The organism is Acuticoccus sediminis, from assembly GCF_003258595.1.
Lineage (GTDB): Bacteria > Pseudomonadota > Alphaproteobacteria > Rhizobiales > Amorphaceae > Acuticoccus > Acuticoccus sediminis.
The window spans coordinates 57,672-283,250 of the sequence record NZ_QHHQ01000003.1; the positions used below are offsets into that span (position 1 = coordinate 57,672).

The following is a 225,579-nucleotide window of genomic DNA, read 5'->3' on the forward strand; positions in this document are numbered from 1 at the left end:
CGTCGGTCAGGTGCTGGTCGTCCTTCGATCCGAGGTCCTTCGCCTCGTGCTTCAGGCGCACGGTCTGTGGAAGATCGAGGAAAGCGGGGAGGGCGCGGTGCACCCTCGGACGGAACGTCCTTGCGGCAGTTTCCTGCTTGCCCGACGCCTCCTCGACGGGGACGATCGCGTCGCCCTCGACCATCTCGACGAGGCAGTCGCACTCGCGGGCGAGCGTGCGCCGCCACTCCACCAAATGCCGCAGATATCCTCGGTCCGTGACCACGACGGCGGCCTCGCGCGCGACCTTGACGGCCACCTCCGGCGGGCTGCCGAGGCGCAGTGAGAAGGCCGCGCCGCGCTTCTCCACGGCCGCGATCGTCTCCTTCAGGCCCTCGAGCATGAACGTATAGTGCCGGATGTTCGCATCCGGATAACCGGGATCGACGACGAAGAGGACGAGGAGGGGGAGCCCGCACTGGTTCGCCCAGTATGCTGCCCGTTCGAGCGCCGGATTGCCGTGCGCCCGCTGACTGTGCTGCATCCAGTAGAGGATAAGTTTCGCCTCTTTGCGAGGCGCACGGTCGTTCAACGCCGCCGAACGGCGGGCGTGCGCATCCATAAGTACCCCTGTCGCGCGCTTGCGTTGCGATTCGTTTAGGGGTATATGGAGAACATCAACATATATGGGAACCCAACTTCCCGTTTAACGTTGGTATGTCATCGGTGGAAAGTTAAATTTTCCACAAGAAGTGATGTCGAATGTCCGCGGACCGGTCTTGTGGCCAAGGTGCAACATAACCAACTGTGGACAACCACGGCGCAAGTCAGTGCCGCACGCAAAAGCCGCAGGGGCGGCAGAGGGCTTACGCCCACTGGAAGGAGAGCTCGGATGTCAGTGTTCGGTCGTACCGCAGTCGTGGCGTTGGTCTTCACTGGTTCCGTTGCGGCAGCAGCCTACGCTGCAAACAATGAAAAATTCTATAACGGCGTGACGTCGACCGTCGGCAATCTTGCCCGCCACGTCGAACTTGCCAGCAACGTGATGTCCGGCGACGCCCATATCGCCGATCCGACCGTCATGACCACCGCGAAGCGGAACACGGACCGCATCGAGTCGTCCTCGGTCGTGACCCATGTCGAGGTGGTCGGCGGCGGCAAGCGCCAGCGCATCGTGCTGCTCGACCCGGAAGGCCGGGAAGTCTTCACGCACGATCCCGAGGCGAACACCACGATCATCGCCAAGGACGTCGTGATCCCGTCTATCACCGTGCGTGACAGCAAGGACGACATCGCGGAGCTTCGCGTCGTGACCGCCGCCGCGCCGATCGAGGCGCCCGCCGAGCTGCGTCAGGCGCTGGCCGAAAACGCTGCCCGTCCGGACCTCTTCTACCGCGACGACCTCTAAGCGAGCCCGGACCGGAGCCGCACACGGCGGCTCCACCGAAATGAATTCGACCGCTGCGCCCCGCGCGGCGGTCTTTTCGTATGCGCGGCCGGCGACGTTCGCCCGGGTTGCCTGCGCCTGAAGGGTCTGCCCCTTTCGCGGATCCCGTCGCACTCGCCGCACCAGCCGCACCCGCTGCGCTCGGCCTAGGCCAGGGCGACCGTGCCGATGGCCATCGAGACCGCCGCCTGCGTCGGGTCGATGACCGGGACGCCCAGTCGCTCCTCCAGCGCCTTGCGGTGCGCGGCCATGCCGGCGCAGCCCATCACGATGGCGTTCGCGCCGTCCTTGTCGCGCAGCTCGGTGCCGACCTCCGTCATCCGGTCGAGCGTGGACGTGCCGGAGGCCGTCTCCGCCACGCTGAGGCCGAGGGCGCGCTCGCCCGCGAGGCGGTCCATCAGCCCCATCTGCCGCAGATAGCGGATGTGCCGCGGGATCGAGCGGTCCTTGATCGCCAGCACGCCGAACCGCTCCCCGCGCGACAGCGCCGTCAGCACGCCGCACTCGGCGATGCCGAACACCGGCCGGTCCGTCGCCTCGCGGCAGACGTGGATGCCGGGGTCGGAGTAGCAGGCGATGATGAACGCGGCGGCATCGTTGCGCTCGCGCACGAGCCGGGCGAGGGGGAGCGTGACGGACTCCACGTCCTCCTGCGTCTCGACCCCGAACGGACCTTCCGCGAGCGTCATGCAGGCGATCTCCGGCCCTTCCGCGAAGCGCAGCGGCTCCAGCGCGGCGTCGATGCCCCGCGTCACCGCGTCGTTGGAGTTGGGGTTCACCACCAGAATGCGTTGTTTAGCCCCAGCCACCTGATATCCTCCATGCGCGCTGCGGCACGAACCCTGCAGCATTCCATCGCGCGGTGCCAGTCTGCCCGCACTTAACTCAAGCCTTTAGAAGTCGGCTCCCAAGCTCCATGCCCACCTACGATCTCATCGTCCGCGGCGGCACCGTCGCAACCGCCGTCGACGTCATGCGCTGCGACATCGCCATCAAAGCCGGGAAGATCGCCGCCATCGGCGAGAACCTCGGCGACGCGAGCGAAGTCGTCGACGCCGGCGGCGCGCTCGTCACCCCCGGCGGCGTCGACAGCCACTGCCACATCGAACAGCTCTCCGCCATGGGCGTCGTCAACGCCGACACGTTCGAGACGGCGACCGGCTCCGCCGCCCTCGGCGGCACCACGACGGTGATCCCGTTCGCCTGCCAGCACAAGGGGATGGACATCGCCGAGGTCGCCCGCGACTACCACGCCCTCGCGAGGCGCGGCTCCATCACCGACTACGCGCTCCACCTCATCGTCACCGACCCGACGCCGGTGACGATGAACGAGCACCTTCCGGCGCTGGCCAAGGACGGCCACGGCTCGATCAAGGTCTTCATGACCTACGACGCGATGAAGATCGACGACGGCGAGATGCTCGACGTTCTCCTCAAGGCGCGCGAGCTCGGCACGATGGTCTGCGTCCATGCCGAGAACCACGGCATGATCAAGTGGATGGTGCAGCGCCTGCTGGACCGTGGCTACACCGCCCCGAAGTACCACGCGATCAGCCACCCGCGCGGGTCCGAGGCCGAGGCGTTCAACCGCCTCATCGCCATGTCCGAGCTGATCGACCAGCCGATCATGATCTTCCACGTCTCCACCGCCGAGGGTGCCGCGACCGTCAACGCCGCCCGCGCGCGCGGCGTGAAGGTGTGGGCCGAGACGTGCCCGCAATACCTCTTCCTCACCAAGGAGGACCTCGACAAGCCGGGGATGGAGGGCGCCAAATGGTGCTGCAGCCCGCCGCCGCGCGGCGAGGCCGACATCGAGGCGCTGTGGGCGGCGCTGGAGCGGGGCGACCTGCAGACCGTCACCTCCGACCACGCGCCGTTCTCGTTCGACGAGAAGGGCAAGCTGTCGGCCGGGCCGAACCCGACGTTCAAGCAGATCCCCAACGGCATGCCGGGCCTCCAGGTGCGCATGCCGCTGATGTTCGACGCCATCGTCTCCAGGGGCCGCATGGAGGTGACCGACTTCGTGCGGCTGATGTCCACCGCGCCGGCGCAGCTCTACAACCTCGCCGACCGCAAGGGTTCGATCGCCGTCGGCAAGGACGCCGACATTGTCGTCTGGGACACCGAGCGCGAGGTTACCCTCACCGACGAGATGATGGCCGACGCCACCGGCTACACCCCGTTCGTGGGTCGCACCCTGAAGGGCTGGCCGGCGACGGTGCTGCGCCGCGGCGAGGTCGTCGTGAAGGACGGCACGCTCACCGGCAAGCCCGGCAGCGGCGAGTTCCTGCCGCGTACGGGCGGCAGGGCGGCCGCGCCCCGCGGCAAGGTCGCGCCGGAATTCGACCCGGCCCAGAACTTCGGCGCCAAGCTGCTGTAGGGCGCCATGGCCTCCGGGCCTCCGGGCCGGAAGACCGGGAAGGGGATGCGCCCCGGGGCGCATCCCGGCGGTCAGGCGTCGGTGGTTTCGGCGGGGCCGTGGAGCGCGGGGTCGTACGCCTCGCGCGTCATCGAGAAGCGTTCGCCCAGCTTGGCGTAGTGATTGCCGAAGAGGCGCGCGACGGGGTTGTACGCGTCGACGTCCATGTAGAGCGTCTCCGGGTCGATGATGCCGGGCCGCGCGCGCACCCTGAGGACCTCGCCGATCAGGAGGTCCCGCTCCACCGACACGTTCACCATCATGAAGCGGCGGCATTCCAGCGCGACCGGCGCCTCGGCGATCGCCGGCACCGCGACGTCGCGCGAGGGCGCCGCCGTGAGCCCGGCATACGCCAGCTCGCCGACGTCGGGCGGGAAGTCGATGGCGCAGCGGTTCATCGCCTCCGCGATGTCCTCCGAGACGAGGTTGACCACGAACTCGCCCGTCCGCCGCACGTTGGCGGTGGTGTCCTTCATGGCGCCTTCCCGCGACTGCAGGCCCAGGACGACGAGCGGCGGGGCCTCGGAGAAGACGTTGAAGAATGAGAACGGGGCCGCGTTGACCGCGCCGTTCGGCGCGAGGCTCGTCACCAGCGCGATGGGGCGCGGGATGACGACGCTGCACAGGACCTTGTAGCAGTCCTTCTGCGAGAGGTCGGAGAGGGCGAGGTCGACCCCGCCCTCGAGCGTTCCGCCCGCGCTCATACCGACGGCGGCTCGACGCCGGTCTGGCTGGTGATCAGCCCGTAGTGCTCGATCCGGCGGTGGCGCTTGAAGTCGAAGATCGTCTCCTTGCCGAAGCGCGTCGCGTCGAGGTCGCAGGGGTGGACGATCAGCTCGTCGCCCTCGGTCTTCGTCTCGGCGACGACCTTGCCGTTCGGGTCGACGATCACGGTGCCGCCCATCAGGTGGTGCCCGTCCTCGTCACCGGCCTTCGCCACGGCGATGACCCAGGTCGAGTTCTGGTAGGCGCCCGCCTGCAGCGAGAGCTTGTGGTGGAACAGCCGGTCCTCGATGCCCTCGTCGGACTTCTGGCTGTTCACAGACGGCGTGTTGAAGCCGAGCATCACCATTTCGACGCCCTGGAGGCCCATCACGCGGTAGGTTTCGGGCCAGCGGCGGTCGTTGCAGATGCACATGCCCATGAGCCCGCCCAGCGCGTGCCACACGGGAAAGCCGAGGTCGCCCGGCTCGAAGTAGCGCTTCTCGAGGTGCTGGAACGCCCGCTTCTCGTCGAACTCGGAGTGACCTGGGAGGTGGATCTTGCGGTACTTGCCGACGATCGCGCCCGCCTTGTCGGTCAGGATCGAGGTGTTGAAGTGGTGTCCGTCCGGCGTCTTCTCGGCGTAGCCGAAGGAGATCGCGACGCCGAGTTCGCGGGCGCGGTCGAACAGCGGCTTCGTCGCCGCGTTCGGCATCACGCTCTCGAACCAGGTGTCGATCTCCGCCGGGTCGGTCATGTACCAGCGGGGGAAGAAGGTCGTCAGCGCGAGCTCGGGGAACACGACGAGATCGCAGCCCTTGGCCGCCGCATCGTCGAGCAGCGCGATCATGCGGGCCACGACCTCCTGCCGCCCTTCGGCTTTCTGGATGGGTCCGAGCTGTGCGGCTCCGACGGTGAGGGTACGCATGGAAGTCTCCTTAAGACGCGCGGGTCATCCTGCGACGCGGCGTTCGAGGCGGCTGAGAAGCCGCACCACCGGCCACAGGAGGACGAGGTAGAAGGCTGCCGCCAGCACCAGCGGCGAGGCATTGAAGGTAATAGACCGTGCCATGTCGGCTGAGTAGAGGAGCTCGGGCAGAGCCACCACGCTGGCGAGCGAGGTCAGCTTCACCACCTCGATCGTGTTCGAGAGGAGGTCCGGCAAAACGTTGCGCACCGCCTGCGGGATGATGACGTAGAGGTTCGTCTGGAACGCCGTCAGTCCTGTGGAGCGTGCCGCTTCCCGCTGCCCCGCGCCGATGCTCTCGATCCCGGCCCGGTAGATCTCGCCGTAGAAGGCCGAGTTGTTGAGGAGGAACGCCAGCGTCACCGACTGGAACGGCGTCAGGCTGATCCCCGCGAACGGGAGGCCGCTGTGGATGAAGATGAGGAGCACCAGCGGCGGCACGGCCCGGAAGAGGTCGACGTAGGGCACCATCATGATGCGCAGCCAGCGGCGGTGGCTGGTGGCGCACAGCGCCGCGACCAGCCCGGCGACGAGCCCCACCGGAACGACGATCGCGCACACCTTCAGCGTCATGACGAGCCCCTTCAGCAGGAGCGGGAACGTCTTCGTCATGATCGCGACGTTGAAGAACTGGTCGAGCAGCTGGTCCATCAGCGGCGCTCCGTCCTGGCTGGCCGGCCGATGACGGCGACGTCGCGCACGGGCGGAGCCGGCGTCGGCGCGCGCTTGGGTTCGGCGGGGTGCATCAGGCGCGCTTCCAGGCAAAGCGCGTCTCCAGCCAGCGGCCGAAGATCACGACGGGGATGAAGAGGACGAGGTAGGCGACCGCGCCCATCATCAGCGGCGTGGCGTTGCCGGCGAACGACGTCGCCGTCGTCGCCTGGTTGAGGATCTCCGGCACGCCGATCACGGTGCCGAGCGCGGTGTTCTTGGTGATGGCGATGGTGCGGTTGGTGAGCGGCGGGATGGTGATCCGCGCCGCCTGGGGCATCACCACCCAGACGAGGGTCTGCGTGAAGCCGAGGCCGGTGGAGCGCGCCGCCTCCCACTGGCCCTTCGGCGTCGCGGTGATGCCGGCCCAGAAGATCTCCTCCGCGAACGCCGCCAGCACGAACATCAGGACGAGCCAGAGCACCACGAAGTTCGGCAGCGAGACCCCGACGTTGGGGAGGCCGAAGTAGACGACGAGGATCAGCACCAGCGGCGGCAGCGCCCGCATCATGTCCACGAAGACGACGATGACGACGTTCAGCGCACGGATGCGGTAGGCGCGCACCAGGGCGAGGGCGAGGCCGAGGAGGATCCCGGTGATCACCACGAGGACGGCGCATTCGAGGGTCACGACGACGCCCTTGGCGATCGACGGCAGGTACTTCTCGATGACGGAGGATTTGAAGAACGTGTCGAGGAAGATCGACCAGCGGTCAGGGGGCATGGGTCCGGCCTGACGTCAGTTGAGGACGCGGGAGAGGAAGGCGCGGGTGCGCTCGTGCGTCGGCGCCCCGAAGATCTGGCTCGGCGGGCCCTGCTCGACGATCACCCCGCCGTCCATGAAGACGACACGGTCGGCGGCCTCCTGGGCGAAGCGCATCTCGTGGCTGACGACGAGCATCGTCATGCCGTCGGCCTTGAGGTCGCGCATCACGGCCAGCACCGAGCCGACCAGCTCGGGGTCGAGCGCGGAGGTCGGCTCGTCGAACAGCATCACCTCCGGCTTCAGGGCGAGGGCGCGGGCGATGGCGACGCGCTGCTGCTGCCCGCCGGAGAGGGCGTTGGGGTGGTGCCCGGCGCGATCGCCGAGGCCGACCCGGGCGAGCGCCGCGTCCGCCTCGGCCCGCGCCTGGTCGCGCGGCAACTTCAGCACCTTGCGCAGCGCCAGCATGACGTTCCCGCGCGCGGTCATGTGCGGGTAGAGGTTGAACGACTGGAACACCATGCCGATGCGCCGGCGCATCGCGTTGATGTCGACCTTGGGCGCCAGCAGCTCCTGGCCGGCGAAGCGGATGGAGCCGTCCGTCGGCTCCTCCAGGCGGTTGCAGCAGCGCAGCAGCGTCGACTTGCCGGAGCCGGAGGGGCCGATCACGAAGACCAGCTCCTGCGGGCGGACGGCGAGGTCGATCCCCTTCAGGACCTCGGTCGAGCCGAAGCGCTTGGTGAGGCCGCGCACATCGAGAATGGGCTGTTGGGTCGCCACCGGACTATCCCGTACTGACTGAAGAATGGCCGGGACGGGCCCGGCCACGGGAGCGCCCGTCGCCGGGCGCCGCGCATGATGCCCGCCAGCGGCGGGCGCTCACGCTCGTCAGGAGCACTGCAGCTCGTGCTCGGTCGCGTCGTAGTTCGGCATGTCTGGGATGCCGACGCCGGGATAGATCGTCGCCGTCGCCGAGTCCGCGGCCGGGGCGTAGCCGAACCACTTCTCGTGCAGCTCGGCGAGGGTGCCGCTCTTCTTCAGGCACTCGACCGCCATGTCGAGCTTGGCGCGCAGCTCCGTGTTGTCGAGCCGCAGCGGGATCGAGAACACCTTGCCGGTGGAATAGAGGTACGACAGCTCAAGCTGCGGGTTCTGCTTCACCGCCCAGGCGGAGTTGGTGTTGCCGGCGACGTTCGCGAACGCGCGGCCCGACATCACCGCCTGCAGCGCGTCGAGGTTGGTGCCGTAGGACTCCACCGTCCAGCCGATCTCGTCGGCGATGCCGCGCGCCCACTCGTCGTAGGCCGAGCCCTTGTTGACGGCGATCACCTTGTCCTTGAACTCCTTCAGGTCGGTGATCTTCGGCGCGCCCTTTTTCGTGACGAACTGGAAGTCGGTGTTGAGGTAGGGCTCGGTGAAGAGCATGTTCTCGGCGCGCTCAGGCGTCACCGTCGTCGGCGCGAGCACGAAGTCGTAGGTGCCTGCCTGCAGACCGGGCAGAAGGCCGGACCACTGGGTCACGTCGATGTCGACTTCGGTGCCGAGCTCCTCGCCCAGCGCCTTGCCGAGGTCCATGTTGAAGCCCTCGGTCTTGCCGTCGAGCGTCGGGAAGGCGTGCGGCGCGAACGTGCCGTCGACGCCGGTCTTGAGGCTCTGGGCCGACGCCGCGACCGGCGCGGCGGCGAGGCCGGCCGCGAGCAGCGTGGCCATCAGGGCAGTTTTCATCGTCTTTCTCCTCTCCCGTGGGCCCCGGCGACGTGCGCGCCAGGGGGCCGCGCGGTGAGGGCGGCAGCGTCAGGCACGAGGTCCGGAACCGGTCCGCCCACGCTGATGCATTTTGCGTGCCGATGGAATGCCAAGAGGGCGCCGAGCCGCGTGCAATCCGCGATCCGGCGGAGACACCATTGGGAGATGCAGGGAGGGGGAGGCGGCGCCGCGGGGCTCGGGCTTCACCAAGGAACAGGCGGAGGGATCCGCCGTGCCTGTGGCGGCGCGGCGGGACCGTGGGTCCGGTGCGGGGAGGCTCAGGGGGTTGCCGGCTACCCGGCGAGATAGGCGGCCAGCGCCGCGGGGTAGAGCTTGTGCTCCTCGACGAGGACGCGCTGGGCGAGCGTGTCCGGGGTGTCGTCCGGCCGGACCGGGACGCGCGCCTGGGCGAGCGCCGGCCCGTCGTCGAGCTCCGGCGTGACGAGGTGGACGGTGACGCCATGCTCGGCGACGCCGTCGGCGAGCGCCCGGGCGTGGGTGTCGAGGCCGCGGTAGGCCGGCAGCAGCGACGGGTGGATGTTCAGCATCCGGCCCTCCCACCGCTCCACGAAGGGGCGGCCGAGGATGCGCATGAAGCCGGCGAGGCAGATGAGCTGTGCGCCCGCCTCGTGCACCTTCGCCTCGAGCGCGCTGTCGAAGGCGTCGCGGCTGTCGTAGTCGCGCCGCGCGACGGCGGCGGTGGCGATCCCCTTCGCCCGCGCGAGGTCGAGGCCCTTGGCGTCCACCTTGTCGGAGAGGACGAGGACGATGCGGGCCGGGTAGGCCGGATCCTCCGCCGCCTCGGCGAGCGCGGCGAAGTTGCTGCCCCGCCCCGACAGGAAGACGGCGATGGGAACGCGGCCGTCCGCGTCCCTCACGAAATCAGGCATTGCGGTCCGTCGCCCTCGCGCTCGACCACGGTGCCGACCCGCACGGCCGTCTCGCCGGCGGCCTCGAGATCGGCGACGACGGCGTCCGCGGCCTCGGCGGCGACCGCCATGACGAGGCCGGTGCCGCAGTTGAAGGTCGCTTCCATCTCCGCCGGCGAGAGGTCGCCCTGCTCGGAAAGGAATGCCATCAGCTTGCTCGGCGGAAGGAGGTCGCGCTCGATCGCCGCGCACTGGTCGTCGGCCAGCATGCGCGGCACGTTGCCGGTGATGCCGCCGCCGGTGATGTGGGCGATGCCGTGGACCGGATGCGCCGCGACGGCGGCCAGCACGGGCTTCACGTAGATGCGGGTCGGCGTCATCAGCGCCTCGCCGAGGGTGACGTCCTCGAACGGGGCGGAGAGGTCCCAGTTGCGGTCGGCCGCGAGCCGGCGGATCAGCGAGTAGCCGTTGGAGTGCGCGCCGGAGGAGGCGAGGGCGATGAGCGCGTCCCCCACCGCCACGTCCTTCGGCAGCACGCGGTTGCGCGGCACGGCGCCGACCACGAAGCCGGCGAGGTCGTAGTCGCCCCGGGCGTAGTGGCCCGGCATCTCCGCCGTCTCCCCGCCGACGAGGGCGCAGCCGGCCTGGCGGCAACCCTCGGCGATGCCCTCGACGACCTCCGCCGCGGCGGCGACCTCGAGCTTGCCGGTGGCGTAGTAGTCGAGGAAGAGGAGCGGCTCGGCGCCCTGGGCGAGCACGTCGTTGACGCACATCGCGACGAGGTCGATGCCGACCCCGCGGTGCATGCCGAGCTCCACCGCGAGGCGGAGCTTGGTGCCGACACCGTCGGTCGATGCGACGAGCAGCGAGTCGGCGTGGCCGGCGGCTGCAAGGTCGAACAGCCCGGCGAATCCGCCGAGCGAAGGTGTGCATCCGGGCCGGGCCGTCGAAGCGGCGGCCGGCTTGATGCGCTCGACGAGCGAATCGCCGGCCTCGACGTTCACGCCGGCGGCGGCGTAGCGTGCGCGGGGGTCTTCCATCGATGCCTTCCGAAATCTCGCCTGCGACCTGCCACGGTTCGGGGTCGAGGGAAAGGGCGAACGGGCCAAGTGCCGCACAGGTTGTCAACAGGCAATCTGCAAAACCATGTTGAAAGCGGTGAGGCGACATGGCGGCGGCCCCCGGATCGGCGGGGCCTCGCTAGGGTGGCGTCGGCCGGGGCGGTTCCGCCGGGACGGACATGCCGACAAGGACGACGGGTCACGTTGGGGCTTTGATGGAACAGCTAGCGCTCGACCTTAACAACGGGGAAGTACCGCCCGCGACGATCGTCACGCCGTGCAACGCGGCGGCCTTCGCGCTCGTCGACGAGTGGCCGCGCTGGTCGCATCCGGTGGCGCTCGTGCGCGGCGGCGAGGGGACGGGCAAGTCGCACCTCGCCCGCGCCTTCGCCGAGCGGACGGGGGCGGCGCACCTCGCCGGGGAGGCTCTGAGGGCGGGGGACGTGCTGCAGCTCGCGCGCGGGCCCGTGGTGGTCGACGACGCGGACCGGGCGGACGAGCGGGCGCTCTTCCATCTCATCAACGCCGTGCGGGCCGCCGGGACGACGCTTCTCCTCACCGCGCGTTCGCGGGCCGGGATCGCGCTGCCGGACCTCGCCTCGCGCCTCAACGCCACGCCCGAGACGGTGCTGCAGCCGCCAGACGACATCCTGCTGCGGCGTGTCCTGGTGGAGGCGTTCCTCGCCCGCCAGCTCCCGGCCGACCCGGCCGTGGTGACCTTCCTCATGGCGCGTGTCGAGCGTACACTGCACGCCGCGGTGCAAATGGTGGAGCGGATCGACAAGGCCGGGCTCGCCGAGCAGAGGGGACCCACGCGGCCACTTGCTGCACGAGTCTTGAAAACAGGCGGTTCAATCCCCGACGACATTGTGCCATAGCCCCGGCAGCAGCCAAACCGGCGAGGGCGAACATGGCGATCTCTGACACCGAGGAGGCGTCGCGCACGTCCTCCAAGGCGGGCGCGGTGGCGGCGAACGCCTCCATGCCGGACAAGTCCGACCCGAGGCCCGCGGGGCAGGCTCACGGACATGGACACGGACATGGGCACGTGCGGCCGCACACCCACAACGTCGACGAGGAGCTGAGGGCGAGCCCCGATCGCTTCACCAACCGCGAGCTGTCCTGGCTCGGCTTCAACGAGCGCGTGCTCGAGGAAGCGGCGAACACCAGCCACCCGCTGCTCGAGCGGCTGCGCTTCCTGTCGATCTCGGCCAACAATCTCGACGAGTTCCTGATGGTGCGCGTCGCCGGCCTCATCGCCCAGCAGCGCGCCGGGGTCGACGCGGTCAGCGACGACGGCCTCACCCCGGGCGGCCAGCTGGCGCGCATCAACGAGCGCGTCGCCAACCTTCAGGCCGAGCAGCAGCGCCAGTTCAACGAGCTCAAGACCGAGCTCGTCAGGGAGGGGATCGAGATCGTCGGGCCGGACGACCTCACCGAGCGCGAGCGCGATGACCTCGAGAAGACCTTCCTGACGCATATCTTCCCGGTTCTGACGCCGCTCGCGATCGACCCGGCGCACCCGTTCCCATTCATCCCCAACCTCAACCTCTCGCTCGCGCTTGTGCTGAGGGCGCCGGAGGGCGAGGCGCGCGTCGCGCTGGTGCGCATCCCGGCCCAGGTGGAGCGGTTCATCCGCGTCTCCTCGGGCGAGGGCGAGCGGTTCATAATGCTCTCCAACGTGATCCGGCTGCATCTGCACCGGCTCTTCCCGTCGCACGAGATCCTCTCCACCGGCTCCTTCCGGGTCATCCGCGACAGCGACCTCGAAATCGAGGAAGAGGCGGAAGACCTGGTGCGCACCTTCGAAAGCGCGCTGAAGCGGCGGCGCCGGGGGTCGGTGATCCGCCTCGAGATCGAGGCCTCGATGCCGGACGACCTGCGCGCCTTCGTCTGCGAGCGGCTCGGCGTCGACGACAACGCGGCGATGATCATCGACGGCACGCTGGCGCTGAAGGACCTGTCCCAGCTCGTCTCGCTGGAGCGGCCGGACCTCAAGTTCCAGCCCTATACGCCGCGCTTCCCCGAGCGCGTGCGCGACGCGGGCGGGGACGTCTTCGCCGCGATCCGCACCAAGGACATGGTGATCCACCATCCGTACGAGTCCTTCGACGTGGTGGTGCAGTTCGTCAGCCAGGCGGCGGCCGACCCGGACGTGGTCGCGATCAAGCAGACGCTCTACCGCACCTCCAACAACTCGCCGATCGTCGCCGCGCTGATCGCCGCCGCGGAGGCGGGCAAGTCCGTCACCGCGCTGGTCGAGATCAAGGCGCGCTTCGACGAGGAGGCCAACATCCGCTGGGCGCGCGACCTGGAACGGGCGGGCGTGCAGGTCGTCTTCGGCTTCCTGGAGCTGAAGACGCACGCCAAGCTGTCCCTGGTGGTGCGGCGCGAGGGCGGCAAGCTCGCCACCTACACCCACATCGGCACCGGCAACTACCACCCGATCACGGCGAAGATCTACACGGACCTCTCCTTCTTCACCGCCAACCCGGAGATCGGGCAGGACGCGGCGCGGATCTTCAACTTCGTCACCGGCTACGCCGAGCCGGCGGAACTCAACCGCCTCGCGGTCTCGCCGATCACGCTGCGCCGGCGAATCCTCGACCATATCGACGCCGAGATCGCCCATGCCCGGGCCGGTCGTCCGGGCACGATCTGGATGAAGATGAACTCGCTCGTCGACGCCAAGGTGATCGACAAGCTCTACGACGCGTCCGCGGCGGGCGTGGAGGTCGATCTGGTGGTGCGCGGCATATGCTGTCTGCGGCCGGGCGTCCCGGGCCTCTCCGAGAATGTGAGGGTGAAATCGATCGTGGGTCGATTTCTCGAACACTCTCGGATCTTTTGCTTCGGCAATGGCTCGGCGCTGCCGTCGCGTGATGCGGTGGTTTACATCGGGTCCGCGGACATGATGCCCCGCAACCTCGATCGACGTGTGGAAACCCTGGCACCGATCGACAACGACACCGTGCATCAGCAGATTCTCGATCAAATTATGGTAGCGTCCCTGCGCGACAACGAGCAGAGCTGGATGATCAATCCCGACGGAAGCCACAGCCGCGTCACGGTCGAGGACGACGAGGAGCGTGTGAACGCACATAAGTACTTCATGACCAATCCATCGCTGTCCGGCCGGGGCAAGGCGGGCGAATTGCAGAAGCCCAAGGCGCTCGCGCCGTTCCTGGATTGATCGGTGCCGGAGCTCACCCGAGCCCGCGAGATCCCGCGGGGCACGCGTCTGGGCGATGGGATTGCCGTCATCGACGTCGGTTCCAACTCGGTCCGCCTGGTCATCTACGAACGGGCGTCCCGGGCGCCGACCGTTCTGTTCAACGAGAAGGTGCTCGCCGCCCTCGGTGAAGGTCTCGTCGACAACGGCCGCCTGACGGAGGAGGCGATGGGACGGGCGCTCATCGCCATCCGCCGCTTCATGGCGGTGGTCCGTGCCGCGGAGGTCGACAACGTCACCATCGTGGCGACGGCGGCGGCGCGCGTCGCCTCCAACGGGGCGGCCTTCATCCGCGACATCGAGGCGATCGCCGGCGTGCCGGTCCGGGTGCTGCAGGGCGTCGAGGAGGCGCAGATGGCGGCGGCCGGCGTCCTGTGCGGCTTCTGGCGGCCCGACGGCGTCGTCGGCGACCTCGGCGGCGGCTCGCTGGAGCTGATCGACCTGTCGCCGAAGGGCGTCGGCGAGGGGGACAGCTACCCGCTCGGCACGCTCCGGCTGCGCGGCGACGCGAAGTCGTCGCTGGCGCGGGGCGGCGAGATCGCGCGGGACATCCTCGCCCGGTCCGAGCCGCTCCGGGCCTGTCAGGGGCGCAACTTCTACGCCGTCGGCGGGACATGGCGATCCCTGGTCCGCCTGCACATGGCGGTGACGAGCTACCCGATCTCGATCATGCACCAGTATGCGGTCGAGGCGGACGAGATGGCCGACTTCTGCGACGAGGTGCTGAAGCACGGCGTCGACACCATGGACAAGAGCGGCGTCATCTCGAAGGGCCGCCGCGGGCTCGTCCCCTGGGGCGCGGTGGTGATGCGAGCGCTCATCGCGCTCGGCCGGCCGCGGACCATCGTCGCCTCGTCGCTGGGCGTGAGGGAGGGCCTCATCTACGAGGCGCTGACGGAGGAGGAGCGCTCGCCCGATCCGCTGATCCTGGCGGCGGAGGAGCTGGCGATCCTGCGCAACCGCTCGCCGCAGCAGTCGGCCGAGCTGGTGGAGTTCTCCAGGGCGTGCCTGGAGGCGATGGGCCTCGACGAGACGCAGTCGGACGAGCGGCTGCGCGTCGCCGCATGCCTGATGTCGGACATTTCCTGGCGCTCGCACCCGGACTATCGCGCCGATCAGGCGATCGCGGTCGTCTCCAACGTCGCCCTCTACGGCGTGGACCACCACGGGCGCGGCTTCCTGGCCCAGGTGCTGATCGACCGCTATGGCGGGCCGGAGCATCCGCAGACCAGTCCGGGCGCGGCGATGCTGTGCTCGGGCAAGATGCTGGAGCGGGCGGAGGTGATCGCCGCCATCCTGCGGGTCGCCTACGTGCTCGCGCCGGGAATTCCGGGCGTTCTGCCGAAGGCCTCCATCGTGCAGGAGGAGGGTAACCTCATCCTGCGTCTTCCGGCGGACATGGCGGTGTTCGACGGGGAGAGGCCGCTCCGCCGCATGCGCCAGCTCGCCCGTCTCGTGGGGCTCGACGGGCGCATCCAGTCGGGCTGAGCCGCCACGGCGGCGCGGTGGAGCATCGCGCCCCAAGGGCTTGATCGGCGGCGCGTTTGGGCGTCGTCTACTCGTGCCAGCGGGTGCGGGGGGCGACATTGGGCGGCATGTTCGAGGCCACCAAGGCACAGTTCGAGTTGCCGGAGGGCGTGATCTACCTCGACGGCAATTCCCTCGGCCCCCTGCCGAAGGGCGCCGCCGGCCGCGTCGCGCGGACGATGACCGAGGAGTGGGGCAAGCGCCTCATCCGCGGCTGGAACGACGCGGGGTGGATGGCCGCGCCCGAGCGGATCGGCGACCGCATCGCCCCGCTGGTCGGCGCCCCGGCCGGCTCCGTCACCATGGGCGACACGCTCTCCATCAAGATGTTCCAGGCGCTTGCCGCCGCGCTCGGTCTCGCGCCGGAGGGGCGGCGGGTGGTGCTGTCGGACGAGGGCAACTTCCCCACCGACCTCTACATGGCCGACGGGCTTCTCGCCGCGCTCGGCCGGGGCCACGAGCTGAAGGTCGTCGCGCCCGAGGCGGTCGAGGACGCCATCGACGAGAGCGTCGCGGTGCTGATGCTGACCGAGGTGGACTACCGCACCGGCCGCCTGCACGACATGGCGCGCCTCACCGCGAAGGCGCACGCCGCCGGGGCGCTCGCGGTATGGGACCTCGCCCATTCCGCCGGCGCGCTCCCCATCGACCTCGAAGGGGCGGGGGCGGATTTCGCGGCGGGCTGCACCTACAAGTACCTCAACGGCGGCCCGGGCGCGCCGGCGTTCATCTACGTGGCGCCCAGGTGGGCGGATGTGGCGCGGCCGATCCTCTCCGGATGGCTCGGCCACGAGGCGCCGTTCGCCTTCGACCTCGACTACCGCCCCGCGCCCGGCGTCGCGCGGATGCGGGTCGGGACGCCGCCGATCATCGCCCTCGCATCCCTCGACGCGGCGCTCGACGTCTGGGACGGCATCTCCCTTGCCGAGGTGCGCCGCGCGTCGCTCGCCCTCTCCGAGCGCTTCATCGCCGAGGTGGAGGCGCGCTGCCCGATGCTGACGCTCGCCTCGCCGCGCGACGGGGCGGAGCGCGGCAGCCAGGTCTCATTTCGCCATCCGGAGGGCTACGCGATCATGCAGGCGCTCATCGCGCGCGGCCTCATCGGCGACTTCCGCGCCCCCGATGCCCTGCGCTTCGGCTTCACGCCCCTCTACATCGACGAGGGCGACGTGATGGCGGCCGTCGCCATCCTGGAGGAGGTCATGGCCGGGAGGCTGTGGGACCGGCCCGAGTACCGCAAGAGGGCGCGCGTCACATGACGGACCCCTACGATCCGTCCGCCGAGGGGGCGGAGATGTCGTTCCGGGACCGCATGTCCTACGGCGACTATCTCCACCTCGACGCCGTCCTCGACGCGCAGGCCCCGCTCTCGGACGCGCACGACGAGCTCCTCTTCATCGTCCAGCACCAGACCAGCGAGCTCTGGATGAAGCTCGCCGTGCACGAGATCCGCTCGGCGATGGCGGCGCTCAGGACCGGCGAGGCCCGGCCGGCCTTCAAGATGCTGACGCGCGTTGCGCGCATCTTCGAGCAGCTCAACTCGGCCTGGGACGTGCTGCGGACGATGACGCCGAGCGAGTACACCGAGTTTCGCGGCGCGCTCGGCCAGTCGTCGGGCTTCCAGTCCTACCAGTACCGGGCCATCGAGTTCCTGCTCGGCAACCGCAACGAGGCGATGCTGCGCCCGCACGCGCACCGGCCCGAGATCGCAAGGCGGCTGGAGGAGATCCTCGCCGCGCCGAGCCTCTACGACGAGGCGATCGGCCTCCTCGCCCGCAGCGGTTTCGACATCGGCCCCGACGCCGGGCGAACGGACTACCGCGCCCCGCGCACGCCCAACGATGCCGTGCTGGAGGCCTGGCGCAGCATCTATGCGGCGCCCGGCGCGCACTGGGAACTCTACGAACTCGCAGAGAAGCTCGTCGACCTGGAGGACTACTTCCGCCGCTGGCGCTTCAACCACGTCACGACGGTGGAGCGCATCATCGGGCTGAAGCGCGGGACCGGCGGGACGGGCGGCGTTCCGTACCTGCGCAAGATGCTTGAGGTGGTGCTCTTCCCCGAGCTCTGGGACGTCCGCACGCGCCTCTGATGCAGCGCCGCGCGTTTCGCGTATCGCACTTTGGCGGAAGGCGCGGTAGAGCCTCCTGGGCGATGCGCGTCGCCCGACGCAACCGCCTGCCCGCCGGTACGTGACCGTCCGGCCAGGCTTCAGAAACGCTCTAGGAGATCCCCCATGCGCTTCGTCTCATATGTTCGGCTCGGCCGGCCCTCGTTCGGTGCTCTCGTGGATGGCGGCATCGTGGATCTCGCCCGCCACATGCCCGGCATCGACACGCTGCGCGAGGCGATCGCGGAGGACCTCCTCGCCGATGCCGCACGCGAAGTGGTCGGCCGCGCGCCAGAGTTCGCGATGTCGGACGTGATGCTGCTGCCGGTGATCCCGGATCCGGCGAAGATCCTGTGCGTCGGCGTCAACTACGTCGCGCACCGCGAGGAGACGGGCCGCAAGGAAGTCGGCTACCCGACCTACTTCACCCGCTTCGCCGACACGCTGGTCTCCCACGGCGCGCCGATCATCAAACCGGCGGTCTCCGACAAGCTGGACTACGAGGGCGAGCTGGCGCTGGTGATCGGCCGCGGCGGCCGCAACATTAAGCCGGAGAACGCGCTCGACCACGTCGCCGGCTACGCCCCGTTCATGGACGGCTCGGTGCGCGACTTCCAGCGCCACACCGGCCAGTTCACGCCGGGCAAGAACTTCCCCGCGACCGGCGGCTTCGGCCCCGCGCTGGTGACGCCGGACGAGCTCGGCGACGTGACCTCGCTGCCGATCGAGACGCGCGTCAACGGCGAGGTGCTGCAGAAGGCCTCCCTGTCCGACCTCATCTTCTCGATCCCGGACGTGATCGCCTACGCCTCGACCTTCACCCCGCTGCAGCCGGGCGACGTGATCGCGACCGGAACGCCCGGCGGCGTCGGCGAGCGGCGCGACCCGCCGATCTGGCTGAAGTGCGGCGACGTGGTCGAGGTCGACGTCGGCGCGGCCGGCACGCTGGTCAACCGCATCGTCGCGGAAGTCTGAGACGCGGGTGTCTCCCGCGGCCGGCGCACGGCGCCGGCCGCGGTGGCGGCCATAGGCTGCCATGCGGTTGTTTCTTCACGGCCGATTGAAGCAATGTAGACGCAAATCAGAAGCCCGCCGGGCAACGGCGGGCGTGGAGGAGCGTCTATGGCTGCCATTGCCGAGGTCGTGTCGACCTATCATCGCGTCCCGCTGCCGGTCGTCCTTTCGGACAGCCGCCACGGCACGATCGAAGCGTTCGAACTGTGTCTTGTGCGGGTCGTGGATGCCGACGGGGCGGAGGGGACCGGGTACACCGTTACCGTCGGACGCAACGGGCGCGCCATCATGGCGACCCTCGCCGAGATCGCCGAGATCGTCGCCGGCGCGGACGCGGATCTCATCGAGGCGCTCTGGACCCGGATCTGGTGGGCGCTGCACTACGGCGGGCGCGGCGGGCCGACGGTGTTCGCCATGTCCGCCTTCGACATGGCGCTCTGGGACCTCAAGGCGCGCCGGGTGAACCTGCCGCTCTGGCGGCTCCTCGGCGGCTACGAACCGGCCGTGCCGTGCTACGCTGGCGGCGTCGACCTCGACTTCACGCTCGACGCGCTGCTCGCCCAGACCGACCGGAACCTCGAACGCGGCTTCCGCGCCATCAAGATGAAGGTGGGACGGCCGCGCCTGTCGGAGGACGTGGCGCGCGTCGCGGCGATGCGCGAGCATCTCGGGCCGGACTTCCCGCTGATGGCGGACGCGAACATGGCCTGGACGGCGGACGTCGCGATCCGTGCCGCGCGCGCTCTGGAGCCATCGCGTCTGGTGTGGCTCGAGGAGCCGACGATCCCGGACGACTATGCCGGGCACGCGCGGGTGATCGCCGAGGGCGGGGTGCCGGTCGCCTCGGGCGAGAATCTGCGCACCATCCGCGACTTCCGCGCTCTTATCACGGCGGGTGGCGTCAGCTATCCGGAGCCGGACGTCACCAACTGCGGCGGCATCACGCCCTTCATGAAGATCGCCCACCTCGCCGAGGCGTTCAATCTTCCGGTCACGTCGCACGGCGCGCACGACGTGACGGTGCACCTTCTCGCGGCGCTGCCCAACCGCTCCTTCCTCGAGGTCCACGGCTTCGGGCTGGAGCGGTACATCGACGAGCCGCTCCAGGTCCGCGACGGCGTGGCGACGGCGCCGGAGCGTCCCGGCCACGGCATCGCCTTCGACCGCGACGCCCTGGCGAAGCTCGGCTGACGTCAGCCCGGGCGGCGGTCCGGTCGCCGCTCCACGTACGGCGGTTCTCCCGCGGCGGAGGCTCGCGTCGCCGTGCCGGATGCCGCCGCGCCTGTTGCCCGGGCCCGTAAGCGGGACCGGGCAGGGGCCGGCGGTGCGCTCGATTTCGAGGCGCGCACCATCCGCCGAATCCGAAATCTCCAGCCGCAGCACTTTCGCATGGATCACCGCGTACCCATTTAATTTGAATTGCAACTCAAATTAAGATGGATTACCGGCGACGCATGCCTCGTGAAGACCGCTCGCCCCGATCGCTATTCGGGATCCGCTTTTCCCTGCTCGCCCGGCGCTGGCGCCGCGCGCTCGACGCGCATCTGGCGAGCGCCGGGCTGACCGCGGCAACCTGGGTACCGCTCGTCCATCTCAGCGAGTCCGGCGGCGGCATCACGCAGAAGGAGCTTGCCGTCCTCGTGGGCGTCGACGGGTCGAGCCTCGTGCGTGTGATCGACATCCTCGCCCGCGAGGGACTGATCGAGCGTCGCCGCGACGAGAGCGACGGCCGTGCCCGCCTGATCCATCTGACCCCCGGGGGCGAGCAGCGGGTGGCCGAAATCTACCGCCAGCTCGCCGAGGCGGAGCGGGAGATGCTGGCCGATCTCACCGATGACGACCTCACCAAGATGCTGGGACACTTCGAAATGATCGAGCGCCGCCTGTCCGGCCTGGAAGATGCACGCCGGGACGAGGACGCGCGATGAGCGAGACCGCACCGTCGCCGCCGACCCACCTGCCAGCGCGCCGCCTCGACGCCGCGCGCCACCTGCTGCAGCCGCGTCACCTGCGCGGCAGCTTCGCGCTGCAGCGGCAGCCGTCCATGCGCAACGCCATGCTGGCGGGTGCGCAGGCCGCCGTCACCGTCGCGATCGCGCTCCCGCTGGCGTACCTCTCACCGTGGCCGCACCTGATCGGTTATGCGTCGCTGGGCGCGCTGGTGGCGCTCTTCGGCCGGTTCTCGCCGGAGCGGCGCCGGAACGGCATCGTCTTCATCTGCGCGGTCTGCCAGACGCTCGCCGTCCTCGTCATGTCCACCGCCGTCTGGGCCGGCTTGCCCGAGACGGGGCAGCTCGTCCTTCTGGCGCTCTCGTGCGGCGTGTTCTTCTTCGTCGCCGTGACCGCGCAGGTCGGTCCGCCGGGCGCGCTGATCTTCGTCTTCGCGGTCGGGGCGTCGATGCACGACGTGGGGAGCTTTCAGGTGGTGCTGGAGCGGACCGCCGCAGTGGCGGTTGTTGCGACGCTCGCCTGGGCGATCTGCGCGGCCACAGAGGCGCTGCGACACCACCCGACCGCGGAGCGGCCGCTGCCGGTCGACCCCGTGCCGCCCGTCGCCGACCGGTTCGTGGCGGCGCTCAGGATCTCGGCCGGCGCCGGTCTCGCCGTGTTCGCGTGCCACGCCATCGGCGCGCCCCATCCCGCCTGGGCGGCGATGGGTGCCCATGCCGTGATGCAGGGCGCGCACCTTCACATCAACATGCATCGCGCGCTGCAGCGCATGACCGGCACGGTCCTCGGCGCGCTGATCGCCTGGGCAGTCCTCAGCCAGGCGCCGTCGCTCTGGGTCGTGGTCGCCGCGCTGGTGCTGCTCCAGTTCCTGACCGAGGTGATCATCGGCTCGAACTACGGCCTCGGTCAGATCCTCGTCACGCCGATGGCGCTGCTGATGACCCACCTCGCCGCGCCCCACATCGCGGGCGCCGAGATGGCACCGGAACGGGTGCTCGACACTGTCCTCGGCGCCTCCATCGGCATGGTCGTCGCCGTGCTGCTGTCGTCGCTGGAAGACAGGCACCGCCTCGCCCGGCACGTCCTCGCGACCTGACGCCGGCTGGCGCGCCGGCGCGCCGCGGTGCGACGTCGGGCCGGGCCACGATGCAGATCCGGGCCGGGCCCACTCACGTCCGCCGCGACAGGCGCCGTGCTCGGACGCGCCGCGCCTGTCGCGGACGTAACGGTCCGGCGCCTGTGGAGATCTGCGGTGGGGTGGGGGACAGGGACCCGGGCGGGTCTGGAGGATGCCTCAGCGCATCCAGTGGATGCCGCACTCGGTCTTGCCGGAGCCGTCCCAGCGGCCGGCGCGGGCGTCGTCACCCATGGCGGGGCGCTTGGTGCAGGGCGCGCAGCCGATCGAGGGATAGCCTTCCGCCACCAGCGGGTGACGCGGCAGATCGCGATCCTCGATGTAGGCGTCGACGTCCTCCTGGGTCCAGCTCGCGATCGGGTTGAGCTTGATGTGCGTGCCGTCCGCCTCGATGACGGGCAGCCCGCGCCGGGAGAAGGTCTGGTGCCGACGCCGCCCGGTGATCCACGCGTCGTAGGGTTTCAGGGCCCGGGCGAGCGGGTGCACCTTGCGGATGGCGCAGCAGGCGTCCGGATCGCTCCGGTGGAGCGTTCCGTCCGGGTCGTCCCGCGCGAGGGCAAGCGGCTCCGGATAGAGGTCGATCACGTTGGTGAGGCCGAGCCTGCGCGTGAGCTCGTCACGATAGCGCAGCGTCTCGTCGAAGTGCTTGCCGGTCTGCAGGAACAGGACCGGCAGATCCGGCTTCACCTCGGCGACGATCGACAGCAGCGTGACCGAGTCGGCCCCGAACGAAGAGACCAGCGCCATCCGGTCGGGGAAGAAATGATAAGCCATGGTCGCGATGAGCTCGGCCGGGGGAAGCTCGCCGTAGCGGGCATCGAGGTCCGCAGCGCGAGCCTCGACCGAGCGGAGGGGAATGTCGAGCATGGCGCTCTCCTGGAAAGTCCGAAAGGCGGTGGGCCGCTAGCCCACGAACGCCTTTTCGACGACGTATCGTCCGGGTTGGGAGTTCGACCCTTCCTCGAGCCCAGCCTCCTCGCACAGCGTGCGGGTGTCGTTGAGCATCGCGGTCGAGCCGCAGATCATCACGCGGTCGTACTCGGGCGACCACGGCGTCGTTTTGGTGGCTTCGAACAGCTCGCCGGAGCGGATGAGGTCCGTACAGCGGCCTTCGAGCGTGTTCGGCCCGGGCTCCTCGCGCGTCACCGTCGCGACGTGCGCCAGCCGGTCGCCGACGATCTCCGACAGCATCTCGTCGCGGCGGATCTGGTCGACGATGTCGATCCCGTACTGCAGCTCCGCCATCTGCCGGCACGTCTGCACCAGGATGACCCGTTCGAAGCGCTCGTAGGTCTCCGGGTCACGCGCGATCGAGGTGAACGGCGCGATGCCGGTGCCCGACGAGACGAGCCAAAGGTTCCGCCCCGGCAGCAGCGCGTCGTGAACGAGGGTCCCCGTCGCCTTCGGCTTCAGGAGGATCTCGTCCCCCGGCTTGATGTGCTGCAGACGCGAGGTCAGCGGACCGTTCGGCACCTTGATGGAGTAGAACTCCAGCTCGTCCGCCCAGTTGGGCGAGGCGATTGAGTAGGCCCGCAGCAGCGGCTTGCCGTCCGCCATCAGCCCCAACATCGCGAACTCGCCGGAGCGGAACCGGAAGGAGGACGGACGGGTGGTTTTGAAGGCGAAAAGATCGGGGGTGTAGTGGTGTGTCGAAAGGACGGTTTCCGTCGGGATCGCTGCCATTCTTAATTTTCCGTGTTACTGACCGTGTCGCGCGGCCCAGATACCGTGTTCTGGTCCACGGCTGCCACGTCTTGGCATATAAAGCTCGCGCACGGTTAGTGACATGGCATTGGCCCATGCCGATTCGCCTTGTCTGGTGACCGCTGCGTCATCGACTGCGACCGCATCGAACCCGGACTGGAAGGCGTGACGGGCCTGGTCGGGGACCAGGGGGCCGACGGCCACGAGGCGTCCCCGGTAGCCCATCGCCCTGAGGCGATTGGCCGTGGAGTAGCCCCGCCCGTCGGCGTATCCGCCGAATCGGATGGTGACGACGGGCTCGGCGGGGATCGTGTCGGGCACATCCTCGCCGGCGATCTCGAGGCCCAGCTCGACGGTGTCGTGGTGGGCGAAGCCGCCCTCGGCATCAAGCAGCCACATGGAGGGGCTCCTCGTAGACGGCAGCCTTGAAAACGGCCTTGCCGATTCTGGTGTAGGTGTCGCTGAAGCTCTCGCCGCCGGCGCGGTGGGCGCGCCAGGTGGCGATGATCCGGTCGACCACGGCCGGCACTTCCTCGGCGGAGAAGCCGGGACCCAGGATCTCGCCCACGGCGGCGTGCTCGTCGGCGCGCCCGCCCAGGGTGATCTGGTAGCTCTCCTTCTCGGCCTTGTTGAGGCCGAGGATGCCGATGTTGGCGGCGTGGTGGTGGCCGCACGCGTTGATGCAGCCGGAGATGTTGATCGTCGGGCCGCTCGGGTCCTCGCCGTTGGAGCGCGCCTCGGCCTCCCAGGCCGAGAGCTGCTCGGAGAGGGCCTGCGCCACCGGGATGGAGCGGGCGGTCGCGAGCGCGCAGTAGTCGAGGCCCGGGCAGGCGATGATGTCGCTCGAGAGGCCCACGTTGGCCGTCGCGAGTCCCGCCTCGACCAGCGTGTCGTACACGGCGCGCAGGTCCGTCTTGGCGACGAACGGCAGCACGACGTTCTGCCGGTGCGTGATCCGCAGCTCGGAGTGCGAGAAGCGGTCGGCGATGTCGGCCAGGACGCGCATGTCCTCGCCCGTGGCGTCGCCCGGGATCGCGCCCTCGGCCTTGAACGAGACGGAGACCGCCGCGTAGCCCGGCACCTTGTGCGCCATCACGTTCTGGCCGAGCCACTCGGCGTACGCGCCCGATCCCTCGACCACCGGGTCGGCGAGCGGGGCCACCTGGCCGAGGTCGAAGTGCGCGGCGATGCGGTCGTATTCCTCGCCCGCCACGTCGAAGGCGGAGAGGTCACGCCCGTCGCGGTCCTCGTAGACCTCGCGGCGGTACTCCTCGAGGCCGAGCTCGGCGACCAGGATCTTGATCCGCGCCTTGTACTTGTTGTCGCGCCGGCCGTAGAGGTTGTAGACGCGCAACATCGAGTCGAGCGTCGGCAGGAGACGCTCGAACGGCACGTTCTCCTCGAAGAGCTGCGCGACGCGCGGCGTGCGGCCCTGGCCGCCGCCGACCCACACGTCGTAGGTCGGGCGTTCGCTGCCCGATGTCGGCTTCGCGACGAGGCCGATGTCGTGGAACTTCATCGCCGCGCGGTCCTCGGCGGCGCCGATCACGGCGATCTTGAACTTGCGCGGCAGGAACGCGAACTCGGGGTGCGCGCTCGACCACTGGCGCAGCAGCTCGCACGTCGCCCGCGGGTCGACCGTCTCGTCCCCGGCGACACCCGCGTAGGCGTCGGTCGTGACGTTGCGGATGCAGTTGCCGGAGGTCTGCAGCGCGTGCATCCCGGCGTCGGCCAGAATGTCGAGCATGTCCGGCACGTCCTTCAGCTGCGTCCAGTTGAACTGCAGGTTCTGGCGCGTCGTGAAGTGGCCGTAGCCCCGGTCGTAGTTGTCGGCGAGGTGCGCGAGGGTGCGCATCTGGTTCGCCGACAGGACGCCGTAGGGGATGGCGATCCGCAGCATGTAGGCGTGAAGCTGCAGGTAAAGGCCGTTCTTCAGCCGCAGCGGCTTGAACTCGTCTTCGGAGAGCTGGCCGGCGAGACGGCGCGCCACCTGGTCGCGGAACTCGGCCGCGCGGGCGGCGACGAACGCCTGATCGTATCCGTCGTATTGGTACATGATTCCTCTCAGGCCGCCTGGCGTGCGGTCGGGAGCGCGAAGGAGGGGCCGGCGAGACGCCGACGCTCGCGAAGCAGGACCGGCTCGCTCGACTCCGGGTCGAGGGCGACGAGGTAGGCGCCGACCACGCGGTTGGCGTCCTCTTCGTCGCGGCCGGTCTCCTCGAGGTCGGCCCGGGCGTCGGGACCGGCGCGCTCGGCCTCGGCGATCTCCGTCGACCAGCCGCCGCCCGTCCAGAAGACGATGGCGCCGGTCAGGATCTCGTTCGCCGTCAGAACCGAGGGTCCCGCAAGCCGCTTCTCTTTCGCCATCACGCCACCTCCACTCGTCCCCGCGTTCGGATCGCGGTGGCGGTGCGGACCGGCTGTCCGGTCGACGACACGCGCCGTTTGCGTCCCCAAAGATGTCGTTGTCCCTCGCGAGGGGCAATATCGGGGATGAAATAAGACAGGGCGCTATGGTAGCATCGCGCAAACGGGAAAATTTCCCGCCGCCGGCACTTGGGGGACGACATAGCGCCATGGACGATCTGGATCGTAGAATCCTCTCCATCCTGCAGAAGGACGCGACACTGCCCGTTGAGCGTGTGGCCGCGATGGTCCACTCGTCCAAGTCGCCGGTCTGGAACCGAATCCGGAAATTGCGCGAGGCCGGGATCATCGACCGGCAGGTCGCGATCCTCGACGCCGAGAAGGTCGGCCGCGCGGAGGTCTTCTTCGTCATGGTCAAGACGTCGAGCCACTCGCGCGCCTGGCTGGAACGCTTCGCGGCCGCCATCGCCGACATGGGCGAGGTTCAGGAGGCGCACCGCCTGGCGGGGGAGATCGACTACCTCCTCAAGGTCCGCGTGACGGACACCCGCGCGTTCGACTCCTTCTATAAGCGGCTGGTGGCCGAGGTGGAGCTCTTCAGCGTTACATCGCTCCTCTCCATGGAGACGCTCAAGGAGACGACGGAGATTCCGCTGACGGAGGAGGACGTCGACACCCCGGAGTAGGCGGGGGCGCCGTCACGGCAGGGCGGGCGTGTGGCTTTGCGGAACTAGGCAGCCACGCGCCCGGTCGATTAGTTGCTCCATAACATTAGGAGGCAACATGGTCCGCAGCATCACCCTCACCGCGCTCGCGCTGGCATTCACCATCGCCGGCGCCGCCGCGCAGCAGTCGCTGGACGCGAAGATGGAGAAGGAGCAAGCCGCCCAGGACCGTGCGATGGGCGTCGAATCGATCGGCGCCGAGGCCGCCGACGACGAGACCGTCGACGATCAGGTCGCCCCCGCCCAGGACGGCATGAGCCGAGAGCTCAGCGAGATGGAGCGGAGCGAGGAAACGGACGGCTGCGAAGGCGGCAACGACGACGCCGGCTGCCCGGGCGCCGACCTCGACTGACCACGTCACCGCCGGTACGGCCCGGCTTCGCGTCGCCGAGGCTGTGCCGGCAGCCCCCGGTTTGCGCAAGGGACTCCCGGATCGGCGCAGGCGGGACTGCTGCGACCGTGTCCGAGATGGCGTGAGCCTCCGGCGGGCTCGGGTCCCACCAACGATCAGTCCCGCCTGATCGTCGAAGCCGCCGTCGCGATTGCCCCCTGGCAGCGGGCGGGGCCCGGCGCAAGGGCAAGCGGCTTCGCCGGCCTTCGGCCCCTTGCCCCGGGCCCCGCCCGCCGCCTTTCCGGGGGCGCGACGGCGGCTCCGACGATCAGGCTCCCGCCCCGGATTGCGTGGGCGGAGCCTTGATTGCCGGCAGAGGGCTTGGCCGGGTGAATTGCAGGGCTGCGGCGTTGGCGCCGGGCGGTCAGATCGCGATGGAGAGGCCGCTCCAGCGCTGGCCGTTCTGGTCCGCCGCGTGGGTGGCGCCGGTCTCCGCGTCGGGCCGCGTCTGCCAACCGACGCGGATCTGGTTCCGGCCGGACTGCTTGGCGGTATAGAGCGCGGCGTCGGCGGTCTTGAACCAGGCTGAGACGGTGCCGAGCGCGGCGTTCAGCGGCGCGACGCCGAAGCTGGCGCTGACGGCGATGCCCTCGTGTTCCGGCACGGCGAGCGTGCCGATCGCCCGGCGCGTCCGCTCCAGCACCGGCAGCGCCATGTTCAGCGTGTACTGCGGCAGCGCGATCGCGAACTCCTCCCCGCCGAGACGGCACAGGATCGCGTCCGGGCCGAGGACGCGGCGCATGGCCTGTGCGGCGAGCCGCAGCACGAGGTCGCCCGCGGCATGGCCGAACCCGTCGTTGATGCGCTTGAAGTGGTCGAGGTCGACGATCGACAGCACCGCCGGCGTCTCGTGCTCCGCGAACTCGTGCAGGAGCAGGCCGAGCGCGGCGGTGAACGGCTGGCGGCGGGTGAGGCCGGTCAGGTCGTCGGTGTCGGCACGTTCGCTGAGGTGCAACTCGCTGAGGATGCAGCGCGCGAACTGGGCGAGAATCGCGAGGTCGCGCTCGGCGAAGTCGCGCGGCACGATGTCGAACGCGACGACCGCGCCGCAGCCGTGCTGCGGCGAGACGAACGGGGCGGCGATGACCGCCCGCACCGGCGTCTCGGCCGGTGTGCCGTCGACCGAGTGGGGGCCGAGGGTGTCGCAGACCGCGACGGGCCGTCCTTCGCCGATCGCGCTGTCCACCACCGCGGCGATCCGTTGTGCGTTCGGGCCGAGCTGCGTGGGTGTGCTCGTCGGGAACACGACCGCCGCGTACGGCACGTCGAGGACGAGGCGGATCGCGTCGATGATGGGGGCGCTGACGCGCTGGTCCGTCGCGCGGTCGCGCGCGTTGGGGGTGGGTGACGTGCCGAATGGGGTCACCATCGTCCTATCGATCAACATCCACCCCTGTCACTCGAAGTGCCGGCTCTGCCCGGGCCAATCCCTCCCGGCACCAAAACGTTAACGAAACGAATAAAATCAAGTCTCGACACGCTATAGCCCAAAACGCTGTGCCCCGCAGCTTACAATTAAGGCATCTTTAATACGAAGATTAGCACCCGCCGGATGACGGATGCAACTTTTGATTGCGGATTTTTCGGGTGTGGTGGAATCCGCCGGGAGGGACGCGGCCTCAGGGCTTGCGCGGCCTGCGGCAATAAAGCTCCAGCCGGTGCCTGACCACCTCGTACCCGAGCTCCTTGGCGATCTCCTGCTGAAGCCGCTCGATCTTCTCCGACTGGAACTCGATGACGTCGCCGGTCTCTATGTCGATGATGTGGTCGTGGTGTGGCAGGTCCGCCGTCTCGAACCGGGCGGGCGTGCCCTCGAAGACGTGCCTGTGGATGATGCCCTGCGCCTCGAGCGCGGCGAGGGTGCGGTAGACTGTCGCCAGCGACACCGTCTCCTCGATGTCCCGCGCGCGGCGGTGCAGCTCGCTGGCGTCCGGATGGTCGCCGGCCTCGGACAGGACCTTCAAAATGGCCGCGCGCTGGCGCGTAATGCGCACACCGTCCGCCCGCAGGGCCTGCTCCAACCGATCTGCCGATGCATCATCCATGACGCGCCAATTTAAAGGCTCCGGCCGCCTCGGGCAAAGCGTTACGGTCCGGGCGGCGCAATCTGTTGATGGACGCGGCGCGAGCGATCTTGCCAAAGCCTTCAAGGATCGGTCACACCAGAGTCGGCGCGAACAAGGCGAGGACTACGAATGAAGGGAGAGTTCGTGGATCTCACCCGTCCGGCGGACGTTGCCATGCGCCAGGACGGGATCGTCGCCCTTGCCCGCGAGCATGGCCGCGTCACCGTCGACGACCTCGCCGCGCACTTCGACGTCACCCCCCAGACCATCCGCCGGGACCTCAACGAGCTGGCCGCGCGCCAGATCCTGCAGCGGGTCCATGGTGGCGCCGTGTTCTCGACCGGCGTCGCCAACCTCGAGTACGAGAAGCGGCGGCAGGTGGCGGCGGGGGAGAAGGCCGCCATCGGCCGGGCGGCGGCGGCGCTCATCCCGGACGGCGCCTCGCTCTTCGTCAATATCGGCACCACGACGGAGGCGGTCTCCGAGGCGCTCCTGTCGCACGACGCGTTAATGGTGATCACCAACAACATCAACGTCGCCAACCGGATGCGGCTCCACCCCAAGTTCGAGGTGGTGATCGCCGGCGGGGTGGTGCGCGGATCGGACGGCGGCATCGTCGGGGAGGCGGCGAGCGACTTCATCCGCCAGTTCAAGGTCGACTACGCCGTCATCGGCGCCTCGGCGATCGACGCCGACGGCGCGCTGCTCGACTACGATTTCCGCGAGGTGCGCGTCGCGCAGGCGATCATCGCCAACGCCCGGCACGTGATCCTCGTCAGCGACGCCTCGAAGTACGAGCGGGCGGCGCCCGTTCGGATCGGGCACATCAGCCAGGTGGCGACCTTCGTCACCGACCGCGCCCCGCCCGCGCTCGCCTCGGTGTGCCACGCCCACGACGTCCGCCTGATCGAGACCGGCAAGGCCTGAGGCCCCGTTCCCCTCCGCCCGCCCCGGGCCGGGGAGGGGGCCAGTCCGTCATCACCGCATTCGGGATGCCCCTCGCCGTCGTCCGGCGGGGGTATGAGTCGTCGCGGGCCGGCGTATGCGCCTGATCGAACGGCGGTCATGTTCATTTGACATTCGGTTTGCTTTCACTTACCCCGATCAAAGGGGAGAGAACGCTCGTGGATCAACACGACACCTTCGACATCCTGGTCATCGGCGGCGGCATCAATGGCTGCGGCATCGCGCGCGACATGATCGGGCGCGGCTACTCCGTCATGCTGGCCGAGAAGGTGGACTTCGCCTCCGGCACCTCCTCCTGGTCGACGAAGCTGATCCACGGCGGTCTGCGCTATCTCGAACACTACGAGTTTCGCCTCGTGCGCGAGGCGCTGATCGAGCGCGAAGTGCTCTGGGCGATGGCCCCGCACATCATTCGCCCGCTCCGGTTCGTGCTGCCGCATCACGAGGGGCTCCGCCCGACGTGGATGCTGCGCCTCGGCCTCTTCGCCTACGACCACCTCGGTGGCCGCAAGCTCCTGCCGCCGACGCGCACGCTCGACCTCGCCCACGACGAGGCCGGTGCGCCGCTGAAGCCCGAGTTCGTCAAGGGTTTCGAGTATTCGGACTGCTGGGTGGACGACGCTCGCTTCGTCGTCCTCAACGCGCGCGACGCGGCCGACCGCGGCGCCGTCATCCGCACCCGCACCGAGGTCACCGAGGCCCGCCCGGACGGCGACGCCTGGCGCGTCACGCTGCGCGGGGCCGACGGGGCGACGCGCGAGTTGCGGGCCCGTTGCCTCGTCAATGCCGCCGGCCCCTGGGTGGACCATGTCCTAGGCGAGACGTTCGGGCGGAACGACGCTCACAACGTCCGGCTCGTCCAGGGCAGCCACATCGTCGTGAAGAAGCTCTACGACCACGACAAGGCGTACATCTTCCAGAACGCCGACGGGCGGATCATCTTCGCGATCCCGTACGAGGGCGCCTTCACGCTCATCGGCACCACCGACCGGGACTTCGAGGGCGACCCGCGCGACGCGAAGATCACCGACGAGGAAGTCGGCTACCTGGTCGAGGCGGCGAGCGAGTACTTCCGGACGCCGGTCGAGCGCGAGGACATCGTCTGGACCTACTCCGGCGTGCGCCCGCTCTTCGACGACGGGGCGTCCAAGGCGCAGGAGGCGACGCGGGACTATGTGCTGCGGACCGAGGGCGGGCACGGCAAGCCGGCGCTCCTCAACGTCTTCGGCGGCAAGCTGACGACCTACCGCCGCCTCGCCGAGTCGGCGGCCGAGCGGATCGCGACGATGATCGGCGCGAAGGGCGGCAGCTGGACCGCGAGGGCGCCTCTTCCGGGCGGCGAGATGCCAATCAGCGTCGCCCAGTCGTTCGCCAACCGGCTCTGTTCGACGTATCCTTGGCTCGATCCGTCGCTCGCGGCGCGGCTGTCGCGGCTTTATGGCGTGCGCGCGCAGGACATTCTGCGCGGAGCCGAAAGCGCCGACGATCTCGGCCGCTCGTTCGGGGCCGGGCTCACGGAGCGCGAAGTGCGCCATCTGGTCGACACCGAATGGGCGATCACGGCCGAAGACATCCTGTGGCGTCGGACCAAGCTGGGGCTCTTCGTGACGAAGGACGAGGCGAGCGCCCTCGACAGCTACCTCAAGGATGTGACGGGGCACGCCGCGCACGCCGCCTGATTGACGATCGCGGCCACAGCGCCGCAACACTGGGGGCCGGGTACAACCGGCGATAGCGGCGACGCCGCGGAACGGCGAAGCGGCAGTGCCGCGGCGCTACGACAGGGCCAAGGCACGGCGAAGCGGTCGCCGCGTGCACGAACGAAGCGGCGCGAGCCGCAAACGAAAAGCGGTCCGAAGCCGCGAACAATAATCGGCGGCGATACGTTGCCGAACCGGCGGCGGAAAGCCGCCAAGACGGGTGAAGCGGCCGCAAGCCGCAGGGGAGACGACGGCACCGGGTGCCGCAGAGGGGAGTGGCGATGCTGGAATTGCGCGGCGTCAGCAAGCGCGTGGGCGAGGCGACGCACCTGGCGGACATTTCGCTCGCCCTGCAGCCCGGCTCGCTCAACGTCCTGCTCGGCCCGACCCTGTCCGGCAAGACCAGCCTCATGCGCCTCATGGCCGGGCTCGACCGCCCGACCTCCGGAACGATCCACTTCGATGACGCGGACGTCACCGGTGTCCCGGTCCAGAAGCGCGACGTCGCGATGGTCTACCAGCAGTTCATCAACTACCCGGCGATGACGGTGTACGAGAACATCGCCTCGCCGATGCGGATCGCCCGCAGGTCGAAGGCCGAGATCGAGACGACGGTCGCCCGCGTCGCCGGTCTCCTGAAGCTGACGCCCTACCTCGACCGCCTGCCGCTGCAGCTCTCGGGCGGCCAGCAGCAGCGCACGGCGCTGGCCCGGGCGCTCGCCAAGAACGCGCGCCTCGTGCTGCTCGACGAACCGCTCGCCAACCTCGACTACAAGCTGCGCGAGGAACTGCGGGCGGAGCTGCCGAAGATCTTCGCCGAATCGGGCGCGATCTTCGTCTACGCCACGGCCGAGCCGGAGGAGGCGCTGCTCCTCGGCGGCAACACCGCGACCCTCAAGGAGGGGCGGATCACCCAGTTCGGCCCGACGGTCGACGTCTACCGCCGTCCCAACACGCTCGACACCGCGCGGACCTTCTCGGACCCGCCGCTGAACGCGGTCGAGGTGAGGAAATCCGGCGGGATCTTCCTGCACGAGAGCGGCTTCGACCTCGCAGTGCCGCCGGACTTCGCGGGCCTTGCCGACGGGACCTACGCCATCGGCGTCCGACCGCACCACCTTCAGCCGCACGCCGAGGCGGGGATGCTGACGCTTCCCGCCACCGTGCGCGTCACCGAGATCACCGGATCGGAGAGCTTCGTGCACATGACGTGCCTGGGCGAGCCGTTCGTCATGCTGGCGCACGGCATCCACGACTACCGGGCGGGCGACGACCTCACGGTCTCGTTCGCGCCCCGGCATCTCCTCGTGTTCGACATGAACGGCGACGCCGTCATGGGCGACGGCGGACGGATGGCGGCCTGACCATGGCGGAAATCACCCTCGACCACATCCGCCACGCCTACGGTCCGACGAAGAGCCGCGACGACTACGCGCTGAAGGAGCTGGACCACGTCTGGACCGACGGCGGCGCCTTCGCGCTGCTGGGGCCGTCCGGCTGCGGCAAGACCACGCTGCTGAACATCATCTCCGGCCTCCTCACGCCGTCCGAGGGGCGGGTGCTGTTCGACGGGCGCGACGTGACGATGCTCCCGCCGGAGGCGCGCAACATCGCCCAGGTGTTCCAGTTCCCGGTTGTCTACGACACCATGACCGTGGCCGAGAACCTCGCCTTCCCGCTGAAGAACCGCGGTGTGCCGAAGGCGAAGATCAACGAGCGCGTCTCCCGCATCATCGACATGCTCGGCCTTGCCGAACATGCGGGCAAGCGCGCCGCGAGCCTCACCGCGGACCTCAAGCAGAAGATCTCGCTCGGCCGCGGCATGGTGCGCGAGAACGTCGCCGCGATCCTCTTCGACGAGCCGCTGACGGTGATCGACCCGCACCTCAAGTGGCAGCTCCGCTCGCAGCTCAAGACGCTGCACCGCGAGTTCGGACACACCATGGTCTACGTCACCCACGACCAGACCGAGGCGCTGACCTTCGCCGACAAGGTCGTCGTCATGACCGGCGGCGAGGTCGTGCAGGTCGGCACGCCCCAGGACCTCTTCGAGCGCCCGGCGCACACCTTCGTCGGCTACTTCATCGGCTCTCCCGGGATGAACGTCCTCCCGGTGGCGATCGACGGGGAGAAGGCGATCCTCGACAGCGGGGAGATCCGCCTGCCGGGCGCGGTGACGCCGCCGCCAGGGGCGGCCACCAGCATCGGCGTCCGTCCCGAGTTCGTCGCCGTCGGCGACGAGGGGCTGCCGTTCGCCGTCACGAGGGTCGACGACATCGGCCGGGAGAAGATCGTCCACGGCATCCTCGCCGGGCATCACGTGGCGGCGATCCTTCCCGAGGGGGCCAACGTGCCGGCGCACCCGCGGGCCTCGTTCCGGCCCGAGGGCATCAACGTCTACGCCGACGACTGGCGCATCGAGGTGGCCCGATGACCAAGACCGAGAACAACAAGGCCTGGTTCCTCGTCCTGCCGGTGCTCCTCCTGGTGGCGATGAACGCGATCATCCCGCTGATGACGGTGGTGAACTACTCCCTCCAGGAGAGCTTCATCGCCGGCTTCTGGGACTGGGTCGGCACCCGCCACTACGAGGACGTGCTGCACTCCGAGCGCTTCCACGCCGCGCTGATCCGCCAGTTCGCGTTCACCTTCATCATCCTCGCCATCGAGGTTCCGCTGGGGGTCGCCGTCGCGCTGGCGATGCCGCGCAAGGGCGCCTGGGCGTCGGTCTGCCTCGTCCTCATGGCGCTGCCGCTGCTGATTCCGTGGAACGTGGTCGGCGCGATCTGGAACATCTTCGCGCTGCCCGAGATCGGACTTCTCGGCTGGGGCCTCAACTCGCTGGGCTTCAACTACAACTACACCAACCAGCCGGTGTCGGCCTGGTTCACCGTCATCCTGATGGACGTCTGGCACTGGACCTCTCTCGTCGTGCTCCTCGCCTACGCCGGACTGCAGTCCATCGACGAGGCGTACTACCGCGCGGCGAAGATCGACGGGGCCTCGCGCTGGGCCGTGTTCCGCTACATCCAGCTGCCGAAAATGAAGACCGTGCTGATCATCGCGATCCTGCTGCGCTTCATCGACTCGTTCATGATCTACACGGAGCCCTTCGTCCTGACCGGCGGCGGCCCCGGCAACGCGACGACGTTCCTCTCGATCGACCTCGTGAAGGCGGCGGTTGGCGAGTTCAACCTCGGCATCGCGGCGGCCATGTCCATCATCTACTTCCTGATGACGCTGCTCGTCTGCTGGCTCTTCTTCACCCTGATGACCAAGGACAAGGAGGCCGGCCAATGACCGCGCAGGACGCCTCCAGCCTGCCCGCCGCGCACGCGGCAGCCGCGCCCGCGGTCGCCGAGGCCCGTCCGGCGCGCCGGATCGGCCTGCGCTGGCTGGTACCGACGCTCTACATCCTCTTCCTGATGCTGCCGATCTACTGGCTCATCAACATGAGCTTCAAGACGACGAACGAGATCCTCGGCGGCTTCAGCCCGTATCCGAAGAACTTCACCGTCGACTCCTACGTCGAGATCCTGACGAACCCGGCCTGGTACATGGGCTACGTCAACTCGATGATCTACGTGGTCATGAACACGGTGATCTCGGTCACGGTGGCTCTGCCGGCGGCCTACGCGTTCTCGCGCTACCGCTTCATGGGCGACAAGCACCTCTTCTTCTGGCTGCTGACCAACCGCATGGCGCCGCCCGCCGTCTTCGTTCTGCCGTTCGTCGAGCTCTACTCCTCTATGGGCCTTTTCGACACGCACTGGGCCGTGGCGCTGGCCCACTGCCTCTTCAACGTGCCGCTCGCGGTGTGGATCCTGGAGGGGTTCATGTCGGGCGTGCCGAAGGAGATCGACGAGACGGCCTACATCGACGGCTATTCGTTCCCGAAGTTCTTCGTGAAGATCTTCATGCCGCTGATCGCGAGCGGCATCGGCGTCACCGCGTTCTTCTGCTTCATGTTCTCCTGGGTGGAGATGCTGCTCGCGAAGAACCTGACGACGGTCTACGCCAAGCCCATCGCCGCGGTGATGACGCGCACCGCGTCGACCTCGGGCTACGAGCTGGGGCTGCTCGCGGCGGCGGGCGTCCTCACCATCATCCCCGGCGCGATCGTCATCTATTTCGTGCGAAACTACATTGCCAAGGGCTTCGCCCTGGGGAGGGTTTGATGCTGCGACGCGCGCTCCTCGCGGCGGGCTTCGTCCTCGTCGCCGCACCGGCGCTGGCGCAGGCCGCCGAGCCGACCATCGCCGAGCGCCTCGGGCTCGGCTGGATGGCCTGGACGTGGCAGACGGCGGTCTTCTTCGCCTCCATCGCCGCCGCGCTCCTCCTGATGACGGGGTGGGAGCTGGTGCGCCCCGGCGGGCACCCGCGCGACGGGGCGCTCGGCCTGCGCACCACTCGCGGCGACAGGCTGTTCATTTCGCTCCTCGCCGCCGCCTACATCCACCTCGGCTGGCTCGCCGTCGCCACCGGACCGCTGTGGATCGCCTCGATCATCGCGGTGGTCGTGGCGATCGTCGTGTTCCTCGTGGTGTGAGATGGCCGGCTCAGGCGCGCTTGCAGTCGATCGTCGAGCCACCCTTGTGGTCGTGGAAGGTCAGCGAGCGCTTGGTCGTGTTGAAGACCGAGTAGTGGCCGCCCTTGGTCGTGAAGAGGCCGTAGTCGGCGTTGCCGCCGGTCTCGATCCACGCGATCGATTCGCTCTTGCCGTCGACGTCGACGCTGCGGGAGGACAGGGCGAGCCTGGTGTCGCCGCACTTCCAGTCGCCGACAAATGCGTCGCGGCCGAGGTCGGCCTTGTTGCTCAAACAGCCGGCGAGGCCGACCGCGACCAGCGCGGCGCAAACGCCGAAGACCCGAAACACCATACGTATCCTGACCTTGCGTGGGCTTGGCGCGCAGGGACCGGCGCCCGAGCGGTTGCATCCATATCAGCAGCCGCGGGGCAATAACACGTCCAACGAGAACGAAGGGAGACGAAGCGCATGAGAAATCCCGTGAGAACACTCCTATTGACGACGGTGGGGGCGGTGGCGCTCTCCGCGGCGACGCCGGCACTCGCCGACACCGCCGCCGCCGAGCGGTGGATCGACTCGACGTTCAAGCGGTCGGTCCTCTCCAGGGATGAACAGATGCAGGAGATGCAGTGGTTCATCGACGCCGCCGAGCCCTACCGCGGCATGGAGATCAACGTCCTCTCCGAGACGATCCCGACCCACAGCTGGGAGTCGGAGGTCCTCACCAAGGCGTTCGAGGAGATCACCGGCATCAAGGTGAACCACCAGCTCCTCGGCGAGGGCGAGGTGGTGCAGGCGGTCCAGACGCAGATGCAGACGAACCGCAACCTCTACGACGCCTACATCAACGACAGCGACCTGATCGGCACCCACTCGCGCCTGCAGGCGGCCGTCAACCTGTCCGACTGGATGAGCGGCGACGGCAAGGACGTCACCAGCCCCTCGCTCGACCTCGAGGACTTCATCGGCAAGGATTTCACCACGGGTCCGGACGGCAAGCTGTGGCAGCTTCCCGACCAGCAGTTCGCTAACCTCTACTGGTTCCGCAAGGACTGGTTCGACAATCCTGACTATCAGGCGAAGTTCAAGGCCAAGTACGGCTACGACCTCGGCGTGCCGGTGAACTGGTCGGCCTATGAGGACATTGCCGAGTTCTTCTCCAACGACGTCAAGGAGATCGACGGCGTCCGCGTCTATGGCCACATGGACTACGGCAAGCGCGCGCCGGACCTCGGCTGGCGCATGACCGACGCGTGGCTCTCCATGGCCGGCGAGGGCGACCCGGGCCTGCCGAACGGGCGCCCGGTCGACGAGTGGGGCATCCGCATGGACGAGGGGTCGTGCAACCCGGTCGGCGCCTCGGTCTCGCGCGGCGGCGGCACGAACTCGCCGGCGGCGGTCTACGCCATCGCCAAGTGGGATGAGTGGCTGCGGGCCTATGCGCCCCCGTCGGCGGCGTCCTACGACTTCTACCAGTCGCTTCCGGCGCTCAACCAGGGCAACGTCGCGCAGCAGATCTTCTGGTACACCGCCTTCACCGCCGACATGGTCAAGCCGAAGTCGGAAGGGAACCAGACGGTGGACGACGAGGGCATGCCGCTCTGGCGCATGGCGCCGTCGCCGCACGGCCCGTACTGGTCCGAGGGCATGAAGGTCGGCTACCAGGACGTCGGCTCGTGGACCTTCCTGAAGTCCACCCCGGAAGATCGCCGCAAGGCCGCCTGGCTCTACGCCCAGTTCGTGACGTCGAAGACCGTCGACACGGAGAAGAGCCACGTCGGCCTCACCTTCGTGCGCGACTCCACGGTGAACCACGAGTCCTTCACCGAGCGCGCCCCGGCGCTGGGCGGCCTCGTCGAGTTCTACCGCTCGCCCGACCGGACGCGATGGACCCCGACGGGCGTCAACGTGCCCGACTACCCGAAGCTGGCCCAGCTCTGGTGGCAGTACATCGGTGACGTGAACGCCGGCAACTACACCCCGCAGGTCGCCATGGACCGCCTCGCCGGCGAGATGGACCAGATCATGGCCCGCATGCAGCAGGCCGACGAGAAGGCCAACGTCTACGGCGGCTGCGGTCCGCGCCTCAACGAGGAGCGCGACCCGCAGTACTGGCTCGACCAGCCGGGCGCGCCCAAGCCCAAGCTCGAGAACGAGAAGCCGAAGGGCGAGACGATCGCCTACGAGGAGATCATCAAGCAGTGGCAGTGAGCCGCTGACATCCCGGCCCTCCGGCTTCGACGACCTCCAGCGGGGCGCCCTTGCGGCGCCCCGTTTTCATTTGTGCCGCCGTTTGTTGCACTCTGCCGTCAGACCGCTGGTCCGGTTCGGGCGATCACCCGATCGGGATCAGGGTTGAGACTGGCCCGCCGACGCGCTGGGCCATAGTCTGAAGGGGAGACGGCAATGAGCGAGCGGATGGGGATGGGCTGGGGACGGGCGATCATGCGATGCCTGCTCGGCGCGTTCCTCGCGGCGTTCGTCGGCTCGGTCGTGAGCGCGCTCGTCCTCGTGCTCGGGCTGATGCTCGCCCGGGCGACCCAGGCGCCGTCCGAGAGCTGGCCGACCTTCGTGCAGCTTGCCGCCGCGTTCTGGATCTACGTGCGGTTCGCCGCGGTGATCGTCGGCCTGCCGGCGCTCGTCGTGGGAATTCCGATCTGGTTCGGCCTCGACCGCTTCGGGCTGCGGCCGCGCCGCGGGCTGATCGCCGGGGCGGTCTTCGGCCTCGTCTTCGGCGTCCCGTTCGTGCACCTCTTCACGCCGATCTGCGTCGTCGTCGGGGCGATTGCCGGCTGGGGCAGCGTCAAGCTCGTCAACAGGTGGCTTCCGGCGGAGATGGACGCGCCGTGAGCCCGATGCGCGCCGCCGGACCGGTCCGTGCAGCGCAGCGGGCCGCGGACGACGACGGGCGGGGGAGAGGGGGCCGATGGCCGGGCAGTTCGTCGAGGGGCTGGTGGTGTCCGGCGTTCCCGTCGGCCATGCGTTTGCGCCGCTCCGCGGCATCGGCGGGACGCTGGCGGGGTTCCGGAGCGTCCGGCTCGTTGACCGGTGGGTGCCCGGACCCGCGGAGCGGCCGGTGCGCTAGTCGCGCAGCCAGCCGTCCAGGAAGACCACGCCCTCGCAGCCGGCGAAGCGGGCGAGGCGGGTAAGCTCCGCCTCCAGCGCCCGCGCCCTCGCGGCGCCGAATCGCACGCCCGGCTCCGGCCACACCCCGGTCACCTCGAGCGCGCCGGAGGTTCCGCGCGTCATGTCGATCCGACCGACGAAGCGGTCCCCCTCAAGGATCGGAAACACGTAGTAGCCGTAGCGGCGCTTCGGCTTCGGCACGTAGATCTCGATCCGGTAGTGGAAGTCGAACAGGGCCTCCGTGCGGCGGCGGTCGCGCACCATGGGGTCGAAGGGGCTGACGATGCGAAGCCGCGCGGTCGGACCGGCGGTCTCCAGCGGGGCGCCGTCGGCAAAGGCGTAGGCCGGGCGCACGGTGCCGTCCGCGAGGGTGATCCCGATGCGGCGCAGCCGGCCGGCGTTGCGCGACAGCCAGCCCTCCGCCTCGGCGGTGGTGATCAGCTCGAAGAAGTCGGCGAGCTGGCGGGGCGTGGCGAAGCCGAGCCGCTCCAGCGCCGCCTCGGCTGCCCAGTCGACGATCTCCTCGTCGGTGACCTCGTGGGCGTGGATATCCGGCGGAACGACGCGTTCGGTGAGGTCGTAGACCTTCTGGAACGCCTCGCGGTGGCAGACGGAGAGCTGCCCGGTGCGCCAGAGGAACTCGAGCGCGACCTTGCTGGGCTGCCAGTTCCACCACCCGGCGGAGGACTTCTCCTCCTCGAAGTCGCGCGACAGGGTGGGGCCGTTGTCGCGGATGTGGGCGAGGACCTCGTCGCACTGGCTGAGGTCGCGGCCGTGCCGGTCGCCCCAGCGCTCGCGCAGGGCCGCCTCGGCGGTGCGGAAGCGGCGCCGCCAGTACGGCCAGAACGCCATCGGAATGAGGCTGGCGTCGTGCGTCCACCCCTCGAACAGCAGCCGCTGGTCGAGGAGGCGGGTCAGCGTGCCGGGACGGTAACGATGGTGGCGGGCGTAGAGGATCATGTGATGCGCCCGCGCGACGGTGGACACCGAATCCACCTGCACGAAGCCGATCTGGCGGATCGTATCGCTCACGGTCGCGGGGTCGGCGGGGCCGGTCGGCGGTGCGGCCAGCCGGTGGCGCGTCAGGAAGACGTGCCGGGCCTCGGCATTGCTGAGGATGAGCTCGGGCGCCGCCGCGCGTGGGGCGCGCGGTCGGGTCGGGCTGGGGAGGGGGGAAGGATCGCGCTCGGTCACACCGGGGAGAGAGCGCGAGCCTCCTCGAAGGTCAACTCCATCGTCGCCCTGCCGTCGAAATAGACGAAGGCGAGCGATGAGCGCTTGGAGACCATCGCCGCCGGGAGCGGGTCGTAGCGGAACGAGCCGCCGCCGAGATGGGGCGTCAGCGAAGCCATGTCCGCCGAGGTGCCGAGCGCGACGCGCAGCAGCTTCAGCTCCGCCCCGTCGGCCCGGCGGCCGACGAAGGGGATCCCGGCGAGGCGCAGGAAGCTCGTCGGGTCGCCGGTGTGCCGGAAGCCCTCGACGAAGGCCGTTTCGACGAGGTCGAGGTCCGGCTCGTGCGGGGCGTGTTCGTGGACGTCGCCGCCGTGGGGGTCGTGCGGCGTCTGCCACTGCACGGTGCCGCGGTTGTGGCCGTGTGCATGGGAATGGGAATGGGAATGGGAATGCGCCTCGGCGTGGGCATGCGCGTGGCCGCCGGCGGGGCGGACGGCGTACGGGTTGTAGGGCTCGTCGTGGCCGCGGTGCATGGGGTCAGGCCTTCTCGTAGTCGATGGGCTTGTCGATGATGGACCGGTGCTTGCCGAGCGTGCCGTGGGCGCACATCGACCCGAGCGCCTCGACCGCGACGCGCACGCCCATCAGCGCGGTGATGTCGGACGTGTCGTAGGGCGGCGAGACCTCGACGACCTCGAGGCCGCAGATCCCGGGAGCGCAGACGAGGCCGAGGATCTTCAGCGCCTCGCGCGGCAGGAAGCCGCCGGGCTCGGGCCAGCCGGTGCCGGGAACGAAGCCGCAGTCGAGGCTGTCGACGTCGAAGGAGATGTAGACCGCGTCCGCGTCCTTCCAGGCGAGCTCCAGCGCGATCTCGGCCGTCTTCTCGAGGCCGTACTCCTCGATGTCCTCGATGGTCAGCACGTTCGTCTGGCGCCGGAATGCCTCCTTCGCGCCGGGGCGGGGGACCTGCCAGCCGCCGATCCCGAGTTGCACGAGGTTCACCGCCGGCACGTTCGGAAGGTTCGTCGCCCAGAACCAGGGCGTCGTGTGCATCCGCTCGTCGAGATCCTTCTCCTGGATGTCGATGTGACGGTCGAAGTGGATGATGCCGATGCGCTTGGAGGTGTTCTCCGCGATGCCGCGCACGCAGGGAAAGCCGATCGAGTGGTCCCCGCCGAGGATGATCGGCAGCGCGCCCGAGGCGAAGACATGGCCGACGCCGCGGCTGATCTGGTCGAACGACTTTTCGAGGTTGCCGGGGATCGTGAAGACGTCGCCCGCGTCGCACAGGGTCATCTGCTCGCGCAGGTCGACGCCGAGCTCGTAGTTGTAGGTCGTGTAGAGCGCGGAGATGCGGCGGATCCCCTGCGGCCCGAAGCGGGTTCCTGGCCGGTAGGTGGTGCCGGAATCGAACGGGACGCCGAGCACCGCGGCGTCGTACTTGGCGACGTCCCTGATGTTCTCCACGTAGGGCGCCTTCAGGAAGGTGTTGATGCCGGCGAAGTGCGGCAGCTCGCCCCGCGCGAAGGTCGGGATCGTCCGGTCTTCCAAAGAGGGCGCCCCGGGCAGCCCCATCTCCAGCGCCCACTTCTGCTCGCGCGCCCAGGCGCTGCCGGGCAGCTTGTCCTCCGCCTCGAGCGCCTTCCAGCCGCGCGTCTCGCGGGCGTTGAAGTCCGGATGGTGCGCCCGCGCCGGCGCCGGCCGGCTACGGGCGCCGGCCTTCCGGGACAGGCGGACGGGTTGGTCGTTCATGAGAGACGTCCTTCACGTTCGTGTCCGTCACGAGGGTGAGATGCGGCGCCGCGGGAGCGGGCGCCTCCACCGGGACGGGAGTCTTGAGGGGAATGTCGTAGGTGATCGTCGCGCCGTAGGCGTGCGGGTGCTGCGGGTCGTGACGGATCTTGTCGAAGACGAGGACGCGGGTGCCGAGCTCGAAGGCTTCCTTGATGTCGTGGGTGACCATGAAGACGGTCATCCCCGTCTCTCGCCAGAGCTCGGTCAGGAGCTCCTGCATCTCGCGTCGGGTGCCGGGGTCGAGCGCGCCGAAAGGCTCGTCGAGGAGCAGGATCTTCGGCCGGCGCAGCAGGGCCTGGCCGAGCGCCAGACGCTGCTGCATGCCGCCGGAGAGCTGCGCCGGCCAGCGCCCTGCCGCGTGGGTGAGGCCGAGGCGCTGCATCATCGCCCCCGCTTTCTCGCGCGCGGCGCGGCGTCGGGCACCGAAGAGGCGGGCGAACGGGCCGCCGGTCTCGATCTCGAATGGCAGCGTCAGGTTTTCCATCACCGTGAGGTGCGGGAAGACCGAGCACTTCTGGAACACGATGCCCCGGTCCGGGTCCGGCTCGGCGGCGATCGGCGCGCCTTCGATGAGGACGGCACCAGCGGTCGGCCGCTCCTGACCGAGGAGGATGCGCAGGAACGTCGACTTGCCGCAGCCCGACGCGCCGACGATCGTCACCATCGCGCCTTCGGCGACGTCCATCGAGACGCGCTCCAGGATCGGAAATTCGCCATAGGTGACGCCGAGCCGGCGCACCTCAACGAAACTCATAGGCCGTCCCCCGTCAGATGCGCCCAGGGGAACAGCCGGCGTGACAGGATGGCAAGCACCCTGTCGATCACGTACGCGAGCACGGTGATCCACACGACGTACGGGATGATGACGTCCATCGCGAGGTAGCGGCGGACGAGGAAGATGCGGTAGCCGAGCCCCTCCGTCGCCGCGATCGCCTCCGCCGAGACGAGGAAGATCCAGGCCGGGACCAGCCCCATCCGCACCGCCCGGATCAGGTGGGGCCACATCTGCGGCAGCACCACGCGCATGGTGAGCTGCAGCGAACTGGCGCCGAGCGTCTGGGCGCGGATGATCTCCTCGCGCGGCAGGTCGAGGATCGCCTGGGCGACGGCGCGGATCATCAGTGGCGCGGTGCCCACCACGATGAGCCCCACCTTCGCCGCCTCGCCGAGCCCCAGCACGATGAAGAGGATCGGCAGCACCGTGATCGGCGGGATCAGCGAGAACGCCGCCACGAAGGGCGAGAAGAACGCCCTTCCCAGCGGCAGGATGCCGATGACCGCGCCGATCACCACAGCCAGCAGCGCGGCGATCGCCATGCCGTAGAAGAGGCGTTCCAGGCTCGCCGCGGTATCGACCCACAGGAGGTAGTCGCCGGAGCGCTTGTCCGCCTCGAAGGCCATGCGGACGAAGGCCTCCGCCATGGCCGAGAGCGACGGCAGGAGCTTGTCCGCCGGGTTCTCGGCGCGGCGGATCCCACTGCCGACGGCGTAGGCGCCGATCGCCAGCGCGAACGGGATCGCGCCGATGAGGATGGCGACGACGCGGCCGGGCTTCCGGTTGATGAGGCGCATGGGCCGGCGGCCGCCCGGGAATCCGGCCTAGAGCTCCTGGTCCGCCGCCATCTGCATGAAGGTGCTGTCAAAGCGCAGCTTCACGTTGTTCTCGTCGCCGGTGACGGACCCGTCCGGATATTCGATGCCGACGAAGTCCGCGCTCGGCGCGCCGGTGCCGAGGATGCCGTGGTCGAAGAGGAACGAGGCGACGAAGGTCATCGTCTCCGGCAGCCCTTCGCCGCCGACGAAGTCGACCGCTTCCTCGGCCATGTAGAACATCGCGGTGGAGTCGAGCTGGCTCTTGTAGCCGGCGATGTCGGTGCCGGAGGCGGTCGCCATCGCGGTCAGGGCGTCGATGTCGTCCGCCTCCATCAGCGCCATCGCCTCGTACCAGGCGCCGACGAGCGCCTTCCCGAAGTCGGGGTTGTCCTTCAGCGTCTCGGTGTTGACGACCATCATGTCGATGATCTCGCCGGGGATCTGCGAGGAATCGAAGACCTCGTGGGAATCCGGCATGCCGAGGATCTCCGACAGCAGCGGGTTCCAGGTCACGACCGCCGTGACGTCGGGCGTCGTGTAGGCGGCGACCATGTCGGCGTCGGAGGTGTTGACGACCGTGATGTCGCGTTCGGAGAGCTCCACCGTCTCGAGGGCGCGGGCGAGCAGGTAGTGCGAGACCGACAGCTCCACGAGGTTGACGCGCTCGCCCTTGATGTCGGCGAGCTGGTCCTTGCCCTTCAGGATGATGCCGTCGTTGCCGTCCGAGTAGTCGCCGACGATGAGCGCGGTCGTGTCGACGCCGCCGCCCGCGGGGATGGAGAGGGCGTCCATGTTGGTCATGCTGCAGCCGTCGTACTGGCCGGCGGTGTACTGGTTGATGGACTCGACGTAGTCGTTGATCTGCACCGCCTCGATGGTGATGCCGTACTTGTCGGCCCACTTCTTTAGGATGCCGGAGTCCTGCATGTACCCCCACGGCATCCAGCCGACATAGATGGACCAGCAGACGGAGAAGTCCTTCTTCTCCTCGGCGCTGGCGGGCTGGACGATGGTCGTGGCGCCCAGAAACGCGCCCAGTGCGATGCTGGCGAGCGCTGCGCGGGCCGCGGTCAACTTCCTCATCACCTTCTCCTCCTCATGCCGGCAGGTGCCGGATTGCCGAACCGGCAGCGTGCCGGATCCCGAATATGCGCGTGAGAAGGACCGGGAGACGGACCCGCTCTGCGCGGAACCGTGCGGCGTTCTCCCGGGATTTTGGCCCGCCGTGTAACCCCACCACCGGTGGAGCATGCGTCTCTCGGACCAGTCACGCTTCCCGAGGGAAGCGCCGGAACCCTAGACGCACCGCACGACCTGACAAAAGCAAAGCCTATGCCAGATTGCCGAGGCTCGACGGCGAAGAGCCGGCGCGGGTCGGCCGGACGCGATGGCCCGCTCCGTCGGAGAGGGGCCGGGCCTACCCGCGCAGGCGGGCGAGGCGGCGGCGCAGGCGGTCGCGGCCGCGCGAGAGGCGAAGCTTCACCGTCGCGACCGATCGGCCCGAGGCGGCCGCCGCGTCCGCGAGAGTGAAGCCCTCCAGGTGGCAACGCTCGATGGCCTGCCGCTCCTCGTGCGGGAGCGTGCGGACCACGGCGCGCACCGCGGCCGCGGTCTCGCCCGCGCCGATCGCGTCGGGTGCGGCGAGCTCCTCGCTGATCGGCAGCGTCGGGACGGCGCTGGCGGCCCGGGCGGCGTCGATCTTGCGGTGGGCGAGCGTCGTGATCCACGCGGTCCCGCGTGTGCTGCCGTCGAACCGCCGGGCGGCGTTCCAGACCTCCAGCATGGTGTCCTGGGCGATGTCCTCGGCGGCGACGGGATCGTCGAGCAGGCGCGCGGCGAACCTCTCGAGACGCGGCGCCATCGTCGTGTAGAGACGATGGAACGCCCGCACGTCCCCGCCCGCGACCGCGCGGATGAGGCGTGCCACCGGGTCGCGCGCCGGCGGCGGGGGGTGCTCGGTGGAGCGGGCGCCCATCTCGACTGGCCGACCCGCGCGAGGACGATCGGCGCGCGGCTGACCGGGACGGGGCCGCTCGAGATGGACGAGAGTGGCAACGGCCATGGTCGCGATCTCCCGTTGTGCTGGGGCAGCGCGCCGGCTGCCGCACAACAGGTGGGTCGTCCAAAAGCGCAAAACCGTGCCGGCGAGCACAGACGCCGACGGGAAAGCGCCCGTGCCCTTTGGATGTCGACTTCGGCACCCGCTGCGAGCGCCGCATCGCCCGCCCCGAGGGCGCGGCGCCAGTCCTGGTGGAGATGATTTGCGAGGGCTTCTTGGCGGACCCGCCCGGTGCCCCGGCGGGCTCCTGAACGGGTATGTCCGAGCGGGAGCAGGGCTCGCGAAACGTCAGGCCCCGCGGTCGGGGCGGGGCCTGGGATCCGGCGTCAGTCCTTGGTGAGCGCCTTCTCGATCTCGTCGATCGGGTGGTTGGTCAGCTCCTTGGCGACGTCGAAGACGATCTTCTCCTCGACTTCCTTGTGGAGCGCCTTGCGCAGCTCGCCGAGGACCACCGGCGGGGCGGCGATGATCAGCTTGTCGTACCGGCCCTTGTGGGCCGCCTTGTAGAGCCTGTCGGCGATCTCCCGGGCGAACCGCTCCTTTTCGAGGCGGTGCCAGTCGGTCTCCTCGACCGCGCTCTTGTGGCCAGGGCCGTTGTCGTGACGGCGGCCGGGGCTGTCGGTGCCCTGTTCGCGGGTGGGCGGGTTCTCCTGCACCATCTCGCGCACGACGGTGAGGTTGGGGAACCCCTCGTCGATGCCGTTCTTCAGGAAGAGGGCCTTTTCGCCGTCACCCACCAGAACCCAGGCTTCGGCTGGAATCGTTCGCATGTTGGCCTCCCGATAGTCTTCGAGAGATCAATGTGTGTCCGGAGCGCTCGTTCCAAGGGCCAGCGACTGTGTACGCTTTGTCACATCGAGCCAGTTGCGGTAGCAGATCGCGTCGACGAGATCGGCCGAATAGCCCGCCTCGATCATCACGTCGACGAGACGCGGGAGGCCGGCGACGTCGCTGATTGCGGCCGGAATCACCGCGCCGTCGAAGTCGGAGCCGAGCGCCACGCCGCGCGGGCCGAGCTTTTCCAGCATGTGGTCGAGATGGCGCCGCATCGCGTCGAGCGGGGTGTTCGGGTCGCGCCGGCCGTCGTCGCGCAGGAAGAAGGTGGCGAAGTTCAGTCCGGCGACGCCCTCGGTGTCGCGGATCGCGTCCATCTGTGCGTCGGTCAGGTTGCGGGAGGACGGGGAAAGGACGTGCGCGTTGGAATGCGTCGCCACGATCGGCGCGTCGGACACGCGCACCACGTCCCAGAAGCCCTTCTCGTTGAGGTGGCTGCAGTCGACCATCACACCGAGCTGGTTGCACGCCTTGACGAGGGCGACGCCGCGGTCGGTCAGCCCTTCGCCGATGTCGGGCGTCGAGGGGAAGCGGAAGGGGACGCCGTAGCCGAAGACGGTCGGTCGGCTCCAGACGAGGCCGAGGGAGCGTACGCCGGCGGCGTACAGCGTCTCCAGCTCGTCGAGGTCGGGGCCGATCGCCTCGGCGCCCTCCATGTGGAGCATCATCGCGAAGGCGCCCGCATCGTTCGCCGCCTGCACCTCGTCGGCCGAACGGCAGATCCGGACCGAGCCCTTGGACGCCCGCTCGATCCGGAAGGCGATGGCGAGCTGGGCGAGGGTGACGTGAAGCGCACGCTCCTGCGAAAGGCCCACCATAGGCGCCTCGACGCTGCCTTGCGGCTCGGCCGGCTTGGGCCGCTGCTCGTCCATGACGAAGGTGGCGAAGATGCCGCCGGCAAGACCGCCCTGGCGCGCCCGCACGAGGTCGAGGTGCCCCTCGGCGTTGAGGCCGAGGAAACGCTCGCCGGTCCGATCGCGGCGCCACAGGCGCAAGAGCACGTCGTTGTGCCCGTCGAAGATGCGTTGGTTCATAGGCTTCCTGCGCGATCCGGACAGTCTCACGCCAAGGCTGGAGATCGTCAACGGGCCGCTTCGATGGCTTTGTAGGCATCCATCGCCGCCGGGCTGAGGCCCGAGACGTAGGACTGGACGAAGGGGGCGACGGCCTCGCGCCAGGGAGCCTGGTCGACCTCGACGAGCTGGGCGCGCTGGCCGATGGCGCGTGTCATCGCGCTGTCCTGCTCCTCTTCGGCCAGCTTGTTGAAGTAGGCGGCCGCCTGCTGGGCGGAGGACTCGAAGAGCTTCTGGTCCTCCTCCGGGAGGCTCTCCCAGAAGTTGCGATCGAAGTAGACGACGCCGATCGCCCAAATGTGCGCCGTTTCGCTGAGGACCGGTGCCACTTCGAAGAGCTTCAGCGCCTCGTATCCGGACTTGGTGAGGTCCATCGCCTCGACGACGCCGGTGCCGAGCGCGGTGTATGTCTCGGTGATCGGCAGAGCGGTCGGGTTGGCGCCCAGCGAGCGCCACAGCGCGATGTGCAGGTCGCTCTCCAGTACGCGCATGGTCAGGCCCTTCACGTCCTCCGGCTTGGTGAGCGGGCGGTCCGACAGGAGGTGGCGGGCGCCGAAGATGATGAACGCCGGCGTCTCGAAACCCTGCTCCCGGTAGGCGGCGCGAAGCTGCTTGCCGAGCGGGCCCTTCATCGCCGACATGATCTGGTCGCGGCCGGAGAAGACGAACGGGAGGTCGAGCACCGCGCCCTCGGGGACCCAGGTGGTGAGGTTGGCCACCGTCGACAGGGCGCCGGTGATGGAGCCGAGGCGTACGCCTTCGGCCTCTTCCTTCTCGCCGCCGAGCGCGCCGTTGGTGACGATGTTGAACTTGTAGACGCCCGGGCGGCCGCTCTCGACGAGGGCGGCGAAGCGCTCCCAGAATTTGCTCTGGGGCTTTTCCGGACCGTACTGCGAGGTGACGGTGAGGGTGTCCTGGGCGTTCGCGGGCGCTGCGAGACAGGCCGCGACCAGGAGTGCGGCGATCAAACGGATCATGCGGATCATGGAGCGTGCTCCTTCAGTCAAACCAATCCGGCGAGCCCGGAAGTGAGGGCCGGCAGGGCGATCAGGACGCCGAGGCCAGCGATCAGGGCGATCAGATAGGGCAGGACGGCGAGATAGACGCCCTTCATTTGTGTCACATCCTTCACCACCAGCACCAGGATGCCGACCGGCGGGGTCAGTCCCCCGAGGAGGAGCGCGACCGTGAGGACGACGGTGGCGTGGATCATGTCGCCACCGACCGCCGGCACCAGGACCGGCATGAGGAGGAGAATCGCCGCGCCCACGTCGAGCACGGTGCCGATGAGGAGGGCGATGCCCGTCGCGGCGACGAGCGCGACCCAGACCGGACCGTCGGGGAGGAATGTGGCGGCGTCTAGGCCGCTGGTGGCGAATATGAAGCCGACGGGGGCGGCCGCACCGATGAGGAGCGCGACGCGGCCGGACTGCCGCGCCGCATCGCGGAGCGCGGCGAGGAGCGGGCCGGCGCCGGCCCGTACGGCGAAGAGGGCGGACATCGCGACCGCGAGGAGCCCCGCCTCGACGGACGTCACGAGCCCCAGCCGCAGGCCGCCCAGCACCGCCACCGCGATCGCCAGCGGTGGCAGCAGACCCCACAGGACGTGCGGGGTAGCCGGCTGTCCGGAGGGCTGCGGGGAACCGGAGACCGGGGTCGCGCCGGCGGCCGGTGACGGAGCGGAGCCGTCGGCCCGTGCCGGACTCGGGATCAAGGAGGACGGGGCGCCGACGGGGGTGATGCGGACGGCGAACCAGAGCGTCGCGGCGAGGACGACGCCCGCGCCGAGCCCGGCGACCCAGAGGGCGCCGACGGACTGGTCGGTGGACGCTGCCGCGAGGAGGAGCGCGATCGACGGCGGCAGGATGTTGGGCAGCACCGCCGAGGCGGCGGTGATCGCCGCGGCCCGCGCGGCCGGATAGCCCGCGGCGACCATCGCCGGGACGAGGAGGCGGGCGCCGAGCGCGGCGTCGGCGATGGACGAGCCCGACACGCCGCCGAAGAGGGCGCTGGCGAACACGTTCGCCTCGCCGAGCGCGCTGCGGCGGCGGCGCGCGAACCAGCCTGCCGCGGCAACGAGTCGCTCGCCGATCCCGCCCGCCAGCATCAGCGCGGCGGAAAGGATGAAGAGCGGGATGGCGAGGAGCACGTAGGGCGACAGGCCGCGCATCAGGTTCTGCGCCAGCGCCGCCTCGGAGAGGTGCCCCGGCGCGACCGCGACGCCGGCGACCAGCGCGAGCGCCACCGGCACCCGCGCCCAGAGCGCAACGGCGAAGACGGCGACACCTGCGAGCGGTCCCTGCGGCGGGATCGGCACCAGGCTGATGGCGACCCCCACCGCGATACCCGCCACCGCCGAGGGCCGGCGCAGCGCCGCCACGAGGGCCAGCACCGCGAACCCCGCGCCGACCACGTAGCGCCAGGCGCGCGGGATCGCGAGTACCGGCTCGACCCCGCCGACACGCCCCGCCGCGTCCGCGAGGCCGGCGGCGAGCGTCGCCGCGGCAAAGCCCGCGATCAGCGCGGCGAGGCCGGCGCGCGGGCCGCTCTCGTCGCTGGCGAGGAGGGTCGGGAGGGTGGCGAAGGCGAGCGCGCCGAAGGCCCAGCCGGCGACCAGCGCGGCGCCGACGACCGGCAGGTCGAAGACCCGCGCGGCGACGTTGAGCGACAGCGCCGCCACGAGCACCGCCAGCAGCAGCGTCGCCGCCACGTCCGCCGCCGCCTCGACGCCGCCGGGGATCCTCGCAGCGCCGGCGCGCATCGTGCGCCTCTCGCGGTCCTGGTCGCTCTCGGGCACGCCGGTCAGGCTGGGGTCAGCCGCCTCACGTTCTGTCCGTCGGAGACGAGCGCCTCGCTCGCCATCCCGATGAAGAGCCCATGCTCCACCACTCCGGGGATGCCGGCGAGGGTGCGCGCGGTCGCCTCCGGGTCGGCGATGGTCCCGAAGGGGAGGTCGAGGATGAAGTTGCCGTTGTCGGTCTTCAGCACCTCGCCGCGGGCCTCGCGCAGCTGCGGCTCGACGCCGAGGCGCGACCGGATGAGGTGGGCCGTCGAGGCCCAGCCGAACGGCACGATCTCGACCGGCAGCGGAAAGGCGCCGAGCTGCTCCACCACCTTCGATTCGTCGATGATCACGACGAAGCGCCTGGCGAGCGCCTCCACGATCTTCTCGCGCAGGAGCGAGGCGCCGCCGCCCTTGATGAGGCTCAGCCTGGGGTCCGCCTCATCGGCCCCGTCGATGGCGAGGTCGAGCTCGGCAGGCGCGTCGGGGCCCATCATGTCGATGATGGCGATGCCGGCGCGCCGGGCGGCGTCCTCCGAGGCGCGCGAGGTCGCCGCCGCGGGAGGGAGATCGAGGCCGTCCGCCACGCGCCGCCCCAGCGCCTCGATAAACAGCGCCGCCGTCGATCCTGTGCCGAGGCCGAGCCGCATGCCCGGCTCCACAAGTTCCGCCGCAGCTTCGGCTACGCGCCGCTTCGCATCGCTCATCGTGTTCCCTGACCGGAGTTGATCCCGTATCGATGTTGGCCTTATTCACCGGGCCAGTACATCCGGGATCGACCGAGGTCTATATCCCGGCGTGTGATCTAGTATGGAGCGTCCGCTTGGACAACGACACGCGAGCAGGGGATCCCGAACCGATCAAACGGGTGGTGATCCACATCGGATCGACGAAGACCGGCAGCTCGGCGCTGCAGACGGCCCTTTTCAAGCGCCGTGGCGAGCTCGCCGGGCAGGGCGTCCACTACTCCCAGCTCGGCGTTCACTTCAACCACGAGGGCGTGCCCTCCGGCGCTCACCATCTCCTGTCCGCGGCCGTGCATCCCGGCGCGTGGCGCATGCACCAGGCGGACCTGCCGGAGGACCGCGAGGCCTACTTCCGCGACACCGTCGCGCAGATCAAGACCGACGCCACCGCCGAGAAGGCGCACACCATCGTCCTCTCCAGCGAGTACTGGTGGGGCTCCTTCCCGCTGCCGATGTACCGCACCATCGCCGCCGCCTTCGCCCCGGCGACGTTCGAGGTCGTCGCCTTCATCCGCCGCCAGGACGAGTGGGCGATGTCGTCCTACCTGCAGGCGGTGAAGTCGGGCGAGACGCGCGACTTCCGCGAGTGGGCGGAGCGGGCGCTCTTCAAGGTCGGCTCCGGCCTCAACTATTTCCGGGTGATCAACCGCTGGGCCTACATGCTGCAGGCCAAGGCGGTGCACGTGCTGCGCTATCAGGACGTGAAGTCCAACGTGTTCGCCGCATTCTGCGACACCATCGGCGCCGACGTCGACCGCACGATCCCCGTGGCGCGGGTCAACCCGTCGCCGTCGGCCGAGGGCGTTCAACTCCTGCTGGAGATCAACCGCTCGGGCCGGACCGACGAGGAGAAGCGCGCGGCGCGCGCCGAGGTCATGGGCTCCCACCGTGCCAGCGGCTCGCTCGCGATGCTGCTGACGCCGGAGGAGCGCGAGGCGACGTTCAAAGCATCGCGCGAATCGGACGCTCTGATTGTTCGTCGCTTCCTTCGCAGCGAGCTGCCGCTGTTCGATCTCGATGATCTCGAGAAGACAGAAGCCGCGGCTCCCGCGCCCTGAACCAGTCCGCCAGGGCGCTCGGGTTGCCGTGGCGCTCCGGCACGTCCGGCGCCCATAGGGCGTCCATGTCGAGGGCGAGCAGCGCGTCGTTGAGCGCGACGGGATCATCGCGCAGGTAGGCGTCCAGCACCGTCCCGCGCGGATAGTCCTTCACCCGCTCTCCCTGCGCGCCGAGGTTCAGCGCAGCCGTCGGCAGATGCAGCGCCATCGGCACCGACAGGGTGAACACGTACGTCTCCGGCCAGATCGAGGAGAAGAGCGCGAGGTCGGGCTGGATGTTGCGAATCAGCCGGATCGCCTCGGCCTCACCGGCATAGCGGCCGTGGACGGTGACCTTCCTGCCGGTCTTGATCTCCTTCACCGCCGTGTAGCCGACCACGTCGATGTGGATCGGCAGGTCGCGGTGCTCGATGTCCTTGATCATCGCGTGGAGCAGGTAGGCGCCCTTGTGCGGGCCGATGGCGCCCAAAATGACGATGCGCCGCACACCGTCACCACGCGACGGCTTCTCGAGCGGCTCGGCCTCGTCGAGGTCCGGCTCCGGATGGGGATGGATCTTCACCTTGGAGACGTCGGTGAGGCGCCGCGCGCGCAGGGCTGCCGCCTCGGACGGGGCGCTCACCATGTCGGCATGGGACAGGTAGTCGCGGAACCGGGCGCGCCAGTCGTCGATCCGCACCCACTCGAACGCGGTGCTGGACGAGGCGAGGCAGGAGACGCAGCGCGAGGCGTCGGTCTCGCCGCAATAACGGTCCTCGGCGTCGAGGAAGGTGAGGCGCGGGCAGAGCGGCTGATGGTCGTGCCAGACATGCCAGTAGGGCTTGCCCGAGCGCATGAGCGTCGTCATCAGCTGGCCGATCGCCTCAGACGACAGGCCCGCGAAGGTGTTCATGTGGATGAGCTCGGGGTCGAGCACCTCGATGATCCGGTCGAGCAGCGCGTTGTGGCGCTCGATGTTCAGTTCCTCGAGGTTGGGAAGATACGGCAGCGCCTGCTCGTTGAAGGCGGAAATGCGCACGAAGCCCTGCACCTGCGTCTGCACCACGATCGCGCGGTCGGCGACGGCCTTCTGCCCGGCTGCGACCATCGCGTAGTAGGTGTTGCGCAGGTAGGTCTCGATGCCGCCGCCCCGGGTGTGGGTGAAGAAGACGATCGAGATCGGGCCCAGCGCCTCGCGCAGGCGCGCGATGTCGAACAGGATCCGGGAGGGGAGCAGCGGGTCGGCCGAGACGTGCCGCGCGATGCGGCCGGCATACTCGGGGTGCTTCTGGGCCAGCAGCTCCTGCGCCTTTTCCGAGCGGGTGGACTGCGTCGGCCCGAACGAGGCGGAGCCGAAGTGGCGCACGTAGATGCCCGTCGCCATGACGTTGCGCCAGCCGTCCTTGATGGCGCGCATGCAGAAGTCGCATTCCTCGCCGTAGCCGAGGCCGAAGGTCTCCGCGTCGAACAGGCCGAGGCTGTGGATGGCGCTGCGGCGGACCGCCATGCAGAAGCCGATGCCGGTCGGCACGTCGACGATGGTCTTGCCGTTCGCCTCCCGGGCGAGGCGGTCGAGCGTCGCCGAATCGACCTCCAGCTCGTAGGAGTTGTCGACCACGCTCATCGGATAGCTGGCGATGGTGGCGTTGTTGGAGAGCGGCGTCACGGTCGCGATGCGCGGGTCGTCGCGCAGCGGCTCCATCAGCCGGTCGAGCCAGCCGTCGTGGACGTAGGTATCGGCATTGAGGAGCACCACGTCGCGGTGCTCGTTGTGGGCCATGCCGCGGTTCACGGTGCCCACGAAGCCGAGGTTCTCCTCGTTGACGAGGAGGCGGATGAGGCCCTTCTCCTCCAGCATCCGGAGGAAGGCGCTGACTTCGGGCTGCGGCGAGCAGTCGTCGATGACGAGGCACTCGCACGGCGTCTCGTTCTCGGCGGCGAGCACCGACCAGATGGTCGCCGAGACGTGCTCCAGACTTTTGTAGACCGGGATGACGACGTTGACGGCGTGGGCCGTCGGCGGGTCGATGACGCGGGCGGGGAGGTCGTCCCAGTCGCTGTCGGCCTTGAGCCGCGGGACGAGGAGCGCCTGGTCCGGCTGCTGCAGCGCGACGCGGCGGGCGCGGGAGACCGACGCCGTGCGGCCTTCGTTGCGGCCGTGGGTCAGCCAGTGCCGGTAGGGGTTGATGCGGGCCTCGGCGACGTCGCCGTACGTCTCGAGATAGTCGCGCGTCGAGAACAGTTCGGACGGGTCGCGCCCCTCCTTCCATCCCTTCAGGATGTAGTGCCGCGCCGGTCCGAAGACCATGTTGCGCAGCTCGGGGTACGTGTCGAGATAGAACTGGTTGTCGAAGTGGCGGATGATGTCGGCGCGCTCGGCCATGAACCGCTTCGAGTTCATGGTCCACTGGACGTGCCAGACGACCGACTGGGGATGGCGCGCCAGTCCGGTGATCGTGGACCAACGCATCATGAACGGTAGTTTCAACGCGTGGTCCTCATCCCCGCAACCCCGCATGCGCGGCGGTGACGTTGCGACTGGACGCGGTGACCCCAACAACAGGTCTGGCAGGCATTGGGCTTGCGAGCGATGCGCACCGATTTACTCCGACAGGATATCGGAGGCTTACGGCGCCGCATCAGGTCGATCAACCCTCGTCCGGTGATCGGGGGTTCGTCATACGAGGCGCTGCGGCGGCTCCGCGAGTGGGCGGTCGACCCCGGCGGCCACAGCACCCTTAGGGGTGTAGATCGGCGGTCGCTCGCTGTATCTCTCGGCTCCCGGCCACAATTCCTCGTCCACCAGCTCCCGTACCACGGACTTCAACTCGTGGATGACGGCGCGCGTCGTCTGCGACACCGGGCGCTGGGAGGAGGTGGCGAGGATCAGGGTGCGCGACAGGGACGGGTCCCTCAGGCTGCGCACAAGTAGGTGATCGTCGGGCGACACGGCGCCGCGGGGCAGGATCGTCGCGACGTTGTCCTTGCGGACCATCGCCTTGATGGCCTCCACCGAATCGACCTCGGCGGCTACCGAGAGCGCGGTGTGCGCCTGCGCCGCCGTGCGCTCCACGAGGAGGCGCAGGCCATGGCTGCGGCGCGGCAGCACGAGCCGGCAGGTCGCGATCTCGCCGAGCGTGATGGGCCCCAGTTCGCGGTCGGAGCTGGCGGCGGCCGAGACGAAGACCAGCTCCTCGCGCAGCAGCGGCTCGGTCAGGAAGTGCTGCGTGCGGGTCGCGTCGTGGAGGATCGCGACGTCCAGCAGGCCGTTGGAGAGCCACTCGTTCACGTAGCCGGAGAATCCCTCCGTGAACTCGAGGTCGAGCTCGGGGTGCGTCCGTGCGACGCGGCGCAGCAGCGGCGGCGCAAGATAGCGGATCACCGTCGGGGTGGAGCCGATGAGGAGCGTTCCCTTGGCGACGCCCACCGTGTCGCGCACGTTCTGCTCGGCATGGCGCACCGCCTCCAGGATCTCGCTGGTGTGGGCGTAGAGCTGCTTGCCGGCCTCGGTGAGCTTCACGCCCCGCCCGTTGCGGAAGAAGAGCGGCGTGCCGAGCGCCTCCTCGAGGTTGGCGATCTGTCGGCTGACGGCGGGTTGTGCCACCGAAAGTGCGGCGGCCGCGCGCGAGACGCTGCCCGCGTCGGCGACACGCTTGAAATAGCGAAGTTGCTTGATTTCCATTGGCGGACCCTCGCGTACCGGTCGGCGGCGCCGGCGAGGCCGCCCGTTTGCGTGTTGACGTTCTCCTCGATCACAGGTCCGGGCCACATTGCGGGGCGTGCGCGCGCCAGCGGTGTCGGGGCGCCGCCGCAACGTGGATCGTCGAACCGTCGGTCATGTCAGGCAGGTCATCACCGTGACGCCGGCACAGGCGGTCGGCCTGTGGGCGAGGGACGCCGCCGGGCCGTGCCCGCAGCGTCCTTGCGCATCATCGCATAGCTGACACTAAGGTCCGTGGATGGTGCGAGCGTTGCGTCCCCGTCGCCGGGTCGATGGCGCGGGCGCCGCGTCATGGGCGGCGACGTCGCCTCAGGCGCCGTAGCGGTCCCACAGCATGTGCTGGTAGGCGGCGCCGACCAGCGAATCGGCGCTCGGCGCGGACGCGAGCCCCAGCCGCCGCAGCAGGGACGGGCGGGACGTCGACACCGACTTGATGCGGATCTTCTCGCCGAAGCGTGACTTGAGCGTGGTGCGGATCTCGCCTAGCCCGTCGACGAGGCCGAGACCCACCGCCGCATGACCCGACCAGAAGCGACCGGTGAAAAGGTCAGGGTCGTCACCGAGCCGGTCGCCCCGCCGGTCCTTGATGGCGGCGACGAAGGCCTCGTGCACGTCGCTCTGAACCGCGTGGAGGATTGCGACGTCCGCGTCACGCTGCGGCTTGAAGGGGTCCAGGATCGCCTTGTTCTCGCCGATCGTGTAGACGCGCCGCTCCACGCCGATCCGGGACAGCAGCTCCGGAAACCCGAACGTCGCCGTCACCACGCCGATGGAGCCGACGATGGAGCTGGCGTCGGCGATGATCTCGTCCGCCGCGCAGGCCAGCCAGTAGCCGCCGGAGGCCGCGACGTCCTCCACGAAGGCGATGGTCGGCTTCTCGTGCTTCTCGGCGAGCGCCCGGATGCGCTGGACGATCAGCGAGGACTGCACCGGCGAGCCGCCCGGCGAATTGATCACGAGCGCCACGGCCGGTCCCCTCATCGCGAAGGCCTTGTCGAGCGCGCTCTCCACCCCGGCGAGGGAGAGGCCGGGCCGGAGCGAGGTTCCCTGCCCGATGACGCCGTGGAGGCGCACGACCGGGACGACGGGTTTCTTCGAGCGGGGCCAAAAGCGCATCACACCACCTTCATCGATCAACGGGCGCCGGCCCGGCGGACCGGGTGGCCCGATCCGGAGGCCGGCGGACCGGATACGTGGGGTCGGGGAGGGGAACGCGCCAGCCGCCCGGCTTCGCCCCGACCTTGCCGGCATGTCCGAATGGGGCGGCGACTATCCGTTTGCCATCGGGCGCGGCCGCCCGCGCGGGCGTATTGCACGGTGCGTTGGAAAGGGACGCGTCATGCGCATCGAGATCAACGTCTCCCCGGCCGGCGAAGCGGCCGGCGCGGTGTCCGGGCAGAAGCTGGACCCGGAGCCGGACTTTCTGGCCGCCTATTTCACGGAGGGCCACGACGCTCACGAGGTGGCGAAGGCGCTCGGCCGCCTGAAACCGCGCGCGCTCCACGGCGGGACATCGTGCCGCGGCGTGATGAGCGCGGCGGGAATGAGCGCGGACGGCCCGGCGCTCGGCACCTTCGCTGTCTACGACCGCGCGGGCGACTACGGGACGAGCCTTGTCGCCAAGGGGAGCGACGCGCGCGCGAGCGCCCGCCGCGCGATCGCCGAGGCGCTGTCCCACGCCGGGCGGCGCGGGGAGATGCCGGACCTCGTCTGGCTGACATCCTCGCCCGGCGACGAGGAGGCGATCATCCACGGCATCCAGGACGAGGTCGGCCCGCATGTCCCGATCATCGGCGGGAGCGCGGCCGACGACACCCTCGCCGGCCGCTGGCGCGTCATCTCCGCCGCCGGCGCTCTGACGGACGGGATCGTGGTGTCGGTGCTGTTTCCGTCCCGTCCGCTGGCGTCGGTGTTCCACTCCGGCTACGCGCCGACCGGGGAGCGGGCGCGCGCGACGGCGACGGACGGGCGCCGCGTCCTCGCGCTCGACGGGCGTCCGGCGGCGGACGTCTACGCGGAATGGACCTCCAATCCGGCGCTGGCGGCTCGGGGCGGCGTTCCGTGCAGCATCCTCGGCGAGGCGGCGCTGACGCCATTCGGCCGCAGCATCGGCCACGTGGCGGACGTTCCCTACTACCTCCTCGCGCACCCGACCGCGGTGCATCCGGACGGCTCGATCGAGCTCTTCGCCACCGTCGCTCCGGGGGAGGAGCTCGTCATGATGCGCGGCTCGCTGGACAGCCTCGCCGGCCGGGCGCGGCGGGTGGCCCGGCAGTCGCTGGAGCTCGCGCGGCAGCGCGAGGCGCCGGCGGGGGCGCTGGTGGTCTACTCCGGCGGCTGCATGATGGCGGTGTCGCACCGGATGGACGAGGTCGCGGCCGGCGTCAGCGCCGCGCTCGGCGGCGCGCCCTTCCTCGGCATCTTCACCTTCGGCGAGCAGGGCCGCGTCAGCGACGGCAGCAACCGCCATGGCAACCTGATGATCTCCTGCGTCAGCTTCGGCGTCTGACCCACCGGACGCGGGAGCGCCGCGCGGGAGCGGCGGCCGACAATCTCCGCGCCAGTCGCCTGTGATGGACTGATGCGTCAGACGGAGACGACGGCGATGACCGACGACGAAGCGCTGCGCGAGGCGCTTCTCGAGATCAACCACCTGCGCGCCCGCGAGGCAGCCGCCTTGCGGGAGGCGAACGCGCTCCTGCGCGGCGTCCAGCGGATGAACACCGCCCCGACGCCCGGGAGGGCGCTGGTGGAGCTGCTGCACTCGATCGCTGCCACCATGGCATGCGACTGCGTGGCCGTCGTCCACGACCGCAGCGGCGACGCGATCTTCCACCCGGTCGTCGGCGGCGACCTCGGCCGCGCACTGGCGCGTGCGGGGGCGCAGTTCACAAGGACGTCGCGCCTCGTCCTCGACCTCGCCCTCACCACCTGGTGGAACGCCTCGGTCGGCCCCTACCGCAGCCTCGCGCTGGTACCGATCGTCGTCTCGGGCGAGGCGGCGGCCATCGCCTGCTTCTCGATGACGCCGGGCAGCTTCACCAGAGGCGACATCGCGCTCCTCAACCGGCTCAGCGAGCTCGCCGCGCAGGCGCTGTCGACCCACGACCTCGCCGAGCGCAACGCGCTCCTCGCCGCGGTGATCGACGGTGCGCCGATCGCGGTCAGCATCGCCGACACCTCCCGTCCCGGCAGCCCGGTCATCTACGTCAACGACGCCCACTGCCGGATGACGGGCACCCCGCGCTCGGACGTGATCGGCAAGTCGTGCGAGGCGATCTCGCAGGGGCTCGATGGCACGCCCGACCGGGAGCGGCTGCGCGCCGCGATCGCCGCGCGGGCGATCGGGCGCTTCGAGACCGTCAGCGTGCGGCATGACGGGACGCGCTTCGACAGCGACCTCACCGTCTACCCTGTGGCGCTGCAGGGGCGGCGCAGCTACCTCGTCGCCAGCCAGATGGACACCACCGAACGCCGCGCCGCCGAACGCGAACGCGACCAGGTGCGGCACCGAATGATCGCGGCGCTGTCGGAAGCATCGGAGGGCTTCCTCATCCTGGACGCCGACGGGACGGTCGTGCTCGCCAACCCGTCGTGGCGCTCGCTGTTCGCGGGCGCCCCGTGCGGCTGGCAGGAGGGCCGGCGCTTCGTCGACATCTGGGCCGAGCGGCTGCTCGTCTCCGGCGTCGGGCACAAGGAGGCCGCGAGCCAAGCCGAGGCGCGGCTCGCGGCGATGCGGAGCGGGCGGCGCGACCACGAGGAGACGCTGCCGGACGGGCGCGTCGTCCTCCTCTCGGAGACCTCGTTCGGGGGCAGCCAGTGCGTCTCCGTCGCGACGGACGTCACGCGCCTTCAGGCCTCCCGGCGGGAGCTGGCGCTGCGGGCGGCGGCGATCGAGGCGGCGCAGGACGGCATCGCGATCATCGACGAGGGCGGGCGCTACCTCTACATGAACTCGGCCCATCTCGACATGTTCGGCTACGCCGCGCACGAGGTGATTGGCCACTCCTGGACCGGTCTCTACGCAGAGGACGTCGTCGACCGGCTGCGCCAGACGGTGCTGCCGGCGCTGGCGCGCGGCGGAAGCTGGCGCGGCGAGCTGATCGGCCGGCACAAGTCGGGCGGCCCGGTCGAGCAGGAGGTGTCGCTCACCATGCTGAGCGGATCCGGCCTCGTCTGCCTCACCCGCGACATCGGCATGCGCAAGCGGCAGGACGCGGAGAACATGCGCCTGCGCGAGCAGCTCAACGCGGCCCAGCGGCAGGAGGCGATCGGCGTCATCGCCGCCGGCGTCGCGCACGACTTCAACAACGTCATCGCCGCGATCAGCGGCTCGGCCCTGCTGCTTGCCGAGAACGAGGAGATCGCCGAGCGCGACCGGGCGCACGCGAGGCGGATCCTCAAGGCGAGCGAGCGGGCGGGCAACCTCGTCGGGCGGCTGCTCGACTTCGGCAAGCGGCGCGCCTGCGCCAGGCGGATCGACGCCACCGCCGTGCTGGCGGAGGCGTCGGACCTCATCGCCGCGTCGGCCACCGGGCGCATCGACGTGCAGCTCGACCTGCCCGACGAGACGGTTCCCATCGTCATCGACGGGACGGACCTTCTGCAGGTCGTGCTCAACTTCGTCATCAACGCGCGCGACGCGATCGAGGGGGGGCGCGGGTCGATCGCGGTGGAGCTGATGGCGGAGGCCGATCCGGGCGGCTTCGGCGACATCATCATCGGCCGCCTCGGCGCCGGCCCCTACGCGGCCGTGAGCGTGACCGACACCGGCTCGGGGATCGCCCGCGACCGCTTCCGCGCGATCTTCGATCCGTACGTCTCGACGAAGGGCAAGGACGGGACCGGGCTCGGCCTCGCGGTCGTGGCCGAGCTGGCGCGCGACGCGAACGGGCTGATCGCCATGACGTCCACGCTCGGCGAGGGGACGCGCTTCACCCTCCTGCTGCCGCGTGCCGACGCACCGCGGTCCCGGCCGTGCGAGCGCGAGCCGGCGGTGCCGTCGACGGACCTCACGCTGTCCGGCCGCCTGCTGCTGGTCGTCGACGACGATCCCGACGCGGGGGAGACAACGGCGGCCATGCTGGAACGTCTCGGCGCCGAGGTCGCCCAGTGCTGCGATCCGGAGGACGCGCTGGAGGCCGTGCGGGACGATCCCGGCGCCTGGGACGCGCTGGTGACGGACTACGAGATGCCGAAGCTCGACGGGCATTCCCTCGCGGCATCGGTCCACGCCCTGAGGCCCGACCTGCCGTGCGTGTGCGTCACCGGGCGGCGCGACGTTTCCGTCGCCGGTACGCCGTTCGCCGCGGTGCTCACCAAGCCGGTCGGTTCGACCGAACTCGCGGCCGCCATCGTCGCCGCCGTCATGCGAAAGGAAAAGGTGCTGCAATGAAGGTGCTCGTCGCCGACGATCACGAGCTCGTCCGGGACATGCTGGCCGCGTTCCTGGAGCGGGAGGGGGACTTCGACCTCACCACCTGTTCCGACTACGGGAGCGCGGCGGAGGCGATCCGGGGACAGGGGCCGTTCGATCTGGTGCTGCTCGACTATCAGATGCCCGGGATGCGCGGGCTCGACAGCCTGGCCGAGGCGATGTCCCTCAACGCTCCGCTCCCGGTGGCGCTGATGTCCGGCACCGCCGACAAGCGCATCGCCGAGTGCGCCCTAAAGGCGGGCGCGGCGGGGTTCGTGCCGAAGTCGATGCCGGCAAGGTCGCTGGTCCATGCGGTGCGCTTCATGCTGGCGGGGGAGCAATATGCGCCGATCGCCTTCATGACCGCGCCCGAGGTGGAGGACGCCGCCCATCCGCTGGCCCAAAAGCTGTCGCCGCGCGAGCTCGAGGTGCTGGAGGGGCTCTGCAACGGCCAGGCGAACAAGGAGATCGCCCGCGACCTCGGCCTCGCCGAAGTCACCGTGAAGCTCCATGTGCGCACCCTCGGCCGCAAGCTCGGCGCCCGCAACCGCACCCACGCGGCGATGATCGCCAAGGAGGCGGGGATGTTCTAGGCACCGCGCGCCCCCGAGAGGGAGCCGTGGACCGGCGCGGTGCGTGACGGAACGGGGCCGCCGTCATGCGGCGGCACGGGAGAGCGCGGTCGGGACGGACGGGCCTGTGACGTCGAGCGAGAGGGCCTCGATCACGGGCTTCTCGAACTCCTGCGCCGCCGCGAACCGGAACGCGTCGCAGTCGGCGGCGATGACGATGACGTCGGACGCATCGACGACCTCCTCTGCGGTCGGCCGCACCATGCGGGGCAGCGTGAAGGCGAGGGTGCGCTGGGCGGTGCTCCTGTGGTGCAGCGTGGTCGCGAGCGCGGCGTACGGGACGATCGCGCCGCCGTCGCCGGTGTGGACCGCGACGTCGACGCCAGCCTCCCGGAGCTCGGCGATCAGCGTCAGGACAGGGCTGTCGCAGGCCGTGGCGCCGAGGTTCAGCGGCAGGCCGAGGATGCCGACCCGCCGGGGCCGCCATGCCATCGCGAGCTGCGCCACCCGCAGCGCCTCGAGCTCCTGGTTGGCGGCGAGCGCCGCCGCTAGTAGCGGCAGGTCCTCGTCCGCGACCTGGACCCGGCGGTAGCCCGCCGTGGTGACGTCGACCTCCGGCGGATGGAGGACCGGGAGGATCCCGGGTCCCGCGCGCTCCGGCAACCGGTCCGCGGCGACGGGGCCGTCCATGATCATCCAGGGGTCGGCATCGTCCGTCCCGGGGATGTGCCAGACGACGTCGACGTGCTTGATCATCTCGGCGACGGCGATGGAGGTCAGCGTCGGCGTCCGCTCGGCCGAGGCGAAGACGCGCATCACCAGGTTGCGCGAACGCGAGTCGATCGCGCCGATCACCGTCTTGGGCGGGGCGTTGAAGTCGACGACCCCGAAGCCCGGGCGCTGGAAGGCGGGGACGAAGGCGGCCCCGAAGTCGGTGCCGAGGCTGAGCCCCGAGACCGCCTCGATCCGCGGGATCAGCATCTTGAGCGTCGTCCCCGGCGGCACGCACGTGCGCATGACGACCACGTGGTAGTCGTCGCGCAGCCTCAGCCCGAGACCGATGGCGTCGGCGAGCGCCATCAGCGGCTCGAGGTCCGGCGTGCCGTCAGGGCTGGCGTCGAGGTCGAGGGAAATGAGGGAGAGGTCCGAATTCGCCACCGCGTCCGCCACCGAGGTGCTGGCGACCAGCCGGTTGCCGCGCAGGCTCCCCTCGATCAGCGGGTAGAGGCCGGCTTCGTCGACCGGCGAGCGCCCCGCGTTGAGCGTCGTCACGCGGGCGGGGTCGGGGTCCACGGCGTGGACGCGATGCCCGGCGCCGGCAAGGCATGCCGCCGCGACGGTGCCGACGCGGCCGAGGCCCAGCACGGCAACGGATGGTAGTCCCCAGAGGATCGCCTGCGAGACATCGGTCACTCTCGGGAGGCTCGTCATCATCGTCATGGTGCGTCTCCTTCGTGTTGCTTTGTGACTTGTGATTTAGCCGCCCGGCTCAGCGCCTCATCTGTCGCGAAGCTTAGCTGCCATGCATCTGTCGCGCGTCAGACTGGTCGAACGGATAGGGGCGGGCCGAAAGATCGGGCCGTTCGCAAAAAAGACGTGTCGCGGGGGTTCGCGCGGCGGCCGGCATGACGATATGAAGAGCGATCCCGACCCTCGCCCATGTGCCCGTTTCGAACCGTTTGGACGCCTGTGACTGCCGAAATCGCCGTCGCCCCGATGATGGACTGGACCGACCGGCATTGCCGCGTGGTCCATCGTCGCCTGAACCCCGCGCTGCGCCTCTTCACCGAGATGGTGACGGCGAAGGCGGTGATTCACGGCGACCGCGAGCGGCTGCTCGGGTTCGACGCGGAGGAGCACCCGCTGGTGCTCCAGCTCGGCGGCGCGGACCCGAAGGAGCTGGCCGAGGCGTCGCGCATCGCGGCGGAGTGGGGTTACGACGAGGTGAACCTCAACGTCGGCTGTCCGTCGGACCGGGTGCAGGGCGGCAGCTTCGGGGCCTGCCTGATGCGCGAGCCGGGCCTCGTCGGGGAGTGCCTGGCGGCCATGGGCGACGGCGGCATCCCGGTCAGCGTGAAGTGCCGCCTCGGCGTGGACGACCAGGACACCGAGACGGCGCTCGACGCCGTGGCGGACGCGGCCGTGGCGGCCGGGGTCTCCGCGATCTGGGTGCATGCCCGCAAGGCGTGGCTTCAGGGCCTGTCGCCGGCACAGAACCGGGACGTGCCGCCGCTCGACTATGACCGTGTCCACCGCCTCCACGCCCGGCTCGACACCTTCGTCGGGATCAACGGCGGCATCGTCGACGCCGATGGCGTGCGCGCGCAGGCGGCGGCGGTCGACGGCGTCATGATCGGCCGCGCGGCGTACCAGCGTCCGGGCCTCCTCGCCGAGCTCGCTGGGCGCGGCAGCTTCGCCGAGCGCTTCGCGGTCGCGCGCTCCATGGAGGAGTATGCGCGGGCGTGGTGCGACGCGGGCGGCCGCCTCGCCCCGGTGCTGAAGCCGCTCCTCGGGCTGTTCCACGGCGAGCCTGGCGCCCGCGCCTTCCGCCGGACCCTGTCGGAAGAGGGACACCGCCAGGAAGCGACCCCCGCCGTCCTCGCCGCGGCGCTCGACCGGCTGGAGGGCGAGGCCGCCCGCACCGCGGAGCGGGCCGCGCAGTATGCCGCCGAGACGTGCGCGGAGGGCGTCTGGACGGCCCCCGCCCATGCCGCTCCCGCGCATGTTGCGGATGCGCGTGACGCAGGCGCCTCCGCGCCGGCCGCGCGCGAGACCGGGCGAGGCTCGCACACCGCCCCGCTGGCGGCCGAATGATCCTTCCGCACATGGACTTCACCTTGGACTGCGAGCGAATGGCGACCCGGCGGCACGTTCCATGATCCCCTGGCACCCGGCGCTGCTGACGGTCATCGGCTTCTACTCCCGCCTTCCGGTACCCGTCGCCGGCGGCATGACGCTGGCACGGTGCGTGTGGCTGCTGCCGGCGGCCGCCGTCGCCATCGCACTCCCCGCCGCGCTCGCCGGATGGGGCGCCGACTGGCTCGGCCTTTCGGCGCTGGCGGCGGCGTTCGTCGCCACGCTCGTCCTCGCAATCGTGACCGGCGCACTGCACGAGGACGGTCTCGCCGACTGTGCGGACGGCTTCTGGGGCGGCGCGACGATCACGCGCCGGCTGGAGATCATGCGCGACAGCCGGATCGGGACCTACGGCGTCCTGGCGCTGGTCGGGGCGGTCGGGCTGAAGGCGGCGCTGCTTGCCGACCTCGTCGCGGCGCTGGGCGGATGGGCGTTCGTCGTGTTCGTCGCGGCGGCGGTCGCGGCGCGCGCCGTCGCGCTCTTTCCCTGGGTCGGGCTGCCCAACGCACGGGCCGGCGGGCTCGCTGCCGCCGCCGGACGGCCCACCGGCAAGGACTTCCGCATCGCTGTTCTGATGGCGCTCGGGATTACCGTGGTCCTGACCGTGTGGATCTCCCCGCTCGGCACGATCATCGCCGCGGTCGCGGCGGCGGCGAGTGCAATGGGGGTCGCGACCATTGCCGATCGCAAGATCGGAGGGCACACGGGCGATGTCATCGGTGCCGCAGTCGTCCTCGCTGACCTTTCATATTTGGCCGGTTTTACTATTTCTGTGGGATGATAAGCAGCGAGACAGGGCGATGATCGCGTGGGTTCGGCGGTGGAGCGTCATCGGGGCCGCATTGACGTTCGGCACCGCCGCCATGGCGCAGACGCCCGACGTCGTCTCGATCGACAACTCCGGTCCCATGACCGTGAAGCTGGTGATCATCATCGCCGTGTTCGCGGTCCTGCTCTTCGCCGCGCGCCATGTGAGGATCGGTGAGGTCCTGCGCACCGCGGCGATCTGGATCAGCATCTTCGTCCTCGTCATCGTCGGCTACACCTACCGCTACCAGCTCGAGCTCGTCGGGCGGGACGTCATGAGCGTCCTGATGCCGGGGACGCCCATCGCGCGCGGCGAGAGCGTGACGGTGCACCGCGCCTTCCGCGGCCAGTTCGTGCTGGACGGCTACGTCGACGACACGCCGGTCACCTTCCTGTTCGACACCGGCGCCAGCACGGTGGTCCTGTCGGCCGCCGACGCGAGGCGCGCCGGCTTCAATGCGGAGCGGCTCGACTACCGCATCCCGGTCATGACGGCGAAGGGCATGACGACGGTCGCCCCGGTGCGGCTCGACTCGCTGACGATCGGCAACATCAGCGTCGACAACGTGCAGGCCGCGGTGGCCCGGCCGGGCGACCTTGACTCAAGCCTCCTCGGCATGACCTTTCTCAACCGGCTCGACGGCTATGAAGTCCGCCGTGATCGCCTTGTTCTGAACCCGTAAAGTCTCTTGTGACCGATCGATCCCCGTTTGAAGACTTCCGCGCTCTCGCGCGGGCCGACCGCCCCGACACCGCTGCCGCCGTCGCCGCGACCCGTGCCCGGGAGGCGCAGCTCACCAAGCCCGCCGGCTCGCTCGGCCGGCTGGAGGCGATCTCCGAGTGGCTCGCCTCCGTGACCGGCCGCGCGCCGCCCGCCGTCGACCGCCCGCGCGTGGTGGTCTTCGCCGCGAGCCACGGCGTCGCCGACCGCGGCGTGTCGGCCTTCCCGTCCTCGGTGAACGCCCAGATGCTCGCCAACTTCCGTGAGGGAAAGGCGGCGATCAACCAGATCTGCGGCGCCTACGGCATCGGCCTGTCGGTGTTCGACCTCGCCGTGGACGTTCCGACCGGCGACATCGCCGAGGTCGACGCCTTCGCGTCCGAGCGGGACACCGCCGCGACGCTCGCCTTCGGGCTGGAGGCGATCGCCAACAATGTCGACCTTCTCGGCCTCGGTGAGATGGGGATCGGCAACACCACCGTCGCGGCGGCGCTATGCGCGGCCATCCTCGGCGGCAGCGGGGCGGACTGGGCCGGGCCCGGCACGGGCGTCACCGGCTCCGCGCTCGCGCGGAAGGCCGAGGTGATCGATCTCGCCGTGGCGCGCGTCGCCGGCGAGACGGATCCCTTCATCCTGCTGCAGCGGATCGGCGGGCGCGAGATCGCGGCGATGGCCGGCGCCATCCTCGCCGCGCGCTCGCAGGGCGTGCCGGTCGTGGTCGACGGCTACGTCGCGACGTCCGCCGCCGTCGTGGTCCACGCGATGAACCCGGCCGCCATCGACCACTGCATCTTCGCCCACCGCTCGGCCGAGCCGGCGCACGCCCGCGCGATGGCGGCACTCGGGGTGGAGCCGCTCCTCGACCTCGGCATGCGCCTCGGCGAGGGCACGGGCGCCGCGCTTGCGATGGGCCTCATCAAGGCGGCGGCGGCGTGTCACTCCGGCATGGCGACATTCGCGGAGGCGGGTGTCGACGGACCGGCCTGATGGCCCGGCCGCCGGCCCCGACGGCGCGGCGGCCGACGGCGCCGCGCGGGCCCCGCAAGCGGCGCCCGGCAGGCGGGGAGGCGGGCCTTCAGGACCTCCTCTTGCGCATGAAGGCCTGCCGCGTGTGCGTGGAGGCGCCGCTCGGCGGCCCGTTGCCGCAGCACCCGCGGCCGATCTTCCAGATCTCGCCCAGCGCGCGCATCGCCGTCTGCAGCCAGGCGCCCGGTAACCGCGCCCACATCGCGGGCCGGCCCTTCTTCGACCCGTCCGGCGTGCGGCTGAGGTCCTGGATGGGCCTCGACGAGGCGACCTTCTACGACGCGGCCCGCGTCGCCATCATCCCGATGGGCTTCTGCTTCCCAGGCTATGACAGGAACGGCGGGGACCTGCCGCCCCGGCGCGAATGCCGCGCCACCTGGCACGACGCGCTGTTCGAGAAGCTGCCGCAGCTCGAGCTGCTCCTGTGCATCGGCCGCTATTCGCTCGCCTACCACCTGCCCGAAACGAAGCGGATGTCGCTCACCGAGATCGTCGCCGCCTGGCGGGAGATCGCCGCGCGGACGGCGCCGCGCACGGTGATGGCGCTGCCGCACCCGTCGTGGCGCAACAATGCGTGGCTGCGGAGGAACGCCTGGTTCGAGGCGGAGCACCTGCCGGAGTTGCGGCAGCGGATCCGGACGATCCTTTCCCGCACCGAGGATGCCGCCTGACCACCGGCCACAGACCCCGGCGTTGCTTGCGGCGGCAAGTCGCCTTCTGTTCTTAACTAATAAGTAATAGTAAGTGTCCTCAAGGACTTGCCGACTGGAAAAGCAAGCGTCGTGCGCCTATCATGATCGATACACCGATGCTCTGAGGTTGATGTAATGAAGTCCGAGGCCGCTCGGTTACTCACAGGCATGATACTTTCGGTCGGCCTGACCGGGACGGCGTTCGCGCAGAACCAGGACCTGCCGCCCGCCGCGGCCGAGACGCGGGACACCGGCCGCATCTTCCTCGACGGCCGCGTCGCCGAGGTCTACGTCGACAACGTGAAGACGATCGCCGTGATGCCAGAGGCACCGCAGTCCAACTGCCCGTCCACCGAGTACGTCTACGAGCGCGACCGGCCGAAGTGGCTGTACGAGACCGGCCGCCTCCTGGTGGCGGCGGAGGAGGGGGCGGACATCCGCATCTCCTTCACCTGCTACGGCGGCCTTCAGAGCATCAACGCGATCCAGTTCCTCTCCCCGTCGACGCGCCGCGTGACCTCCGGCACGCCGCAGCAGTCCCGTCTGGTGCCGACGGCGGCGGACCAGCGGAACGGCCTGCCCCCGTCCCGCAACCCCGACACGCGGCAGGAGACGCGCTCCCCCGGCACCGCGGCGGCGGCCGTGAGCGACGCGCGGGGCGCGCCGCTGCCGACCGGCGGCGTCGGCGCGGCGGGCGGGTTCGCACCGCCTCCGCCGCCGAGCGCCGCCAACGCGGTCAACCAGCGCGTCGCCCCGCTGCCGCGGTAGCGACGGCACCGCCTCGAAGGGGCGGCGTAGACCGGACGCGGCCTAGAACGCCTTGAAGGTGATGATGGTCTTGGTGTCCAGAATGCCGGGAACGGCGTGGACCTTCTCGTTCACGAAGTGGCCGATGTCCGTGTCCCGGTCGACATAGAACTTCACGATCAGGTCGTAGTCGCCGGCGGTCGAATAGATCTCCGAGGCGATCTCGGCGTCGGCCAAGGCGTTGGCGACCTCGTACGATCGGCCGAGCTGGCACTTGATGAGGATGAAGAACGGCGTCATGGGCTCCTCCCGCCCGGCTTTGATGCGGTAAACGTCGCGGGCGGACAACCCCATAGGGTGTTGGCGTCGATGGGGAAACTCCTTAGATGTTGGTTGTCCAAGGGGGCGCCTTCGGGCTGAGAGGCATGTTGCCGACCCCTAGAACCTGCTCCGGGTCATGCCGGCGAAGGGATTGGAGACCACGTGACGCACCCGACTTCAGCACGAATCGCAGCCCTCGGGCCTGAGACCGGCGGCCCGCCGCCGCTCGCCGGTGCCCTGTTCGACCCGACGGACGTCGCCGCGGCGCTCGGGCGGCTGGCGATGGCCCGACCGCGCATCCACGCCCTCGTCGCCCCCGTCGCGCAGCCGCTGGTCGCCAACGTCGCGGCGGCGCTGGGGATCGACATCTCGATGACCATCGACGCCGACGAGGTGCGCCCGATGGCCGCGGGCTCCGGCGCGATCTGCGTCAACCTCGGCATGCTGGATTCGGCGCGGCGGGCGGGGATCCTTGCGGCGGTGCGGACCGGCCAGCCGTTCGTCCTCGACCCGGTGAAGGTCGACCGCGTGCCGGCGCGCCTCGCGTTCGCGCGCGAGCTCCTCGCCTACAAGCCGAGGGTGGTGAAGGGGAACGCGGCGGAGATGGCGGCGCTCGGGCCGGTCCCGGACGGAACCGTCGCGGTCACCACCGGCGCGGTCGACCGGCTTTCGGTTCGCGGTCCGATGGGCGACCGGACCGTCTACCTCGCCAACGGGACATCGAAGCTGGACCGCGTCATCGCGACCGGGTGCACCGCGGGGATGCTGATCACCTCCATCGTCGCGATCGAGAGCGACCCCATGCTGGCGGCCGTCGCCGGCCTCAGCCTGATGAACGTCTCCGGCGAGATCGTCGCGTCCAGCAACCCGGGGCCGGGTTCGTTCGCTGTCGCGCTGGTCGACGCCATCGGGACGGCGGACGCGCAGGAGATCGCTGGGCGCATCCGGGTCGCCAAGCCGCCGCTCGATCCGCGCCTTTACCTCGTCCTCGGGCCCGGCGAGCCTGACCCGCTCAGGCTGGTCCGCGCTGCGACGGCGGGCGGCGTGACGCTCGTCCAGTGGCGCGACAAGTCCGGCTCGACGGCCGAGCAGGTGGAGGCGGTCCGCGCGCTGGTTGCGGCGTCGCCCGTGCCGGTGCTCGTCAACGACCGCGCCGACGTGGCGCGGGCCGCTGGCGCCGCCGGCGTCCATGTCGGCCACGGCGACCTCTCGGCGGCCGAGGCGCGGGAGATCGTCGGCCCGGCGGCCATCGTCGGCCTGACGATCCATTCGTTGGACGAGGCGGTCGCGGCCGACAATGCGCCCATCGACTACGCGTCCGTCGGCGGCGTCTTCGAAACGCACAGCAAGGTGAATCCCGACCCGCCCATCGGCATCGATGGTTTCAGGGCGATCGCCGGGCGGCTGCGGCAGCGCCGGCCGGCGCTTCCCATCGTGGCGATCGCCGGGATCACCGAGGAGCGGGCCGAGGCGCTCGCCGCCGCCGGGGCCGACGGCATCGCCGTCATCAGCGCCATCACCAGCTCCGGGGAGCCGGGCCGGGCCGCGGAAGCCCTGCGGCAGGCCTTTGCCCGCGGACAGGCCAGGGAGACCGCATCATGATCGCCCTCACCATCGCCGGCTCGGATTCGGGCGGCGGCGCCGGGATCCAGGCGGATCTGAAGACCTTCGCGGCGCTCGGCGTCTACGGCGCCAGTGTCATCACCGCGCTGACGGCGCAGAACACGATGGGCGTGCAGGGGGTCTATCCGATCCCGGCGGACTTCGTGGCGCAGCAGCTCACCTCGGTGATGTCCGACCTCGACGTGCGCGCGATCAAGATCGGCATGCTCGCCGACGTCGCGGTCATCGACAGGCTGGCGGATATGCTGGCGGCCGTCCCCGTCCCCGTGGTGCTGGACCCGGTGATGGTGGCCGCGTCCGGGGACCGTCTCGTCCCGGTGGAGGCGGTGGCGGCGCTGCGTGACCGGCTGTTCGGTGTCGCCACCATCGTGACGCCGAACGTGCCGGAGGCCGCGGTGCTCCTCGGCACCGCGGAGGCGACCGACGAGGCCGGGATGCGGGCGCAGGCCATGGCGCTCGCCGACCGCGGTCCGGCGATCCTCCTCAAGGGGGGGCATCTGGACGGACGGGAGAGCGTCGACGTCCTGTGCATCGACGGCGCGTGCGAGCGGCTGACCTCGCCGCGCGTCGCGACGCGCAACACGCACGGCACCGGCTGCACGCTCTCTTCGGCGATCGCGGCGCACCTGGCTCAGGGCGCGCCGCTGCGCGAGGCGGTGGCGGGCGCGAAGGCGTACATCTCCGGAGCGATCGCGGCGGCCGACGAGCTCACCATCGGCCGCGGCCACGGCCCGGTGCACCACTTCCACGCCCTCTGGCGCCACGAGGTCTGACGCTCGGCGCCGTCCCGGCCGCCCAACTCCGGAAGCCGCGCGCTCCGGACCTCAACCTTCCCGATGGCGCGCCGACGGGCACGGCCCTGTTCCCTGGTGAAGCCGGAGCGCCCTGCGGCGTGGCCCGGCCGGTCGCGCCTACTGGGCCGCGGCGGCGAGGCGCCCGTCGAGGCGGCGGGCGAGACGGTCCATCATGCGGGTGAGTTCGGCGTGGCCGGTGGCGTCGAGCTTCGGACCGGGGGCGCGGGTGGCGGCGGAGGAGATGATGCCGCGGCGCCGCAGGATCTCCTTGCGCACGGCGAGGCCGAAGCCGGGCTGCTGCTCATGGCGCACGAGCGGCAGGTACAGGTCGAAGACGTCCTCGGCGCCGTCCTGGTCGCCGGCGTGGAAGCGCTTGACCACCTCGACCAGCATCTCGGGGTAGGCGAAGCCGGTCATGGCGCCGTCGGCGCCGCGGGCGAGCTCCTGCGGCAGGTAGAGGCCGCCGTTGCCGCAGAGGATGGAGACGCGCCGCGCACCGCGCTTTTCGCTGCTCTCGCGGACGGCGGAGAGCTTCGGCAGGCCCGGCCAGTCCTCGTGCTTCAGCATGACGACGGAGGGCACTGCCTCGACGATGGAGACGAATGCGCCGGCGGAGATCGGCATCGATGTCGTCAGGGGGAAGTCCTGATAGACGATCGGCACGTCCTTCAGCGCCTTGGCGATCGTCTCGAACAGCGAGACGAGGTTGCTCTCGGTCTTCGAGGCGGCGTTGGGGGCGATCATCACGCCGGCGGCGCCGTTGTCCATCGCCACGTTGGCGAGGGCGTACATGTTGTCGAGGCCGGGGTTGGAGACGCCGACGACGACGGGGACGCGCCCGTTCACGCGCTTGAGGACCCGGGTCAGAACCGCCTCGGACTCGGCGGTGGTGAGCTTGGGGGCCTCGCCCATCATGCCGAGGATCGTGATGCCGTCGACGCCGCTCGCGAGGTAGAAGTCGGTGAGCCGGTCGATGCTGGCGTGGTCGATCGCGCCGTCATCGGTGAAGGGGGTTGCGGAAATGATGAAGACGCCCCGGGCGTCCTCCGTCAAACGTTGCGCCACCGATCACTCCTCGCCGTCATGTCAGCTATATCCTGCAGCTATCATGGCCGCCGTGGACGCTCCAGACCAGCACATTCCCACGGTCCGTGATTTGTGGCGCCGCCCGCTGCGGCGGATCGGCGCCGGAGCGAGGGTGCATCATTTTTCATCTGGAACAAAAAGAGAACATGTGCTTTCTGAGGACATGTCTCGTCGCTCGCTCCCCTATGTCGACCGTCAGTCCGTCGTCGCCCGGCTCGGCCAGTGCCGGCAGGCGATGATCGAGTTGCGTGCCGGTTCGCCGCCGCGTTCGCTGGCCCGCGCCTCGGCGGACCAGATGATCTCCAATATCGACGAGCTCGTCTGGATCCTGACCGGCGAGCGGGACCTCTTCGTCACGAAGGGCCATGGCACCAACCTTGGCCGCTAGCGCCGGGTGGCGGGCTAGCGGCCCGGGAATTGCCGCGGCCGCCGCAGGCGCCCGGCTTGCGGCCGGGACCGCGCGCCGCCGTCGACCGATCCCATGCGGGCACAACGCTCCGCTACTCGGCGGCCTCCTGCCCGGAGGGATCGCCGTCGGACATGCGTCGCCTCATGTCGGGACCGTCCTCGCGGCGGGCGTCGTCGCGGCGTTCGGGGGTCGTCGTCGGCTCGCCGCTCTCGGTGACGCCGCCGTCGTAGGTGTTCTGCGTCCCGCCGTTGTCGTTGATGGTGTTGGCGACATAGGCGAGGCGGGTGCGCGGCAAGGCGCCGGGCTCGGGCATATCGCGCAGGTAGGCCAGCAGCCGCTCGCGCATGCGGCAGTGGAGGTCCCACGCCGCGGTCGGGTTGTCGGCGATGCAGTAGAAGCGAACCGACATCGCGATCTCGTCGTGGTCGATCACCTGAACCTTCGGGTCCTCGCCCTCGGACCAGTCGGGGTCGTCGCCGGCCATCTTCGCGAACACCTGGCGCAGGTTGTCGACGTCGGTCCGGTGGTCGAGCTTGAGGAGGATGGGCAGGATCATCTTCGGCTCCTCCATCGTCCAGTTCTCGAAAGGGTTGGAGACGAAGTGCTTCACGGGGACGATGAACCGCTTCAGGTCCCAGGTCCGCAGGCGCACGTAGGTGTAGTTGATCTGCTCCACATAGGCCCAGTGGTCGTCGTAGTAGACCGCGTCGCCGATGCGGATCGGCTTGGCGAGCGCGAGCTGCAGCGAGGCAAAGATGTTGCCCAGCACCGTCTGCGCGGCAAGGCCGAAGATCGCGGTCGCGACACCGGCGGAGACCAGCAGCGACAGCCCGAACGAGGAGAATACCCGCAGTGACGAGAAGGCGACGGCGAGCCCCACCACGACGACGAACATCACGCCGATGCGCTTGGCGGCGGAAAGGTTCGTGTACCAGCGCCGCGCGCTGGTGTTCTCCGGGTTGTCGATGGTGGAGAGATAGCGGTTGGAGGTGAAGTCGATGACCGTGTCGAGCGTGCGCGACACGCCGAAGACGATCGCCGCGATGATGACGATCCAGAACAGGACCGAGAGCGTCGTGTCCGTAGCGGACGAGAATTCGAAGATCGAGGAGACGGTGACCTGCAGGACGATGCCGATGGCGAGCAGCGCCGTCGGCAGCCGTCCCCGGCAGATCGCGGCGCGCACGCCGGCGAACGGGACACGGTTCGACACGAGGGTCATGATCCGCCAGATGGCCCAGGCGACGAGGAACGTGAACGCGGCGATGACCGGGATCGTGATCAGCTCCCACCACAGGATGCCCCAGATGGTCTCCTGCCGCAGCACATCGGGGAGGGCCTTCTCGAAGGCGGTCGGGCCGTAGCGGGCGTAGAGCTCGGGGATGTGCTCGACCGTCTGGCGCGAGAACACCCAGACCGGCTCGGCCCCGGCGGCGTTGACGCGGTTGAGGCGGACGGTGACCGGCCACTCCGGCAGGTCGAGGACGCCGATCTGGATGCTGCGGCGGGCGACGCCCACCATCGGCTCGCGCTCGGACCCCGTCGTGTCCATGCCGTCCGGCCGGTCCGGCAGGGCGTTGAAGTCTATGGGGATCTTTCGCTTCAGGACGAACGACAGCTCTTCCGCGAGGCGAGGGCCGAGCCGATGCTGCTCCCCCTCGGGCACGAACTCGAGGTCGAGGACGTGGGCCGCGGTGACGTAGTCCGTCCGGTCGGTGGCGCTGACGAACGCCTCCATCGCCGAGCGCGGCGTGCTGAGGTCGACGTTGCGCGGCGCGGGATCGAGGCCGGCGTTCAGGGTCTCGACCTCGAAGGTGGGTTCGCCCTCGTCCTGCGCCGCAGCGCCTCCGGTGCAGGTGACAGCGACCAGTATGGCGGCCAGGATCCGTCGCAACATTCGCGCCCTCGTCGTCTCATGTCCCATCGAATGGCCGGCGAGGAGGGGCGCCGCCGCTCGGGGCGCCGCCGGTCGGAGCGCGTGGCGACGCGCATCCGCAACCGCTGCCGGCAACATGAGGGCAACCGGCCCGGATCTGGATTGGTTCCAAGTTTTTGTATTTGGGCAATCGAGCGGCGGACGGATGGCGACGTAAGGACGATCGCCGCGTCGATCTGACGGGAATGAGGCACAAAAAAGGGCGCCGAAGCGCCCTTTCTCGTCACGATCGCGGAATGAGGCCGGTCAGACCTTCGCCTCCTGGCGCGCTGCCTTCCTGGCCGAATCGACCACGTGCTCGGCGCGCTCGGCGATGGTGTCGCTCCCCTCGCTGGGCAGGAGCCCCTCGTCCTTGGCGGTATTCTCGGCCGCCGAGAGGGAGGCTTCGGCGATGCGCTCGGCACGCTCGGCCTGTGACATCGCGTAGTCGTAGGCCTCGTCGCGCAGGTTGTCGCGGTAGGGGCCCACATACTCGTTCTCGACGCGGGTCGAGGGCAGCATCGCGCCGATGGCGGCACCGATGCCGACGCCGATGGCGGCGGCGAGGAGCGGCTCCTCGTGGATGAAGTCCATGGCGCCGCGGCGGGCCCGGCGGCCATAGTAGCGGGCCTGGTCGGCCGCGTCGTAGGCCGCGTCACGCGCCGAGTAGTAGGCGCTGGAGGCCGCGTCCGAGATGGCGTAGGCGCCGGACTTCAGCTGCGCGTTGGCGTAGTGCAGGCCGTGCAGGGCCTCGTCACGGGCGAAGCGCGCGTGGTCGTACAGCGTGTCGAGCACGGAGGTCGCGGTGTCGCCCGCGGCGTAGGCGCCGGCCTTCATCTGGTCCGAGGCATAGCGCAGGCCGTGGCGGGCCTCGTCGGCCGCGAACTTCGCCTGGTCGTAGATGGCCGAGGCGGCATCCTTGGTGGTGTCGGACACCCGGTAGGCGCCGGCCTTGAGCTGCCCGGCGGCATACTCGGCGCCGTGCTTGGCCTCGTCGGCGGCATAGCGCGCCTGGTCATACACCGAGTGCCCGGCCGAGGCGGCCTTGGCCTTGGCCGAATAGGCGCCGGCCTTCAGCTGCGAGACGGCGTACTCCGCGCCGTGCCGGGCCTCGTCCGCCGCATAGCGGGCGTGGTCGTAGGCGGTGACGCTGGCCGAATTCGCCGCATCGCGCGCCGAGTAGGCGCCGGCCTTGAGCTGGGCCACGGCATACTCGATGCCGTGCCGCGCCTCGTCCGCGGAGAAGCGCGCGTGGTCGTACGCGGTCTTGCCAGCGGCCCGGGCGTCGTCACGCAACGCGTACGCGCCGGACTTCAGCTGCGACATGGCGTAGTCCGCCCCGAGGCGCGCCTCGTCGGCCGCGTATCGCGCGCGGTCGTAGGCATGACGGGTGGCGGCGCGCACGTCCGACGGTCCGGACGGATAACGGGGCGACTTCGGCTTGTTCTGGCTCATGAGGAGCCATGCGAGGCCGACACCCGTCAGCGCGATCGGCAGGGGGTTCTCTTTGATTTGACGACCGAGATTGCTCACGAATTCGCCTCCTTGGCCGCCTGCTGTCGTGAACGAGCGGGCGACACTGTCCAGAATGTGGGCGGTCGAGAGCTTGGCGCGCAGGGCGTCCAGGGTCTCCTCGACCTCATAGCGCTTGGCTTCCACCTCGCGCTCGATTTGCGTTGTGCTGCGGCTCATCGGATCTGTTCCCTCGCCAGTTCGGCGTCGCGCCGGACTTGCAGGGTCGTCCGGTCCGGTGCCAGATTTTCGACGTTCAGATCTGTGGTCCCAGAGCGGACGAGGAACGCACCGACGGCGGCGAACACGGCGCCGACGATGAGCGAAGCCCATCCTGTATTGGCAACGACGATGTCCGCCGAAGAGTTCTCCGCCGCGGACGATCCCAGCGCGGTGATGAGGTTCGCGACCGCCACCACCAGCGCCTGCGTCAGGACGATGAGCGAGACCAGCAGGACGATGGCCCCGGCGGCGATCTTGCCGACCCCCATCTGGAGCTGGTTGATCTTGTCCTGCATCTCCGAGCGGATCAGCTCGCCTTCCTTGCGGAAGAGCTCCGATACGTCACGGAAAAGCTTGGTCAGGAGGTCCGGAAGCGAGCGCGTGTGCGCCAGGGCCTCGGCCATGGCGCTCGGCTCGTCCGGACGGTGGGATTGATAGGTCATCGCGGGCGCCTCACTTGGGGGACGAGTTGGCGGGGGCCACCGGCGAGGCAGGACTGTAGCTCGGCGCGGGCCGGTATCCGGTCACCGGCGCCGGAGCCGCGACGGTATCGGCCCCCTCGGCCGGGCCGGTGGCGCGCAGGAAGCGGCCGACGGCCAGACCGGCGAGCACCGCACCGCCGACGAAGGCGGCCGGGTTGCGGCGGGCGAAGCCCTGCACCGAGCCCATAACGTCGTCGATGGAGGTGTGCGAGACCGTGTTGGCGATGTCCTCGAGGCTCGACGCCGCCTGCGAGACGAGGCGGGCGGCGATGTCCTGATCGCGCTGGTTCAGCTCGTCCGAGGCGCGGCGGATGGCCGTCGCGAAGTCGGTCAGCCCGCCGGCAGCCGCGGCACGGCCGCGCTCGGCATAGGAATACGCGGTCCGCTGCGCCTCGTCGGCGGCCTCTTCGGCACTGCTCTTCAGCGTTTCGGACGCCTCGTGCAGCTTATCCTGCGCGGCATGCGTCTCCCGTTTGATATCGTCTTTGGTCGACATGCGATATTCTCCTCGCTGTGCGTGCTTTTCGCCAAGAGAGACTGAGTTATGCCGGAACTATGTTACGCGAGACCCAGCAGGCTCAAGATAAAGAGGACGACAACGACCAAGCCGACAAGATAGATTAAGCTGTGCACCGGCTCTCTCCTGATTCATTTGTTTTAGCAGCACTGTTCGTACCAGAACGTCCACCCGGCGCCGCCGGTTCCGAACGGTAAACTCCGTGCCATCAGCCAGCGGAGACACCAACCGAAGGCGAGAGCGCTGGCCACTGCTCTTGTTTCTGGAAGACCTGAACATACTAGATCGTTCCATGACGAGATGGTCATGGAAAGGCCCGCGCGAAAGGTCTGATCGTGCGAGAAGCGGCAATTTGCCGGTTGTTTCGCGGCCGCCCAGTCCCCCGGCGCTCGACGATGCCTCCGGACCGGCGATGGCGCCGGCCCGCGCGGCGCTATTCGGCGGCGAACTGCGTCTGGTGCAGCCGGCTGTAAAGGCCCCCGCGCGAGATGAGCTCGGCATGGCGACCCTCCTCGGCCACCCCGTCCGGCGTCACCACGACGATCTTGTCCGCGCCGCGGATGGTGGCGAGGCGGTGGGCGATGACGAGTGTGGTGCGCCCCTCCGAGAGGGCGGCGAGGGAGGCCTGGATCTGCCGCTCGGTCTCGGAGTCGAGCGCCGACGTCGCCTCGTCGAGGACCAGGATCGGCGGGTCCTTCAGGAAGATCCGCGCGATCGCGAGGCGCTGCTTCTGCCCGCCGGAGAGCTTCACGCCGCGCTCGCCGATCACCGTGTCGAGCCCGTCCGGCAGCGAGGCGACGAGATCCTCGATCCGCGCCGCGCGCACGGCGGCGACGATGTCCTCCTCGCTGGCGTCGAGGCGACCGTAGGCGACGTTCTGGCGGATGGTGCCGGCGAACAGGAAGACGTCCTGCTGCACGATGCCGATCTGCCGGCGCAGCGAGGCGATCGTCATGTCGCGGATGTCCATCCCGTCGATCATGATGCGGCCCTGCTGCGGCTCGTAGAAGCGCGGCAGGAGCGAGCAGATCGTGGTCTTGCCCGCGCCGGACGGGCCGACGAACGCGACCGTCTCGCCCGCCCGGATCGAAAGGTCGATCCCCTTCAGCACGGGCAGCCCGGTGGCGTAGGCGAAATGGACGTTCTCGTAGGTGATGTCGCCCTTCAGCGCCTGCGCCTCCACGGCCTTCGGCCGGTCGACGATGTCCGGCTCGATCGCCAGCAGGTCGAGGTAGGAGCGGAAGCCGGCGATGCCCTTCGGGTACATCTCGAGGATCCGGTTGATCTTCTCGATCGGGCCGAAAAAGATCGTGATCAGCAGGAGGAACGAGACGAACCCGCCCGCCGTCAGCTCGCCCTTCAGGACGAACCACGTCCCCGTCACCATGACGACGAGCTGGATGAGGCGCAGCCCCAGGTAGGAGAGGGCCGAGTTCGCCGCCATCAGCCGGTAGGCCTGGAGCTTGGTGGTGCGGTACCTGGCGTTGTCCTCGGCGAAGAGGGCGGTCTCGTGCGCCTCGTTGGCGAAGGCCTGGACGACGCGCATCCCGCCGATGTTCTCCTCCAGTCGCGCGTTGAAGGCGCCGACGCGGCGGAAGAGGGCGCGGAAGTTGGTCGTCATGCGCGTGCCGACCCACATCGTCAGCCAGCCGATGACCGGCACGATCGCCCCGACGATCAGCGCCAGCTCCGCGTTGATCGTCAGCATCAGCAGGAAGGCGCCGAAGAAGGTCATGATCGCGAGGAAGACCTCCTCCGGCCCGTGGTGGGCGAGCTCGCCCACCTCCTCGAGGTCCTTCGTGACGCGCGCCGTGAGGTGGCCGGTCTTGGCGCTGTCGTAGAAGGAGAAGGAGAGCTTCTGGAGGTGGTCGAAGGCGCGGCGGCGCATCTCGGTCTCGATGTTGATGCCGAGCATGTGCCCCCAGTACGTCACGACCGCCATCATGACCGAGTTCATGACGTAGATCGCGAGGAGGGCGGCGGCCGCCGTGACGATCAGCGACCAGTTTCCCGCCGGGAGGAGATGGTCGATGAAGACCTTGATCGCCATCGGAAAGGCGAGCTCCAGCAGGCCGCACAGCACCGCACACCCGAAGTCGAGCGCAAAGAGACCTTTGAACGGCGCATAGTATGAGAAGAATTTGCGCAGGAGCATGGGGGAACCCGATCGCTGGCCCGAGCGTCGGGCGGTCATGTTCGTGTAGGCCCCATGACCGCGGCGGGCAACGCATCCAGGCGGGTCCGTTCATCCGCGGATCGCCTTTGAGTAGCGCAGGGAGGACGTGACGTTGATCCGGACAGGACGATGCAACTGTGGCGCGGTGCGCCTGACGGTCGAGGGCGAGCCGAGCGAGGTGGGCCTGTGCCACTGCCGCACCTGCCAGCGCGAGACCGGCGGCCCCTACATGGCCTATGCCGTCTTCGGGCGCGACACGCTGAGGGTGGAGGGCGAGACGGCGTCCTGGATCGAGACGACGGACCACCGCCATTTCTGCCCCGTTTGCGGCGCTCCGCTCTTCGCCACCATGGACGGCGACCCCACCGTCGAGGTGCGCCTCGGCTGCCTCGACGACACCGGCGGGCTCGATCCGAAGTTCGAGATCTGGGTCGGTCGACGCCTCCCGTGGGTCGCGCCGATCCCCGGCGCGAGCCAGCACGAGGGGAACTTGCCGTAAGTATTACTTGCGCGTTGGCTTAGGCATCTGGCATCGAGCGGAAAAATCCACGCGGGGGAGGATCCGCCCTATGCTCCAGAGCCATCTGGAAATCCTGGACGACGAGTTCCGCAAACTCGTCCTGGGCAATTGCGCGCTCGACAAGCTCTGGACCGGCGGTCGCTGGCTCGAGGGGCCGGCCTACTTCGCCGCGCATCGTTCGCTCGTGTTCTCCGACATCCCGAACAACCGGATGCTGCGCTTCGACGAGGCGACGGAGACGGTCGGCGTGTTCCGCACGCCGTCGATGCACGCCAACGGCAACACCCGCGACCGCGATGGGCGCCTCGTCAGCTGCGAGCACTCCGGGCGGCGCGTCACCCGCACCGAGCACGACGGCACCATCACGATTCTCGCCGACCGCTACGACGGCAAGCGCTTCAACTCGCCCAACGACGTCGTCGTCCACGAGGACGGCTCGGTCTGGTTCACCGATCCGACCTACGGGATCGACAAGGACTACGAGGGCGGGCGCGCGCCGGAGGAGATCGGCGGCAGCCACGTCTACCGCATCGATACCGCGACGGGCGCGGTGGCGGCCGTCGCGACGGACTTCGTGAAGCCGAACGGTCTCGCCTTCTCGCCGGACTACTCGATCCTCTACATCGCCGACACCGGCGTCAGCCACGTCAAGGACGGGCCGCGCCACATCCGCCGGTTCTCGGTGACGGACGGCAAGCTCTCCGGCGGCGAGATCTTCGCCACCTGCGAGTACGGCCTGTTCGACGGCTTCCGGCTGGACGAGCGCGGCAATCTCTGGTCCAGCGCCGGCGACGGGGTTCACTGCTACAACCCGGCCGGCACGCTGATCGGCAAGATCAAGGTGCCGGAAGTGGTCGCCAACGTCTGCTGGGGCACGCAGAAGCGCAACCGGCTCTATATCTGCGGCACCACATCGCTCTATGCGACCTACCTCGCCACCAACGGCATGCCGTACCCCGGCTGAGCCGCAGGCCCGCGTGACCCGCCGCCCGGACGGAACCCGGTCCGGGCGGCCCGACTGCTAGCTGCCGCTGGGCGTCCTGAACCCGGACCAGCGGTCCTTGGCCGCCACATAGTGCTCCTCGGGATCGTAGGCGGGGACGCCAAGGCCGAGCGCCGCCGGGTCCAGCTCGCCGATCTGCCGCAGCACCTGGAAGGCCGCGGCGTCGCGCTGGCGTTCCGCTCCGGCCCGCAGGATCTCGAGGCGGATGAGATCGCGCTGCGCGTCGAGGACGTCCACCGTGGTGCGCTGCCCGACGCGCAGCTCCTCGAGCAGCCCGTTTACCGCCCGCCGCGCGACGCCGATGGAGGCGTCCGCCGCCGCGACCGACTGGCGGGACGACTGGTAGGCGCTCCACGCGGAGGCGATGTCCGAACGCGTCCGGTTGCGCGCCAGGTCGACGTCCATCCGCGCGCCGCTGAGCGATTCCTTCGCCCGCCGCACCCGGGCCGCGACCGCGCCGCCCTGGTAGAGCGGCATGCTGAAATTGAGCCGCACCTCGGCCGATTCGGTGTGGTCGGCGGACGAGTCGCCCGCGTCGAGCCCGACGCGCCCGCTGACGCTCACGGACGGCAGGCTCTCGCCCTCGAGCGCGCGAACCTCGAAGTTCGCAGCGTCCACCGCGTGGAGGGCCTGGGCGATGTCGGGATTGCGCGCCAGCCCGGTCCGCACCGCGTCGGACATGCTCGCGGGCATCAGCTTCGTGACGTCGATGTCGAGCCGCAGCGTGCCGGGGTCGGTGTTGCTGTACTCGCGGAACCGGGCCTCGGCGGCGCGGGCGGCGGCGGCCTCGTCGAACAGCAGCGTCTGCGCCTCGCCGAGGCGGGCGATGGCCTGGTCGATGTCGGTGCGGGTGCCCTCGCCGTAGCGCAGCCGCGCCTCGGCGGCGGCGACCTGCTCGTGCAGGAAGGCGACTTCCTGCTCGCGCAGCGCTTCGCCCCGCCGGAAGCGCCGCACGTCGAGGAATGCGTTCGCGGTCGCGAGGATCACGTCCTGCTGCGTCGCCTTGAGCCGCTCCCGCTCGGCATGGACGCCGGCTGTCGCCGACCGCGTCGCGTTGCGGGTTCGGAAGCCGCGGAAGAGGGGCTGCGTCACCTCCAGCGATACGGAGGCTGACAGCTCGTCGTCCGTCAGGCTGCCGGATCCCGACAGGGTCGGCACGTTGATGTCCCGTTCCGACTGCAGCCCCGCGCTGGCGCCGAGCGTCAAGGTTGGCCGGCCCGAGGAGCGGGCGATTGCAACGTCCTCGTCCGCGGCGCGCACGTCGGCGCGGGCGCGGTTGATGATCGAGTTGGTGAGGTAGGCCTCGCGGAAGGCGTCCGACAGGCGGTCGCTCTCGGGCGTCGCGTCGGGGAGGGGGCCGCGGTAGCGCGTGTCGGTCAGTGGATCGTCGCGCACCGGCGTGTCGTAGCGCACGCGCGGCTGGTCGATGTCGTCCGGCATCGGGTGGACGGTCACGACGGTGCGCGCCTCGGTCAGCTCGGCCGAGGCGTCGGGCGGGGTGATGAGGGGCGTTTCGTGAAGCGACTGCGGGGCGACGAAGAACTGCGCGGTCGACGCACCGGGGGCGGCCACCCGGCGGCTGAGGTCGGCGTGCTCGATGGCGCGGAACGCGTCGCCCGGGCCGGGACCGGCGGCGCGGGGCCCGCAGGACCCCAGGCCGATTGCGACGATCAAAAGAAGAATGACACGCATGGAGCCGCCTCTGAAAAACGGCTCATTGATGAATTGTTAGGGTTAATGACTCGCTAATCCGCCCAGTCCGGGCCGCAGGTCCGGCCCTTGTCCTCAGCTTTCGGTGAAGGTCATGCTGGCGGCGTTGAAGAGCGGCTCCAGCAGGTAGTCGAGCACGCTGCGCGCCTTCGTCTCGATGAAGACCTCGGCCGGCATGCCGGGGACGAGGGCCGTCCCGTGCAGCTTGTCCCGCTCAGACTGGGGCAGCATAATGCGAGCGCTGAAGTAGGCCTGGCCGGTGGCCTCGTCGACGCTGCGTTCGGCCGAAACGCTGCTCACGGCGCCGTCGAGGCGCGGGGTGGTGCGCGACGGGAGGCCGGTCAGCATCACGTCCGCCACCTGGCCGACGTGGATCTCGTCGACGTTGATCGGCGCGATCCTCGCCTCCACCACGAGGGTATCGCTCTGCGGCACGATCTTCATGAGCGTCGCGCCGGGCGCGATCACGCCGCCGACGGTGCTCACCTGGCTTTCGTGGACGATGCCGGCGACCGGCGCGCGGATCGCGATCCGCGAAAGCTCGTCGTCGGCGGCGATGTTGCGCTCCGCGACCGTCGCGATCTCCGTCTGAAGCTCGGAGATTTCGGAGAGGACGCTGCGCTGGAACTCCTTCTCGACCTGCAGGACCTGCATCCGGATCTCGGCGATGCGGCCGCGCGAGGCGGCGATCCGGGCGACGAGCTCGCCTTCCTCGCCGGTGAGGCGGGCGGCTTCGCGGCGTCGCTCGGTGACGCGGGCGCGGGGCACGAGGTCCCGCTCGAGGAGCTGGGTGAGGTCGGCGAGCTCCGCCTCGATGAGGGCGATCTCGTCGCGCTTGGCCTTTGCCTGCGCGTCCATGCCGTCGATCTGCTGCTCGAGCTGGGCGATCTGCTCGGAGAGTTGCGCCGTCTGCCCCTCCAGCGTCGCCTGCCGCGCGCGGAAGACCGAGCGCTGGCCGTCGAGGATCTCGGCGACGGCGGGCTGGCCGGCGCGATCCGCGAGGTCGGGGCCGAAGCTGACCTCGTCCGCGTGGTCGCGCTCCGCCTCCAGCCGGTCCATCCGGGCGTTGAGGGCGGTGAGCTGGGCGGCGACCAGATCGCGTCCGGCGCGGGGCTGGGTGTCGTCGAGCTCGACGAGGAGGTCGCCGGCCTGGACCACGTCGCCGCTCTGCACGTGGATCGCCGCGACGATGCCGCCCTCGCGGTGCTGGATCTCCTTGACGCGCGAGTCCACCGCGATGACGGCCTGTGCGACCACCGCGCCTGAGACGCTCGCCATCGCGGCCCATCCGCCGAAGCCCAGAACCAGTGCGGCGGCCGTGATGAAGCCGAGCCGCAGGTAGTGCCCCGTGGAGCGGGCGAAGACGGGCGCGTTCGGGTCCTCGTCCAGCACGACGCTCATTCGGCGGCCTCGGGTTTCGCTTCGTTGACGACGCGGATCGGCGGCTGCGGGTCCACCCGCCGCGTGACGCGCGCCAGCACGTCGTCGCGCGGGCCGAGGTCCTTCGTCCGCCCTTCGCCCAGCATCAGGAGCTGGTCGCAGCCCGCGACGGCCGATGGCCGGTGGGCGATGATGACGGCGATACCGCCGCGCCGCCTGACGGCGAGGACCGCGTTCAGCAGCGCCTCGTCGCCCTCGGCGTCGAGGTTGGAGTTGGGCTCGTCCAGCACGACGAGGAACGGTTTGCGATAGAGCGCGCGGGCGAGGGCGACGCGCTGGCGCTGCCCCCCGGAAAGGACGGCGCCCTGCTCGCCGATCGGCGTGTTGTAGCCGTCGGGCAGCGACAGGATCAGCTCGTGCACCCCGGCCTCCCTGCCGGCGGCGACCACGTCCTCCGGATCGAAGTCGGGGTCGAACCGGGCGATGTTGTCGGCGACCGTCCCGGGGAAGAGCTCGACGTCCTGCGGCAGGTAGCCGATGTGGTCGCCGAGCGTGGCCGGCGGGTACTGGTCGATGGGGGCACCGTCGAGCGTCACCGAGCCGCGCACGGCCGGCCACACGCCGACGAGGGCGCGTGCGAGGGTCGATTTCCCCGATCCGGACTTGCCGATGACGCCGAGCGACTGTCCCGCGTTGAGGCGGAACGCGACGTCGCGGAGGATGGGCTGCTGCGTGCCGGGCGCGATGACGGTGACACCCTGCGCCGCGACCTCGCGCCTCGGCGACGGGAGGGCCATGCGGTTCTTGTCCCCGGTCGCGGCGATGGTGGCGCTCAGCCGCTTGTAGGCCTGCCGCGCGTTGAGGAACTGCCGCCAGTTCGACACCGCCGCCTCGACCGGCTGTAGCGCGCGGCTCATGATGATGGACGCCGCGATCATCGACCCGGCGGTGATCGCGTGGTGGATGGCGAGGTAGGCGCCGAGCCCCAGGATCGCCGACTGGAGGCCGAGGCGGATGACCTTGGTGATGACGCTGGACGTGGCGACGATCTCGGCGGCTCGCCCGTTGGCGCGCAGGTAGCTCCGGTTGGCGCCGCGCCACACGCTGCCGAGGCCGGCGAGCATGCCCATCCCGCGGACGACCTCGGCGTTGCGCCGCGTCGCCTCGGCGAACTGCGTGCGCCGCGCACCGAGCTGGTTGGTGCGCTGCACCGCGCTGCGGGCCGAGCGGTCGGTGACGATCGCGATGGCGAGGAGGACACCCGCACCCGCCGTCGCCAGGAGACCGAGCGCCGGGTGGATCATGAAGACGACCGCCAGGTAGATCGGCATCCACGGCACGTCGAAGAGGGCGGTCATCCCGGCCGAGGAGAAGAACTGCCGCAGCACGTCGACGTCACGGATCGGCTGCACGTGCTCGCCGGTCGGCCCGAGCTTCATCGGCGCGTCGATGTACGAGGCGAAGGCCGTCGGGGTCAGGTCCTCGTCGATATCGTGGCCGACCCGGATGAGGATGCGCTGCCGCACGAGGTCCAGCACCGCCATGAAGACGTAGAGGACGAGCACGATCACCGACAGCGCCACCAGTGTCGGCACCGAGCCGGACGCGATCACCCGATCGTATATCTGCAGCATGTAGACCGGGCCGGTCAGCATCAACAGGTTGACGAGACAGGAGAAAAACGCGACGCCGGTCAACGCGGACCGTGCTTTCCTCATGATGCGAGCGCTCAACTTAGCGTTCGACATTCCGGCTACATCTCCCAGGTCACGGGGTGGTCGACACGACCTTTACCACCGAAACACCGCTTCGACACGATTCGGTCGCATCCGAGATGAATCGGTCCCATCCGGGATGAATACGTCCAATGGGCGGCGAATCGGTGGACGGGACGAATGCGACCGATCCGGGTCCAGCCGGTCCCGTACGCGCCGGGGATCGGGCCGGGACGGGGATTTAGCGGACGTTGACGCCCATGACCCGCGCCGCTTCCAGGCGCGGCGGGGGGAAGACGAACATGTCGCTCCGCCCGATCTCGGCCTTGATGCGCCGGACGACCTCCGCCGCGCCGACTTCCATGCCGGCGGGGTTGTAGAAGCTGCCCTTGAGCTGCGTGGCGCGGGCGAGGGCCTTCACGAAGGTTTTGACGTATTCCTTGTCGGGCTTCTGCGGATTGCTCCAGAAGGTGTCGAGCGGCTGCTGGTCGGTCAGGTCGGGCAGGTTGTAGACGGCGCTACCCATCGCCTTCGTCGGCGCCCCCGCGCGCAGCGCGTAGAGGCCGACGGTGGAGTTGACCAGGACCACGCCGGCCGCGTTGTCGAGCATGTCCTGCAGCGATCCGGCGGCGATCATCCGGATGCGGCCGGTCAGGTCGTGGTCGCGCTTGATGCGCTTGAGCGTGTGGCGCCAGTTCTCCAGCCCGCTGTCCAGCGGGTGGATCTTGACGAGGACCGACGTCTCCTTGGGCGCATGCCGGGCGAACGAGGCGAACACCTCGTCGATGAAGGCGCTGAGGCGGCGATAGGGGGAGTTGTCGCGGATCTGGTAGTCCACCTCGAGCTGGAGCGGCACGAGGAAGTAGGGCTTGTTGTGCTTCAGGATCCGCTGGAGCTGGCGCGGGGCGCGGTTACGGGCGATCTGCCGCCGCAAGAGCTGCGGAACCCATGCGGCGTACTCGCGGACCGGGCTCGTCGGCTTGTCGTCGTCGAAGTGCCAGTAGCCGGGCGAGCCCAGCAGCCGGGCGAAGTTGTAGGCGACGTCGTGGAACGCCTCGTTGGTGAAGAGGTGCCGGTAGCGGATCACGTCGTCGATCGTCGGTGCGTCGGAGGCGATCCGCTCGATGTGGCCCCGGTCCGTCGGGAAGCGGGAGTAGACGCCCATGCCGCCCGGCTCCAGCGTCAGCCAGTCCGGACGCAGGTAGCCGTTCTCGATGGCGTAGGGGATGACGCCGACCTCCTCCGCCACGCGCGCCGCGACGCGGTGGTAGGGCAGGCGGTCGGCGAAATAGATGATGTCGGTGATCGCATTGTCTGCGATCAGCTTGCGCAGGAACGGCTCGAACTCGTCGATCCGCCCGCGGAAGGAGATGCCGTGGCCGCGCGCGAACAGCCAGTCTCCGGCGTGCAGCAGCACCCGCGTCACGGGGACGTCGGCCTCCTCGAAATGGCGGACGAGGACGGAGAAGAAGCTGGTGGGCGGACCCTCGAGGAGCAGAACCCGCCGCGCAGAGGCTGGCGACATGAGCGGATCGGACCTCGAACGACAGTGACACGCCGATTTCCAACGCGAGGCGTCGGCGCAATGCAAGGCCGTTCAATACAAATATTCTATGTTTCAGGTATCGCGGTGCTGCCAGACGGGAGTTATGTCAATTTTGCCGATCTCCGGTAGAGTGATATCAACTCTCGATTGAGGGGCGAGGTCCGCACGGGACATGCGGGGCAGCGTCCGCGAATCAACGGCCGCGGCCGGAACCGGTTCCGGCCGCGTTACCCATCCCGTCACCGACCTCTCGGGCCGCCCGGCCTGCCCGTTCGCCGCGCCGTCCGGAATCCATTGGTTCAGAACGTTGAAATGCCGTGCGGATCCGGCGGCGTGATCGTGGGCGAGCGTCACATGCCGGTGATCTTGCCGCTTTAACCCGAGCGCTCGTCGGCGCCGCTGGCCCGCACCTGTGGCGGATCGAGACCGCCGGCCGCAGTCTGGAGGACGTCGGCGCCGGGAATGCCTTCCCGGACTGATCCGGGGGCGAGGTGGGGGGCCGGCACCACCCTTCGCCCGGCAAGCTGGCACGTCAGCGCGGCCCCGCGAGACCGGGCACCTGCGGCGGCTATCTGCTGCGCTGGCAGTCGAAGCTTGTCCGGCTCGAGAGGCTGCCGGTCTGTTCGTTGGCCGTGACCTTGGCGCTGTAGAGGGTGCCTTCCGCCACTTCGAAGGCGCCGAAGCCCCAGGGCACGCCGCCACGCAGCGTCTCCTTCGTGCCGTCGGCCACGAAGAGCGGCCCTTGGGGGCGGTACTCGACCCGCCAGCGCCCGGTGATCTCGAACGGGTCCTTCCCGGCAGGGGAGGTCTCCGTTCCTTCCGCGGTCAGCACGCCGTCGGCGTCGGCGATCATCGAGAAATGCTGGTCGATTCCGTGGCTCTTGAAGCCGTCCGGCGTGAATTCGGACAGTGACAGCTCACAGACCCAGCGGCCGATGAACCGGTCCTGCGTGGCGAACGCCCCGGTCACCGAACCCAGAAAAGCGACTGCGACGACTGCAAGCCTCATTGCTAAACCCTCAGACGAAACAACGGCTTGCAGTGTTGCAGATCGCCGCCCGCACCTCAATCTGAGATTGCGTAGTGGCGGTGCCGATTTGACCCGTGCGCCGCTTATGCTGCGCGCGGGTAGTCCGTATAGCCAGTGGCGCCCGGAGTATAGAAGGTATCCGGGTTCGGCGCGTTCAGATCGGCCCCTTTGAGAAATCGCTGCGGCAGGTCCGGATTGGAGATGTAGGGGCGCCCGAACGCCACCAGCTCGCCCTTGCCCGCGGCGAGGTCGACCTCGGCCCGGTCCGCGTCATAGCCGCCGGAGAGGACCACCGTGCCGCCGAAGGCGTCGCGCATCGCGGTCTTGATGCTCTCCGGAACCTCCGGCGCGCCCATGGCGGAGTGGTCGACCACGTGGAGGTAGGCGAGGCCGAGCGCGCCGAGTTCGCGGGCAAGCGCGACGAACTGCTCGTCGATGCCCTCGAACGCGCCGAGGCCGTTGAAGGCGCCGTAGGGGGAGAGGCGGATGCCGACGCGCTGCGCGCCGATGGCCTCGACCGTCCGGCGGGCGACCTCGATGGCGAAGCGGTTGCGCGCTTCGGGCGTCCCGCCCCAGCCGTCGGTGCGCTGATTGGTGATGGGATTGATGAACTGGTCGATCAGGTAGCCGTTCGCGCCGTGCAGCTCGACACCGTCGAGACCCGCCGCGAGCGCGTTGCGGCTCGCCGATACGAACTCGTCGATGGCCTGGTGGATCTCCGCCTCGGTCATCGCGTGCGGCACCGGATGGGCCTTGGCGCCCTCCGCGTCGGTGTACATCTCGCCGGGAGCGGCGATGGCGGACGGGGCGACGACCTTGCCGCCTTCGGGGAGGTTGAGGGGATGGCCGATGCGGCCGGTGTGCATGATCTGGGCGAAGATCCTGGCGTCACCGTCGTGGACCGCCTCGGCGACCTTGCGCCAGCCTTCGATCTGCGCCGGGCTGAAAAGTCCCGGAATTCGAGGGTAGCCGAGGCCGTTGGGGCTCGGCGCGGTGCCTTCCGTGATGAGGAGGCCGGCGCCGGCGGCGCGCGCGCCGTAGTACTCGGCCATTAGGTCGTTCGGCACGTTGCCGACCGCCCGGGAGCGCGTCATCGGCGCCATCACGACACGGTTCTGAAGCGTCAGGTCGCCGAGCTCGAACGGCGAGAACAGGTGCGGATAGGATGGCATCTGCGGATCTTTCATGAGCAATCGGTAAGGTCGATGCGGCGCTGAGTTGGGGGCCGGGTGTAATGATTGCAATAGCACTCAGTGCATAGGCACCTATGCCGCCTGTTCAAACAGACTGCGCGTGTCTCCAGAGAGTTGTGTGACACCGCAATCCGGCGTTAGTTGAATTCCAATGAGCGGGGGATGTGGCTGTGGCCGATACACCAAGAAAATTGCGTAGCCGCGAGTGGTTCGACGATCCGTCCGACCCTTCGGCAACGGCACTCTATCTGGAGCGCTATCTCAACTGGGGCCTGACGCAGGAGGAGCTGCAGTCCGGCAAGCCGATCATCGGCATCGCGCAGACCGGGTCGGACCTGTCGCCCTGCAACCGCCCGCACATCGAGCACGCCAAGCGCATCCGCGAGGGCATCCGCGAGGCCGGCGGCATCGCCCTGGAATTCCCCGTCCATCCGATCCAGGAGACCGGCAAGCGGCCGACCGCGGCGCTTGACCGAAACCTTGCCTATCTCGGCCTCGTCGAGATCCTGTTCGGCTACCCGCTCGACGGTGTCGTGCTGACGGTCGGGTGCGACAAGACGATGCCCGCCTGCATGATGGCGGCGGCGACAGTCGACATCCCGGCGATCGCCTTCTCGGCGGGTCCGATGCTGAACGGCTGGTACAACGGCCAGCGGACCGGCGCGGGCACCATCGTCTGGCACGCGCGCAAGCTGATGGCCGCCGGCGAGATCGACTACAAGGGCTTCATCGACCTCGTCGCCTCCGCCTCGCCGTCGCCCGGCTACTGCAACACCATGGGCACGGCGACGACGATGAACTCGCTCGCCGAGGCGCTGGGGATGACGCTCCCCGGCCAGGCCGCCATCCCCGCGCCCCACAAGGAGCGCGGCGCGATGGCCTACGAGACCGGCAAGCGCATCGTCGACATGGTGAAGGAGGACCTGAAGCCCTCCGACATCCTGACGAAGAAGGCGTTCGAGAACGCCATCGTCATCAACTCGGCCATCGGCGGCTCCTCCAACGCGCCGATCCACATCAACGCCATCGCCAGGCACATCGGCGTCGACCTCGACCTCGACGACTGGGAGCGCTGCGGGCTCGACGTCCCGCTGCTCGTCAACATGCAGCCGGCGGGCGAGTATCTCGGCGAGGACTACCACCACGCGGGCGGCGTGCCGGCGGTGGCGGCAGAACTGATGCGCCACGGCAAGCTGCACGAGGACGTCATCACCGCCAACGGCAAGACCGCGGGCGAGAACTGGAAGGCGGCGCCCAACCGCTGGCCGGATGTCATCCGCACGTTCGACACCGCTCTCAAGGAGCATGCCGGCTTCCGCGTGATGAAGGGCAACCTCTTCGACGCGGCGGTGATGAAGCTCTCGGTGATCTCGCCGGACTTCCGCGAACGGTACCTCTCGAACCCCGACGATCCGGACGCCTTCGAGGGCCGCGCGATCGTGTTCGACGGGCCCGAGCACTACCACCACGCGATCGACGATCCCTCGCTCAATATCGACGAGCACTGCGTCCTCTTCATCCGCGGCACGGGGCCGATCGGCTATCCGGGCGGCGCCGAGGTCGTGAACATGCGTGCGCCGGACTACCTTCTGAAGAAGGGCGTCCAGGAACTTCCGTGTGTCGGTGACGGGCGCCAGTCGGGGACGTCCGGCACGCCGTCGATCCTCAACGCCTCGCCGGAAGCGGCGGCGGGCGGCGGTCTCGCCCTCCTGAAGATGAACGACCGTGTTCGGATCGACCTCAAGAAGGGGCGTGCCGACATCCTCATCTCCGACGAGGAGCTGGCGGCGCGGCGCAAGGCGCTGGAGGAGGCCGGGGGCTACAAGTACCCGGAGAACCAGACGCCGTGGCAGGAGCTGCAGCGCGGCTGCGTCGATCAGTTCTCGGCCGGCATGGTGCTGAAACCGGCGGTCAAGTATCGCAAGATCGCCCGTACCTTCATGCCGCGCCACTCGCACTGAGCCGATGCGCCACGCGGTCTGCGCGCCCGTCGGGGGCGTTTCGTGCTGATCGGGGTCGACTGGGGGACGACGAGCCTGCGGGCCTACCTCATCGGCGACGACGGGTGGCCCGTCGACCGGGTGGAGGGCAGGCAGGGCCTCCTCAACGTCACCGACGGTGACTTCGAGGGCGTGCTGCAGCGGGCCGTCTCCGGGTGGCTCGCCGACGCGCCGGCCGGCACGCCGATCCTGCTGTCCGGCATGGTCGGCTCGCGTCAGGGCTGGGTCGAGGCGCCTTACGTTTCCGTCCCGGCGACGGCGGCCGCGCTCGCGGCGAACTGCGCCGAGATCGCGACGTCGTCGATGGGGCGGGTGCGGATCGTTCCGGGCGTGCTGCTCGACGATGCGGCGAGCGGGCGCGCCGACGTTATGCGCGGCGAAGAGACCGAGATCATGGGCGCGCTCGCGGCGCTCGGTCTCTCCGACGGCACCTTCGTGCTGCCGGGGACCCACTCCAAATGGGTGACGGTCTCGGCCGGCGTCATCACCGACTTCTCGACCTACATGACCGGCGAGATCTTCGCCGCGATGCGCGACCACACCATCCTTTCGCGCATGATGAAGAGCGAGGGCGACGACGCGGCGGCCTACGCCGACGGCGTCGGCACCGGCCTTGCCCTGTCCGGGCCGGGCGAACTCCTGTCCGCGCTCTTCGGCGTGCGCGTTCGGGGGCTGCTGGGGCGGCTGTCAGAGGCCTCCTCGGCGAGCTTCCTCTCCGGACTGCTGATCGGCGCGGAGATCGCCTCGGCGGCGGCCGGGCGAGCGGAGGTCGTCATCGTCGCCGCACCGGGTCTCGCCGAGCGCTACAGGAGCGCGCTGGCGACGGCGGGGATCGCCAACCGCCTCGCCCCGCCGGACACGGCCGCGCAGGGCCTCGCACGGATCGCCGCGCAGCTCCCGTAGCTCCGGCTGCCGCATCGCCTTGGCTGTGCGGCGCGCCGCGAGGCGGGACATTCGTGGGCCGGGAAGCGCCGGCGGCCTCGCCGGACTCTTCCGGGAAGCCCCGGCTCGAGCCCGGTCCGGAGCGTCAGGGCCGCGCGGTCAGGCCAGCGCCGCGAGGTCGGGGAGGGGGCGCGCCGTGACCGGGTCCGCGGCGAACTGCGCCTCGATCGCGGCGGCGATCGCCAGGATCTTCCGGTCGGCGCCGCGCGGGCCGATGACCTGCAGGCCGAAGGGCATCCCGTGACCGTCCTTGCCCGCGGGGATCGCGGCGGCGCAGGCAAAGCCCATCGTCGGGATGTAGCTGAGGGCGAGCCAGCGCATGTACGTCGGCATCGCCTCCCCGTCGATCTCCTCCACGAAGAGCTGGCTGTGCGGGAACGGGGACACCGACGCGGCCGGCGCGATCAGCGCGTCGTAGCGTTCGAAGAAGGCGACGAACCGGCGATAGAGTGCCGCCTGCTCGCGCTGCGCCCAGGCGACGTCCGCCGTGGTGAAGGTGAGGCCGCGCTCGGTGTTGTCGATGACGTTGCGGTCGAGCTGGTCGCGGTGCTTCTGCACGCGCTCGTGGTGCGCCACCAGGAAGGCGATGCCGCGGGTGATCTCGAAGATCTCGTGCGCGGGACCGAAGTCGGGTGTCGCCGTCTCCACATTGAGGCCGGCCGACGCCAGCGACCCAACGCGCGCGTCGAACACGCCGCGGATCTCCTTCGCCACCGGGGCGAGGTCGAAGTCCACCGACGTCGCGAGGCGCACGCTCGAGAGGTCGGCCGCCGGGATGGCCGCTTCGATCCCGTCCGCCGCATGGGAGTACGGGTCGCGCGGGTCGTAGCCGGCCTGGGCCGACATCAGGAGGACCGAATCGGCCACCGTCCGTCCCATCGGGCCGTTGACGCCCCAGGGCGAGAGGTAGGCCGCCATCTCCGGCGCCGGGACGAGGCCCATCGAGGGGCGGAAGCCGGTGATGCCGCAGAAGCTCGCCGGCGTGCGCAGGCTGCCGCCGTAGTCCGAGCCGGTCGCGACCGGCACCATGCCGACCGCGAGCGCTGCCGCCGAGCCGCCCGAGGAGCCGGCCGACGTCTTCGTCGGGTCGAACGGGTTGCCGGTGGGGCCGAACAGGCGGTTGGTCGTGTTGGCGCCGGCGGCGAACTCGGGAAGGTTCGTCTTGGCGAACACGACGGCGCCCTCGGCCCGCAGCCGCGCGACGCCCGGCTCGTCCTCCGCCGCCACGTTGTCGGCGTAGAGGAGCGAGCCGTGCGAGGTCACCATGCCCTTGACGTCGCGGTTGTCCTTGATGGCCGTCGGCAGGCCGTGCAGCCGGCCCAGCGGGCGGCCGTCCATCACCGCCTGCTCGGCGGCCTTCGCCCCGTTCATCGCCGCGTCCGCGTCGAGCGCGACGATTGCGTTGAGCGTCGGGTTCAGCCTGGCGATGCGCGCGAGGCAGCTCTCCATCAGTTCCACCGGCGACAGCGCCTTCGCACCGATGAGGCGGCGCGCTTCGGTGGCATCGAGGTCGGCTGGCTCGCTCATGAACGTCCTCCTGAAACGGGCCGCGATCTTTAGCGCCTCGGACACAAAACAAAACCCTCGACGTGCCCCGGAGTCGGATTTGCAGGGGAACGCTTTGCGCTGGACCCCGACCGGCGGGCGGCCCATGCTCGCCATGAAACGAGAGGCGCCATGACTTCCGAGACGACCCCCGAGACGAGCGAACTCATCGCCGGACTGAAACCCTGGATCGAGACCGAGAGCCCCACCTCCGACCCCGCCCGGGTCAACGCCATGATGGACCTCGCGACCGCCGAGCTGTCCGCCGCCGGTGCCAGCGTGACGCGGATTCCTGGCCGCGACGGCCGGGGCGACCACCTCTCCGCCGCGATGCCCTGGGGTGGTGACGGGCCCGGTGTCCTGGTGCTGTGCCATCTCGACACGGTCCACCCGGTCGGCACGCTCGCCCAGCTTCCGTACCGCCAGGACGGCGACCGCCTCTACGGCCCCGGCACCGCGGATATGAAGGGCGGCGCCTACATCGCCCTGAAGGCGGCGGCCGCGGTCGGCAAGGACGGGACGGGACGGCTGCCGGTGCGCTTCGTCTTCACCGCCGACGAGGAGACCGGCAGCAAGACCTCCCGCACCCTTATCGAGGAGAGCGCGAAGAACGCCAGATACGTGCTGGTGACCGAGGCCGGACGCGACGGCGGCAAGGTGGTGACTTCGCGCAAGGGCGTCGGCATCTACGAGCTGACGGCGACGGGCCGCGCCGCGCACGCCGGTACCAGCCACGCCGACGGGCGCAGCGCCGTCGTGGAGATGGCCCGGCAGATCCTCGCCATCGAGGCGCTGACGGACCGTGAGCGCGGCATCACGCTCAACGTCGGGCAGGTGCACGGCGGTACCGTCACAAATACGGTGCCGGAGCGCTGCGTCGCCAACATCGACCTGCGCGTCACCGAGGACCGCGACTTCGCCGGCATCGACGCCGCCCTCCACGCGCTGGCGCCGCACGACCCCGACGTGACGCTCTCCCTGACCGGCGGTCCGAACCGGCCGGCCTACACCAAGGGTCCGGGGATCGCGGCGCTGCACGAGCACGCCGCCCGCCTTGCCGCCGAGCTCGGCTTCCCGCTGGAGGATCTGCACACCGGCGGCGGCAGCGACGGTAGCTTCGTCGCCAACCACGTGCCGACACTGGACGGTCTGGGTGTCGAGGGCGCCGCCGCACACACCATCAACGAGCACCTTTACGTGTCGTCGATGGTGCCGCGCATGATGCTGCTGCGGCGTCTGATGGAGACCTTGAGCTAGCCGGACGGGGCCGACGCGGCCGCCCGGCCGCCGGGGAGCCTCGGGACCGGAGGCCGCCTCAGGAGAAGAGGCGGCGCGGGGCTGTGCGCAGGCGCGGCTCGTAGGCGCCGTCCGCGTCCCGGACGGACTTCGCGGGCGTCTGCGCGAACCGCTCGGCGAAGGCGCGGGCCTGGCTCTCGCGGTCCGCGAGGGGGGCCTCGCCGGTGCGCCGATCCGGGGCCGTGGCGCCGCGCCTGGCCGCCTCGTTGGCGCGGCGGCGCTCGGCGATGCGCGCCTCGATCATCTCCACCGTCAGGCGGCGCGGCGGCTCGGGCTTTGCAGGCACGGCCGGGGCCGGCGCGGCCGCGGCGGGCTCGACGACGCTGCCGGGCAGGGCCTGTCGCGCCGGCTGTTGTACCGGGTCCGGCTGGCGGTGTCCGCGGGTCGCGGCTTCCAGCTCGGCGCGGTCGAGGCGGGCCTCGAGCATGGTGACACGTCGGACCACCTCGACCACCGCGTCCTGCAGGCGCGTCACCTCGGACTTCTTGGCGACGTTCGCCACCTCGGCGATCAGCGTGCCGAGCGAGCGCGCGATGCCCGTCTCCGACTGCACCACGACGGGTGCCGGCGCGGGGGCGGCCTCGACCGGCGCGGGTTCCACGCTCGGGGCGGCGGCCCCGACGGACGCGTCGACGGTCTGGCGAAGCTGGTCGAGCCAGGTCTCCGGCGCCGGTGCGGCCACCGGAGCCGCTATCGGGGCGGCGGCGGCGAGCGGGACGAGGGGCTTGTTGCGGATCTCCTCGAGCGCCCGGGCCAGGACGTAGAAGTTGGCGAGCGTCGAGTCGGCAGTGATCGGAACCTCCGCGGCCGCCTCGGCCGCAGCGGCCGTGACCGGCGCCTCCTGCGCCGTGGCCGACTGGACGGGGGCCGGCTGGGCGTGGGCCGTTTCCGTAGGCGGCGATTGCAACTGTGCAGATTGCATCGGGGCCGACTGTGCCGGAGCGGCTTGCGCCGGGGCCGCCTGTGCCGGGGCGGATTGGGTCCGGGCCGGCGGCAGCGGCGCCGCCTTGGCCGGTGCGGGCGGCTCCTCCCGGAGTTCCGCGGCGGTGCGGACCGGAGGGAGGGTGCGCTTGGCGCGATAGGAGGCGGGGGCCTGCTCCATCAGCGGCCGCTGCGGCCGCCCGATGCGTCCGGCCGGGAGGTCGAGGTCGGGTTCGCGAAGCGAGGCGACGGCCCGGTCGTAGTCCGACGAGTGCGACTCTTTCTCGGCCCAGCGCGGCGCACCCCAGGCATCGGGTTCGCCCAACGCGGTCGACAAGCGCTGATCGGCCTCATTCCTTGTCTTCAGCATAGACACCTTCCTCGACTCTCGGCCGCATGCCGAATCGGCCCCGTCGAAGCGCCGTTAACGGAATTGGACGCAGGGATGGTGGTCCGTGCAACGTGCAATCACGGGCTTTGCACAGAACCCATCGCCGCTCCGTTCAAACGGTGGAAAACGGCCGAAAGACTGGGGATTTGTATGCCATGCGCGGGCACTGCGCGGCAAATATCCCTATAGTCGGTCGATCGCCTTCCCGCCGGCGTGGCGCCATGATCAAGGTCACAAGTCGCTTGCGCATGGCTTGCTTTGCGAATCGGGCGCAAGCTGTTTAGCTCTTGCAGGCCCTCGCGCGAGCGTCGCGGGTCCATCAACGGAGATCGAATGGCACTGACCCCGGCCCGGCACCGCAGCCTCTCGCGCTACGAGAAGATCGTGTGCGGGGTCGACGAAGCGGGACGGGGGCCTTGGGCCGGACCCGTGGTCGTGGCCGCCGTGATCCTCCCGCGGGACATGAAGATCGAGGGGGTCGCCGACTCCAAGATCCTCTCCCACAAGGTCCGCACCGAGCTGTTCGACTATATTGCCGCGGAGGCGATGGTCTCGACCGTCGTCGTCAGCGCGCGCCGGGTGGACGAGATGAACATCCGCGCCGCCACGCTCTGGGGCATGCGCAAGGCCGTGGCGACGCTCCCCGTCCGCCCGTCCGTGGCGCTGATCGACGGGCGGGACATGCCGGACGGCCTGTGCGTCCCCGGGCGGCCGCTCGTCGGCGGTGACGGGCGCTCCTCGGCGATCGCGGCCGCGTCCATCGTCGCCAAGGTGACGCGCGACCGGCTGATGATCCACCTCGCCAAGACCTTCCCGCGCTACGGGTTCGAACGTCACAAGGGCTACGGCACGCCCGAGCACCGGGAGGCGCTGGCGACCTTCGGCCCGTCGATCCACCACCGCCGCAGCTTCGCCCCGGTGCGCGCCTGCTTCGCCCCGGAGGCGATGGACGGCCTGCCGGACGTCGCCGACGTGATCGACGACGCGCTGGACGGGCCGGTCGACATCGCCCTCGCCGGTCCTCTGGACGGCCCCGTCGACGACACGGGCGGCTATGCGGCGGCGCACCCGGCCGAGCCCGCGCCGCCGCGCCGCGGCAGGGGGCGGCGCGGGTCGGCGTCGGCGGTCTCGTCGCGGGCGGGCTAAGCCCCTGCCATCACGCATCTTCCGGCATGACCGCGCCGCACGATTTTTCCCGCCGCCCCGCTGACGGCGGGTCAACTGCGCGGTAAAACAGCGTTCATGACTGAATCGTTGACGCACAGCTCCCATTGGGGTGCCTTCTCGGTGACCCCCGAGGCCGATGGCCGGCTCGAGATCACGCCCCACAAGGGAGATCCCGATCCGTCGCCCATCCTGCAGAATCTCACCGACGCGCTGCGCCATCCCGCCCGCGTCGCTCGCCCGATGGTGCGCCGCGGCTGGCTGACCGACGGTCCCGGCCCGACGACCCGGCGTGGTCACGACGAGTTCGTCGCCGTCCCCTGGGACGACGTGATCGACCGTCTGGCTGCGGAGCTGAAGCGCGTCGAGTCCGAGTTCGGCGCGGAGGCCGTCTTCGGCGGCTCCTACGGCTGGTCGAGCGCAGGGCGCTTCCATCACGCCCAGAGCCAGGTGCACCGGTTCCTGAACAAGACGATCGGCGGCTACGTGAAGTCGGTCGGCACCTACAGCTCGGCCGCGGCCCACGCGATGCTGCCGCACATCTTCGGCTCCGTCATGGACGTGGCGCGCCACAACGTGACATGGGACCAGATCGTCGAGCACACCGAGCTGGTGCTCGCCTTCGGCGGCCTCGCGGTGAAGAACTCGGCCATCGCGCAGGGCGGCATCAGCCAGCACATCGAGCGCCTGTCGATGGGCGCCGCGGCGAAACGCGGTGCGCGGTTCGTCCTCATCTCGCCGCTGCGCAGCGACATGCCGCCGGACGCCAATGCCGAGTGGCTCCCGATCCAGCCCGGCACCGACACGGCGCTTCTCCTGGCGATGATGTACGTCCTCGACAGCGAGGGCCTCGCCGACATGGACTTCGTCGACCGCTACACCGTCGGGTTTGACACGTTCGCGGCGTACATGCGCGGCACCAGCGACGGCCAGCCAAAGGACCCGCACTGGGCGGCGCCGATCACCGGCATCCCGGCCGACACGATCGCGCAGCTCGCGCGTGACGCCGCCAGGGCGCGCACCCTGGTGACCAACTCCCACTCGCTCCAGCGCTCCGAGCACGGCGAGCAGCCGCTGTGGGCCTCGGCGGTGCTGGCGGCCATGCTCGGCGACATCGGCCTGCCGGGCGGCGGATACCACTATTCGCTCGGCTCCCTCGGCCACACGGGCCGCGCGCCGGCCGCCGTGCCGCTGCCGACCCTGCCGCAGGGGGACAACGGCGTCGCCAACTACATTCCGGTCGCCCGCATCACCGACATGCTGGAGAACCCGGGCGTCGAGTACGACTACAATGGCAACCGCCTGACCTACCCGGACATCAAGCTGATGTACTGGGCCGGCGGCAACCCGTTCCACCATCACCAGGACCTTGAGCGGCTCGCCAGGGCGCTGGGCAAGCTGGACACCTTCGTGGTGCACGACTTCGCCTTCACCTCCGCCGCGCGGCACGCCGACATCGTGTTGCCGGCGACCATGAGCCTGGAGCGCGAGGACCTCGGCGCTGGCGGCACCGACTCGCTCATCGTCGCCATGCGCAAGCTGGCCGAGCCCTACGGCGAGGCGCGGGACGACTACTCGATCTTCGCCGGGATCGCAGAGCGCATGGGGCGCGGCGAGAACTTCACCGAGGGGCGCACCGCCGAACAGTGGCTCGAGCACCTCTACGAGCGCACCCGCGAGGCGCTGATCGCGCGTGGCGACCCGGCCCCGACGCTGGCCGAGCTGCGCGAGGCGGGCGACCTCGCGATCCCGATGGTACCCGACGATGGCGCCCTGATGGCCCGCTTCCGCGAGGATCCGGAGGCGAACCCGCTCGCGACCCCGTCCGGCAAGATCGAGATCTACAGCGAGACCGTCGCGGCGATGGGCTACGACGACTGCCCGGGCCACCCGACCTGGCTGGAGCGCTTCGAGGCTCCGCGGGGCGACGCGCCGCTTTGGCTCATCGCCAACCAGCCGGCGACGCGCCTGCACAGCCAGCTCGACTACGGTGCGCACTCGCGTGCCGGCAAGCGCGACGGGCGCGAAGTGGCGCGCCTCCATCCCGAGGACGCGGCGGCGCGCGGGATCTCGGTGGACGACGTCGTCGTCGTGACGAGCCCGCGCGGCGCCTGCCTGGCGACCGCCGACATCAGCGAGGACGTCCTGAAGGGCTGCGTGAACCTTGCGACCGGCGCCTGGTACGATCCGGTCGACATCGGCGGGCAGATCGTCTGCGTCCACGGCAACCCCAACGCCGTGACGCTCGACCGCGGCACGTCCAGGCTCGGCCAGGGCTGCACGGGCCAGCTCTCCTGCGTTGAGGTCGCTCGCTGGACCGGCCAGGTCCCCTCCGTGCGCGTCCACCGCGCACCGGATGCCGTGTCCGACGTCGCCTGATCGATCGCGCGGTCCATATTCGGGGGCCGCGCGATTTCGCAAGACGTGAATTAGCCCCGCCGCGTTGCACTTATCTGCGCGGCGGGACATTCTCGCGGGCGCATCTCCCCGGCTTCGGAGCCATCAGCCTATGCCCGCCAAGATCTCCCGCCACGACTATGCCGCGATGTTCGGCCCGACGGTCGGCGACAAGGTCCGCCTCGCCGACACCGAGCTCTTCATCGAGGTCGAGACGGACCACACGATCTACGGCGAGGAGGTGAAGTTCGGCGGCGGCAAGGTGATCCGCGACGGCATGGGCCAGTCGCAGGCGACGCGAGAGCAGGGCGCCGTGGACACCGTGATCACCAACGCGCTGATCCTCGACTGGTGGGGCGTGGTGAAGGCCGACGTCGGCCTCAGGGACGGCAACATCGTCGCCATCGGCAAGGCCGGCAATCCGGACACGCAGCCCGGCGTCAACATCGTCGTCGGCCCGGGCACCGAGGCGATCTCCGGCGAGGGCAAGATCCTCACCGCCGGCATCATCGACAGCCACATCCACTTCATCTGCCCGCAGCAGATCGACGAGGCGCTCGCCTCCGGCATCACCACGATGATCGGCGGCGGCACCGGCCCCGCGACCGGTACCAAGGCGACCACCTGCACCCCCGGGCCCTGGCACATCGCGCGGATGATCCAGGCCGCCGACGCCTTCCCGATGAACCTCGCGTTCGCCGGCAAGGGCAACGCCTCGCTTCCCGGTCCGCTCGTCGAGCAGATCCGGGCCGGCGCCATGGCGCTGAAGCTGCACGAGGACTGGGGCACGACGCCGTCGGCCATCGACACCTGCCTCACCGTCGCGGACGAGATGGACGTGCAGGTGATGCTGCACACCGACACGCTGAACGAGTCCGGCTTCGTCGAGGACACGATCGCCGCCTTCAAGGGCCGCACGATCCACGCCTTCCACACCGAGGGCGCCGGCGGCGGCCACGCCCCGGACATCATCAAGGTGGCGAGCCTTCCCAACGTCATCCCGTCGTCGACCAACCCGACGCGGCCCTACACCGTGAACACCGTCGAGGAGCACCTCGACATGCTCATGGTGTGCCACCACCTCGACGAGTCGATCCCCGAGGACATCGCCTTCGCTGAAAGCCGCATCCGCAAGGAGACCATCGCCGCGGAGGACATCCTCCACGACATGGGCGCGCTCTCCATCATCGCCTCGGACAGCCAGGCCATGGGCCGTGTCGGCGAGGTGCTGACCCGCACGCTGCAGACCGCGCACAAGATGCGCGTGCAGCGCGGCCGGCTTGCCGAGGAAAGCGGCCAGAACGACAACTTCCGCGCCCGCCGCTACATCGCCAAGGTGACGATCAATCCGGCGATCGCGCACGGCATCTCCGCCTATACGGGCTCGGTCGAGGTGGGCAAGCGGGCGGACCTCGTCCTCTGGTCGCCGGCCTTCTTCGGCGTGAAGCCGGACATGGTGCTGATCGGCGGCACCATCACCGCGGCGCAGATGGGCGACCCCAACGCCTCCATCCCGACGCCGCAACCGGTCCACATGCGCCCGCAGTTCGGTGCCTTCGGGCGCTCCATGACGGCCTCGTCGGTGACGTTCGTGTCCCGCGCCGCCGCGGACCAGGACTTCGGCACCTACAAGGAGAACCTCGTCGTCGAGAACACGCGCGGCATCGGCAAGGCGGACATGAAGCTCAACGACGCGCTGCCGAAGATCGAGGTCGATCCCGAGACCTACCGCGTGACCGCCGACGGGGAGCACCTGACGTGCGAGCCCGCCAAGGTCCTGCCGCTGGCGCAGCGCTATTTCATGTACTGAGCCGCGGCCGCCGGAACTCGGCCCGGCCGTCCTCGTGCGGCGCTCAGTCGTCCCGGGCGCAGGCGTCGGCGGTGTCGTCGTGCGCCTTCGTGAAGCTCGTGGCGGTGATGTCGCTCAGCGTAGCGCGCATGGGGCCGTCCATCACCCGGTCCCGCATCGCCTCGACGGTCTGCGGCGGGAGGATGTCCCGGCAGGTGAGGGGGGCGAACTGAAGATCGGAGTAGGTCTCGACGAGGCTCGTGCCCTCGAGCGTCCACCGGCCGTCGCCGGTGCCGCCGATGGTGCAGGTCCGCGCGCCGAGGTGGACGCTGGTCGACAGGATCGCCTCGAGCGTGCCGTCGGGGTGGTAGGTCGTCGTGCTGTCGGCGGTGATGTCGGGGGTCGAGACGTGGCAGGTCCAGCGGCCCACGAGGTCGATGTCGCCCGCCGAAGCCTCCGCCGCGGTGATGGCGAGGACGAGTGCGGCAAGGATGGACGAGCGCATGGGACGGAACTCTGGCATTATCGACACGAGAGCGGACATGGGTAAGTCGTTCTGACGTCAGGGCTGCGCTTCGCGGCTCCTCGCGTCAAGCCGCAGCCGTCCGCTGGTTCGTCCCGTGCCGGGCGGACGCGGTCCAACCCCGCGAATCCTGCCGGCTCGCTCGTTCGTTCTGATGCGACTGGAGGGATGCGACATGATCAACGATCCACGCGATCGCCCGACACCGAAGACCGATGACAAAATCATTCCCGGACAAGACGAGACGACCGCCGACTACGACGAGGCCGAGCTCGACGAGGCCATCGAGGAAAGCTTTCCGGCAAGCGACCCGCTCCCGCCGCCGACACGCGCCGGCGACTGACGGCCAGGGAGGGCGCCCGGCATGATCCGCGCCCATACCCGCCTGGAACCGGGCGAGGGCGGTCCGCCCTCGCTGATGGTGCGCCTCGGCTACGACGACCGCTTCCGCCGCCGCCTCGTGGTGGACACCGTGGAGGGGGAGCGTGTGCTCTTCGACCTCGCCGAGGCGACCCGCCTTCGTGACGGCGACCGCCTCGCCCTGGAGGATGGCCGCGTGCTCGGCGTCCAGGCGGAGCGGGAGGACGTGGTCGACATCACCGCCCCCGACGCCGCGACCCTGACACGCCTCGCCTGGCACCTCGGCAACCGCCATACGCCGACGGCGGTGCTGGGAACCGCCCTGCGGATCCGCCGCGACCATGTGCTGGAGGCGATGGTTGAGCGGCTCGGCGGTAAAGTGACCCCGATCCGCGCCCCCTTCGACCCGGAGGTCGGCGCCTACCACGACGGCGGCGGCCACGGGCATCACCAGATCGACGACCAGCATCATGGTCACGACCATGACCATGACCATGACCACGAGCACGGTGCCGGGCATCACCACGGCCACCACGACCATGACCTCTGAGCCCGTCGCCGCCGCGCCGGACGAGCTGGCGCTGCTCCTGACCTGGTTTTCGCCCGCCTGTCCCATCGGCGCCTTCTCCTACTCCCACGGCCTCGAGACGCTGTTCGAGAATGGCGGGCTCGATAACGCCGCAGCGACGAGGGCCGCGGTCGAGACCGCGCTGCGGGACGGGGCGGGGCGAACCGACGCGATCCTGATCGCCCACGCCTGGCGGGCCGCCCGCGCGCGAGACGGCCGCACGTTGGACGACCTCTCCGACCTCGGCCTCGCACTCAGCCCCTCCGCCGAGCGGCGGGAGGAGACGCTGCGGCAGGGCAACGCCTTCGCCGGCCTCTTCGACACCGTCTGGCCGGGGGCGCTCGGCCTGTCGGACAGGGACCGGCCGCTCCCCGTCGTCGTCGGCGCGGCGGGCGGTCTCCACGGCGTGCCGCTGCGGCCGTTGCTGATCGCGGCGCTCCACGCCTTTGCCGCCAACCTCGTCTCGGCCGCGGTGCGCCTCGTGCCGCTGGGGCAGACCGACGGGCAGCGTGTTACCGCGGCGCTGCTTCCCGTCACGATCGAGGTGGCGGTCGCGGCCGAGACGGCGGTGCTCGACGACATCACCGCGACCGCCATCGGCCTCGACGTGTGCGCCATGGCCCACGAGACGCAACACGTGCGCCTGTTCCGCTCTTGAACGTCGCGCATGGCCTTGCGCCCCACGGCGCCGGGTGCAACAGATTCGCTTTCTTCTCGAAAGGATGAGCTATGTCGGCGACGGCACACGGGCCGCTTCGTGTTGGAATCGGGGGGCCGGTCGGCTCCGGCAAGACGATGCTGATGGAACGGCTGTGCAAGGCGCTGCGTGACCGGATCGACATCGTCGCGATCACCAACGACATCTACACCAAGGAAGACGCGCTGATCCTTTCCCGCGCCGAGGCGCTGGCCGAGGAGCGCATCATGGGCGTGGAGACCGGCGGCTGTCCGCACACCGCCATCCGCGAGGACGCGTCCATCAACCTCGCCGCCATCAAGGAGATGCGCGAGCGCTTCCCCAAGGTGGACCTGGTGCTGGTCGAATCGGGCGGCGACAATCTCGCGGCGACCTTCTCGCCCGAGCTCGCCGACCTCACCATCTACGTGATCGACGTGGCGGGCGGGGAGAAGATCCCGCGCAAGGGTGGTCCCGGCATCACCCGCTCGGACCTGCTGATCATCAACAAGACCGACCTCGCCCCGTTCGTCGGCGCCTCGCTCGACGTCATGCGCGACGACGCCAAGCGCATGCGCGGCGACCGGCCCTTCCTGATGACCAACCTGCGGGCCGGCGACGGTGTGGACGACGTGATCGCCTTCCTCCGCGACAAGGGCGGGCTGGCGCTCTAGGCACGGGGCGGGAACGGTGGCGGCGGCCGGCCCGGAGAGGGTTGCGGCGGCGGCCCGTGGATGATCCGATCACCGGAGGCCGACATCTCGAAGGGGGTGCACGGCGGCCGCGGTGTCGCTTATTTCTGGCGGTATGTTGCAGCGAGACGATGGGACGAATGGTGCGATTCTCAGGACAGGCGTGCGCGCCCGAAGGAAGCGTCGGTTGAGCTTCGATCCGCGATACGGCGAGGCGGTGCCGGTTGGAAACGCGATCACGCGCATCACGGCCAACAACCCGGGGTCCTTCACCGGCGCCGGGACCAACACCTACCTGATCGGCGAGGAGCGGCTCATGCTGCTCGATCCGGGCCCGGACCTTCCCGAGCATCTGGCGCTGATCGGGAAGGCGATCCGCGGCCGGCCCGTCTCGCACATCCTGGTGACGCACTCCCACCGCGATCACATCGAGGGCCTGCAGGCGGTGCGCGACATGACGGGCGCACCGGTGGTCGCCGAGGGACCGGCGCGCCTGTCGCGCACGCTCCACCCCAGCGAGGTGGACCCTCGCCCAGGCTACGCCGACCGGCTCTTTCCCATCGACCACGTGGTGAGCGACGGCGAGACGATCTCCAACGGCGAGGTCTCGGTGACGGCGGTGACGACGCCCGGTCACGCCCCGGACCACGTCGCCTTCGCCTATGGCGACGACTTCTTCAGCGGCGACCACGTCATGGGCTGGTCGACGACCGTGGTTTCGCCGCCCGAAGGCTCGATGCGCGCCTACGTCGCCTCGCTGGAGAAGATCATGCCGATGGGCCACACCCGGTACCTGCCGGGCCATGGCGACATGATCGACGAGCCGGCGCGGACCGTCTCCGGCATCCGCAGCCACCGCCTGATGCGCGAGCGCGCCATCCTGCAGCGCCTCCAGGCCGGCGACCGCGCCATCTCCGACATCGTGGCGAACCTCTATTCCGGCATCGACCGCAGCCTCTACGACGCGGCGGCCATGTCCGTGCTGGCGCATCTGGAGATGCTGTACGAGCAGGGGCGGGTGTTCGCGGAAGGCTACGGCAAGTCGGCGCGCTGGCGTCCCTCCGGCGTCTGAGAGGGGCTGTGACGGTTCCACGACTTCTGGTCACCGGGTTCGGTTCGTTCCCGGGAATGCCGCAGAACCCGACCGAGCGGCTCGCGGCGGCGCTGGCCGCGACCCCGCCGGCGGGGGTGACGGTCCGGCGGCTCGACACGCACTGGACGGTGGTGGAGACGTTGCCGCCGGTCGCGCGGACGTTCGACGCCGTGATCATGTTCGGGGTCGCCGGCCGCGAGACGATGATCCGCTACGAGCGGATCGCGACGCCGTTCACCGGTCCCAGGGTGGACGCCGACAACCGGATGCCGCCGGCGCTCCTGCGCTCCCGCTTCACCGAGTTCGACGTGCCGGAGCTCGTGCGCGACGCGCGGACGGCGGGCTTCCCCGTCCGCCTCAGCCACAGCGCGGGGACGTACGTTTGCAACGCGGGGTATGGGGCGGCTCTGGCGGGCAATCCGCTGTCGCTCTTCGTCCATGTCCCGCCGACGACGCGGCGCGGCCCGCTCAGCGACGCCGGGCTGGAGCGCCACGCGCGCTGGCTGATCGGGCTCGTGCAGGAGAGCCTGCGATCCGGACGCCCGTCCTTCGGCGCCTGAACTGACGTTCGGGCGCCAAGGGACCGTGCTCGCCCGGTCCGCCTAGCTGGAGCGGGGCTGGTAGGGATGATCCTCCCGCCAGCGACGCATCATCTCGAGGAAATCGTCGGGGAGGTCGTCCGGCAGGTCGATCTGCAGCGTGACGAGGAGATCGCCGCGTCCGCCCGACTTGGTCGGCAGGCCGAGACCGCGCAGGCGCAGCGTCTTGCCGCCCGACGAACCCGCCGGGACGGTGATGTTGACCGAGCCACCGAGCGTCGGCGCACGCACCTTGGCGCCCAGTGCCGCGTCGTACAGCGTCACCGGCAGGTCGAGGCGCAGGTTCTGCCCCTCGCGCTGGAACACCGGGTGAGCGGCGATGCGCAGGGTCAGGATCGCGTCGCCGGGCTGACCGCCGGTCGGGCTCTCGTGCCCGAGGCCGCGCAGGCGGATCTGCTGGTCCTGCTCGGCTCCGGCGGGAATGCGCACGTCCACCGTCCGCCCGGTGGGGAGGGAAACGCGCAGCTTCTCGTCGCTGGCAAGGTCCTCCAGGGTCACGGTCACCACGACGTCGAGGTCCTGGCCGCGCTCCGGGGCGCCGCCGCCGAAGCCGCCGGCACGCTCGCCGCCGCCGGCCCGGCCGCCGCCCGCCATGAACTCGCGCAGGATCTCGTCGACGCCGGCCCCGCCGTCGCCCGAGGTGAAGCGCCACGTACGGTTCTGCCCGCCACCGCCCCCGCCGCCGCCCGCGCCTGTGTTCTGCGAGCCGCCGCGGCCGAAGCCGGAGAACCCGCCGAAGCCCGAGAACGGGTCGCCGGACGCGCCGCCGGTCCCGAAGCCGGCGTGAAAGCGCGGCTGGCCGGCCGCGTCGATCTCGCCCCGGTCGAACTTCGCCCGCTTCTCCTTGTCGCCCACGATCTCGTAGGCGGAGTTCACTTCGGAGAAACGCTCCTGTGCCTTTGGATCGTTGGAATTGGTGTCAGGATGGTACCGCTTGGCGAGCCGACGGAACGCGGATTTAATCTCGCTCTCCGAGGCTGACTTCGATACGCCAAGCACGGTATAGGGGTCGCGCGCCATCACTGGTCCAATCTTAGCGGCGCCGGACGTCCGGCACCTCTCCATTCGTTATAGGTGCTGTCATGAAGACACCCATATGTAGTGCGGCTTCGTCGTGAGCGCGAGCCTTACCGATGCCGCGATTGCGGCAGGAACAACGCCAGATCCCTTCGAACTGTTCACACAGTGGCTCGAAGAGGCCTGGAAGAGCGAGCCCAACGACGCCAACGCGATGACGCTGGCGACGGTGGACGCGGGCGGGCTTCCCGACGCACGGATCGTGCTGCTGAAGGGCCACGACGCCGACGGTTTCGTGTTCTATACCAACCGCGAGAGTGCGAAGGGGCTGGAACTTCGCGAAAATCCGAAGGCGGCCCTGCTCTTCCACTGGAAAACGCTGGGCCGGCAGGTTCGCGTCCGCGGGGCGGTGAGCCTGGTGTCGGACGCCGAATCGGACGCCTACTACGCCACGCGCCCGCTTCTCAGCCGGATCGGCGCCTGGGCGTCGGACCAGTCGCGCCCCGCCGAAAACCGCAAGCTGCTCGAAAAGCGCGTGGCCGAGCGGGAGGCGGAATTCGGGGAAGAACCGCCCCGGCCGCCGCACTGGGGCGGCTATCGCATCACGCCGGAGGCGATCGAGTTCTGGCAGGCCGGCGAATTCCGCCTGCATGACCGCTTCGTGTACCGCCGCGACGGTGCCGGCTACACGGTACAGCGCCTTTTCCCTTAAGCGCAGGCGGCGGCACGGAGCCATCCGTGCCGCGATAACCGCATCACTGGTATGCGCTGACGTCGGTCCGGCCGGACGGTCCGGCGCGGCCGTCCGCTGCGCCCGGGCCGGGGTGCGGCTGGGCCGGTCGTTGCGGCGCCTCAGTGGACCGCGCTGCTCGGCTTCATCGAGCGGTACATGTTGCTGCCGTCGCGGGCGAAGCCGTTGGCGCTCGCGACCGCCGCGGAGATCTGGCTGAGGTCGTCGGTGATCCCGTGTACCGACTGCGCCGCCTGGTTCATGCCGGCGGCGATCTCGCGCGCGGCGCTGCTCTGCTCCTCGACAGCGCTGCCGGCGACGGTCACGCTCTCCTCCACCTCCCGGATCGCCGACGAGATACCCTTCAGCACGCTCACCACGTCGCCGGCGACGTTCTGCACGCGGTCGATGTCGGAGCCGATCTGGTTGGTCGACTTCTCCACCTGGTCGGCGAGCGACTTCACCTCGGCCGCGACGACCGCGAAGCCCTTGCCCGCCTCGCCCGCGCGCGCGGCCTCGATCGTCGCGTTGAGGGCGAGCAGATTGATCTGCCCGGCGACCTTGGAGATGATCTCCACGATCGACGTCATCGAGCTGGCTGCCTCGGAGAGTTCTGAGATGTGCCGGTCCGCGGTCTGCGCCTGGGTGTTCACGTGGCCGACCGCGGTGCGCGACTTCACCATCGCGTCGGCGATGCGCCGCGAGGTGTGCTCGAAGTCCTGCACGGCGTCCGCGACCTGCCGCACCATCTGCGAGGTCTGCGTCGCCACGCTCGAGGCGGAGGCGGAGCGGTCGTTGGCGCTCGAGACGGCGTTGACGATTTCTCCCAGCTTGCTGTCCACCTCGGAGGCGACCTTCGCCGACTCGGTGCGCAGCGTGACCTTCTCGGTGATGTCGGTGGCGATCTTCACCACCTTCGTCACCCGCCCGTTGAGGTCGACGACGGGCGTGTAGCTCGCTTCCAGGAAGATCGACGAGCCGTCCTTGCGGACGCGCTCGAACTCGCCCGCCTGGACCTTGTTCGCGGCGAGCTCGCGCCAGAACGTGCTGTACTCGCTCTCCGACATGATGCGGCTCGGGGCGAAGATGCGGTGTTCCTTGCCGATGATATCGTCCCGCCGGTAGCCCATCGCCTTGCAGAAGACGTCGTTCGCGTCGACGATGTGGCCCTTCTGATCGAACTCGATCACCGCGTAGGAGCGCGTGATGGCGTCGACCCGCGCGGCGCGCCCGGCCTCGGCCTGGTAGGCGGCCGTCATGTCGGTCGCCATGACGACGTGCTTGGCGTTGTCCTTGTTGCCTTCCAGCCCGTACCAGCGGATGTTCACCTGCCGCACGTCGCCGTTCTTGTGCGTCATCATGCCGAGGCGGATGGCGAAGTGGTTGCGCCTGACCTGGCCGACCATCTCCTTCTGGATCTCGCCGGGATTGTTGCCGACGGGCGTGAAGAGGTCGAAGAACGGCTTGCCGATGGGTGAGTAGCCGAGCAACGTCGTGACGTTCTCGTTCGAGCCGATGATGCGGTACGATGCGTCCAGCAGCAGCTGAACGTTTGCCCCGGCCAATCCATCAAGGAGCAGCCGCCGGCCGTTGGACGACAGCGACTGAGTGAAAAAGCCCTTGGACATACAGAGTTCGCCTCCTACCCGCTGGCCGGGAGAGTGCACCCCTTGCCTGACGCGGACCTTGTCTCGCCCGGCGGCGGGAAAGGGTGGCCGGCTTCGGTGGAGGCGCTCTGGTCAGCGCAGCGTCGCGGTGTCGATCTCCACTTTCGAGGATGCCGCGCGCATCTGGCCGAGATCCAGCTTCAGGTTGGCGATGCGCGCGTAGGCGTGGCGGATGCGGTCGGCGAACTCCGGCGACCGGCGGGCGTGCTCGGCGAGGGCGGCGATGATCCGGTCGATCACCTCGTAGCCCTGGCCGGAGGCGAGGGAGAGGAGGGCGATGTCGCCGCCCGCCTCGACCATCATCGTCACCGCCTCGACGAGGTTCCACTTGGCCGAGACCGCGTCCATAGCGAGGTCGTCCGACACGACGACGCCGCCGTAGCAGAGCGTTCCGCGCAGGAAGCCGTCGATGGCGTCGCCCGAGAGCGAGGCGGGGAGGCCGTCGTCGGTGAGCCCGGCGAGTGTGAGGTGGCCCGCCATGATCATGTCCGCCTCGTTGGTGGCGATCATGTCGCGGAAGGGCTCCATCTCCTCCGGCGTCCAGGTGGCCGTCAGGTCGATGGCGCCGTCGTGGCTGTCGTTGGTGGAGGAGCCGTGGCCGGGGAAGTGCTTCAGCGCGGTTCCGACGCCAGCGGAACGATGGGCCTCGGCGAAGGCGGTGGCGTAGCGCGTCACGGTGCCCGGATCGGCGCCGTAGCTGCGGCCGAAGCGGGCGATGACGGGATTGTCGGGGTTCACCGCGAGGTCGACGACGGGGCCGAAATTGGCGGTGAAGCCGAGGTCGGCGAGGGAGCGGGCCATCGCCTTGTAGGTCTCGAGGGCGGCGGCGGTGGAGCCGGTGGCGACGTCGGCGGCCGAGGGCGTGTCGGGCGCGCCTTCCGAGGGCTTCAAGCGCATCACGAGGCCGCCTTCCTGGTCGACGGCGATGATCGGCGGCAGGTCCGGGTTGGACCGCGCGAAGAGCTGGTTGACGGCGCGGATGTCGCCGGCGGAGCGGATGTTGTGGCGAAACGTGAGGACGCCGCCGATCCGCGACCGGGCGATGGCCTGGCTCGCCGCGCGCACGCCCGCGTCGTTCGGCGTGGTGCCGCCGTAGCTGACGACGAGGAGCTGGCCGATCATCGCCTCGATCGGCACCGAGCGCAGGTCCGGCGGAAGGCGGAACCAGGTCAGCTCGGGATCGGGCGGCGTGCAGGTGGAGGCGAAGAGGTCGCCCATCTTCGGCTTGGGCCGGGGGAGGCCCTGCCAGCCGGCCGGCCGCGTGATGAGACCGTCGATGGCCGCGTCGGTGTTGCCGGGGGCGGTCGGCTGGGCGGACACGGGCGCGGCGCTCAGTCCGGCCACGAGCGCACCGGCCAGCAGGCACCTGAGCGCACGGACGGACCCGTTCATGGCTGCGTGGCCGCGCGGGACGGTAAAACGCATTGGGTCCGCTCCCTGTCGACACGTCGGACGGCAGACGATCGCTGCATCTTGCGGGACGGGTCTACCCTCGAACGACCACCTTCAACACCTCGGCGTGTTCAACATCCCGCGAACACGGCATTCCGCGAGGTTGGTATTCCGCGAGCGTGGCGTGCCGAGGGCGCAGCTGCCCCGGCTCCCCGACGCCCTGGCTCCCCGGCGTTAAGCGTCCGGCGCAGTGATGCGGTCGCCCGCGAGGCCGCAGTATCCGGTCCACGCCGGCGACCGGGGAGGGGTATCGGCTTCCATCGGAAATTGCAACGCGGCGGGCGGGCGCACATTCCCGTGATGCCGCAGAGTTCTAGCCGTATAAAATATGAGCATGCCTAACGTTGACAGACGGCACACAAGTTCGGCAGGCTGGCTAAAAATAGGACGGAAAAAACATCCAGTTCTGCTGGGAGGAAAGCCGTGAAGTTGTCGTCGCTTATCGTCGGCGCGGCCTCCGTGGCCGTGCTTGGCGTCGCCGCCCAAGCTGAAACCGTAACCATCGCCACCGTCAACAACGGTGACATGATCCGCATGCAACATCTTGCGGACCACTTCACCAAGGACCATCCTGACATCCAGCTCGAGTGGGTGACGCTCGAGGAGAACACGCTGCGCCAGCGCGTCTCCACCGACATCGCCACCGACGGCGGCCAGTTCGACGTGATGACCATCGGCACCTACGAGGTCCCGATCTGGGCCGAGAAGGGCTGGCTCGTGGCGCTCGACGACCTTCCCGACAGCTACGACGTCGACGACATCCTGCCCGCCATCCGGGGCGGCCTCTCGGTCGACGGGACGCTGTACGCCGCGCCGTTCTACGGCGAGTCCTCCATGGTGATGTACCGCAAGGACCTCTTCGAGGCGGCCGGCCTCGAGATGCCCGACGCGCCCACCTGGGACTTCATCGCCGACGCCGCGCGCAAGATCACCGACAAGGACAAGGAGATCTACGGCATCTGCCTGCGCGGCAAGGCCGGGTGGGGCGAGAACATGGCCTTCATCTCGGCCATGGCGAACTCCTTCGGCGCGCGCTGGTTCGACATGGACTGGAAGGCCCAGTTCGATCAGCCGGAGTGGAAGGAGGCGCTCACCTTCTACCTCGACCTGATGAACGACGCCGGCCCTCCGGGCGCGTCCTCCAACGGCTTCAACGAGAACCTCGCCCTGTTCCAGTCCGGCAAGTGCGGCATGTGGATCGACGCGACCGTCGCCGCCTCGTTCGTGACGAACCCGGACGAGTCGACCGTCGCCGACAAGGTCGGCTTCGCGCTGGCGCCGGACAAGGGGCTCGGCAAGCGCTCCAACTGGCTGTGGGCGTGGTCGCTGGCGATCCCGAAGTCCTCCGACGCGCAGGACGCGGCGAAGGCGTTCATCGCCTGGGCGACGTCCAAGGACTACCTCGAGCTCGTCGCCTCCGAGGAGGGCTGGGCGAACGTTCCGCCGGGCACCCGCACCTCGCTCTACGAGAACGAGAAGTACCTCGAAGCGGCACCGTTCGCGAAGATGACGCTGGAGTCGATCAAGGCCGCCGACCCGAACCACCCGGCCGTCGAGGACGTGCCCTACGTGGGCGTGCAGTTCGTCGCGATCCCAGAGTTCCAGGGCATCGGCACCGCGGTCGGGCAGCAGTTCTCCGCCGCCCTCGCCGGCACGACCTCGGCCGACGCGGCGCTCGCCAACGCCCAGTCCCTGACCGAGCGGCAGATGCGCCGGGCCGGCTACCCGAAGTGATCCCGGATCGCCGAATGCCGCAAAGAAGCATTCGGTGAGCCACTGGGGCGGGCGTTGCGGCGCCCGCCCTTTTTCTCCCCATCAGAGCGCGCGCCATGGCCACGACACACACACGAGCCGCCGCGAAGATCATGATGTCGCCCGCCGTCATCCTGCTGCTCGGCTGGATGATCGTCCCCCTGGCGATGACCATCTATTTCTCGACGCTCTCCTACAGCCTCTACAATCCGGGTGACACGCCCTTCGTGGGCTGGGGGAACTACCAGTACTTCGTGACCGGGCCGTCCTTCTGGCCGGCGATGATCAACACGCTGTGGATGGTCGGCGGCGTGCTCCTCATCACCATCATCGGCGGCGTCCTGCTGGCGCTCCTGCTGGACCAGCCGTTCTTCGGCCAGGGGATCGTGCGGATCCTCGTGATCGCCCCGTTCTTCGTCATGCCCACGGTCTCGGCGCTGGTGTGGAAGAACATGTTCATGAACCCGGTGAACGGGCTCTTCGCCTACATCGCCAAGGTGTTCGGCTTCGCGCCGGTGGATTTCCTGTCGGAGATCCCGCTCCTGTCCATCATCATCATCGTGGCCTGGCAGTGGCTGCCGTTCGCGACCCTGATCCTCCTGACCGCGCTCCAGTCGCTGGACACCGAGCAGATGGAGGCGGCGGAGATGGACGGCGCCCCGGCGGTCTCGAAGTTCTTCTCCATCATCCTGCCGCACCTGTCGCGCGCGATCACGGTCGTGGTCCTCATCCAGACCATCTTCCTCCTCGGCATCTTCGCGGAGATCTTCGTCACCACGAACGGCGGGCCGGGCAACGCCACCACGAACCTCACCTACCTCGTCTACCTCGAAGCCATCGTCGGACAGGACATCGGCTCGGGGTCCGCGGGCGGCATCATCGCCGTCGTCCTCGCCAACATCGTCGCGATCTTCCTGATGCGGATGATCGGCAAGAATCTGGACATCTGACATGGCCAGAGCGATCTCCACCCGCCGCAAGTGGATCGTCACCGTCATCGCCTGGGCGATCGGCCTCGCGATCTTCTTCCCGGTCCTCTGGACCATCCTGACGAGCTTCAAGACCGAGGGGGAGGCGATCGCCTCGCCGCCCTCGTTCCTGTTCTTCGACTGGACGCTCGAGAACTACCAGACGGTGCAGGAGCGGTCGGACTACCTGCGCCACTTCTGGAACTCGGTGGTCCTGTCGCTCGGCTCGACCCTGTGCGGTCTCATCATCGCCGTGCCGGCGGCGTGGTCGATGGCGTTCGTGCCGGGACGGTTCACCAAGGACATCCTGATGTGGATGCTCTCCACCAAGATGCTGCCGGCGGTGGGCGTGCTGATGCCGATCTACCTGCTCTGCCTCAACGCCGGGCTGCTCGACACCAAGGTGGCGCTCATCTTCGTGCTGATGATGATCAACCTGCCGATCATCGTGTGGATGCTCTTCACCTACTTCCGGGAGATCCCCGGCGACATCCTGGAGGCGGCACGCATGGACGGGGCCACCATGCGCTCGGAGATCATCCACGTGCTGGTGCCGATGGCGGTGCCGGGGATCGCTTCCACCCTGCTGCTCAACATCATCCTCGCCTGGAACGAGGCGTTCTGGACGCTGAACCTCACGACGGTGAACGCCGCGCCGCTGACCCAGTTCATCGCCAGCTACTCCTCTCCGGAGGGCCTCTTCTACGCCAAGCTCTCCGCCGCTTCGACGATGGCGATCGCCCCGATCCTCATCCTCGGCTGGTTCAGCCAGAAGCAGCTCGTGCGCGGCCTCACCTTCGGCGCGGTCAAGTAAGGGTCATCGGCATGGGACAGATCATCCTGAAAGACGTCACCAAGTCGTTCGGCGGCGTCGAGGTCATCAAGCCGCTCAATCTGGAGATCGAAGACGGCGAGTTCGTCGTCTTCGTCGGGCCGTCCGGCTGCGGCAAGTCCACGCTGCTGCGCCTCATCGCGGGGCTGGAGGACGTGACCTCCGGGCAGATCCTGATCGACGGGCAGGACGCCACCGCGACGCCGCCCGCGAGGCGCAAGCTGGCGATGGTCTTCCAGTCCTACGCGCTCTACCCGCACATGACCGTCGCCAAGAACATCGCCTTCCCGCTGCGGATGGCGAAGATGGACCGCAAGACCATCGACGCGAAGGTCAGGCAGGCGGCGGCGACGCTGAACCTCACCGACTACCTGCACCGCCGGCCCGGCCAGCTCTCCGGCGGCCAGCGCCAGCGCGTCGCCATCGGCCGCGCGATCGTGCGCGAGCCGGCGGCCTTCCTGTTCGACGAGCCGCTCTCCAACCTCGACGCGGCGCTGCGCGTCAACATGCGCCTCGAGATCAGCCAGCTCCACAACGACCTCGAGACGACGATGATCTACGTCACCCACGACCAGGTCGAGGCGATGACGATGGCCGACAAGATCGTCGTCCTCTCCGCGGGGCAGATCGAGCAGGTGGGCTCGCCGCTGGACCTCTACCGCAACCCGCGCAACAAGTTCGTCGCGGGCTTCATCGGCTCGCCCAAGATGAACTTCATCGACGGCGCCGAGGCCGCACGGCACGACGCCGACACCATCGGCATCCGGCCCGAACACATCACGCTGTCGACCGGGGAGGGCGCGTGGCCCGGCACGGTCAGCGTCTCCGAACATCTCGGCTCGGACACGTTCTTGCACGTGAAGGTCGACGGGATCGGCACGGTGACGGCGCGCTCGGACGGCGAGTTCGGCGTCCACCACGGCGACCGCGTCTACCTGAGCCCGGCGCCGGACAAGATCTACCGGTTCGACGCGGCGGGCCACGCCATCTGAGACGGAGGGGACGATGCGGCTGGCCGGCAGGAACGCGCTCATCACCGGGGCCGCCCGCGGCATCGGCCGTGCGTTCGCCGAGGCCTACGCCCGCGAGGGCGCGCAGGTCGCGATCTGCGACGTCGACTGGCAGGGCGCGAAGACGACCGCGGACGAGATCGCCGGGACGATCCCGATCTACCTCGACGTGACGGACCAGGCGTCCATCGACGCCGCCGTCGGCATGGTCGCCGCCGAGCTCGGCAGCGTGGACATCCTCGTCAACAACGCGGCGCTGTTCGACCTCGCCCCCATCGTCGACATCACCCGCCGGAGCTACGACACGCTGTTCGCCATCAACGTGAGCGGCGTACTCTTCACGATGCAGGCCGTGGCGCGGCAGATGATCGCCCAGGGCCGCGGCGGCAAGATCATCAACATGGCGAGCCAGGCCGGACGGCGCGGCGAGCCGCTGGTCGCGGTCTACTGCGCCACCAAGGCGGCGGTGATCTCCCTCACCCAGTCCGCCGGGCTCGACCTCATCAAGTACGGGATCAACGTCAACGCCATCGCCCCCGGCGTGGTGGACGGCGCCCACTGGGACGGGGTCGACGCCAAGTTCGCGGCCGCCGAGGGCCTGCCGCGCGGCGAGAAGAAGCGCCGCGTCGGCGCCTCGGTTCCCTATGGGCGGATGGGCGTCGCGGAGGATCTCACCGGCATGGCGATCTTCCTCGCCACCGCCGAGGCCGACTACATCGTCGCCCAGACCTACAACGTCGACGGCGGCAACTGGATGAGCTAGACCCCCGCGCGGCCGATGCTGCACGCTATGCGTGTCCCGATCCACGACGAGCCCCGAGCGATCCGATGATCCGACTGTCCAACGCCACGCTGTCCCAGATCCAGACCGCGGCGACGCCGCGCTACGACAGGGCCGCGCTGAAGCCGGGCATCGTCCACTTCGGCATCGGCAACTTCCACCGCGCCCACCAGGCCGTCTACCTCGACCGCCTGTTCAACCTCGGCCGCGACCACGACTTCGCGCTCGTCGGTGCCGGCGTCATGGCGGGCGACCAGAGGATGCGCGAGGCGCTCGCCGGACAGGACTACCTCACCACCGTCGTGGAGCAGTCCGCCGCCAGGAGCGAGGCCCGCATCACCGGCGGCATGATCGATTTCCTCCCCGTCGGCGACGCGACGGCGATCATCGCCCGCCTCACCGACCCCGCGATCCGCATCGTGTCGCTGACGGTGACGGAGGGCGGGTACTTCATCGATTCGAGCGGCGTCTTCGACCCGACGCATCCGGAGATCCGCCACGACGGCAAGCATCCTCTGGCGCCGCGTACGGTCTTCGGCCTCATCGCCGCCGCACTGTCGGCCCGCCGGGCGAGCGACACGCCGCCGTTCACGGTGATGTGCTGCGACAACATCCCCCACAACGGCTCGGTGACGCGCAGCGCCGTCGTCGGCGTCGCCAATCTCTACGATCCCGATCTCGCCAACTGGATCGCCAGCGAGGTCGCCTTTCCCAACGCGATGGTGGACCGGATCACCCCGGCGACGGGCGAGCGCGAGCGGCGGCTGTGCGCGGACGACTTCGGCATCGAGGACGCGTGGCCGGTGTTCTGCGAGGACTTCACGCAGTGGGTGCTGGAGGACAACTTCCCCTCCGGCCGCCCGGCGCTGGAGGAGGTCGGCGTCGAGTTCGTCGCCGACGTCACGCCCTACGAGCTGATGAAGATCCGCATCCTCAACGGCGGGCACGCTGTGATCGCCTATCCGGCCGGTCTCCTCGGCATCACCTACGTCCATGACGCGATGGGGCATCCGCTCATCGCCGGCTTCCTGGAGAAGGTCACCCGGGACGAGATCATACCCACCGTCCCGCCGGTACCGGACACGAGCCTCAACGAGTACGCCGAGCTGATCGTCACCCGCTGCGCCAACCCGAAGATCGGCGACACCGTGCGGCGTCTCTGCCTCGACGGATCGAACCGTCAGCCGAAGTTCATCGTGCCGACGCTCGCGGACCGCATCGCGGCAGGCCAGCCGATCACCGGGCTCGCGCTGGAGTCCGCCCTGTGGTGCCGCTACTGCGCCGGGACCACCGACGCGGGCGAGACGATCGCCCCGAACGATCCCAACTGGGAGAAGCTCCAGCCGGTCGCGCAGGAGGCGCAGTCGAACCCCAACGCCTGGCTCGGGCAGGCGGATATCTACGGCGCGCTCGGCAATGCTCCGATCCTGCGCGAACGCTTCGCCGCGGCGCTGGAGTCGCTGAAGTCGGACGGCGTGGAGACGACCCTCCAGCGCTATATCGCCGGCGAACTCTGACGCGGCGCCGCGCGCGGGCGGCAGCGCAAACGGAAAAAGCGCCGGCGGGGTCACCGCCGGCGCTTCGTCTTTCGTCGCCCGTCAGGGACTGCACGTCGCCTACTGTGCGGGGACGGCGGCCATTCCGGGTGCCTCGGGCGAGGGCGGAGTGCCGGAAATGTCCGGCCAGGCCGACTTGTCGAGGTCGAGGTCGGGATAGTCGGCGGGGTTCAGCACCGGCTCGTCGACGCCGGCCTGCACCTGCGCGGTGAAGTCCCGCACCATCTTCAGCCCGATCGGGAAGAGCATCAGCACCGCCATCAGGTTGACCAGCGCCAGAACGCCCATCAGCGGATCGGAGAAGAAGAACACCGAGGTCGCGCCCTCGGCGGAGGCGCCGATGAAGACGAGCGCGATCACGGCGATGCGCAGGATCGTCTGGCCCATGACGCCCTCGGTGAAGACCGCCAGCGCCGTCTCGCCGAGGTAGTAGTTGTAGATGATCGACGAGAACGCGAAGAGCAGGACCGCGAAGGCGAGGAAGTAGCTCGCCCACGAGCCGAAGTGGCTGGAGAGCGCCTGCTGCGTCAGCACCACGCCGTCGATGTCTGCGCCGGGCTGGTAGACGTCGCTGAGCAGGATCATGAACGCCGTGCACGAGCAGATCACCATGGTGTCGATGAACACCGAGAGGGCCTGCACCACGCCCTGGCTCACCGGGTGCTTCACGTACGCGATGGCCGCCACGTTCGGCGCCGAGCCGAGGCCCGCCTCGTTGGAGAAGAGGCCGCGCCGAAGACCCTGCGCGATCGCCGCGCCCACGCCGCCGGAGACCACCGAGGTGATGCCGAACGCGTTGGAGAAGATGCTGACGATGACGCCCGGCAGCGACGGCAGGTTCATGATGATGACGACGAGCGCGAGGCCGATGTAGCCGAAGGCCATCACCGGCACGACCACGTCGGCGACCTTGGCGATGCGGTGGATGCCGCCGAACACCACGAGGCCGGTGAGGACTGCGAAGGCGATGCCGCTGTAGAGGCGCGAGAGGCCGAAGCTCTCCTTCAGCGCGCCGGCGACGGTGTTGCCCTGGAAGGCGTTGAAGCCGAACGCGAAGGCGGCGATCAGGCAGATGGCGTAGAGGATCGCCAGCCACCGGAAGTTGGCGCCGAGGCCGTGGATGATGTACTGCGCCGGCCCGCCACGGTAGCTGCCATCGGCCTCCGTTCGCTTGAAGAGCTGGGCGAGGGAGCACTCGAAGAGGCTCGTCGCCATGCCGACGAGGGCGATCGCCCACATCCAGAACACCGCGCCCGGACCGCCGAGCGTGATCGCGACGGCGACGCCCGCGATGTTGCCGCCGCCGACGCGCCCGCCGACCGACACGAGGAGCGCCTCGCGCGAGGAGATATGCTCGCCCTCGCCGGGCGCGGACTTGGTGAGGACTCCGAACATCCGGCCGAAGAAGCGGAGCTGAACGAAGCGCGACGCCAGCGTGAAGAAGCCGCCGAGGACGACCAGGAAGGGGATCAGCGACCACCCCCAGGTGAAGTCACCGATGGCGTCGAAGAACGAACGTATGATGTCCATGAGGGCCTCGTGCAGTGGCAATGGACCGCGAGAGATTCGCGGCACGCACGCGAGATCCGACCGACCCGGCCGGAACACGGGTGCGCCATGATGTCACTCTCAGCCGAGAAGCCTGTCAATAAATTAGTCATGCCGCTTATGGCGCCATGACATCAACCTTAACCGAAGCGTTCCCGCCAGGTCGGGAAACGGTCGCCGGGGCGGGGTGTTGCCTCGTAGACGGCACGGGCGATGGCGCGCGCAAGACACTGCGTCGCCGCGGCGTGGAGGGCGATCGTCTCTTGCATCGATGCAGCCGCGGGGGCGCGTCCGGTGCTGGCGGCGAACACGGTGTCGCCGTCCATGATCGTGTGCGCCGGCCAGACCGCGAGGGCGATCCCGTCGTGCGCGGCGACCGCCATCCGATGCGCCTCGCCGCGCGTCATCGTCGCGTCGGTCGCCACCATGGCGATGGTGGTGTTGCCGCGCATGACCGCGCCGAGCTTGGTGTCGACGCTCGAGAAGTCCGCCTCGGCCGGGGCGGTGAGGCCGCCGAATTCGCCGTTCACCTCGAAAGGCGCGGCGCGAAACCATGGGCCGTTGGCGGCCACCGCGGCACCGACCGCATTGGCGATCACCATCGCCCCGACCGTCGCCTCGCCGACCCGCATCGACGCCGTGCCGAAGCCGCCCTTGAGGCCCGCCGTCATCGCGTTGCAGCCGCCCCCGACGGTGCCGACGGTCATGTCGGGCGCGGCGAGGGCGGCCTCGACGCTGGCGGCGCCGAGCGCACGGAAGTCCGCCCTCGGCCCCGACAGGTCGAAGACGACGGCCGCCGGCACGATCGGCACCCGGTGCGGGCCGATGGCGAAGCCGCGGCCGTGGTCGGCGAGGGCGGTCATGACGCCGTCCGCCGAGGCGAGGCCGAACGCCGACCCGCCGGAGAGGCAGATCGCATCCACCCCGGGGCCGAGACGCGAGGGGTGGAGCGCCTCGGTCTCGCGCGAGCCGGGCGCGCCGCCATGGACTGCGACGCCTGCGACGGCGGGTTCGTCGAAGACCGCAGTGGTGACGCCGCTGCGCCGCTCGTGGTCCGTGGCATGGCCCAGGCGCAGGCCCGGCACGTCGAGAATATGGTTCATGCCGGGAGTTTAGCGGCGACGCCCTCCCGGTCGAGTGGGGCTCCGGCTATGGCCGGGCCCGGAGCCGGGCAGGGTAGGGCCGGTTCACGGGGTCGCCGAGATCGAGAAATTGAGGAGCTGCGGCAGCGCGTCGGGCTTCAGCAGCGCCCCGCCGACGATCTGGGCCGCGTTCACGGAGGCCGGCGGCGCGAGATTGACCGCCAGGGTGCCCGGATTCGCGAGGAAGCGCCGCACGGCGTCCGTCACCTGCGCCTGAAGGGCGGGGACACCGACGAGGGCGAGGAGGCTGTCGACCGTCGCCACGGCGTCGCTGCGCACCTTCTCGACCGTGTCCCCGGAGCGCTCCACCGTGCGGGTGACGAGGCGCTGCACGAGGCCGCCGTCGCGGAAGGCGAGCGTCAGGGACTCGAGGCGCACGTCGGTGAGGAGCGGCAGCATCTGCGGCAGCGCGCCGGCATTGTCGCGGATCGCGGCGATCCGCTCGGCGCTGAGGCCCTCGGCCGCGCCGGAGACGACGAGGGCGCCCACGCCGTCCGCCGCCAGCGAGGCCTCGCGTACCGCGAGCGTGCCTTCGCCGGCGCTCCAGAGACCCTCGAGCGCGCCGCTGATCGTCAGCGTGTCGTAGCCGAGGTCGGTGAGGTAGGTGCCGGCGGTGCCCTGGAAGAAGGCCGCGTCGACCCTGGCGGCCTGGAAGGCGACACGCCCGCTCCAGGGGCCGCCTTCGTCGGCGCGCGTCACCTCGATCCGCCCCACCTCGAGGGCCCGGCCCGCGGCGGGGCGCGCGGCGACGTCCTGCGCCAGAAGGCTCTCGAAGTCGCCCAGCACGGTTTCGAGCCAGGAGCCGCCGCCGTCCCGCATCGGCAGGTGGGGCCTGGCGAGCGTCAGCATCCCGGCGGTCGAGTGCGAGGCCGCGTCGGCGGTGTTGGTCATGCGCATGTCGCGGTACTGGATCGCCTCGGCCCGCAGGCCGTTGTCGGCGTCGATCAGGCCGTCGACGATCACCACGGTGCCGATCTCAAGCCGCTCGTTGCGCGCGGAGGCGCTGAGGCCGGTGAGGACGGTGCCGCGGTCGGCGCGCTGGGCGGCGGCGAAGGCGACGTCGTCGAACCCGCCCGATTCGACGATGCGCAGGAACCCGTCCGCCACGGCGTTGCCCGTCGGCTCGAACGCGGCGGCCGGCGTGGCGAGGAGGGCGAGGAGGAGCGGCAGCAGTCGGCGCATGGGTCTTCCTTCGGCACAGCGTTCCTCCGGTAGCGGATGCACGCCCGTCCTTCAAATGACGACTGCGGTACGTGGATGGCGCTTGAATTCGCGCAGGTTGCGCTTGCCGGCGCGCGGGCAAGGTGGTGGGAGAGGGGGAGGCGATCGATGGAGGGCAAGGCGATGGCACGAACGCTGGCGGTGATTCTGGCGGCCGGCAAGGGCACGCGGATGCGCTCCGGGACGCCCAAGGTGCTGCACAAGGTCGGCGGCCTGCCGATGGTCGACCACGTCCTCGCCGCGGCGAAGTCGGCCGGCGTCGAGCGGGCCGCGCTGGTGGTCGGGGCCGGGGCCTCCTGGGCCACGGACCGCGCCTCGGACGCCCTCTCCCTGCACGTCCAGACGGAGCAGATGGGCACCGCGCACGCCGTCCTCGCCGCGCGGGAGGCGTTCACCGACGACATCGACGCGATCGTCGTCCTCTTCGGCGACAACCCGCTGGTGACGGCGGCGACCATCGACCGGATGGTCGACCGCGTTCTCGGCGGTGCCGACCTTGCCGTGCTCGCCTTCAGAACCGACGCGCCGACCGGCTACGGCCGCCTGCTGCTGGACGCCAACGGCCACGTCCGCGCGATCCGCGAGGAGCGCGACGCGACCGAGGAGGAGCGGGCGATCACGCTGTGCAACTCCGGGGTCATGGCCATCCGCGCCGGCGCGCCGCTCGATGCGCTGCAGGCGATCGAGGCGAACAATGCCAAGGGCGAGTACTACCTGACCGACCTCGTCGCCATCGGCGCCGAGCGGGGCTTCAACATGGTGTGGGAGGAGGCGCCGGTCGCCGAGGTCATGGGCGTCAACGACCGTGCGCAGCTCGCGGACGCGGAGGCCGTCTTCCAGCAGCGTGCCCGCAGCAGGGCGCTGGAGACGGCGACGCTGATCGCGCCGGAGACCGTCTTCTTCAGCCACGACACCGTGGTCGGCGAGGACGTCACGATCGAGCCGAACGTCGTCTTCGGCACGGGGGTCGCGATCGGCGACGGGGCGAGGATCTATGCCTTCACCCACCTCGTCGACACCGTGGTCTCGCCGGGCGCCGCGATCGGCCCGTTCGCCCGCTCGCGCGGCGGCACGAACGTCGGCCCCGGCGCGAAGATCGGCAACTTCGTGGAGCTGAAGAACGCCGCGCTGGCGACGGGGGTGAAGATCAGCCACCTCTCCTACATCGGCGATGCCGGCGTGGGGGCGGAGGCCAACATCGGCGCCGGTACGATCACCTGCAACTACGACGGCGTGAACAAGCACCGCACCGAGATCGGCGCGGGCGCCTTCATCGGCTCCAACAGCGCGCTGGTGGCGCCGGTCTCGATCGGCGAGGGGGCATTCGTCGCCTCCGGCTCGGTGATCGTCGAGGACGTGCCGGCCGACGCGCTCGCGATCGCGCGGGGACGGCAGGCGACGAAGCCGGACCGATCGCCGCTGAAACCCAAGCCGTAGGGGGCGCGGACGCACCCGGAACGCATTTTCGGAACTTCGACCTCACCGCGCCGGTTCATCTCCCGAGGGTGACGTTACGGATCGCGGCTGCGAAGGAGGCGGAGATGACGATCAGGGAGCAGATCATCCATCAGCTTCAGAGGGTGTTCGGGGCCGAGGCACGCGACCCCGACCCCGCCCACATGAACCGGATGGAACGCGCCGAGGCGCAAAGTGCGATGCTGAAGTCCGGCAAGGGCATGGAATCGGAGTTTGCCGACCTGACCGAATCGGCCCGCCAGTACGCCCGCGAGGCGAGCCAGCACGGCCAGGAGCCGATGGAATCGGAGTTCGTCGACGACAGCGAGGGCGCGCACGCGCTCGCGCAGGCCGCCAGCGAGCATGATGGCAGCCATCTCGAGAGCGACATCGTCGACGACAACTTCGACGCCGAGGAGGAGGCCGAGCTCGCCTCGCCCGGCTCGATGCCGATCCCCCGCAGCGAGCTCGTCGATCATACCGAAGGCGCCAGGATGGCCGCCATCCGCGCGTCGCAGCGGCGCGAGGAGAATGACGACGAGCTCGACTACGACAAGGCCTGATTTTCGAGCACCTTTGCCGACGCAGGCTGCGTTTCTGTAACTCCATGTGAAGTGCAATTGGTCTCACCTGCGCTAGAGCAGTTCGGGCCGTCGAGGTGCTGATTCGCTGGTCGTGTGCGGTCCGGGCGTGCCCCGGACGGACCAGAGGGCGGCGCGTCTCCGGGCGGCACCGACTGTTCGAGGCATGCGTACGGGAAGGCGGAGACCACTATGTGCGGTATTGTGGGCGTGATCGGAGCCAGGCAGGCGGCTCCGTTGATTCTCGATGCGCTGAAACGGCTGGAATACCGGGGCTACGACTCGGCAGGCATCGCCGCCGTCGCCGGTGACGGGACGATGGACCGGGTGCGTGCCGCCGGCAAGCTGCGCAACCTGGAGCAGCGGCTCGATTCCCATCCGCTCGACGGCGGCACCGGCATCGGCCACACCCGCTGGGCGACCCACGGCGCGCCGACCGACGCCAACGCACACCCGCACGTCGCCTCGCCGGTGGCGGTGGTCCACAACGGCATCATCGAGAACTACCGCGCGCTCCGCCAGAAGCTGCAGGCGGAGGGTGCCGTCCTGACCTCGGAGACGGACACCGAGACGATCGCCCACATCCTCGCGCACGAGCTGGCGCAGGGGGCCGACCTGAAGAGCGCGATCGAGGCGACCCTGTCGCAGCTCGAGGGGGCATATGCGCTCGCCTTCTCGTTTGCCGGTCAGCCGCAGTTGCTGGCGGCGGCGCGCTTCGGCAGCCCCCTCGCCATCGGTCTCGCCTCGGACATGAAGATGATCGGCTCCGACGCCATCGCGCTGGCGCCCTTCTGCGACGAGATCGTCTACCTGGAAGACGGCGACTTCGCGATCCTCACCCAGTCGAGGCTCGACATCTACGACCGCGACGGCCACCCGGTGGAGCGCGAGGCGGTCCCGGTGCCGATGCAAGTCTCGCTCGCCGAGAAGGGCAACTACCGCCACTTCATGGCCAAGGAGATCCACGAGCAGCCGGAAGTGATCGCGCGGACCCTCAGCCACTACATCGACGTCGGGTCGGGTACGCTGCGCGACGGCGCGGTGCCGATCGACTTCTCCCAGATCCGCCGCCTGTCGATCGCGGCCTGCGGCACCGCGTACTACGCGGGGCTCGTCTCGCGGTACTGGTTCGAGCGGCTGGCGCGCCTGCCGGTCGACCTCGACGTCGCGTCCGAGTACCGCTACCGCGCGCAGGCCTTCCCGGCCGACGAGCTGGCGCTCTTCATCTCCCAGTCGGGGGAGACGGCCGACACGCTGGCCGGGCTGCGGGCGGCGAAGGCCGGCGGGCAGCAGCTCGCCACCGTCGTCAACGTGCCGACCTCGACGATGGCGCGCGAGGCGGACATCGTCCTGCCGACCCTCGCCGGACCCGAGATCGGCGTCGCCTCCACCAAGGCGTTCACCTGCCAGCTCGCGACGCTGGCGTGCCTGGCGGTGAAGGCGGGCATCGACCGCGGCACGCTGTCGCCCCTCGATGCGGAAGGGTTCCTGTCGGCGCTCGTCGAGCTGCCGCGCCTCGTGGCCGAGGCGGTAACGCTGGAGCACTCGATCGAACGTGTCGCGAAGCTTGTGGCGCCGGCGTCATCCGCGCTCTTCCTCGGCCGGGGGACGTCGTTCGCGGTGGCGATGGAAGGGGCGCTGAAGCTCAAGGAACTGAGCTACATCCACGCCGAGGCCTACGCTGCCGGTGAATTAAAGCACGGGCCTATCGCTCTGGTGGACGAAGAGCTCCCGGTCATCGTCATCGCGCCGTTCGACGACCTCTTCGCCAAGACCGTCTCCAACATGCAGGAGGTGCATGCGCGCGGCGGGCGCATCATCGCGGTGACGGACGCCCGCGGGGCGCATGCGATCGGCGACACGGCGGAGGAACTCATCGTCCTGCCGGACGTTCCGGCCTTCGTGGCCCCCGTGGTGGCGACCATCCCGCTGCAGCTGCTGGCGTATCACGCGGCGATCATCAACGGCACCGACGTCGATCAGCCCCGCAACCTCGCCAAGTCTGTGACGGTCGAGTAAGTATGCCAAGTTGAGGTGCGCTGCGCGTGTGCGAGGTGCGCACGGGTGCGTTCCTCCGCGACGTCAGGCGTGCGGTTGGCGGCCCCGAGTGCTGTGGGGTACGAGATGGACGAAGAACAGGGTGAAGTCCGGGTCGGGCGGCGGCGCAGCCTCGTCAACAGGTTGCGCAACTATCTGATCACCGGCGTGATCGTTGCCGCGCCGCTGACGATCACCGTCTACCTCGTCACCTACATCATCAGCGTCGTCGACGGCGTGGTGAAGCCGTGGATCCCGCCGGCGTGGAATCCGGAAACCTATGTGCCGTTTCCGCTCCCGGGCATCGGCCTCGTGGTGGCGATCGTCGGCCTGGCGCTGCTCGGCTTCCTGGCGGCGAACATCTTCGGCCGGACGATCCTGGCGCTGGGCGAGGCGATTCTCGCCAGGATGCCCCTCATCCGCAACGTCTACGCGGCGCTGAAGCAGATCTTCGAGACGGCACTGTCGGAGCGCAGCCACACCTTCCGACGGGCCGGACTGGTGGAGTACCCGCGCCGCGGCCTCTGGGCCGTCGTCTTCATCGCGACGGACGTGAAGGGCGAGATCAGCCAGAAGCTGGGCGACGACGACGACGCGATCTCGGTCTTCCTGCCGACGACGCCGAACCCGACATCCGGCTTCCTTCTTTTCGTGCCGCGCAAGGACGTGCTGGTGCTCGACATGAGCGTCGAGGACGCGGCAAAGCTCGTCATCTCGGCCGGCCTGATCACGCCGCGCTGGGCGCCCAAGGCGCAGGTCGAGCCGATGCGCTCGCCGCCGAGGTACGGCCCCAGGCACCCCCATGTCGCGGGCGAATCGGTCGAGGTACCGATCCTCGGCACCCTCGCCGAGGAGGACCGCAAGCACGCGGCGGAGAGCGCCGCGCGCGCCGGCGCCGAGCGGGCGGACGACACCGAGACGGTGAAATCGGAGTAGCGCGCGGCCCGGAACGGGCTTGCCACCGCGCGCGGAGCGGTTAGGAACTCGGGCGCAGTACCCTAATGGGATCATCCATGGCCGAGCTTTCCCCGAAGGACCGCCTGTCTCCGACAGACCCGAGGTCCTCGTTCCAATCCATGATTCTGGCGCTCCAGGCGTACTGGGCGGAGCGGGGCTGCGCTATCCTGCAGCCCTACGACATGGAAGTCGGCGCCGGCACCTTCCACCCGGCGACGACCCTGCGCGCGCTCGGTCCGCGGCCGTGGCGGGCGGCCTACGTGCAGCCCTCGCGCCGTCCGGGCGACGGGCGCTACGGCGAGAACCCGAACCGCCTGCAGCACTACTACCAGTTCCAGGTCATCCTGAAGCCGAGCCCGAAGGACCTTCAGGCGCTCTACCTCGGCTCGCTGGAGGCGATCGGCATCGATCTCCACCGCCACGACGTCCGGTTCGTCGAGGACGACTGGGAGAGCCCGACGCTCGGGGCCTGGGGGCTCGGCTGGGAGTGCTGGTGCGACGGCATGGAAGTGTCGCAGTTCACCTACTTCCAGCAGGTCTGCGGCATCGACTGCCGCCCGGTCTCCGGCGAGCTGACCTACGGCCTGGAGCGCCTCGCCATGTACGTGCAGGGCGTCGAGAACGTCTACGATCTCACCTACGTCGCCGAGAGCGAGGCGGGGCCGCGCGTCTCCTACGGCGAGATCTTCCTGCAGGCCGAGCGGGAGTACTCGGCGCACAATTTCGAGTTCGCCGACACCGAGATGCTGTTGCGCCACTTCCGCGACGCGGAGGCGGAGTGCCATGCGCTGCTCGCCGCAGGCGCGCCGAAGGTCGAGGGCGAGCGGCACACCCAGGTGCTGCCCGCCTACGACCAGACCATCAAGGCGAGCCACATCTTCAACCTGCTCGACGCGCGCGGCGTGATCTCCGTGACGGAGCGGCAGGGCTATATCGGCCGCGTCCGCGCGCTCGCGAAGGCGTGCGGCGAGGCCTACCTCGCGACCGACGGCGGCGGCTTCGGCTACCGCGCCGAGAGCGAGACCGAGGCGGCCTAAGCCCCCGAACGGGCACGGCAATGCGCGGGCGGGGCTGGCCTCGCCCGCGAAACGCCTCGTTAAGTCACGCGTGGTTAGGTGGGTCTGCCCACGGACTCACCTGATGCCCACGCGCCACCGACGTCGATCCCGCTTCACCTTCTTCATCTTCCCGCTGGTGCTCGTCGCCGTCGCGGTCTACTTCGGCTGGCAGTCCGGCCGGGGCGACTACGGCGAGGAGGCGCGGGTCGAACTGCGGGACGAGCGGGCCAATCTCGAGCTCGAGCTCGCCAATCTGGTGGAGCAGCGCGAACACCTTCAGGACCGGGTGCGTCGCCTGCGCGTCGACGCCCTCGACGCGGACCTGCTCGACGAGCGTGCCCGGGCGCAGCTCAACATGGCGCACCCGAACGAGATCGTGATTCTCAACGTCGCCAAGGACGCCCAGCCGGAGACCGGCAAGACGGACCTCATTCTCGGCGCGCACAACAACTGACCGGCCCCCACGCGCAGAACCGGTTCGCGCGCGGCGACAAAGTCGTTCGTCAGGATGCCCCGCCAGGAAATAATGTTAGCCCGCTCCGGAGCGGGCGTGTCCTCGGCGCACCATTCACGGCCGGATCGATCGAACATTGGAATTCATCGTCGCTCGGCCATCGTCATGGTCGATGGCACGGTCAGGCGGCGCGGCCGGCGGAGGCCGCGCGGTCCCATGGCGGGATGCCAAAAATTACCACAAAACATCGCGAGAATTTCGCTGAAGTTCGACTGTGGAAGTGTGTGGCGATGCTTGATTGCGCCGGTGCAGATCTGCCGCGCATGCGCCGGGCTTGCGGGACGATCTGTCGAGAACGCATAGCTGGTTGCACCGATACGGCGCGCGCGCGGCCGATCACCCGGGATCCCGCTGCGATCGGCCGTTTCGCAACGGGTTTGCGCGCGGACAAATCGGCTCGCCTGCTTTTCGTTGGCCGAGCCGTGGTCTAGGTTCACATCAAAAGCGGGACGTCAGGAGGGGCCTTATGGCCGTCGAAGCCAAAGCAAGAGAATCGGACGAGGCTGGCCAGACCGAAACTGCGTTCACGGCGGACGACTATCTTCGCGCCTACGAGGATATGCTGCTGATCCGCCGGTTCGAGGAAAAGGCCGGCCAGCTCTACGGCATGGGCCTGATCGGCGGCTTCTGCCACCTCTACATCGGTCAGGAAGCGGTCGTCGTCGGCGCGCAGATGGCGATGAAGGAAGGTGACCAGGTCATCACCGGCTATCGCGACCACGGCCACATGCTGGCGACCGGCATGGACCCGAAGGGCGTGATGGCCGAGCTCACCGGCCGCGCGTCGGGCTACTCCAAGGGTAAGGGTGGCTCGATGCACATGTTCTCGGTCGAGAAGAACTTCTACGGCGGCCACGGCATCGTCGGCGCGCAGGTGTCGCTCGGCACCGGCATCGGCTTCGCCAACCGCTACCGCCAGAACGGCGCGGTGGCGCTCACCTATTTCGGTGACGGCGCGGCCAACCAGGGCCAGGTCTACGAGAGCTTCAACATGGCCAAGCTCTGGTCGATCCCGGTCATCTACATGATCGAGAACAACAAGTACGGCATGGGCACCTCCATCGAGCGCGCCTCGTCGACGACGGACCTGTCCCAGCGCGGCCGCTCGTTCGACATCCCGGGCGAGCAGGTGGACGGCATGCACGTCGAGGCGGTGCGCGACGCGGTCGCCAAGGCGCTCGACCACGCGCGCTCGGGCAAGGGTCCCTACATCCTCGAGATGCTGACCTACCGCTACCGCGGCCACTCGATGTCCGACCCGGCGAAGTACCGCTCGCGCGACGAGGTGAACGAGTACCGCCAGAAGCGCGACCCGATCGAGCACGTGCGCGACATCCTGATGAAGGACTTCGGCGTCGCCGAGGACGACATCAAGTCGATCGACAAGCGCGTGCGCGACGAGGTGAACACGGCCGCCGAGTTCGCGCAGAGCGAGCCCGAGCCCGATCCCTCGGAGCTCTGGACGGACATCGTACGGTGAGAGCGTTCCCATTCATGACGATTGGCACGGCTGCGGGGGCGATGCCCATCGCCTCGAGCGGAGCGGCCACCAGCAAGAAACTGCGCGGACACTAAGAAATGCCCACCGAAATCCTGATGCCCGCCCTCAGCCCCACCATGGAGGAGGGCAAACTCTCCAAATGGCTGAAGAAGGTGGGCGACACCGTCTCGGCTGGTGACGTCATCGCCGAGATCGAGACCGACAAGGCGACCATGGAGGTCGAGGCCGTCGACGAGGGCACCCTCGGCAAGATCCTAGTCGAGGAGGGGACCGAAGGGGTTCCCGTGAACGCGCCCATCGCGGTGCTGCTCGGCGAGGGCGAGAGCGAGAGCGACATCGGCGAGGCCTCCGGGCCCGCGGCCGCCGCGCCGGCGCCGGAGGCACCCGCCGCGTCCGAGGCGACCGCGGTCTCCCAGAAGGGACCCGCCCCCACGGGGAGCCTGTCGCCCGATGCGCCGCGTGCGCCGGCCGCGCCCCGCTCCGGTCCCGGCCCGGCCGAGATGCCGGACGACCAGCCCGACGAGCCGGACGTCCCCGCCGGCACCGAGATGAAGCAGATGACGGTCCGCGAAGCCCTGCGCGACGCGATGGCCGAGGAGATGCGCAAGGACGACGACGTCTTCCTGATGGGTGAGGAAGTCGCCGAATATCAGGGCGCCTACAAGGTCTCGCAGGGCCTCCTGGACGAGTTCGGCGAGCGCCGCGTCATCGACACGCCGATCACCGAGCACGGCTTCACCGGCCTCGGCGTCGGCGCCGCGATGGCGGGCCTTAAGCCCATCGTCGAGTTCATGACCTTCAACTTCGCCATGCAGGCGATCGACCAGATCATCAACTCGGCCGCCAAGACGCACTACATGTCCGGCGGGTTCATCAAGTCGCAGATCGTCTTCCGCGGCCCGAACGGCGCGGCCGCCCGCGTCGCCGCGCAGCACAGCCAGGACTACGCCGCCTGGTACGCGCACGTCCCCGGCCACCGCGTCATCCAGCCGTACTCGGCGATGGACGCGAAGGGGCTCCTGAAGGCCGCCATCCGCGACCCGAACCCGGTGATCTTCCTCGAGAACGAGATCCTCTACGGTCAGACCTTCGAGGTGCCGGCCGACATGGATTTCGTGCTGCCGATCGGCAAGGCGAAGGTCGAGAAGAAGGGCAAGGACGTCACCATCGTCTCCTTCGGCATCGGCATGACCTACGCCATGAAGGCGGCGGCGGAGCTCGCCGGGATGGGCATCGACGCGGAGGTCATCAACCTGCGCACCATCCGCCCGCTCGACATCGACACGGTGATCAAGTCGGTGAGGAAGACGAACCGCTGCGTCACCGTCGAGGAGGCCTTCCCGACCTGCTCGATCTCGTCGGAAATCGGCTACCAGCTGATGGAGAAGGCGTTCGACTTCCTCGACGCGCCGGTGCTGCGGGTCACGGGCAAGGACGTCCCGATGCCGTACGCGGCGAACCTCGAGAAGCTGGCGCTGCCGTCGGTCGCCGAGGTGATCGACGCGGTGAAGGCGGTCACCTACACCGCCTGACCCCGCCCCGGCACGCTACGGCCCAGGCCGCACGCATAGGACGCCCGCCGCAAGGCGGGCGTTTTGCGTTCGGAACGCGTCCGCTCCTGCCGGGCCGGAGCGCCAGTCAGGACGGGCGGACCGGTGCCGGCTCGGGTTCCCGCGACTTCGCCAGCAGGAGCGGCAGCATCGCGACGAGCTGGATCGCGAGGAGCGCCACGAACGCCACCTGGAAGCCCTCCCGGGTCGGGGCGCCCTCGTCGTTGCGGTAGAGGTCGAGGATCAGGCTGAAGCCCCACTGGCCGAGAAAGGCGCAGGCGAAGACCACCAGGTTGAGCGCCGTGTTGACGCGCGCCGCCATCTCCACCGGGAACTGCTGCGAGGTGATGTTGTAGGTGTGGACGGCCACCGGGCCGATGGCCGCGTAGAGGATCCAGATCGGGGGGGTCGCCTCCAGCGGCAGGACGATGAAGAGGATCGGGCACAGCATCACGGCGATCGCGCCGATGACGAAGACATGCATGGAGAGGCCGTAGCGCTCGGCCCGGCTGAAGATCACCCCGTAGCCGAGGAAGCCGGCGATGAGGCCGACGGACGTGGCCGAGAGCCAGGCCGCGGCCTCGTCGGTCGGCATCTCCACCACCTGGCGCAGCCATGGCCCCGCCCACAGGCTCACCACCGCGAGGAGGCCGATCTGGACCGTCGCCGCGAGCGGCGCGATGCGCCACAGCGTCCGGCTGGTGAGGACCGCGAACATCTCGCGCGCGAGGATGCGGGTGTCCGTCGGGTGGCGCGGCTCGTGCCGCCGCGGGACGACGGTCAGGATGAGGAGACTCGCGGCGATCGTCGCGGCGCCGATGACGAGGAAGACGCCGCGCCAGCCGATCGCGTCCATCAGCGCCTCGGTCGGGCCGCCGCCGAGCGCGCTCCCGACGCCGCCGCACGCCATGTGGAGGCCGACGATCAGCGCCCGCTGCTCTGGCGGGAACCAGTGGCGATAGGCCGTCATGGGGCCCATCAAGGCGATCGAGGCGCCGACGCCGATGAGGAAGCGGCCGAGGAAGAGCTGGGAGCTGTCGCCCGCGGTGGCGAAGACGACGCATCCGGCCGCGCCGACCACCCACATGCCCGCCTCCACCCGGCGCGGGCCGTACCGGTCCATCAGGATGCCGAGCGGAAACTGGGTGATGACGAAGCCCATGTAGAAGAGGCTCGTCATGAGCCCGAGCTGCGCCGGCGAGAGGTCGAATTCGGCCGTCACCGGTGCGCCGGCGACCGCGTTCACGACCCGCAGGAGGTAGGACAGGAGATAGGCGAGCGCGAACGGGACGAAGACGCGAAGGGCGGTAGGCATGATGCTCGATCTACGCCGTTGGGTGGCGCCTGAATAGGCCTTTTGTGATCACGGATTGGGCAGGCGCGTCAGGCGGGCCATGAACTGGCGGTCGAGATGATCCTTGAGGCGCCAGACCCAGCGTCCCTCGGCGACGAGCCCGTTGCGCGTGCCGATGGCCGAGCGGTCGCCGGTCGCGAGCAGGATGAGCGCCCGCCGCTGCAGTCTAACGGGTTCGAGCGGCTCGCCCGCCGCCAGCGCGCGGAGCGCCGCCGCGAGGGCCGGACCGGAGCGCACCGAGAAGACGCCCGCCTTGGGGCGCGGATCGTCCGGGCGCGTCGCGACGTCGCCGACGGCGAGGACGTTGGGGTGGGACAGCGAGCGCATCTGCGCGTCGACGCCGAGGAAGCCGTCCGGCGTGCGCGCGAACGGCGTCGCGGCGAGCCAGCGCGGCGGTGCGGGCCCCGTCACGGCGAGGATGGTGTCGGCCGCCACCGTCCCGTCGCGCAGCGCGATCCGGCCGTCCGCCACGTCCGTCACCTCCGTCCCGAGGCGGACCGTCACGCCGCGGCGTCCGAGCGCGGCACCGACGCGGCGGGCGAAGGCGGGCGGGTGCGCCGGGAGGAGGGCCGGGGAACGCTCGATCAGTGTCACCGCCGCGCGGGGGCGGCGCGTCGCGAGCGCGAGCGCGATTTCGGCTCCGGCCGCCCCGGCGCCCACCACGGCGAAGCTTGCGGCCGTGTCGAGGCGCGGCGCGAGGCCGTCGACCAGCCCGCCGAACGGCTTGGCGGGGATGACCGCGGGGTGGGCGAGGGGGCCGGGACGCGCCGTCTCCGAGCCGGCGTTGACGACGAGGACGTCGTACGGGAGGGCGCGGCCGTCGGCGAGGTGGAGACGGGTCCCGTCGGCACCGGCGATCTCGGCCGAGACGAGGGTGATGCCGCGCGCGGCAGTGAAGGGCGCCAGCGGCACGACCAGCTCGTCCGGCCGGTAGAGGCCCTCGATCCAGCCCGGCACCATCCCGGAATAATGGGCCGCCTCGCCGCGCGAGACGAGCGTGACGGCCGAGCCCGGCGGTGGCGCGCCGAGGGTGTCGAGGGCGAGCATCGAGGCATGGCCGGCGCCCGCGACGACGATTTGCAGGGGCTCAGTGCGCGACAAAGGGGCTCCAATTCCGTGGACGAGCCGCCGCGAGGGACCCGTGCGGTTGACCGGCATCCGAGCCCGTCACATACGTCAGAACCTTAACAAGTGAAGCGTGATCGCAGTGGCCATGGCCCAAGCCGCCATCCCCTACCGTCCGCCGTTCGATTCGCCGGTGCGCAGTTTCGGCGTCGTCGTCATTCCGCTCGCCCTGATTGCGGTCGCCGGCACGTTCCTGACGCTGACGGGCATGACGCCCATCGAGCCGACGTCGACGGTCATCGTTGTCGCTCTGGTGATCAACGGCATCCTCGTCACCCTGCTACTCGGCGGCGTCGCGTACGAGGTCAGCAAGCTCTGGCGCGCTCGCTCGGCGCAACGGGCCGGCGCCCGGCTCCACGTGCGCATCGTCGCGCTGTTCTCGATCATGGCCGTGATGCCGGCGATGCTCGTCGCGCTGGTGGCGACCCTTACCTTGTCGCGTGGCCTCGACCGGTGGTTCGAGGAACGCATCCAGGCGATGGTCGTCAACTCGGTGAAGGTCGCGGACGCGTACGTGGGCGAGCATGCCCGCGCCATGACCGGCGATCTCCTCGCGATGGCGCGCGACCTCGACCGGGCGAAGAACATCTACGACCTAGAGCCGACGCGCTTCGACAGCCTGTTCCAGGTGCAGACCGCGCTGCGCAACCTGCCGGCCGCGTTCCTGCTGAACGGCGCCGGGGAGGTGATCACCCGTGCCGTGGTCGACCCCAGCGAGCACCTGCGGATGCCCCCGCCGGAGGCAATGCGCGAGGCGCTCAAGGGCCGCCCGGTGCAGATCTCGCCCGGCGAGGCGGATCAGGTCGGCGGGATCATGAAGCTCGGATCCTACCACGACACCTACCTCTACATCGCCCGCACGATGGACCCGGACGTCAACGGCTTCCTGCGGCTGACGCGGGCCAACGCGGAAGAATATATCCGTCTCGAGCGATCGCGGCTCGGCGTGTCAGTGGCGTTCGGGCTGGTCTACGCCGGTGTCACGCTGGTTCTTCTGGTGTGCGCAATCTACCTCGGATTCGGCTTCGCCAACCGCCTCGTCGCGCCGATTCGCGAGCTGATCGACGCGTCGGACCGGGTCCGCAAGGGGGACCTCGAGACCGAGGTGCCGGTGCGCTTCTTCGACGGCGACATCGCCCACCTCGGCGAGACGTTCAACGACATGACGGCGACGCTGAAGCGCCAGCACGACGACCTCATCTCCGCCAACGACCAGCTCGATCGCCGCCGCCGCTTCACCGAGGCGGTGCTGGGCGGCGTCTCGGCCGGCGTCATCGGCATCGACGCGGACGGGCAGGTGACGCTCGCCAACACCTCCGCGCTGGCGATGCTCGACCTTTTCGAGAGCGACATCGTCGACAAGTCGCTGACGGAGGTGGTGCCGGAACTCGCGCCGGTCCTCGAGGGCGAGGGCGGCCTCGCCCGGCTGAGGATCAAGCCGGAGCAGATCAGCCTGCAGCGCAAGGGCCGCGACCGGACCATCAACGTCCGGGCGACGACGGACCGCGGCGATGCGGCGCGCCCCGGCTACGTCCTGACCCTCGACGACATCACCGACCTCGTGACCGCGCAGCGCACCTCGGCCTGGGCGGACGTGGCGCGGCGAATCGCCCACGAGATCAAGAACCCGCTGACGCCGATCCAGCTCTCCGCGGAGCGGATCAAGCGGCGCTACGGCAAGCAGATCAAGCCGGACGACCACGAAGTCTTCGACCAGTGCGTCGACACGATCGTGCGCCAGGTCGATTCGATCGGCCACATGGTGAACGAGTTCTCCAACTTCGCGCGCATGCCCGCGCCGGCGATGGAGCGGCTCGATTTGCGCGATGCGGTTCGCGAAGCAGTATTCATCCAGGGAATCGGGCATGATGCTGTCGAAAAGCGAACTTCGATTCCGAAGGAACCCTTGATTGCAAACTTCGACCATCGTCTGGTGAGTCAGGCGCTGTCCAACCTGGTGAAGAACGCGGCCGAGTCGATCGAGCAGACCACGGACGCGGATCGGGGCGGGGAGCGCGGCCACATCGACGTGCGACTCTACGTCAACGAGGCGGGCGAGCGTGTGGTCGACATCGTCGACAACGGAATCGGCTTTCCGGCGGCAGGCCGCGAACGACTTCTGGAGCCGTACATGACGACGCGGGAGAAGGGCACGGGCCTCGGTCTCGCCATCGTCAAGAAGATCGCGGAAGAGCAGGGCGGGCGAATCGAGCTTCTCGATGCGGCTGCGGTTTCGAGCAATACGCGCGGCGCGTGCGTCCGCTTCGTGCTGCCGGATCTGATCGATTGATGGAGCGTCCGAAGGGGATGCGACGGACGGATGCGGTCTGTTCGGAAGGGCTAACGCTTGACGATTCGGTCAACTCGCGCGACGTAGGCCTCTCCCTCCGGTCGCGTGTTCGGCCCGGTTTGGGGCGAAGGGTGGAGCGCTGATGGCATCGGACATTCTTGTCGTCGACGACGAGATCGACATCCGCAACCTGATCGCCGGTATCTTGGAAGACGAAGGCTACGAGGTTCGTACGGCCGCCGACTCCGACGAGGCGTTGGCTGCGATCGGAGCGCGACGCCCGCAGTTGATCTTCCTCGATATCTGGCTGCAGGGGTCGAAGATGGACGGCTTGCAGCTGCTCGACGCCATCCGTGCGCAGCACTCGACGATGCCGATCGTGATGATCTCCGGTCACGGCAACATCGAGACGGCCGTGTCGGCGATCAAGCGCGGCGCTTACGACTACATCGAGAAGCCGCTGAAGGCGGACCGGCTGCTGCTGGCGGCCGAGCGCGCGCTGGAGGCCTCGCGCCTGCGCCGCGAGGTCGAATCGCTGCGCACCAAGTCGGGCGAGTTCCAGGACCTGATCGGCAACTCCGCCGTGATGAACCAGCTCCGCTCGACGATCGAGAAGATCTCGCCGACCAACTCGCGCATCATGATCATGGGGCCGTCGGGGTCGGGCAAGGAGCTCGTCGCCCGGACGATCCACAAGAAGAGCCTGCGTTCGGAAGGCCCGTTCGTCGTGGTCTCCTCCGCGTCGATCACGCCGGACAAGATGGACGAGGCGCTGTTCGGCGCCGAGGCGAAGCCCGGGCAGGACCCGTCCGTCGGCGCCCTCGAGGAGGCTCACGGCGGCACGCTCTATCTCGACGAGATCGGCGACATGCCGCTGGAGACGCAGGCCCGGATCCTGCGCGTCCTGGTGGCGCAGGAGTTCAACCGCGTTGGCGGTTCGCAGAAGGTGAGGGTGAACGTTCGCATCATCTCCTCCTCCGCGCGCGACCTCCAGGAGGAGGTGACCGAAGGGCGGGTGCGCGAGGACCTCTTCCACCGCCTCTCGGTGGTGCCGGTCCGCGTTCCGGCGCTGGCCCAGCGCCGCGAGGACGTGCCGATGCTGATCGACTACTTCCTGCGCCAGACCGCCGAGAACCAGGGCCTGCCGCGCCGCATCGTCGGCGAGGACGCCATGGCGGTGCTGCAGGCGCACGACTGGCCCGGAAACGTTCGCCAGCTGAAGAACAACGTCGAGCGGCTGCTCATCCTGACCCGTGACGGGGACCCGAACGACCCGATCTCGGCGGACCTGCTGCCCAACGAGATCGGCGCGATCGTGCCGCCGCTGTCGTCGCAGGCCGGCGGCGAGCACATCATGGCGCTGCCGTTGCGCGACGCACGCGAGATCTTCGAGCGGGACTACCTGCGGGCGCAGATCAACCGGTTCTCCGGCAATGTGTCGCGCACGGCCGAGTTCGTGGGCATGGAGCGCTCCGCGCTGCACCGCAAGCTGAAGACGCTGGGGATCGCGTGACGGTTCGGGCGGCCACCGGCGCCCCGGCCACCCGCGCGGTGGGCGGGGACAAGGTGTTCGTGGACGCTCTGGTACGCCAGCTCGCCGTCGGCATCCTGCCGTCCGAGCAGGGCGTGACGCAGCGCGTGCGCTTCTCCGTGTCGCTGACCCTGGCCGAAGGTCTGGCGCCCGCGGGCGACGAGCCGGCGGTCAGCTACGTCGATATCGTCGAGGTCATCGACGACGTGACCGCCGGCCATACGGCGCTCTTGGAGCAGATGGGCGAGGCGATCGCGGCGCGGCTCCTCGCCAATCCCGGCGTCACCCTCGCCGACATCACCATCGAGAAGCTGGACCGGCTGGACGGGGCCGGGGTGTTCGGCGTCCACATGGTGCGCGAGCGCGCGGCGTGAAGACGATCGGCCTCATCGGCGGGCTCTCCTGGGAGTCGACCGCGCTCTACTACCAGCACCTCAACCGCATGACGCGCGAGCGTCTCGGCGGGCTGCACTCGGCGCCCATCGTGATGTGGTCGTTCGACTTCGCCGAGATCGAGGAGCTGCAGGCGTCCGGCGACTGGACCGGCGCCACGGCCCGGATGGTCGAGGCGGGCGAGCGGCTGGTCGCCGCCGGGGCGGAGCTGCTTGTGATCTGCTCCAACACCATGCACCGCATGGCGGGGGCGGTGGAGGAGGCGGCGGGCGTCCCGCTCGTCCACATCGCCGACGCGACGGCCGATGCGGTGCGGGCGGAGGGCTGCATGTCGCCTCTGCTGCTCGCGACCAAGTTCACCATGGAAGGCATGTTCTACCGCGGCCGGATGCGCGAGCAGCACATGCTGGACGTCAGGGTGCCGGGGGACGAGGACCGCATGGCGGTGCACCGGATCATCTACGACGAGCTCTGCCAGGGCATGGTGAACCCGGCGTCCAAGACGCGCTATCTCGACATCGTCGACACCGCGATCGAGGGCGGCGCCGACAGCGTCATCCTCGGCTGCACCGAGGTGACGATGCTGATCGGTCAGGACGATGTCGGCGCGCCTGTGTTCGATTCGACCAGCATCCATGCGCGTGCGGCCCTCGCCGCGGCGCTCGATGAGGGCTAAAGTGATCCTTCCGGTGGCCGATCGTCCCTGGAGCCGATGGGCGAGGACGGGTTTGAGGAGGCGATCCTGTGGCCGAAGTCATGTTGGTGAGCCTTCGCGGGGCCCCGCGACCGGAGAGCGTCGCGGTCCTCTCGGCCGGGGCGGACCCCCGGCACCGCGGCATGGCCGCGTCCCGCGCCGGAACTGGCAGCCGGACGTGACGCTGCGCGGCCCGGTGGCATAGAATAACACCATGCGTATCGTAATTTGTGGTGCAGGGCAGGTCGGGTTCGGTATCGCCGAGCGACTGTCCCACGAGGGCCACGACGTTTCCGTCATCGACCAGCTCCCGCAGCTCATCGCCAATGTGCGCGACCAGCTCGACGTGCGCGGCGTCATCGGCCACGGCGCGCATCCGTCGACCTTGGCGCAGGCGGGGGCGGAGAACGCCGACCTCCTCATCGCCGTCACCCAGTCGGACGAGGTGAACATGGTGGCGTCGCAGGTCGCGCACACCATCTTCCAGGTCCCGACCAAGATCGCGCGCATCCGCGCCCAGGCCTACCTCAGTCCGGTCTACTCCTCGCTGTTCGCGCGGGAGAACATGCCCATCGACGTGGTGATCTCGCCGGAGATCGAGGTGGGCGAGATGGTCATGCGCCGCCTCTCGCTCCCCGGTGCGGTCGAGACGGTGCGCTTCGCGGACGACAAGATCATCGTCGTCGGCATCCTCTGCCACGAGGACTGCCCGGTGGTGGACACGCCGCTGCGCCAGCTCACGGACCTCTTCCCCAACCTCGGCGCCGTGGTGACCGGCGTCTACCGGCAGGGCACGCTGATCGTGCCGAAGTCGGACGAGATGCTGCGGGTGGACGACCTCGTCTACGTGGTGGTGCCGCGCGAGCAGGTGCGCCGCACTCTGGTCATCTTCGGCCACGACGAGCCCAAGGCGAGCCGCGTCGTCATCGCCGGCGGCGGCAACATCGGCTTCTACGTCGCCCAGCAGCTCGAGAAGCGCGAGCCGCAGACGAAGGTGAAGATCGTCGAGGCGAGCCGCCAGCGCGCGCTCTATATCGCCGACCAGCTCCACAAGACGGTGATCCTCAACGGTTCCGCGCTCGACCAGGACGTCCTGCGCGAGGCCGACATCGAGGACGCCGACACGATGGTCGCGCTCACCAACGACGACCAGGCCAACATCATCGCGTGCGTGATGGCGAAGACCCTCGGTTGCGCGCGCAACCTGTCGCTCATCAACAACGTGTCCTATCCGGCGCTCGCCAACGCGCTGGGGATCGACGCCTACGTGAACCCGCGCGCCGTCACCATCAGCCGCGTGCTGCGCCATGTCCGGCGCGGCCGCATCGAGAGCGTGCACTCGCTGCAGAACGGCTCCGCCGAGGTGATCGAGGCCGAGGCGCTGGAGACCTCGCTGCTGGTTGGCCGCCCGCTGCGGGCGCTGGAGCTCCCGGAGGGCGTGCGTGTCGGCGCGATCGTGCGCAACGGCAAGGCCGTCGAGGTCAACGGCGACACGCAGATTCTCGCGCGCGACCGGGTTGTCATGTTCGCCTTGAGCGAGAAAGTGCACCAGGTGGAACAGATGTTCCGCGTGAGCCTGGAATTCTTCTGAACGGAGTGACGATGAGCCGGATTGCCTACGTCAATGGTCGCTATGTGCCGCATGGTGAGGCGTGTGTGCACGTGGAGGACCGGGGCTTCCAGTTTGCCGACGGCGTCTACGAGGTGTGCGAGATCTGGGACGGCTATATCGTCGACATGACCCGCCATCTCGACCGTCTGGCCCGCTCGCTGAACGAGCTGCAGATGGACTGGCCGGTGGAGCGCCGGGCGATGGAGTCCATCCTGCGCGAGACTGCGCGGCGCAACCGGGTGAAGAAGGGCCTCGTCTACCTGCAGGTGACGCGCGGCGTCGCCCGCCGCGACTTCGCCTTCCCGAAGACGCCGATCCCCGCGACGCTGGTGGTGACCGCCCGCTCGGTTCCGCCGGGCAACGCCGTGAAGATCGGCGAGGAGGGAATCGCCGTCGTCACGACGCCGGACATCCGCTGGGAGCGGGTCGACATCAAGACGGTGGCGCTTTTGCCGCAGGTCCTCGCCAAGCAGAAGGCGGTGCGTGCGGGCGCCAAGGAAGCCTGGATGTACGACAAGGACGGCTTCATCACCGAGGGCGCATCGTCCAACGCCTGGATCGTGAACCAGGACGGGACGCTGGTCACACGGCCGGCCGAGCGCGGCATTCTGCGCGGCATCACGCGGGCGGCGATCATGGATTTCGCGGCCGCCCACGACATCAAGGTCGAGGAGCGCCCGTTCACGATCGACGAGGCGAAGGCGGCGCGCGAGGCGTTCATCACGTCCGCGACGATGACGGCGACGCCCGTCGTCAAGATCGACGAGACGCCAATCGGCAACGGGGCTCCCGGTTCTGTCGTGTCTGAGTTGCGCGCACGGTTCCACGAAGGCGTGGAAAAACTCCCTCTGAGCGTGTATTAAGACAACGGCGCGAAGGTCCCGCTTGAGCGGGCGTCGCGGCGAACTACCTACAGAGCTGGTGTTCGGGGGCTGGTGCCGCTCGATTGTGTGTGTCGGTAACCGCGCGAACGCCGTGTTCATTGCGATCGGGATATAATCAGTGGCTGAAAAAGCTCAGAACCTTCAGGACACGTTCCTCAACCACGTCCGCAAAAGTAAAACGCCGTTAACGATCTTCCTCGTGAACGGCGTTAAACTGCAGGGTGTTTTAACGTGGTTCGACAACTTCTGCGTCCTGCTGCGACGCGATGGTCATTCGCAGCTTGTTTACAAGCACGCGATCTCGACCATCATGCCAAACCAACCTGTGCAACTGTTCGACCCGAACGAAGAGACCGGATCACGATAGCGTGAAAGTTGACGACAGCGGGACACGCGCTGAGGTCGGGACGCCCACGGAAGAGGCCGCGACCCGAGCCATCGTTCTGCTGCCGGTCGTTCGGCAATCGGAGGAAGACAAGCGCGAACCCGAGGGGCGTCTCGCCGAGGCCGTGGGCCTTGCCGACGCCATCGCGCTCGATGTGGTGGACGCGCGGGTCATTCCCGTGCGCAACCCGCGCCCGGCGACGCTGTTCGGCACGGGGGTGGTGGACGACGTCACCGCCGTCGCCCGCGCGGCCAACGCCGAGCTCATCATCATCGACCATCCGCTGACACCGGTGCAGCAGCGCAACCTCGAGAAGGCCTGGGGCGCGAAGGTGCTCGACCGCACCGCGCTGATCCTCGAGATCTTCGGCGAGCGGGCGCAGACGGCGGAAGGCGCGCTCCAGGTGGAGCACGCGCACCTGACCTACCAGCGCTCGCGCCTCGTGCGGTCATGGACCCACCTCGAACGCCAGCGCGGCGGCTTCGGCTTCCTCGGCGGCCCGGGTGAAACGCAGATCGAGGCCGACCGCCGGCAGATCGCCGAGCGGATCGCCCGCGTCGAGAAGGCGCTGGAGGACGTGCGGCGGACACGCTCGCTCGCGCGAGAGCAGCGCCGGCGCAACAACCAGCCGGTCGTCGCGCTGGTCGGCTACACCAACGCCGGCAAGTCGACGCTCTTCAACCGCCTTGCCGGCGACCACGTCGAGAGCCGCGACCTCCTGTTCGCGACGCTGGACCCGACCCTTCGCAAGCTCGAACTGCCGCACGGCCGCACGGCGATCCTGTCGGACACGGTCGGCTTCATCTCCCATCTCCCGACATCCCTCGTCGCCGCGTTCCGCGCCACGCTGGAAGAGGTGACGCTCGCCGATCTCGTCGTCCACGTGCGCGACATTTCGCACGAGGAGACGGAAGCTCAGGCCGATGACGTCCTCGGGACCCTCGCCGAGATCGGCGTCGAACCCGGCCAACGCGAGGTGCTGGAGGTCTGGAACAAGGCCGACCGGCTGGACGACGCGGTGCGCAAGCAGCGCGAGCTCGCCGCGCAGGCGCAGGGCGCGGTGCTGGTGTCGGCGGAGACCGGGGAGGGGATCCCAGCGCTCCTCATCGCGATCGAGGACCGCCTCGCCCGCCGCGCCACGGTCCGCGAGGCGACGATCCGCGCGACCGATGGTGCGCTGCTCGCCTGGCTCTACCGCAACACGGAAGTCCTGGAGCGCTCGGACGAGGGGGAGACGGTCCACCTCACCCTGCGCATCCCGGAAGCGCGCCTCTCCGACACGCTCGCCAGGCTCGGCGAGCCGGTTCCCGAGCCGCAGACCCCGAGCCAGCCCTACCTTCCGTAGGCGCGATCCGGCTCCGGCGGTTCGGGCCGCCACATAATCCGTGGTCCGGCGCGCATCCGTTCCCAATCCTCCGCCCGCAGGCACTATGCTCGGCGGCAAAGATATGGAGGACGCATCATGGATGTCGGGCTGGACGCGAGCGGTGAGGGACGGATCGACCTCGAGGTCGAAACCCGCGAGGGCGGTGCCGTCGCGACGGTGATCATCAACAACCCGGTGAAGCTGAACATCATGACGCCGGCGATGTGCGAGGACTTCGTCTCGCGCGTGCGCGAGGCGGAGGGTATCGCCGACGTCCGCGCGATCGTCCTGACCGGCGCCGGTGACCGGGCGTTCATCGGCGGCGCCGACATCAGCGCGATGGCCGAGTTCGACTGCGGCAGCGCGCGGGCGTTCATTACCGCGCTGCACGAGGTCTGCTCGATCGTGCGCGAGGTCGAGGTCCCGGTGATCGCGAAGATCGACGGGTTCTGCCTTGGCGGCGGGATGGAGATCGCCGCCGCCTGCGACATGCGAATCGCGACGGAGGGTTCCCTGTTCGGCATGCCCGAGGTCCGGGTCGGCATCCCGTCGGTGATCGAGGCCGCGCTGCTGCCGGGCCTGATCGGCTGGGGCAAGACGTGCGAGCTCTTGTTCACCGGCGCGACGGTGAAGGCGCCCGAGGCGCTGGCGATGGGCTTCCTGCAGCGGATGACGGTCGCCGGCGAGCTCGACGCGGCACTGGACCACTGGCTGAAGGGGATCCTTGCGTCGGGACCGCGTGCGATCGCGCTGCAGAAGCAGCTGATGCGGCGCTGGGAGAAGACGACGATGGACCAGGCCATCGCCGCCGGGATCGACTCGTTCGTGTCGGCTTACGAGACCGACGAGCCGGGCCGCATGATGCGGGCCTTCCTCAACCGCCGGTCGGCCCCGAAGGCCGGCTGAGGCCGCAGGACGCGTCCGGCGATCGGCCCGCGCTGCGTGCGGGGGTCAGGCCGTGTTGGCGAGGAAGTTCTTCGCGTCCGTCCAGCGCTCCTCCAGGGCGGCGGCTTCGAGGTCGCTGAGGGTCCGGCCCTCGGCGCGGACGGCGGCGTCCATGTGCCGGACGCGGGCCGTGAACCGGGCGTTGGCACCGCGCAGGGCGCTGTCGGCGTCGATGTCGAGGTGGCGGGCGTAGTTGACGAGGGTGAAGAGGAGGTCGCCGAACTCGGCCTCGATCTCGTCGTGCTCGCCGGAGCGGACGGCGGAGGCGAACTCCTCCAGTTCCTCGGCGACCTTGTCGACCACGCCGGTCGCGTCCGGCCAGTCGAAGCCGATCTTGGCCATGCGCTTCTGCAGCTTCTGGGCGCGGGCGAGCGGCGGGAAGTTCACGGGGACGTCGTCGAGGATGCCGTTCGGCTTTCCGGCCCGCTCCTCGGCCTTGATGATGTCCCACATCGCCTTGATCTCCTCGGGCGTCTTGGCGGGGCCGTCGGAGAAGATGTGCGGGTGGCGGCGGATCAGCTTCTCGGAGATGGCGTCGCAGACGTCGTCGAACGCGAAGTCGCCGCGCTCGGCCGCCATCTGGGCGTAGAAGACCACCTGGAGGAGAAGGTCGCCGAGTTCGTCCTTGAGGTCGTCGATGTCGCCGCGTTCGATGGCGTCGGCGACCTCGTAGGCCTCTTCGATGGTGTACGGGGCGATGGTCTCGTAGGTCTGGGCGAGATCCCAGGCGCAGCCGCCGTTGGGATCCCTGAGCTGCGCCATGATCGTGCGCAGCCGGTCGATGGGTGCCGTCACAGGTGCCTCCGGCGTTTCTCCGCTGGGTGAGATACTGCGTCCATGCCGGCGCGACCAGTCCCCGCCGGCAGTCGGCACGTCAGCGCTCGGGCGTCGACCAGTCCTCCGGCGGGGCGTTGCGGCGGCGCAGGCGCAGCGCCAGGCCGATCGCCACGCCGACGCCGATGGCGATCGTCAGGTCCGCGACCACGGTGAGCACCAAAGTCAGCAGGATGAGGAGCCGGTCCGACATCGGTTCGCGCATGTAGATGCCCCACTTGTGCGGCTCGCTCATGTTCCACGCGGTCACGAGGAGCACGCCTGCGAGGGCCGGAAGCGCCAGCTCGCCGACGAGCGGGGCCGCCACCATCATCATGAGGAGCACCGTCAAGGCGTGGACGAGGCCGGCGACGGGGGTGCGGCCGCCCGCGCGGACGTTCGTCGCGGTCCGCGCGATGGCGCCCGTCGCGGGCAGTCCGCCGAACAGCGCGGAGCCGAGGTTGGCGGCACCCTGGGCCAGCATCTCGGCGTTGGGCCTGTGGCGCCCGTCGATCATGCGATCGGCGACGATGGCCGACAGCAGCGACTCGACGCCGGCGAGGAAAGCGATGACGAAGGCGGACGGGACCACCTCGATGATCTTGCTCAGCGAGAGGTCCGGCAGTCCCGGGAGCGGAAGGCGGTCCGGCAGCTCGCCGAAGCGCGAGACGATCGTGGCGACGGGCAGGTCCAGCACGGCGGCCGCTGCGGACGTGAGGCCCACGGCGACGATGAGGCCCGGGAAGCGTGGCGCCAGGCGGCGCAGGACGACGATCAGCACCACGGTTGCTCCGCCGATGGCGAAGGCGGACGGGTTGAGCGTCTCCCGTGCGTCCCAGAGCGCGGCGAGCTTGGGGAAGAAGTCGGCCGGGAGGTTCGAGACGGTGAGGCCGAGGAAGTCGGTGAGCTGGCTCGTCGCGATGATGATGGCGATGCCGATGGTGAAGCCGTTGATGACGGCCTCGGGCACGTACTCGATCAGAGTGCCCAGCCGCAGGAGGCCGGCGAGCAGCAGGATGATGCCGGCGAGGAAGGTCGCCGTGACGAGACCGTCGTAGCCGTGCGTGGCGATGACGCCGAAGACGACGACGATGAAGGCGCCCGTCGGTCCGCCGATCTGGACCCGGCTGCCGCCCAGCAGCGAGATCAGGAAGCCCGCCACCACCGCCGTCACCAGTCCGACGGCCGGGTCCGCGCCGGAAGCGATCGCGATGGCGATGGACAGCGGCACGGCGACCATCGCGACCGTGACCCCGGCGAGCGCGTCGCCGAAGAAGGCCGGCACGGTGTAGGTCGGCAGGGTGGTGAGGATCTTGGGCTTCATGGCGGGATGGACCCCGTTTGCAGCGCTCGGCGCAACGAGATCCGATCCCATCCGCCAGTCGCATAAGGCGGATTATGGAACGGTTGATTCTGATGTGTCCGGGACGTCGGCGTGCTCGAGGACCATCATATCGTAGGCGGGTTCCGCCCACTCGGGGACAAGGTCCATCAACGCGTCGTAGTCGAGGTCGTGGTGGAGGTTCGTGAGCACGGCCCGGCGGGCACCGATCCGCTCCGACCAGTCGAGCGCCTGCTCCACCGTGAAGTGGCTGGAGTGCGTCTTGTGGCGCAGCGCGTCGACGATCCACACGTCGAGGTCCGCGAGGTGCTGGAGCGACGAGGTCGGAAGGTCGTGGAGGTCGCTGGAGTATGCGACGTCGCCCGCGCGGAAGCCGAGCGAGTCGATCCGCCCGTGGTGCTGGAGGAACGGCATCAGCGTCAGCGGGCCGCCGGCGCCGTCCACGGTGAGCGGCTCGCCCGGCGTGATCTCGTGCGCGTTGAGGATCGGCGGGTAGCCCATGGCACCGTTGAAGCAGTAGCCGAACGCCTCGCGGGCACGCTCCAGAGTGCTGCGGTCCATGTAGACGTCGACACGACGGCGGTGCGCCATCGCGAGGCCCCGCAGGTCGTCGATGCCGTGGAGGTGGTCGGCGTGCGGGTGCGTGTAGCAGACGGCGTCGAGGTCCGAGACGTCGGCGGACAGGAGTTGCTCGCGCATGTCCGGCCCGGTGTCGATGAGGACGCGCGTCGTGCCGGCGCCGTTGACCCGTTCGATCAGGAGCGAGCAGCGGCGGCGGCGGTTCTTGGGGTTGGCGGGATCGCACGCACCCCATTCCCCGCCGACGCGCGGCACGCCGCCGGACGAACCGCAGCCGAGGATGGTGAAGCGCAGCATCGATCCGATCGCCATCTCAAGCGTTCACCGGGGCCGGAACCTTGGAAAACAGGCGGTAGAAGTTCTCCGTCGTCCGCTCGCCGAGCTCCTCGGCGCTGATGCCGAGCGTCTTGGCGAGGTGCGCGGCAGTGTCGGCGACGAAGGCCGGCTCGTTGCGCTTGCCGCGGTGCGGGGGCGGGGCGAGATACGGTGCGTCCGTCTCGACCAGCATGCGATCCAGCGGGACGAACCGGGCGACCTCGCGGATCGACTCGGCGGTCTTGAAGGTGGCGATGCCGGAGAACGAGATGTAGCCCCCGAGCGCCAGTCCGCGGCGCGCCAGCTCGGCGCCGGAGGAGAAGCAGTGCAGGACGAAGGGGAAGGCGCCCTTCCCCGTCTCCTCCTCCAGGATCGCGGCGATGTCCTCGTCAGCCTCGCGGGCGTGGATCACCATCGGCAGCCCCGTCTCCCGGGCGGCGGCGATGTGGCGGCGGAAGCCGACCTCCTGAATGTCCCGGGTCTCGATCGTGTAGTGATAGTCGAGGCCGGCCTCGCCGATGGCGACGACCTTCGGCTCCTGCGCCGCCGCGACGAGCTCCGCCGTGGTGACGTCCGGCTCCTCGTGGGCGTTGAGGCAGTGGACTCCGACCGAGCAGTAGACGTCATCGTGCGCCGCCACGATCCTGCGCAGACCGTCGAAGGTCTTCATGCGCGTCGAGATGGTGACGAAACGCTCGACGCCCCGGGCGCGAGCCCGCTCCAGGAACGGAGGCAGGTCTTCGAAGTCGGGGAAGTCGAGGTGGCAGTGGCTGTCGACAAGCCTCACGCGGCCGGCTCTTCCAGTTTGGGGACGATGGGGCTGGGCGCCGGAAGCGGCGTTCCGGACGGAACGTGGCGCGTCAGCCATTCGAAGGTGCGGGCACTCTCCGGCACCGCGAGGATGTCGAGGAGATCGGACGCGGTCTTCGGCACGAACGGCTGCAGGAGCACGCCGAACCAGCGCAGCGCCTCGGCGGTGACGCCGAGCACGACGGCCATCCGCTCCGGGTCGGTCTTGCGCAGCTTCCACGGCTCCTCGCCGGCGAAGTAGCGGTTCGCCTCCGACACGACCTCGAAGATCGCGCCGAGCGCCTGGTGCAGAGCCTGCGCGTCGACCGCCTTGCGGCAGATCTCCGGCAGCGCGCGGACACGCTCCAGCAGCACCTCGTCCTGCGGCGCCAGCGGCTCCAGGCTCGGCATCGCGCCGTCGCAGTGCTTGGCGATCATCGACAGCGAGCGCTGGGCGAGGTTGCCGATATCGTTGGCAAGGTCCGCGTTGACGCGGTTGATGAAGCCCTCGACCGAGTAGTTGCCGTCCTGGCCGAACGGCACTTCGCGCAGGAGGTAGTGGCGCAGCGGGTCGAGGCCGAACGCGCCGATGAGGTCGAACGGGTCCAGGACGTTGCCGATCGACTTACTCATCTTCTCGCCGGCGTTGTACAGGAAGCCGTGGCCGAAGACGCGCCTGGGGAGCGGCAGGCCCGCGCTCATCAGGAACGCCGGCCAGTAGATGGTGTGGAAGCGGATGATGTCCTTACCGATGACGTGCAGGTCCGCCGGCCAGCTCGCCTTGAAGCGATCCGGCTCGTCCGGGTAGCCGCACGAGGTGATGTAGTTCGTCAGCGCGTCCACCCACACGTACATCACGTGCTTCGGGTCGCCCGGCACCGGTACGCCCCAGTCCATCGTCGTGCGCGAGATGGAGAGGTCCTTGAGGCCGGACTTCACGAACGCCATCACCTCGTTGCGGCGCGTGGCCGGGGCGATGAAGTCCGGCTGCTCCTCGTAGAGCTTCAGCAGGCGGTCCTGGAAGGCGGACAGGCGGAAGAAGTAGGACGGCTCCTCCATCCACTTCACCGGGGCGCCCGTCGGGGCGAACTTCTGCCCGTCCTTCTCGGTCAGCTCGTTCTCGCCGAAATAGGCCTCGTCGCGGACCGAGTACCAGCCGCCGTAGTTGTCGAGGTAGATGTCGCCGGCGTCGGCCATCGCCGTCCAGATGGCCTGGCTCGCCTTGATGTGGCGCGGCTCGCGGGTGGAGATGAAGTCGTCGTGCGACGAGCCCACCACCTCGGCCATCTTGCGGAAAAGTCCGGTATTTCGGTCGGCGAGCTCGGCGACGGGGATGCCTTCCCTCGCGGCGGTCTCCACCATCTTCTGACCGTGCTCGTCGGTCCCGGTCGAAAAGTGGACGCGATAGCCGTCGAGACGCTTGAAGCGGGCGATCGCGTCGGTTGCGATCAGCTCGTAAGCGTGGCCGATGTGGGGCGCCCCGTTGGGGTACGAGATCGCCGTGGTGATGGTGAAGCGCTGGCTCATGGCGGGATGCATCTGCCCCCCAAGGCCGCCTTGTCAAGTCAGACCAGCGGCCTTGTCTGCTGCGGATAGGCGCGACAGCACGGCGAGCACCATTTCCTTGCGGTCCAGGTTGAAGACTTCGATGCGCCGGCGGTCGTCAGTCACTGATAAATATAGGGAAGCGTAGGCGTCGAGGGCAGGGAGGGACATGGTCCCTGCCCCGCTTTTCGCCCGCCCCGCGATGGCGTCGAGGACCAGCTCCAGCACCGTCGCGAAGGAGTCGTCGCGGCGCTGCGCGGCGAGCTCGGCGAGCTGATGCTGGGCGCGCACGTCGCGCACCATCTGGGGCGACAGAAGCCGCTGCGCGGACTTCACGATGTCGGCCCCGGCGGCGGCGAGGCTGAGGGCCCGCCTCACCGACCCCTCCCCCAGCGGCGCGGTGCGCGGGTCTGCGCCCATGGCGTTGAGCGCCGCCCTCACCTCGTCCTCGGTGAGCGGCCGCATGCGGATCGCCCGGCAGCGCGAGCGGATCGTCGGCAGGACGCGGCCGGAGACGTGGGCGATGAGGACGAAAAGCGTCCTCCGCGGCGGCTCCTCGAGCGCCTTGAGGAGCGCGTTGGCGGCGTTGAGATTCATGTCGTCGACCGCGTCGACGATCACCATCCGCCAGCCCCCGTCGGCCGATGTGGAGCCGAGGAAGGGGACGATGCGGCGCACCTCGTCGACGGTGAGGTCGCCCTTGAACTTCTTGCCCTTCTCGTCCCACGGCCGCGTCAGGTGCAGCAGCGACGGGTGCGTGCCGGCCGCGATCTGGCGCGAGGCGCGGCTCTCGGGATCGTCGGCGAGGTTCGCCGGAAGCGCCGTGCCGGGGATGGTGCCGAGGAGCGCGCGGGCGAGGCGGAAGGCGAGCGTCGCCTTGCCGATGCCGCGCGGCCCCTCCAGCAGGATCGCCTGCGGTGGAGAGGCGCCGCCGAACGCCTCGACGAGACGCTCGACCGCCTCGGCATGCCCGGACAGCGTCCGCGCCTCGCGCGGCGGCGGGGCGTTGTCGAGGAGGTCGGGCTCGGCGGGGGCGCCTTCGATGGGCTTGGGCGCGCGCGGGGTCCTCGCCATCAGCTCGTCCGGACCTTCGGCACGTGGGGGCGGTCGGGGAAAGGGATCATCGGTGGGATCGAGGTCACGCGGCGGTGAGCTGCGGCAGCCGCGCGCTCACCACGCGCCAGATCTCGGCGGCGACGTCGTCGACCGGGCGGGTGGCGTCGATGACGGCGCAGCGGTGCGGTTCGCGCGCGGCGATGGCGAGGAAGGCCCGGCGGCGCTGCTCCTGGACGTCGGCCCGGGCCTGGTCGAACGGATCCTGGTCGCCGCGCGCCCGCGTCCGGCCCTCGCCGACGTCGGTCGGGCAGTCGAGCACGAGCGTGAGGTCCGGCATCGTCGGGCCGACGACGAGCGCGTTGAGGGCGGCGAGGGTCCCGGCTGTGACGCCCCCTGCCCCCTGGTACGCCTCGGTCGAATCGGCAAAGCGGTCGCACAGGACGACGTGGCCCTTCGCGAGCGCCGGGGCGATCAGGGTGTCGACGTGGTCGGCTCTGGCCGCTGCGAACATCAGCGCCTGCTCGGCCGGGCTCAGCGCGGAGCCGCGCTCGGAAAGGAGCGCCGTGCGCAATGTCTCCGCCCACGGGGAGCCGCCGGGCTCACGCGTGAGCGTGACCTCGCGGCCCGCCTCGCGCAGGCGGGCGGCCAGACGTTTGGCCTGGGTGGACTTGCCGGCCCCGTCCCCGCCTTCGAACGTTACGAACGCGCCCTTCAATGGTCCTCGCCCCGAGCAGAAATCGCCCGGAGGTTACTCCGCCGGGACCGCCGCCTGCAACGTGCTCCCGCCTTCCTTGGCGGAGGCGGTGCCGCTCGCCGGGGCGCTCGCGGAGGAGCCGCCGCTGCCGAACATGTCGAACGCGCCCATGACGCGGGACTGGCTGGCGGCGACCGTCTCCTCTGGGAGCGGCTCGGACGGACCGGTGGCGACGATTTCTTCCTCTTCCAGCGACGGCCCGGGCTCGTTCATGGCGACGAGCGGATCGATCGGGCCGGACTCCTTCTCGATCTCGGCGCGGTAGGCCTGGACGGCGCTCGGCTGGCTGGCCGCGGCGAGCATGGCCGGCTGGTAGTTGTGCTTGAGCTTCACGCCGGGGAGGTTTGTGTCCTCGTCCGGGCCGATGCGGCCGCGGAGCGGGTTGTTTTCCTCGTCCCGCTCCTTCTGCGACTTCGCCTTGGCGGAGGCGAGGCGGACCTCGACCTTCTCGTCGTCGTCGCTCTCACTGCCGCCGAGGCCGAACGGCAGGTACTTGGCGATGGAGGTCTTGGAGGTCTTGCCGTACTTGGATTCGGCCTGGAGCGTCTCCTTGTCGCCGCCGCCGACGGGCGCCTCGCCGAGATACTCGACGCGGACCTTCGCGTAGCCGGCGTTGCGGAAGCCGAGCTTGGTCGCCGCGGCCTTCGAGACGTCGAGGATGCGGCCCTTGCCGAACGGACCGCGGTCGTTGACGCGCAGGACCGCGGACTTGCCGGTCTTCACCACCGTGACGCGTACGTAGGACGGCAGCGGCAGGGTCGGGTGCGCGGCGGTCAGAGCGTCCTGGTCGAAGGCCTCGCCGTTGGCGGTGGACTTGCCGTGGAACTTGGGACCGTACCAGGAGGCGCGGCCCACCTCGTCATAGTTCTCGTCGTGCTTGGGCGTGTACCAGCGGCCGCCCACCTTGTAGGGCTTGCCGATCTTCTTGAAGCCGGTGACGTCGTCGTCGCCGGAGCTGTCGGCGTCCGCCGCCGCAAGGACGTCCAGGGATTCGACCCCGCCCCCGCACCCCGCAAGCATGAGTGTCAGCGCGCATAGGGAGGCCATTGCCGCCGTGCGGCAAAACTCGGACCAGGCCATGTCTCTACTCCGCTCGCCGAGGGCCGAGTCACCGGGCCCACCGCGGCACATTACTTCTCGATAGCTGGGGCGCCCATAGCATTGGCGGTCGGGCGCTAACACTTTGCTAACGAGTTGGCATTTTTGCCACACAATCCGTTAGCACTCTGTTGAGGATTTCAGGCCACAGGCGTCACGGTTTCGCGCCGATGACCGCGATGGACTGGATCTCCAACGCGATGCCCGGCCAGGGGAAACTGACGACGAGGGCTGTATTCGTGGGGCGGATGTCGCCGAACGTTTCGCCCAGCAGCGGGCCCACGACCTCGGTGAACATCTCCGGAGCGGAGACGTAGGTCGTTAACTGAACGATCTCGGAAAGAGAGGCTCCCGCCTCCTCCAGCGCCCGGCGGATGATGCCGATGGCGTTGTGGAACTGAGCCGTCGGATCGTCCGGCAACGTTCCTGTGGACGGGTCGAGGCCGATGGTGCCCGCGACGTAGACCGTCTCGCCGACCTTCACGGCGCGCGTGTAGCCGTACTTCTGCTCGAGAGGCGCGCCGAACGTGATGTTCCGGCGCTTCTTGCCTTCGCTGTTCGCGTCTTGGCGCATGGGAGCGTCTCCGAGGGTCCCGTCCCGGGACCGGTCCCATGCGCCTTATCCGGTTCGTGCACCCCCTGCCAAGCAACCGGGGGGTGGGTTCGTTAACGCCGCGTCAGCAGCCGTCCTCCTGACGGGTGGCGACGCCCGGGCAGACGTCCGCCTCGTCGACCGGGGTCGAGACCCCCGCGTCGTGCAGGAAGTTGCGCAGCAGATAGCGGCGACCGAAGCTCTGGCCGCCGGCGGAGACGACCGTCTCGGTCATCGCCGGCAGGTCGCCCTCCGCGATCGGCGGCGAATTGTAGCCGAGGTCCTGGTAGTCGAACGTCGTGTTGAGGTCGATGCCGAGGCCGGTCGTCTCGCGGTGGTAGTCGATCAGGCCGAGGAGCACCTCGCCGACGATGGTGGCGCCGACCGGGCCGAGCGTCGCGCCACCCATCCTCGCCCCGCCTCCGCCGCGGGCCGACTCGCGCTGCGCGCCGGCGGTGAGGGCGACCGTGTCGGGAAGGCCCATCATGCCGATGTCCGCGGCGCTCGCCGTGGCGCCGCCAGCCGATTCGCGGCGCACGTTGCTGTCGAACGACGCGCCGTACTCGGACGCCTCCTGCAGCACGTAGTACCAGAGCGGGGTGACGTTGATCGCCAGCGACTCTTTGGTCACGTCGTCGGCGGGGAGGATGTAGTCCGCAGCGCTGCGTCCGCCGGGGTAGATCGTGCCGAGGACGCCGCGCTCCTCCAGCTTCGCCAGGATGACCTGGGCGAGCGTCTGGCCGGCGGGCAGCAGGTAGGTGCGGCCGCGGCTGAGGTTGCGGGCGGCGAGGTTGCCCTGCCCGCCCGCGCCGACGATCCCGGCCGCCACGAGCTGCGACAGCGGGTTGGCGAGGAGCGGGTCGATGCGCCGGGCGCGGGTCACGATCGAGGGCGAGCCGTGGATCGGCGCGAGACGGTTCCAGTCGATCGCGAGCGAGCCCTGGTCGGTCCGCGTCGGGGTGAAGCCGCGCGGGGTCAGGACGTTCGGGTCGGACTGCCCGCCGCCGAAGATGTCGGCGATGACCTCGCCGTTGTTGCCGGCGCGGATCGTCAGGCGACCCGGCACCATGGAGTGCATGAAGCGGTAGCCCGCCGCCGCGAACTCCAGCGGGATGAACGGCTCGACGGTCGTCCCGTCGAGGTTGCGGAAGCCGTTGGGGAAGTAGAAGTCCCGCCCGTTCTCCAGGATGTCCTGGGTGCGGCGGATGCCGATGAGGCGCGGGATGAAGTCCTCCGCGAGCATGCGGTGATAGTGGTGGATCGTCGCCTCGCGCGCCTCGTCGAGGATTTCGGAGACAAGGCCGTTCTCCTCGGCGATCTCGAGGACGAGCTGGCGGTCGACCTGCGTTCCGGTCGATTCGCGCCGCGGCCCGGACTCGTTGATCGAGGACGCGACGAGCTGGGCGAGGCTGCCGCCGGGGGCGGTGCCGTATTGTCCGACAGGGCGGCCGGTCGACTCGTAGGCGGACTCGCCGCCGCCGTTGCCGCCGGCGCGCGCGACGAGCTGGCGCGCCTCCTCGGCCCGCTCCTCGAGGATGCGGTCCACCATCCTGTTGTGGAAGGCGATGAAGGCCTGCTGCACGTTGGAGATGACGAAGTTCTCGTCGTTGCGCGGATCGCCGATCACCGCGACCGGGTTGCCGGGGCGGGGCGCGCGCAGGAGGTCGTGACGGCGGCGGGCGTCGTCGCCGTAGACGGTGATCGCGCCGACGCGCAGGTACGGCCCGTTGTAGAGGAAGGGCGTGCGCTCCGGTCCGCCGCCATAGACGCAGTCGAGGTCGAGGTCGGCGGTGCGGGCGTTCTGGAAGTCACGATCCGGGGCCAGCGCGTTGAAGCTGGTGACGGTGTCGAACGTGATGTCGTGGTCGACGAACTGGCCGAGGAAGACGTAGGCGGCCGGAAGGTCGGAGGGATCCTCGTTGGCTTCGGCCTCGGTGAACATCCGGTTCGCGAGGCGCACGAGGTCGTAACGGGGGCTCGGATGCGGCAGGAGGCCGTCGGGTGCCCCGGGGTTGCGCACGGCAAAGATGCGGCCGAAGCCGCCCAAATTGACGTTGACCCCCGCCCGGCTCATGGCCGCGGGGGACGGATAATCCGGGTTGGCATGACTGCCGCCGGCGAGGGCCGAGGCATTCAAGGCCAGTAATGCGACTGTGCTCAAAAGGGCTTTTTTCATCGGCCCGCCTTTCCCTAAATACGATGCGCGCAACGTCGGCGCGAGTATCGTGCATAATGCTCGTATTCCGGGACGGATTTGTGAAGCCTCCTGGGCCAGCACGTTAAGTCAAAGTCGCGTGTTTACGGTGTCACCGCGTGAGCATGTCCTGCAACGTCAGGGCGATTGCTGTCGTCGCCTTTTCGAGATCGTCGAGGGAAACGCTCTCGTCGCCGGTAAAATCGACCCCCTCCCCGACGATCGGCGGGCCGACGCCGTAGAGCACGGTCGGGATTCCGGCGAGCGCGTAGTGGCGCGCACCGCTGACGACGGGGGCGGAGACGATCGGCACGCGCTGGCCCATCGCCGCCGTGGCGTGGCGGGCGACGGTCTCGGCGAACGCCTCGGTCTCCGGTGTCGGGGCGACGGGCTCGGCGAGAAGCAGGCGGCGGCACTCGAGCTCCACCGACGGGAACACGTGGGCCTCCTCGATGGCGGCGATCAGGCCGGCCTCGACCGCCTCGGCGTCCTCGCCGGCGGCGATGCGTCGGTCGACGGTGAAGCGCACGCGGTCCGGCACGACGTTGATGCCGCGCCCGCCCTCGATGAGGCCCACCGTGAGCGGTTGCCCGGGCGTCTCGCGCAGGGTCATCAGCCGGGCGAGGATGGGGACGGCGGCCTCCAGCGCGTCGCGCCCGTCCTGCGGGCGGGAGGCGTGGGCCTGGATCCCGCGCAGCAGCACCTCGAGATGCAGGACGCCCTCCTGGCCGGTGATCACCTGGTAGGCCGTGCCCGCGCCGATCACGGCGTCGGGCTTGGTGAGGTCCTGGCCCAGCAGGAAGGCCGGGCCGAGGAAGCCGCCGGTCTCCTCGTCGCTGGTGATGTGGAGCTCGACGCTCCCCGACAGGCCGTCGAGGCGCTCCAGCGCGGCGAGGGCGAAGACGTAGGCGGCGATGTCCGCCTTGGAGTCGCGCGCGCCGCGGCCATGCAGAAGGCCGTCCTTCACCTCGGCGCCGAACGGCTCGTGGTGCCAGCCGTTGCCGACCGGGAGCGTGTCGATCGGCGCGGCGAGGGCGACCGTCGGCCCCGCGCCGAAGGCGCGGCGCACGACGAGGTTGGTGATGTCCGCGCGGCCGTAGTTGCGCGCGAACGGGTTCGGCACGGGGTGCCGCTCCACCTCCCAGCCGCGGGTCTCGAGCGTGGCCGCCAGCCACTCCACCGCCTCCGCGGTGTCGCCCGGCGGGTTTTCCGTCGGCATGCGGACCAGGGTCTGCAGGAAGTCGACGGCGTCCGCATGGCTGTCGGACACGGCGGCCTGGATCGCGTCCGCGGGGGCGGTCATGGTACTCACGGTATGAGGACGGTCGACCCGGTCGTGCGACGTCCCTCCAGCGCGCGATGGGCCTCGGCCGCGTCCTTGAGGGCGAACGTCCTCTCGACCGGGATCTTCACCTTGCCGGAGCGCACCATCTCGAAGAGGTCCGCAGCGTTGGCCTCCAGCCGCTCGCGCGTCGCCACGTAGGTCCCGAGGCCGGGGCGGGTGGCGAACAGCGAGCCGTACTTGGCGAGGTCGGCGAGGCTGAAGTCCCTCACGACGCCCGACGACTGGCCGAACAGCGCGTAGAGACCGAGCGGCCGCAGGCACTGGAGCGAGCCCGGATAGGTGTCCTTGCCGACCGAATCGTAGACCACGTCGCAGCCCTTGCCGCCGGTGATCTCCTTCACGCGGGCGACGAAGTCCTCCTCGTTGTAGTTGATCACGTGGGTGTAGCCGTTCGCCCTGGCGATCTCGGCCTTTTCCGCCGAGCCGACGGTGCCGATGGTGGTGGCGCCGATGGCTTTCGCCCACTGCCCCGCGATCGACCCGACGCCGCCGGCGGCGGCGTGGAAGAGCAGCGTCGTCTCCGGCGTCACCTTGTGGGTCTCGCACAGGAGATAGCGGGCGGTCATGCCCTTCAGCATCATCGCCGCCGCGGTCCTGTCGTCGACCCCGTCCGGGATCTTCAGCGCCGCCGAGGCGGCGAGGCTGCGCCGCTCGGTGTAGGAGCCGAGGGCGAAACCGTAGGCGATGCGGTCACCGACCGAAAATCCCTCGACGCCGGGGCCGACCTCCTCCACAACGCCTGCAGCTTCGCTGCCGACGATCAGCGGGTAGCCCGTGGGCGACTTGTAGAGGCCGGTGCGAAAGTAGGTGTCGATGAAGTTGAGGCCGATGGCGGTGTGACGCACAACGAGTTCGCCCTCCCCGGCCACCGGGTCGTCGATCGGTCGCCATTGGAGAACGTCGGGGTCGCCGGGTTCATCCAACACGATGGCGTGCGTCATCTTTCCTCTCCGAAGTTCTGGCGGGAACGTTAGATACACGATTGCCGCCAATCAAGGACGTCAAACCATGGACAGCGCCACGCCCGCTCCCCTCTCCAACGCGAGCCTGACCGTCGACGTCGCGGTCGTGGGCGGCGGCCCCGCGGGGGCGCTCGCGGCGATCGTCGTGGCGGATGCAGGATTTAAGGTCGCGCTCGTCGCGCCCGACCGGGGCCGCGACCCGCGCACGTCGGCCCTGTTCATGCCGTCGATCGAGCTTCTGGAGGAACATGGGGTCTGGTCCGATCTCGTCGAGGACGCGGCGCCGCTCCACACGATTCGCATCATCGACCAGACCGGTCACCTCCCCCGCGCGCCCGAGGTGGCGTTCGACGCGCAGGAGATCGGCCCGCACCCGTTCGGCTACAACATCACCAACGACGCCCTGAACGCCGCCCTCTCGGCGCGGCTCGCAGCGCTCGGCGTGCCGCGGGTCGATGCGCTGGCCGACCACATCGCCGGCACGGACGGCCCGGTCGTGACGATCACCGCGGGCGCCCACACCGTCGAGGCGGGCCTGGTGGTCGCGGCCGACGGGGCCGAATCGTTCGTGCGGGAGGCGGCCGGACTGTCGGTGCGCCGGTGGGCCTACCGGCAGAGCGCCTTCGTGACCACGCTGAGCCACGAGCGTCCGCACGGCGGCGTGTCGGTCGAGTTCCACACCCCGGCGGGACCCTTCACGCTGGTGCCGCTCAAGGGGGAGCGCTCGTCGCTCGTCTGGGTCGCGCGGCCGGAGGAGGCGGAGCGCTGGGCGGCCATGGACCCCGGCCCCCTCGCCCGCGAGATCGAGAAGCGCTGCCATGCCTTCCTCGGCCACATGGCGATCGACGGACCCCGCGGCGTCATCCCCATGGCGGGGCATGTCGCGCCCCGCATGGGGGCGGGCCGCGTGGTGCTGGTCAGCGAGGCGGGGCACCGATTCCCGCCCATCGGCGCGCAGGGGCTGAACCTCGGCTTCCGCGACATCGCCACCCTGCAGACGCTGCTGCGCCACGCCCGGCCCGACCGCGACCTCGCGGGGATTCCGGAGCGCTACCACATCCGCCGCCGCACCGATGTGAGCCTGCGGACCGCGAGCGTCGACGTGCTCAACCGTTCGCTCCTGACCGGGGCGTTCGTGCCGAGCACGGCCCGGGCGGTGGCGCTGTCGGCGGCGCGGGGCATCCCGCCGCTGCGCCGCGCGATGATGCGATTCGGCCTCGGCGCCTGACGCCGCCGCCTCAGAGGAGCCCCGAGCGGATCACGTAGAGGACACCCGTGACGGAGAACGCCGCGAGGGTGGTGCCGACGAGGATGGCGTTCGACGCCTCCTCCCGCCCGACCCCGTACTGCGTGGCGAGGATGAAGACGTTCGTCGCCGTCGGCAGCGCGGCGAGCAGCACCCCGCTCATCAGCCACAGCGGCGGCGCTGCCATCGCCGACAGCACCACGTACGCGGCGAGCGGGTGCAGGACGAGCTTGATGATGATGAAGAGCGAGATGTCCTGCACCGAGCGGCTGGACGGCATCGGCTGAAGCGCCACCGTGACGCCCATGGCGAACAGCGCGCACGGCGCGGCGGCGTTGGTCAGCATGGTGAGCAGCCGGTCGATGCTGGCCGGCGGCTGGTACCTGAAGAACGCCGCCGTCACCCCGGCGATCACCGCCAGGATGAACGGGTGGGTGAAGACGCGGTGCAGGATCCGCAGCACCTGCTGGACGAACGTGCCCTCGGAGGAGCCGGCGATCGCCATCATCACGGGGGTCAGCACGAAGAACATCGTGCTTTCGAACGAGAAGATGAGTGCGACCGGTACCGTCGCCGTCGTTCCGATCGCCACCAGCGCGAGGCCCGGCCCCAGGTAGCCGTTGTTGGCGTAGCCGCCGATGAGGGCGAGGATCGTCGAGTAGGCGAGGTTCCCGCCGGTGCGAATCATCGCGATGGCGAAGCCGATGATCAGCACCACCCACGTCGCCCCGGCGCAGGCGATGACGTAGATGACGTCGCCGAGCTCGTCGACCGGCATCCGCGACAGGTACTGGAAGAACAGCGCCGGCAGCGCGACGTAGACGATGAAGATGTTCATCCACACGAGGCCGCCGGAGGGCTTCCTGGCGATCCGCCCGACGACGAAGCCGAGAAGGATCAGGCCGAAGAACGGGATGGTGAGGGAAAGGACCTCGCTCAAGGAGGACTCCGGAGTGCGGGCGGCGGGCAGACCCAGCATCTAGCGCATCATCGGTATACAACGAACCCCGTCAGCGGATTGGCGCCCTCCCAAGGGCGCCGCCGGGGGCGACCCCGGCGGGCGAAGCGCCGGCCGGGTGCGACTTTTGGGCCGTTCCGGGCGGGGACAGCGGTGCGATGGGTTGTGGACAATCGCGCCCGCTCCGGGCATGCCCTTGCCGAGACGAGGAGCGTCAGGCGTCCGTGCACTGGCGAGCTGCACTTTCGTGCGGAAAGGACGAGTTCAGGTCCGGATCGATGGCGAAACAACGCGCAAAGCCGCAGCATGTGGCGGAGTATGTCCTGCTGCGCATCCTCGGCGCGGTGATGCGATACACACCCGTCGAGATCGCCTCCTGGTTCGGCGGCCGGGTGATGGGGGTGGTGATGCCGCTCACCAGCCGGCACGCCCGCGCCAAGGAGCACATGGCGCTCGCCATGCCCGAGCTCGGCGAGGCCGACCGCGACCGCATCGCCCGGGCCATGTGGCGCCAGCTCGGCCGCGTGTTCGGCGAGGCATTTCAGTTAGACAAGATCCTGGCCGACGACCGCCGGATCATCCTCCCGGACGACTTCGACGACCTGATCGAATTGTGCAGGGACGGCTGCGTGGTGGCGACCGCCCACTACGGCAACTGGGAGGTGGCGGGCGCCGTGGCGCATCGCGGCGGCAAGCAGCTCGCCGGCGTCTACCAGGCGCTGCACAACCCCCTCGCCGAGAGGTACCTGCAGCGTCTGCGAGGCCCGGTCTATCCGGCCGGCCTCTTCGCCAAGGGCGGCGACCTCGGGACGCGGCTGATCGGGCTGGTGCGGCAGGGCGCGGCCGTCGGACTGGTGGCGGACCTGCGGGAGAAACGCGGCGTTCAGGTACAGTTCTTCGGCCAGCCGGCCTTCGCGACGCCCCTCCCGGCGATGCTGGCGCGCATGTCCGGCCGGCCGCTGGTGGCCGGCGTGGTGCTGCGCGAAGGGGGCGTGAAGTTCCGCACCTTCTGCGAGGTCATCGACGTGCCGCACACGGACGACCGCGCGGCCGATATCCAGGTCGCGACGCAGCGGATGCACGATGCGTTCGAACGCTGGATTCGTGCCCATCCCGAACAGTGGATGTGGACGCACCGCAAGTGGGCGCAGTCCAGGGCGCGCCCGCTGGTCCTCAAATCCCTGTCGGAAGCCGACGTCAGGAGTTAACCGTTTGGGGATGCATACGAACGTTGTGTGACGAATCGTGAGCACCGCGCTCTTGCACGCCCCATTTCCTGCGGGTACCCGTAGTCTCCTGCGTGCGTCGGCTGGCCGATGGCTGTGCGCAATTTGCACGGCCAGTTGGTATGAGCGTTGCTCTCGATGGCAGTGGAGCGCGCTCGGCCGCTCGTGCTCCGAGGGAACCTTGGGCGCATCCGCTGCGTAAAATCTGGGTTCCCTCGGTGAACCTAACGCGCGGACCTTGCGTGACGCTGACGCGCAGCGTTTGAGCCGACGGTCGTAGTGCCCGGAGTTGGACCGAGGATGGTTGTGATGCGAGCTTGGCAATGAACAAAGTTCGGACGGCAAAGTTTCAGCTGGGTCAGGTGGTCCGTCACCGCGTGTTCTCGTTCCGGGGCGTGATCTTCGACGTCGACCCGACATTTTCCAATACCGAGGAGTGGTGGGAAGCGATCCCGGAGGATATCCGGCCCCGTCGCGACCAGCCATTCTACCACCTCTTCGCCGAGAACGACGAGACGGAGTACATCGCCTACGTGTCCGAGCAGAACCTCCTGCCCGACGACACCGGCGAGCCCGTCCGCCATCCGCAGGTGAGCGACATGTTCGAGCGCCGCGACGGCAACTACTGCGCAAGGCTCGATCAGTTCCACTGATCGGCCGCCCTCCCCGCTCAGGTCCGCGTTCGACCCGAACCGCCCGACCCGAGCGCATCGGGACCGATGACCACCCCGCGGCGGGATGCGCACCATCCCGACGGCCGGGTCGGTCACTCCGCTGGCAGCGGCGGCTCCCCGCACCATGCATGACCTCGCGCGTCCCCTCCCCGGCCTGCAGCGCCCGGTTTGGGGCCGGTGTCAGAAGTCGCCGTCGAAGATCAGGATGATGTAGGCGAGGAAGACCGCAAGGTGGACGACGCCCTGAAGGCTGTTCGTCCGGGACCCGACGAATGTCGCGATCGAGATGCCTAGCGACAGCGACAGGATCACGACACCCGGCGGCGACAGGCCGAGCTCGATGGGCCGGTCCACGAACCATGCCGCCGCGAGCACCGCCGGCACGGTGAGGCCGATCGTGGCGAGCGCCGAGCCGAGGCAGATGTTGACCGCCCGCTGAAGCTGGTTGTGCCGCGCCGCAGACAGGGCCGCCAGCCCCTCCGGCGTCAGGATCATGATGGCGACGATGAAGCCGCCCATCGCCACCGGTGCGCCGACCTGCGTGATGCCGTGGTCCACGTAGATCGCCAGCTTCTTCGACATCAGGACGAGCGGCAGCAGCGTCAGCAGCAGGGCGAAGATGTGAAAAATCGCGTTGCCGGGCGTGTGGCCGTGCTCCCCCGGCCCGCCGTCGTCGAAGAGGTCGGCCTCCGTGCCGTCGGCTGGCTGCTGGAAGACTTTCGGGTTCTGCACCGTCTGGAACAGCAGGAAGATCGCGTAGAGGACGATCGACATCGCGATCTGGAAGACAGTCTGCAGGCCGGAGAGACCGCCTCCGGGCGCCGACGTCGTGAACGTCGGCAGGATGAGGCTCGTCACCGCGACCGGCAGCAGCACCACCAGGTAGGCGTTCGCGCCCGACAGGTTGAAGACCTGCAGCCCGTGCCGCAGCCCGCCCAGCAGCAGGCTCAGCCCGACGAGCCCGTTGAGGACGATCATCAGGACCGAGAACATCGTGTCGCGCGCGAGCGTCGGTGCGTTCGGGCCTGTCAGCATGACCGCGGTGATGAGCGCGACCTCTATGCCGATCACCGACAGCGTCAGGATGAGGGTGCCGAAGGGCTCGCCGAAGATCTCCGCCAGGCACTCGGCGTGATGCACGACGGTGAAGACCGCCGCCAGCATCACGACGAAGATCACCGCGAGGACGAGGAAGGATCCCGCGTTGCCGACGAGCTCGGGCTTCAGCGCGGAGCCCCACAGGGTGAGGAGCGCGAACGAGACCCAGATGAGCGCGATGGGCCATTCGCGGACGAGCGACTTTCCGAGGTGCGGCATGCCGAGACTGTGCCAGCCAGGTCTTCAGACGACAACAACAAGCAGCACGGCCCGGCCGACGACGGCGTCAATGCCCCATGGGCGCCATCGACGCGGGGCCATCGACGCGGGTCGCGCGGATCGGAGGGGGCGGGCGTTTGCCTGGCTGCGAACGCGGCCCGGCGCCCCTCGGCTTCGCGGCGCCTCGCGCGCCGGGCCGGCCGGATCACCCCGAAGGGCGAAGGACGGCCGGCGCTGGCGGCGGCGCCGTGACCTGGAGTGGCCTCAGTTGCTGTTGGAGGCGTTGAGGGCCTCGCGCTGAGCCTCGCGCAGGCGGGCGGCGAAGTCTTCCTGGCTCTTCTCGAGGTCGGCCTGACGCTGCTCCGTGATTGCGGCGATGCGGTCCGGCGACAGCGGCTCACCGTCGTAGGCGGTGGTGAAGCCCGTCAGAGGCAGATCGAAGGGGACCTGCTTGCCTTCGCGGTTGTAGGCGGTCAGCCGCATCGTGGTGCCGGACTTCATCGCGGAGATGAAGGCCTCGTTGACGGCGCGCTCGGCCCAGCAGGCGGTCTGCAGGCAGACCTGGTACTCGGCCTTCTGCGGGTCGCCGCCGTCCACCTGGATCTGCACGCCCGGCTCGATCACCATGCCGGTCGGCACGGCGATCAGGATGCTCTGCCGCTGCTCGCCCTTGAAGCCGCGGATCGCGGCCGAGGCGAGCACCTGGCCACCGCCGGTGCGCAGCTCCTGGGTGACGAGGCACATGTCCTTCTTCACCCGCGGATCCTGAGTGCAGACCTTGAGCCAGTTGGGCTCGGCGGCCGGTGCCGATTGTGCCATGGCCGCGCTGGCGGGCAGAAGCGCCGCGGCGGCGAGAGCAGACAAAGCGGCAAGTGTTGCAAAACGCATTAAGCGATCCCCTCTCGATTGGGATTCATGCCTCGATCATCTCGTTCAACGCAACCGCGCCCTCGCGACCCGATTGCTGGGGCGAATGCCGACGGGTGGCTGATAGTCCACATCCGTCCGATCCGCCAAGTCGGCCCCGCCCGCGCTTGCGATCGCCGGCGGTGAAGAGCGCGTCGTCGATCGGCGAAGATCGAGGCGCCGGCCGGTACCTTCGGCCGACTACTCCGACTTGTCGACGGCGTCCTGCTGCGCTGCCAGCAGACGGTCGCGCGCTTCCTGGGCCTTCTTCTCCAGCGCCGTCTGCAGGTCCGACTGCTTCTGTTGCAGCGCCTGCGGGTCGATGCCTTCGCTGTTGTAGGCCGACGTGAAGCCGATCAGCGTCATGTCGAAGCTGACCTGCTTGCCCTGACGGTTCATCGTATTGATGCGCATCTTTCCGCCGCGCTTCAGGCGGCCGATGAACGCCTCGTCGATGGTCCGCTCGGCGTAGCAGGCGTTCGGGAAGCAGATCTGGAAGGGTGCCTTCTCGGGCTGCGCACCGTCGATCTGGATCTGCACGCCCGGCTGGACCAGCATGCCGACCGGGACCGACAGGAGGAGGCTGCGGCGGGACTCGCCTTCGAACTCGCGGATCGCGGCGGACGCCAGGAACTGGCCGTTCTGGGTGCGCAGTTCCTGGGTGATCAGGCACAATTCCTTGTTGGCCTGGGCATCTCTGTTGCAGATCTTGACCCAGGCGTTGTCGTCCTGGGCAGCATCCTGTGCGCTTGCCGGAATCGTCGGGACGGCCAATCCGAGCGACAGGCCCAGCGCCGCCACCAATTTTGTCAAACGCATGAAGTTTTCCCCCGTACTCAGCTTGGGTCGGCCGCGGCTCAACAGCCCATTGGCCACAAAGCGCTTTCGTGGGAAGGCTTAGACCGACAGCATTAAAATGGCTAGAACGTGTGGCCAATCGCCCAATAAATTTGTTGCGTCTTTCTGAACCAGGGCTCAGCCACACAAACAGGCATCACTCCAAGGATCAAGGGATTGGCGATGCATCGACGGATAGTGCGTGCGCTTAGTGTCGCGGCCGCTGCCGCAACACTGATCGCAACGCCCGCCGCCGCGGACTATGGGATCGCCATGCACGGCGAGCCCGTCCTCTCCAGAGGCGAGCCGCTCCCCTACGTCGACGTCGACGCGCCCAAGGGCGGGCGGGTGACGTTCGCGGTCCTGGGGTCCTTCGACAACCTCAACGTCCTCATTCCGCGAGGGTCCTACGCGCCGGGCATGCGCGACGCGACCTTCGGCAACTTCGTCTACGAGAGCCTCCTCGAGCGCAACGCCAGCGAGCCCTTCTCGCTCTATGGCTTCCTCGCCTCGGACGTCTCGGTGCCGCCGGAGCGCGACAGCGTCACCTTCACCATCGACGAGCGCGCGGCCTTCTCCGACGGCCACCCCCTGACGGCCGAGGACGTCGTCTTCTCCTACGAGCTGCTGAAGAGCCAGGGGCGCCCCTACATGCGCCAGTATTACGGCAAGGTGGCGAGCGTCGAGACACCGGACGAACGCACCGTCACCTTCCGTTTCGCCGACGCCAGCGACCGCGAGCTGCCGCTCATCATCGGCCTCATGCCGATCCTGCCGGCGCACGCGACCGACGTCGACGCGTTCGGCAAGACCACCCTGTCGCCGCCCATCGGCACGGGGCCCTACACGCTCGGCACGGTGAACCCCGGCCGCGACATCACCTTCGTGCGCAATCCCGACTACTGGGGCGCCGGTCATGCGCTCAACAAGGGCCGCTACAATTTCGAGGAGGTGGTGTTCCGCTTCTTCCGGGACGAGACGTCGCTGTTCGAGGCGTTCAAGGCCGGCAACACCGACTTCCACCTCGAGGGCGACGCGGGCCGCTGGACGACGGGCTACGACTTCCCGGCGATGGCGGACGGGCGCGAGGTGCGCGAGGCGATCCCGCTCGGCATCCCGCGCGGCATGTACGCCTTCGTCTTCAATACGCGCCGGCCGCCGTTCGACAATGTCGACGTCCGCGCGGCGATGAACCTGCTGTTCGACTTCACCTGGATCAACGCCAACCTCTTCAGCGGCCAGCTCAACCGGACGGACAGTTATTTCACCGCCTCCGAGCTCGCCGCCACCGGCCATCCGGCGAGCGAGCGCGAGCGCGAGCTCCTCGCCTCCTACCCGGACGCCGTGCTGCCGGAGATCATGGACGGGACATGGACACCGCCGAAGCTCGACGGTTCGGGGCGCGACCGGACGGCGATCCGCGAGGCGCTTGAGCACTTCGCGGCGGCGGGCTGGCGGATCGACGGCGGCCGGCTCGTGAACGAGAAGGGCGAGCCGTTCGGCTTCGAGATCCTGGTCGCGACACGCGACGACGAGCGCCTCGCCCTCGCCTACCAGCGGCTGCTGCGTCCGGTCGGGATCGAGGCGCGCATCCGCTACGTCGATTCCTCCCAGTACAACGCCCGCCTGCTGGCGTTCGATTTCGACATGATCCGCTTCTACTGGCCGGCGTCCCTGTCACCCGGAAACGAGCAGATCAATCGCTGGTCGCAGAAGTCGGCGGACCTCGAGGGATCGTTCAATTTCGCCGGCACCCGGTCGCCCGCGGCGGACGCGATGATCGACGCGCTGCTGGCGGCGCGGTCGACCGAGGACTTCGTCGATGCGGTCCGTGCGCTCGACCGCGTGTTGCTGTCGGGCCTATATGTCATACCTCTGTACCATACGCCTGCGCAGTGGGTGGCTTATACCACCCGCATCGCGCACCCGGAGGTGCAGAGCCTCTACGGCGTCGAACTCGAAACCTGGTGGGTCAAGCCATGACGAAACTCGATACCAGCGCCATCGAGCCGATCCATATCGACGTCGTCTCCGACGTCATGTGTCCCTGGTGCTTCATCGGCAAACGGCGCCTGGAGAAGGCGCTCGAATCGCTCGACGACGTCACCGTGCGCGTCGTCTGGCGTCCATACCAGCTCGATCCGACCCTGCCCTCCGAGGGCAAGGACCGTCAGCAGTACCTGACCGAGAAGTTCGGCGGGCCGGAGCGGGCGGACGAGATCTACGCGCGGGTCCGGGCCGCCGGCGAGGAGGAGGACATCCCCTTCGCATTCGAGAAGATCACCCGCTCGCCCAATACCCTCAACGCGCACCGGCTGATCCGCTGGGCGGGGATCGAGGGCAAGCAGGACGCGCTGGTGGAGCGCCTCTTCAACCTCTACTTCATCGAAGGCGCCAACCTAGCCGACCCGGCGGTCCTGGTCACGGCGGCGGCGGACGCCGGGCTCGACTCGTCGATGGTCGGGCGCCTGCTCGCGACCGACGCGGACCTCGCCGAGACGGAGGCGGAGATCGTCCACGCGCAGGCGATCGGAGTGCAGGGCGTGCCCTGCTTCATCCTCGAGAACAAGTATGCGGTGTCGGGCGCGCAGCCGGCCGACGTCCTCGCCTCGGCGATTCGACAGGTGGCCGCGGAGAAGGCCGGGACGGCCACGGTGCCGACGGTCTGACCCGGCCGGCGTCACCCGCAGGCTAAAATGAAAAAGGCCGTGGAGCTGTCCACGGCTTTTTTTTCGTGCGGGACGATGTCCGCGCCGGTCAGTACCCGAGGTCGAGGCTGAAGCGGTAGGTCAGGCCGATGCCGACGCTGATTTCCTGGTCGTTACCGGCCTCGACGATCGGGCTGTCGAGCGCGTCGCCGATGAAGTGGGTGTATTTCACCCGGCCATGCAGGCGCCACTTCTCGGTCAGCTCGTACGTGGCGGTGGCCGCGAGGCTGACGTCCTTGAAGCCGCCGCTCGCGTTGTAGGGCTCGAGCTCCTCGGCGGAGTTCGGGACGGAGAAGTAGTAGTCCATGTACTGCGCGTCGGCGGCCGAGATGCGCGGGCCGACCGCGAGCGTCAGGCGGTCGATCGGGTTCATCAGCACGTCGATGCCCGCCTCGCCGACGAAGCCGTTGTGGCCCGTGATGCCGTAGCGCACGTCAGCGAAGGCGCGCAGGAAGCCGTAGCGGAACGAGGCGCCGCCACCGAATTCGAAGGACAGGTCGGTATCGTCGATCCCGTCGAGGTAGTGCGCGTCGGAGCTCTTGCGCTCGCCGACGAAGTTGAACGAGGGGAAGACCGCGAACGACACGGCTTTCTTGTCCTCGGTGACGACCTCGCCGAACACGGGCAGTCGCAGGTACTGCAGCGCGATCAGCGGCCACCCGGTCGGGCCGTAGCGCTTGGACGAGGGGAAGACCGGCTCGTAGCCGACGCCCGCGCCGATATCGATGACGATGTCGCGGTAGCTGACCGATTCGGGAACCGGCACCGACTCGGGCAACGGGTCGGCCGCCATCGACGGGCCCGAGACCAAGGCTGTGGCAGGAACCGCGACCAATGCCATGACCGCACTTATGAAAGCGCGCACTCTACACCCCTCCGCTAAGCAGCACGGATATCTGAACGCGATTCCCGGAATTAGGAAGCGGCATAAGGGTTTGTTTCCTCGCCGCTTCCCTATTTGCAACCGGGCCGTGACTCTGCGGTCACATATTCGGCGAGGGGCGGGATGGGGTGCAAAGATGCTTCGTCACCGGCGCAACATTCTGTCCCGGCCCGCGGTGCGACAATCCGCACTGAAGCGACACGGCAGCCTCGCTCGTTGTCGGTTGAGCGGACCTTATTCCCAACGGGATGCCGTCCGTCCGTCCGTCCATCCGGACCGTCAGCCGTAACGAGGAAGGACAAGACATGGTGGAATATCGCAACACGCAGGACGTGCGTCAGGGCGAGCGCGGGATGCGCACCTTCGTGGTGCTGATCGTCAGCGCGACGATCGCCGCGCTGATCGCGATCGGGGGCTATTTCTACGTCTTCAGCGAGGACGACCGCGACCTTCAGGGCGCCGTGCCGTCGACGGGCACGATCGAGGCGCCGGCCGAGACGACCCCGCCGGTCCAGCCCGCGCAGTAGTCCGCGCCTCGCGGAGGCGGATCGCGGCGCGCAGTCGCCCGTGATGTGGATTGTCCGGTGAGTTGCAGGGGGCCGGGTGGCTCGCCATTTGGCCCGCGCCTGCCTTTGCGCCGGACGGCACGTGAGTGCGCCGCGCCGGGAGCGGCCCTGCGATGCGAGGGCCGATGTGCCGTGACGGGCGCGAGCCGCGGCGCGCGCCGGGGGCTCAGGACAGCTGTTCGGCCGCCTCGACCAGAAGCTCGCGCATCTTGAGGCGCAGCTCCGCGTCGCTGACCTCGAGGCCGGCTTCGTTGAAGTCACCCCGCACCTTGCGGAAGACGTCCTCGTCGCCCGGCTCGGCGAAGTCGGAGCGAATCACTTCCTTGGCATAGGCGTCCGCGGCCTCGCCGCTCCGCCCGAGCTTTTCGGCCGCCCACTGGCCGAGGAGCTTGTTGCGGCGCGCAAGCGACTTGAAGCGCAGCTCCTCGTCGTGCGCGAAGCGCGCCTCGAATGCCCTTTCACGATCCTCGAACTGAGTCATTTTGGTCTCCTTGCCGCCCCTTTGGCTCTATCGGGTTAACCGCCGGTGTCAACGTCAGTATGGCACTCCTCCATTGAGGCTTTGTCGCGGATGGAGTAGCGTCGGGATGCATCCGCGGTGTCGGCGTGCGCGATGCGACCTGTCCGGGCGCTCGAAATGTTAACGCCTCTTTGCCTAAACCTGACGTTCAGCGTACACGATGAAACCGCCCAACCCTCACCGGTACATCCCTATGAGCCGACGCCGCCGCATCTATGAAGGTAAAGCCAAGATCCTCTACGAGGGTCCGGAGCCTGGCACTCTGATCCAGCACTTCAAGGACGATGCGACCGCCTTCAACGCCAAGAAGCACAGTGTGATCGACGGCAAGGGGGTGCTCAACAACCGCATCTCCGAGCACATCTTCACGAACCTGAACGACATGGGCATCCCGACGCACTTCATCCGTCGGCTGAACATGCGCGAGCAGCTGATTCGCGAAGTGGAGATCATTCCGCTCGAGGTGGTGGTCCGCAACGTCGCGGCAGGCTCCCTCGCCAAGCGCCTCGGCCTCGAGGAGGGGACCCAGCTCCCCCGCTCGATCATCGAGTTCTATTACAAGAACGACGAGCTGAACGATCCGCTCGTCACGGAAGAGCACATAACCGCGTTCGGCTGGGCGACCCCCCAGGAGCTCGATGACATCATGGCGCTCGCCGTGCGCGTCAACGACTTCCTGGCCGGTCTGTTCCTCGGCGTCGGCATCCGCCTGGTCGACTTCAAGATCGAGTGCGGCCGCCTCTGGGAGAACGACATGATGCGCGTCGTCGTGGCCGACGAGATCAGCCCCGATTCGTGCCGTCTGTGGGACCTCAAGACCAACGAGAAGATGGACAAGGACCGCTTCCGGCGTGACCTCGGCGGCCTCCTCGAGGCCTACCAGGAAGTCGCCCAGCGTCTCGGCATCCTGCCCGAGCAGGACCGCCCGCCGGTGACCGGGCCGACGCTGGTCCAGTAACCCTCGTCCATAGCCTCTCGGGGCTCACCGAAGTCAGAAGGCGGCCACGGGCTCCGTGGCTGCTTTTTTTTGCGACACACGATCCATGACCCTGACCAACCGCCTCACGGCTTCACGGCCCCTGCGCGGCCTTCTGGCCCTCGCCGTCGCGCTGCCGCTGACGCTCCCGCCGACCTTCGCCGCGGCACAGAGCCCCCTGCCCTGCTACGAGCGCCGCGTGGGGCTGAAGCGGTTGGACGGCATACCCGTCTTCCTGCTGCGGATTTCCCCGAAACCCGGCAAGGCCTGCATGATGCACCTCGATCTTGCGGGGCGGATCCGGATCGACCGCGTGATCGTGATCGACAAGCCGGAGCACGGGCGTCTCGTGACGGTGCGACCCAACCGGATTGTCTACAAGGCAGGCAAGAATGGAGAGCGTGACGCCTTCGCCCTCGCTTTCGACGGTCAGAACCTGCAAGGACACGTGGTCGCCAACATGGTCTTCATCGTCGAGCCCCGCTGACCGGCCGACGCTGCGGGTTCGGCGCTCGTTTCGCCGCACCATGATTGCCAGCGCGCCGGGCGCGACGTAGGAGAGCGAGGGTCACGCCATCACGCGCCTTGGATCAGCAGTATGAAAGCACGCGTCACCATCACCCTGAAGCCCGGTGTCCTCGACCCGCAAGGCAAGGCCATCGAGGGTGCCCTCACGAGCCTCGGCTTCTCCGGCGTCAACCAGGCGCGACAGGGCAAGGTGATCGACCTCGACCTTGCCGCCACCGACGAGAGCGCCGCGCGCGAGGAGGTCGGCCGCATGTGCGAGGCGCTGCTCGCCAACACCGTGGTCGAGCGCTACGACATCGCGATCCTGTCATGAAATCCGCGGTCATCGTCTTTCCGGGCTCCAACCGTGAGCCGGACGCCGCCCGCGCCATCCGCCTCGCCGGTGGCGACGATCCCGTCATGGTCTGGCACACCGACACGGAACTGCCTCCGGTCGACCTGGTGATGATTCCGGGCGGCTTCGCGCACGGTGACTACCTGCGTGCCGGGGCCATCGCCGCCCGCTCGCCGATCATGCGGGCCGTGGCCGACTATGCCGCGCGCGGCGGCTACGTGCTGGGCGTGTGCAACGGCTTCCAGGTGCTGACCGAGGCGCGGCTCCTTCCCGGCGCGCTGATGCGCAACGCCTGCCTAACGTTCGTGTGCCGGAAGATCCGCCTCAAGGTCGAGAACACCAACGCCTTCACGCGCGACTACGAGCGCGGGGCGGTGGTCACCTACCCGTGCGCGCACCACGACGGCAACTACCGGGCCGACGACGAGACAATCGCCCGGCTCGAGGGCGAGGGTCGCGTGGCGCTGCGCTACGTGGACAATCCCAACGGGTCCGCCAACGACATCGCCGGGATCGTCAACGAGACGGGCAACGTCCTCGGGATGATGCCGCACCCTGAGAACGCGGTGGAGCCGCTCCTCGGCTCGACGGACGGGCTGCCGCTCTTCACAGGCATGGTCGCCTCGGTCGCGAGCGGCGATTCGCCCGAGCTGCCGCGCCGCCCCCTCCTCGACCGGCTGATCCACCGGAACGTCTCGCCGGGCGCGTGAACGGGGGAGTGCGCCGGGTGACGGCGCGCTGCCCGAATGCCGCTAGCGGGCGATGGGAAGGACGTCGAAGTCGGCCGCGCCGGGGCTGAGGATGTCCTCCACGCCCCAGCCGTTCTCCTCGGCGGTGAGCGCGACGACGAAGATCTCCCCGCCGGACTGGCCGATCGGCACCCAGACCTCGCCCTCCCGCCGGACCCGCGCCGCGCCCGAGACGCCGTTCGCCGCGTCGATCGCATCCGCGCGCCAGCCGGAGAAGACGCGCCCGTAGGCGGGATGCGCCCGTCCTTCCGCGGCGAGCTCGGCGAAGAAGTCGGCGTTGTTGGCATCCATCAGCGGCGCCATCGCGGCCAGGTCACGCGCCTTGTAGGCGTCGACGAAACGTGTCGCGACCATCGCCGGATCGGATCGGTCGACGCCCTGTGCGAGTGCCGCGCCGGCGAGGCCGAGCGCGAGGAAAAATCCAAAAAGAATTCGCAAGTTAGTACGCTCCCCAATGTCGCCGACCGGGGTAATGGCATTCCGGCGGCTGAGGAAGCGTCCCGTCGAACACGCTGTCGCACGGGTGAGTGATCCGCCCCCGCGAACGGGCAGCGGTCCCGCGAACGAGGCAGGGCGGATCGCCCTGCCCCGTCGCCGGATCAGATGACGCCCGCGTAGCCGTCCTTGCGGGTGTCGGAGCCCGCGGCGTAGATCTCGCCGTGGCGCATGATCGCCTGCGCGCCGCCGAAGCCGAACGCGACTCCCGGCGCGTCGTTCTGCACGTCGTGACCCATGGCGACGAGCGCGGCCTGCGTCTCGGCCGACAGGTGCCGCTCCAGCGCGACCGTCCGGCCGCCGAGGCAGCGGAAGCGCGGCGCGTCGATCGCCGCCTGCACGGGCTGGTCGAAGCGGATCATGCGCGTGACGAGCTGCGCGTGGCCCTGCGCCTGGATCGGGCCGCCCATCATGCCGAACGCCATCAGCGGGCCGCCGGCCTTGGTGACGAAGCCCGGAATGATCGTATGGAACGGGCGCTTGCTGGGCGCGACGATGTTCGGGCTCGACGGGTCCAGCGAGAAGCCGGCGCCGCGGTTCTGCATCGAGACGCCGTACTTGTTCACGACGCAGCCCGAGCCGAAGCCCATGTAGTTGGACTGGATGAACGACACCATCATGCCGTCGCGGTCGGCCGTCGTCAGCAGGATCGTGCCGCCCGGCTGCGGGATGCCGGTCTTCGGCTCCTGCGCCTTGCTCGGGTCGATCAGCTTCACCCGCTCGTCGAGGTAGGCCGGGTCGAGGAGGTCGGACGGGCTGATCCGCATGTGCTCGAGGTCGGCGACGTGTGCGGCGGTGTCGGCCATCGCCAGCTTCACCGCCTCGATCTCGAGGTGGAGCGCCCGCACGCCGTCCGGATCGTCGCCGAGGTCGAGCCGGTCGAGCAGGCCGAGCGCGATCAGCGCCATGATGCCCTGCCCGTTCGGCGGGATCTCGTGGGTGGACACGCCGTAGGCGCCCATCTCGATCGGGTCGACCCAGTCGGCCTTGTGGGCGGCGAGGTCCTCGACGGTCATCGCTCCGCCCTCGGCCTTCGACTGGCGGGCGATCTCCTCGGCGATGGCGCCCTGGTAGAAGGCGTCGCCGCCGGTGACGGCGATGAGCTCCAGCGCGTCCGCGGCGCCGGGCATCTTGAAGAGCTCACCCGCCTTGGGCGCATGGCCGTTCGGCATGAAGGTCGCGCGCCAGGACGCGCTGTCCTTGAAGCGCTGCACCTGGTTGGCCCACGAGATCGCGGTGATCGGGCCGACGCCGTAGCCTTCGCGGGCGATGCGGATCGCGTCTGTGAGGAGGTCGCCGAAGCTCAGCGCGCCGAACTTGTCGGACAGCGCGCGCCATGCGGAGACGGCGCCCGGCACCGTCGCGGCGCCCCAGCCGTTGACGGGGATCTTGTCGGCGCCGGCGTAGCGTTCCGGCGTCCAGGCGGCCGGGGAGCGGCCGCTCGCGTTGAGGCCGTGCAGCTTGTCGCCGTCCCAGATCAGCGCGAAGGCGTCCGAGCCGAGGCCATTGGAGACCGGTTCGGTGACGGTCAGGACGGCGGCCGTGGCGATCGCGGCGTCCACGGCATTGCCACCGCGTCGCAGCACGGCGAGGCCGGCCTGTACGGCGAGCGGTTCGGACGTCGCAACCGCCGCGTGTCCGAAATTGGTCGAGCGTCCGGTCCGGTAGAGTTCCCGGTCTTCGAAGTTCATTGCGTTCAAGCCTGCACGTTGGGTTCGATGCATCGCAGCCATACCCGTTCAGCTTGTGTGAACGCGAGGGGCCGCTGATGTTGACATGCCATCTTTATAGTTTACTTACCACATGTACGGCGCAGGCCGTTTGACATTGGCGACCACTCCTGCTTAGCGCGGGAGAGCCGCACGAACCAAGAGACAACACAACCATTTCTGACCCGATGTTCAACGAACTCGGTCTGAGCCCGAAGGTGGTTTCCGCCGTCGAGGCTGCCGGGTACACCAAACCGACGCCCATCCAGGCGGCGGCGATTCCGCACGCGCTGGAAAAGAAGGACGTTCTGGGTCTCGCCCAGACCGGAACCGGAAAGACGGCGTCCTTTGTCCTCCCGATGCTCTCGCTCCTCGAGAAGGGGCGGGCCCGGGCGCGCATGCCCCGCACACTGATCCTCGAGCCGACGCGCGAGCTTGCCGCGCAGGTCGAGGAGAGCTTCGAGAAGTACGGGGTCAACCACAAGCTCACCGTCGCGCTGCTCATCGGCGGCGTGTCGTTCGAGGAGCAGAACCGGAAGATCGACCGGGGCGCCGATGTCGTCATCGCGACGCCGGGCCGACTGCTCGACCACCTCGAGCGCGGCAAGCTCCTCCTGCAGCAGGTCGAGATCTTCGTCGTCGACGAGGCCGACCGCATGCTCGACATGGGGTTCATCCCGGACATCGAGCGCATCTGCAAGATCCTTCCGGCCAAGCGCCAGACGCTGTTCTTCTCGGCCACCATGCCGAAGGAGATCGTCAGCCTCGTCGACCGCTTCCTGAAGGATCCGGTGCGCGTCGAGGTCTCGCCGCCCTCCTCCGCGGCCGAGACGGTGACGCAGCGGTTCGTCCGCTCCGGTTCGACGCCGAAGGAGAAGCGCGACACCCTGCGCCGCCTCATCCGCGGCGAGAAGGAACTGTCGAACGGCATCATCTTCTGCAACCGCAAGCGGGACATCGGCACGCTCTTCCGGTCGCTGGAACGCCACGGCTTCTCCGTCGGCGCGCTCCATGGCGACATGGACCAGCGCACCCGCATGATGACGCTGGACTCCTTCAAGCAGGACAAGATCACCCTGCTCGTCGCCTCCGACGTCGCCGCTCGCGGGCTCGATATCCCGAAGGTGAGCCACGTCTTCAATTACGACGTGCCGCACAACGCCGAGGACTATGTCCACCGCATCGGGCGCACGGGTCGTGCCGGCCGCTCCGGCGCCGCCTTCACCATCTCGACGCCCGAGGACAAGAAGCTCGTCGCGGCGATCGAGGCGATGCTGAAGCGCGAAGTGCAGTGGCTGGACGACGACGCCCCTCCGGCTGCGCAGAAGAGCGCCGCGAGGTCGGGTGGCGAGGATCGGTCCCGTCCGCCCCGTGGCCGCAACCGCGGTGACAGGCGCGGCCCGGCCGAGGCGGAGACGGTTGCCGCCCAGGCTCCCGCTCCGAGCCAGCCCCAGCAGGCCCCGGCGCCTGCCCCGGCACGGTCGAAGTCCGACGAGGCGCCCCGCTCCGATCGTGGTTCCCGCCGCCGGGATCGCCGCGAGCCGGACGAGCCCCGCGTCGCATTCCGCGACACCCCGTACGTCCCGGCCTTCCTGCTGCGACCCCTGTCCCCGCGCAAGCCGGCCACCACGACCACGACCCGCAAGTCCACCACCGAGCCGGTCGGTTAATACACCGCCCGATCAAACGGCCGCCCATTCGGCGGCCGTCGGTGCTGGGACGCCTATTATCCCCAGGATATCTGCGAATTTCGCCGCGCGGCCTGCGTCGGGTCTGTGGATATTAGGGTTTCGTTAACCATTATCGTCAATCATTTTGGGGCGGTCGCGAATCGCTCTGCGGCCTCACTGTGAGCATGAGGCAGCCCATGGCACACGATCCCCAGGACAGCGCGCCCCATCGTTCCTCCGACGCGCACGGCGACGAATACGCCTCCCCGCCCTGCGAATCCGATCTCGCCGAGGCGCTCGCCAGCGCCCTGAGCAGCGGCCTGTCCTTCGACGATGACGATGAGCCGTCCGCCGGGCTGCCTGACGACCCGGCCGGCGGCGAGACGATGGCTGACGCGGGCGATTCCGGGCAGAGCCGGAGCGAGGGCACCTCCGCCGCGGTCGGGGACGTCCGCGGCGAGGCGGAGGCGCTGCTGGAGCGTCTCGCCCCGATGAGCCGCACCGCGCGCTTCGCCGAACGCATCCGCGCGGCGAGCGACAGGCCCGAGCCGACCGCAGCGCCCGCCCCGCATCGCGCCGGCACTGCCATGCCCCGCGCCATCCGCCCCACCCGCATGCCGGTCTCCGAGCATGCCGCGACGGCCGGATCTCGCGAGACGGAGCGGAGACCCCAACGAACCCGGTCACTGGCCCTGGAGAATGCGCTTGCGTCCGCCTTCGGCGCCGGCGCCTGGGACGCGCTGGATGAACCGGTGTCTGGCGGCGGGTCCAACGGTGCGTCAGCCGAGCGCTACACGATGAGCGCGACGCCGCGCGCGCCCGTGCACTGCCCCGCCTACATTGCGGGGGAGCTGATGCCACCCGCTTCCCTTGCCGCGACAAGTCCCGGCCCGTCCGATGGCGCGGGCCACGGCGGACCGCAATCGCTGCCGGGCGCTCCCGCCGCCGGCCAGCCGTTTGGAGCGCGGCCCTGCGACAGCGCGGCGCCGCCGGTTGAGCGCGTCCCGGCGCGGCGACAGACCGGAGCGCACGGCTACCCCGCCGCAACGGCAGACTCTGCCGCTGGGGGCCATGCATGGCCGGCCGATCCGGCCGGTCGGGGCGCGGCGGCGTTCCAGTCCGAGCGGCCGCTGCTCCTTCGGGACGCGCGGCGGATCTGGATGAGCGCGCCCGCCAAGCGCATCCCGCACACGATCGCCGTGATGTCGCTGCGATGCCCGACGGGGTTGCCGGAGGCGGCGGCGACCCTCCGGCGCACGAGGCAGGCGCTGATCGAGGCTCTGGACGGGCTCGGGCACATCTACGCCGTCGCGCCGCACGTGGTCGCCGTCGTCTTCCCCGACCGCGCGCTGCACCAGACGGAGCGGATCGCCGAGGCCGTGAGGGCGACCATCGACGGCCAGGGCGGCGGACGTCCCGATACGCCGCTGCTTCTCGCCTGCGGGATCGCGGCGCTTCACCGCGACGACGACCCGACGGCTGCGATCTGCATCGCGGAGCACTGCGCCGCCCTCGCCGAGCAGGCGAACGAATCGAAGGTCGTGAGCGAGATCTCGCCGGAAGCCCGCCATCGCACCCGGCAGGCCTACTGAGGCCCGCCGACGGCCCGGCCCGGCTGGCGCAAACGAAAAAAGGCCGGCCCAAACGGGACCGGCCTTTTCGTCATTTCTGATGCGGATCTCTCCGGCGGGCGCGGGTCAGGCGGTTTCGGCGGCCTTCAGCTCGACCGATTCGCCGCATCCGCAGGCCGAAACCTGATTCGGATTCTCGAAGATGAAGCCGGAACGGAACTTCGTGGTCTCGTAGTCCATCCGGCAGCCGAGAAGGAACAGGACGGCGGTCTTGTCGACGAAGACGCGGGCGCCGTCCGCCTCGATCACCTCGTCCTTCGGGTCCGCTTCGGCAACGGCGTCCATGGTGTATTCCATGCCCGCGCAGCCGCCTTTCTTGATTCCCACGCGCAGACCCGCAATCGGCGGATCGGCACGGCCCATGATATCGCGCACCCGTTCGGCGGCGGTATCGGACAGGCTCATGATGGCAGGACGAGACATGGTCGGCTCCTCTACCTGACGGCTCTTCATACCCAATCTAGGGACACTGCCCTTGCGGCGCCACAGCCCGGGCGAAGATTAGAACATATCGAGAGCGACGCGCGCCTCGTCGGACATGCGGGACGGGTCCCAGGGCGGATCGAACACCATGTTGACCGTCACCTGGCCGACGCCCTCGACGGTGCCGACCGCGTTTTCCACCCACCCCGGCATCTCGCCCGCGACGGGGCAGCCCGGCGCGGTGAGCGTCATGTCGACGCGGATGGAGCGGTCGTCCTCGATGTCGACCCGGTAGATCAGGCCGAGTTCGTAGATGTCGACCGGGATTTCCGGGTCGTAGACGGTCTTGAGCGCCGAGATGATGTCCTGGGTGATCCGGTCGAGCTCTTCCTCGGGAATCGCGGACGTGCCCGGCTCGAGGACTTCGGTCTCGGGAACGCCGCCGCCGACGGCTTCGGCGTCGCGTGCAAGCCTCTCCTCGGAGAGCGCGCGGCTCCCCTCGGCGGTCGCATCGGGCGTCGTGGCGTCGGCGAACCCGGCTTTGGTGCTGTCCATCGTCACCCCCTTACACGAAGAATCTATGGGCCTTCTCGATGGCCTCGGCAAGTCGATCGACCTCGGCTCGCGTGTTGTAGAGGCCAAACGAGGCGCGGCAGGATGCATTGATGCCGAGCGCTTCCATCAACGGTTCGGTGCAATGCTGTCCGGCGCGGACCGCAACACCTTCGCGATCCAGAATGGTCGAGACGTCGTGCGGATGCGCACCCTCAAGGTTAAACGCGAATACGCCGCCACGGTTCGGCGCGTCCCCGTACAGCGAGAGCGCGTTCACCCCGCGCAGCCGCTCCCGGGCGTAGGCCGTGAGGCTCGCCTCGTGCGCGGTGATCGCGTCCCAGCCGATCGACTCGACGTACTCGATCGCCGCGCCCAGGCCGATCGCCTGCACGATCGGCGGCGTCCCCGCCTCGAAGCGGTTCGGCAGGCCGGCGTAGGTGATCGCCTCGCGCGAGACCGATTCGATCATCTCGCCGCCGCCGAGGAACGGCGGCATGCCCTCCAGCATCTCGCGGCGGCCATAGAGCACGCCGATGCCGGTCGGGCCGTACAGCTTGTGGCCGGTGAAGGCGAAGAAGTCGCAGCCGATGGCCTGCACGTCGACCGGGCCGTGCACGGTGCTCTGCGAGCCGTCGACGAGCGTCGCGATGCCCCGCTCGCGGGCGATCCGGCAGATCTCGGCCACCGGGTTCACTGTGCCGAGGACGTTCGACATGTGGACGACGGCGACCATCCTGGTGCGCTCTGAGAGCGCGGCCTCGAACTCGTCCATGTCGAGCGAGCCGTCCTCGCGCAGGCCCACCCAGCGGATCACGGCGCCCTGGCGCTCGCGCAGGAAGTGCCACGGGACGACGTTGGAGTGGTGCTCCATCACGGTGATGACGATCTCGTCGCCTTCGCCGATGTGCGTGCGGCCGTAGCTGCCGGCGACGAGGTTGATCGCCTCGGTCGAGGAGCGGGTGAAGATCACCTCCTCCGTCGACGGTGCGTTGATGAAGCGGCGCACGATCTCGCGCGCCCCCTCGTAGGCCTCGGTGGAGCGGTTCGCCAGCGTGTGCAGGCCGCGGTGGACGTTGGCGTAGTCCTCCGAATAGGCCTGCATGATCCGGTTGAGGACCGGCGTCGGCTTCTGGGCCGACGCCGCGCTGTCGAGGTAGACCAGCGGCTTGCCGTGGATGGTCTGCGACAGGATCGGGAAGTCGGCGCGGATCCGCTCGATGTCCAGGGTGTCGGCCGTCGCGGTTATGTCCACGCCTTGCCTCCGATGACCGACAGCGCCTCGCGGATGCGGGTCTCGAGCGCCTCCTTCAAGGTCTCGTTCTCCACCCGGTCGAGCGCCTCCAGGATGAACGCCTCGGTCAGCATCCGCCGGGCGGTCGCCTCGGGAATGCCGCGGGCACGCAGGTAGAAGACCGGCTCGTCGTCGATGTCGCCGGAGGTGGCGCCGTGGCCGCAGACCACGTCGTCGGCGAAAATCTCCAGCTCCGGCTTGTTCACCACCTCGCCGGTGTCGTCGAGGAAGAGCGCGTTCGACATCATCTTCGAATCGGTCTTCTGGGCGTCCGGGTCGACGATGATGCGGCCCTGGACGATCGACGTGCCGCCCTCGCCGACGGCCGACTTGAAGACTTCCGACGAGCGCGAGCCGACCGCGTCGTGGCGGACCACGAGCGTGTTGTCGGCGTGGCGCTTGCCGACGGCGACGGTCGCGGCGCGGAAGTTCGCCTCCGCGTCGTGGCCGACGACGTGCCCGAACACCTGGTTGCGGGCGAGCCCCTTGCCGGTCGTGACGGTGAGATGGTCGAGCCTGGCGCGCTCGGGCACCTCGACATGGTACGACGAGAGCTCGACCGCCTGCTCGGAGAGCCCGTCGACGAGGCGGACCCAGTCGACGTGAGCGCCCTCGCCGAGGATGACCTCGGTCAGCGCGTTCTCGACCGTCCCCGCCTGCCCGATCATGCGCTCCACGACGGAGACGCGCCCGTCCGGCACGACCGTCATCGCGACGCGGCCCATGACGAGGTTGTCGCCGGTGGCGACGTTGACGAGCTCCAGCGGACCGCCGGCCTCGCCGCTGACGGCGATCACCGCACCGCCCTCGAAGAGGCCGGCGTTGGCGAGGGTCAGCGGATCATCGCTGCCCGCGACCAGCGAGCCGACGCCGGTGAGGTCCGCGGCCGGGTCCAGGATCGACGTGACAGTGACGTTCGCGGGGGCCGAGGAGAGCTCGGGCACATAGCGTCCGTTGGCGATGACGATCCGCGAGGCGCCCTCGACCAGCACCGGCGCAGCGTCGAGCACGGCCTTGACCGCGGCGACGTCCGCCGGACCGGGGACCGGCGGCAGGTTGCGCAGCCGCGCCCGCAGGTCGGTGTACTTGTAGGCCTCGACGCGGCGGTGCGGCAGGCCGGCGGCGGCGAAGCGCGTGAACGCGTCCTCGCGCGCCTTGGCGAGCGGGGCGCCGGCGTCGGACCGCTTGGTCTCGAACAGGGCCGACAGCGCCGCCTCGGCCTCGGTCGGGGTGGCCGTCTTCGGAGCGGCCGGATTTGCGTTGGCCGTCATGGACGCCTCCTTCACGCGGCTTCGAGGAACTCGGCGTAGCCCTTGGCTTCGAGTTCCTTGGCAAGCTCCGGGCCACCCGAGCGCACGATGCGCCCGCCAGCCAGAACATGCACGTGGTCGGGCTCGATGTAGTCGAGCAGGCGCTGGTAGTGCGTGATGACGAGGAACGAGCGCTCCGGCGAGCGCAGCGCGTTGACGCCTTCGGAGACGATGCGCAGCGCGTCGATGTCGAGGCCCGAATCGGTCTCGTCGAGGACGCAGAACTTCGGCTCCAGGAGGGCCATCTGCATGATCTCGTTGCGCTTCTTCTCACCGCCCGAGAAGCCGACGTTGATCGGCCGGCGCAGCATGTCCTGCTGGATGCCGAGCTTGTCGGCCGCGCCCTTCACCGCCTTCATGAACTCCGGCGTCGACAGCGCCTTCTCGCCGCGTGCCTCGCGCTGCGCGTTCATGGCGGTCTTGAGGAACGTCATGGTGGCGACGCCCGGGACTTCGACGGGGTACTGGAAGGCGAGGAAGATGCCCGCTGCGGCGCGCTCCTCCGGCTCCATCTCGAGGAGGTCCTGTTCCATGAACTGGACGCTGCCTTCGGTGACCTCGTAGCCGTCCTTGCCGGCGATGATATGGCCCAGCGTCGACTTGCCGGCCCCGTTCGGACCCATGATGGCGTGCACCTCGCCGGGCCAGATCTCGAGGTCGAGCCCCTTCAGGATCTCGCGGCCTTCCTCGTCGTCGACCTTGGCGTGGAGGTTTTCGATTGCGAGCATGTCTATCGTTCGTCCTGTTCGATTGCGGGCTCGGCGTCGTCGTAGCGCGCCGTCACCTCGATCGTCCCAATGATGTTTCGGTTGAACTCGTCCAGTTCTTCCGCCGGGATCCAGTACTCCTCGTGCCAGGAGGCCCCGACGATGTGTGTCTCGTAGCGCGCGATATAGTCCGAACCGACCGAGAAGCGGGTCACGAAGCCGACGCGATCCTCGTTGAGGCGCGCATTCCACTCCTGCGCAATCTTCTCGGCGTAGCGCGCGTTGGTGACGGGATAGAAGATCGGCTGTTCCGGCAGGCGCGGCGGAAAAGCCCGCCACCCCGCCGCCTCGATCAGCGCGAGCTCCCTGGACCCGACCGGCCGGTAGAGGACCACAGTGCTGCTATCGCTCGTCGCCATCGCCCAGCTTCCCGAGTTCGACGGCCGTTCCCTGGACCGTCTCCATCACCATACCCTGGCCCAGATCGTACCGAACGTTCATCCCGACGATGGCGTTGGCACTGGCCGACTTCGCGCCGGCGGTCAGCGTCGAGATCACGTCGTCGCGCGCGGTCTGGATCTTGTTGTCGTACAGAGTTGCCCGGCCGCCGAAGAGGTTCGCGGACATCGCGTCGAAATCGCGTACGACATTCAGGCCAAGAACCGTTTCCTGGATGACGTACCCGACATTGCGCGTGACACGATAGCCTTCGACATGCGCAAGGCCCGACAGGATCACCCCACGGAGCCTTCAAGGCTGACGCCGATGAGTTTCTGCGCTTCGACCGCGAACTCCATCGGGAGCTGCTGGATGACGTCGCGCACGAAGCCGTTGACGATGAGCGCCACGGCCTCCTCCTCGCCGATCCCGCGGGCGCGGCAGTAGAAGAGCTGGTCGTCCGAGATCTTCGAGGTGGTCGCCTCGTGCTCGAACTGCGCCTTGCCGTTCTTCGACTCCACGTACGGGATCGTCACCGCGGCGCACTTGTCGCCGATCAGCAGCGAGTCGCACTGGGTGAAGTTGCGCGCGCCCGTCGCCTTGCGGTGCGCCTGCACGAGGCCCCGGTAGGCGTTCATCGAGTGCCCGGCGGCGATGCCCTTGGAGATGATGCGGCTCGACGTGTTCTTGCCGAGGTGGATCATCTTCGTGCCGGAATCGATCTGCTGGTAGCCGTTCGATATGGCGATGGAGTAGAACTCGCCGCGGCTGTCGTCCCCGCGCAGGATGCAGCTCGGGTACTTCCAGGTGATGGCCGATCCGGTCTCCACCTGCGTCCACGAGATCTTCGAACGCGCGCCGCGGCAGTCGCCCCGCTTCGTGACGAAGTTGTAGATGCCGCCCTTGCCCTGGGAGTCGCCCGGGTACCAGTTCTGGACGGTGGAGTACTTGATCTCCGCGTCGTCGAGCGCGATCAGCTCGACCACGGCCGCGTGAAGCTGGTTCTCGTCCCGCTGCGGCGCCGTGCAGCCTTCCAGGTAGGAGACGTAGGCGCCCTTGTCGGCGATGATCAGCGTGCGCTCGAACTGGCCCGTGTTCATCTCGTTGATGCGGAAATAGGTCGACAGCTCCATCGGGCAGCGCACGCCCGGCGGCACGTAGACGAACGAGCCGTCCGTGAACACGGCCGAGTTGAGCGTGGCGTAGAAGTTGTCGCTCTGCGGCACGACGGTGCCGAGGTACTTCTGGACGAGCTCGGGGTGCTCGCGCACCGCCTCGGAGATCGAGCAGAAGATGACGCCCGCCTTGGCGAGCTCCTTCTTGAAGGTCGTCACCACCGAGACGGAATCGAACACCGCGTCCACGGCGACATTGCCGCCGTAGGGGTTCGCCGGTCCGCCCTCGTCGAGTTGGGACGGCTCGTCCTGCTTGCGCACGCCGGCCAGGATCTCCTGCTCTTTCAGCGGGATACCCAGCTTCTCGTACGTCTTCAGAAGCTCCGGGTCGACCTCGTCGAGCGACTTGGGACCGTCGGTGAGCTTGGGCGCGGCGTAGTAGTAGATGTCGTTGAAGTCGATCTTCGGGTAGTGCACGGCGGCCCAGGTCGGCTCTTCCATGGTCAGCCACCGGCGATACGCCTCGAGCCGCCACTCCAGCATCCACTCCGGCTCGTTCTTCTTGGCCGAAATGAACGCGATCACCTCTTCCGACAGGCCTTTCGGGGCCTTCTCGGACTCGATGTCGGTGACGAAACCGTACTTGTACTTATCGACGTCGATCGCGGCGACGCGATCGATCGTCTCCTGAACTGCTGGCATCGGACCCTCCGCACGGGTTCAAAGCCCGTAGGTTGGACATTTTCTAAGAACTAAGGTCATCTTGTCATTGGCACAATGACCTCGCCCAGCGCCACCAAAAAACGCTCGAACGCGCGTTCGGCCCCCAAAGGACCCACGCTGGCACGGATCGCGCACTGCGCCACGGCGTCCGAAACGCCCATGGCGATCAGCACATGACTGACCGAGACCTTGCCCGAGGAGCAGGCCGAGCCCGAGGACACGGCGATGCCGGCAAGGTCCAGCCCGATCAGCGCCAACTCGGCCGGCGCACCGAGAGCGAACAGACTGGTGTTGGGAAGACGCGGCGCCGCTCGCCCAAAGATGGTCGCTTTTGGGAATTTTTCTAGAAGCGAAGCCTCGAAGGCATTTCGCGCGACCTCGGTGTCGCGCCAGGCGAGCGGGTCGGCCGCCGGTCCCTCGAGCGCCGCCGCAAACCCGGCGATGGCCGGGACGTTCTCCGTGCCGCCGCGCGCGCCGCGCTCCTGGCCGCCGCCGCGGATCAGCGGCGGGACCGTCACCCCGGCGCGGCGGATCAGCGCTCCCACCCCCGGCGGCGCGCCGATCTTGTGTCCCGAGACGGTGACGAGGTCGGCCGGCATCGCCGCTTCCGGGACCCGGCCGAAGGCCTGCACGGCGTCGGTGTGCGTCACGGCGCCACGCTCGCGCGCCAGCGTGAAGAGCGCCGGGTCGGTGAGGATGCCGGTCTCGTTGTTGGCCGCCATCAGCGAGACCAGCGCCGGGCGCGGGTCTGCATTGAGCGCGGCGTCCAGCCTCTCCGGCCGCACCCGCCCGTCGCTGTCCACAGGCAGGACCGTCACGTCGTGGGGATGAAAGCCCGCCCCTGCCAGCACCGCGGGGTGCTCGGTCGCCGCAGTAATCAGTCGCTCCACCGGCGCCGTACCGTCGCGCGTGACCCCCGGGCGCAGGGCCATCACGTTGGCCTCCGTGCCGCCCGACGTGAACGTCACGCCCTCGTGCGAGACGCCGAAACGCTGGCCGATCGCGCGGCGCGTGGTCTCGACGATGCCCCGGCTCGCCCGCCCCTCGGCATGCACCGAGGACGCGTTTCCGCCCGCCAGAAGGGCCGCGATCGCGGCCTCGCGGGCCGCCGGGCACGTCGGCGCGCTCGCATTCCAGTCGAGATACAGACGTTCGACCACCGGGAGGTCATCCTATTCGCTTGATTCACGAAGCCTGATTGATAGATAACCCGGCCTCACCCTAAACAACCGGGACCGTGATGCCTGAAGTCATCTTTACCGGACCCGCCGGCCGCCTCGAGGGGCGCTTGCAGGCCTCACCGAATCGCCGCGCTCCGCTCGCGATTGTTCTCCATCCCCATCCGCACTTCGGGGGGACGATGAACAATCAGATCATCTACAACCTCTTTTACATGTTCAAGGAGCGGAATTTCACCGTCCTGCGGTTCAATTTCCGTGGCGTCGGCCGCTCCCAGGGCGAATTCGACCACGGCGCCGGCGAGCTCGCCGACGCTGCCTCCGCGCTCGACTGGCTGCAGGCGGTCCACCCCGAAGCGCAGGGCTGCTGGATCGCCGGCTTCTCCTTCGGCGCCTGGATCGGCATGCAGCTCCTGATGCGCCGTCCGGAGGTCGAGGGGTTCATGTCGATCGCTCCGCCCGCCAACCTGCACGACTTCTCGTTCCTGGCGCCCTGCCCGTCCTCGGGCCTCATCATCCACGGCGATCGCGACCGTGTGGCGATCCCGAAGGACACCCAGACGCTGGTCGACAAGCTGAAACTGCAGAAGGGCATCAAGATCACCCACACGGTCATCCCCGGCGCGAACCACTTCTTCGACGGCCAGGTGGATGAGCTGATCGGCCACTGCTCGGACTATCTCGACATGCGCCTCGGCCGGACCCCGTCGCCGGAGCCCACCGAAGCGCTGCCCGCGCCGGTCTCCAGCAGCGAGTGACGAACGCGGCGGAGCGGACCCCTTGCGGGCCCGCTTCGCTCACGCGGCGGGCCGCTCCAGCCGCCCGCCGCTGATCGGCGCGCCGACCCCGGTGGTGGACGGGTAGGTGATCGGCAGCCCGCGCAGCGTGCGCGCCGCCAGGAAGGCGAACGCCTCCGCCTCCATCGCATCGGTCGAGAACCCGGCCGCGTCCGCGTTCAGCACCGGCACGCCCAGCGCCTCCTCGATGAAGCGCATCATGGTGCGGTTGTGCACCCCGCCCCCCGACGCCACCACGCTCACCGGCTTGCGCGGCAGCAGCGCGACGCCCGCCGCCAGCGCCTCGGCCGAGAAGCGCGTCAGCGTCGCGATGCGGTCCTCGTGCGCGAGGGAGCCGACGGGCGCCGGGTCGAAGGCGTCCCGGTCCAGCGACTTGGGCGGCGGGGCGGCGAAGTACGGGTGGTCGAGGAGCGCCTCCAGCGCCGCCGCGTCGACCCGTCCGCGCGCGGCGGTTTCCCCGCCGGCGTCGTACGACGCGCCCACCGCCGCCATCGCGTCGTCGATCAGCGCGCTCGCGGGGCCGGTGTCGAAGGCAATGAGGTGCTCGTCGTCGACATAGGTGACGTTGGCGACGCCGCCGAGGTTGATGAAGAGCGCCGGCTCGGCAAGGCCCGCCCGCCGTGCGAGGGCACGGTGGTAGACCGGCACCAGCGGCGCCCCCTGCCCGGCCGCCGCCACGTCGGCGCTGCGGAAGTCGAACACCACGGGAATGCCGAGCCGCTCGGCCATCGCCTTGCCGTCGCCGAGCTGCATCGTCATGCCCCGGTCGGGCGCGTGGGCGACGGTCTGGCCGTGCCAGCCGATGAGGTCCACCGGACCGACCTCGACCAGGAAGGTCGCGATCGCCGCGGTGTGCGCGGCGGTGATCGCCTCCTCCGCGGCGGCCAGCGCCGGGGTGCGGAAGTCGCCCGTCGGCGCGGCCATCGCGTCCGGCATGGCGGCCCGGATCAGGGCGCGGTCGGCGGATGTGTAGGGCACCGTCGCGGACGGGCCGCGCGCGAAGACGCTGACGCCGTCGGTCTCAAGAAGGGCGACATCGACGCCGTCCATCGACGTTCCCGAAATCACCCCAACCACACGCTTGCCATCTGCGGCATTCGGTGTAACGGGATCGCCCATGGCACGCTCCGATTTCCTTCATACGCTCCACTCGCGCGGCTTCATCCACCAGATCACGGATGAGACCGGGCTCGACACCCTCTGCGACGACGGCATGGTCACCGGGTATATCGGATTCGACCTGACGGCGTCGTCCCTGCATGTCGGCCATCTGGTGCAGATCATGATGCTGCACTGGCTGCAGCAGACCGGCGGCCGCCCGATCGCCCTCATGGGGGGCGGCACTTCCAAGATCGGCGATCCCTCCGGGCGCGACACGACCCGCCAGCTCATGACGGCCGAGACGATCGCCGCCAACAAGGAATCGATCTTCAGGGTGTTCAACCGCTTCATGGACTTCTCCGGGAACGCGATCGCGGCGGACAACGCCGAGTGGCTCGACGGGCTGGAATACGTGCCGTTCCTGCGCGACGTCGGGCGCCACTTCTCGGTCAACCGCATGCTGAGCATGGACTCGGTCCGCCTGCGTCTCGACCGCGAGCAGCCGCTCACCTTCCTGGAGTTCAACTACATGGTCCTCCAGGCCTACGACTTCGTGGAGCTGAACCGCCGCTACGGGTGCGTGCTGCAGATGGGCGGCTCGGACCAGTGGGGCAACATCGTCTCGGGCATCGACCTCGGCCGGCGCATCGTCGGCGCGGACCTCTACGGAGTGACCGCGCCGCTGATCACCAAGTCCGACGGGACCAAGATGGGCAAGACCGCCGGCGGCGCCGTGTGGCTCAACGCCGACATGCTGAGCCCGTACGATTACTGGCAGTTCTGGCGCAACACCGGCGACGCGGACGTGGAGCGCTTCCTGAAGCTCTTCACGACGCTGCCGCTCGGCGAGATCGCCCGGCTGGCGGCGCTCCAGGGCTCGGAGATCAACGACGCCAAGAAGACACTTGCCAACGAGGCGACGGCGATGGTCCACGGGCGCGAGGCGGCCGAGGCCGCCGCCGAGACCGCGGCGACCACCTTCGAGGCCGGCGGCATCGCCGAGGGCCTGCCGACCATCGACGTGCCGCGGGCCGAGCTCGCCGAGGGCGTCGGCGTGCTGGCCGCCTTCGTGCGCGCGGGCCTCGCCGGCTCCAATTCGGAGGCGCGCCGCGCGATCCAGGGCGGCGGCGCCCGCGTCAACGACGACAAGCTGACCGACGACAAGCGCGTGCTGGGTGAGGCCGATGTCGCCGGGGGCGTGATCAAGCTGTCCCTCGGTAGGAAGAAGCACGCGCTCCTGCGCCCGGTCTGATCCGGGCATTGCCGGCCGGCTGGGTTTCGTCGGCGTCAGCGGTACTCGAAGATCTTCCGGAAGATCCCCGGCGCGACCGCTGACAGCGGGTTCAGCGTCAGCGCCGGCTTGTCGAGCGGACCCGCGAAGCGGAACGTGACGCCGATCAGTCCGCCCTGGTCGCCCCCGCCCAGGATCTGCCCCAGCACCGGCACGCGGCCGAACAGGTTGTTGACCCCGTAGGCCGGGATGAACGTGCCGTTGAGCCGCATCGTCTTGGTGCCGAGGTCGATCACCCCGTCGGCGGTCCCGCCGATCACCGGCCCCCGCAATACCGCCTCCCGGATCGTGACCGTGTCGCCCCGCTTGTCGAAGTCGATGGTAAGGCGGTCGAAGGTCATCGCGTTGCCCTCCGGCACGCTGAGCGCCGTCGGTGAACCCGCGCCGCCGCTGCGCCGGGCGCGCTCCTGGGTGCGCTGGATGATCGCCTCCAGCGTCGTCTCGTCGGTCAGCGAGAAGTCCTCGACCACGACGCGGCCGACCATCGCCCCGTCCGGGGTCATCTGCGCGGTCATCCGCGTCCGCCCGCCGCGCATGCGCTCGTAGACGTCGACCGCGCCCAGCATCCGGCCCAGCTCGGTGATGTCCACCTGGATGTCGCGGGATCCGTTGTCGCCGGGCGCCACGCGGGCTGCGAAGGAGCCGGCGTTGATGCCGTCGAGCCGCCCCGACACCGAGAGCCGCGAGAGCGATTTCCCCGTGTGCGAGGCGCTGATCGCGACGTCGGTCGCGTAGGTGTCCTCCGACAGGCGCAGCCGTGTGGCGGTCGCGCTGGCGACAACCGGCGGTCCGCTCTGGTTCGATTTCGGCTTCGGCTTGGCGGCATCGCCGTCATTGGACATCGCCGAGTGGATCAGCCGCCGCGCGTCGAACACGGAGGCGCTGATGTCGATGTTGTAGCCGACGCCGTCGCGGCGGATCTTCACGTCCGCCTTGTCGCCCTGGCTGAGGGCGACGTTCTCGAAGTCGGCCCGGGCGAGACCGCCGCCGGCGAGGGCCATCGACCCCTGAAGCGAGGCTCCGGAGCCTTCGAGGCGCAGTTCGTCCACGTTGATGTTGGCGCCGGCGCCGGAGAAAAACCCGTTCGCCTGCAGCGGTCCGCCCTTCTTCTTGGTGAAGCCCGGCAGGTCGATCGCCGCCTGGGCGAGGTCGACGGAGAACGACTTCTCGTCGTCCTCGCCCGCCTCCACCGTCACGACGACAGGTCCGGTCAGCGCGGTGCCCGTGTCGAACCCGCGCTCGCGTCGGTCGCGGTCGGTCAGCACGAACCGCGCCGCGCCGGTCTTGCTGCCGCGGAACACCTCCGAGTAGTTCACGTCCACGCGGATGCCGTCGATGGTCGCCTTGCCCCGGGCGGCGAGACGGCGGGAGTTGACCAGCACCTCGACGTCGGCGTCGCTGAACCGCTGCCCGCCGACGGCGACCGTGGTCCCCGCCCCGCTCAGCTGCGCGTCGATGGACCACTGCCGCTCCTCCATCGGCACGTTGTCCTTGAGCGGCGTGCGCATCGCGACCTTGGCCCGCACTGTGCCGGTGACGTCGTCCGGCTGCAGCGGCGTCTTCTTGATCTCCGACAGGTCGAGGGTGTGGGCGAGCGCGACGACGGCGGAGAGCGGGCCCTCGACCGTGGCGCTGATGCTCGCCTCCGCCGGGCGCGCGGCGAGCTCGGGGATCGTGAACGCACCCTCCAGCACCTTCAGCGTGCCGTGACCGTCGGTCGTGATCTCGCCCCCGTCGATGCGCACCGAGAGCACCCGGTCGCGCATCCTGAGCGCGCCGTGGGCCCGCTGGATCGCCACCGGCAGCTCCGGCGTCGTCAGGGTCGTGTCGAGGAACTCGAAGTCGATCGCGAGCGTCCCCTCGAGGTCCGAGTGGGTCTGCGGGTCGGGGTCCATCTCCAGCGGCGTGAAGGCGAGCATGACGTCGCCGCGCTTGACGATGCCGCCCTTCACCACGTTGGCGATCGCCTTGCGCGGTTCGTAGGCGGCGATCGTCGGCCAGGCGCCGAGGAGCGTGTTGATGGAGGACTGGCCGATCTGCGCCGCCATCGCGAACCACGGCTTGCCCTCGTGGATGTCGACGGAGAATACCGCGTCCGCGCGGCCGGTCTCGGTGTCGGCGTGGAAGGCGTCGACGGCGATGACGCCTTCGGCCATGTCGATCCGGCCGGTGAGCGTCGCGCCGGTGAGGTCTACCGGCGTCTTCTCGAGGTCGGCCGAATGCAGGAGCGCGTAGGGCGCGTTCAGGGAGAAGGTCCAGGGATCCTGCGGCGCGGCGCCGGCGGTGATGTCGCCGGCGAGGGTCAGGGTCGACATGCCGGCGCGGAATTCCGACGGAAGGACCTCGATGGTGTTGCCGTCCGGCGCCAGCGCGAGGTCGATGCGCCCGCCGTCGAACTGCCGGGGCGGGTCATTGCGCATGACGATGGTGCCGCCCGAGATGCCGATGGTGGCCCGGGCCTTCGGCGGCTCGTCGGCCGGCACCGAGGCGGACATGTTGACGGCGAGGACGAAGCCTTTCTGCAGCGGCGGCATCCGCGCCAGGTCGCGCGGGACGAGACCCTCGACGGAAAGTTCGAAGGCATTGCCGGCGGGCTGCTTCTCGAAGTCGAGATTGACGGCGATCGGGCCGCTGCCCCCGACCGCGCCGGCGGTCACCTTCAGCCCCTCGTCGCTCGCCCTCACCGATGCGCCGACGTCCTGGAACACCCGCGCTTCGTTGATCGGGCGTCCTGCGGCGATGAGGTCGATCCGCCCGTCCGTCATCGTGACGCGCTTCACGCCCTGCTCCAGCAGCGCCGCCCTCAGGCCGGCGAGGCCCTTGTCGAGCATGGCGAGGGCGTCGCCCGGCCTGGGCAGCGCCGGCGGCCCGTCGCGCTCGCCGGACGGGTCGATCTGCATCGCGCCGCCGTTCACCTTGACGACGCGTCCACCGAAGTGCTGCTCGACCTTGATGCTGTCGACCGTTGCCGACAGGTGCGGCGCCCGGAGGCGCAGGTCCTCGATCGAAAGAACGAGGAGCCCGGCCCCGAGGCGGACCCCGACGCGACCGATGGAAAGCTCAGCCCCCATCCGCTCCATCGCGATCCGCTCCAGCATTCCCGTGATCGGGATCGAAATCGGTGCGACAGTGATCCGGACGATGGCGATGACGAGCGCGGAGAGTGCGACGATGGCGATGAGCCGGGCCCGGGGCATACGCCGCGCCAAACCGCCGATCGGCAACGATCGGGGGAGGAAAGCGGGGATCGGACCGGGCAACTCGGGTAGCCGCATCTACCTTTACTCAGATGGAACTCTATGACGGCAACAGGACCGAACCGAACGGATGCCCATGACCACGATCGATGAAGGCGCTCAAGCGCCCAACTTTACCCTTCCAGGTGATAACGGAAGCGAAATTTCGCTGTCGGCCTATAGCGGCCGTCCGGTGGTCGTCTACTTCTACCCCAAGGACAATACGTCCGGGTGCACGAAAGAGGCCATCGCTTTCAACGAGTTGGCCGGAGAGTTCGAAGCCGCGGGCATCGCCATCATCGGGATTTCGCCCGACCCGGTGGCGAGCCACGATTCCTTCAAGGCCAAGCACGAACTGACGTTTGCGCTCGGGGCCGACGTCGACAAGTCGGTCGCCGAGGCGTTCGGCGTGTGGGTCGAGAAATCCATGTATGGTCGCAAATATATGGGCGTCGAGCGGTCCACCTTCCTGATCGACAAGGACGGCAAGGTTGCCAGGGCATGGCGCAAGGTAAAGGTCCCGGGCCATGCCGAGAAGGTGCTGGAGGCCGCCAAGGCACTCTGACGCACCCCACCCGATCCTGCGAAAAGGGCCCCCACCCGGAGGGCCCTTTTTTGTGTCTCGAGGCGGCACCATGCGGCAGGTACGCGACCAAGCAGAGCACTGCGTTGATCGTGATCTGGATCAAATGCACTCGACAGTCCGTGCGGTATGTTGCGAGTGAAACCGGGCTACCAATTTCAAGTTGATACGTTATCGGTTCGCCTGATGGCTATCGCATCGAGTTAGAGGATTGAACTATACGGAAAATATTTTCCTTTGTCGGGCGATGGTCGACAAATAACCCCTTGTTTGAAGGGGCTGGATCGAATCGAGATTGCAGGATTCGGCGAATACAGGTTGGAAATGTCAAGTGAAATCAATATTGGACTGTCCATTGATCAGAGAAAGATTGTCTATCAGATAGAAGTGACGGGCCCGGTTCGCGAAGCCTTCCACATCGACAAAAATCCGACATGGTTCGGCGACGTCAACGGACATGACCCGACCTTCTTCGTCGAATACGATGAGGATGTTTCAGCCGTTCCGCCGAGTATTGCGATTATCCCGGCGCTGGCGAACATCATGCCCATCGCCTGGGTCTACGGGGCGCGGGTCACCGTTCCCGACGTCGACGCTGCCTTCCTGCAGAGCCTCGAGGGCGTCCGGCGCGGCTACACGGGGATGTATCACCCCGACTTGAAATTCGACGGCGAGCTCGTTCCCGGCAAGGTGACCACGAATCCACTGCCCCAGCGCGGCGGCAGTCCGCTGGTGTTCTACTCGGGCGGGGTGGACGCCACGTTTTCCGTGATTTCGAAGATCGGGAAATCACCGCACCTGTTCACGATCTGGGGGTCGGACGTCTTCTTCAAGCAGGCCGAGAAGTGGGCGGCGATGGACCGTTCGCACCGCACCTTCGCCGACCGCAACCGACTGGCCTACTCCACCGCGAAGACCACCTTTCGCTCGTTCCTCGACTATCGCAGCCTCAGCGCCATCGCCCGGGATGCGGGGGGCACGAGCTGGTGGCACGGTTTTCAGCACGGGATCGGACTTCTCGGGCACGCTGCGCCTGTCGCGTGGCTCCACGGGATCCAGCGGGTGGTGATCGGCTCGACGCACTCCGTCTTCAGCCCGCCGGACACCAAGTGCGCGTCCTGGCCGACGATCGACGGTTTCCTGCGCTATTCCGGCACCGTCATCGAGCATCACGACTTCTACGCGATGCGCCAGGACAAGGTGCATGCGATCTGCCGGCGCTCCAAGCGGCGCGGCATCGACGTCGAACTCCGCGTCTGCTGGCAGTCCAGGGACTTCGGCAATTGCTGCACGTGCGAGAAGTGTGCGCGGACCCTGCTGGCGATCGAGGCGGAGGGGTTCGAACCGAGCGAGTTCGGGTTCAATCTGACGGACGAGAAGGCGCTGGTGATCGCCGACAAGCTGAGGTCCGGGAAGATCCGTCCGACGATCCACTGGCGGCCCATCATCCGCCTGCTGGAAGACCGACCCGTGGACGCGAGCGCAAAGCCGCATGTCGCGGCGCTGCTCGAGAGCGTCAGGTCACTCAGGACGGTACCCGAAGCGCCAGGCTCCCTGCAGCCGGGAGGCCTGAGTGTCAGACCGACGGATCCGGTTGAAACGCTACATGCCGCGGAATAGACCGCGGCATGCCGGTTCGGGCGTTCGATCGTGGATCGGGTACCGGCCTGTGAACGCCGATACCCCGGGTGGTCGTCAGCCTTCGGCGGCGGCCTCTTCCGCCTCGCGCTTCGCGCGGTTCTTTTCGATCCGCCGGACGCAGAGAATCGATATCTCGTAGAGGAGGAGGCCCGGCACGGCGAGGCCGATCTGGCTGATCGGGTCCGGCGGGGTCAGCACCGCGGCGAGAATGAACACCACCACGATGGCGTACTTGCGCTTCTTGCGCAGGTCCGCCGCCGTGACGAGGCCGGCCTTGCCGAGCAGCGACAGGATCACCGGCGTCTGGAAGACGATGCCGAACGCGAAGATCAGGAGCATGATGAGCCCCAGGTATCGCGATGTCTGCGGCAACATCTCGATCGCCGCGCCGTGTCCGTCCGCCGGCTGCTCCATCGACAGGAAGAAGCTCATCGCGAGCGGCATCACCACGAAGTAGACGAGCGCCGCGCCCAGGGCGAACAGGATGGGCGTCGCGATCAGGAACGGCCGGAACGCGCCCCGCTCGTTGTGGTAGAGGCCGGGCGCCACGAACATGTACACCTGCACCGCGATCACCGGGAACGCCAGGAACAGCGCGCCGAACAGCGCGAGCTGGAGCTGGGTGAAGAAGTACTCCTGCGGCGCGGTGTAGATCAGACGGATCTCGCGCTCCGCCCCTGCCGCCCGCTCGAACGGCCAGACGAGGATGTTGAAGATGTCGTTGGCGAAATAGAAGCAGACGATGAACGCGATCCCGATCGCGATGATCGACTTGATCAGCCGCGACCGCAGCTCGATCAGGTGTTCGATCAACGGGGCCTTGGAGGCCTCGATATCCTCGTGGGTCAACGCTCTCCCCCTGCAGCGGCCGTCCGCCGCGCTTCACCGTCACCGCCGCCCGTGGACGGCGTCTCGGCCGCCGGGGCCGCGCTTGCCGCACCGTCGCTCCCCGCGGCGGGCGGGGTCTCGACCGCCGGCTGGGGCCGCGGCGCGTCGGTCGCGGCGGGGTCGGGGTTCTTGAGCGGCACGACGTCGGACACCGCCGGCGCACCTTCCTTGGACGCCGCGCTGCTGCCCGTCGTCCCGGTGTCGATCTTTCCGGAAAGCTGCTTTTTGGTGTCGTCGAGGGACTTGCGCAGCGTCTTCGTCGGGTCGAGCGCGCGCACGCTCTCGATGTCCTTGCGGACATCCTCGAGGTTCGCCTGCCGCTCCGCCTCACGAAGTGCGTCGTTGAAGGTATTCTGGAACTCTCGCGCCGTCCGGCGGACCTGACCAAAGGTCTTACCGAACGCCCGCAACATTCCCGGCAGTTCCTTCGGACCGACGACGATGATCGCGATCACCGCGACGACGAGGATCTCTGACCAGCCAATATCAAACACGGCTCAAACAGCGATCAGGCGTTGTGGCGCTCTTGTTCCTTACTCGACACCGTCTGCGAGGGGCTGTGATCGATGGTGCGAGTCTCCTCGTCATCGTCGGCCATGCCCTTCTTGAAGCTCTTGATGCCCTTGGCAACATCGCCCATCAGATCGGAGATCTTGCCGCGCCCGAACAGGAGCACGAGCACGATAGCGATGATGAGAACCTGCCAGATACTGATACCCATGGGTCACTTCCCTTGTGTTCGCCGCACCGCGGCTGCGCACTGACGCAACGTCGTCCATAAATAGGGCTTGTCGGCCATCGGCGCACCGCGGCAGGTCATCACTCCAATGGAGGTCCGAACGGTCCGCGCACCGGCGACTTCGCCGAACCGCACCTATAGCGCGCCGTGAAGGACGTTGCCACCATTCATTGATGGCCTTCGAGCACAATGGCTTGCCGAAGATCGGGGACCAGGCGCACCGTGTCGGCGTGCGGCACCTGATACGGATCGGCCTGCAGCGTGAGGCCGACGTCCCCGACGTGGGCCAGCAGTTCGACGTGCGTGCCGTAGAAGCGCCGCCGCTCCACGGCGACCTCCACCCCCGCCTCGCGGTCGGTGGGGTAGACGCGCAGCGCTTCGGGGCGGAAGGCGATCGTCAGGAGCTCGCCGTCCGGCCGCTGGCCGACGGGGACACGCCCGACCGGCGTCTCGGCCACGCCGCCCACCACGCGGGCATGGAAGGCGTTGACGGTGGAGAAGACGCGGGCCGCGGCGAGGTCGATGGGCCAGCGCCAGATTTCCTCCGGCGTTCCGGTCTGGACGATCTGGCCGGCGCGCATCAGGGCGATGCGGTCGGCCATGGCGAGCGCCTCCTCGGGGTCGTGCGTGACGATGACGGCCGTCGCCTCCCGGGCGCGCAGCACCGAGAGCACGTCCTCGCGGACCGAGGCGCGCAATGTGCGGTCGAGCGCGGTGAAGGGCTCGTCGAAGAGGACGACGCTCGGCGCCGGCAGGAGCGCCCTCGCCAGCGCCACGCGCTGCTGCTGGCCCCCGGAGAGCTGGTGCGGATAGGCCCGGTCGTAGCCGGCGAGCCCCACCTGCTCCAGCGCGACGCTCGCCCGCTTCAGCGCTTCCGCCCGGCGAACGCCCGACAGTCCGTAGGCAACGTTTTCGCCGATCCGCATATGCGGAAAGAGGGCGAGGTCCTGGAAGACGAATCCGAGCCGTCGCGCCTCCGGCGGCAGGAACACCTCCGCGTCGGCGACGACGCGGCCGCCGACCACCACACGGCCCTTCGACTGCCGCTCGATCCCCGCCGCGACGCGCAGGAGTGTCGTCTTGCCGCACCCCGACGCGCCGAGCAGGCAGACCACCTCCCGCGGCCGGATCTGCAGCGACACGTTGCGCAGGATCGCCCTGTTGCCGATGGAAAACTCGATCTGCTCCAGGCTGAGGGGGAGCGGTGCGGCCGTCCGGGTCTTCTCGAGGGTCACAGCGGCGCCGGCGTCAGGCGTCATGGTCGGCCTTGGTCCGATCGCTCCCGCCCTCGCCGCCGTCCGAGGTTTCACCGGCCTCGGCACCGTCCTCGCCGAGGTCGCCGTCGCCGGGGTCCATGCCCTCGTCCTCCAGCGGGTCCTCGTCGTCGTCGAGGCGGTCGTCGTCGCGCGGGACGGGGACGGTGAAGCCGGACGGCGGGGTCCCTTCCAGAAGGCCGGAGCCCTGCAGGTCGTCGAGACCGGGAAGGTCGGTGATCGAGGCGAGCGAGAACGCGTCGAGGAAGCCGGGCGTGGTGCCGAACGTGACCGGACGGCCGGGAACGCGGCGGCGCCCGCGCATCCGGACCCAACCGGATTCCAGCAGGATGTCGAGCGTGCCCTTGGCGACGGCGACGCCGCGGACCTCCTCGATCTCGGCGCGCGTCACCGGCTGGTGGTAGGCGATGATGGCGAGCGTCTCCATCGCCGCGCGCGACAGGCGCCGCTCCGTGGTGCGCTCTGCGGCCAGAAGGTGGGCAAGGTCCGGTGCGGTGCGGAAGGCCCAGCCGTCCGCCACCTCCACCAGATTGACGCCCCGGTTGGCGTAGATGGTCTGGAGCTGGCGCAGCGAGGCGCGGATGTCGTTCTCTTCCGGCAGGCGCTCCAGGAGGGCCGCCTCCGACATCGGCGTCGCGGCGGCGAACAGGATCGCCTCCAGCGCGCGGATCGTTTCCGAATGGCCGGCGTCGGCGAAGAGGCGAACCGGTTCAGCCATTGGGGTTCCCCTTCACGTAGAGCGGCGCGAACGGCCTCGTTTGCCGCACCGAGATACGCCCCTCGCGCGCCATCTCCAAGGCCGCGCCGAAGGTCGACGCGATGACCGCTCGCCGGCTCTCGTGCCCTGGCATCGCCGCCACCAGCGCCGTCAGCGGCAGCCACTCGGCATTGTGGCCGACCATCCGTTCCATGATCCTGCGGGCGTCCACCAGCGAGAAGACCGGGCGCTTCTCCATCGTCATCGTCCGCACGATCTCGTCCTGTCGCACCGCGCCGTAGGCGGACAGGAGATCGTAGAGCGAGCCCTTGAAGACGCGCTCGGTGGTGACGATCGGCCCTTCCGGCATGCCGCGGGCGAAGAGGTCGCGGCCGAGGCGCGGCCGCGCGAACAGGTGGTCCGCCGCCTCGCGCATCGCCTCCAGGCGGCGCAGGCGGAAGGCGAGGTCCTCGGCGAGCTCCTCACCGTCGGCTTCCCCGTCGTCCGGGTCCGGAGCGATGAGGCGGCTTTTCAGGTAGGCGAGCCACGCCGCCATCACGAGATAGTCCGCCGCCAGCTCGATCCGCAGCGCCTTGGCCTGCTGGATGAACGCCAGATACTGCTCGGCGAGCGGCAGGATGGCGATCTTCGTGAGGTCGATCTGGTTGCGTCGGGCAAGGTCCAGCAGCATGTCGAGCGGCCCCTCGTAGCCGTTCAGGTCGACATGGAAGAGGTCGAGCTGGACCGGCTGGCGATGGGCCGGTGCCGGATCCTCGAAGGGATCCACCCCGCTCACGCCACCGCCCCGACCAGGCTGTGAAACTCCTCGCGCAAGGCCGTAACATCGCCCGGACCGGCGCCGAGCGCCGCGTGCGCGGCATCGAGGCGGCGCGCGGCATCCGGCCCGATCGGGCCGAGGGCACCGGCGACTGCGGTCATCTCGTCCATGTCGCCGTTGCAGTGCAGCACGCAGTCGCAGCCGGCTACGAGGGACGCGCGCGCGTTGGCGCCGATGTCGCCGGTCAGCGCCCCCATCGAGATGTCGTCCGTCATGAGGAGGCCGTCGAAGCCGATGTCGCGGCGGATGAGGTCGAGCACCGTAGGTGACAGCGTCGCCGGGAGGTCGGTGTCGAGCGCGTTGTAGACGACGTGCGCGGTCATCCCGAGCGGCGCCGCCGCGAGGGCGCGGAAGGGCGCGAAGTCCCGCTCCAGCGCGTCGCGCGGGGCGTCGACGACCGGGAGGCTGAAGTGGCTGTCGGCGCAGGCGCGGCCGTGGCCGGGCACGTGCTTGACCACCGGGAGCGCACCCGCCGCCAGCACACCGTCCATCGCGGCGCCGGCCAGTCGTGCGACGGCGTCCGGCTCCTCGGCATAGGCGCGGTCGCCGATGACGTCGTGGGCGCCCGGCACGGGGACGTCGGCCACCGGCAGGCACGGCGTGTTGATCCCCAGCGGCAGGAGGTCGGCGGCTATGAGGTGCCCGGCGAGCCATGCCGCGCGGGCCCCCGCCTCGGCGTCGCGGGCGTAGAGCGCGCCGATCGACCGTGCGGGCGGGTACCGCTCGGCGAGCGGCGGGCCGATGCGCTGCACTCGCCCGCCTTCCTGGTCGATCAGGACGAGCCTCGCGCCGGAGGCGGCGCGCGCATCCTCGACGAGGCGGACGATCTCCTCGCGCGAGCCGATGTTGCGGCGGAAGAGGATGAGGCCCAGCGGGCGCGCCTCGGCGAGGAAGGCGGCCTCGTCCGCCGTGAGACGGGTGCCGCAGAGGCCTACGATCAGGGGTGACGTCATCGGTTCAGTTGCGCCCCACGAAGCAGTCGCCACCGGCGCTTTTCAGGCGGCTGCAGAGCTGGTTGGCCTCGGCATAGGACGAGGCGCCGACGCGCACCCGGTAGAACATCCCGCGGTCACCGACCGTCGCCGCGACGATCGACGGGTGCGAGTTGCCGAGGACCGACGGGAAGCGGCGCTGCAGGTCCCGGAACGAGGCCTCGGCCGAGGCCATGTCGCGCCGCGACGCGACCTGCACGCCCCAGGGAAGCGAGGTGGAGGACGCGGGTGCGGTGGCGGCAGCGGCCGGCTCCTGTGCGGGCGCCGCCGCGACGGTGGTGGCGGTGCTCGCGGCCGGCGCGGCGACGCTTGTCCGCTGGCTCGCGCTCGACCGGTTGGGCGGCGCGGGACGCGGCCGGGGCGTCACGGCGGCGTCGAGCGCGGCGAGATCCGTGCCGTCGACCTCGCCGAAGCTCTCGTCCGATTCGGCGGCGTTGTCCTCGTAGGTGGAATCCATCGGCGTGCTGGTCACGCTGGCTTCGGGACGGGTTGCGGACAGCGGTTCGGCCGGCCGCGCCGCAGCCGCCGTGGTCTCGCCGAGGCTGGTGGTGTCCGCCGTGTGCGCGTCGGTCCCTCCGCCGGCCGGCGGGGCCGCCGCGGGCGCCTCGTAGGACGGCGTCGACCTCGACGCGCCGCTCCCCCTCGCCTGCGTCGGCACGATGGTGCCGTCCGGACGCACGACGACGGTGCGCACGCTGCGCGTCTCGGTCTCGGTGGACGGGGCCGGCGGGGCCTCCTGCGGTCCGATCCGCACCGGGTCCGGCACGACGAGCCGGTCGTTGTCGCCCAGCGCGACACGCTCGTCGATCTCGGGCCGCGCGGTCGAGCCCTCGTCCTCCGGGCGGGTCTTCACATCCCGCGCGTCGGCGTGGATCACGGGGGGCGAGCCCGAGCGGCCGTCCGACCCGGCGAAGACGTTGAAGCCCACGATCCCGGCGACGACGACCGCCGCGACGCTCACGGCGGCGACGACCGCGCCGCGCCTGACACGGCGCTTGCGCGACCGGACGGGGTGCGAGGCCCGCACCAGCGAGGGCGGCAGCTCGTCGTCGAGGTCGTCGTCGTCGAACTCGAACTCGTCGTCCTCGAAATCCTCGTACGCGTCGTCGTCGGCGTAGTCGGTGTACTCGCGCTTGGCGCCCGGGCGCGTCGAGGCCAGCGCGCTGCGCGCGTCGGACATGAAGACAGAGGCGAGCGGGTCGTCGAGGTCCGGCGGCGCGGCGGGGAACGCCTCCGCCTGCTCCTCGCGGCGCTGGAAGCGGAACGAGGGGATCGGCTTGACGCGCTTGCCGGAGAGGTCGAGCTGCGGATTGATCGGCACGGTCGCCGGTGCCACCGGCGGCGGTCCCAGTTCGCGGTGAGTGGCCGAACGGGCGGCGGCGAGCGGAATGTCCGCGGCGATGGGCGTCGCGCGGCTGCGCGGCGAAGCCTGCGGCGCGGCGGGCTCCGGGGCGGTGTCGTTGCCGAGCGCGAGCGCCTCGCCGATCTCCTCCTCGACCGACCTGAACGGCACCTCGTCCTCGGGAACGTCCACGTGGGGCGCGTCCTCGGCATCGGGTTCCACCGCGCGGGCGGCCACCGGGACCGGCGCGGGCGTCGGGGACGGCGGCGGCAGCACCGGCCGTGCCGCGGCCACCGTGGGCGTGGGCGTGGGCATGGGCATGGGCGCGTCTGAGGGCGTGGCGGCAGGCGCGTCGGCGGGCGGGGCGATCCGGGGCGCAGCCTCGGGCTCCGCCGGAGGGTTTTCGGCCGTGTCGTGCTCCTCGGCGCCGAAGTCCGGCGCCTCGAAATGGGGGATGGAAAGCGGCGGGACGGCGGTCGGTCCGCTCGCGGCCTGATTGCGGGCCGCCTGGGCGTGCCCGGCGATGATTTCGCCGATGGCGTTGCCTAGCTCCCAGTCCAGCGCGTCGGCCGGCGGCTCGTCGGACGGAGAGGGCTTGCTCGTGACCGCCGGAAGGTTGGCGCCGGACGCGGCGGGCGCATCCGTCCGCTCGCGCTTCCAGTCGGGCGCGATCGGGGCGGACGGGGCCGCGGGCGCGGCGGTACCCGGCGGGGAGCGCTTGAGGCCGCGGCTCGGCAGCGAGGCGCGGGAGGCGGCGGAGATGCCGGTCCTCAGCTCCTCGCGGATCCGGGCGTCCTCGCGGGCCCGCAGCTCCTCGGAGGGCTTGCGCGGGGCCTGCGGAACCGCCGCGTGAGGAAACGACGGCTGGGGAACCGACGGCTGCGGACGGGCGGCCGGCAGCTCGGCCTTCGGCTCCGGCCGAGGCGTCGGGCGCGACAGTTCCTCGTTGAGGCGCTGGGTGAACTTCGACCGGCGGTCGGCGGCCCCGGCGCTGAATCCCGGCGCGGGCTCAGGCTCCGGCGCGGCCGGCGAGCGGGCGAAGCCCGGCTGCGGATGGTACTCGTCCGGCGCGTCGTCGTACGTCAGGCCGCCGTCGTCCCGGTCGGCTTCGTCGAGGTAGGCGTCGGCGCCGTCGTCGTCCCCACGGTCCTGCTGCGGGCCGTTGTCGAAGCGCGGGTCGGGGCCGGCCCCTTGCGATGCGGGGCGCTGTCCCGGCCCCCACACCGCGGGCTCGGAATCGACGAATTGGTCCAGCTCGTCATAAATGTCGGCGGACTTGTGGCTTCCGGTCCCGACGGGACCGTGTCGTTCGAAGGCCGAAGATCGCGTCGGACCGTTCATCGCTCGCCGCCACTCAAACTTACCATCACCGTCAGCGAGGATCCGAATGGTTCCCTTGGCGGGACGGTTACCGCATTTCTTCCGGAGCGCTCACACCGAGTGCAGAGAGGCCCTGCCCAATGACCGAGCGTACCGCTTCGACTAGGGCGAGTCGCGCCCGAGTTAAATCTCTCGACTCCGTATTAACGAACCGTAGCGCCGCTATATCCTTGCCCCTGTTCCATTGCGCATGCAAGGCCGAGGCGAGATCGTTCAGGTAGAATGCCACCCGATGCGGCTCCGCGGCGTCCGCAGCATTCGCCAATAGCTGCGGCCACTGCGCCAATAGTATGGCAATCGTGCGTTCACCGGAATCGTTCAGCACCGTAAGATCGACGCCGTCGAGCCCTTCCAGCACCGATTCGTCAAACGCGTCAACCGCCTGACGCTTCGCCGACGCGCACCGGGCATGCGCATACTGCACGTAGAAGACAGGATTATCCCGGCTCTGCTCGGTAACTTTGACAAAGTCAAAGTCGAGCGGCGCATCGGATTTGCGGTAGAGCATCATGAAGCGGACGGCATCGGTACCGACTTCGTCCACAACATCCCGCAGCGTGACAAAGTCACCTGACCGCTTCGACATCTTCACCGGTTCGCCGCCCCGATAGAGCTTGACGAGCTGGCACAGCAGGCAGTCGAGCGTCACCCGCGTCTGGCTGAGCGCGGCCACCGCAGCCGTCATCCGCCGCACGTAGCCGCCGTGGTCGGCGCCCAGCACGTCGATCAGCCGGTCGAAGCCGCGGTCGATCTTGTTGGCGTGGTAGGCGATGTCCGACGCGAAGTAGGTGTACGTGCCATCCGACTTCTTCAGCGCCCGGTCGACGTCGTCGCCGTACCGGGTGGACCGGAAGAGCGTCTGCTCGCGGTCCTCCCAGTCCTCGGCGGCGCCCTTCGGCCGCGGCAGGACGCCCTCGTAGATGAGGCCGTCGCCCTCCAGCCGGTCGATGGTCTTGGCGACGATGTCCTCCGGCGTCTGCAGGCTGCGCTCGGAGAAGAAGACGTCGTGGCCGATGTGGAGCACCGCGAGGTCGTCCCGCACGGCGTCCATCATCATGGCGATCGCCTTGGCGCGGACGACCGGGAGCCACTCGGCCTCGTCCATCGCTTTCAGCGCGTCGCCGTGCTCGGCCTTCAGCGCCTCGCCGACGGGGACGAGATAGTCCCCGGGATAGAGGCCGGAGGGGATCTCGATGGTCTCGCCGAGCGCCTCGAGGTAGCGCAGGTACGCGGACCGGGCGAGGACATCCACCTGCGCGCCGGCGTCGTTGATGTAGTACTCGCGCGTCACCTCGTGCCCGCGCAACGCCAGGATGGAGGCGAGCGCGTCGCCCACCACCGCGCCGCGCGCGTGGCCGACGTGGAGCGGCCCGGTCGGGTTGGCGGAGACGTACTCCACGTTCACCCGCTGCGGCGCCGGCGTCCGGGCGAGCGTGGTGAACCGCTCGCCGTCGAGCGCCGAGTGGATCACGGCGGCGGCGGCCTGGTCGGAGATGCGGATGTTCACGAACCCCGGACCCGCGACGGTCGTCTCCGCCACGAGCGGATCCTCGGCGAGCTTCCCGGCGATCAGCTCGCCGAGCTGGCGCGGATTGCGCTTGGCGGCCTTCGCCAGCACCATGGCGGCGTTGGTCGACAGGTCGCCATGCGAGGGGTCGCGCGGCGTCTCGATCGCGATTCGCTCGAGCCCGTCGCGCAAGCCTTCCGCCTCCACGATGGCGATGACGCGAGATTTGAGCTCTTCAAGGAGGTGCATGACGGTCCGACGTGAGGTTGATTGGGGCGCCTCATAGCCGGTTCGTGCCCGAAGCGCGAGACTGTCCCAGTATTCGCCGCACTCACTCGTCTGTTCGCAGCCGAAGCGCAACCCCGTCGCATGCGTACATTTTCGGCTGCCCCCTCCGCCGGCCCGCCGTCCCGGCCTGCCCGGGGGACGGCCCGCCCGGCCGCCGCGGGTGCCAGCAAAGCCCGTTTCAGCCCGGCGTGCCGGGCTCGACGCCCTCAGCCCTGGTGGGGAACGTGCGTGACCTTCACCATGGCCGCGGTGCGCGAGTTGTCGACGCGGCGCTTCTGGCCCACCGTGTCGAACTGCGCGTGCAGCGCTGCGAGCGGGATGCGGTCCCCCTCCAGCTCGACCCCGACGAGCTCCTCCATCCCGCCGCGTACCGGCTTGGGAAGTTCGCCCCCGTTCTTCGCGGAGGGGCTCCATTTGAACAGCGACTTGAACATCGGCCTATCCTTCGTTGACCCGCGTCCGCTGCGGCGATGCAGCGATCCGGTCCGACAGGGCTAACCCATCAGGCTCGATTGCAGCTTGTCAGGCCGACGGGGTGGAGAGATCCGGCGTCCCGCCGATCAGCCGGCGATGTTCGGTCAGAGCGAAGCGGTCGGTCATCCCGGCGATGTAGTCGCACGTGCGGCGCAGGCGGCGGGCGTCGCCGTCGGCCTCGTCGCGCCAGGACGCCGGCAGGAGCGACGGATCGCTGGCGTAGACCTCGAAGAGCTCGGCCATTACCCGCGCCGCCCTCTCCCGCACCTCGAGCACGCGCGGGTGGCGGTAGAGGTTCGCGAACAGCAGCCGCTTCAGCGCCCTCTCGGACGCGGCCATCGGGTCGGAGAAGGCGACCATCGGCCCCGGCTGCGCCGCGACGTCCGTGGACGTCGCGATCCCCGCCCGCGCGATCCGGCGCACCGTCTCGGCGATGACGTCCTCGATCATGCGGGTCAGCAGGCGGCGGACGAGCTCGTGGGTGCGGCGCGCGGCGTCGATCCCCGGCGCCTCGGCGTCCACGCCGGCGAGGATCTCGGCGATGAGCGGTACCTCGCGCAGCGTCTCGAAGCACAGGAGGCCGGAGCGAAGGCCGTCGTCGATGTCGTGCGCGTTGTAGGCGATGTCGTCGGAGATCGCCGCTGTCTGTGCCTCGAGCCCTGCCTGGCACGTGAGATCGAGGTCCGCCACCTCGGGGTCCGTCAGGAAAAGGAGTGCGTCCGGCTCCGGCGGGCCGTTGTGCTTGACGAGGCCCTCCAGCGTCTCGAACGTCAGGTTCAGCCCGTCGAAGTGGGCGTAGCGCCGCTCCAGCCGCGTGACGATCCGGTAGGCCTGGACGTTGTGGTCGAAGCCGCCGTAGTCCGCCATCAGCCGGTCGAGCACGTCCTCGCCCTCGTGGCCGAAGGGGGTGTGGCCGAAGTCGTGGCTGAGTGCGACCGCCTCGGTCAGGTCCTCGTCGAGCGACAGGACGCGGGCGATGGAACCGGCGATCTGCGCCACCTCCAGCGAGTGCGTCAGCCGGGTGCGGAAGTGGTCGCCGTCGGTGGAGATGAACACCTGCGTCTTGTGCGTCAGGCGGCGGAAGGCGGTCGAGTGCACGATGCGGTCGCGGTCGCGCTGGAAGGCTGTGCGCGTCGCCGACGAGGGTTCGGGGATGCGCCGGCCACGGCTGTTCTTGGGGTGCATCGCGAACGGCGCCAGCAGGCGCGGCGAGGGTCGCACGTTCTGCATGTTGCCTCCTTGGCGTTGCCCGCCGGGTTCAGCCGGGGTGTTCGTCAACCGAATCAGGACGCAAACCCTGCACGTTTCCGGCTTCCGGCGCATTAACACGTTGCGCGCGCGGCCCGGCGCGCCGCGCTGCCGGCGGGCCAATGTGCGTGGGACAGAGCGGTCCTGCGTTGCGCGGGGGCATTTCGTTCGCCCGAACGACACTATATGGGTTGAGTGTCCCAGCCCATGGAGGAGGCGCAATGACCGACGCATCCTTTTCAGTCACCCCCGGCGCGTTCAAGCGCGTCGCCAAGATCCTGGCCACCGAACCGGCGAGGGCGCTCCGCGTGTCCGTCGAGGGCGGCGGCTGCTCCGGCTTCCAGTACCGCTACGACCTGGTCGACGGGCCGGACGGCCAAGACCTCGTCCTCGAGGGCGAGGACGCGACGGTCGTGGTGGACCCGGTGTCCCTGCCCTTCCTCGCCGGCGCCCAGCTCGACTTCGTGGACGACCTGATGGGCCAGTCCTTCCAGATCAAGAACCCGAACGCCCAGTCGTCCTGCGGCTGCGGCACCTCGTTCTCGCTCTTCTAAGGCTACAGATGCTCACCGTCGCGACCTGGAACATCAACGGCGTCAAGGCGCGGATCGACAGCCTCACCAAGTGGCTGGAGGAATCCGCTCCCGACGTCGTCTGCCTGCAGGAGATCAAGAGCCAGGACGAGACGTTCCCGACCGAGGCGGTCGAGCGACTCGGCTACAACGTCGCGACGCACGGGCAGAAGGGGTTCAACGGCGTGGCGCTCCTCTCCAAGCGCCCGCTGGAGGACATCACCTGCCGCCTCCCGGGCGACGAGGAGGACGAGCACGCCCGCTGGATCGAGGCGACCGTCTCGACCGACACCGGCGCCGTGCGTGTCGTGAGCCTGTATCTGCCCAACGGCAACCCGGTGGACAGCCCGAAGTTCGGCTACAAGCTCGCCTGGATGGACCGGATGCTCGCCCACGCCGGGGAGCTCCTCGCCACCGACGAGCCCATCGTGCTCGCGGGCGACTACAACGTCATTCCCGAGCCGATGGACGCCCGCCACCCGGATCGCTGGGTCGACGACGCCCTCTTCCAGCCGGAGAGCCGGTCCCGCCACCGCGCGCTGGTGAACCTCGGCTATCTCGACGCGCAGCGCGCCGTCGACCGGTCGGAAGGGATCTACACGTTCTGGGACTATCAGGCCGGCGCCTGGCAGAAGAACAACGGCATCCGCATCGACCACATCATGCTCTCGCCCTTCGCCGCGGATCGTCTGGAGAGCGTGACGGTCGAGAAGCATACCCGCGGCTGGACCAAGCCGTCGGACCACGTCCCCGTCATGGTCACGCTCGACGTCTGACCGCTCCGGTCGCTCGACCCGCAATATGATGCTTGGCCACGGGCGGGTGCCTTAGGTATGATGCAACTCCTGGTAACGACCGCACGGTGTCGGCGCCCGGCCGGCAGTGCGTCCGGATGAAAAGGGGTTGTGATGAACGGACCCGAATCCCTGGTCCTCGACCTTCTCGAATGGACCGTTAAGGCCCCCCGCACCTACCGCGAGACGATGGACGTGTGGCGCACGTCCTGCCCGCGCCTTCCGGTGTGGGAGGATGCGGTGGACCGCGGCCTCATACAGTGCGTCCGCGCCAACGGAACCACGATGGTGACGGTGACGGACGAGGGGCTCGCCCTCCTCGCCACCCGCAGTCCCGCGGAGGCCTGAGCAGGGAAGCGATCCGAGGAGCGCCAGCAGCGCGCTCCCCGCGGCGCCGCTGCTGGCGCCGGACGGACGGCCCGGAACCTCGTGCCCGCCGGATATTCGTGGGTGATGACTTCGGGCAGAAACGAAAAAGGGCCGCTTTCGCGACCCGTCGAAACCGCATGTGAGGCGCCTCGGCGTCTCGCATGTCTCTGGTTCAGCATTTGCTGATAAGGGGGTCGCCTGCGCGACCCCCCGTGAGCTTCAGCGGACGAATACGTCCGGCAAGGCCCGACCGGTCAGCGGATGGAAAGAGGCTGCTCCGTCGTCCGCTGATTCGATCCAGACGTCGCCGCCCGCTTCAGAATCCCACTCGACATTGGATCACCTCCTTTCGATGCGTTGGACACGGCATGATGTTGTCATGATTCGCCTTATTCGCAACCCCCGTCCGACGCAGTCTCCAGCCCCAATGTAGGCGGAAGCACGAACAGGGTGCGGAACGTTGCCAATGCATCACGATCGCCGTCGACGCGGACACCCTCCGGCTCCAGCGCCTCCAGCGGCACCCCGCCGTAGACCCATGCCGCGATCAGGGGGGCCGACGGGGCAGCGATGGAGGCGTCCACGGGTGCCCGCCCGCCCCGCTCCACGGTGAGCGTGCCGCCCGCGACCCGGATGCGGAACTCTTCCGCGCCGATCGCAATCGAAACCGCCAGCGTCACGCCCTCCGCGCTCTCCGCCGAAAACATCGTTTCGAACGAAAGCATCATCGAGGCGGCGCTCAGGTGCTGCGTTCGATCGTGCATCGGCGAGCGTGCGCCCCAGCGTCCGAGCACCATGAAGATCGGCCGCGCCTCCTCGCCCCACGGCGTCAGCCGGTAGGCGCGGCCGGCCGGCGGCGGCAGCGTGACCCGCTCCACGATCCCGAGCGCCTCCAGCTTCGTCAGACGTTGCGTCAGGACGTTGGCGCTGATGCCCTGCAGGCTCGCCTTGAGATCGGTGAACCGCTTCGGCCCGAACATCATCTCCCGCATGACCAGGAGAGCCCATCGCTCGCCCACCAGGTCGAGCGCGTGCGCCGCGCCGCAGGAGTCGTTGTAGCTCCAGCCGATGGCGTCAGAATCAGGATTAGTTATTTTTTCTGACTTCATAGTTGTAATAGATAACTCATCGTGCGATATCCGACAAACCCAAAGGGAGGAACCCCATGACACAAATGATCTTCGTCAACCTGCCCGTGACGGATCTCGATCGGGCGGTTGCGTTCTACGAGGCGGTCGGCGCCAAGCGGAACGAGTTCTGCGAAGACGGTACCTCGGCCGGCATGACATTCTCCGATGCGATCCACGTCATGCTGCTGACCCACAAGAAATTTTCCGAGTTCACCACGCGCTCCATCGCCGGCCGCGACAGCGTGCAGACCCTGCTCTGCCTGTCGCAGGAGAGCCGCGAGGCGGTGGACAAGGCGGTCGAGAACGCGGTTTCGGCCGGCGGCGTCGCCGACCCGGGACCGACGCAGGAACACGGCTTCATGTACGGCCGGTCCTTCGAGGATCCGGACGGGCACATCTGGGAAGTGATGTGGATGGACTACGCCGCGTTCAAGGACATGCAGTCCCAATCCGTCAGCGCCTGAGGAGAGATGCGATGAGCTACCTGGATGGCATGGTTGCCGCGGTTCCGGCCGCGAACCGCGAGAAGTACATCAAGCACGCCGCCGACGCCGCCGTCGTCTTCAAGGACCACGGGGCCATCAAGATCATGGAGTGCTGGGGTGACGACGTGCCCGACGGCAAGGTCACCTCGCTGCCGATGGCGGTGAAGAAGGCCGACGACGAGGTGGTGGTCTTCGCCTTCATCATGTGGCCCGACAAGCCGACGCGCGACGCCGGCTGGAAGGCCATCATGGAGGACCCGCGCATGCAGCCCGGCGCCAGCCCGATGCCCTTCGACGGCCAGCGCATGATCTTCGGAGGCTTCCAGCCGGTCCTGGAAGCCTGAGACGCGCGGCGGGGAGGATCGCCCTCCCCGTCCCGACCTCAGCGGTCGAGGTGGCCGAGGTCCCGGTCCGCAAACGCGTGGTCGCGGACCCGCTGCTTCAGCGCCTTCACATCGGGAAAGCCGCCATCGCGCTTGCGCTCCCAGATGGTCTCGCCGTCGACGGTGATCTCGAACACGCCGCCGGTGCCCGGCACCAGGGTGACCGAGCCGAGGTCGGTGCCGAAGGTCGACAGAAGCTCCTGCGCCATCCAGCCCGACCGCAGCAGCCAGTTGCACTGGGTGCAATAGGTGATGGTGATTGCCGGGCCCTTCGCGCCGTCGCTCATGCGCCGAGCTTGTCCGCGAGATCGTCGAGATCGCGCGCCACCACGTCCCAGTCCGCCTCGGCCTCGAGGTCGATCGTCTGGCCCGCGCCGTGCTCGGTCGGGCGAGGGATGAAGGCGGTGGCGAGGCCGCAGGCACGGGCCGCGGCGAGATCGCCGTTGTGGGCGGCGACCATCATCACCTCGCCCGGCGGCAGCATCAGGATCTCCGCCGCGCGGGTGTAGCTCTCCGGCCGCGGCTTGTAGTGGCCCGTGGTCTCCGCGCCCAGGATCGCGTCCCAGCGCCAGCCGTTGTGCCGCGCCATGTCGAGCATCAGCCGGACATTGCCGTTGGAGTGCGGGCAGAGGATGAAGGTGCGCCCGAGGCGCGCGAGCCCCCCGGCAACGTCCGGCCACCCGTCGAGCTGGTGCCACAGGAGGTTGACCGTCTCGCGGTCGCCCTCGGGGATCGTCGAGCCCGTGTCGTCGATGACGGCGTCGAGGTTCTCGCGGTGCAGGGTGTCGAGCGGCACGAACGGCCGGCGGCCGGAGCGCACCTCCTCCATCGAGGGCTGGTAGCGCGCGCGCCACAGGTCGGCGAAGGCCGAACGCGCGTCAGCGTCCGGCACCCACGGCGCGAGGCCGCGGGCGATGGAACCCCGCCAGTCGACCAGCGTGCCGAAAACATCGAAAATCAGCGCCTTCGGCACGGTGGCTCAAATCTCCAGGTCGAGAGGCTGGCGCGATCAGGAGACCGGAGAGGCCATCCTGTGCGAGCAGCCCGAGTAGCCGCCATCGTCGGAGATGGAGCGGATCATGTTGTAGCGCGGGGTCGGCGGGGTGGCGGTGGCGTCGGCCGCAGCCGGGGTCATCGCCGAGCTTTCCTGCGGGGCGGGGGTGGCGGCGGGCTGCGCCGCCTGGTCGCCCGTGGACTGGGCGGCGGCCGGCAAAGCGAAAAGTCCGAAGGCCGCAGCGAGAAGGATCGGTCGCATGGTGGGCTCCTTTGTCGGATAAGAAGATCCTATAGGACCTTCCCGCCGCTTCAAGAGCCCCGGGCGTTACCGGCCGCCGACGGCCCCGCACCGGGGCAGGCCCGGCCCGCCGGAGGGCGGGGCGCCGCGACGGAACGACGCGGCGCCCGACCGGGTCTTAGATGTCCGCGTACGCCTTCACCTCGACCTTGCCGCCGGGGTGCGTGACGGCACCCTTCTCGGCGGGGCCGACCTGCTGGGCGTACTTCCAGATCGCGCCGGACTGGAACGCCGTGTCGCGCGGCTTCCAGTCGGCGCGGCGCTTCTCGAGTTCCTCGTCCGACAGGTCGACGCTGATCGTGCCGACGTTGGCGTCGATGGTGATCATGTCGCCGTCCTTCAGCAGGCCGATCGGGCCGGCCACCGCCGCCTCGGGCCCGACGTGGCCGACGCAGAAGCCGCGCGTCGCGCCGGAGAAGCGGCCGTCGGTGATGAGGGCCACCTTGTCGCCCATGCCCTGGCCGTAGAGCGCGGCCGTGGTCGACAGCATCTCGCGCATGCCGGGGCCACCGCGCGGACCCTCGTAGCGGATCACGAGGACCTCGCCTTCCTTGTACTCGCGCTTGTTGACGGCGGCGAAGCACTCTTCCTCACGGTCGAAGCAGCGGGCCGGGCCGGTGAACACGAGGTTCTTCATGCCGGCGACCTTCACGATCGCCCCCTCGGGCGCGAGGTTGCCCTTCAGGCCGACGACGCCGCCGGTCGGCGAGAGCGGCTTGGACGTCGGGTAGACGACGTCCTGTTCCGCGTTCCAGCGCACCTTCTCCATGTTCTCGGCGATGGTCCGGCCGGTGACCGTCATCTGGTCGCCGTGCAGGTAGCCGCCGTCGAGCAGCGCCTTCATGACGAGAGGGATGCCGCCGGCCTCGAAGAGGTCCTTCGCGACGTACTTCCCGCCCGGCTTCAGGTCGGCGATGTACGGGGTGCGCTTGAACACCTCGGCGACGTCGTGGAGGTCGAATTCGATCCCCGCCTCGTGGGCGATCGCCGGCAGGTGCAGGCCCGCGTTGGTCGAACCGCCCGTCGCCGCGACGACCGTCGCCGCGTTCTCGAGCGCCTTGCGGGTGACGATGTCGCGCGGGCGGATATTCGTCTTCACGAGCTCCATCACCGCCTCGCCGGCCGTGAAGCAGAACTTGTCGCGGATCTCGTACGGGGCGGGAGCGCCGGCCGAATACGGCAGGGCGAGGCCGATCGCCTCCGACACGGTCGCCATGGTGTTGGCGGTGAACTGCGCGCCGCAGGCGCCGGCGGACGGGCAGGCCACCTGCTCCAGCTCGTCGAGGTCATCGTCCGACATGTCGCCGACGGAGTGCTTGCCGACCGCCTCGAAGAGGTCCTGCACGGTCACCTGCTGGCCACGGAAGGAGCCCGGCAGGATCGAGCCGCCGTAGAGGAAGATCGCCGGAACGTTGAGGCGCACCATCGCCATCATCATCCCCGGCAGGGACTTGTCGCAGCCGGCGAGGCCGACCAGCGCGTCATAGCAGTGGCCGCGCATGGTCAGCTCGACCGAGTCGGCGATCAGGTCGCGGGACGCCAGCGAGGCGTTCATGCCCTGATGGCCCATCGCGATGCCGTCGGTGACGGTGATGGTGCAGAATTCGCGCGGGGTTCCGTGGGCCGCGGCGACGCCCTTCTTCACCGACTGCGCCTGGCGCATCAGCGCGATGTTGCAGGGGGCAGCCTCGTTCCAGCAGGTCGCGACGCCGACCAGCGGTTGATGGATCTCCTCTTTCGTGAGGCCCATCGCGTAGAGGTACGAGCGGTGCGGGGCACGCGCGGGACCTTCGGTCACATACCGCGAAGGCAACCGGTCCTTGATGAGGGTGCGCGCGTCCATTTTGCGTTCTCCGCTGTTCGTTGGTGGCCGGCTCGATCCGGCAGCGTGTGATTTGCGGTCATCCGCTTGCACGCCAAGCGTGATCTGGCAAGGTGTACATCGGTCACAACGGATGGACTTTGATCGAGGGCGACCTTAATCTTTGCCGCTCCGTCGGGACCGAAATCTCCGCAAACGTACCGCACTGCCGTGAGTACCGCACGAGGTCGCATTCACATGGCGCTCGCTGAAAGCCCCCGCACCATGTCCTTGCGCGACGCGCTGGACAACCGCCTCATCCGCAAGATCGCCAAGGTCTGGACACCGCTGCTTTCGCTGATCCTGGTGATCGCCATCGTCAGTTCCGACTCGCTGTGGACCGTGGCGCTGAGCGCGCTGATCGGCTTCGTCTACTATTCGTTCCTGGAGTACGCGATCCACCGCTGGCACCTGCACAGCGGCCCCTACCGGATGCTCGTGCGGCGCATGACGTTCGACCTCAGCCGCATGCACCTCGACCACCACAAGGAGCCGGCGCACCCCAAGGGCGCGGTGAACCAGCAGAAGCCGGCCTTCGTGGTGACGGTCGTCTCGTCGCTGATCGCCTTCGTGCTGCCGATCCCCTACGAACAGTCGTTCGCCTTCATCTTCGGCGCGGCGACCTGCTACGTCGCCAACGATCTCATGCACTTCGCGGTCCATCACCTGCCGATGAACGGGCCGGTCCTCGGCTGGTGGAAGCGCCACCACATGCTGCACCACTACCGCGACGACGACGCCAACTTCGCCACCATCATGCCGCTGTGGGACAAGTTCCTCGGCTCGCAGTACAAGGGCCCGACCCGCCCCGCCCGCTGAGGCAGGCGACGCCCGGACCGCTCATTTCCACTTGATGGAGCAGCCCGCCGGCGGCTTCTGGCCCGACGGCCCCTCCCCGCTCGCCGCGATCTGGCGCATCGCGAGGAGGAGCTCGCGCGGGGCGTCCGGCGGCGGCGCGCTCGTCTGCCCCGCGTCCATTCGGCCGCGATACTTGATCACCCCGTCCGCATCGAGGCCGAAGAAGTCCGGCGTCACCGCCGCCTGGTAGGCGCGTGCCACCGACTGGTCCTCGTCGTGGAGGTAGGGGAAGGTGAAGCCGTGCGTTTCGGCGAAGACCTTCATGCGCTCGAACGAATCGGCCGGGTACCGCTGTGCGTCGTTGGCGCAGATGGCGACGAAGCCGACACCGTCGCCCGCCAGCGCCTTGGCGTCCTCCACCATGCGCCGCACCGATGAGACCACGTAGGGGCAATGGTTGCAGATGAAGGCGACCACGGTCCCCTTCTCGCCCCGCACGCTCTCCAGCGAGACCGTCGAGCCGTCGGTCGCGGGGAGCGTGAAGTCGGGGGCGATGCGGTTGAGGCGTTCGTCCGGCATAAGCGATCCTTTGTGCGCGCCGTTGGACATTCCCATCGTCCGGACTGCCTATCGCAGCAGAAGTCGGTACAGCCCCGCAAGTGCCCACACGGTGCCTCCGCCATCCCGGCACCACCGCCGCGCGAGCGATTTATGCAATTTGAATTGCATTTAACGCCTGGGTTCTCCGATACTGTCCGGGTCACCACAGGTTATTTGTTGCGCGGGTCGATAAGGACGGCTCATGACCGACGCTCGGGTGCTCGTCGACGATGAGGGAACGCCGCGCCAGACGGCCTCCCGCAGCCGCACCGTCCTCGACCTCGTCACCTACAGGACGACCCGCAAGCTTTTCAGGATGTGGGTGCCGTTCTGGCTTCTCGTCGGCGGGATCGCCGTATGGCTGGCGCGGGGGCCGCTCGAGCTGGTGCTCGGCGCGGTGTACGGGATCGCCGTCTACAGCCTGGTCGAGTACCTGATGCACCGCTTCCTCTACCACTGGGAGCCGGAGAACAGGTTCGTCCGCTTCATCACCGCGGACGTCGGCCGGCACCACATGCGCCACCATCGTGAGCCGTCCGACTACAAGGCCGCGATCAACGCGGTCCAGACGCCGGTCGTCATCCTCTGCGCCGTCCTGGCGCTCGCGGTCCTCGTCATGCCGCAGCCGCTGAAGGCGGCGTGGCTGATTTCGGTCGTGTCGGGGTCGATGAACTACGTGGCGCAGGAGCTCGTCCACTTCGGCACGCACCACATGAGGATGACGAGCGGACTCCTCAACGTCGTCAAGCGGCACCACATGCTGCATCACTACCGCAACGAGAACGCCAACTTCGGCCTGTTCTGGACGTTCTGGGACCGCCTCCTCGGCACGTCCTACGAGCAGGTCGCGCGGCGCGAGACGCGTCGCCGCGCGGACAAGTCCTAGCACGGCGTTAACCTTTTTCGGGTCGACACGGTATCGAAGGTCGGCGTAGGCAGCCCGGGGATACCCTCCACGAGCCGTCCGCGGGGCTCCGCGGCGCGGAAAACCGGTGGTTTCTGGGGTGAACTGGCCAGCCGGCATCGCAACACGGAGCCGGCTGCGCTACCGTCTTGGGCGACAAGGGGGATTGGATGGATCAGGACCTTTTCGGCGGCGGCAGCTCGAAACCCGAGCGCAAGAGCGAGATGGCCCCGGCGACACCCAAGCCGAAGCCGGCCAAGGTCGCTCCGGTCCCGTCCGGCGAGGACGGGGGCTACTCGGCAGCCGACATCGAAGTCCTGGAAGGCCTGGAGCCGGTCCGGCGCCGGCCGGGCATGTACATCGGCGGCACCGACGAACGGGCGCTGCATCACCTCTTCGCCGAGGTTCTGGACAACTGCATGGACGAGGCCGTCGCCGGCCACGCCACCTGGATCGAGGTGCGCCTCTCCAAGGACATGCTGGCGGTGACCGACAACGGGCGCGGCATTCCGGTCGAGCCGCACCCGCGGTTCCCGGACAAGTCCGCCCTCGAGGTCATCATGACCACGCTGCACGCCGGCGGCAAGTTCGACTCCAAGGCCTACGAGGCGTCCGGCGGCCTCCACGGCGTCGGCGTCTCGGTGGTGAACGCGCTGTCGGACAGGCTCGTCGTCGAGGTCGCGCGCGGCAAGAAGCTCTACCGCCAGACCTTCTGCCGCGGCGTGCCGGAAGCGCCGCTCGTCGAGGTGGGCGCGGCGCCGAACCGGCGCGGTACCACCGTGGCCTTCCACCCGGACCCGCAGATCTTCAAGGATCTCAAGTTCTCGCCCAAGCGGCTCTTCGCGATGACGCGGGCGAAGGCCTACCTCTTCGCCAACGTCGAGCTGCGCTGGCACTGCGACCCGGAGCTCCTCGTCGGCACCGACGCGCCGCCCGCGGACGCGAAGTTCCACTTCCCCGGCGGCCTCGCCGACTACCTCGCCGACGAGCTGAAGGGCCGCCCGAAGGTCATCGACGAGCTGTTCTCCGGCAGCGCCGGCCAGGCCGGGCGCAAGGGCTCGGTGGAGTGGGCGATCGGCTTCGTGTCGGTGGACGAGTTCTCCCGTTCCTACTGCAACACGATCCCGACGCCCGAGGGCGGTACCCACGAGAACGGCCTGCGGTCCGCGATCCTGAAGGGCCTCAAGGCGCACGGCGAGCGGGTCGGCAACAAGAAGATACCCGGCGTCACCGGCGACGACGTGATGGCCTCCATCGCGGCGATGCTGTCCGTCTTCGTGCGTGAGCCGGAATTCGTCGGCCAGACGAAGGACAAGCTCTCCACCACCGAGGCGACGCGTCAGGTCGAGAACGCGGTGCGCGAGGCGTTCGAGGAGTGGCTCGCCAAGGATCCGCAGCGCGCCGGCTTCGTGATGGACGCGGTGATCGAGAAGGCGGACGATCGCATGCGCCGCCGCGCCGAGAAGGACGTCGCCCGTCGCTCGGCCACCCGGCGCACGCGCCTTCCCGGCAAGCTCGCCGACTGCACGCAGCAGAAGGCCCACGGGACGGAGATCTTCATCGTCGAGGGCGACTCGGCCGGCGGCTCGGCCAAGCAGGCGCGCCAGCGGGCCACCCAGGCGGTGCTCCCTCTGCGCGGCAAGATCCTCAACGTCGCCAACGCCGGGCGCGAGAAGGTGATGGCGAACCAGCAGCTCGCCGACCTCGTCCTCGCCCTCGGCTGCGGCACCGGCAAGGACTTCGACGTCTCCAAGCTGCGCTACGAGCGCGTCATCGTCATGACTGACGCGGACGTCGACGGCGCGCACATCGCCTCGCTCCTCATCACCTTCTTCTACCGTGAGATGCGCGGGCTCATCGACGCCGGCCACCTCTTCCTGGCGGTCCCGCCGCTCTACAAGCTGACGCAGGGCGCCAAGACGCTCTACGCCCGCGACGACGCCCACCGGGTGGAGCTCCTCGCGACCGAGTTCAAGGCCGACAAGAAGATGGAGATCGGCCGCTTCAAGGGCCTCGGCGAGATGATGCCGGCGCAGCTCAAGGAGACGACGATGGATCCCTCGTCGCGCACCATGCTGCGGGTGATGATCGTCTCCGAGGGCGAGGAGACGAAGGCGACTGTGGACCGGCTGATGGGCAACAAGCCCGAGGCGCGCTTCGCCTTCATCCAGGAGAACGCCGAGTTCGCCTCGGCCGAGGCGCTCGACATCTGATACCGCCCCGGCGCGGATGGCGCCGGGTCCCGGGTCACACCCGCGCCGTCCGGCTATCTTCGCCGGCGGATGGCGCCGGGACCAGCGGTCCCGGCGGTTGCGGCCCGGGTCAGGCCGTCCCCGTGAGGAAGGCGATGCCCGCCACGGCGATCATGCCGCCGGCGGCCCGCACCACAACCTTCCCGGCATTCCACCGCCAGGCGAGCCCCAGCACGATGCCGGCGAGGTGCAGGAGGCCGGTGCCGACCACGAACCCGATGCCGAAGGAGAGCGCATCAGCCGCGACCGGAAGCTCTGTCCCGTGGGCGTGACCGTGAAACACCGCGAAGACGCCGACGACGATCGCCGCGAGCCAGAGCGGAATGGGCCGCCCCGCCGCAACCATCAGCCCGAGCACCAGCGCGGATGCCGCGATGCCGACCTCCACCCCCGGGAGCGGCACCCCCGCCACGCCGAGCGCCCCGCCGCCCGCCATGACGAGCGGAAACTCGATCGGCAGCAGGTAGATCGCCGGTGCGCCGAGGACCGCGCCGAGCAGCCCCACCGCGACCATCGCCGCAACGTGGTCCCAGCCGAGGATGGGGTGCATGAAGCCGGAGACCAGTCCGCCGCCGACCCCCTGCGCGTCGTGGGCCGCCGCCGGGGCAGCCGCCGCCGCGCACAGCGCGAGGGTGAGGATCAACGTTGTGCCGAGGGCACGGCGAGAGCGCGTGATCATCAGCAACTCCAGTCGTTCGAGTGATATCCGCGCGACTGTACCGGCCGGCCCGCACGGCAGGAAGACCCGGCGCCCGCGATCACCGGTTCAGCCGCCCCGCGCGCCGAAGCGCCGCGTCCGGTCCCGCAAGAGGCCGCAGCGGCGCCCCGCTGGGAACGGTCCGGACGCCGGAACGGCCGCCGCCGCGCTGATCGCGGGATGGTGGTGCGCCGGCGGACTTCCCGCGGTGCTCCGCTACTCTCCGAGGTGGCGGAGGGGGGTGCCGGCGAGGACGCGGGCCTCGATGTCCTCGAGCGGAACGCCGCGCGTCTCCGGGACGGCGAACAGGCCGACCAGGAAGGAGAGGACGCAGACGGCGGCGAAGAAGCCGAAGACGGCGCCGGAGCCGAACGTCTCGACCGCCGACAGGAAGAAGAAGGCGACGGCGGCATTGAACAGCCAGCTCGTCGCCGACGCGGCGGCGATGCCGGGCTCGCGGATCCGCGACGGGAAGAGCTCCGACATCATCACGTACGGCAGCGGGCCGAGGCTCACCGCGAACGCGGCGATATAGAGCGCCAGGCCGAGGAAGCCGGCGAGGGCGTTGCCGGTCAGCAGTGCGAACACCACCGCCGAAAGTCCGACCACCATGACAGCGCTGCCCCCGAGCAGCAGCGGACGGCGCCCGCACCGGTCGACGGCGAGGATCGCACCCACCGTCGCGGCGACGTTGACCGCGCCGAGGACGAAGGTGGCCGTGAGAGCCGCCGTGCCGGCCTCGAAGCCGAGGCCCTCGAAGATCTTCGGGGCATAGTAGAGGATGCCGTCGATCCCGCTGAGGTTCTGAAGGATGAACATGCCGCCGGCCAGCGTCAGCACCATGGGGATGGACCCGGCCATCACGGCCGCGAGGCGGACCGCCCCGCCCTCCTCCGGCGCCGCATGCCGCGCGACATCCGCAACGCCGAGGAAGCGCGCGGCGGCCTCCGCCTCGGCCGTCCGCCCGTGGCGCGACAGCCAGAGCGGGCTCTCCGGCACGGCGAACGCGACGACGATACCCATGACGCCGATGATCACGCCGAGGCCGACGAGCTGGTTCCAGACCAGGGCCGCCGACAGGAAGAGCGGCGTCGCGTAGGCCGCGAGGATCCCGACCGTGACGGCGAGCTGGTACAGCGAGACGACAGCGCCGCGGAAACGCGCCGGTGTCGCCTCCGCCGCATACATCGGCGCCACCATCGACGAGAGGCCGACAGCGAGGCCGATCGCGATGCGCCCGGCGACGAGGACGGCGAGCGTCGGTCCCGCAAGGATCGCGGTATAGCCGGCAAGCGCCAGCACGCCGGCAATGGCGAGCGCCGGCTTGCGGCCGAGCCGGGCCGACAGCGGGCTCGCCAGGATCGCCCCGAAGAAGCACGAGATCACCAGCGAGGTGACGACGGCCTCGGTCGCGCCGGTGTCGAGCCCGTAGACGGCGGCGACGTCGTCGAGCACCCCGGCGATCACCGCCGTGGAGAAGCCGAACATCAACCCGAAGACCGTCGTGACCGCGCCGGTCAGCAGGACCGGAGCCGCAATGGCGCCGCTCCGCCGTCCGCCATGCGCGGCCGGATCAGCCAACGGGCGCTTCCAGGGTGCGCTCGATCTCCTCGAGGGAGACGCCCTTCGTCTCCGGTGCCATCAGGTAGGCGAACACCACGCCGAAGGCGCAGAACGCGGCGAAGATGCCGAATGTGACCGCCGCCCCCGCCCCGGCGAGCACCACGGGGAAGAGAAAGACCACGAGGAAGTTCATCGCCCAGTTCGCGCAGGCCGCGAGCGCCATGCCGCGCGTCTTCAGCCGGATCGGGAAAAGCTCCGACATGTAGAGCCACGGAAGCGGCCCGAGCGAGACGGCGAAGAAGGCGATGTAGGCGACGAGGCCGGCGAGCGCGATGATCGAGTCGTTCTCCGGCGTCGCGAAGGTATAGGCGATGAACGCCAGCGAGGCCGCGGCGCCGACGAAGCCGCCGATCAGCAGCGGCCGGCGTCCCATCCGGTCCACCACCATCATCGCGACGATCGTCATCGCGACGTTGAGGGTGCCGATGCCCACGGTCGCGAAGAGCTGGGCATGCACGCCCGGCAGCCCCGCCTCGCTCATGATCTTCGGCGCGTAGTAGATGACGGCGTTGATGCCGGAGAGCTGCTGCAGGAAGAACAGCACCATCGCGAAGACGACGACCGGTAGGACCCGCGGCGCCAGGAAGGCGCCCCACCGTGCGGCGTCCGGCGTGTGGGCGATGTTGGCGCGGATCTCCTTCACCAGGTGCTCGATATCGACCGGCGAGCGGGTCGGCTCGAGCTTGGCGATCGTCGCGCGGGCCTCGTCGTCCCGCCCCCGAAGGACCAGCCAGCGCGGGCTTTCGGGGCTGCGCAGGATGCCGACCAACGCCACCGCCGCCGGGACCATCCCGAGCGCGAGCATCACTCTCCACTGCTCGAACGGCGCGAGGCCGAGGCTGACCAGGTAGGAGATCAGGATGCCGACCGTGATCATGAGCTGGAAGGCGCTGACGACGGCGCCGCGAACCGCCGGCGGCGCCAGCTCGGCCAGGAACATCGGCGCCGCCATGGACGAGGCGCCGATCGCGATGCCCAGCAGGAGGCGCGACAGGGTCAGCATCTCCATTCCGTCCGCCGCGCCGGACAGGATCGAGCCCGCCACGAACACCAGCGCGCACAGCATCAGGACGCGCCGCCGTCCGAGCCGGTCGGAGTAGACGGCAGCCAGCACCACGCCGAGCACGGCGCCCAGCGGTACCGCCGCCGTCATCAGCCCCTCGGACGCGGGCGTGACGGTGAAGGTGGTGGAGATGAACGGCAGCGCCCCGGCGATGATCCCCTCGTCGAAGCCGAACAGGAAGCCGAAGAGCGCCGCCAGCGCGATCAGGCGCAACAGGGCCGAACCGAGCGTCATGACGCCTTCAGCCGCTCGACGACCTCGCCCGCCTGCCGCAGTGCCCAGGCGACGATGGTGAGGTAGGAGTTGGCCGAACCCTGCGAGGGCCAGGCCGCCGCGTCCGCGACCGAGAGGTTCGGCAGCGCGTGGAAGCAGCCGTAGGTGTCCACCACGCCGTCCTTCGCGGTCGCGCCCATGCGCAGGCCGCCGATCTCGTGCAGCGCCGAGCCCGCGGGGTTGATCTGCGAGCGGACGCACTCCGCGCCCATGGCCTCGGCGAGATCGGGCAGGAAGGCCTCCATCGCCTTCAGGACCTTGCGGTCGTTCCGGGTCCTGTCGGCGACGACGCAGTACTGGCCGAGATCGCCCGGCGCGTCCGACCTGCAGCGCGTCTGCATCACGACGTTGTTCTCGCTCGGTTCCCCGACCCCGAAGCAGTAGACGAGGAGGTAGAGGCCCTCAGGGTCGCAGTCGAGCCAGACCGTGGCGTGGTAGGGCGTGTACCAGGTCTCCGGGAACGGGCCCTGGATCTGGACGTGGAACGGCCGCTCCGGCGTCGGGTCGACGAAGGCGTAGATGGGCGAGCCCATCGGGGCCTTCAGCTTGAATAGACCCTGCACGAAGAGGTGGTCCGCCACGTACTTGCCGACCGACGGGTGCAGCGCGTCGAGGCCGGACGCGAGCGCCAGGCGCGTCGACTGGATCGCCCCGCCCGCCAGCACCACGTGCTTGGCGCGGATCCGGTAGCGCATCCCGCCGTCGGGGTCGGAGACGATGACGCCGTCGGCGTGCCCCTCCGGCGCCACCACGCGGTCGACCGGTGCTTCGGGCACGAGGACGATGGCGCCGTGCGTCACCTCGGTGGCGAGCAGGCCCGAACGCACGAGGCGGTCGATGGCGCAGTCGAAGCCGCGCGGCATGTAGCCGTTGAGCGCCTCGCGCGTGTCGACGCCGAGGGCGGCGTGGGTCGCTCCGATCCCGGCTTTCGCCAGCCGTTCCAGCAGCGCGGACTGCTTCTCGCCGCGGAAGAACGGCGGCCGCTCCGGCGCCCGGCCGGAAACGTGCATGATCTCTTCCGCCCGGTCGTAGAACGGGGCCATGTCGGCCGCGTCGATGGGCCAGTCGGCGAAGTCCCATTCGGCGAAGCGGGGCGTGCAGCCGCCCCAGAACAGCGAGCGCCCGCCGACCGCCGCCCAGGCGTCGTTGTTGAGCGGCCGCGGCTTGTCGGCATCGAGGTTCGGGTTGCTGTCCCAGGCGGTCTTGTAGCGGACCAGCTCGTGAATCCGCGGGGTGATGTCGTCGCGCGAGCGGAACGGCATCGACCCGACGTGGGCGGGGATCACGAACGGCCCGGCCTCGAAGATGACGACGGAGTATCCCGCCCGGGCGACCTCGATGGCCGTGGTCACGCCGGCTGGACCGGAGCCGACGACGACGACGTCGATGGCGACGGCCGACTTGGCGACGCTCTCGATGGAGGTGGTGAGCACGCTCGACAGGTGCTTCATGCCTGCCTTCCTTCTTGCTGGGGGCTTGGCCGTGAGGCTTAGAAGCGGTCCGCCGTCGCGGCGAGGACCTTGGCGAACGCCGTCACGATGTCGTCGACGTCGGCGGCGGAGAGGTTCGAGGCGATCGACAGGATCATCGCGCGGTCGCTGAGGTCGTCGGCGACCGGGAGGGTGCCGCGGCCGTACGCGTAGTCGCTGGCGAAGGCGTTGGCGGGATGCGTCCAGGGGAAGCCGTCGCGGCTGTTGGAGCGCTTCTGCACCAGGCTCGGGATGTTGTAGTACCAGTGGAGGCCGAACTCGCGCATCGTCAGGCACGCGAGGCTGCCCTCGGGCCCCTTGATTCCCTCGGCCCGCAGCGCGTTGACCGTGAATTCGGCCGCCTCGGCGGACCTGAAGGTCGCGATCAGGAACGGGCCACTGTCGCCCTCGGGGTCGACGATCGTCCGGAATGTGACCCCCGGCAGGCCCTCGAGCCGCTTGCGGATCGCCCACTTGGCGGAGCGCATCGCCCCGGTGATCTGTGGCAGCTTGCGGAACTGGCCGAGCGCCATTGCCCCGGCGAGCTCGGACATGCGGGCGCCCTTGCCCCAGAGCTGGCACTCGGGGTCGGACACGTCGAGCCGGCCGGCCGCGGTGCGCGGATAGCCGAGGTCGTGGAGCGCCACCATCCGCCGCGCGAGCGCATCGTCGTCGGTGACGACCACGCCGCCCTCGCCGGACGTCATGTTCTTGTTGAGCTGGAACGAGAAGATCCCGATGTCGCCGCTCCGCCCGACCGAGGTGCCGCGGAACCTGCCGCCCGAGGCCTGCGCGCAGTCCTCGATGACGGCGAGGCCGTGCGCCCGCGCGACCTCGACCAGACGGTCCACCCGCCCCGGCGCGCCGCTCATGTGGACGATCAGCACGGCGCGACTGTGCGGCCCGATCTTGCGGGCGAGATCGTCCGGGTCCATGCAGAACGTCTCGTCGATGTCGACCAGACGGGGAATTGCGCCGGCCGTCACCACGGCGCTCGCGCACGAAACCCAGAGGTAGCCGGGGATCAGGACCTCGTCGCCGGGCCCGATCTGCAGCGCCGACATCGCGATCGAGAGCGCCGCGCTGCCGGAGGACACGCCGAGCGCATGGCGATGCCCGAACGCTTCGCACCACTCCCGCTCGAGCGTGGCGACCATGCCCTGCAGGTCCGGCCCGTAGAACCTGAAGGGGCTCTTCGCGTCGACCACGGCGTCGACGAGCGCGCGTTCCTCGGCGCCGATGAAGTGAGCCCCGGGCAGTTCCCAGGGGAGCGGAGCCGTGCGGACAGGGGGGCCGCCATCGATGGCGAGACGATTGGAAAGAACTGTCATGACCGGAAACCGGGCCTCCCCCCAAATTGTCATTCTGGTTGGATCCGCACACCCTAAAGTTCATGGACGCACGAATCAGCCACAATAAACTGCAGCTGACGCAACAAAACAAGCGTCATGGTGCACACTTGCGACCATTCAGAGCCAGACATGACACGGATGTGACCAAACCGTGCCGATCGCCCAATGAGGAAATCTGCTAAGCTACTGAATTGGTGATGCGCCAATCGGGGCGTGTCCGGCAGGGATGTTTCCCGAGATGACCGACGGACCGATGCTCCCGGCCACCGGAAACCTCTTCGCCGCCCTCCCCGCCGCCGGCGCCGCGGAGGAGGAGTTCGCGACGCTGCTGACCTTGCCGGGCGTGCGCGTCGAACGGATCGTCTCGCGCGGCCACAGCACGCCCGGGTCGGAGTGGTACGATCAGGCGTGGGACGAGTGGGTGCTGGTGTTCGCCGGCGAGGCGGCGATCCTCATCCACGGTGAGGCCGAGCCGCGCCGGCTCGGCCGCGGGGACTGGCTGTTCCTCCCCCGACACGTCCGCCACCGCGTCACGTACACGGCGCCGGACACCCCGACGGTCTGGCTCGCCGTGCACGCCGGCGAGGACGCGAGCTAGGTCGGCGCCCCGCCTACGCCGCCATCTTCAGCGGCCCGCACTGGACGCCGTAGGTGTCGCGCACCCGGTCGAGGGACGTGCGGCAGTGCTTCACGTACCGCGAGCCGTTCCGCTTCACGTCGATCATCGCCGGGACGCGGCGGTGGAGCGGGTAGATCCGGTCGAAGTCGAGCCCGCAGCGGTTCATCGCACGGAAGGGCAGTGCCTCGTGGGCGATGATCGTGTTGAGGAACGTCAGCGAGAACAGGCTGGTCTGGTAGATGTGCCCGCCCTGCCGCCGCAGCGCCTCGCCGTCGAGCGCGTAAAGCTCCGCGTCCTTCAGCGTGTCCGACAGGAAGAGGTGGGACAGCAGGTAGCCCGCCATGCTCGTCAGGAAGTGCGTCATCGACCGGGGCGTGATCGACAGCACCGCCCCCCGCTCGGAGAGGTACGGCTCGTAGGGGTGGTTGTGGCGCAGCATATGCCCGGTGCAGTTCACGAAGATGCTGCCCGGCACGACGGGCAGGCGCCCCCCGCCCCGCAGCACGGCCATCGTCCCGCGGTCCCCGTCGACCACGTCCTCCAGGTAGTCGTTGACGATCTGGTCGAGACCCCAGTCCAGCTCGTCCACCTCCGCCTCGGACAGGATGCCGAAGAAGAACTGCTTGTCGCTCGGGTCGAGGCTCACGCTGGAGGTCGTGCGGAAGTGGTCGAAGACGTCGTCCGCGTTGGTGCCGTCGAACCGCATCGCGAGGTCGCGGAAAATCGACGTGAAGAGCCGCCCGCGCCACCACGTGCGCATCCCCGCCGGGGCGAGGATGTCGCGGTTGGCGAAGACGGTGCCGTTGCCGTTCAGCAGCGTGATGCGTCGCCGCGGCGTGCGCTCCACCAGCGCGT

At 69.3% G+C, this 225,579-nt stretch carries 211 protein-coding genes, 1 pseudogene and 2 riboswitches (2 of these 214 running past the window's edge); of the genes and pseudogenes, 99 read left to right on the forward strand and 113 right to left on the reverse strand.

Annotation, left to right across the window (positions count from 1 at the left end; genetic code table 11):
• A protein-coding gene (locus DLJ53_RS14510) for a deoxyribodipyrimidine photo-lyase (RefSeq protein WP_111346442.1) crosses the window boundary here: on the reverse strand, positions 1-601 show its start. The gene continues 761 nt to the left of window position 1, outside the view; only the first 601 of its 1,362 coding nucleotides appear in the window; it begins with the start codon at positions 599-601; the stop codon falls past the left edge of the window.
• Positions 602-760: 159 nt separating this feature from the next.
• Between DLJ53_RS14510 and DLJ53_RS14515 the strand changes: the two genes are divergently transcribed.
• Positions 761-1,387: a hypothetical protein gene (locus DLJ53_RS14515; RefSeq protein ID WP_146619956.1), complete on the forward strand. Its 627-nt coding sequence runs from the start codon at positions 761-763 to the stop codon at positions 1,385-1,387.
• 185 nt (positions 1,388-1,572) lie between these two features.
• Here the strand turns inward: DLJ53_RS14515 and DLJ53_RS14520 are convergent, their stop codons facing one another.
• On the reverse strand, positions 1,573-2,208 hold the full coding sequence (locus DLJ53_RS14520) for an aspartate/glutamate racemase family protein (RefSeq protein ID WP_111346446.1): 636 nt from the start codon (positions 2,206-2,208) through the stop codon (positions 1,573-1,575).
• 134 nt (positions 2,209-2,342) lie between these two features.
• Between DLJ53_RS14520 and hydA the strand changes: the two genes are divergently transcribed.
• The gene (gene hydA / locus DLJ53_RS14525; protein ID WP_111346448.1) at positions 2,343-3,806 is read left to right on the forward strand and encodes a dihydropyrimidinase; all 1,464 of its coding nucleotides are present in this window, start codon (positions 2,343-2,345) and stop codon (positions 3,804-3,806) included.
• Positions 3,807-3,877: 71 nt separating this feature from the next.
• Here hydA and DLJ53_RS14530 read toward each other — a convergent pair whose 3' ends face one another.
• From DLJ53_RS14530 to purM, 8 genes are all read right to left on the reverse strand, one after another.
• Positions 3,878-4,549: a flavin reductase family protein gene (locus tag DLJ53_RS14530; protein WP_111346450.1), complete on the reverse strand. Its 672-nt coding sequence runs from the start codon at positions 4,547-4,549 to the stop codon at positions 3,878-3,880.
• On the reverse strand, positions 4,546-5,475 hold the full coding sequence (locus DLJ53_RS14535) for an N-carbamoyl-D-amino-acid hydrolase (protein WP_111346452.1): 930 nt from the start codon (positions 5,473-5,475) through the stop codon (positions 4,546-4,548). The genes DLJ53_RS14530 and DLJ53_RS14535 overlap by 4 nt, the downstream gene beginning before the upstream one ends.
• Before the next feature lie 24 nt (positions 5,476-5,499).
• Positions 5,500-6,165: an amino acid ABC transporter permease gene (locus tag DLJ53_RS14540; protein ID WP_111346454.1), complete on the reverse strand. Its 666-nt coding sequence runs from the start codon at positions 6,163-6,165 to the stop codon at positions 5,500-5,502.
• Between the two features lie 94 nt (positions 6,166-6,259).
• Positions 6,260-6,949: an amino acid ABC transporter permease gene (locus tag DLJ53_RS14545; protein WP_111346456.1), complete on the reverse strand. Its 690-nt coding sequence runs from the start codon at positions 6,947-6,949 to the stop codon at positions 6,260-6,262.
• A 15-nt stretch (positions 6,950-6,964) separates the two neighbouring features.
• Positions 6,965-7,708, reverse strand: a complete 744-nt coding sequence (locus DLJ53_RS14550; protein ID WP_280525507.1) for an amino acid ABC transporter ATP-binding protein — start codon at positions 7,706-7,708, stop codon at positions 6,965-6,967.
• 108 nt (positions 7,709-7,816) lie between these two features.
• On the reverse strand, positions 7,817-8,653 hold the full coding sequence (locus tag DLJ53_RS14555) for a transporter substrate-binding domain-containing protein (protein ID WP_202913175.1): 837 nt from the start codon (positions 8,651-8,653) through the stop codon (positions 7,817-7,819).
• A 314-nt stretch (positions 8,654-8,967) separates the two neighbouring features.
• A complete protein-coding gene (purN, locus tag DLJ53_RS14560; protein WP_111346460.1) occupies positions 8,968-9,564 on the reverse strand; it encodes a phosphoribosylglycinamide formyltransferase in 597 nt (198 codons plus the stop codon).
• Positions 9,549-10,583 (reverse strand): phosphoribosylformylglycinamidine cyclo-ligase, encoded by a 1,035-nt coding sequence (gene purM, locus DLJ53_RS14565; protein WP_111346462.1) that lies wholly within the window; start codon positions 10,581-10,583, stop codon positions 9,549-9,551. Before purM ends, purN begins: the two co-directional genes overlap by 16 nt.
• Positions 10,584-10,819: 236 nt before the next feature.
• Here purM and DLJ53_RS14570 point away from each other — a divergent pair, with 236 nt between their 5' ends.
• The 9 genes from DLJ53_RS14570 to DLJ53_RS14610 all read left to right on the forward strand — a co-directional run bounded on the left by DLJ53_RS14570 (position 10,820) and on the right by DLJ53_RS14610 (position 21,533).
• The gene (locus tag DLJ53_RS14570; RefSeq protein WP_111347777.1) at positions 10,820-11,482 is read left to right on the forward strand and encodes an HdaA/DnaA family protein; all 663 of its coding nucleotides are present in this window, start codon (positions 10,820-10,822) and stop codon (positions 11,480-11,482) included.
• A gap of 32 nt (positions 11,483-11,514) precedes the next feature.
• Positions 11,515-13,797 (forward strand): RNA degradosome polyphosphate kinase, encoded by a 2,283-nt coding sequence (locus DLJ53_RS14575; protein ID WP_111346464.1) that lies wholly within the window; start codon positions 11,515-11,517, stop codon positions 13,795-13,797.
• 3 nt (positions 13,798-13,800) lie between these two features.
• A complete protein-coding gene (locus DLJ53_RS14580; protein WP_111346466.1) occupies positions 13,801-15,324 on the forward strand; it encodes a Ppx/GppA family phosphatase in 1,524 nt (507 codons plus the stop codon).
• 107 nt (positions 15,325-15,431) lie between these two features.
• Entirely contained in the window at positions 15,432-16,622 is a 1,191-nt protein-coding gene (gene kynU, locus DLJ53_RS14585; RefSeq protein WP_111346468.1) for a kynureninase, read from the forward strand.
• The gene (gene kynA / locus DLJ53_RS14590) at positions 16,619-17,455 is read left to right on the forward strand and encodes a tryptophan 2,3-dioxygenase (protein WP_111346470.1); all 837 of its coding nucleotides are present in this window, start codon (positions 16,619-16,621) and stop codon (positions 17,453-17,455) included. The genes kynU and kynA overlap by 4 nt, the downstream gene beginning before the upstream one ends.
• Positions 17,456-17,599: 144 nt before the next feature.
• Positions 17,600-18,448 carry a fumarylacetoacetate hydrolase family protein gene (locus DLJ53_RS14595; RefSeq protein ID WP_111346472.1) on the forward strand — a complete coding sequence of 283 codons (849 nt, stop codon included), beginning with the start codon at positions 17,600-17,602 and terminating at the stop codon, positions 18,446-18,448.
• A gap of 147 nt (positions 18,449-18,595) precedes the next feature.
• Complete coding sequence (locus DLJ53_RS14600; protein WP_111346474.1) at positions 18,596-19,678, forward strand: mandelate racemase/muconate lactonizing enzyme family protein; 1,083 nt, start codon at positions 18,596-18,598, stop codon at positions 19,676-19,678.
• A 263-nt stretch (positions 19,679-19,941) separates the two neighbouring features.
• Positions 19,942-20,415: a MarR family winged helix-turn-helix transcriptional regulator gene (locus DLJ53_RS14605; RefSeq protein ID WP_111346476.1), complete on the forward strand. Its 474-nt coding sequence runs from the start codon at positions 19,942-19,944 to the stop codon at positions 20,413-20,415.
• The gene (locus tag DLJ53_RS14610; RefSeq protein ID WP_111346478.1) at positions 20,412-21,533 is read left to right on the forward strand and encodes an FUSC family protein; all 1,122 of its coding nucleotides are present in this window, start codon (positions 20,412-20,414) and stop codon (positions 21,531-21,533) included. Before DLJ53_RS14605 ends, DLJ53_RS14610 begins: the two co-directional genes overlap by 4 nt.
• 198 nt (positions 21,534-21,731) lie before the next feature.
• On the opposite strand, the gene DLJ53_RS14615 is transcribed toward DLJ53_RS14610, so the two are convergent.
• Genes DLJ53_RS14615 through DLJ53_RS14635 form a run of 5 tightly spaced genes read right to left on the reverse strand, consistent with a single transcriptional unit; the run spans position 21,732 to position 25,643 of the window.
• The gene (locus tag DLJ53_RS14615) at positions 21,732-22,439 is read right to left on the reverse strand and encodes a phosphoadenylyl-sulfate reductase (protein WP_111346480.1); all 708 of its coding nucleotides are present in this window, start codon (positions 22,437-22,439) and stop codon (positions 21,732-21,734) included.
• 36 nt (positions 22,440-22,475) lie between these two features.
• The gene (locus DLJ53_RS14620; protein ID WP_111346482.1) at positions 22,476-23,255 is read right to left on the reverse strand and encodes a ferredoxin--NADP reductase; all 780 of its coding nucleotides are present in this window, start codon (positions 23,253-23,255) and stop codon (positions 22,476-22,478) included.
• A 15-nt stretch (positions 23,256-23,270) separates the two neighbouring features.
• Entirely contained in the window at positions 23,271-23,675 is a 405-nt protein-coding gene (locus DLJ53_RS14625) for a DUF934 domain-containing protein (protein WP_111346484.1), read from the reverse strand.
• Positions 23,662-25,332 (reverse strand): nitrite/sulfite reductase, encoded by a 1,671-nt coding sequence (locus DLJ53_RS14630; RefSeq protein WP_111346486.1) that lies wholly within the window; start codon positions 25,330-25,332, stop codon positions 23,662-23,664. Before DLJ53_RS14630 ends, DLJ53_RS14625 begins: the two co-directional genes overlap by 14 nt.
• An 8-nt stretch (positions 25,333-25,340) precedes the next feature.
• Complete coding sequence (locus DLJ53_RS14635; protein WP_111346488.1) at positions 25,341-25,643, reverse strand: DUF2849 domain-containing protein; 303 nt, start codon at positions 25,641-25,643, stop codon at positions 25,341-25,343.
• A gap of 209 nt (positions 25,644-25,852) precedes the next feature.
• On the opposite strand from DLJ53_RS14635, the gene DLJ53_RS14640 reads away from it, so the two are divergent.
• Together DLJ53_RS14640 and DLJ53_RS14645 are read left to right on the forward strand one after the other, a co-directional pair.
• On the forward strand, positions 25,853-26,329 hold the full coding sequence (locus tag DLJ53_RS14640; protein ID WP_111346490.1) for an Lrp/AsnC family transcriptional regulator: 477 nt from the start codon (positions 25,853-25,855) through the stop codon (positions 26,327-26,329).
• A gap of 97 nt (positions 26,330-26,426) precedes the next feature.
• Positions 26,427-26,720 (forward strand): hypothetical protein, encoded by a 294-nt coding sequence (locus DLJ53_RS14645; RefSeq protein ID WP_111346492.1) that lies wholly within the window; start codon positions 26,427-26,429, stop codon positions 26,718-26,720.
• A 403-nt stretch (positions 26,721-27,123) separates the two neighbouring features.
• On the opposite strand, the gene DLJ53_RS14650 is transcribed toward DLJ53_RS14645, so the two are convergent.
• Both DLJ53_RS14650 and DLJ53_RS14655 read right to left on the reverse strand, forming a co-directional pair.
• The gene (locus tag DLJ53_RS14650; protein ID WP_162409231.1) at positions 27,124-28,128 is read right to left on the reverse strand and encodes a GGDEF domain-containing protein; all 1,005 of its coding nucleotides are present in this window, start codon (positions 28,126-28,128) and stop codon (positions 27,124-27,126) included.
• A 250-nt stretch (positions 28,129-28,378) separates the two neighbouring features.
• A complete protein-coding gene (locus tag DLJ53_RS14655; RefSeq protein ID WP_111346496.1) occupies positions 28,379-28,804 on the reverse strand; it encodes a Fur family transcriptional regulator in 426 nt (141 codons plus the stop codon).
• 195 nt (positions 28,805-28,999) lie between these two features.
• Between DLJ53_RS14655 and DLJ53_RS14660 the strand changes: the two genes are divergently transcribed.
• The 7 genes from DLJ53_RS14660 (at position 29,000) to DLJ53_RS14690 (ending at position 36,040) form a co-directional block, all read left to right on the forward strand.
• Complete coding sequence (locus DLJ53_RS14660; protein ID WP_111347779.1) at positions 29,000-29,752, forward strand: DeoR/GlpR family DNA-binding transcription regulator; 753 nt, start codon at positions 29,000-29,002, stop codon at positions 29,750-29,752.
• Between the two features lie 197 nt (positions 29,753-29,949).
• Positions 29,950-31,470 (forward strand): glycerol-3-phosphate dehydrogenase, encoded by a 1,521-nt coding sequence (glpD, locus tag DLJ53_RS14665; RefSeq protein WP_111346498.1) that lies wholly within the window; start codon positions 29,950-29,952, stop codon positions 31,468-31,470.
• Between the two features lie 302 nt (positions 31,471-31,772).
• On the forward strand, positions 31,773-32,855 hold the full coding sequence (locus DLJ53_RS14670) for an ABC transporter ATP-binding protein (protein WP_111346500.1): 1,083 nt from the start codon (positions 31,773-31,775) through the stop codon (positions 32,853-32,855).
• A gap of 2 nt (positions 32,856-32,857) precedes the next feature.
• Positions 32,858-33,925 (forward strand): ABC transporter ATP-binding protein, encoded by a 1,068-nt coding sequence (locus DLJ53_RS14675; protein WP_111346502.1) that lies wholly within the window; start codon positions 32,858-32,860, stop codon positions 33,923-33,925.
• A complete protein-coding gene (locus DLJ53_RS14680) occupies positions 33,922-34,791 on the forward strand; it encodes a carbohydrate ABC transporter permease (protein WP_111346504.1) in 870 nt (289 codons plus the stop codon). Before DLJ53_RS14675 ends, DLJ53_RS14680 begins: the two co-directional genes overlap by 4 nt.
• Before the next feature lie 125 nt (positions 34,792-34,916).
• The gene (locus DLJ53_RS14685; protein ID WP_226582177.1) at positions 34,917-35,669 is read left to right on the forward strand and encodes a carbohydrate ABC transporter permease; all 753 of its coding nucleotides are present in this window, start codon (positions 34,917-34,919) and stop codon (positions 35,667-35,669) included.
• Positions 35,669-36,040: a DUF2160 domain-containing protein gene (locus tag DLJ53_RS14690; protein ID WP_111346508.1), complete on the forward strand. Its 372-nt coding sequence runs from the start codon at positions 35,669-35,671 to the stop codon at positions 36,038-36,040. The genes DLJ53_RS14685 and DLJ53_RS14690 overlap by 1 nt, the downstream gene beginning before the upstream one ends.
• A 10-nt stretch (positions 36,041-36,050) precedes the next feature.
• Here DLJ53_RS14690 and DLJ53_RS14695 read toward each other — a convergent pair whose 3' ends face one another.
• On the reverse strand, positions 36,051-36,368 hold the full coding sequence (locus tag DLJ53_RS14695) for a cupredoxin domain-containing protein (protein ID WP_162409233.1): 318 nt from the start codon (positions 36,366-36,368) through the stop codon (positions 36,051-36,053).
• Positions 36,369-36,488: 120 nt separating this feature from the next.
• Between DLJ53_RS14695 and DLJ53_RS14700 the strand changes: the two genes are divergently transcribed.
• From DLJ53_RS14700 to DLJ53_RS35200, 3 genes are all read left to right on the forward strand, one after another.
• Entirely contained in the window at positions 36,489-38,231 is a 1,743-nt protein-coding gene (locus DLJ53_RS14700) for an ABC transporter substrate-binding protein (RefSeq protein WP_111346512.1), read from the forward strand.
• Positions 38,232-38,426: 195 nt separating this feature from the next.
• Positions 38,427-38,870: a hypothetical protein gene (locus tag DLJ53_RS14705; protein WP_111346514.1), complete on the forward strand. Its 444-nt coding sequence runs from the start codon at positions 38,427-38,429 to the stop codon at positions 38,868-38,870.
• A gap of 76 nt (positions 38,871-38,946) precedes the next feature.
• The gene (locus DLJ53_RS35200; protein ID WP_162409234.1) at positions 38,947-39,105 is read left to right on the forward strand and encodes a hypothetical protein; all 159 of its coding nucleotides are present in this window, start codon (positions 38,947-38,949) and stop codon (positions 39,103-39,105) included.
• Here the strand turns inward: DLJ53_RS35200 and DLJ53_RS14710 are convergent.
• The 12 genes from DLJ53_RS14710 to rpiA all read right to left on the reverse strand — a co-directional run bounded on the left by DLJ53_RS14710 (position 39,102) and on the right by rpiA (position 51,161).
• Positions 39,102-40,178 carry a winged helix-turn-helix domain-containing protein gene (locus tag DLJ53_RS14710; RefSeq protein ID WP_244935079.1) on the reverse strand — a complete coding sequence of 359 codons (1,077 nt, stop codon included), beginning with the start codon at positions 40,176-40,178 and terminating at the stop codon, positions 39,102-39,104. The two genes, DLJ53_RS35200 and DLJ53_RS14710, sit on opposite strands and share 4 nt — an antisense overlap.
• 158 nt (positions 40,179-40,336) lie before the next feature.
• The gene (locus DLJ53_RS14715) at positions 40,337-40,852 is read right to left on the reverse strand and encodes a hypothetical protein (RefSeq protein ID WP_111346518.1); all 516 of its coding nucleotides are present in this window, start codon (positions 40,850-40,852) and stop codon (positions 40,337-40,339) included.
• A 4-nt stretch (positions 40,853-40,856) separates the two neighbouring features.
• Entirely contained in the window at positions 40,857-42,071 is a 1,215-nt protein-coding gene (locus DLJ53_RS14720) for an agmatinase family protein (protein WP_111346520.1), read from the reverse strand.
• A complete protein-coding gene (locus tag DLJ53_RS14725) occupies positions 42,025-42,867 on the reverse strand; it encodes an ATP-binding cassette domain-containing protein (protein WP_111346523.1) in 843 nt (280 codons plus the stop codon). The genes DLJ53_RS14720 and DLJ53_RS14725 overlap by 47 nt, the downstream gene beginning before the upstream one ends.
• Positions 42,864-43,685, reverse strand: coding sequence for an ABC transporter permease (locus DLJ53_RS14730; RefSeq protein WP_111346525.1), 822 nt, complete (start codon positions 43,683-43,685; stop codon positions 42,864-42,866). The genes DLJ53_RS14725 and DLJ53_RS14730 overlap by 4 nt, the downstream gene beginning before the upstream one ends.
• Positions 43,686-43,712: 27 nt before the next feature.
• Complete coding sequence (locus DLJ53_RS14735) at positions 43,713-44,789, reverse strand: putative urea ABC transporter substrate-binding protein (RefSeq protein ID WP_111346527.1); 1,077 nt, start codon at positions 44,787-44,789, stop codon at positions 43,713-43,715.
• Between the two features lie 119 nt (positions 44,790-44,908).
• A riboswitch (guanidine-I (ykkC/yxkD leader) is annotated at positions 44,909-45,017 on the reverse strand.
• Between the two features lie 106 nt (positions 45,018-45,123).
• On the reverse strand, positions 45,124-45,768 hold the full coding sequence (locus DLJ53_RS14740) for an RNA polymerase sigma factor (protein WP_111346529.1): 645 nt from the start codon (positions 45,766-45,768) through the stop codon (positions 45,124-45,126).
• 323 nt (positions 45,769-46,091) lie between these two features.
• Entirely contained in the window at positions 46,092-46,535 is a 444-nt protein-coding gene (locus tag DLJ53_RS14745; protein WP_111346531.1) for a baeRF12 domain-containing protein, read from the reverse strand.
• Between the two features lie 27 nt (positions 46,536-46,562).
• A complete protein-coding gene (locus DLJ53_RS14750; RefSeq protein WP_111346533.1) occupies positions 46,563-47,633 on the reverse strand; it encodes a dipeptidase in 1,071 nt (356 codons plus the stop codon).
• A gap of 47 nt (positions 47,634-47,680) precedes the next feature.
• Complete coding sequence (locus tag DLJ53_RS14755) at positions 47,681-48,658, reverse strand: TRAP transporter substrate-binding protein (RefSeq protein ID WP_111346535.1); 978 nt, start codon at positions 48,656-48,658, stop codon at positions 47,681-47,683.
• A 17-nt stretch (positions 48,659-48,675) separates the two neighbouring features.
• A complete protein-coding gene (locus DLJ53_RS14760; RefSeq protein ID WP_146619957.1) occupies positions 48,676-50,433 on the reverse strand; it encodes a TRAP transporter large permease subunit in 1,758 nt (585 codons plus the stop codon).
• A 41-nt stretch (positions 50,434-50,474) separates the two neighbouring features.
• Positions 50,475-51,161: a ribose-5-phosphate isomerase RpiA gene (gene rpiA, locus DLJ53_RS14765; protein ID WP_111346539.1), complete on the reverse strand. Its 687-nt coding sequence runs from the start codon at positions 51,159-51,161 to the stop codon at positions 50,475-50,477.
• Between the two features lie 116 nt (positions 51,162-51,277).
• Here rpiA and DLJ53_RS34715 point away from each other — a divergent pair, with 116 nt between their 5' ends.
• Positions 51,278-52,258, forward strand: coding sequence for a hypothetical protein (locus DLJ53_RS34715; RefSeq protein WP_146619958.1), 981 nt, complete (start codon positions 51,278-51,280; stop codon positions 52,256-52,258).
• On the opposite strand, the gene DLJ53_RS14770 is transcribed toward DLJ53_RS34715, so the two are convergent.
• From DLJ53_RS14770 to DLJ53_RS14780, 3 genes are all read right to left on the reverse strand, one after another.
• Positions 52,143-54,725 carry a glycosyltransferase gene (locus DLJ53_RS14770; protein WP_162409235.1) on the reverse strand — a complete coding sequence of 861 codons (2,583 nt, stop codon included), beginning with the start codon at positions 54,723-54,725 and terminating at the stop codon, positions 52,143-52,145. The two genes, DLJ53_RS34715 and DLJ53_RS14770, sit on opposite strands and share 116 nt — an antisense overlap.
• Positions 54,726-54,914: 189 nt before the next feature.
• Positions 54,915-55,919, reverse strand: coding sequence for a LysR family transcriptional regulator (locus tag DLJ53_RS14775; RefSeq protein ID WP_111346543.1), 1,005 nt, complete (start codon positions 55,917-55,919; stop codon positions 54,915-54,917).
• A gap of 348 nt (positions 55,920-56,267) precedes the next feature.
• Complete coding sequence (locus DLJ53_RS14780) at positions 56,268-57,074, reverse strand: S49 family peptidase (RefSeq protein WP_111347780.1); 807 nt, start codon at positions 57,072-57,074, stop codon at positions 56,268-56,270.
• Between the two features lie 223 nt (positions 57,075-57,297).
• Between DLJ53_RS14780 and DLJ53_RS14785 the strand changes: the two genes are divergently transcribed.
• From DLJ53_RS14785 to DLJ53_RS14795, 3 genes are all read left to right on the forward strand, one after another.
• Positions 57,298-58,467 carry an FIST signal transduction protein gene (locus DLJ53_RS14785; protein WP_162409236.1) on the forward strand — a complete coding sequence of 390 codons (1,170 nt, stop codon included), beginning with the start codon at positions 57,298-57,300 and terminating at the stop codon, positions 58,465-58,467.
• Between the two features lie 96 nt (positions 58,468-58,563).
• On the forward strand, positions 58,564-61,353 hold the full coding sequence (locus tag DLJ53_RS14790) for a PAS domain-containing protein (RefSeq protein WP_146619960.1): 2,790 nt from the start codon (positions 58,564-58,566) through the stop codon (positions 61,351-61,353).
• Positions 61,350-61,967 (forward strand): response regulator transcription factor, encoded by a 618-nt coding sequence (locus DLJ53_RS14795; protein WP_111346549.1) that lies wholly within the window; start codon positions 61,350-61,352, stop codon positions 61,965-61,967. The genes DLJ53_RS14790 and DLJ53_RS14795 overlap by 4 nt, the downstream gene beginning before the upstream one ends.
• Before the next feature lie 63 nt (positions 61,968-62,030).
• On the opposite strand, the gene DLJ53_RS14800 is transcribed toward DLJ53_RS14795, so the two are convergent.
• Positions 62,031-63,386, reverse strand: a complete 1,356-nt coding sequence (locus tag DLJ53_RS14800; RefSeq protein ID WP_111346551.1) for a Rossmann-fold NAD(P)-binding domain-containing protein — start codon at positions 63,384-63,386, stop codon at positions 62,031-62,033.
• A gap of 219 nt (positions 63,387-63,605) precedes the next feature.
• Between DLJ53_RS14800 and dusA the strand changes: the two are divergent.
• The 6 genes and pseudogenes from dusA to DLJ53_RS14830 all read left to right on the forward strand — a co-directional run.
• Positions 63,606-64,595: pseudogene (gene dusA, locus DLJ53_RS14805) on the forward strand (tRNA dihydrouridine(20/20a) synthase DusA); the annotation flags it as partial.
• A gap of 226 nt (positions 64,596-64,821) precedes the next feature.
• The gene (locus tag DLJ53_RS14810) at positions 64,822-65,583 is read left to right on the forward strand and encodes an adenosylcobinamide-GDP ribazoletransferase (protein WP_162409237.1); all 762 of its coding nucleotides are present in this window, start codon (positions 64,822-64,824) and stop codon (positions 65,581-65,583) included.
• A gap of 19 nt (positions 65,584-65,602) precedes the next feature.
• A complete protein-coding gene (locus tag DLJ53_RS14815) occupies positions 65,603-66,292 on the forward strand; it encodes a retropepsin-like aspartic protease family protein (RefSeq protein ID WP_162409238.1) in 690 nt (229 codons plus the stop codon).
• 8 nt (positions 66,293-66,300) lie between these two features.
• Positions 66,301-67,317 carry a nicotinate-nucleotide--dimethylbenzimidazole phosphoribosyltransferase gene (cobT, locus tag DLJ53_RS14820; protein WP_111346557.1) on the forward strand — a complete coding sequence of 339 codons (1,017 nt, stop codon included), beginning with the start codon at positions 66,301-66,303 and terminating at the stop codon, positions 67,315-67,317.
• A 107-nt stretch (positions 67,318-67,424) separates the two neighbouring features.
• Complete coding sequence (locus DLJ53_RS14825) at positions 67,425-68,027, forward strand: uracil-DNA glycosylase family protein (protein ID WP_202913212.1); 603 nt, start codon at positions 67,425-67,427, stop codon at positions 68,025-68,027.
• Positions 68,028-68,216: 189 nt separating this feature from the next.
• Positions 68,217-68,816, forward strand: coding sequence for a hypothetical protein (locus DLJ53_RS14830; protein WP_111346561.1), 600 nt, complete (start codon positions 68,217-68,219; stop codon positions 68,814-68,816).
• Positions 68,817-68,858: 42 nt separating this feature from the next.
• Here DLJ53_RS14830 and DLJ53_RS14835 read toward each other — a convergent pair whose 3' ends face one another.
• Entirely contained in the window at positions 68,859-69,095 is a 237-nt protein-coding gene (locus DLJ53_RS14835; protein WP_111347784.1) for an Lrp/AsnC ligand binding domain-containing protein, read from the reverse strand.
• A 91-nt stretch (positions 69,096-69,186) separates the two neighbouring features.
• A riboswitch (TPP riboswitch) is annotated at positions 69,187-69,284 on the forward strand.
• Between DLJ53_RS14835 and thiE the strand changes: the two genes are divergently transcribed.
• Positions 69,279-70,718 (forward strand): thiamine phosphate synthase, encoded by a 1,440-nt coding sequence (gene thiE, locus DLJ53_RS34720; RefSeq protein ID WP_146619961.1) that lies wholly within the window; start codon positions 69,279-69,281, stop codon positions 70,716-70,718. Its footprint overlaps the riboswitch before it by 6 nt.
• On the forward strand, positions 70,715-71,512 hold the full coding sequence (gene thiD, locus DLJ53_RS14850; RefSeq protein WP_111346563.1) for a bifunctional hydroxymethylpyrimidine kinase/phosphomethylpyrimidine kinase: 798 nt from the start codon (positions 70,715-70,717) through the stop codon (positions 71,510-71,512). Before thiE ends, thiD begins: the two co-directional genes overlap by 4 nt.
• Positions 71,513-71,650: 138 nt before the next feature.
• Here the strand turns inward: thiD and DLJ53_RS14855 are convergent, their stop codons facing one another.
• A complete protein-coding gene (locus DLJ53_RS14855) occupies positions 71,651-72,598 on the reverse strand; it encodes a dihydrodipicolinate synthase family protein (protein WP_111346565.1) in 948 nt (315 codons plus the stop codon).
• Positions 72,599-72,767: 169 nt separating this feature from the next.
• Between DLJ53_RS14855 and DLJ53_RS14860 the strand changes: the two genes are divergently transcribed.
• Positions 72,768-73,007: a hypothetical protein gene (locus DLJ53_RS14860; RefSeq protein WP_146619962.1), complete on the forward strand. Its 240-nt coding sequence runs from the start codon at positions 72,768-72,770 to the stop codon at positions 73,005-73,007.
• Positions 73,008-73,119: 112 nt separating this feature from the next.
• Here the strand turns inward: DLJ53_RS14860 and DLJ53_RS14865 are convergent, their stop codons facing one another.
• The 5 genes from DLJ53_RS14865 to DLJ53_RS14885 all read right to left on the reverse strand — a co-directional run bounded on the left by DLJ53_RS14865 (position 73,120) and on the right by DLJ53_RS14885 (position 79,831).
• Positions 73,120-74,925: a mechanosensitive ion channel family protein gene (locus DLJ53_RS14865; protein WP_111346569.1), complete on the reverse strand. Its 1,806-nt coding sequence runs from the start codon at positions 74,923-74,925 to the stop codon at positions 73,120-73,122.
• A gap of 285 nt (positions 74,926-75,210) precedes the next feature.
• Complete coding sequence (locus tag DLJ53_RS14870) at positions 75,211-76,635, reverse strand: DUF3618 domain-containing protein (protein ID WP_111346571.1); 1,425 nt, start codon at positions 76,633-76,635, stop codon at positions 75,211-75,213.
• Positions 76,632-77,120 carry a phage holin family protein gene (locus DLJ53_RS14875; protein ID WP_211100607.1) on the reverse strand — a complete coding sequence of 163 codons (489 nt, stop codon included), beginning with the start codon at positions 77,118-77,120 and terminating at the stop codon, positions 76,632-76,634. Before DLJ53_RS14875 ends, DLJ53_RS14870 begins: the two co-directional genes overlap by 4 nt.
• Before the next feature lie 10 nt (positions 77,121-77,130).
• On the reverse strand, positions 77,131-77,655 hold the full coding sequence (locus DLJ53_RS14880; RefSeq protein WP_111346573.1) for a hypothetical protein: 525 nt from the start codon (positions 77,653-77,655) through the stop codon (positions 77,131-77,133).
• Positions 77,656-78,109: 454 nt separating this feature from the next.
• Positions 78,110-79,831 carry an ABC transporter ATP-binding protein gene (locus DLJ53_RS14885; protein ID WP_111346575.1) on the reverse strand — a complete coding sequence of 574 codons (1,722 nt, stop codon included), beginning with the start codon at positions 79,829-79,831 and terminating at the stop codon, positions 78,110-78,112.
• Between the two features lie 127 nt (positions 79,832-79,958).
• Here DLJ53_RS14885 and DLJ53_RS14890 point away from each other — a divergent pair, with 127 nt between their 5' ends.
• The gene (locus tag DLJ53_RS14890; protein ID WP_211100608.1) at positions 79,959-80,351 is read left to right on the forward strand and encodes a GFA family protein; all 393 of its coding nucleotides are present in this window, start codon (positions 79,959-79,961) and stop codon (positions 80,349-80,351) included.
• Between the two features lie 70 nt (positions 80,352-80,421).
• Positions 80,422-81,336 carry an SMP-30/gluconolactonase/LRE family protein gene (locus DLJ53_RS14895; RefSeq protein ID WP_111346579.1) on the forward strand — a complete coding sequence of 305 codons (915 nt, stop codon included), beginning with the start codon at positions 80,422-80,424 and terminating at the stop codon, positions 81,334-81,336.
• A gap of 57 nt (positions 81,337-81,393) precedes the next feature.
• On the opposite strand, the gene DLJ53_RS14900 is transcribed toward DLJ53_RS14895, so the two are convergent.
• The 6 genes from DLJ53_RS14900 to DLJ53_RS14925 form a co-directional block, all read right to left on the reverse strand.
• Positions 81,394-83,067 carry a TolC family outer membrane protein gene (locus DLJ53_RS14900; RefSeq protein ID WP_111346581.1) on the reverse strand — a complete coding sequence of 558 codons (1,674 nt, stop codon included), beginning with the start codon at positions 83,065-83,067 and terminating at the stop codon, positions 81,394-81,396.
• Positions 83,068-83,160: 93 nt separating this feature from the next.
• Positions 83,161-84,486: an HlyD family type I secretion periplasmic adaptor subunit gene (locus tag DLJ53_RS14905; protein WP_111346583.1), complete on the reverse strand. Its 1,326-nt coding sequence runs from the start codon at positions 84,484-84,486 to the stop codon at positions 83,161-83,163.
• Complete coding sequence (locus DLJ53_RS14910; RefSeq protein ID WP_202913179.1) at positions 84,483-86,183, reverse strand: type I secretion system permease/ATPase; 1,701 nt, start codon at positions 86,181-86,183, stop codon at positions 84,483-84,485. The genes DLJ53_RS14905 and DLJ53_RS14910 overlap by 4 nt, the downstream gene beginning before the upstream one ends.
• A 238-nt stretch (positions 86,184-86,421) precedes the next feature.
• Complete coding sequence (locus DLJ53_RS14915) at positions 86,422-87,705, reverse strand: capsule biosynthesis protein (protein WP_111346587.1); 1,284 nt, start codon at positions 87,703-87,705, stop codon at positions 86,422-86,424.
• A 589-nt stretch (positions 87,706-88,294) separates the two neighbouring features.
• Positions 88,295-88,735, reverse strand: coding sequence for a hypothetical protein (locus tag DLJ53_RS14920; RefSeq protein WP_146619963.1), 441 nt, complete (start codon positions 88,733-88,735; stop codon positions 88,295-88,297).
• Between the two features lie 104 nt (positions 88,736-88,839).
• Entirely contained in the window at positions 88,840-89,928 is a 1,089-nt protein-coding gene (locus DLJ53_RS14925) for an alkene reductase (protein ID WP_111346591.1), read from the reverse strand.
• Between the two features lie 185 nt (positions 89,929-90,113).
• On the opposite strand from DLJ53_RS14925, the gene DLJ53_RS14930 reads away from it, so the two are divergent.
• Both DLJ53_RS14930 and DLJ53_RS14935 read left to right on the forward strand, forming a co-directional pair.
• On the forward strand, positions 90,114-91,910 hold the full coding sequence (locus DLJ53_RS14930; RefSeq protein WP_226581928.1) for an IlvD/Edd family dehydratase: 1,797 nt from the start codon (positions 90,114-90,116) through the stop codon (positions 91,908-91,910).
• A 42-nt stretch (positions 91,911-91,952) separates the two neighbouring features.
• The gene (locus DLJ53_RS14935) at positions 91,953-92,852 is read left to right on the forward strand and encodes a 2-dehydro-3-deoxygalactonokinase (protein WP_162409239.1); all 900 of its coding nucleotides are present in this window, start codon (positions 91,953-91,955) and stop codon (positions 92,850-92,852) included.
• A gap of 138 nt (positions 92,853-92,990) precedes the next feature.
• Here the strand turns inward: DLJ53_RS14935 and DLJ53_RS14940 are convergent, their stop codons facing one another.
• On the reverse strand, positions 92,991-94,418 hold the full coding sequence (locus DLJ53_RS14940; protein WP_111346597.1) for an amidase: 1,428 nt from the start codon (positions 94,416-94,418) through the stop codon (positions 92,991-92,993).
• A gap of 150 nt (positions 94,419-94,568) precedes the next feature.
• Between DLJ53_RS14940 and DLJ53_RS14945 the strand changes: the two genes are divergently transcribed.
• Positions 94,569-95,693, forward strand: a complete 1,125-nt coding sequence (locus DLJ53_RS14945) for a M20 family metallopeptidase (protein WP_111346599.1) — start codon at positions 94,569-94,571, stop codon at positions 95,691-95,693.
• A gap of 58 nt (positions 95,694-95,751) precedes the next feature.
• On the opposite strand, the gene DLJ53_RS34725 is transcribed toward DLJ53_RS14945, so the two are convergent.
• Positions 95,752-97,023 (reverse strand): hypothetical protein, encoded by a 1,272-nt coding sequence (locus DLJ53_RS34725; protein WP_146619964.1) that lies wholly within the window; start codon positions 97,021-97,023, stop codon positions 95,752-95,754.
• A gap of 354 nt (positions 97,024-97,377) precedes the next feature.
• On the opposite strand from DLJ53_RS34725, the gene DLJ53_RS14960 reads away from it, so the two are divergent.
• From DLJ53_RS14960 to ureC, 3 genes are all read left to right on the forward strand, one after another.
• Entirely contained in the window at positions 97,378-98,190 is an 813-nt protein-coding gene (locus tag DLJ53_RS14960; RefSeq protein ID WP_111346605.1) for a ribonuclease HII, read from the forward strand.
• 96 nt (positions 98,191-98,286) lie between these two features.
• Positions 98,287-100,587, forward strand: a complete 2,301-nt coding sequence (locus tag DLJ53_RS14965; RefSeq protein ID WP_111346607.1) for a molybdopterin-dependent oxidoreductase — start codon at positions 98,287-98,289, stop codon at positions 100,585-100,587.
• A gap of 130 nt (positions 100,588-100,717) precedes the next feature.
• Positions 100,718-102,415, forward strand: coding sequence for an urease subunit alpha (gene ureC, locus DLJ53_RS14970; RefSeq protein WP_111346609.1), 1,698 nt, complete (start codon positions 100,718-100,720; stop codon positions 102,413-102,415).
• A 43-nt stretch (positions 102,416-102,458) separates the two neighbouring features.
• On the opposite strand, the gene DLJ53_RS14975 is transcribed toward ureC, so the two are convergent.
• Positions 102,459-102,899, reverse strand: a complete 441-nt coding sequence (locus DLJ53_RS14975; protein ID WP_111346611.1) for a hypothetical protein — start codon at positions 102,897-102,899, stop codon at positions 102,459-102,461.
• A 193-nt stretch (positions 102,900-103,092) separates the two neighbouring features.
• Here DLJ53_RS14975 and DLJ53_RS35550 point away from each other — a divergent pair, with 193 nt between their 5' ends.
• The 6 genes from DLJ53_RS35550 to DLJ53_RS15000 all read left to right on the forward strand — a co-directional run bounded on the left by DLJ53_RS35550 (position 103,093) and on the right by DLJ53_RS15000 (position 106,866).
• Positions 103,093-103,260 (forward strand): hypothetical protein, encoded by a 168-nt coding sequence (locus DLJ53_RS35550; RefSeq protein WP_202913180.1) that lies wholly within the window; start codon positions 103,093-103,095, stop codon positions 103,258-103,260.
• Positions 103,261-103,281: 21 nt separating this feature from the next.
• Positions 103,282-103,827, forward strand: coding sequence for an urease accessory protein UreE (locus DLJ53_RS14980; RefSeq protein WP_111346613.1), 546 nt, complete (start codon positions 103,282-103,284; stop codon positions 103,825-103,827).
• Entirely contained in the window at positions 103,766-104,503 is a 738-nt protein-coding gene (locus tag DLJ53_RS14985) for an urease accessory protein UreF (RefSeq protein ID WP_244935080.1), read from the forward strand. The genes DLJ53_RS14980 and DLJ53_RS14985 overlap by 62 nt, the downstream gene beginning before the upstream one ends.
• Positions 104,504-104,574: 71 nt before the next feature.
• On the forward strand, positions 104,575-105,195 hold the full coding sequence (gene ureG, locus DLJ53_RS14990; RefSeq protein ID WP_111346615.1) for an urease accessory protein UreG: 621 nt from the start codon (positions 104,575-104,577) through the stop codon (positions 105,193-105,195).
• A 205-nt stretch (positions 105,196-105,400) separates the two neighbouring features.
• Positions 105,401-106,285 carry an MBL fold metallo-hydrolase gene (locus tag DLJ53_RS14995; protein ID WP_162409240.1) on the forward strand — a complete coding sequence of 295 codons (885 nt, stop codon included), beginning with the start codon at positions 105,401-105,403 and terminating at the stop codon, positions 106,283-106,285.
• 8 nt (positions 106,286-106,293) lie between these two features.
• A complete protein-coding gene (locus DLJ53_RS15000; protein ID WP_146619966.1) occupies positions 106,294-106,866 on the forward strand; it encodes a pyroglutamyl-peptidase I family protein in 573 nt (190 codons plus the stop codon).
• A 42-nt stretch (positions 106,867-106,908) separates the two neighbouring features.
• Here the strand turns inward: DLJ53_RS15000 and DLJ53_RS15005 are convergent, their stop codons facing one another.
• Positions 106,909-107,925 (reverse strand): DnaJ C-terminal domain-containing protein, encoded by a 1,017-nt coding sequence (locus DLJ53_RS15005; protein WP_111346621.1) that lies wholly within the window; start codon positions 107,923-107,925, stop codon positions 106,909-106,911.
• A gap of 94 nt (positions 107,926-108,019) precedes the next feature.
• On the opposite strand from DLJ53_RS15005, the gene pdxH reads away from it, so the two are divergent.
• Positions 108,020-108,634: a pyridoxamine 5'-phosphate oxidase gene (gene pdxH / locus DLJ53_RS15010; protein ID WP_111346623.1), complete on the forward strand. Its 615-nt coding sequence runs from the start codon at positions 108,020-108,022 to the stop codon at positions 108,632-108,634.
• Between the two features lie 140 nt (positions 108,635-108,774).
• Here pdxH and DLJ53_RS15015 read toward each other — a convergent pair whose 3' ends face one another.
• Both DLJ53_RS15015 and DLJ53_RS15020 read right to left on the reverse strand, forming a co-directional pair.
• Complete coding sequence (locus DLJ53_RS15015) at positions 108,775-110,280, reverse strand: methyl-accepting chemotaxis protein (protein WP_111346625.1); 1,506 nt, start codon at positions 110,278-110,280, stop codon at positions 108,775-108,777.
• A 111-nt stretch (positions 110,281-110,391) separates the two neighbouring features.
• Positions 110,392-111,744, reverse strand: coding sequence for a glycoside hydrolase family 3 N-terminal domain-containing protein (locus tag DLJ53_RS15020; RefSeq protein WP_111346627.1), 1,353 nt, complete (start codon positions 111,742-111,744; stop codon positions 110,392-110,394).
• Between the two features lie 450 nt (positions 111,745-112,194).
• Between DLJ53_RS15020 and DLJ53_RS15025 the strand changes: the two genes are divergently transcribed.
• From DLJ53_RS15025 to DLJ53_RS15050, 6 genes are all read left to right on the forward strand, one after another.
• Positions 112,195-113,505 (forward strand): ABC transporter substrate-binding protein, encoded by a 1,311-nt coding sequence (locus DLJ53_RS15025; RefSeq protein WP_111346629.1) that lies wholly within the window; start codon positions 112,195-112,197, stop codon positions 113,503-113,505.
• Between the two features lie 95 nt (positions 113,506-113,600).
• On the forward strand, positions 113,601-114,473 hold the full coding sequence (locus DLJ53_RS15030; protein ID WP_111346631.1) for a carbohydrate ABC transporter permease: 873 nt from the start codon (positions 113,601-113,603) through the stop codon (positions 114,471-114,473).
• 1 nt (position 114,474) lies between these two features.
• Positions 114,475-115,305: a carbohydrate ABC transporter permease gene (locus DLJ53_RS15035; RefSeq protein WP_111346633.1), complete on the forward strand. Its 831-nt coding sequence runs from the start codon at positions 114,475-114,477 to the stop codon at positions 115,303-115,305.
• 11 nt (positions 115,306-115,316) lie between these two features.
• The gene (locus DLJ53_RS15040) at positions 115,317-116,315 is read left to right on the forward strand and encodes an ABC transporter ATP-binding protein (protein ID WP_111346635.1); all 999 of its coding nucleotides are present in this window, start codon (positions 115,317-115,319) and stop codon (positions 116,313-116,315) included.
• A gap of 13 nt (positions 116,316-116,328) precedes the next feature.
• Entirely contained in the window at positions 116,329-117,096 is a 768-nt protein-coding gene (locus DLJ53_RS15045; RefSeq protein WP_111346637.1) for an L-iditol 2-dehydrogenase, read from the forward strand.
• Positions 117,097-117,161: 65 nt separating this feature from the next.
• Positions 117,162-118,631 carry a mannitol dehydrogenase family protein gene (locus DLJ53_RS15050; protein ID WP_111346639.1) on the forward strand — a complete coding sequence of 490 codons (1,470 nt, stop codon included), beginning with the start codon at positions 117,162-117,164 and terminating at the stop codon, positions 118,629-118,631.
• 99 nt (positions 118,632-118,730) lie between these two features.
• Here DLJ53_RS15050 and DLJ53_RS15055 read toward each other — a convergent pair whose 3' ends face one another.
• The 3 genes from DLJ53_RS15055 to DLJ53_RS15065 all read right to left on the reverse strand — a co-directional run bounded on the left by DLJ53_RS15055 (position 118,731) and on the right by DLJ53_RS15065 (position 122,542).
• Entirely contained in the window at positions 118,731-120,200 is a 1,470-nt protein-coding gene (locus DLJ53_RS15055; protein WP_111346641.1) for an alanine/glycine:cation symporter family protein, read from the reverse strand.
• Positions 120,201-120,358: 158 nt separating this feature from the next.
• Positions 120,359-121,321 (reverse strand): P1 family peptidase, encoded by a 963-nt coding sequence (locus tag DLJ53_RS15060; protein ID WP_111346643.1) that lies wholly within the window; start codon positions 121,319-121,321, stop codon positions 120,359-120,361.
• 84 nt (positions 121,322-121,405) lie between these two features.
• Positions 121,406-122,542, reverse strand: coding sequence for a hypothetical protein (locus DLJ53_RS15065; protein ID WP_111346645.1), 1,137 nt, complete (start codon positions 122,540-122,542; stop codon positions 121,406-121,408).
• A 162-nt stretch (positions 122,543-122,704) separates the two neighbouring features.
• Between DLJ53_RS15065 and glmU the strand changes: the two genes are divergently transcribed.
• The 6 genes from glmU to DLJ53_RS15095 all read left to right on the forward strand — a co-directional run bounded on the left by glmU (position 122,705) and on the right by DLJ53_RS15095 (position 129,123).
• Positions 122,705-124,018, forward strand: coding sequence for a bifunctional UDP-N-acetylglucosamine diphosphorylase/glucosamine-1-phosphate N-acetyltransferase GlmU (glmU, locus tag DLJ53_RS15070; protein WP_111347791.1), 1,314 nt, complete (start codon positions 122,705-122,707; stop codon positions 124,016-124,018).
• Positions 124,019-124,122: 104 nt separating this feature from the next.
• Complete coding sequence (locus DLJ53_RS15075) at positions 124,123-124,599, forward strand: hypothetical protein (protein ID WP_111346647.1); 477 nt, start codon at positions 124,123-124,125, stop codon at positions 124,597-124,599.
• Between the two features lie 210 nt (positions 124,600-124,809).
• Positions 124,810-126,636 carry a glutamine--fructose-6-phosphate transaminase (isomerizing) gene (gene glmS / locus DLJ53_RS15080; RefSeq protein ID WP_111346649.1) on the forward strand — a complete coding sequence of 609 codons (1,827 nt, stop codon included), beginning with the start codon at positions 124,810-124,812 and terminating at the stop codon, positions 126,634-126,636.
• Positions 126,637-126,741: 105 nt separating this feature from the next.
• Positions 126,742-127,590: a DUF502 domain-containing protein gene (locus tag DLJ53_RS15085; RefSeq protein ID WP_111346651.1), complete on the forward strand. Its 849-nt coding sequence runs from the start codon at positions 126,742-126,744 to the stop codon at positions 127,588-127,590.
• Between the two features lie 77 nt (positions 127,591-127,667).
• Positions 127,668-128,648 (forward strand): glycine--tRNA ligase subunit alpha, encoded by a 981-nt coding sequence (locus tag DLJ53_RS15090; protein ID WP_111346653.1) that lies wholly within the window; start codon positions 127,668-127,670, stop codon positions 128,646-128,648.
• 103 nt (positions 128,649-128,751) lie between these two features.
• Positions 128,752-129,123 (forward strand): FtsB family cell division protein, encoded by a 372-nt coding sequence (locus DLJ53_RS15095; RefSeq protein WP_111346655.1) that lies wholly within the window; start codon positions 128,752-128,754, stop codon positions 129,121-129,123.
• A 143-nt stretch (positions 129,124-129,266) separates the two neighbouring features.
• Here the strand turns inward: DLJ53_RS15095 and DLJ53_RS34730 are convergent, their stop codons facing one another.
• The gene (locus tag DLJ53_RS34730) at positions 129,267-129,620 is read right to left on the reverse strand and encodes a hypothetical protein (RefSeq protein ID WP_146619967.1); all 354 of its coding nucleotides are present in this window, start codon (positions 129,618-129,620) and stop codon (positions 129,267-129,269) included.
• Between the two features lie 29 nt (positions 129,621-129,649).
• Between DLJ53_RS34730 and pdhA the strand changes: the two genes are divergently transcribed.
• The gene (pdhA, locus tag DLJ53_RS15100) at positions 129,650-130,663 is read left to right on the forward strand and encodes a pyruvate dehydrogenase (acetyl-transferring) E1 component subunit alpha (protein ID WP_111346657.1); all 1,014 of its coding nucleotides are present in this window, start codon (positions 129,650-129,652) and stop codon (positions 130,661-130,663) included.
• Positions 130,664-130,761: 98 nt separating this feature from the next.
• Entirely contained in the window at positions 130,762-132,216 is a 1,455-nt protein-coding gene (locus DLJ53_RS15105; RefSeq protein WP_111346659.1) for a pyruvate dehydrogenase complex E1 component subunit beta, read from the forward strand.
• A 106-nt stretch (positions 132,217-132,322) separates the two neighbouring features.
• Here the strand turns inward: DLJ53_RS15105 and DLJ53_RS15110 are convergent, their stop codons facing one another.
• Both DLJ53_RS15110 and DLJ53_RS15115 read right to left on the reverse strand, forming a co-directional pair.
• Positions 132,323-133,549: an MFS transporter gene (locus DLJ53_RS15110; RefSeq protein ID WP_111346661.1), complete on the reverse strand. Its 1,227-nt coding sequence runs from the start codon at positions 133,547-133,549 to the stop codon at positions 132,323-132,325.
• Positions 133,550-133,597: 48 nt separating this feature from the next.
• Positions 133,598-134,689 (reverse strand): FAD-dependent oxidoreductase, encoded by a 1,092-nt coding sequence (locus tag DLJ53_RS15115; RefSeq protein WP_162409241.1) that lies wholly within the window; start codon positions 134,687-134,689, stop codon positions 133,598-133,600.
• 112 nt (positions 134,690-134,801) lie between these two features.
• Here DLJ53_RS15115 and DLJ53_RS15120 point away from each other — a divergent pair, with 112 nt between their 5' ends.
• The 9 genes from DLJ53_RS15120 (at position 134,802) to DLJ53_RS15160 (ending at position 144,774) form a co-directional block, all read left to right on the forward strand.
• Positions 134,802-137,003 (forward strand): sensor histidine kinase NtrY-like, encoded by a 2,202-nt coding sequence (locus DLJ53_RS15120; protein WP_111346665.1) that lies wholly within the window; start codon positions 134,802-134,804, stop codon positions 137,001-137,003.
• A 142-nt stretch (positions 137,004-137,145) separates the two neighbouring features.
• A complete protein-coding gene (gene ntrX, locus DLJ53_RS15125) occupies positions 137,146-138,516 on the forward strand; it encodes a nitrogen assimilation response regulator NtrX (protein ID WP_111346667.1) in 1,371 nt (456 codons plus the stop codon).
• Entirely contained in the window at positions 138,513-138,908 is a 396-nt protein-coding gene (locus DLJ53_RS15130) for a dihydroneopterin aldolase (protein ID WP_111346669.1), read from the forward strand. Before ntrX ends, DLJ53_RS15130 begins: the two co-directional genes overlap by 4 nt.
• The gene (locus DLJ53_RS15135; RefSeq protein WP_111346671.1) at positions 138,905-139,603 is read left to right on the forward strand and encodes an aspartate/glutamate racemase family protein; all 699 of its coding nucleotides are present in this window, start codon (positions 138,905-138,907) and stop codon (positions 139,601-139,603) included. The genes DLJ53_RS15130 and DLJ53_RS15135 overlap by 4 nt, the downstream gene beginning before the upstream one ends.
• 232 nt (positions 139,604-139,835) lie before the next feature.
• Positions 139,836-141,212, forward strand: coding sequence for a Trk system potassium transporter TrkA (gene trkA, locus DLJ53_RS15140; protein WP_111346673.1), 1,377 nt, complete (start codon positions 139,836-139,838; stop codon positions 141,210-141,212).
• 11 nt (positions 141,213-141,223) lie between these two features.
• Complete coding sequence (locus DLJ53_RS15145) at positions 141,224-142,096, forward strand: D-amino-acid transaminase (protein WP_111347793.1); 873 nt, start codon at positions 141,224-141,226, stop codon at positions 142,094-142,096.
• Between the two features lie 139 nt (positions 142,097-142,235).
• Complete coding sequence (hfq, locus tag DLJ53_RS15150; protein ID WP_111346675.1) at positions 142,236-142,484, forward strand: RNA chaperone Hfq; 249 nt, start codon at positions 142,236-142,238, stop codon at positions 142,482-142,484.
• 1 nt (position 142,485) lies between these two features.
• Positions 142,486-143,847 carry a GTPase HflX gene (gene hflX, locus DLJ53_RS15155; protein WP_226581857.1) on the forward strand — a complete coding sequence of 454 codons (1,362 nt, stop codon included), beginning with the start codon at positions 142,486-142,488 and terminating at the stop codon, positions 143,845-143,847.
• 117 nt (positions 143,848-143,964) lie between these two features.
• Positions 143,965-144,774 carry an enoyl-CoA hydratase gene (locus DLJ53_RS15160; protein ID WP_111346679.1) on the forward strand — a complete coding sequence of 270 codons (810 nt, stop codon included), beginning with the start codon at positions 143,965-143,967 and terminating at the stop codon, positions 144,772-144,774.
• Positions 144,775-144,819: 45 nt separating this feature from the next.
• Here DLJ53_RS15160 and mazG read toward each other — a convergent pair whose 3' ends face one another.
• The 12 genes from mazG to DLJ53_RS15220 all read right to left on the reverse strand — a co-directional run bounded on the left by mazG (position 144,820) and on the right by DLJ53_RS15220 (position 158,176).
• Complete coding sequence (gene mazG, locus DLJ53_RS15165; RefSeq protein ID WP_280525508.1) at positions 144,820-145,608, reverse strand: nucleoside triphosphate pyrophosphohydrolase; 789 nt, start codon at positions 145,606-145,608, stop codon at positions 144,820-144,822.
• 79 nt (positions 145,609-145,687) lie between these two features.
• Positions 145,688-146,950 (reverse strand): SulP family inorganic anion transporter, encoded by a 1,263-nt coding sequence (locus tag DLJ53_RS15170; RefSeq protein WP_111346681.1) that lies wholly within the window; start codon positions 146,948-146,950, stop codon positions 145,688-145,690.
• 72 nt (positions 146,951-147,022) lie between these two features.
• Complete coding sequence (locus DLJ53_RS15175; protein ID WP_111346683.1) at positions 147,023-147,859, reverse strand: MBL fold metallo-hydrolase; 837 nt, start codon at positions 147,857-147,859, stop codon at positions 147,023-147,025.
• Position 147,860: 1 nt separating this feature from the next.
• The gene (locus tag DLJ53_RS15180) at positions 147,861-148,649 is read right to left on the reverse strand and encodes a TatD family hydrolase (protein ID WP_244935081.1); all 789 of its coding nucleotides are present in this window, start codon (positions 148,647-148,649) and stop codon (positions 147,861-147,863) included.
• Complete coding sequence (metG, locus tag DLJ53_RS15185) at positions 148,646-150,178, reverse strand: methionine--tRNA ligase (RefSeq protein WP_111347797.1); 1,533 nt, start codon at positions 150,176-150,178, stop codon at positions 148,646-148,648. Before metG ends, DLJ53_RS15180 begins: the two co-directional genes overlap by 4 nt.
• 33 nt (positions 150,179-150,211) lie before the next feature.
• Entirely contained in the window at positions 150,212-151,270 is a 1,059-nt protein-coding gene (locus DLJ53_RS15190) for a DNA polymerase III subunit delta' (protein WP_111346687.1), read from the reverse strand.
• 64 nt (positions 151,271-151,334) lie between these two features.
• On the reverse strand, positions 151,335-151,967 hold the full coding sequence (gene tmk, locus DLJ53_RS15195; protein ID WP_111346689.1) for a dTMP kinase: 633 nt from the start codon (positions 151,965-151,967) through the stop codon (positions 151,335-151,337).
• A 33-nt stretch (positions 151,968-152,000) separates the two neighbouring features.
• Positions 152,001-153,086: a septal ring lytic transglycosylase RlpA family protein gene (locus DLJ53_RS36395; RefSeq protein ID WP_202913182.1), complete on the reverse strand. Its 1,086-nt coding sequence runs from the start codon at positions 153,084-153,086 to the stop codon at positions 152,001-152,003.
• A 172-nt stretch (positions 153,087-153,258) separates the two neighbouring features.
• A complete protein-coding gene (locus DLJ53_RS15205) occupies positions 153,259-153,678 on the reverse strand; it encodes a Rid family hydrolase (protein ID WP_111346691.1) in 420 nt (139 codons plus the stop codon).
• Positions 153,679-153,781: 103 nt separating this feature from the next.
• Positions 153,782-155,833, reverse strand: a complete 2,052-nt coding sequence (locus DLJ53_RS15210) for a peroxidase family protein (RefSeq protein WP_162409243.1) — start codon at positions 155,831-155,833, stop codon at positions 153,782-153,784.
• Positions 155,834-156,002: 169 nt separating this feature from the next.
• Positions 156,003-157,193, reverse strand: a complete 1,191-nt coding sequence (locus DLJ53_RS15215) for a M20/M25/M40 family metallo-hydrolase (protein WP_111346695.1) — start codon at positions 157,191-157,193, stop codon at positions 156,003-156,005.
• Between the two features lie 5 nt (positions 157,194-157,198).
• A complete protein-coding gene (locus tag DLJ53_RS15220; RefSeq protein ID WP_111346697.1) occupies positions 157,199-158,176 on the reverse strand; it encodes a quinone oxidoreductase family protein in 978 nt (325 codons plus the stop codon).
• 67 nt (positions 158,177-158,243) lie between these two features.
• Between DLJ53_RS15220 and DLJ53_RS15225 the strand changes: the two genes are divergently transcribed.
• Positions 158,244-159,425, forward strand: a complete 1,182-nt coding sequence (locus DLJ53_RS15225) for an FAD-dependent monooxygenase (protein ID WP_111346699.1) — start codon at positions 158,244-158,246, stop codon at positions 159,423-159,425.
• A gap of 10 nt (positions 159,426-159,435) precedes the next feature.
• On the opposite strand, the gene DLJ53_RS15230 is transcribed toward DLJ53_RS15225, so the two are convergent.
• Positions 159,436-160,383, reverse strand: coding sequence for an AEC family transporter (locus DLJ53_RS15230; protein ID WP_111347799.1), 948 nt, complete (start codon positions 160,381-160,383; stop codon positions 159,436-159,438).
• Between the two features lie 296 nt (positions 160,384-160,679).
• Between DLJ53_RS15230 and DLJ53_RS15235 the strand changes: the two genes are divergently transcribed.
• Positions 160,680-161,609 (forward strand): lysophospholipid acyltransferase family protein, encoded by a 930-nt coding sequence (locus tag DLJ53_RS15235; protein ID WP_162409245.1) that lies wholly within the window; start codon positions 160,680-160,682, stop codon positions 161,607-161,609.
• 341 nt (positions 161,610-161,950) lie between these two features.
• A complete protein-coding gene (gene hspQ / locus DLJ53_RS15240) occupies positions 161,951-162,280 on the forward strand; it encodes a heat shock protein HspQ (RefSeq protein ID WP_111346703.1) in 330 nt (109 codons plus the stop codon).
• 201 nt (positions 162,281-162,481) lie between these two features.
• Here the strand turns inward: hspQ and DLJ53_RS15245 are convergent, their stop codons facing one another.
• The 3 genes from DLJ53_RS15245 to DLJ53_RS15255 form a co-directional block, all read right to left on the reverse strand.
• Positions 162,482-163,618 carry a calcium:cation antiporter gene (locus tag DLJ53_RS15245; RefSeq protein ID WP_111346704.1) on the reverse strand — a complete coding sequence of 379 codons (1,137 nt, stop codon included), beginning with the start codon at positions 163,616-163,618 and terminating at the stop codon, positions 162,482-162,484.
• Positions 163,619-163,882: 264 nt separating this feature from the next.
• A complete protein-coding gene (locus tag DLJ53_RS15250; protein WP_162409247.1) occupies positions 163,883-164,437 on the reverse strand; it encodes an invasion associated locus B family protein in 555 nt (184 codons plus the stop codon).
• Between the two features lie 288 nt (positions 164,438-164,725).
• Positions 164,726-165,400, reverse strand: a complete 675-nt coding sequence (locus DLJ53_RS15255) for an invasion associated locus B family protein (RefSeq protein WP_226581829.1) — start codon at positions 165,398-165,400, stop codon at positions 164,726-164,728.
• A gap of 159 nt (positions 165,401-165,559) precedes the next feature.
• Between DLJ53_RS15255 and DLJ53_RS15260 the strand changes: the two genes are divergently transcribed.
• The gene (locus DLJ53_RS15260) at positions 165,560-167,344 is read left to right on the forward strand and encodes an extracellular solute-binding protein (RefSeq protein ID WP_244935082.1); all 1,785 of its coding nucleotides are present in this window, start codon (positions 165,560-165,562) and stop codon (positions 167,342-167,344) included.
• Positions 167,341-168,030 (forward strand): DsbA family oxidoreductase, encoded by a 690-nt coding sequence (locus tag DLJ53_RS15265; RefSeq protein ID WP_111346709.1) that lies wholly within the window; start codon positions 167,341-167,343, stop codon positions 168,028-168,030. The genes DLJ53_RS15260 and DLJ53_RS15265 overlap by 4 nt, the downstream gene beginning before the upstream one ends.
• 88 nt (positions 168,031-168,118) lie before the next feature.
• On the opposite strand, the gene DLJ53_RS15270 is transcribed toward DLJ53_RS15265, so the two are convergent.
• Positions 168,119-168,910, reverse strand: coding sequence for a MipA/OmpV family protein (locus DLJ53_RS15270; protein WP_111346710.1), 792 nt, complete (start codon positions 168,908-168,910; stop codon positions 168,119-168,121).
• Between the two features lie 347 nt (positions 168,911-169,257).
• On the opposite strand from DLJ53_RS15270, the gene DLJ53_RS15275 reads away from it, so the two are divergent.
• The gene (locus tag DLJ53_RS15275; RefSeq protein WP_111346712.1) at positions 169,258-169,479 is read left to right on the forward strand and encodes a hypothetical protein; all 222 of its coding nucleotides are present in this window, start codon (positions 169,258-169,260) and stop codon (positions 169,477-169,479) included.
• 205 nt (positions 169,480-169,684) lie between these two features.
• On the opposite strand, the gene DLJ53_RS15280 is transcribed toward DLJ53_RS15275, so the two are convergent.
• Positions 169,685-169,999, reverse strand: coding sequence for a DUF1476 domain-containing protein (locus DLJ53_RS15280; protein ID WP_111346713.1), 315 nt, complete (start codon positions 169,997-169,999; stop codon positions 169,685-169,687).
• A gap of 232 nt (positions 170,000-170,231) precedes the next feature.
• Between DLJ53_RS15280 and purC the strand changes: the two genes are divergently transcribed.
• From purC to purQ, 4 genes are all read left to right on the forward strand, one after another.
• Positions 170,232-170,996: a phosphoribosylaminoimidazolesuccinocarboxamide synthase gene (gene purC, locus DLJ53_RS15285; RefSeq protein ID WP_111346715.1), complete on the forward strand. Its 765-nt coding sequence runs from the start codon at positions 170,232-170,234 to the stop codon at positions 170,994-170,996.
• An 85-nt stretch (positions 170,997-171,081) separates the two neighbouring features.
• Positions 171,082-171,501 carry a hypothetical protein gene (locus tag DLJ53_RS15290; RefSeq protein WP_111346717.1) on the forward strand — a complete coding sequence of 140 codons (420 nt, stop codon included), beginning with the start codon at positions 171,082-171,084 and terminating at the stop codon, positions 171,499-171,501.
• 111 nt (positions 171,502-171,612) lie between these two features.
• Complete coding sequence (gene purS, locus DLJ53_RS15295) at positions 171,613-171,855, forward strand: phosphoribosylformylglycinamidine synthase subunit PurS (protein ID WP_111346719.1); 243 nt, start codon at positions 171,613-171,615, stop codon at positions 171,853-171,855.
• Positions 171,852-172,586: a phosphoribosylformylglycinamidine synthase subunit PurQ gene (gene purQ, locus DLJ53_RS15300; RefSeq protein ID WP_111346720.1), complete on the forward strand. Its 735-nt coding sequence runs from the start codon at positions 171,852-171,854 to the stop codon at positions 172,584-172,586. Before purS ends, purQ begins: the two co-directional genes overlap by 4 nt.
• A gap of 42 nt (positions 172,587-172,628) precedes the next feature.
• Here purQ and DLJ53_RS15305 read toward each other — a convergent pair whose 3' ends face one another.
• Both DLJ53_RS15305 and DLJ53_RS15310 read right to left on the reverse strand, forming a co-directional pair.
• Positions 172,629-173,063 (reverse strand): hypothetical protein, encoded by a 435-nt coding sequence (locus DLJ53_RS15305; RefSeq protein WP_111346722.1) that lies wholly within the window; start codon positions 173,061-173,063, stop codon positions 172,629-172,631.
• Positions 173,064-173,224: 161 nt separating this feature from the next.
• Positions 173,225-174,811, reverse strand: a complete 1,587-nt coding sequence (locus tag DLJ53_RS15310; protein ID WP_111346723.1) for a gamma-glutamyltransferase family protein — start codon at positions 174,809-174,811, stop codon at positions 173,225-173,227.
• A gap of 206 nt (positions 174,812-175,017) precedes the next feature.
• On the opposite strand from DLJ53_RS15310, the gene DLJ53_RS15315 reads away from it, so the two are divergent.
• Together DLJ53_RS15315 and DLJ53_RS15320 are read left to right on the forward strand one after the other, a co-directional pair.
• Entirely contained in the window at positions 175,018-176,499 is a 1,482-nt protein-coding gene (locus DLJ53_RS15315) for a DEAD/DEAH box helicase (protein ID WP_111346725.1), read from the forward strand.
• Positions 176,500-176,696: 197 nt separating this feature from the next.
• Positions 176,697-178,091, forward strand: a complete 1,395-nt coding sequence (locus DLJ53_RS15320) for a hypothetical protein (RefSeq protein ID WP_111346726.1) — start codon at positions 176,697-176,699, stop codon at positions 178,089-178,091.
• Positions 178,092-178,196: 105 nt separating this feature from the next.
• Here the strand turns inward: DLJ53_RS15320 and DLJ53_RS15325 are convergent, their stop codons facing one another.
• From DLJ53_RS15325 to DLJ53_RS15365, 9 genes are read right to left on the reverse strand one after another with little or no spacing between them, the layout of a single operon-like run.
• Entirely contained in the window at positions 178,197-178,583 is a 387-nt protein-coding gene (locus DLJ53_RS15325; protein WP_226581811.1) for a HesB/IscA family protein, read from the reverse strand.
• Between the two features lie 48 nt (positions 178,584-178,631).
• Entirely contained in the window at positions 178,632-179,108 is a 477-nt protein-coding gene (locus tag DLJ53_RS15330; protein WP_111346730.1) for an SUF system Fe-S cluster assembly protein, read from the reverse strand.
• A 10-nt stretch (positions 179,109-179,118) separates the two neighbouring features.
• Positions 179,119-180,360 (reverse strand): cysteine desulfurase, encoded by a 1,242-nt coding sequence (locus tag DLJ53_RS15335; RefSeq protein ID WP_111346731.1) that lies wholly within the window; start codon positions 180,358-180,360, stop codon positions 179,119-179,121.
• Positions 180,351-181,670 carry a SufB/SufD family protein gene (locus tag DLJ53_RS15340; protein WP_146619968.1) on the reverse strand — a complete coding sequence of 440 codons (1,320 nt, stop codon included), beginning with the start codon at positions 181,668-181,670 and terminating at the stop codon, positions 180,351-180,353. Before DLJ53_RS15340 ends, DLJ53_RS15335 begins: the two co-directional genes overlap by 10 nt.
• A gap of 11 nt (positions 181,671-181,681) precedes the next feature.
• Positions 181,682-182,437: a Fe-S cluster assembly ATPase SufC gene (sufC, locus tag DLJ53_RS15345; RefSeq protein ID WP_111346734.1), complete on the reverse strand. Its 756-nt coding sequence runs from the start codon at positions 182,435-182,437 to the stop codon at positions 181,682-181,684.
• A gap of 2 nt (positions 182,438-182,439) precedes the next feature.
• Positions 182,440-182,835, reverse strand: a complete 396-nt coding sequence (locus tag DLJ53_RS15350; protein WP_202913183.1) for an ADP-ribosylation/crystallin J1 — start codon at positions 182,833-182,835, stop codon at positions 182,440-182,442.
• Positions 182,819-183,154: a heavy metal-binding domain-containing protein gene (locus DLJ53_RS15355; protein WP_111346737.1), complete on the reverse strand. Its 336-nt coding sequence runs from the start codon at positions 183,152-183,154 to the stop codon at positions 182,819-182,821. The genes DLJ53_RS15350 and DLJ53_RS15355 overlap by 17 nt, the downstream gene beginning before the upstream one ends.
• Positions 183,151-184,671: a Fe-S cluster assembly protein SufB gene (gene sufB / locus DLJ53_RS15360; protein ID WP_111346739.1), complete on the reverse strand. Its 1,521-nt coding sequence runs from the start codon at positions 184,669-184,671 to the stop codon at positions 183,151-183,153. Before sufB ends, DLJ53_RS15355 begins: the two co-directional genes overlap by 4 nt.
• Positions 184,672-184,727: 56 nt before the next feature.
• Complete coding sequence (locus DLJ53_RS15365; protein ID WP_111346741.1) at positions 184,728-185,852, reverse strand: cysteine desulfurase family protein; 1,125 nt, start codon at positions 185,850-185,852, stop codon at positions 184,728-184,730.
• Positions 185,853-185,932: 80 nt separating this feature from the next.
• Here DLJ53_RS15365 and DLJ53_RS15370 point away from each other — a divergent pair, with 80 nt between their 5' ends.
• On the forward strand, positions 185,933-186,628 hold the full coding sequence (locus tag DLJ53_RS15370) for an alpha/beta hydrolase (protein WP_111347803.1): 696 nt from the start codon (positions 185,933-185,935) through the stop codon (positions 186,626-186,628).
• A gap of 39 nt (positions 186,629-186,667) precedes the next feature.
• Here the strand turns inward: DLJ53_RS15370 and DLJ53_RS15375 are convergent, their stop codons facing one another.
• Positions 186,668-187,786: an anhydro-N-acetylmuramic acid kinase gene (locus DLJ53_RS15375; RefSeq protein WP_111346742.1), complete on the reverse strand. Its 1,119-nt coding sequence runs from the start codon at positions 187,784-187,786 to the stop codon at positions 186,668-186,670.
• Here DLJ53_RS15375 and tyrS point away from each other — a divergent pair.
• On the forward strand, positions 187,785-189,020 hold the full coding sequence (gene tyrS, locus DLJ53_RS15380; RefSeq protein ID WP_111346744.1) for a tyrosine--tRNA ligase: 1,236 nt from the start codon (positions 187,785-187,787) through the stop codon (positions 189,018-189,020). The two genes, DLJ53_RS15375 and tyrS, sit on opposite strands and share 2 nt — an antisense overlap.
• Before the next feature lie 35 nt (positions 189,021-189,055).
• On the opposite strand, the gene DLJ53_RS15385 is transcribed toward tyrS, so the two are convergent.
• The gene (locus tag DLJ53_RS15385) at positions 189,056-192,256 is read right to left on the reverse strand and encodes an AsmA-like C-terminal region-containing protein (protein ID WP_111346745.1); all 3,201 of its coding nucleotides are present in this window, start codon (positions 192,254-192,256) and stop codon (positions 189,056-189,058) included.
• A gap of 136 nt (positions 192,257-192,392) precedes the next feature.
• Between DLJ53_RS15385 and bcp the strand changes: the two genes are divergently transcribed.
• Positions 192,393-192,860: a thioredoxin-dependent thiol peroxidase gene (gene bcp / locus DLJ53_RS15390; protein WP_111347805.1), complete on the forward strand. Its 468-nt coding sequence runs from the start codon at positions 192,393-192,395 to the stop codon at positions 192,858-192,860.
• 288 nt (positions 192,861-193,148) lie between these two features.
• Positions 193,149-194,498: a hypothetical protein gene (locus DLJ53_RS15395; protein ID WP_146619969.1), complete on the forward strand. Its 1,350-nt coding sequence runs from the start codon at positions 193,149-193,151 to the stop codon at positions 194,496-194,498.
• A gap of 75 nt (positions 194,499-194,573) precedes the next feature.
• Here the strand turns inward: DLJ53_RS15395 and tatC are convergent, their stop codons facing one another.
• The 11 genes from tatC to DLJ53_RS15450 all read right to left on the reverse strand — a co-directional run bounded on the left by tatC (position 194,574) and on the right by DLJ53_RS15450 (position 206,168).
• On the reverse strand, positions 194,574-195,368 hold the full coding sequence (tatC, locus tag DLJ53_RS15400) for a twin-arginine translocase subunit TatC (protein ID WP_111346749.1): 795 nt from the start codon (positions 195,366-195,368) through the stop codon (positions 194,574-194,576).
• On the reverse strand, positions 195,365-195,901 hold the full coding sequence (gene tatB / locus DLJ53_RS15405) for a Sec-independent protein translocase protein TatB (RefSeq protein WP_111346751.1): 537 nt from the start codon (positions 195,899-195,901) through the stop codon (positions 195,365-195,367). The genes tatC and tatB overlap by 4 nt, the downstream gene beginning before the upstream one ends.
• A 14-nt stretch (positions 195,902-195,915) precedes the next feature.
• On the reverse strand, positions 195,916-196,128 hold the full coding sequence (locus DLJ53_RS15410; RefSeq protein ID WP_111346753.1) for a twin-arginine translocase TatA/TatE family subunit: 213 nt from the start codon (positions 196,126-196,128) through the stop codon (positions 195,916-195,918).
• 185 nt (positions 196,129-196,313) lie between these two features.
• Complete coding sequence (locus DLJ53_RS15415) at positions 196,314-197,405, reverse strand: ABC transporter ATP-binding protein (protein ID WP_111346755.1); 1,092 nt, start codon at positions 197,403-197,405, stop codon at positions 196,314-196,316.
• The gene (gene scpB / locus DLJ53_RS15420) at positions 197,395-198,138 is read right to left on the reverse strand and encodes an SMC-Scp complex subunit ScpB (RefSeq protein WP_111346757.1); all 744 of its coding nucleotides are present in this window, start codon (positions 198,136-198,138) and stop codon (positions 197,395-197,397) included. Before scpB ends, DLJ53_RS15415 begins: the two co-directional genes overlap by 11 nt.
• Positions 198,131-198,913, reverse strand: coding sequence for a segregation and condensation protein A (locus DLJ53_RS15425; protein WP_146619970.1), 783 nt, complete (start codon positions 198,911-198,913; stop codon positions 198,131-198,133). The genes scpB and DLJ53_RS15425 overlap by 8 nt, the downstream gene beginning before the upstream one ends.
• Complete coding sequence (gene nagZ / locus DLJ53_RS15430; protein WP_111346761.1) at positions 198,910-199,908, reverse strand: beta-N-acetylhexosaminidase; 999 nt, start codon at positions 199,906-199,908, stop codon at positions 198,910-198,912. The genes DLJ53_RS15425 and nagZ overlap by 4 nt, the downstream gene beginning before the upstream one ends.
• Before the next feature lie 4 nt (positions 199,909-199,912).
• Entirely contained in the window at positions 199,913-202,630 is a 2,718-nt protein-coding gene (locus tag DLJ53_RS15435; RefSeq protein WP_111346763.1) for an SPOR domain-containing protein, read from the reverse strand.
• A gap of 67 nt (positions 202,631-202,697) precedes the next feature.
• On the reverse strand, positions 202,698-204,425 hold the full coding sequence (argS, locus tag DLJ53_RS15440; protein ID WP_111346765.1) for an arginine--tRNA ligase: 1,728 nt from the start codon (positions 204,423-204,425) through the stop codon (positions 202,698-202,700).
• Positions 204,426-204,670: 245 nt separating this feature from the next.
• A complete protein-coding gene (locus tag DLJ53_RS15445) occupies positions 204,671-204,898 on the reverse strand; it encodes a hypothetical protein (protein WP_111346767.1) in 228 nt (75 codons plus the stop codon).
• 88 nt (positions 204,899-204,986) lie between these two features.
• Positions 204,987-206,168, reverse strand: a complete 1,182-nt coding sequence (locus DLJ53_RS15450; protein WP_111346769.1) for a deoxyguanosinetriphosphate triphosphohydrolase — start codon at positions 206,166-206,168, stop codon at positions 204,987-204,989.
• Between the two features lie 239 nt (positions 206,169-206,407).
• Between DLJ53_RS15450 and DLJ53_RS15455 the strand changes: the two genes are divergently transcribed.
• From DLJ53_RS15455 to DLJ53_RS15465, 3 genes are all read left to right on the forward strand, one after another.
• Positions 206,408-206,740 (forward strand): HesB/IscA family protein, encoded by a 333-nt coding sequence (locus DLJ53_RS15455; RefSeq protein WP_111346771.1) that lies wholly within the window; start codon positions 206,408-206,410, stop codon positions 206,738-206,740.
• Between the two features lie 8 nt (positions 206,741-206,748).
• Positions 206,749-207,534, forward strand: coding sequence for an exodeoxyribonuclease III (xth, locus tag DLJ53_RS15460; protein WP_111346773.1), 786 nt, complete (start codon positions 206,749-206,751; stop codon positions 207,532-207,534).
• A gap of 132 nt (positions 207,535-207,666) precedes the next feature.
• On the forward strand, positions 207,667-207,900 hold the full coding sequence (locus DLJ53_RS15465; RefSeq protein WP_111346775.1) for a hypothetical protein: 234 nt from the start codon (positions 207,667-207,669) through the stop codon (positions 207,898-207,900).
• Between the two features lie 410 nt (positions 207,901-208,310).
• Here the strand turns inward: DLJ53_RS15465 and DLJ53_RS15470 are convergent, their stop codons facing one another.
• The gene (locus DLJ53_RS15470; RefSeq protein WP_111346777.1) at positions 208,311-209,030 is read right to left on the reverse strand and encodes a winged helix-turn-helix transcriptional regulator; all 720 of its coding nucleotides are present in this window, start codon (positions 209,028-209,030) and stop codon (positions 208,311-208,313) included.
• A 56-nt stretch (positions 209,031-209,086) separates the two neighbouring features.
• On the opposite strand from DLJ53_RS15470, the gene DLJ53_RS15475 reads away from it, so the two are divergent.
• Both DLJ53_RS15475 and DLJ53_RS15480 read left to right on the forward strand, forming a co-directional pair.
• Positions 209,087-209,515 carry a VOC family protein gene (locus DLJ53_RS15475; RefSeq protein WP_111346779.1) on the forward strand — a complete coding sequence of 143 codons (429 nt, stop codon included), beginning with the start codon at positions 209,087-209,089 and terminating at the stop codon, positions 209,513-209,515.
• Positions 209,516-209,526: 11 nt separating this feature from the next.
• Positions 209,527-209,880, forward strand: a complete 354-nt coding sequence (locus DLJ53_RS15480) for a DUF1428 domain-containing protein (protein WP_111346781.1) — start codon at positions 209,527-209,529, stop codon at positions 209,878-209,880.
• Positions 209,881-209,918: 38 nt separating this feature from the next.
• Here DLJ53_RS15480 and DLJ53_RS15485 read toward each other — a convergent pair whose 3' ends face one another.
• From DLJ53_RS15485 to ilvD, 4 genes are all read right to left on the reverse strand, one after another.
• The gene (locus tag DLJ53_RS15485) at positions 209,919-210,206 is read right to left on the reverse strand and encodes an Rdx family protein (protein WP_111346783.1); all 288 of its coding nucleotides are present in this window, start codon (positions 210,204-210,206) and stop codon (positions 209,919-209,921) included.
• Positions 210,203-210,892 carry a haloacid dehalogenase type II gene (locus DLJ53_RS15490; RefSeq protein ID WP_111346785.1) on the reverse strand — a complete coding sequence of 230 codons (690 nt, stop codon included), beginning with the start codon at positions 210,890-210,892 and terminating at the stop codon, positions 210,203-210,205. Before DLJ53_RS15490 ends, DLJ53_RS15485 begins: the two co-directional genes overlap by 4 nt.
• 36 nt (positions 210,893-210,928) lie before the next feature.
• On the reverse strand, positions 210,929-211,174 hold the full coding sequence (locus DLJ53_RS15495; protein ID WP_111346787.1) for a hypothetical protein: 246 nt from the start codon (positions 211,172-211,174) through the stop codon (positions 210,929-210,931).
• 157 nt (positions 211,175-211,331) lie between these two features.
• Complete coding sequence (gene ilvD, locus DLJ53_RS15500; RefSeq protein WP_111346789.1) at positions 211,332-213,056, reverse strand: dihydroxy-acid dehydratase; 1,725 nt, start codon at positions 213,054-213,056, stop codon at positions 211,332-211,334.
• 216 nt (positions 213,057-213,272) lie between these two features.
• Between ilvD and DLJ53_RS15505 the strand changes: the two genes are divergently transcribed.
• Positions 213,273-213,893 (forward strand): sterol desaturase family protein, encoded by a 621-nt coding sequence (locus tag DLJ53_RS15505; protein ID WP_111346791.1) that lies wholly within the window; start codon positions 213,273-213,275, stop codon positions 213,891-213,893.
• Positions 213,894-213,914: 21 nt separating this feature from the next.
• On the opposite strand, the gene DLJ53_RS15510 is transcribed toward DLJ53_RS15505, so the two are convergent.
• Complete coding sequence (locus tag DLJ53_RS15510; protein ID WP_111346793.1) at positions 213,915-214,451, reverse strand: thioredoxin family protein; 537 nt, start codon at positions 214,449-214,451, stop codon at positions 213,915-213,917.
• Between the two features lie 223 nt (positions 214,452-214,674).
• On the opposite strand from DLJ53_RS15510, the gene DLJ53_RS15515 reads away from it, so the two are divergent.
• Both DLJ53_RS15515 and parE read left to right on the forward strand, forming a co-directional pair.
• On the forward strand, positions 214,675-215,358 hold the full coding sequence (locus DLJ53_RS15515) for a sterol desaturase family protein (protein WP_111346795.1): 684 nt from the start codon (positions 214,675-214,677) through the stop codon (positions 215,356-215,358).
• Between the two features lie 188 nt (positions 215,359-215,546).
• Complete coding sequence (gene parE, locus DLJ53_RS15520; RefSeq protein ID WP_111346797.1) at positions 215,547-217,589, forward strand: DNA topoisomerase IV subunit B; 2,043 nt, start codon at positions 215,547-215,549, stop codon at positions 217,587-217,589.
• Positions 217,590-217,698: 109 nt separating this feature from the next.
• On the opposite strand, the gene DLJ53_RS15525 is transcribed toward parE, so the two are convergent.
• From DLJ53_RS15525 to DLJ53_RS15545, 5 genes are all read right to left on the reverse strand, one after another.
• The gene (locus tag DLJ53_RS15525) at positions 217,699-218,307 is read right to left on the reverse strand and encodes a HupE/UreJ family protein (RefSeq protein WP_111347807.1); all 609 of its coding nucleotides are present in this window, start codon (positions 218,305-218,307) and stop codon (positions 217,699-217,701) included.
• Positions 218,308-218,541: 234 nt separating this feature from the next.
• The gene (locus tag DLJ53_RS15530; protein ID WP_202913184.1) at positions 218,542-219,906 is read right to left on the reverse strand and encodes a sugar porter family MFS transporter; all 1,365 of its coding nucleotides are present in this window, start codon (positions 219,904-219,906) and stop codon (positions 218,542-218,544) included.
• Positions 219,899-221,245, reverse strand: a complete 1,347-nt coding sequence (locus DLJ53_RS15535; RefSeq protein ID WP_111346799.1) for a sugar porter family MFS transporter — start codon at positions 221,243-221,245, stop codon at positions 219,899-219,901. Before DLJ53_RS15535 ends, DLJ53_RS15530 begins: the two co-directional genes overlap by 8 nt.
• Positions 221,242-222,735, reverse strand: a complete 1,494-nt coding sequence (locus DLJ53_RS15540) for a GMC oxidoreductase (protein WP_111346801.1) — start codon at positions 222,733-222,735, stop codon at positions 221,242-221,244. The genes DLJ53_RS15535 and DLJ53_RS15540 overlap by 4 nt, the downstream gene beginning before the upstream one ends.
• Positions 222,736-222,773: 38 nt before the next feature.
• Positions 222,774-224,084 (reverse strand): DegT/DnrJ/EryC1/StrS family aminotransferase, encoded by a 1,311-nt coding sequence (locus tag DLJ53_RS15545; RefSeq protein WP_111346803.1) that lies wholly within the window; start codon positions 224,082-224,084, stop codon positions 222,774-222,776.
• A gap of 259 nt (positions 224,085-224,343) precedes the next feature.
• On the opposite strand from DLJ53_RS15545, the gene DLJ53_RS15550 reads away from it, so the two are divergent.
• Positions 224,344-224,703, forward strand: coding sequence for a cupin domain-containing protein (locus tag DLJ53_RS15550; RefSeq protein ID WP_202913185.1), 360 nt, complete (start codon positions 224,344-224,346; stop codon positions 224,701-224,703).
• Positions 224,704-224,716: 13 nt separating this feature from the next.
• On the opposite strand, the gene DLJ53_RS15555 is transcribed toward DLJ53_RS15550, so the two are convergent.
• A protein-coding gene (locus DLJ53_RS15555) for an FAD-dependent oxidoreductase (RefSeq protein ID WP_111346805.1) crosses the window boundary here: on the reverse strand, positions 224,717-225,579 show its 3' portion. 625 nt of this gene lie beyond the right edge of the window; the window shows 863 of its 1,488 coding nt (coding positions 626-1,488); its start codon lies off the right edge, out of view — the gene reads right to left on this strand; it ends in the stop codon at positions 224,717-224,719.

What these genes read in the sequence shown, in the direction of transcription:
- DLJ53_RS14825 (WP_202913212.1), top strand. Translation starts at nt 67,425, where the DNA reads ATGAAGGCCTGCCGCGTGTGCGTGGAGGCGCCGCTCGGCGGCCCGTTG.
- DLJ53_RS15085 (WP_111346651.1), top strand. Translation starts at nt 126,742, where the DNA reads ATGGACGAAGAACAGGGTGAAGTCCGGGTCGGGCGGCGGCGCAGCCTC.
- trkA (WP_111346673.1), top strand. Translation starts at nt 139,836, where the DNA reads ATGCGTATCGTAATTTGTGGTGCAGGGCAGGTCGGGTTCGGTATCGCC.
- DLJ53_RS14575 (WP_111346464.1), top strand. Translation starts at nt 11,515, where the DNA reads ATGGCGATCTCTGACACCGAGGAGGCGTCGCGCACGTCCTCCAAGGCG.
- DLJ53_RS15525 (WP_111347807.1), bottom strand. Translation starts at nt 218,307, where the DNA reads ATGATCACGCGCTCTCGCCGTGCCCTCGGCACAACGTTGATCCTCACC.
- DLJ53_RS14915 (WP_111346587.1), bottom strand. Translation starts at nt 87,705, where the DNA reads ATGTCGCCAGCCTCTGCGCGGCGGGTTCTGCTCCTCGAGGGTCCGCCC.
- DLJ53_RS14830 (WP_111346561.1), top strand. Translation starts at nt 68,217, where the DNA reads ATGATACTTTCGGTCGGCCTGACCGGGACGGCGTTCGCGCAGAACCAG.
- DLJ53_RS14680 (WP_111346504.1), top strand. Translation starts at nt 33,922, where the DNA reads ATGACCAAGACCGAGAACAACAAGGCCTGGTTCCTCGTCCTGCCGGTG.
- bcp (WP_111347805.1), top strand. Translation starts at nt 192,393, where the DNA reads ATGACCACGATCGATGAAGGCGCTCAAGCGCCCAACTTTACCCTTCCA.
- DLJ53_RS14985 (WP_244935080.1), top strand. Translation starts at nt 103,766, where the DNA reads ATGACCATGACCACGAGCACGGTGCCGGGCATCACCACGGCCACCACG.
- DLJ53_RS14650 (WP_162409231.1), bottom strand. Translation starts at nt 28,128, where the DNA reads ATGGTGACCCCATTCGGCACGTCACCCACCCCCAACGCGCGCGACCGC.
- DLJ53_RS15160 (WP_111346679.1), top strand. Translation starts at nt 143,965, where the DNA reads ATGGATGTCGGGCTGGACGCGAGCGGTGAGGGACGGATCGACCTCGAG.
- purN (WP_111346460.1), bottom strand. Translation starts at nt 9,564, where the DNA reads ATGCCTGATTTCGTGAGGGACGCGGACGGCCGCGTTCCCATCGCCGTC.
- DLJ53_RS14530 (WP_111346450.1), bottom strand. Translation starts at nt 4,549, where the DNA reads ATGAGCGCGGGCGGAACGCTCGAGGGCGGGGTCGACCTCGCCCTCTCC.
- DLJ53_RS15035 (WP_111346633.1), top strand. Translation starts at nt 114,475, where the DNA reads ATGGCCAGAGCGATCTCCACCCGCCGCAAGTGGATCGTCACCGTCATC.
- DLJ53_RS15090 (WP_111346653.1), top strand. Translation starts at nt 127,668, where the DNA reads ATGGCCGAGCTTTCCCCGAAGGACCGCCTGTCTCCGACAGACCCGAGG.
- DLJ53_RS15320 (WP_111346726.1), top strand. Translation starts at nt 176,697, where the DNA reads ATGGCACACGATCCCCAGGACAGCGCGCCCCATCGTTCCTCCGACGCG.
- DLJ53_RS14875 (WP_211100607.1), bottom strand. Translation starts at nt 77,120, where the DNA reads ATGACCTATCAATCCCACCGTCCGGACGAGCCGAGCGCCATGGCCGAG.
- DLJ53_RS15515 (WP_111346795.1), top strand. Translation starts at nt 214,675, where the DNA reads ATGACCGACGCTCGGGTGCTCGTCGACGATGAGGGAACGCCGCGCCAG.
- DLJ53_RS15465 (WP_111346775.1), top strand. Translation starts at nt 207,667, where the DNA reads ATGAACGGACCCGAATCCCTGGTCCTCGACCTTCTCGAATGGACCGTT.
- DLJ53_RS14760 (WP_146619957.1), bottom strand. Translation starts at nt 50,433, where the DNA reads ATGCGCGCCGGCGCTGCGAGGATCCCCGGCGGCGTCGAGGCGGCGGCG.
- DLJ53_RS14635 (WP_111346488.1), bottom strand. Translation starts at nt 25,643, where the DNA reads ATGGCGAAAGAGAAGCGGCTTGCGGGACCCTCGGTTCTGACGGCGAAC.
- DLJ53_RS14810 (WP_162409237.1), top strand. Translation starts at nt 64,822, where the DNA reads ATGATCCCCTGGCACCCGGCGCTGCTGACGGTCATCGGCTTCTACTCC.
- DLJ53_RS14735 (WP_111346527.1), bottom strand. Translation starts at nt 44,789, where the DNA reads ATGAGGAAGTTGACCGCGGCCCGCGCAGCGCTCGCCAGCATCGCACTG.
- DLJ53_RS15095 (WP_111346655.1), top strand. Translation starts at nt 128,752, where the DNA reads ATGCCCACGCGCCACCGACGTCGATCCCGCTTCACCTTCTTCATCTTC.
- DLJ53_RS15205 (WP_111346691.1), bottom strand. Translation starts at nt 153,678, where the DNA reads ATGCGCCAAGACGCGAACAGCGAAGGCAAGAAGCGCCGGAACATCACG.
- DLJ53_RS15315 (WP_111346725.1), top strand. Translation starts at nt 175,018, where the DNA reads ATGTTCAACGAACTCGGTCTGAGCCCGAAGGTGGTTTCCGCCGTCGAG.
- DLJ53_RS15350 (WP_202913183.1), bottom strand. Translation starts at nt 182,835, where the DNA reads ATGGCGACGAGCGATAGCAGCACTGTGGTCCTCTACCGGCCGGTCGGG.
- DLJ53_RS14545 (WP_111346456.1), bottom strand. Translation starts at nt 6,949, where the DNA reads ATGCCCCCTGACCGCTGGTCGATCTTCCTCGACACGTTCTTCAAATCC.
- DLJ53_RS15550 (WP_202913185.1), top strand. Translation starts at nt 224,344, where the DNA reads ATGACCGACGGACCGATGCTCCCGGCCACCGGAAACCTCTTCGCCGCC.
- DLJ53_RS15480 (WP_111346781.1), top strand. Translation starts at nt 209,527, where the DNA reads ATGAGCTACCTGGATGGCATGGTTGCCGCGGTTCCGGCCGCGAACCGC.
- kynA (WP_111346470.1), top strand. Translation starts at nt 16,619, where the DNA reads ATGACGGACCCCTACGATCCGTCCGCCGAGGGGGCGGAGATGTCGTTC.
- DLJ53_RS15435 (WP_111346763.1), bottom strand. Translation starts at nt 202,630, where the DNA reads ATGAACGGTCCGACGCGATCTTCGGCCTTCGAACGACACGGTCCCGTC.
- purS (WP_111346719.1), top strand. Translation starts at nt 171,613, where the DNA reads ATGAAAGCACGCGTCACCATCACCCTGAAGCCCGGTGTCCTCGACCCG.
- DLJ53_RS15385 (WP_111346745.1), bottom strand. Translation starts at nt 192,256, where the DNA reads ATGCCCCGGGCCCGGCTCATCGCCATCGTCGCACTCTCCGCGCTCGTC.
- DLJ53_RS15280 (WP_111346713.1), bottom strand. Translation starts at nt 169,999, where the DNA reads ATGACTCAGTTCGAGGATCGTGAAAGGGCATTCGAGGCGCGCTTCGCG.
- DLJ53_RS15215 (WP_111346695.1), bottom strand. Translation starts at nt 157,193, where the DNA reads ATGACCGCCCCCGCGGACGCGATCCAGGCCGCCGTGTCCGACAGCCAT.
- DLJ53_RS15495 (WP_111346787.1), bottom strand. Translation starts at nt 211,174, where the DNA reads ATGCGACCGATCCTTCTCGCTGCGGCCTTCGGACTTTTCGCTTTGCCG.
- DLJ53_RS14640 (WP_111346490.1), top strand. Translation starts at nt 25,853, where the DNA reads ATGGACGATCTGGATCGTAGAATCCTCTCCATCCTGCAGAAGGACGCG.
- DLJ53_RS14620 (WP_111346482.1), bottom strand. Translation starts at nt 23,255, where the DNA reads ATGGCAGCGATCCCGACGGAAACCGTCCTTTCGACACACCACTACACC.
- DLJ53_RS14865 (WP_111346569.1), bottom strand. Translation starts at nt 74,925, where the DNA reads ATGTTGCGACGGATCCTGGCCGCCATACTGGTCGCTGTCACCTGCACC.
- DLJ53_RS15170 (WP_111346681.1), bottom strand. Translation starts at nt 146,950, where the DNA reads ATGAAGCCCAAGATCCTCACCACCCTGCCGACCTACACCGTGCCGGCC.
- DLJ53_RS15105 (WP_111346659.1), top strand. Translation starts at nt 130,762, where the DNA reads ATGCCCACCGAAATCCTGATGCCCGCCCTCAGCCCCACCATGGAGGAG.
- glmS (WP_111346649.1), top strand. Translation starts at nt 124,810, where the DNA reads ATGTGCGGTATTGTGGGCGTGATCGGAGCCAGGCAGGCGGCTCCGTTG.
- pdhA (WP_111346657.1), top strand. Translation starts at nt 129,650, where the DNA reads ATGGCCGTCGAAGCCAAAGCAAGAGAATCGGACGAGGCTGGCCAGACC.
- tyrS (WP_111346744.1), top strand. Translation starts at nt 187,785, where the DNA reads ATGGCACGCTCCGATTTCCTTCATACGCTCCACTCGCGCGGCTTCATC.
- DLJ53_RS15030 (WP_111346631.1), top strand. Translation starts at nt 113,601, where the DNA reads ATGGCCACGACACACACACGAGCCGCCGCGAAGATCATGATGTCGCCC.
- DLJ53_RS15290 (WP_111346717.1), top strand. Translation starts at nt 171,082, where the DNA reads ATGACCCTGACCAACCGCCTCACGGCTTCACGGCCCCTGCGCGGCCTT.
- scpB (WP_111346757.1), bottom strand. Translation starts at nt 198,138, where the DNA reads ATGGCTGAACCGGTTCGCCTCTTCGCCGACGCCGGCCATTCGGAAACG.
- DLJ53_RS15050 (WP_111346639.1), top strand. Translation starts at nt 117,162, where the DNA reads ATGATCCGACTGTCCAACGCCACGCTGTCCCAGATCCAGACCGCGGCG.
- DLJ53_RS14605 (WP_111346476.1), top strand. Translation starts at nt 19,942, where the DNA reads ATGCCTCGTGAAGACCGCTCGCCCCGATCGCTATTCGGGATCCGCTTT.
- DLJ53_RS15505 (WP_111346791.1), top strand. Translation starts at nt 213,273, where the DNA reads ATGGCGCTCGCTGAAAGCCCCCGCACCATGTCCTTGCGCGACGCGCTG.
- DLJ53_RS14750 (WP_111346533.1), bottom strand. Translation starts at nt 47,633, where the DNA reads ATGAACCAACGCATCTTCGACGGGCACAACGACGTGCTCTTGCGCCTG.
- DLJ53_RS15045 (WP_111346637.1), top strand. Translation starts at nt 116,329, where the DNA reads ATGCGGCTGGCCGGCAGGAACGCGCTCATCACCGGGGCCGCCCGCGGC.
- DLJ53_RS14960 (WP_111346605.1), top strand. Translation starts at nt 97,378, where the DNA reads ATGGCACTGACCCCGGCCCGGCACCGCAGCCTCTCGCGCTACGAGAAG.
- hspQ (WP_111346703.1), top strand. Translation starts at nt 161,951, where the DNA reads ATGAACAAAGTTCGGACGGCAAAGTTTCAGCTGGGTCAGGTGGTCCGT.
- DLJ53_RS15235 (WP_162409245.1), top strand. Translation starts at nt 160,680, where the DNA reads ATGGCGAAACAACGCGCAAAGCCGCAGCATGTGGCGGAGTATGTCCTG.
- DLJ53_RS15445 (WP_111346767.1), bottom strand. Translation starts at nt 204,898, where the DNA reads ATGTTCAAGTCGCTGTTCAAATGGAGCCCCTCCGCGAAGAACGGGGGC.
- DLJ53_RS15325 (WP_226581811.1), bottom strand. Translation starts at nt 178,583, where the DNA reads ATGAAGAGCCGTCAGGTAGAGGAGCCGACCATGTCTCGTCCTGCCATC.
- DLJ53_RS14945 (WP_111346599.1), top strand. Translation starts at nt 94,569, where the DNA reads ATGACTTCCGAGACGACCCCCGAGACGAGCGAACTCATCGCCGGACTG.
- DLJ53_RS14610 (WP_111346478.1), top strand. Translation starts at nt 20,412, where the DNA reads ATGAGCGAGACCGCACCGTCGCCGCCGACCCACCTGCCAGCGCGCCGC.
- DLJ53_RS15270 (WP_111346710.1), bottom strand. Translation starts at nt 168,910, where the DNA reads ATGGCATTGGTCGCGGTTCCTGCCACAGCCTTGGTCTCGGGCCCGTCG.
- DLJ53_RS14940 (WP_111346597.1), bottom strand. Translation starts at nt 94,418, where the DNA reads ATGAGCGAGCCAGCCGACCTCGATGCCACCGAAGCGCGCCGCCTCATC.
- DLJ53_RS15060 (WP_111346643.1), bottom strand. Translation starts at nt 121,321, where the DNA reads ATGAACCATATTCTCGACGTGCCGGGCCTGCGCCTGGGCCATGCCACG.
- DLJ53_RS15475 (WP_111346779.1), top strand. Translation starts at nt 209,087, where the DNA reads ATGACACAAATGATCTTCGTCAACCTGCCCGTGACGGATCTCGATCGG.
- xth (WP_111346773.1), top strand. Translation starts at nt 206,749, where the DNA reads ATGCTCACCGTCGCGACCTGGAACATCAACGGCGTCAAGGCGCGGATC.
- DLJ53_RS14645 (WP_111346492.1), top strand. Translation starts at nt 26,427, where the DNA reads ATGGTCCGCAGCATCACCCTCACCGCGCTCGCGCTGGCATTCACCATC.
- ureG (WP_111346615.1), top strand. Translation starts at nt 104,575, where the DNA reads ATGTCGGCGACGGCACACGGGCCGCTTCGTGTTGGAATCGGGGGGCCG.
- DLJ53_RS15250 (WP_162409247.1), bottom strand. Translation starts at nt 164,437, where the DNA reads ATGGCACAATCGGCACCGGCCGCCGAGCCCAACTGGCTCAAGGTCTGC.
- DLJ53_RS15455 (WP_111346771.1), top strand. Translation starts at nt 206,408, where the DNA reads ATGACCGACGCATCCTTTTCAGTCACCCCCGGCGCGTTCAAGCGCGTC.
- DLJ53_RS15065 (WP_111346645.1), bottom strand. Translation starts at nt 122,542, where the DNA reads ATGCGCCGACTGCTGCCGCTCCTCCTCGCCCTCCTCGCCACGCCGGCC.
- DLJ53_RS15005 (WP_111346621.1), bottom strand. Translation starts at nt 107,925, where the DNA reads ATGGCGCGCGACCCCTATACCGTGCTTGGCGTATCGAAGTCAGCCTCG.
- DLJ53_RS15225 (WP_111346699.1), top strand. Translation starts at nt 158,244, where the DNA reads ATGGACAGCGCCACGCCCGCTCCCCTCTCCAACGCGAGCCTGACCGTC.
- DLJ53_RS15330 (WP_111346730.1), bottom strand. Translation starts at nt 179,108, where the DNA reads ATGGACAGCACCAAAGCCGGGTTCGCCGACGCCACGACGCCCGATGCG.
- DLJ53_RS14920 (WP_146619963.1), bottom strand. Translation starts at nt 88,735, where the DNA reads ATGAGGCTTGCAGTCGTCGCAGTCGCTTTTCTGGGTTCGGTGACCGGG.
- DLJ53_RS15470 (WP_111346777.1), bottom strand. Translation starts at nt 209,030, where the DNA reads ATGAAGTCAGAAAAAATAACTAATCCTGATTCTGACGCCATCGGCTGG.
- DLJ53_RS14910 (WP_202913179.1), bottom strand. Translation starts at nt 86,183, where the DNA reads ATGAGGAAAGCACGGTCCGCGTTGACCGGCGTCGCGTTTTTCTCCTGT.
- kynU (WP_111346468.1), top strand. Translation starts at nt 15,432, where the DNA reads ATGTTCGAGGCCACCAAGGCACAGTTCGAGTTGCCGGAGGGCGTGATC.
- parE (WP_111346797.1), top strand. Translation starts at nt 215,547, where the DNA reads ATGGATCAGGACCTTTTCGGCGGCGGCAGCTCGAAACCCGAGCGCAAG.
- DLJ53_RS15375 (WP_111346742.1), bottom strand. Translation starts at nt 187,786, where the DNA reads ATGGGCGATCCCGTTACACCGAATGCCGCAGATGGCAAGCGTGTGGTT.
- DLJ53_RS15220 (WP_111346697.1), bottom strand. Translation starts at nt 158,176, where the DNA reads ATGACGCACGCCATCGTGTTGGATGAACCCGGCGACCCCGACGTTCTC.
- DLJ53_RS14745 (WP_111346531.1), bottom strand. Translation starts at nt 46,535, where the DNA reads ATGCGAACGATTCCAGCCGAAGCCTGGGTTCTGGTGGGTGACGGCGAA.
- DLJ53_RS15485 (WP_111346783.1), bottom strand. Translation starts at nt 210,206, where the DNA reads ATGAGCGACGGCGCGAAGGGCCCGGCAATCACCATCACCTATTGCACC.
- DLJ53_RS15535 (WP_111346799.1), bottom strand. Translation starts at nt 221,245, where the DNA reads ATGACGCTCGGTTCGGCCCTGTTGCGCCTGATCGCGCTGGCGGCGCTC.
- hydA (WP_111346448.1), top strand. Translation starts at nt 2,343, where the DNA reads ATGCCCACCTACGATCTCATCGTCCGCGGCGGCACCGTCGCAACCGCC.
- DLJ53_RS15410 (WP_111346753.1), bottom strand. Translation starts at nt 196,128, where the DNA reads ATGGGTATCAGTATCTGGCAGGTTCTCATCATCGCTATCGTGCTCGTG.
- DLJ53_RS15040 (WP_111346635.1), top strand. Translation starts at nt 115,317, where the DNA reads ATGGGACAGATCATCCTGAAAGACGTCACCAAGTCGTTCGGCGGCGTC.
- DLJ53_RS14790 (WP_146619960.1), top strand. Translation starts at nt 58,564, where the DNA reads ATGACCGACGACGAAGCGCTGCGCGAGGCGCTTCTCGAGATCAACCAC.
- DLJ53_RS14725 (WP_111346523.1), bottom strand. Translation starts at nt 42,867, where the DNA reads ATGAGTTTCGTTGAGGTGCGCCGGCTCGGCGTCACCTATGGCGAATTT.
- purM (WP_111346462.1), bottom strand. Translation starts at nt 10,583, where the DNA reads ATGGAAGACCCCCGCGCACGCTACGCCGCCGCCGGCGTGAACGTCGAG.
- DLJ53_RS14715 (WP_111346518.1), bottom strand. Translation starts at nt 40,852, where the DNA reads ATGCACCGCGGCCACGACGAGCCCTACAACCCGTACGCCGTCCGCCCC.
- DLJ53_RS15190 (WP_111346687.1), bottom strand. Translation starts at nt 151,270, where the DNA reads ATGGCGAGGACCCCGCGCGCGCCCAAGCCCATCGAAGGCGCCCCCGCC.
- DLJ53_RS35200 (WP_162409234.1), top strand. Translation starts at nt 38,947, where the DNA reads ATGGCCGGGCAGTTCGTCGAGGGGCTGGTGGTGTCCGGCGTTCCCGTC.
- ureC (WP_111346609.1), top strand. Translation starts at nt 100,718, where the DNA reads ATGCCCGCCAAGATCTCCCGCCACGACTATGCCGCGATGTTCGGCCCG.
- DLJ53_RS14900 (WP_111346581.1), bottom strand. Translation starts at nt 83,067, where the DNA reads ATGCGTGTCATTCTTCTTTTGATCGTCGCAATCGGCCTGGGGTCCTGC.
- DLJ53_RS14685 (WP_226582177.1), top strand. Translation starts at nt 34,917, where the DNA reads ATGCTGCCGATCTACTGGCTCATCAACATGAGCTTCAAGACGACGAAC.
- DLJ53_RS14780 (WP_111347780.1), bottom strand. Translation starts at nt 57,074, where the DNA reads ATGCGCTTTTGGCCCCGCTCGAAGAAACCCGTCGTCCCGGTCGTGCGC.
- rpiA (WP_111346539.1), bottom strand. Translation starts at nt 51,161, where the DNA reads ATGAGCGATGCGAAGCGGCGCGTAGCCGAAGCTGCGGCGGAACTTGTG.
- DLJ53_RS14700 (WP_111346512.1), top strand. Translation starts at nt 36,489, where the DNA reads ATGAGAAATCCCGTGAGAACACTCCTATTGACGACGGTGGGGGCGGTG.
- DLJ53_RS14720 (WP_111346520.1), bottom strand. Translation starts at nt 42,071, where the DNA reads ATGAACGACCAACCCGTCCGCCTGTCCCGGAAGGCCGGCGCCCGTAGC.
- metG (WP_111347797.1), bottom strand. Translation starts at nt 150,178, where the DNA reads ATGAGCCAGCGCTTCACCATCACCACGGCGATCTCGTACCCCAACGGG.
- purC (WP_111346715.1), top strand. Translation starts at nt 170,232, where the DNA reads ATGAGCCGACGCCGCCGCATCTATGAAGGTAAAGCCAAGATCCTCTAC.
- sufB (WP_111346739.1), bottom strand. Translation starts at nt 184,671, where the DNA reads ATGCCAGCAGTTCAGGAGACGATCGATCGCGTCGCCGCGATCGACGTC.
- DLJ53_RS14660 (WP_111347779.1), top strand. Translation starts at nt 29,000, where the DNA reads ATGCGCCAGGACGGGATCGTCGCCCTTGCCCGCGAGCATGGCCGCGTC.
- glmU (WP_111347791.1), top strand. Translation starts at nt 122,705, where the DNA reads ATGGCACGAACGCTGGCGGTGATTCTGGCGGCCGGCAAGGGCACGCGG.
- DLJ53_RS15015 (WP_111346625.1), bottom strand. Translation starts at nt 110,280, where the DNA reads ATGTCCAAGGGCTTTTTCACTCAGTCGCTGTCGTCCAACGGCCGGCGG.
- DLJ53_RS15415 (WP_111346755.1), bottom strand. Translation starts at nt 197,405, where the DNA reads ATGACGCCTGACGCCGGCGCCGCTGTGACCCTCGAGAAGACCCGGACG.
- DLJ53_RS15145 (WP_111347793.1), top strand. Translation starts at nt 141,224, where the DNA reads ATGAGCCGGATTGCCTACGTCAATGGTCGCTATGTGCCGCATGGTGAG.
- DLJ53_RS15310 (WP_111346723.1), bottom strand. Translation starts at nt 174,811, where the DNA reads ATGAACTTCGAAGACCGGGAACTCTACCGGACCGGACGCTCGACCAAT.
- DLJ53_RS14795 (WP_111346549.1), top strand. Translation starts at nt 61,350, where the DNA reads ATGAAGGTGCTCGTCGCCGACGATCACGAGCTCGTCCGGGACATGCTG.
- DLJ53_RS14655 (WP_111346496.1), bottom strand. Translation starts at nt 28,804, where the DNA reads ATGGATGATGCATCGGCAGATCGGTTGGAGCAGGCCCTGCGGGCGGAC.
- purQ (WP_111346720.1), top strand. Translation starts at nt 171,852, where the DNA reads ATGAAATCCGCGGTCATCGTCTTTCCGGGCTCCAACCGTGAGCCGGAC.
- DLJ53_RS15510 (WP_111346793.1), bottom strand. Translation starts at nt 214,451, where the DNA reads ATGCCGGACGAACGCCTCAACCGCATCGCCCCCGACTTCACGCTCCCC.
- DLJ53_RS14730 (WP_111346525.1), bottom strand. Translation starts at nt 43,685, where the DNA reads ATGCGCCTCATCAACCGGAAGCCCGGCCGCGTCGTCGCCATCCTCATC.
- DLJ53_RS15075 (WP_111346647.1), top strand. Translation starts at nt 124,123, where the DNA reads ATGACGATCAGGGAGCAGATCATCCATCAGCTTCAGAGGGTGTTCGGG.
- DLJ53_RS14895 (WP_111346579.1), top strand. Translation starts at nt 80,422, where the DNA reads ATGCTCCAGAGCCATCTGGAAATCCTGGACGACGAGTTCCGCAAACTC.
- ilvD (WP_111346789.1), bottom strand. Translation starts at nt 213,056, where the DNA reads ATGGACGCGCGCACCCTCATCAAGGACCGGTTGCCTTCGCGGTATGTG.
- DLJ53_RS15020 (WP_111346627.1), bottom strand. Translation starts at nt 111,744, where the DNA reads ATGCGTTTTACCGTCCCGCGCGGCCACGCAGCCATGAACGGGTCCGTC.
- DLJ53_RS14785 (WP_162409236.1), top strand. Translation starts at nt 57,298, where the DNA reads ATGCGCATCGAGATCAACGTCTCCCCGGCCGGCGAAGCGGCCGGCGCG.
- DLJ53_RS14535 (WP_111346452.1), bottom strand. Translation starts at nt 5,475, where the DNA reads ATGCGTACCCTCACCGTCGGAGCCGCACAGCTCGGACCCATCCAGAAA.
- DLJ53_RS36395 (WP_202913182.1), bottom strand. Translation starts at nt 153,086, where the DNA reads ATGGCCTGGTCCGAGTTTTGCCGCACGGCGGCAATGGCCTCCCTATGC.
- DLJ53_RS14870 (WP_111346571.1), bottom strand. Translation starts at nt 76,635, where the DNA reads ATGAGCCGCAGCACAACGCAAATCGAGCGCGAGGTGGAAGCCAAGCGC.
- DLJ53_RS15265 (WP_111346709.1), top strand. Translation starts at nt 167,341, where the DNA reads ATGACGAAACTCGATACCAGCGCCATCGAGCCGATCCATATCGACGTC.
- DLJ53_RS14555 (WP_202913175.1), bottom strand. Translation starts at nt 8,653, where the DNA reads ATGAAAACTGCCCTGATGGCCACGCTGCTCGCGGCCGGCCTCGCCGCC.
- DLJ53_RS15110 (WP_111346661.1), bottom strand. Translation starts at nt 133,549, where the DNA reads ATGCCTACCGCCCTTCGCGTCTTCGTCCCGTTCGCGCTCGCCTATCTC.
- DLJ53_RS14965 (WP_111346607.1), top strand. Translation starts at nt 98,287, where the DNA reads ATGACTGAATCGTTGACGCACAGCTCCCATTGGGGTGCCTTCTCGGTG.
- DLJ53_RS14600 (WP_111346474.1), top strand. Translation starts at nt 18,596, where the DNA reads ATGGCTGCCATTGCCGAGGTCGTGTCGACCTATCATCGCGTCCCGCTG.
- DLJ53_RS15175 (WP_111346683.1), bottom strand. Translation starts at nt 147,859, where the DNA reads ATGGCGATCGGATCGATGCTGCGCTTCACCATCCTCGGCTGCGGTTCG.
- DLJ53_RS15340 (WP_146619968.1), bottom strand. Translation starts at nt 181,670, where the DNA reads ATGACGGCCAACGCAAATCCGGCCGCTCCGAAGACGGCCACCCCGACC.
- ntrX (WP_111346667.1), top strand. Translation starts at nt 137,146, where the DNA reads ATGGCATCGGACATTCTTGTCGTCGACGACGAGATCGACATCCGCAAC.
- DLJ53_RS14835 (WP_111347784.1), bottom strand. Translation starts at nt 69,095, where the DNA reads ATGACGCCGTTCTTCATCCTCATCAAGTGCCAGCTCGGCCGATCGTAC.
- DLJ53_RS14615 (WP_111346480.1), bottom strand. Translation starts at nt 22,439, where the DNA reads ATGCTCGACATTCCCCTCCGCTCGGTCGAGGCTCGCGCTGCGGACCTC.
- DLJ53_RS14570 (WP_111347777.1), top strand. Translation starts at nt 10,820, where the DNA reads ATGGAACAGCTAGCGCTCGACCTTAACAACGGGGAAGTACCGCCCGCG.
- DLJ53_RS14885 (WP_111346575.1), bottom strand. Translation starts at nt 79,831, where the DNA reads ATGCTCCTGCGCAAATTCTTCTCATACTATGCGCCGTTCAAAGGTCTC.
- DLJ53_RS14905 (WP_111346583.1), bottom strand. Translation starts at nt 84,486, where the DNA reads ATGAGCGTCGTGCTGGACGAGGACCCGAACGCGCCCGTCTTCGCCCGC.
- DLJ53_RS14800 (WP_111346551.1), bottom strand. Translation starts at nt 63,386, where the DNA reads ATGACGATGATGACGAGCCTCCCGAGAGTGACCGATGTCTCGCAGGCG.
- DLJ53_RS14740 (WP_111346529.1), bottom strand. Translation starts at nt 45,768, where the DNA reads ATGGCCGTTGCCACTCTCGTCCATCTCGAGCGGCCCCGTCCCGGTCAG.
- DLJ53_RS14625 (WP_111346484.1), bottom strand. Translation starts at nt 23,675, where the DNA reads ATGTGGCTGCTTGATGCCGAGGGCGGCTTCGCCCACCACGACACCGTC.
- DLJ53_RS14705 (WP_111346514.1), top strand. Translation starts at nt 38,427, where the DNA reads ATGAGCGAGCGGATGGGGATGGGCTGGGGACGGGCGATCATGCGATGC.
- DLJ53_RS15120 (WP_111346665.1), top strand. Translation starts at nt 134,802, where the DNA reads ATGGCCCAAGCCGCCATCCCCTACCGTCCGCCGTTCGATTCGCCGGTG.
- sufC (WP_111346734.1), bottom strand. Translation starts at nt 182,437, where the DNA reads ATGCTCGCAATCGAAAACCTCCACGCCAAGGTCGACGACGAGGAAGGC.
- DLJ53_RS15540 (WP_111346801.1), bottom strand. Translation starts at nt 222,735, where the DNA reads ATGAAGCACCTGTCGAGCGTGCTCACCACCTCCATCGAGAGCGTCGCC.
- DLJ53_RS14670 (WP_111346500.1), top strand. Translation starts at nt 31,773, where the DNA reads ATGCTGGAATTGCGCGGCGTCAGCAAGCGCGTGGGCGAGGCGACGCAC.
- DLJ53_RS14755 (WP_111346535.1), bottom strand. Translation starts at nt 48,658, where the DNA reads ATGATCCGCATGATCCGTTTGATCGCCGCACTCCTGGTCGCGGCCTGT.
- DLJ53_RS14675 (WP_111346502.1), top strand. Translation starts at nt 32,858, where the DNA reads ATGGCGGAAATCACCCTCGACCACATCCGCCACGCCTACGGTCCGACG.
- DLJ53_RS14815 (WP_162409238.1), top strand. Translation starts at nt 65,603, where the DNA reads ATGATCGCGTGGGTTCGGCGGTGGAGCGTCATCGGGGCCGCATTGACG.
- DLJ53_RS14595 (WP_111346472.1), top strand. Translation starts at nt 17,600, where the DNA reads ATGCGCTTCGTCTCATATGTTCGGCTCGGCCGGCCCTCGTTCGGTGCT.
- DLJ53_RS14540 (WP_111346454.1), bottom strand. Translation starts at nt 6,165, where the DNA reads ATGGACCAGCTGCTCGACCAGTTCTTCAACGTCGCGATCATGACGAAG.
- DLJ53_RS14975 (WP_111346611.1), bottom strand. Translation starts at nt 102,899, where the DNA reads ATGCGCTCGTCCATCCTTGCCGCACTCGTCCTCGCCATCACCGCGGCG.
- DLJ53_RS15370 (WP_111347803.1), top strand. Translation starts at nt 185,933, where the DNA reads ATGCCTGAAGTCATCTTTACCGGACCCGCCGGCCGCCTCGAGGGGCGC.
- DLJ53_RS35550 (WP_202913180.1), top strand. Translation starts at nt 103,093, where the DNA reads ATGATCAACGATCCACGCGATCGCCCGACACCGAAGACCGATGACAAA.
- DLJ53_RS14690 (WP_111346508.1), top strand. Translation starts at nt 35,669, where the DNA reads ATGCTGCGACGCGCGCTCCTCGCGGCGGGCTTCGTCCTCGTCGCCGCA.
- DLJ53_RS14630 (WP_111346486.1), bottom strand. Translation starts at nt 25,332, where the DNA reads ATGTACCAATACGACGGATACGATCAGGCGTTCGTCGCCGCCCGCGCG.
- DLJ53_RS15275 (WP_111346712.1), top strand. Translation starts at nt 169,258, where the DNA reads ATGGTGGAATATCGCAACACGCAGGACGTGCGTCAGGGCGAGCGCGGG.
- DLJ53_RS15055 (WP_111346641.1), bottom strand. Translation starts at nt 120,200, where the DNA reads ATGGACATCATACGTTCGTTCTTCGACGCCATCGGTGACTTCACCTGG.
- nagZ (WP_111346761.1), bottom strand. Translation starts at nt 199,908, where the DNA reads ATGACGTCACCCCTGATCGTAGGCCTCTGCGGCACCCGTCTCACGGCG.
- argS (WP_111346765.1), bottom strand. Translation starts at nt 204,425, where the DNA reads ATGCACCTCCTTGAAGAGCTCAAATCTCGCGTCATCGCCATCGTGGAG.
- DLJ53_RS14880 (WP_111346573.1), bottom strand. Translation starts at nt 77,655, where the DNA reads ATGTCGACCAAAGACGATATCAAACGGGAGACGCATGCCGCGCAGGAT.
- DLJ53_RS15450 (WP_111346769.1), bottom strand. Translation starts at nt 206,168, where the DNA reads ATGCAGAACGTGCGACCCTCGCCGCGCCTGCTGGCGCCGTTCGCGATG.
- thiD (WP_111346563.1), top strand. Translation starts at nt 70,715, where the DNA reads ATGATCGCCCTCACCATCGCCGGCTCGGATTCGGGCGGCGGCGCCGGG.
- DLJ53_RS14980 (WP_111346613.1), top strand. Translation starts at nt 103,282, where the DNA reads ATGATCCGCGCCCATACCCGCCTGGAACCGGGCGAGGGCGGTCCGCCC.
- DLJ53_RS34725 (WP_146619964.1), bottom strand. Translation starts at nt 97,023, where the DNA reads ATGCTGAAGACAAGGAATGAGGCCGATCAGCGCTTGTCGACCGCGTTG.
- DLJ53_RS15545 (WP_111346803.1), bottom strand. Translation starts at nt 224,084, where the DNA reads ATGACAGTTCTTTCCAATCGTCTCGCCATCGATGGCGGCCCCCCTGTC.
- DLJ53_RS14775 (WP_111346543.1), bottom strand. Translation starts at nt 55,919, where the DNA reads ATGGAAATCAAGCAACTTCGCTATTTCAAGCGTGTCGCCGACGCGGGC.
- DLJ53_RS15245 (WP_111346704.1), bottom strand. Translation starts at nt 163,618, where the DNA reads ATGCCGCACCTCGGAAAGTCGCTCGTCCGCGAATGGCCCATCGCGCTC.
- DLJ53_RS14925 (WP_111346591.1), bottom strand. Translation starts at nt 89,928, where the DNA reads ATGCCATCCTATCCGCACCTGTTCTCGCCGTTCGAGCTCGGCGACCTG.